The following is a 227,137-nucleotide window of genomic DNA, read 5'->3' as shown; positions in this document are numbered from 1 at the left end:
GGCGCAGGCGCAGGCGTTGAGCGTGCCGCCATGGTCGCGCACGCCCGGCGAGCCGGTGTTGTGGCGCGCCTACGGCCAGCCCTCGGACTTCGAGAAAAACGTGATCCGCCGCAACCGCGGCGCGGCACCGATGCCCGGCGCCAACTCGTCGATGACGCCGCTGCAGGACCTGCGCGGCATCATCACGCCGACCGGGCTGGTGTTCGAGCGCCACCACGCCGGCATCCCGCTGATCGATCCGGCGCAGCACCGGCTTGCCGTGCATGGCCTGGTCGACCGGCCGCGCATCTTCACCATGGAGGACCTGGTGCGCCTGCCTTCGGTGTCGCGCATCCATTTCCTGGAGTGCTCGGGTAATACCGGCCGCGAGTGGCGCGCGCCCAGCGCCTCCTCGGTGCAGCTCAGCCATGGCCTGTTGTCATGCTGCGAATGGACCGGCGTGCCACTCTCGGTGGTGCTGGAAGAAGTGGGCGTGCGGCCGGAGGCCGCCTGGGTCCTGGCTGAAGGCGCGGATGCCGCGTCCATGACACGCAGCGTGCCGCTGGCCAAGCTGCAGCAGGATGCGCTGCTGGTCTACGCGCAGAACGGCGAGATGCTGCGGCCCGAGCATGGCTATCCGCTGCGGCTGTTCCTGCCCGGCTTCGAAGGCAATATGAGCATCAAGTGGCTGCGCCGCCTGAAGCTGGGCCGCGCGCCGTTCATGACGCGCGAGGAGACCTCCAAGTACACCGATTCGCTGCCCGACGGCAGCGCGCGCCAGTTCACCTTCCTGATGGACGTCAAGTCCGTCATCACCTTTCCCGCACCCGACCATCAATTGCGCGACAAGGGCTTCTACGAGATCTCCGGCCTGGCGTGGAGCGGCCACGGCCGCGTGAAGCGCGTCGATGTCAGCGTCGACGGCGGGCGCAGCTGGAGCCAGGCGCAATTGCAGGATCCCGTGCTGGACCGCGCGCTCACGCGCTTTCGCCTGCCGTGGCATTGGGATGGCGGCCCCGCGGTGCTGCAGAGCCGCGCCGTCGACGAGGCCGGCAACGTGCAGCCCTTGCCCGATCAACTGGTCGCGCAGCGCGGCTACGAGTCCACCTATCACTACAACGCGATCCAGGCCTGGCGCGTGTCCGCCGACGGGAGGGTCGCCAATGCACGCGCCTGAGTCATCGCACCCGCGGCTCGCCGCGTGGCTGCTCGCGCTCGCCGCTTGCGGCGCGCACGCGCAAACCTACAATCTCGGCAAGCCCGCCAGCGCGCATGACCTGGCGGCCTGGAATATCGATGTCACCCCGGACGGCGCCGGACTGCCGCCCGGCAGCGGCACGGTCCTGCGCGGCAAGCAGGTGTACGAGAGCCAGTGCGCCGCGTGCCACGGCCTCAAGGGAGAAGGCAAGCCGGCAGACGCGCTGGTCGGCGGGCAGGGGACGCTGAACAACGCGCAGGAGGGAGGCAAGCCGCCACTGAAGACCATCGGCAGCTTCTGGCCGTATGCGACCACGGTGTTCGATTTCATCAACCGGGCCATGCCCTACAACGCGCCGCAGAGCCTGAAGCCGGAGGAAGTCTATTCGGTGACGGCCTACCTGCTCTACCTGAACGGGATCGTGCGGGACGACGCCGTGCTGGACGCGCGCTCGTTGCCGCGCGTGCGCATGCCCAATCGCGATGGCTTCGTGGTGGACGGCAAGGTCGGGGGATCCTGAGCGTATCGGCCAGGCGATATGCGATAAACAGATAAGACCCGCCACTATCCTTCGTTGACCGCACTACCCGGTGGTCACTAAAGTGCAAGGCTTGAAACCAAGCAGTGCGGGGCACTCCTTTTGCCGGAGCATGGCACCGCACCTACCGGTCCGCATAGATCCGCATAGATCCGCATAGATCAGACCGCACTTTCGTACCCCCGAGCCCGTCATGACGATTGGAACCCACACCGCGCCGAGCACGCCAGCCAGCGCAGCGCTTTCAGCCCGCCCCGGCACTTTCGAGATCCGTCCCTTCGATGCCCCGCTGGGCGCCGAGATCGTCGGCCTGGACCTGTCCGCGCCGCTCTCGGCCGAGGACTTCGCACGCATCCATCGCGCGCATCTCGACTACCACGTGGTGGTGTTTCGCGACCAGCGCATCACGCCCGACCAGCAGATCGCCTTCAGCCGCCGCTTCGGCCCGCTGCAGATCCATGTGCTGCATCAGTTCCAGCTGGCCGGACATCCGGAAATCCTGATCGTCTCCAACGTGCTCAAGGACGGCAAGCCGATCGGCCTGGGTGATGCGGGGCATTTCTGGCATTCCGATCTCTCGTACAAGGAGAAGCCGAGCCTCGGCTCGCTGCTGCATGCGCAGGAACTGCCCGCCGAAGGCGGCGATACCTTGTTTGCCAATATGCATGTGGCGTGGGACACCCTGCCCGCGCACCTGAAGACGGCGGTGGAAGGGCGCAAGGCCGAGCACACTTACCTGGCCAAGTACGCCGAGCTGCAGCAGCGCAGCCCGTGGCGGCCCAACCTGACGCCGGAGCAGATCGCGCAGGTGGCGCCGGTGCTGCAGCCGGTGGTGCGCACGCATCCGGAAACCGGCCGCCGCGCGCTCTTTGTCAGCGAGCACTTCACCACGCGCATCGCAGGTTTGCCGGAAGATGAAAGCCGCGACCTGCTGGCGCAACTGTTCGCGCACAGCGTGAAGCCCGAGCATATCTACCGCCATCAATGGCAGGCGCACGACCTGGTGTTCTGGGACAACCGCTCGCTGCTGCACCTGGCCGCCGGCTGCCCGCCGGAGATGCGCCGCGTGATGTACCGCACCACCATCGAGGGCGACCTGCCGGTCTGAGCCTTTCCCCGATGCCGGCGCCCAGGCGGCGCCGTCGTCTTCCTTACCCGGTCTTCCTGTCCAGAATCCAACGGAGTGTCCCGCATGTCCCTGTTTCGTTCCCGCTTCTTTCCCGCCCGCTGGCAGCGCGGCGCCGTCGCGCTGGCGCTGGCCACCGGCATGGCGGTCACGGGCGCGGCCCATGCCGAAGGCAAGATCCGCGTCGCCGAGCAGTTCGGCGTGGTCTACCTGCTGCTCAACGTGGCGCGCGACCAGCAACTGATCGAGAAGCACGGCAAGCAGCAGGGCGTGGACATCAAGGTGGAGTGGACCCAGCTCTCGGGCGGCGCGGCCATCAACGATGCGCTGCTGTCGGGCGCCATCGACATCGCCGGCGCCGGCGTGGGGCCCCTGCTGACGGTGTGGGACCGCACGCACGGCAAGCAGAACGTGAAGGGCGTGGCGTCGCTGGGCAACTTTCCCTACTACCTGGTCAGCAACAATCCCAAGGTGAAGACCATCGCGGACTTTACCGACAAGGACCGCATCGCGCTGCCGGCGGTGTCGGTCTCGGTGCAGTCGCGCGTACTGCAACTGGCCGCGGCCAAGCAGTGGGGCGACAAGGAATTCAATCGCCTGGACAAATGGACGGTGGCCGTGCCGCACCCGGACGCGGCTGCCGCCATCATCGCCGGCGGTACCGAGATCAGCGGCCACTTCGGCAACCCGCCGTTCCAGGAACAGGAACTGGCCGGCAATCCCAACGCGCGCATCGTGCTGAATTCGTACGACGTGCTGGGCGGCCCGAGCTCGGCCACGGTGCTGTACGCCACCGAGAAATTCCGTAACGACAACCCCAAGACCTACCGCGCCTTCGTCGACGCGCTGGCCGAAGCCGCGAAGTTCGCCACCGCCAATCCGGAAGCGGCGGCCGACCTGTATATCCGCGTCAACAAGGCCAAGATCGACCGCGCGCTGCTGGTCAGGATCCTGAAGAACCCGCAGGTGCAGTTCAAGGTGGCGCCGCAGAACACCTTCGCGCTGGCCGAGTTCATGCACCGCGTAGGCGCCATCCGCAATCAGCCGAAATCCTGGCAGGACTATTTCTTCCAGGATCCGGTCACCGCACAAGGTAGCTGATATGTCCGTGCAGCCTCTGCGCGTGGTTTCCACCCGCGCGACCACGGGCGCCGCGCCGCTGTTGCAGGTCGACGGTGTCTCGCTCGAGTACCGCACCCCCGAGCGCGTGGTGCGCGCCACCCACCAGGTCAGCTTCGACGTGCACGCGGCGGACCGCTTCGTGCTGCTGGGCCCGTCGGGCTGCGGCAAGTCGACGCTGCTCAAGGCGGTGGCCGGCTTCGTGCCGCCGTGCGAGGGCGAGATCCGGCTCGACGGCGTGCCGGTGCGCGCGCCGGGCCCGGACCGCATCGTGGTGTTCCAGGAGTTCGACCAGTTGCCGCCGTGGAAGACCGTGCGGCAGAACGTAATGTTCCCGCTGGTGCGTTCGCGCGGCATGTCGCGCCGCGAGGCCTCGGAATGCGCGCTGCATTTTCTCGAGAAGGTAGGGCTGGCGCAGTTTGCCGATGCCTACCCGCATACCTTGTCGGGCGGCATGAAGCAGCGCGTGGCCATCGCGCGCGCGCTGGCAATGCGGCCCAAGGTACTGCTGATGGACGAGCCCTTCGCCGCGCTCGACGCGCTCACGCGCCGGCGCATGCAGGAAGAGTTGCTGGCGCTGTGGCAGGACGCGGCCTTCACGCTGCTGTTCGTCACCCACTCCATCGAGGAAGCGCTGGTGGTGGGCAGCCGCATCCTGCTGCTGTCGCCGCATCCGGGCCGCGTGCGGGCCGAGCTGAACAGCCACCAGTACGACCTCGCCAGCCAGGGCGGCGCGGAATTCCAGGCCACCGCCCAGCGCATCCACCACCTGCTGTTCGACGAAGCGCCGCATGCGGCGAGCGCGCCGGCACGCACCGCGCAGGCGCGCTGAGCGCCCGCCAGGACCGATCATGAGCCAAGCGACCCCAAGCCTCGCCGCCACCACCGTGGTGCGCCCCGAATACGAGCGCAAGCTCGAACCCTTCACCGCCTTGCCGGTGGCGCGCGCCTTGCCCTGGCCGCAGCGCCTGTGGCAGCAGGGCTGGCTGCGCAAGACCCTGATCCTGGTGGTGCTGGCCTGCCTGTGGGAGGCCATCGCCCGCGTGCAGGACAACGACCTGCTGCTGCCCACCTTCCTTGCCACCGCGCGCGCGTTTGCCGAAGGCATCGGCAACGGGGAGCTGCTGTCCAAGGCGGGCGTGTCGCTCTCCGTGTTGCTGCAGGGCTATGCCGGCGGCATCGTGCTGGCCTTCGTGCTGACCACGGCGGCCGTTTCCACCGAGCTTGGCCGCGATGTACTGGATACCCTCACGTCCATGTTCAATCCGTTGCCGGCCATCGCGCTGCTGCCGCTGGCGCTGCTGTGGTTCGGGCTCGGCAGCAAGAGCCTGGTGTTCGTGCTGATCCACTCGGTGCTGTGGCCGCTCGCTCTCAATACCTATGCGGGCTTTCGCGGCGTGCCGGCCACGCTGCGCATGGCCGGGCGCAACTACGGCCTGCGCGGGTTGCGCTACGTGCTGCTGATCCTGGTGCCGGCGGCGCTGCCGGCCATCCTGTCGGGCCTGAAGATCGGCTGGGCCTTCGCCTGGCGCACGCTGATCGCGGCGGAACTGGTGTTCGGCGCGTCGTCGGGCAAGGGCGGGCTGGGCTGGTACATCTTCCAGAACCGCAACGAGCTGTACACCGACCGCGTCTTCGCCGGCCTGGCCATGGTGATCCTGATCGGCCTGCTGGTGGAGAACCTGGTGTTCCGCACGCTCGAGCGCGTGACGGTGCGGCGCTGGGGCATGCAGCATTGATGGATGCCCCCGGGGCGGCCTCTCCCGGCGCCGGCGCCGGCGGGTCAGCCTGGCTCCGGATCCGTGTGCGGCAATCCGGCCTGGCCGTCGAGCCCGAGCCCGAGCCGCTCGATCACCCTGGTGGCTGCATTCGCCACGCTATCGCCGTGAGAAGGCATGACCAGGTGCGCCGTCTCGCGATAGAGCGGGTCGCGCAGCAGGTAAAGGGCTTCGAGCGTGGCGCGCGGATTGGCGCCTCGCAACAGCGGCCGGTTCTGGTTGCGGCGCGCGCGATGCCATAGTTCGGCGGACGAGGCGCTGAGGTAGACCACGCAGCCGCGCGAGCGCAGCATCGCGCGGTTTTCCGCGCGCAGCACCGCGCCGCCGCCGGTGGCCAGCACGATGCCCCGGTGCCGGGTCAGCTCGTCGAGCATGCGGGTTTCGCGCTCGCGGAAGCCTTCCTCGCCCTCCAGCTCGAAGATCGTCGCGATGCGCACGCCGCAGCGTGCTTCGATTTCGTGGTCGCAATCGAAAAAAGGCCGTCCGAGCCGGCGCGCCACCTTCCTGCCGATGGTGGACTTGCCGGCTGCCATGAAACCAATGAAGAACAGGTTGTCGAGGTCCAATTGGGGGCGGTCAGCCACGGGCTTCCGATGCAGTCTGCGCTACGGTAGCACGAGATGCGCGCGCCGCAAAACCCGGCCGGCCCTTGCGATTGCGGCCTGAACGGCGTAATTTCTCGGCTTGCCGCCGCCGCGACGGCAAGACTCCCCGGGTTTTGACCGCGCGCCGCCCGGCGCCGCCGCTTCCCGGGCCGTCCTCGCAGCGCATTCGGCCCGGAGCGCCCATTTCCCCGCATCCGGAGACCGCGCACCCATGACCGACATCCACCACGCCGCCGCCCAGGGCTTTTCCAGCCAGGCCGATACCTACGCCCGCGGACGCCCGGACTATCCGCCCGCGCTGGCGGGCTGGCTGGACCAGGAACTCGGCTTGCGCGCAGGCAGGACCGTGCTGGACCTGGGCGCCGGCACCGGCAAGTTCAGCCGTCTGCTGCAGGCCACCGGGGCCACGGTCGTCGCCGTCGAGCCGGTTGCCGCCATGCGCGCCCAGCTCAGCGCCGCGCTGCCGGCCGTGCAGGCGCTCGAGGGCACCGCCGAGGCCATCCCGCTGCCGGATTCCAGCGTCGACGCCGTGGTCTGCGCGCAGGCCTTCCACTGGTTCGCCAACCACGCCGCCATGGCCGAGATCGCACGCGTCCTGCGGCCGGGCGGCAAGCTTGGCCTGGTGTGGAACGTGCGCGATGAGTCGGTCGACTGGGTGGCGCAGCTGACCGCCATCATGACGCCTTACGAGGGCGACGCCCCGCGCTTCTACAAAGGCGACTGGAAGGCGGTGTTTCCCGCCCCAGGGTTTGGCGAACTGGGCCTGGCCAGCCTGCCTTACGAGCATGTCGGGCCGGCGCAGCAAGTGATCATCGACCGGGTGATGTCGGTCAGTTTCATCGCCTCGCTGCCCGCCGCCGGACAGGACGCGGTGCGGGCGCGGCTGCAGGCCGTGATCGACGGCAGCCCGGCACTGGCCGGCAAGGCCAGCGTGGCCTTTCCGTACCGGACCGAGGCCTATAGCTGCCAGCGCCTCTAGGTCTGCGGCAGGCGCGGCCCCGGAGCCTCAAAGCCCGCGGCGCGCGGACCGGCACGGACATCTTCCCCGCTTCTAAGGCGCTGTGGACGTCCCCTGCGCCTGCGCGCTGCTGTAGTCCGCCGGCGCATCCGCTGGCCGTGGCGCGTCGCCGGCCCGTTCGATCCACCCGCCGCCGAGAAACTGGTACAGGTCCACCAGGTTGGTCAGCCGCTGCAGGCGCGCGGTAATCAGCAACTGCTGCGCGTTGTAGAGGTCGGTCTGCGCGGTCAGCACGGCCAGGTAGCTGTCGACGCCGTTGCGGTAGCGCAGGTCGGACAATGCCAGCCGGCGTTCCTGCGAGCCGGTGAAGCGCTCCAGCGAGCGGATCTGCCTGTCGAAGGTGCCGCGCGCCGCCAGGCCGTCGGAGACTTCGCGGAAGGCGCTCTGGATGGCCTTCTCGTAGTTGGCGATCTCGATGCGCTTCTGCACCTGGGCCAGGTCGAGGTTGGCGATGTTGCGGCCGCCTTCGAAGATCGGCAGGGTGATCTGCGGGGCGAACGACCAGGCGCCGGAGCCGGGCTTGAACAGGCCGCCCAGCGTGGGCGAGAGCGTGCCGGCGCTGCCGGTGAGCACGACCCGCGGAAAGAAGGCCGCGCGCGCCGCGCCGATATTGGCGTTGGCGGCCAGCAGCGATTGTTCGGCGGCGGCGATGTCGGGGCGCCGTGTCAGCAGGTCCGACGGCAGCCCCGCGGGGATATCCGTCAGCAAGGCCTGACTGTTGAGCGGCAGGCCGGGAGGAAGGTCGCCCGGCAGCGGTTCGCCCACCAGCAGCACCAGGGCATTTTCCGCCTGCGCGCGCAGGCGGCTTTGCGACTCCAGGTTGGCGCTGGCCTGTTCGACCACGCCTTCGGCCTGGCGCAGGTCCAGCTCCGAGCCGGTACCGACCTCGAACTGTAGCTTGGTGATGCGGAACGACTCCTGCGCGCTCACCAGCGTATTGCGCGTGACGGTGAGCGCGTCGTCGAAGGCAAGCATGGCGAGGTACTGGTCCGCGACCGACGACAGCAGCGCGATCTCCGCCGCCTTGCGGGTTTGCGCCAGCGCCAGGTATTGCGCCAGCGCCTGGTCCTTGAGGCTGCGGATGCGGCCGAAGAAATCGATCTCCCACGACGCGCTCAGCCCGACCGAATATTCGCTGCTGATGGTCCTGCCGGCGATGGAAAGATTCTCGGGCGTGCGCGCACGGCTGCCCGAGGCCACCGCGTCCAGCGCGGGGAACAGGGCGGCGCGCGTGATCTGGTACTGGGCGCGCGCGGCTTCCATATTGAGCACCGAGACGCGCAGGTCGCGGTTGTTCTTCAGCGCCAGTTCGAGGATGCGCTGCAGGCGCGTATCGGCGAAGAAGTCGCGCCAGCCGATCTCCGGCGCCGGCGTGGCGCCCGCGCTCACGGTGCCGCCGGTGCTGTCCTGCGCCGGGCCTGGCTGCTGGTCGTAGACGCCCCCGCTGGGGAAGGCGGGCGCCACCGGCGCCGCGGGGCGCTCGTACTTCGGCGCGAGCGTGCAGCCGGCGGCCAGGATGGCCGCGGCGGCCGTCATCAGTGCGTGCCTGCGCATGTCAGTGGCCCTCCCGCGGCGCGCCGCCGCCGTCGCTGCCGCCGCCCGGGTCGTCCGGCGCCGCCGGGGCCGCGGGGTGCGAACCGGGCTTCGCCTTCACCTTGCTGAACTTGCCGATCACCACGAAGAACATCGGGATCATGAAGATGGCCAGGAAGGTGGCGGTCACCATGCCGCCGATCACGCCGGTGCCGATGGCGTGCTGGCTGCCCGAGCCGGCGCCGTTGCTCACGGCCAGCGGCATCACGCCGAGGATGAACGCCAGCGAGGTCATCAGGATCGGGCGCAGCCGCTGGCGCGCGGCTTCCACCGCGGCATCCAGCGTGCTCATGCCCTGGTCGCGCAGGTCGCGCGCGAACTCCACGATCAGGATGGCGTTCTTGGCCGACAAGCCTACGGTGGTCAGCAGGCCGACCTGGAAGAACACGTCGTTTTCCAGCCCGCGCAGGGTGGCCGCCAGCAATGCGCCAAGCACGCCGAGCGGCACCACCATGATCACGGAGAACGGGATCGACCAGCTTTCATACAGCGCCGCCAGGCACAGGAACACAAAGAGGATGGAAATGCCGTACAGGATCGGCGCCTGCGAGCCGGACTGGATTTCCTGGTAGGACAGGCCGGTCCATTCGTAGCCGATGCCGGCCGGCAGCTTGGCGGCGATGGCTTCGATGGCCTGCATGGCCTGGCCGGTCGACTTGCCGTGCGCGGCGGCGCCCTGGATCTCGACGGCCGGAATGCCGTTGTAGCGTTCCAGCTTGGGCGAGCCGTAGATCCACTTGCCGGTGGCGAACGCGCCAAACGGCACCATGCCGCCGGACTGGTTGCGGATATACCAGGCGCCGAGGTCCTCGGGATTCATGCGAAAGCGTGCTTCGCCCTGGATGTAGACCTTCTTGATGCGGTTGTCGACATCGAGGAAGTTGTTGATGTACTGCGAGGCCCAGGCCGTGGAAAAGGTCTGGTCGATGTTGATGGCGTCGATGCCCAGCGCATTGGCCTTCTCGCGGTCGATACTGACCTTGAACTGCGGCGTGTCGTTCAGGCCGTTGGGGCGTACCTGCGCCAGCAACGGATCCTTGGCCGCCATCCCGAGCAGCATGTTGCGCGCTTCCATCAGCTTCTCGTGGCCGACGCCGGCGCGGTCCTGCAACTCGAAGTCGAAGCCGGCTGCGGTGCCGAGCTCCGGGATCGAGGGCGGATTCAGCGGGAAGATATTGGCGTCCTTGTAGGACGCGAAGTGCCCGAAGATGCGGCCCACCAGCGCCGGCGCCTTCAGGTTGGCGGATTCGCGTTCCTTGAAGTCTCTCATGCGCACGAACACCAGGCCGGAGTTCTGGCCGCGGCCCGCGAAGCTGAAGCCGTTGACGGTCAGCACCGCCTCCACCACGTCCTTCTCCTGCGTCAGCAGGTAGTCCTGCACGTCCGCCAGTACCTTGGCGGTCCGTTCCTGCGTGGAGCCCACCGGTGCCTGCACCAGCACGAACATCGTGCCCTGGTCTTCCTCGGGCAGGAAGGCCTTGGGCAGGCGCAGGAACAGGTAGCCCACCGCCACGATCACCAGCACGTAGATGACCAGCCAGCGCCCGGAGCGCCGGATCACATGGATCACGCCGCCGTGGTACTTCTGCTGGCCCCTGGCGAAATTACGGTTGAACCAGCCGAAGAAGCCGGTCTTCTCGTCATGATGGCCCTTGGGAATCGGTTCGAGCATGGTGGCGCACAGCGCCGGTGTGAGGATCAGGGCGACCAGCACGGACAGGATCATGGCGGCCACGATGGTCAGCGAGAACTGCCGGTAGATGGCGCCCACCGAACCGCCCGAGAACGCCACCGGCACGAACACCGCGGACAGCACCAGGGCCACGCCCACCAGCGCGCCGGTGATCTGGTCCATGGCCTTGCGCGTGGCGTCGCGCGGGGACAGTCCTTCTTCGGCCATCACCCGCTCGACGTTTTCCACCACCACGATGGCATCGTCGACCAGCAGGCCGATGGCCAGCACCAGGCCGAACATGGACAGCGTGTTGATCGAGAAGCCCACCACCGACATCACCGCGAACGTGCCCAGCAGCACCACCGGCACGGCAATGGTGGGGATCAGCGTGGCGCGCAGGTTCTGCAGGAACAGGTACATGACCAGGAACACCAGCACGATGCCCTCGATCAGCGTCTTGATCACTTCCTCGATGGACAGCGTGACGAACGGCGTGATGTCGTACGGGTATTCCACCGCCAGCCCGTTCGGGGCGTAGCGCTGCAGCTCGGCAATCTTGGCGCGTATGGACTTGGCGGTATTCAGCGCGTTGGCGCCGGTGGCCAGCTGGATGCCGAAGGCCGCGGTCGGTTGCCCGTTGTACTTGGTGTCGAAGTTATAGGTCTCGCCGCCCAGCTCGATGCGGGCCACATCCTTGAGGCGCACCTGGGAGCCGTCGGTGTTGACCTTGAGCAGGATGTTGCCGAACTGGTCCGGCGTCTGCAGCAGCGTGGCTTCGGTGATGGTGGCCTGCAGCATCTGCCCGGGCACGGAAGGCGTGCCGCCCAGGCTGCCGCCGGCCACCTGCACGTTCTGCGCAAGCACGGCGGCCTTCACGTCGAGCGGGGTCAGGCTGTAGTTGTTGAGCTTGGTGGCATCGAGCCAGACCCGCATGGCGAACTGCGAGCCGAACAGCGTTACCGTGCCCACGCCGTCGATGCGGCTGATCGGGTCCAGTATCTTCGAGGCCACGTAGTTGGTCAGGTCGTAGCGGTTCATGCTGCCGTCCTGCGACACGAAGGCCAGGATCAGCAGGAAGCTGCTGCTCGATTTCGTCACCTTGGTGCCGAGCTGCTGCACCACCTGCGGCAGCAACGGCGTGGCGAGCTGCAGCTTGTTCTGGACCTGCACCTGCGCGATGTCGGGGTTGGTGCCGGCGGCGAAGGTCAGGGTGATGGTGGCGGTGCCCGAATCGTCGCTGGTGGAGGCCAGGTAGAGCAGGTGGTCCAGGCCGCTCATCTGTTGCTCGATCACCTGCGTGACGGTGTCCTCCACCGTCTTGGCCGATGCGCCGGGGTAGGTCGCGCTGATCTGGATGGCCGGCGGCGCGATGGTCGGGTACTGGGCGATCGGCAGCGTCACCGTCGCCGCCAGGCCCGACAGCATCAGGATGATGGCGATCACCCAGGCGAAGATCGGCCGGTCGATGAAGAACTTTGCCATGGCGCCGGCTCCCTTTTATTGCGCGGCGGGCGCGGATGCCGCGGCAGGTGCCGGCGCGGAGGCGGGCGGGGCCGGCGGCGCGGAGGCCGGTGCCTGAGTTGGCTGCGGTGCCTGCGGTGGCTGCGCCTGTGCGTCCGAGGCCGCTGGCGCGGGCACCTTGGTCTCGACCGGCTTCACGGTCGCGCCCGGCTTGGCTTTCTCCACGCCGTTGACGATCACCCGGTCGCCCGGCTGCAGGCCGCTTTCCACCACCCAGCCATTGCCGTAGGTGCCGGCGGTGACGAGCTGGCGCAGCGCCACCTTGTTGTCGGGGCCGATGACAAGCGCCACGGGCTGGCCCTTCTGGTCGTGGGTGATGCCGATCTGCGGCACCACCATGGCCCTGTCGTTGACGCCTTCGTCGATGCGCGCGCGCACGAACATGCCCGGCAGCAGCACCCGGTCCTTGTTGGGGAAGATCGCGCGCACCGTGACCGACCCCGTGGTCTGGTCCACGCTTACGTCGGAGAACTGGAGCCGGCCGGGCTCGGAGTAGGTCCGGCCGTCCTCCAGCAGAAGCGTGACCTTGGCGGCGTGGATGCCGCTGGTCTGCAGCTTGCCTTCCTGGATCTGGCGGCGCAGCCGCAGGCCTTCCACGCTCGATTGCGTCAGGTTGACGTAGACCGGGTCGAGCTGCTGCACGGTGGTGAGCAGGGTTGCCTGGCTGGCCTGCACGTAGGCACCCGGCGTGACCTGCGAGAGGCCGCTGCGGCCGGTGATGGGCGAGATCACGTCGGTATAGCCGAGGTTGATCTGGGCGGTCTCCACGCTGGCCTTGCCGGCGGCCACGTCGGCCACGGCCTGGCCCAGCGCGGCCACGGCGTTGTCATAGTCCTGCCTGCTGACCGCGTTGGCGGCCACCAGCACCTTGTAGCGGCTGGCCAGCGCGTTCTGCGTGGCGACGTTGGCCTGGGCCTTGGCGAGCGCGGCCTTGGCATTGTTGAGTGTGGCGATATAGGGGGCCGGATCGATCTTGTAGAGGCGTTCGCCGGCCTTGACGTCGGCGCCTTCGGTGAACTCGCGCCGCAGCACGATGCCGTCCACGCGCGCGCGCACCTGCGCCACCAGGAAGGCGCTCGTGCGCCCGGGCAGTTCCACCGTCACGGGCACGGTGCTGGTCCTGACCGTCACCACGCCCACCTCGAGCRGCGGCGGCGGCGGCGCCGCCGGCTTCTGCCCGCATGCCGCAATGAGGGCGGCAATCGCCGCAGCGCCGGGATAACGAAATGGAATCCGCTCGTTGCGCATGAGGAAACCTCGGGTTCGTTAGGGTTGGCTGGGGTCGGCTGGCAGAATGAGGACCCACGTGCGCCAGCGTCCGGGCATCGGCAGGCAAGAGCCACGGCGGTGGCCGGGCGGCCGGATCGGCCGCGCGACAGTCGTCCAGGCGGCAACCGGCGGCGCCGGGCATCCGCTCGCAGGCGGTTGCCGGTGTTGTCGGTCGTCTTCGCCGGGAGCGGGCTCCGAAGCGGGCTCCGAAGCGGGTTCGGAAGCGGGCCTGGAAAGGCGGCCTCTGACTAGGGTTCGCGGCCCAGGCCCATGCGCCGCCGATGGCTGCGCGGCAGGCGCGGCGAGCGGGCGGCGCCAGGAATGTCGTACTGCCGGATACTGCCGCTGGCTCTGGCGGGGCAGGCGCGGCTGGCATGGCGGAGGAGGTGGAGGACTTTGATTTGCGCAAGCTGAAGGCGAGCCCGGATCAGTGCGTTCAATCCAACCATTGCTGGATCACTCCGTCGAGACGTAGTGCATCGCGTACACACCGTGGCCTGGCTGGCCCCCGCGGCCGGGGCGAATTGATGCATCACATCACTCTAGATCACTCAGGGGACAATGCAAGGGCGGGGCGGCGGGCTTGCCGTCATGTGCATCCGCAACAAAAGAGAGGTCCGCCGGCGCGCAACGGCCGGCATGGCCGCATTGACAATAGCAATGCCGTTCTATACCGTGGAACCGCAATGCAAAAAGGGCCAGTGCCATCCGGTCCCTGGCGCCAGCTTTCCTTCCTGCTTCTTCCCTGCTTCCTCCCTGCCCACTGTCCGACCGATGCCCCGTAAAGCCGCCCAACTCTCCGAAGCCGACAAGCATGCCGCCGAGGGCGGTGCCGTCGCCGTGGACCGCGCCTTGTTCGTGTTGTCCGCCTTCCGGCTGGGCGACACCACGCTAAGCCTGGTCGAGCTGGCGCAGCGCTCGGGCCTGTACAAGAGCACGCTGCTGCGCCTGCTGGCCTCGCTCGAGCATGCCCGCCTGGTGCAGCGCCAGAGCGATGGCCGCTATGGCCTGGGGCCCGAGGTCGCGCGCCTGCACGCGGTCTATTCCGCTTCGTTTTCGCTGGAGCTGGTGGTGATGCCCGTACTGCGCCAGCTGGTGCAGGCCACGCGCGAAAGCGCGGCCTTCCATATCGATCAGGGCGAGCATCGTCTCTGCCTGTACCGTATCGATTCGCCGCAGCCGGTGCGCGATCATGCCAAGGCGGGCGACCTGCTGCCGCGCAACCGCGGCGCCGGCGGGCGTGTGCTGCGCGCGTTCAGCGGCGCGCGCGGCGAGCTTTACCAGAAGATCCGCGACGAAGGCGTGGCCGCGATGGTCGGTGACCGCGTGGCGGATATCGCCGGCGTCTCCTCGCCGGTGTTCGGGCCGGACGGCGAACTGAAGGGCGCGCTGACCCTGACCTGCCCGACGCCGCGCTTCGACGAGGGTTTCCGCCCGCATGTGTTGCTTGCCGCACGCGACCTGACGCTCGCGCTGGGCGGCACCTTTCCCTATGCCGTCTGAGCGCGGCATGCGCCCGGCTGCCTGACGGAATCCGGGGCTTCGCAGGATCCGCTCGCGGGGGGCCATCCGGGTCAACCCCTAGGACGCTGGCGGACAGCCGCCGGTTTGCGGCGGGTCAATATCGATGTCGGAATCATCCCATGCCCGGCTTGTCGGGGGTGCCAGCTAAGGGCCGGTAACGTTATCATGCGCGTTTGCGAAGTTGGCCCACGCAGCCGGGACTGCGCCCGCCGTGACGGGAGCGCTGCCAACGTCGTCAACGTCAACGGCAACACGGCATCTTCAAAGGACTCCCGTGCAGTTAGACCAGCAAGCGGTAGTTGTTGTCATGGTGGTGGTGTACGCCAGCACACTGGCCATATCGCTGGGCCTGCTGGTCGCGCTGCGGCCGAGCGAGGCCGGGCGGCTGTGGGCGGCAGGGCACCTGCTGCTGTCCGCCGCCGGGCTGGTGCTGGCCCTCAATGCCTCGGACCGGCAAGTCTATGTGAGCGCCGGCGGCGCGGCCGTCTTTATTGCCGGGCGGCTGCTGATCTATCGCGGCGTGCGCGTCTACTACGGGCTGGTGTCGTGGGACCGCACGCTGGCGCTGGGCGTGTCGCTGGCCGGACTGGCCCTGCTCGGTGCCGCCGGCATGGCCAACAGCTATGCGCGCCTGCATGTGATTGGCTATGGCTGCCTGGCCCTGGTGGCGACGCTGACGGCAATCACCTTGTTGCATTCCCATGGCGGGCGCCGCAGTGTCGGCACGCCACTGGTGCTGGTGGCCACCCTGATCCACCTGGTGACCCAGCTGACCGGCCTTGCCGCCGGACTGGGCGGCATGGTGTTTTCCGGTCCGTTCTACGCCAGCAATGCCAGCGCCATGCTGCTGCTCTCGCCCATGGTGGCAACCCTGCTGGGCTTGTTCGGCTTCACGCTGATGGCGATGGAGCAGGTCATTGCCGTCAACGAGAACGGCGCCCGGCTCGACGCGCTGACACGGCTGTTCAACCGGGGCGCGCTCGACAAGGCGGCCACCAGCCTGGTGGCGGCATGGGAGCGGCACGGCCAGCCCTTGTCCTGCCTGGTGATCGATGTGGACCACTTCAAGCAGGTCAACGACCGCAACGGCCACCACGCAGGCGATACCGTGCTAAAGCTGATCGCCGAGGCCATCGACAACTCGCGGCGCGCCTCCGATGTGGCCGGCCGCTACGGCGGGGAGGAATTCTGCATCCTCTGCCCGCATACCGATGAAAGCCAGGCCACCGCGCTGGCCAACCGCATCCTGAAGAAAGTCCGCACGATTCCCTTGCCCGGCGCGCCAGCCGCGTTCGCCAGCGTCAGCATCGGCGTGGCCGAACTGCGCGGCGGGGCGGCGGGCGTGGAAGGCCTGTGGCGCGCCTTGTTCGCGGCGGCCGACCGTGCGCTGTACGCGGCCAAGGAATTCGGCCGCGATCGCTACGCGCTGGCGTCGTGGATGGCGCCGGTCACGCGCCCGGTGCCCGGCGACGTGGGCGATTCCTCCCCCGTGCCGAGCCGCTAGGCGCCAGGCGCTCACCCGCAGTCAGTCCTGCCTCGGCGGTACATCCCGTTGCGGGTGCCCGTCATAGGTCCAGATGTACTGGCGCGGGATCGGGCCTTTGTTGCGCCCGCCTTGCTGGGTCTGCTCCCATGCATGCGCCAGGATGCCCACCGAGCGGGACAGGCAGAACAGCCCGCGCGCCAGCGGCGCCGGGAAGCCCAGCTCGGCGTAGATGACCGCGGTGGCGCCGTCGATGTTCATGGGGATGGGCTTGCTGCGGCCCGCGCCGAGCTCGGCCTCCACCGCGCGCGCGATGGTCGCGAAGCGCCCCGGCACCACACCGTCTTGCGCGGCCTGGTCCACCAGGGCCAGCAGGCGCGGCGCGCGCGGATCGAGCGGATGGAAGCGGTGGCCGAAGCCCGAGACGAACTTGCCGTGCGCGTCGCGGTAGTCGGCCAGCGCCGCCTTGACCGCTTCGGCCTGGGGCAGGCCGCCGTCGATGCGCCGCGCCACGTCCTGGTACAGCTCCACCGCCTGCTCGCCGGCGCCGCCGTGCACGTCGCCGAGCACGTTGACGGCCGAGGCCATCGCATTGTTCAGGCCCACGCCGCAGGTGGCGGCCATGCGCGCGATGGCGATGCTGGGCGCCTGCGGGCCGTGGTCCACCGCGGACATCAGCGCGGCATCCAGCAGCTCGCCCTGCTTGCGGCTTGGCAGCTCGCCGCGCAGCATCAGCCAGATCATCTGCGCGAACGAGACCTGCCCGATCAGCTGCTCGATGGGGTAGCCGCGGTAGCGGATCTCGCCGGGCTGCATGTCGATGATCTCGGTGCGCCACCAGTCCTGGGACAGGCGCTGGCCTTCGTTGATGCCGGCCTGATCGCCGGTGTCGCCGGCAGCTTGCTTGATGGGGTCGCTCATACTGCGCGCTCCTGTTGCAGGGTTTCGATATCGGCCTCGCCATAGCCCAGCTGGGCGAGGATCTCGCGGGTGTGCTGGCCGAGCTCCGGCGGCGGCGTATCCACCGAGGGCGCTTCGCCGTTGAGTTTGAAGCCGGTGCGCACCAGGCGGATGTCGCGGCCCACGCCGGGGACGTCGGCAAAGTCGCCGATCATGCCGCGCCCGCTGATCTGCGGGTGGTCCAGCGTCTGCGGCACGCTGTAGACCGGGCCGGCGGGCACGCCGGCTTCGTTGAGCAGCGCCCACCATTCGTCGGCGGATTTCTTCGCCAGCTCGGCTTCCAGCTCGCGCGTCAGCGCCGCGCGGTTGGCCAGGCGCGACTGGCGCTCGGCAAAGCGCGCATCGGTGGCGAGCTCGGGGCGGCCCACTACGCGGCACACCGCCTCGAACTGTTCCTGCTTGTTGGCGGCGATATTGAGCAGCCCCGCGCCGGTATGGAAGGCGCCGGACGGGCTCGCCGTCATGTTCTCGTTGCCCATGGGGGACGGGGTCTTGCCGGCGATCAGGTAGTTGGACACCACCCAGCCCATGGTGGCGAGGGTGGCCTCCAGCATGGACACATCGATGAAATAGCCCTCGGTGCGCTGGTGGTCCGCCAGCGCGGCGGCCACGGCAAAGGCCGCGGTGATGCCGCCGATGGTGTCGGAGACCGGGTAGCCCACGCGGTAGGGCGCGGTCTGCGGATCGCCGGTGATGCTCATCACCCCGGACATGCCCTGGATGATCTGGTCATAGGCCGGCAGGTCGGACAGCGGGCCGTCCTGGCCGAAGCCGGAGATGCCGCAGTAGATCAGCTTCGGGTTGACCTGCTTGAGCGCCTCGAAGCCCAGGCCCAGGCGTTCCATCACGCCGGGGCGGAAGTTCTCCACCAGCACGTCGGCGCTGGCCACCAGCTTGCGGAACACTTCCTTGCCGCGCGCATGCTTGAGATTGACGGTGATGGAGCGCTTGCCCGGGTTCTGCGCCAGGAAGGACACGCCCATCAGCCGGCGGTTGAGTTCGGCATCCGCGCCGAGCTGGCGCGCCAGGTCGCCGGTGCCCGGTGTTTCCACCTTGATGACCTCGGCGCCCATATGGGCCAGTTGGTGACAGCAGAACGGCCCGGCCAGCACATTGGTGAGGTCGAGCACGCGGATATGGCGTAGCGGTTTTTGCATGGTGCGTGATCTCGTTGAAGCAAAAGGGAGCCGGGGGCTGCGAGCCGCCGCGCACGGCGGCGCAATCGCCCCTCTTACTCTACCTTGGCGCCCGACTGGCGCACGATGGTGCCCCAGCGGGTGTTCTCGGCCTTGATGAAGGCAGCCAGTTCGGCGGGGGTGCCGCCGCGCGGCTCGCTGCCTTCCTCGCGCATCTTGGCGATGGTATCGGGCTGGGCGATGGCCTTGTTGATTTCCTCGTTGACGCGCTTGATCACGTCGGCCGGCGTACCGGCGGGCGCCACCAGCGCCTTCCAGTCTTCGGCCTGGAAGCCGGCGTAGCCGCCTTCGATCACGGTGGGCACGTCGGCCACCAGCGGCAGGCGCTTGGACGAGGTCACCGCCAGCGCGCGCAGCTTGCCGGCCTTGATCATCGGCAGCGCGATCGGCGGCGTGGCGAAGTAGAAATCGGTCTGGCCGCCCAGCAGGTCGGTCAGCGCCGGCGAGGYGCCCTTGTACGGCACATGCAGCATCTTGATGCCGGTGCGGCGCGCGAACATCTCGCCGGTCAGGTGGCCCACGGTGCCGGTGCCGGCCGAGGCCATCGACAGCTGCCTGGCCTTGCCCGCGGCGACGAGGTCGGCCAGGTTCTTGTATGGCGCGTCCTTGCGCACGATCAGCACCAGCGGCTGGGCGGAAACCAGTGCCACCGGGGTGAAGTCCTTGACCGCGTCATACGGCATCTTGGGATACAGCGTGGGGTTGATCGCCAGGTTGGCGGTCTGGCCCATGCCCAGGGTATAGCCGTCCGGGCGCGCCTTGGCCACGGCGTCCATGCCGATATTGCCGCCCGCGCCGGCGCGGTTTTCCACCACCACGTTCCAGTGCGTGCTCATGCCCACCTTGTTGAACACCAGGCGCGCCATGACATCGGTGCCACCGGCCGGCGGGAAGGGCACCACCAGCCGCACCGGCTGGCTGGGGTAGGTGTCGGCGGCGGCAGGCAGGGCGGCGGCGAGCAGCGTCGCGGGCACGGCAAGCATCAGCAGGGCGCGGATGGGGGAGGGAAAGCGCTTCATTGGGTCTCCGTCTATGGGTGTTGCAAGGCGGCGCCTCCGGGCCGCGCCCCGGTCGGAAGGGCGGGCGCATGCGGCGGGCCGGCGATTGCGTCTGGGATGGCGTCTCGATGGCTCGTGGAGGGGGTGTGGCAGCGGCACGGAGGCCGTCATTCCCACCTTGCCTCCAGATTTTACGTTCTATACAACAGAACAACGATCTTACTTAAGGAATTTAAACGAGAGAATAGGAGTGCCGGGGATGGTTGTCAAGGCGCCTTTGGCGCAAGCACCGCGCGGTCCGGGCACGGGTTTGCCGCCGGAACGGCAATGCGCCGGACTGGAAGGAAAAGCGGGGGGGAGGGGGGCGGCCCGCGGGGCGGGCCGGTTGCCCGCGACGGGGCTGGGAGGCGGGAGGGAGGCAGGGGCGGGCGGCGGCCGGCATCGGCGCGGCCGCCGCGGCCGGGCTTAGTCGAGCGAGATCTTCGCGGCCTTGATGATTTCGGCGTACCGCGCCGAATCGCGGTCGATCAGCTTGCGGAACTCATCCGGCGTGCTGCCCACGCCGATAAAGCCCAGGTTCTCCAGCTTCTTCTGCACGTCGGGCGAGCGCACCGCCTCGGCGATTTCCTTCGACATGCGGTCGATGACCGGCTGCGGCGTGCCGGCAGGCGCCATCAGCCCGGCCCAGGAGCTCATCACGAAACCGGGAAAGCCGGCTTCTTCCATGGTCGGGATATTGGGCTCGCCCGGCCAGCGCTTGGCCGACGCCACCGCCAGCACATTGATCTTGCCTGCCTTGGCCTGCGGCATCGGCACCAGCAGCGGGTCGAACACCATCGACACATTGCCCGACATCAGGTCGGTCAGGATGGGCGCGCTGCCGTTGTACGGGATATGCGTCATCTCCATCTTGCTGACCATGCCGAACTTGGTGCCGACCAGGTGGGCGCTCGAGCCGGTGCCGCTGGAGCCGAAGTTCAGCTTGCCCGGGTTCCTGTGGCCGTATTCAACCAGCTGGGCGACCGTGGTGGCGGGCACGGACTTGCTGGAAAACAGGAACAGCGGCAGGTCCGCCATCAGCGCTACCGGGGTCAGGTCGCGCGGCTTGTACTGCAGGTGCGAATACAGGCTCGGGTTGGCCGAATAGGCGGCCAGCACCGACAGGAAGGTGTAGCCGTCGGGCTTGGCGCGCGCCGCTACCGAAGTACCGAGCGTGGAATTGCCGCCGGGCTTGTTCTCGATCACGATCGGCTGCTTGAGGCGCTCGGCAACCTTTTCGAAGACGATGCGCGAGACGGTGTCGGTGGAACCGCCCGGCGTATAGGGCACGATCACCTTGATCGGCTTGGCGGGCCATGCCTCGGCGGCGATGGCGGGGACGGCTGCGGCGACGGCCTGGCAGGCGATGGCGGTGGCCAGGAGGTGGCGGGCAAGGCGCGGCGCGCGGCCGGCAGGCGACTTCGAAACTTTCATGTGCTCCTCGTATGTAATGAGACCGCGCCGGGATCGCCGTCCACGGTCGGCACAAGGATGCCATGTTGTTCGTACATTGCAACAACACCAGCCATTTTTCTGTGCGTTGATCGCCTGCCCGGACGGGGGGGTGCGCCAGGAGGCGGTCATGCCGCTTCAGTCCGTCGTGCTGGGGCTCCAGAACGCCTGGTGGATATGCTCGGACTCGGCCAGCTGCGCCATCAGGCGGTCGAGCACATCGCCGTCGACCGAGGTGGAAGTCAGCACTGCCTCGATCTCCACATCGGCATCGCCGAAGGCATGCACTTCGAGGTCGCGCATCGGGTAGCTGCCTGTCTCCAGTGTCCGCTCCAGCAGTTGCAGCGCCTGCTTCTGCGAAGCGCGCGGCGCGATCACGTAGACGGTGTTGGTGACTTCCACCGCCGGGGTGTCCATCGGCTGCTGGTTGATGCGGTTGACCACCGGCCGCAGCAGCGTGTTGGCGGCCAGCACGAACAGGCAGCCAACCGTGGCCTCGATGATCAGGTCCGCGCCGGCGCAGGCGCCGATGGCCGCCGAACCCCACAGCGTGGCGGCGGTATTGAGCCCGCGCACATTGCCTTCCTCGCGCATGATCACGCCGGCACCGAGGAAGCCGATGCCGGATACCACGTAGGCCACCACGCGCACCGCGCCGTCGTGCCCGGCCATGCGGTTGGCCATGTCGACAAAGATCGCCGCCCCCACCGCCACCAGCACATTGGTGCGCAGGCCGGCGGTGCGCTGGCGGAGTTGCCGCTCGTAGCCGATCACCGTGCCCAGCACGAAGGCCGTGGTCAGGCTCACGAGGGTGTCCAACAGCGAGGCGAGGTTGATGTTCTGGAAAGCTTGGAGGGAGTGCATGGCAGATGTTCCCGGACGTGAAGCCGATACGCTTCGTGATGATTGTGCCTGGGCCTGGCCCTGGCGCTATTGCGTTTGTACGACGGGCAGGTGTCAGGCCGGTGTGGCCGGCATTGGCCGCGACGACAAGAGCGCGACAAGGCAGCGACACGGCAGCGCACGGCAGCGCACGGCGGGGCGGCGTGCGCGCGGGATGCGGTCCCGCGCGCACGAGCGCATCCCGCGGCATGGTGGCCGCCGGTCTTGCAATGAACTGGGAGAGCAGGCATTGCGCGGAGAACCCGTGCAATGCACCGCCACTACCGGCCGGTTCCGGCGAGGCAGTGGCGAAAGGACGCCTGGACTTGCCTAGCCGTTCAGGATGTGGCCAGGGGCCAGGTAGAACAACTGTCCATGGAGATGACTCCGGAGCGATAACGGGGCGAAGCGTAACAAAGCCGATACGCGCTTGGCAACCGCTTTTTGGGGGGGTGTTAGCGCCATGCCGGAAACGGCCGGCGCGGCACGTGTGCGTGTGGCGCCACGCTACAACCTTTGTCAGAATAGGGGGCCGCGAGCCAAATCCATCGTCGCGGCATCACGGGCAGTGCCACGGCCAATATCGAGTGCGCCGGCCCGTGGCGTTCCGGCAGTGACCACGTCGTTGCTGCCGTCTCCAACCCGCCAGAAGCTTATGACGATTGTGCTCCCGAGTGAAACGCAGGACGCCATGCGCGAGTTGATCCTGCTGGTATGCCTGCACGACCAGGAAGCCGCGGATCGCTACTGGATCGCTTTCCGGCGTGCGCTGGCGCATGCCGGGCCGCGATGCGACGGACATCAGCTGCTGTGGCCGCTGAGCGAAGCCCTCGGCAACGGTGCCGGCTTCTATGTGGAGTGGAATGACAGGGCCGCGCTGGTGCGCAGCGTGCATATGCTGGGCGAGCGCGTCGGCGTGCGCGTGGATTGGGGCGTGAGCGAGCCGCTCGCGCCTGCCTTTCTGGCCGCGCACGATATCCCTCGCCTGATGACGATCGCGCAAGCCTCCATGCGCATGGCCGGTTATAGGCTGTGGTGCTGGGATACGCAGGCCGACGCCTTCGCCGGCTGGATGATCCGCGACAGCGATGAAGCCCGGCTCGCCGGCCTCGCCGCACGCCTGCATCTGATGATCGACCCCGCCGACGAAACCTGCTGACGGCACCGGGTCTTCCGGTCCGTGCTCAGCGCTTCGCACCCAGGCCGGCATTCGCTCCGGCATGCAAATCCCGCGTTCACATTTCGTGACAATTGCCGTGCATGGCTGAGATAGGCTAGTCGCGTCCGATGCTGGCCCGGCAGCATGCCCGCGAGCGCTTTCTTGCATCGCAGTCGCCTATCTCGTTCGCCGAACATCCCGGCGCATATGGCTGGACACGGTAACGTTCCGGGCATGGTCATGAGAGATCCATGAGAATTGCTTCGGTGGAAGACGATGAGAGCCAGGCCGAGCTGATCCGGCGGATCGTGGAGGACGCGGGCTTCGCGTGCGCGACCTACGGCAGCGGTGGCGCCTTCGTGCGCGCGCTGCGCGAACATACCTTCGACCTCGTTATCCTCGACTGGCAGCTGCCCGACATCAGCGGGCTCGATCTCGTGCAGTGGATCCGCCAGCGCGTCGGCCGCCTCCTGCCGATCCTGTTCCTGACCAGCCGGCCGCTCGAGGAGAGCATCGTCGCCGCGCTGGGCGCCGGCGCGGATGACTACATGATCAAGCCGATCCGCCGCGCCGAACTGGTGGCGCGCATGCGCGCGCTGTTGCGCCGCGCTTATCCGCAGGCGATGGTGCGCAGCGAGCTGGTCGAAGTCGGCAGCTATGCGGTGGATCCCGTGGCGCGCACCATCACGCTGCGCGGCGCCAGGCTGGACGTGTCGCCGCGCGAGTTCGACGTGGCACTGTTCCTGTTCCGCAACGTGGGCCGGCTGCTGTCGCGCGAGATGATGGAGAAAGCCGTGTGGGGCCGCGTGATCGGGCCCGACTCGCGCACGCTCGATACCCATGTGTCGCGCCTGCGCATCAAGCTTGCGCTGCGCCCGCACAACGGCGTGCGGCTGACCTCGGTGTATTCGCACGGCTATCGCTTCGACGCGGTGGCCGAGCCTGGCGGGCCCGGCTGAGCCGCGGCCTGCGCGCGCGAGCGGCATGCCGACACAGTTGTTTACGGTGCCGCGCCGGCCAGAGGCTAGTCTGAATGCAGGGGAGGCTTTCGCCGGCTTCCCGTACCCGTCGGCAGCGCCCGCTTCGCTGCCGGTCTTGCCAACCAGGCCATGTCGTGTGGCCTGGTCTTTTTTGCGTGCGCGAATTGCCGTCCCGGTGGCCCGGCAGGGGTTGCGGATGCGGATTCCCGGCGCCTTCGCCGGGCCCCCGGGGGGGCTATGGCACAATGCCGCGTCGTGTCCGCCATGCCCTGATGGCCGTTGCGGCGGCTCGCGCACACGCGCGGGCAGCTGCGGCCGGATGCCTTGTTCCTTGCCTGAAACTTCATGACGGTACGCCGGCGTAGCGCACACAGTGGCGCGCCGCGCGAAGCCGCGCGCCCCCACGCATGCGTTTTTCTCGTTTTTGTCTTTTTGCCGGCGCCATGCTGGCCAGCGGCCTGTGCGCCGCATCGCCGGCCACGGCACCGGTTCCGGCCGGATTCCAGCCTGCCGCGCCGGGCATCCAGCTGGCGGCATTGCGCGCCGCGCGCCCGCTGCCACCGATCCGCTTCCTGCTCACTTTCGACGACGGCCCCGATGCCGGCGAGGACGGCAGCACGCCGCTGATCCTGCGCCAGCTTGCCGACAACCCGGTCACGCCAGGCATCAAGGCGCTGTTTTTCGTGCAGACCGCCCACCCGCGGCGCGGCGGCGGCGACGAGGGCAAGGCGCAGATGCATGCCACCTGCAAGGCCGGGCACCGGCTCGCGGTACACAGCGGACTGCCGATCGGGCACCTGTCGCACACCCGGCTGGAGCCGGAGGAACTGGAAGCCTCGCTGCTGTCCGGCGAGGCCGACATCATCGAGCAATGCCGCGGCGCGGCGCAACTGGTGCGCCCGCCCAACTGGGCCTACAACGACGCCGTGCAGGCGGTCTACCGCAAGCTCGGCCTCGGCATGCTCATGTCGGACATCAATGCGCGCGACGGCAAGATCTACGGCTGGCACATCAGCCTGCGCCGGCGCTCGCACATGAACAGCGAGCTGGCGCAGGTCAAGGTGGCCCTGTCCGAGCAGCGCCTGGCGCTGGCCGGCGGCGTGGCGCCCATCGTGGTGAGCTTCCACGATACCAACGACTACACCGCGTCGCACATGACGGAGTACCTGCAGATCCTGGTGGAGGAAGCGAAGAACAACGGCCTGGTGCTGGCCGATCCGCCGTTCTACACCGACGCGCGCGTGGCCGAGCGGGCCGCGCGGGTGCGTGCGCTGTCGGGCGTCTACGCGCGCGCCAGCTGGCCCTGAAGCCACGGCGGCGGCGTCGGCCGCCGCGTACAATGCTGCGCCACGGCAGTCCGCTTCCCTTTGGCGGCTGCGCCGACCCGCCCCTGCAACTAGCTGACATTCACGATGGAAAGCGCCGTCACCGAGATCTTCTATCGCCTTTCCACGGCGTTCTTCTGGCCGGTCGCCCTGGCCTTGCTGGTGCTGTTCGTGCTGTCGCTGGCCGACCTGGGCAGCCTGCTGGTGCAGTCGCGCCGCCGGGCCGCCTCGCCGCGCAGCGACCTGCCGGCGCTGGCCAATGCGCTGGCCTGCGGCCTGCGCCAGGGCGCGCGGGCGCAATTGCAGGCGGTGCCGATGTCGCCCGCGCTGGCGCGCTTCTGGGGTTTGCTCGAAGGCCGCCTGGCGCGCCTCGATTCGCACGAGCATCTCGACCTGTGGCTGGACGAGACCCTGCAGCGCGAGGAAATGCGCGTGGCCAACCGGCTCGACCTGACCCGCACGCTGGTGCGCATCGCACCCATGCTGGGGCTGGCGGGCACCATCATCCCGCTCGGGCCGGCGCTGCAGTCGTTGCTGGCCGGCGACATGGCCGGCATGGTCAACCACCTGGTGATCGGTTTCGGCGCGGTGGTCTGCGGGCTGGTGCTGGGCGGCATCGCCTATGTGCTCACGCTCACGCGCGAGCGCTGGGCGCGTGCCGACCTGAAGGAAATGGAGAACCTGTGCGAGCTGGTGCTGCGCGCCATGCCCGCGCCGGGCGCCGGGGCGCACGGCTGATGGACGCCGGCCACGGACACCAGTTCCGGCGCCGCCGCTTCGTGCGCCGCCGCCGCGCCCAGGGCGAACTTGCCTCGGTGCATCGCGAAGACCCGCTGGCCGGCGTGGCCAACCTGTTCGATGCATCGATCGTGTTCGCGGTGGGCCTGATGGTGGCGCTCACGCAAGCCTTCAGCCTGACCCAGCTGCTCGATCCCGATGCGCGCTTCACCCTGGTCCAGCGCGATCCGCGCACGGGCGAACTGCAACTGCTCGAGAAGAACCGCAAGGAAGTGAAGGTCAGCAAGTTGTCCGCGCAGCAGAAGGCGGGCGAGGGCACGCGCCTCGGCGTGGCCTACCGGTTGCCGGACGGCAGCGTGGTCTATGTGCCCGAAGGCGCGCCGGCCTCCGCCGCGCAAGCCGTGCCGGCGGCGGGCGCCGGCAAATGAGGCTGGCCCGGCAGCGCTGGCTGCTGATGTCCCTCGCCTTGCTCTGCTGGCTGGGCGCGTGGCCATGGCACGCCAGCGCCGCCGCGCCCGTGCGCGTGCTGGTGGTCACCACCAACACCCACCTGCTGCCCGCCGCCGAGGCGCGCCTGCGCGAACTGGCCGGGCCGGGCAGGGTGGTGGTGGAGGCGGTCACCACCGCGCCCGCCGCGGCGCAGATCGCCGCCGCCGATGCCATCTACGCCTATTTCGCGCCCGCCGCCGTGCTCAGGCAGATGGCGCCGGCCATGCGCCAGGCAAGGCAGCGCGGCGCGCTGCTGCTGGCGGCGCCCGCCGCAACCGCCGAGGCCGCGTGGGGCATCAGCCTCGACGCGCCGCGTGGCCAGGCCGCCGAGGCGTACTGGAGCGCCGGCGGCGCCGACAACGTGGCCGGCTGGCTGGCCTGGACCATCGCCCAGGTGCGCGGCACGGATGCCATCGCCGTACCGCCGCCGCATCCGCTGCCCGCGTCCGGCATCTACCATCCGCGCGCCGCGCAGGCGTTCGCCACGCTGGCGGCATACCTGGCTTGGTATCGCACCGCGAGCGGCCTGCCGGCCCAGGCGCCGCTGGTGGGCATCGCTTTCTACGCCAGCAACTACCGCCAGCAGGATCTCGCCCATATCGATGCGCTGGTGGCCGCGCTGGAGAGCCAGGGCATCGGCGCCGTGCCGGTGTTCGGCTGGCCGCTTTCCAGCCTGGATGCGGCGCTGACGGTGGACGGGCGCAGCCCGCTGCGCGCGCTGTTCACGCTCAACCTCACCATCAGCCGCGCCGAGGACAAGGCCTGGCTGGAGCGCCACGGCCTGCACGCCATCAACCTGCTGGCCACGCGCGACAGCCAGGCCGCCTGGCGCGCCGACGCGCGCGGTATCGCCGGCGAGCGCCTGCCGCTGCTGCTCAACACGCCCGAGCGCGCCGGGGCCGGCGAGCCGATCCTGTTCGCCACGCTGGAAGACGAAAACGGCGCCAAGACCAGCCGCGCCGTGCCGGAGCGCGCCGATGCCGCGGTGGCGCGCGTGCGGCGCTGGATCGCGCTGCAGGACAAGCCGGCAGCGGACAAGCACATCGCCATCCTCTACTACAACAACCCGCCGGGCAGCGGCAATATCGGTGCCAGCTACCTGGCCACGCTGCCCTCGCTCGCGCAGATCATGGCGCGCCTGCGCGCGGCCGGCTACCAGACCGGCACTGCCTTGCCGGATACCGCGGAGCTGACCGCGCTGCTGGAGCGCAACGGCCGCAATATGGAGGAATGGTCGCCGGGCGAGCTGCGCGAGATGGTCGCGCGCGGACGCGTCACGCTGCTGCCGATGGCGCAATACAAGCGCTGGTTCGAGGCGCTGCCCGCGGCGTTCCGCCAGTCCGTGCTGGCCGCCTGGGGCCCGCCCGAGCGCAATCCGCTGATGCTGGTGGACGATGGCCGCGGCGGGCAGGATTTCGTGATTCCGGGCCTGCGCTTCGGCAACCTGTTCGTGGGGCCGCAACCGCTGCGCTCCACCTTCGCGCGCGCGATGGACACCTCGCACGACACCGTCACCCCGCCGCCGCATTCGTATATCGCCGCCTACCTCTGGTACCGCCACGCCTTCGGCGCCGACGCGATGGTCCACGTGGGGCGCCACGGCACGCTGGAATGGCTGCCCGGCAAGCAGGTGGGGCAGGCCGGCGACGACAGCGCCGAAGTGCTGCTGGGCGACCTGCCCAACGCCTACTACTACATCCAGGACGGCGGCGGCGAGGCCATACAGGCCAAGCGCCGCAGCGCCGCCGTGCTGGTCAGCCACCTGACCCCGCTGCTGACCCGCGCCGGCATGCCGGCCGCGCTGGCGAAGCTCGACGAGGTGATCGAGCAGCAGGAAGCCACCGCCGACAGCGCACCCGCGCTGGCCGAACAATACCGCCTGCAGGCACTGGCGCAGATCCGCGCGCTGGGCCTGGACCGCCAGCTCGGCGTGGACCTCGCCGCGCCATGGGAACAGGTCGAGCCGGTGATCCACCGGTTCCTGCACAAGGTGGAAGCCGAGCCGATGCCGCAAGGCATCCATGTGCTGGGCGAACTGCCGCCAGCGGATTTCCAGCGGCAGGCGCTGGCTACCGTGCTGGAAAGCGCGTTCGACGCCGGCGAGCGCAAACGCCTGGGCCATGACCCGTTGGCGAACTGGGCCGGCGCGCTGCTCGACGGGCGCGAGCCGGATCTGGCGGACCTGACGCCGCCGCTGGCGGACAAGGCAAAGGCCGCGCTGGCCGCGGCGCGCGCATGGCTGGCCGGCCTGCGCGCCTCACCGCGGAGCGAACTTGACGGCCTGGTGACGGTGCTCGCGGGCCGCTACCTGCCGACCGCGCCGCTCGGCGATCCGGTGCGCACGCCGCAGGGCCTGCCCACCGGGCGCAACCTGCATGCCTTCGACGGTGCCTTCATCCCCACGCCGGCCGCGTGGGAAGTCGGCAAGATGCTGGCGCGGCAGACGCTGGCGCGCTACCAGGCCGAAACCGGCGCGGCGCCCGAGCAGGTCTCGATGGTGCTGTTCTACGGCGAGACCGAGCGCCACCAGGGCGCGATGGAAAGCGAGGCGCTCTACCTGATGGGCGTGGAGCCGGTGTGGAACGCGCGCGGCGTGGTCGAGGACGTGCGGCTGATTCCCGATGCGCAGCTTGGCCGCCCGCGTGTCAACGTGCTGTTCACCATCTCCGGCATCTACCGCGACGGCTTCGGCGACAAGGTGGCGCTGCTGGACAAGGCCGCGCGCCTGGCCGCGGCCGCCGGCGACAACGCCGTCAGCCGCCACGACCGCGAGGCGCAGGCCGCGCTGCTGGCCGCCGGCGTGGCGCCGCCGCTGGYCGGGCGCCTGGCGCGCGCCCGCGTGTTCGCCGCCAGGCCGGGCAACTACAGCATCGGCGTGAACCAGATGGTGGAGCAGAGCCGCGACGTGGCCGGCGCCAACGGTTCCGCCGCACAGCCGGGGCAGGCGCTGGCGCAGCAATACCTGCGCTACATGAACTTCGCCTTCTCCGCCGAAGGCTGGGGCGAGACCGCGCCGCAGGCGCTGGCCAGCCACCTCAAGTCCAACCAGGCCGTGTTGTTCTCGCGCGCCAGCACGCTCTACGGCGCGCTCGACAACGACGATACCTACCAGTACGCCGGCGGCCTCAACCTCGCCACGCGCGCGGTCAGCGGGCAGGCACCGCGCTTCTGGCTGCACAACCTGCGCCGCCCCGCCGAGGCCGAGACCGTGGACGCGCGCACCTGGCTGGCCACCGAACTCAACGCGCGCAACTGGAACCCGCGCTGGATCGCAGGCATGCAGCGCTCCGGCTATGCCGGCGCGCGCGAGATGTTCAAGGAGATCGAGCATCTCTACGGTTTCCAGGCCACCAGCCCGGAACAGATGAGCGGCGATTTCTGGCAGCGGACCTACGACGTCTACGTGGCAGACAAGCTCGGCATGGGCATGGACAAGTTCTTCGCCGGCAACAACCCGCACGCGCGGCAAGGCATCCTGGCGCGCCTGCTGGAAGTGGACCGGCAGGGCAGCTATCGCTTCACGCCGGCCGAGCGCGCCGACATGGCGCGGCGCTACGTGGCATCGGTCAACCGCGACGGACTGTCGTGCACGGCCAATAGCTGTGGCAATCCGGCGCTGATGCAGTACATCGCGGGGCTGGGCCAGCAGGCCCGCCTGCCGGTGGATGCGCTGCGCGCGTTCGGCGAGCGGCTGGCGCGGGCGACGCCGGGGCGCGAGCCGGCTGCGCAGGGCAGCGGCCCGGCGCGGCCAGTGGCGGCAACGGCGGCCGCTCGCACGGTTGCCACGCCGCCAAAGCCGGCGCCGCCGGTGCCGCCGTTGCCGCCGTTGCCGCGCACGACCGAACACGTGGTCGGCCGGTTGCTCGAAGCGCGCACGCTCAACCTTGCGCCTTCGGCGCCGCTTGCCGGTCTGCGGCCACGCGAGGCGTGGTGGATGGCGGCACTGATGCTGTTGCTGGTCGGCGCCGGTGCCGGCGTGGAATGGCACCGGGGCCGGCGCCGGCAGGCCCAGCGCTAGCGGCGCGGCGGTGGACAGTACCGCACGATGTCTTTATGCTGTTCGCCTCGTTTCCACCGGCTGCCGCAAGCCGGACCCCGCTTTCCAAACGCCTGATTTCCCGAGCCCGCCACCATGCAGACCAGCAAGATTCCCGCAACCATCGTCACCGGCTTCCTGGGCAGCGGCAAGACCACCTTGCTGCGCCATATCCTCGAGAACGCCGGCGGGCGCCGCATCGCGGTGATCGTCAACGAATTCGGCGAACTGGGCATCGACGGCGAGATCCTCAAGGGCTGCGGCATCGGCTGCGACGAGTCGGGCGAGAGCAACGGCCAGCTCTATGAACTGGCCAACGGCTGCCTGTGCTGCACCGTGCAGGAAGAGTTCTTCCCGGTGATGGAGCAACTGCTGGAGCGCCGCGCCGACATCGACCACGTGCTGATCGAAACCTCCGGCCTGGCGCTGCCCAAGCCGCTGGTGCAAGCCTTCAACTGGCCCAGCATCAAGAACGCCTTCACCGTGGACGCGGTGGTCACCGTGGTCGATGGTGCCGCCGCGGCGGCCGGCCAGTTCGCCGCCGACCCGGACGCGGTGGACGCGCAGCGCAAGGCCGATCCCAATCTCGACCACGAATCGCCGCTGCACGAACTGTTCGAAGACCAGCTCGGCGCGGCCGACCTCGTCATCCTCAACAAGACCGACCTGATCGACGCCGCGCAGCGCGCCGAGGTGGAGGCGCTGATCCGCCCGGAGATCCCGGCCGAGGTGAAGATCGTCGGCGCGCAGGGCGGCAAGCTCGACGTGGCGCTGCTGCTGGGTCTGAACCGCGCGTCCGAGGACAGCATCCACCTGCGCCCGGACCACCACGGCTCCGCCGACGATCCCGAGCATGCCGACCATCATCACGACGAATTCGATTCGGTGGTGGTGGAGCTGGGCGAAGTGGAGCGCGACCATCTGGTCGGCGCCTTGCAGCAACTGGTGGAGCAGCACACCATTTACCGCATCAAGGGTTTCGCCAAGCTGCCCGGCAAGCCCATGCGGCTGGTGCTGCATGGCGTGGGCCGCCGCTTCGACGGCTACTTCGACCGCCGCTGGCAGCCGGGCGAGGCGCAGTCCACGCGCATCGTGCTGATCGGCCAGGAGCTGGAGCAGGCCACGCTGCAGGCCGCCTTGGAGGCTGCGCTGGCCACGGCGCAAGCCTGACGCCGCAGCCCTGACACGTCCGCCACGCGATGCACCTGCTTTCCACCCGCCCGGGCGGCTTCGTCGACGACAACGCCGGCGTGGTGCGCATCGTGCAGAGCCCGGCGCGCATGGTGGTGCTGAGCGCGGCGGACACTACGCTGTCGCTGCTGGCCGGCGTGTTCCCGCGCCTGGGCGAAGACTTCCCCACGGTGCGGCTGGCCAACCAGATGTACCTGCGCCAGCCCGCCTCGCTCGACATGTACGTGGACGACGTGCTGCAGCACGCGAGCGTGGTGGTGGTGGATCACCTCGGCGGCGACAGCGACTGGGCCTACGGCCTGGAGCGGCTGACCGAACTGGCGCGCGCGCGCGGCCAGTTGCTGGTGATGTTCTCCGGCGACCTGGCCGAGGACGCCAACCTGCTGGCGCGCGGCAACGCGCCGCCGGCGCTGTCCCATACCCTGTGGCGCTACCTGCGCGAGGGCGGCGCCGACAATGCAGAGCAGTTCTTCCGCTGCCTGGCCCACCACGCCTTCGGCTGGGGCGAGCCGGCGCTGCAGCCGCGCGTGCTGCCGCAGGCCGCGCTCTACCATCCGGCCCACGGCGTCGCCACGATGGCGGACTGGCAGCGCGACTGGATTGCGGATGCGCCGGTGGCGGCGCTGGTCTTCTACCGCGCCCACCTGCAGGCCGGCAACACCGATGTGTTCGATGCGCTGATCGCCGCGCTGCGAGCCGAGGGCCTCAACCCGCTGCCGCTGGCGGTGAATTCGCTCAAGGACACCCTGTGCCGCGAGGTATTGCAGCAGCTCTGCGCGGAACACCGCGCGGCGCTGGTGCTCAATACCACGGCCTTCGCGGTGTCGTCGCTCGATGCGCCGCAGACGTTGGCGCTGGCCGGCGACGCGCCGGTGCTGCAAGTGGTGCTCAGCGGCGGCAACCGCGAGGACTGGCTGCGCGACAACCAGGGCCTGGGCGCGCGCGACGTGGCCATGCACATCGCCATGCCCGAGGTGGACGGCCGCATCATCACGCGCGCGGTCAGCTTCAAGGGCCTGTCCTACCGCTGCCCGCATACCGAGGTGGACGTGGTGCGCTACCAGCCCGACGCGGAGCGCATCGCCTTCGTGGCGGCGCTGAGCCGGCGCTGGTGCCGCCTGCGCCGGATGCCCAACGCCGACAAGCGCGTGGCGCTGGTGCTGGCCAACTATCCGTCCAGCGAAGGGCGCATCGGCAATGGCGTGGGCCTCGATACGCCCGCCTCGGTGGTGGGCATCCTCGCCGCGCTGCGCGAGCACGGCTATCACTGCGAAGGCCTGCCCGCCGACGGCGACGAACTGATGCGCGGGCTGACGCAGGGCATCACCAACGACCTTGCCCAGCACGGCTGGCGCCCGGCCTTCCAGAGCCTGCCGATGGCGGACTACCTGGGCCACCTGCGTAGCCTGCCCGAGGAAAACCAGCGTGCCATCGCCGCGCAATGGGGCGAACCCGGGCAGGACCCGATGGTGCGGCAGGGCCGCTTCATGATCGCCGGCGTGCGCAGCGGACATCTGTTCATCGGCCTGCAGCCGGCGCGCGCCTACGCGCTGGCGGCCGGCACCACCGGCGCGCAGGACTACGCCAGCTACCACGACGCCGAACTGGTGCCGCCGCACGGCTACCTGGCCTTCTATTTCTGGCTGCGCCATGCCTTTGGCGCCGATGCCGTGGTCCACGTCGGCAAGCACGGCAACCTGGAATGGCTGCCCGGCAAGAGCGTGGCGCTGGCCGACTCCTGCTGGCCAGACGCCATCCTCGGCCCGCTGCCGCATCTCTACCCGTTCATCGTCAATGACCCGGGCGAGGGCGCGCAGGCCAAGCGGCGCGCGCAGGCTGTCATCATCGACCACCTGATGCCGCCGCTCACGCGCGCCGAGAACTACGGCCCGCTGCAGGACCTGGAACGCCAGGTCGACGAATACTACGAGGCGCTGGCGGTGGACCCGCGCCGCGCGCGGCTGCTGCGCAAGTCCATCCTCAAGCTGATCGTGGACCAGCAGTTGCACCGCGAGCTGGGGATCGACGCGCCGGCCGACAGCGACGGCGAGGATGCGCTGCTCAATCGTACCGACACCTATCTGTGCGAGCTGAAGGAATCGCAGATCCGCGATGGCTTGCATGTCTTCGGCGTGTCGCCGCAAGGCCGCCAGCGGCGCGACACGCTGCTCGCGCTGGGCCGTTTCCCGAGCGGCGACGGCCGGGGCGCGCAGGCCAGCCTGCTGGCCGCGCTCGCCGCCGATCTCGGGCTGGGCGAGGGCTTCGATCCGCTCGACGCGGACTGGGGCGCGCCGTGGCAGGGGCCGCGCCCGGCATTGCTGATGGCCGTCGATGCCGGCGCATGGCGTCACCACGGTGACACGCGCGAACGACTGGAAATGCTGGCGGCGCAGTTGCTCGGCGACGATGCAGTGCCGGCCGGCCTGCCGCAGGCCGCCGCCGTGCTGGCGCGCCTGCATGGCGAGGTGGCGCCGGCGCTGGACGCCTGCGGCGAGCAGGAAATGCGGCAGCTCGCGCGCGGGCTGGCCGGGCAATTCGTGCCGCCCGGCCCGAGCGGCGCGCCATCGCGCGGCCGCCCCGACGTGCTGCCCACCGGCCGCAATTTCTACTCGGTCGATACGCGCGCGGTGCCCACGCGCACGGCCTGGACGCTCGGCCTCAAGTCCGCCAATCAACTGATCGAGCGCCATCTGCAGGAACATGGCGATTATCCGCAGGCGGTGGGGCTGTCGGTATGGGGCACGGCCACCATGCGCAGCGGCGGCGACGACATCGCGCAGGCCTTCGCGCTGATGGGCGTGCGGCCGCGCTGGGCGGCCGGCAGCTTCCGCGTGACCGACTTCGAGATCCTGCCGATGGCGATCTTCGACCGCCCGCGCGTGGACGTGACGCTGCGCGTGTCGGGTTTCTTCCGCGATGCCTTTGCCAACGTCATGCGCCTGTTCGACGCCGCAGTGCAGGCCGTGGCCGAACTGGACGAGCCGCCCGAACTCAACCCCCTGCGCGAGCGCGTGCTGGCCGAGCGCGCCCGCCTGGAAGCGCAGGGCCTGCCCGCCGCCGAAGCGCGCCGGCGCGCCGGCTGGCGCGTGTTCGGCGCGCGCCCGGGCGGCTACGGCACCGGGCTGCAGGACCTGATCGACAGCCGCGCCTGGCAGGACGACAACGACCTCGCCCAGGCCTACCTGCATGCCGGCGGCTACGCCTACGGGCAGGGCACCGACGGCGTGGAGGCACGCGCCAGCTTTGCGCAGCGCCTGTCGGGCCTGGACGCCGTGGTGCAGAACCAGGACAACCGCGAGCACGACCTGCTCGACGCCAACGACTACTACCAGTTCCAGGGCGGCATGGCCGCCGCCGCGCGCACCTTCGGCGGCGCGCAGCCGGCCATCTACCATGGCGACCACAGCAACCCGGCCGCACCGCGCATCCGCACGCTGCAGGAAGAAATCAGCCGCGTGATCCGCGCGCGCGTGGTCAATCCCAAGTGGATCGACGGCGTCAAGCGCCACGGCTACAAGGGCGCCTTCGAGATGGCCGCCACCGTGGACTACCTGTTCGGCTTCGACGCCACCACGCGCGTGGTATCCGACCACCAGTACGCGCTGGTGACCGACGCTTACGTGAACGACGCCGACACGCGCGCTTTCCTGCGCCGGCACAACCCGCGCGCGCTGCACGCCATCTGCGAGCGCCTGCTCGAGGCCGCGCAGCGCGGCCTGTGGCAGGCGCCCGGCGAGCGCCGCGCCCAACTCGAACAGCACCTGCTCGACAGCGAGCAGGCATTGGAAGGAGCCTCCCGATGACCGCCGCCGCACAGCGCTCGCGCTTGCCGTTTCCGTTCAGCGCGCTGGTAGGCCAGCAGCGCCTGCAGCAGGCGCTGCTGCTCGCCGCGGTGGACCCCGGCATCGGCGGCGTGCTGGTGAGCGGCCCGCGCGGCACCGCCAAGTCCACCGCCGCGCGGGCGCTGGCCGAGCTGCAGCCCGAAGGGCAGTTCGTCACGCTGCCRCTGGGTGCCAGCGAGGAACAACTGACCGGCACGCTCGACCTGGGCCATGTGCTGCGCCAGAGCGAGGTGCGCTTCGCCCCCGGCCTGCTGGCGCGCGCGCACCAGGGCGTGCTCTACGTGGACGAGGTCAACCTGCTGCCCGACCATCTCGTGGACCAGTTGCTCGACGTGGCCGCCAGCGGCATCAACGTGGTGGAGCGCGACGGCGTCTCGCACCAGCACGAGGCGCGCTTCGTGCTGGTCGGCACCATGAACCCGGAGGAGGGCGAACTGCGCCCGCAATTGCTGGACCGCTTCGGCCTGGCGCTGACGCTGGAGAACTGCACCGATCCCGCGCAGCGCCAGGCCATCGTCCGCACCCGGCTGGCCTTCGACACCGACCCCGAAGCGCTGCGCGCGCGCCATGCCGGCGCGCAGGACGCCTTGACGCGCCAGGTGCATGCCGCCCGGGCCGCGCTGCCGGCACTCGCGTTCAGCGACGCGGTGCACGAACGCGTTGGCCGCCTGTGCCTGGACGCCGCGGTGGACGGTGTGCGGGCGGACCTTGTGATGCTGCGTGCGGCACGCGCGCTGGCTGCGCTGCAGGGCGACGCGGCCATCGTGCCCGCGCACGTGGACACCGTGGCCGAACTGGTGCTGCATCACCGCCGGCAGGTGCCGCCCGAACCGGGTCGCGCGCCGGGCCACGAACATGCCGACGACCGCAGCGAAGCCAGCCCCGCCGCAGCGGGCTCCGCCAACCCCTGGGGCGCGCTGCCGCCACCCGCGGCCAGCACGGCGGCGGGCATCGCACCGGTCAAATCCGTGAGGCCGCTGCCCGCAAAAAAAGCCTGAGCCACCGGCAGGCCGCCGCCGATTCCCGGCAAGGCGGCAACCGGTGGCAAGGCCCCCGCTTCTCCGCGCCAGGCCCCTCGCATGGCCGCCTGAACGGCCAGCGCATCCACTGGCCGCGCACGCTCGCCGCCAAGCGCACCGCACCGCTCGCGCCGGGCCACCTGCGCATGCGGGCGCAGCAGGCGCAGGCGGGCGTGCTGCATTGCTTCGTGCTGGACTGTTCCGCCTCCATGCTGCACGGCCGCCAGCTCGCGCTTGCCAAGGGCGTACTGCTGCGCCTGCTGCAGCGCGCCTACCAGGCCCGCGCCGAGGTCGCGCTGGTGTGCTTCGCCGGCACCCATGCCGAAGTCCGCCTGCAGCCGGCCCGCGCCCGGCCGTGGAGCGAAGCGTGGATTCGTCCCATCGCCGGCGGCGGCGGCACGCCGCTCGCGCTCGGCATGCAGCGCGCGGGCGAGCTGCTGGCCCGCGCCGCGCGCCGCCGTCCGGCGCAGCAACGCTGGCTCTGGCTGCTCAGCGACGGCCGCAGCCCGGAGCAACCCGTGCGACCGCACCGGGCGGACGCCGTGATGGTGGTGGACTTCGAGCAGCAGGCGGTAGCGCTGGGGCGGTGCCGCGAGCTGGCCGCGGCCTGGGATGGGGAGTATTTGCTGGCGCAGGCGCTGGTCGCCTGAATGATCGGCTGTCCGCGCCGACGGCATTCCCGGGGCCGGGCGCGCAGGCCGGCTACAGATCTGCAGTTGGGTGGAAGTGGATTCCTGTACCGCCAGTACGCACCGGTTTCGTCCCGGGCTTGTTTCGAGCCACGGCCGCGACGGCATGGCTAAGTGGAAACCATTAGCGGTTCGTCCTTGCTCCTGCCTGAATCCAGGTACTAGAATATCCTACATCGCGAATAAGAATTCGCAATCCGAATATTTAGGTGATGCACGGGTGATGCACGGGTGAAGCACAGATGAAGCGCAGGTAACTCGTACATGCGGCACAAGCCGGCAAGATGACCGGCGGGGCGAGGTACCACATGCGTTTCCAGAATTTTTTTTCGTGTTTAATTTGCGAATAAAAATTCGCAATCCGAATTAACCAGCCGCGATGGCGTATCGGCACTGAGGTGGCACTGAGATGGCACTGAGGCGATAGGCATGCGCGGTTTATCAGCGAGGGCTTTCCTCCGTCAGTTCGACGAATTAAAATTCGCATTCCGAACTAACAGTGGAGATTGACATGGCACCCGAGAACACAGTCCGTTCCGCATCGAAGGCGAGCAGCGCGGGCGACGCATCGAAGAACACGGTGCAGTCGCTGGCGAAGGGCTTCCGCATTCTCGAAGCGTTCTCGGCACAGGAACCCGAGCTGACCATGGCCGAGGTGGCGCGCCGCGCAGGGCTGGACAATGCCACCGCCTTCCGCTTCCTCAATACGCTGGTGGACATCGGCTATGTGCAGCGCGTGCCGGACACGCGCCTGTTCCGGCTGTCGCTCAAAGTGCTGGACCTTGGTTTCGACGCCATTGCCCATGCCGACCTGCGCACGCGTGCAAGGCCGATCCTGCGCGCGCTGGTGGGGGAGATCAATGAAGCCGCCTCGATTGGCGTGCTGGATGGCGCGGACGTGCTCTACGCAGAACGTGTGCAGGCCGGGCTGACGCGGCTCGGGGTCGATATCCGTATCGGCAGCCGGGTGCCGGCGTATTCCACGGCGGTCGGCTACGCCATCCTGGCATCGCTGCCACGGGACACGCAGACCCGCGTGCTGGACGCGCAGCCGCGCCAGAAGCTGACCGACCACACCCTCACCGAGCTCGACATCATTCTCGAGCGGCTCGAGACAGTGCGCGCCAAGGGTTACGCATTGTCCGACCAGGAAACCGTGTCCGGCCTGTACGTGGTCGCCGCACCGGTGCTGGACGTGGACGGCGTGCCGCTTGCGGGCCTGAGCGTGGCCGCACCGGCGATGAATACCTCGCTCGACGATTTCGAATCGACCACGGCGCCGGCGGTAGTGCATGCCGCTACCGAACTGGCCCGTGCGTTGCAACCCTCCGGAGGCTTCATTCCGCCTTCCTTATCGCCAACCTTGCGCCGCTAGCGCCTGCTTCACCAGGAGACAAACGTGTCTGATATCAATTTCCGCGGCATCATCCCCGCCATCGCGGTCCCGTTCAACGCGGACTACAGCATCAATGAGCCGGAACTGCGCCGCTTTTCCCGGTGGCTCGGCGGCCAGGAGGGTGTCACGGCGCTGATGACCAACGGCCACACGGGCGAAGTCTTCTCGCTGACCCCGCGCGAACGCGCCGAGGTGACGCGTATCACCGCGGACGCCACCAAGGGCATCTGCCCGGTGATCTCGTCGATCGTCTGCGAAGGCATCAACGATGCCGTGGAGCAGGCCGGCTGGGCCAGGGAAGCTGGCGCCGCGGGACTCGATATCATGCCGCCGCACCACTGGCTGCGCTTTGGCTTCAAGCCCGAGCACTGCCTCGACTATTTCAACGCCATCGGCAAGGCCAGCGGCCTGCCGCTCGTGGTGCATATCTACCCGGCCTGGACGCGCGGCTCCTATTCGTCCGAGTTGCTCGCCGAACTGGCAAGGCTGCCTTATGTGAAGGCGTTCAAGATGGGCGAGCGCGAGATGAACAAATATGCGCGGGACATCAAGGAGATCCGCGCCGCCGACCCCACCAAGGTGCTGATGACCTGCCATGACGAATATCTGCTGTCGTCGATGGTGCAGGGCATCGACGGCGCGCTGGTCGGCTTCGCCTCGCTGATCCCCGGCCTGATCAACGACCTGCTCAAGGCGGTCCAGGCCGGCGACCTGCACGAAGCGATGCGCGTGCAAGCCCTGATCAATCCCCTCAAGGACGCGGTGTACGGCGCCGGCGAGCCGACCGGCGAAGCGCACGGCCGCATGAAGGCCGCCATGGCGCTGGCCGGCATCATCAGCGACGGCACGGTGCGCCCGCCAACCCACGCGCCGTCGGCTGCCGAACTGGCTGCCATCCAGGCCGCGCTTGCGCAGGCCGGCATTACCCAGAAGGCCGCGGCCTGATACTGCCGCGCCGATGCCCGGCCTGTGAGCGGCCCGCAGCCATGCGCGGCGGCGCCGCGGCGGCATGGTCGCCAGCGATGTGTTTTCGGGAGGGACCAGATGAGCCAATCGACGCAGAACCAGGACACGCCCGCGCAACCGGCAAGGCACGCCATTGTCACCGGCGCCAGCTCCGGCATCGGCGCCGCCATTGCCCGGCGCTTGCTGGACGCAGGCTGGCACGTGACCGGCCTGGACCGTACGCCGGTGGCCAGCAGYGAAGGTTTCAGCGCGATCGAAGTCGACCTGACCGACGCACCGCGGCTGGCGGCCGCTGTCGGTGCGCTGCCGCGGGTCGATGCCATCGTCCATGCCGCCGGCTTCATGCGCACGGCCGCGCTGGGCGAACTCAAGCCGGAAGACGGCGAGGGCATGTGGCGTATCCATGTGCAGGCCGCCTCGGTGCTGGCCAATGCGCTGCTGCCGGTGCTGCCCGACGGCGCGCGCATCGTGCTGATCGGCAGCCGCACCGCTGGTGGCGCACCCGCGCGCAGCCAGTACGCGGCAACCAAGGCCGCGCTGCTGGGCATGGCGCGTTCATGGGCGGCGGAGCTGGCGCCGCGCGGCATCACGGTCAACGTGGTGGCGCCCGGCGCTACCGAAACGCCGATGCTGAACGACCCCGGACGCAAGGGCACGCCGCCGCGCACGCCGCCCATCGGGCGCTTTATCCGCCCCGGCGAAGTGGCCGGCGTGGTGAGTTTCCTGCTCGGCCCGGACGCAGGGGCCATCACCGGCCAGCAGATCGTGATCTGCGGCGGCGGGTCGCTGTAGCGCGGCCAGGCCGCACCGAAGACAACGAGATACCGGATACACCGAACACCGGATACACCGAACACCGAACATACACCGCATACACCGAACACTGGAGATAGCCATGTCTGTGCGCATCATTGWCGTCCGCGAGGTGACGAAGCCGATTTCGTCGCCCATCCGCAATGCCTATATCGATTTCTCGAAGATGACGACCAGCCTCGTCGCCGTGGTGACCGACGCCTTCCGCGACGGCAAGCGCGTGATCGGCTACGGCTTCAACTCCAATGGCCGCTATGGCCAGGGCGGCCTGATCCGCGAGCGCTTCGCGCCGCGCATCCTGGCGGCCGATCCGGGCTCGCTGCTGGACGACACCGGCACCAATCTCGATCCCGGCCGCGTGTGGGCCGCAACCATGTCCAACGAGAAGCCCGGCGGCCACGGCGAACGCTCGGTCGCGGTCGGCACCATCGACATGGCGGTCTGGGATGCCGTGGCCAAGATCGCCGGCAAGCCGCTGTTCGGGCTGCTGGCCGAGCGGCACGGCGTCAAGGCCAACCCGCGCGTGTTCGTCTACGCCGCCGGCGGCTACTACTACCCGGGCAAGGACCTGGGCGCCTTGCGCTCCGAGATGCGCTCCTACCTCAAGCGCGGCTACAACGTGGTCAAGATGAAGATCGGCGGCGCCAGCATCGAGGAAGACAGCGCGCGCATCGAAGCCGTGCTGCAGGAGATCGGCGCCGACGCACAGCTTGCCGTGGATGCCAACGGACGCTTCGATCTCGATACCGCCATCGCCTACGCCAAGATGCTGCGCGACTATCCGCTGTTCTGGTACGAAGAGGCCGGCGATCCGCTGGACTATCACCTGCAGGCCACGCTGGCCGAGTACTACCCGGGCGCCATGGCCACCGGCGAAAACCTGTTCAGCCACCAGGACGCCCGCAACCTGATCCGGTATGGCGCCATGCGCCCCGACCGCGACTACCTGCAGTTCGATTGCGCGCTGTCCTATGGCCTGGTCGAGTACGAACGCACGCTGGAAGTGCTGAATACGTTCGGCTGGTCGCCGCGCCGCTGCATCCCGCACGGCGGCCATCAGATGTCGCTCAATATCGCCGCCGGCCTGGGCCTGGGCGGCAACGAAAGCTATCCCGACCTGTTCCAGCCGTATGGCGGCTTCCCCGATGGCGTGAAGGTGATCGAAGGGCATATCACCATGCCAGAGCTGCCCGGCATCGGCTTCGAAGGCAAGGCCGACCTCTACGCCGAAATGGTGGCGCTGGCGCAGCCATGAATCGCCGCGCGTCGGGGACAAGGCGCCGCTGACCCGGGACCGAGAACCGCCATTGATGGCGGCACCGGGACCAACGGCAAGCGCACCGCGCTGGCCTTGTCGATCGATACCACGCGCCGCGGGCGCGCCGGGCCATGGCCCGGCCACCCGGCGGCATGCGCTTTCAGTCGAGATACAGGAGACAAAGATGCAATTGAACACGCTGTCCCGCCGGCTTGCCCGTCGCGCCGCCCAGGCGCTGCTGCTGTGCGCCGCCGCCATGGCCACCGCCGTTGCGCAGACCTATCCCTCCAAGGCCGTGCGCGTCATCATTCCGTTTCCGCCCGGTGGCCCGACCGACACGGTCGGCCGCATGCTGGCGCAGAAGCTGGCCGAGCAGACCGGGCAGAGCTTCATCGTCGACAACCGCCCCGGCGGCCAGGGGATCATCGGCGCCGATGCGGTTGCCAAGGGGGCAGCCGACGGCTATACGCTGCTGTTCAGCGCCTCCACCTTCACCACCACGCCGATGACGCTGAAGTCGTCGCCCTACGACGTAACGCGCGACTTCACGCCCGTTGCGCTGGTGGGCAAAGGCCCGCTGGCGGTGTCCGTCAATCGCAAGCTGCCCATCAACAACATCAAGGAGCTGATTGCCTATGCCCAGGCGCATCCGGGCAAGATGTCGTTTGCCATCGGCTCGCAGGCCTCCGCCGGCCACCTGTCGACGGAGATGCTCAAGCGCGCGGGCAAGATCGACTACCTGGTGGTGCCGTACAAGGGCTCTGCGCCGGCCTACCAGGACCTGATCGGCGGTGCCATCGACGGCTTCATCGATCCCGTGCTCGGCGCCCTGACATACCATAAGAGCGGCATGGTGCGCGTGGTCGCGGTGACCTCGAAGGACCGCCTGCCATCCATGCCCGACGTGCCTACCGTCGGCGAGACCGTGCCTGGCTACGAGTTTTACTCGTGGTACGGTCTGTGGGGGCCGGCCAAGCTGCCGGCGGAGGTGACCAGGCGGCTCAATGCCGAGGTCAACAAGGCGCTGTCTTCCGACCTGCGCGCCAGACTGGCAGAGCAGGGCTACCTGCTGTCGCCCGGGACGCCCGAGGATTTCGCGCGCTTCGAGAAGGAAGACATGGCCCGCTCCGCCAAGATCGTGGCGGAGGCGAAGATTCGCGCGGAATAGGGCGGACTTCGGCCCCAACTTCCGCCCCGGCTTCGGCGCCGACTTCGGTGCCGACGTCGGGGCGGACTTCGGGGCGGGATCGCGCCTGGCCGGTCTCACCCCATCCGCACCTCGATCTCGTCGTACCGGCGTACCCGGTACACCACCATCGACACCAGCCAGCTCAGCACGAACACGCCGATGATCACGTAGCCGAGCATGCCGAAGTGCGCGTTCAGCTCGCCAACCACGTCCCACAGGCCGCCTTCCAGGCCAAGCTTGTCGGCGATCAGGCCGAGCGCCTCGATGCCGCCGATCACCACCGCCACCACCACCGACACCAGCGTGATGGTCATGTTGTAGTAGAGCTTGCGGATCGGCTTGGTGAAGGCCCAGCCGTAGGCGCCGAGCATCAGGATGCCGTCGGTGGTGTCCACCAGCGACATGCCCGCCGTAAACAGCGCGGGGAACACCATGATGGTCCAGAACGGCACGCCCTTGGCGGCCTCCGCGGCGGACAGGCCGAACAGGGCCACTTCGGTCGCGGTGTCGAAGCCGAGGCCGAACAGCAGGCCCATGGGAAACAGGTGCCAGCTGCGGCTGGCAAGGCGGAACAGCGGGCGGAACAGCCGCGCAAGGAAGCCGCGGTTGTTGAGCAGCAGGTCCAGGTCTTGCTCCTTGAGCGCTTCGCCGCGCCTGACGGCGCGGAAGGCGCGCCACACCGAGATCAGGATCAGCAGGTTGAAGAAGGCCAGCAGGAACAGGAACAGTGCCGACACGCTGGTGCCGATCATGCCGCCCACGGCCTTCATGTCGGCGAAGCGGGTCTGCAGCGCGGCGGCGGCCACGGCGATGCCGATCGACATCAGCGTGACCACGGTGGAGTGCCCGAGCGAAAAGAAGAAGCCGACCGCGACCGGACGCTTGCCTTCCTGCATCAGCTTGCGCGTGACGTTGTCGATGGCGGCGATATGGTCGGCGTCCACGGCGTGGCGCAGTCCCAGCGAGTAGGCGAGCACGGCCGAGGCCAGCAGCATGGGGTGGTCGCGGAAGGCGGCCAGCGCCCAGATCCAGGCGCCGACATTGGCGGCGATCAGGAAGGCGTACAAGGCGATGACCTTGCGCCGTACGTCGGCGTGCTGGTCGTTGAAGATGCTGGCGAGGAAGCGGAGCATGGTCGGTTCTGTGATCTAGTGCGAATCGGTCAGCGTTGTGTCCCGGCGCGGCGACGGGGGCGGAACAGGCGCCGCCAGCCTATCACCACGCCGCTGACGGAGATGAGGAGCCCGGCGGCGGACAGCGCCCACACGGCAATGTCCCACGCGGGCCGGTGCCGCAGCAGCCAGCCCAGGTCCCAGCTGTGCGCCGCGTTGAACAGCCAGCGGTAGGCGCGCCGGCTGCCGTCGCTGCGGCCGAGCAGGCTGCCGTTGGTGGCGTCGAGATAGGCCCAGGTGGCGGCGGCGTCGTCGAAGCGTACCCGCAGCACGGGCAGCTTGCGCGGCTGGTGATGGCTGTACCAGTAGTCGTCCGGCTGCGTCAGCAGTTCGCTCCCGGCGATGCCGGCCCCGGGCACCAGGCTGGCGGCAGCTGCGGTGAGCCGCTCGCCGGTTGGCGCGAGCGCGGCGCCGGTATCGGCGCGATAGGCGAGGCCGTCCTGCGCCGCGGTCGCCACCAGCAGCACCGGCTGGCCTGCCTGCCACGTCATGCGGATTTCGCGCGGTCGCCCGGCGGCGCGCAACTGGCTGGCCAGCGCGCTGCCGTCCAGATCGGCAAAGCGCGGCAAGGTCTGTCCCGCATAGCGCTCGAGCGCGGCCTGGTCGAAATTCCGCCCCGGGAACCACTGGTTGGGGTTGACCGAGAGCCAGCCGCTGGCCAGCCATGCCAGCAGGAACAGCGCGCCGCCCAGCCCGGCGACATGGTGCCAGGCCATCCAGCCGTGGTAGGGCGAGGTGCCGCCCGCGCTGCCATGCGCAAAGCGGCGCTGCACGCGCAGCCGCAGCCAGCCGATCCAGATGCCGCTCACCGCCACGGCCATGCACACGCCGGAGGTCCACAGCACCACCTGCCGCCACAGCGGGGGATCGGCGCGCACCGGCGTGAAGTACAGCCAGTGCGGCACCGCGCCCAGCCAGTTCCAGAAGCGCTCGGCGCGCCTGGTGTCGCGCATGACTTCGCCGGTGCGCGCGGACACGTACAGTTCGGTGCCGGCATCGTCGTCCAGCGCGATGCGGTGCAGCGGGCGCCAGGCGTTCAGGCCGTTGGGCACGGTCCACTGGTCGCGCTCGGCGGTCTCGACCCAGCGTGCCTTGCCCACACGGGCGAAGCGCGCGGCGATGTCCTGCGCGGTGGCGGCATCCACCTGCCCGATGGGCGCGCCGTCGCGCGCGGAGACCGTGTGCGGCGTGCCGCGCCAGTCGACCATGCGGTAGACCGGCTGGGTGCCCATCATCTCCAGGCGCAGGCTGCGCGGGAAGCGCTCCAGGCCGGCGCTGGCCATGGCGGCGGCCGGCGTGACCCGCACCGCGGGCAGGTCCAGCGGCGGCAGGCCGGCGAGGCGTTCTGCATCGGTCAGCGCGGGAAAGGCCACGTACATCATGACCAGGCCCGAGAGAAACCACATCGCGATCAGCAGGCAGCCGGCGATGCCGGCCCAGCGGTGGATCAGGTAGAGCCAGCGTCGCGTGAAGCGCCAGCCGCGCTCCCGCCAGGACCCCGGGCGGCGCATCGTGGCCATGCCTAGAAGTAGARGTTGGCCGACAACTCTGCCGCGCGCGGCCGCCCCAGCAGCCACTGCCCGCCGCTGTTGCCGGAGGTCTCGGCGTAGTTGCGGTTGAACAGGTTGTACACGCGCAGCGCCAGCGCCGTCTTGCGCGACACGCGCCACTGCAGCGAGGCGTCCACCACGGTGTACGAGGGCATGGCCGTGGTGTTGGCGTTGTTGGTATAGCGCCGGCCCACATAGCGCAGGCCGCTGCCCACCTGCCACTGCGGCGCGAAGGCCCAGGTCAGCCACAGGTTGGCCGCCTGCTGCGGCACGCCAGTCGGCACATTGCCGTTGCGCGAGACCAGCGCGCCGTTCACGCTTTCGGCGAAATCGTCATAGCGCGCGCGCAGCACGGTGCCGTTGGCGTCCACGCGCAGGCCGCGCATGAGTTCGATGCTGAGGGAGGCTTCCAGCCCGCGCGAGGACTGCTCGCCTACCTGCACCGTCAGCGCCGGGTTGCTGGCGTCGCGCGTGAGCAGGTTCTTCTTCACGATCTGGTACGCGGCGAAGGTCCATTCGCCGCGCTGGTCCCAGAACGATTGCTTGATGCCGGCCTCGATCTGCCGGCCGGTGGCGAGCTTGAAGTCCTTCTGCGCGTCCGAGGTGGTGATCAGCGCGCCGAGCGGATCGGTGGCGGTGGCGTACTGCGCGTAGACCGACAGCTTCGGCGTGAGCTCGTAGACCGTGCCGGCGCGCCACGTCACGTTGTTGAAGTTGCGGGTCCAGTCGTCGCCAGTGAGCAGGTTGCCGCGCTCGAGCTGGGCATGGTCGAAGCGCACGCCGCCTATCACCGACCACTGCTGCGTGAGCTTGAGGCGGTCCTCGCCGAACAGGGCGGCTTGCGTGGTGTGGGTGCGGTAGCGCGGCGAAGTGACCACCCCCGGCGGGCTGAAGAACTGGCCCGGATCGAACTGATAGGCGTTGACGGTGGACGTGCCGCCGTAGGGCGAGTTGTTGCTGTGGGTGAAGTTGATGCGGTTGACGTCGAAGCCCACCGTGGCGGTGTTGGCCATGCCGAACAGCTGCCCGTCGATCTTCAGGTCGGCGCGGTCGCCTACCTGTTCCTGGTCGTGCAGGATTTCCAGGTAGTCGGTGCGGCGCACCTGGCCGGAGGCGGGGAGGAAGGTGTAGGACTCGGCATCGCGCCAGTGGCGCTGGCTGGTGAGGTAGTAGAACTGGTTGCGCACGGTCACGCGTTCGTTCGGCTGCCATTGCGCGGCCAGGCGCGTCCAGCGGTCGCGGTAGGTGATCTCGCTGTCGCCCACGTTGTAGTTCTTCGTGCGCAGCGACGTATCCAGGCTGCCGTTGACCAGCGGCGTACCGAAATAGCGCATCGGGTGCTGGTCGCCGTCGTCATAGGACAGCGTGACATTGAACTCCGGCGAGACGTCGAGCCGCACCGCGGCGGATACGGCCACGTTGCGCGATTCGCCGCGTTCCACCCAGCCGGCGGAGCGTCCGTAGTTGACATTGAAGCGGTAGGAGAGGTTGTCGTTGACCGCGCCGCCGGTGTCGAAGGCCGCGCGCGCCGTCCGCTGGGTGCCGCCGGTGAGCTGCAGCTCGTTGGTGATCGGCGCGCGCATCGGCTTCTTGGGAATCACGTTGACCACGCCGCCGATGGCGCCCTCGCCATACATGACCGACGCCGCGCCGCGCAGCACCTCGATGCGGTCAACCGACCAGGTATCGAAGGGGAAGGTCACCGTGCCGGCCGCCACGTAGAGGCGCGTGCCGTCGTAGAGTTGCATCACCGAGCCCTGGCCCGAGAAGCCGCGCGCGGTCAGCGCGGTGCCGCCGTTGCCGGGGGCGCCGTTGGCGATGATGCCGGTGGCGCGGGACACGGCGTCGCTCACGGTCAGGTCGCCGCGCTCGCGGATCACCTCGCCGGGCAGCACCTCCACGCTGGCCGGGGTCTCGAGCGGCGTCAGTCCCAGCCGGCTGGCGGTACTGGCAGGTTCCGACAGCGACAGGCCGGGCAGCGCCGCCGCGCTGCTGATCACCACCGGCGGCAGCACGGCGGCGTCTTTCGGTGCCGGCTGCGCATGCGCGCGGCCGGGTGCTTCGGTGTCTTCGGCGGCCCGGGCGGCCTCCGCGCCGGCGCCGGCAAAGGCCCCCAGCGACAGTGCCAGCGCACAACCGCGGGCCAGCTTGCGGCGGGTGGGGGAAAACCGGGGCCGGACAGGGCCGGGCGGGGCGGTGCGGGTGAAACGGGAGCGCGCGGGCATGGACTTTCCATCGTGAGCCGCAGGCGACCCCGCCCGCGGCAATGAACGAACAAGCCACGGACGCGCGCGCAATGGCGCCGGGACGCATGCCCGGCAGCCTCACGCCTTGCCGCCCGTCCGCAGCCTCGGTGATCGTTCGCAAGGCCGGTATCCGGGCTCGCAGGGGGACGCACTGCCGCTTGGGCGCGTCCAGGGTGCCGCCTTCCCACGCGTTCCGACGCGCAGTGGCTGCCGCGGCCTGTGGGCCCGGCGTGACACCTTTCTACCTGCTGACCGTTGCGGGGGCAGCACAGGATTTGCCGCGCACATGGCGGCGCACCTGTTTCCCGTTTAACCCTCGCCGCGTGTCGCGCGGCGGGGGCACCTTCGAACCTGTTGCAATCCAATTGCAGGAGCAATGTGGAAAGCGACCGCGATTGTAACGGGATTTCTACTGTGCTTGCCTGGTGGCCTGGCCCTTCGTTGTGATCACGCACACCGGGGCGGTGGTGCACCGGGATGGCGATCTGCGGCGCGATTTTGGTGCTTTATGCGCCATTCCGTCCGCATCCTGGTGGCTTCTTGCGGAGATGCCGCACGCAGCGCTAAAGAAGACAAGGTGCGCTCCGATATCCGTGCATGCCGCGTGCCTTTTGCATCGCCGGCGCATGCCTGGATATAAAGCGAACCCTTCCATGAATCACCTGACCCTGCGAAAAAAGCTGTGGATCCCCCTCGTGCTGGCCTGGCTCGGCCTGCTGCTGCTGACCGTGACGCACGCCTTCCAGACCCGGCAACTGCAGATGGCGGACCGTCGCGGCGAACTGGCCAACGTGGTCGACATGTCGCTGTCGCTGGTGCGTGACTACGCCGAGCAGGCGCGCCTGGGCAAGATGACCGAAGACGAAGCCCGTGCGCAGGCCATCGCCCGCATCGCCGCGCAGCGCTACGGCAAGGATGGCTATATCACCATCGTCGGCGCGGATTCGGTGCTGGTGATGCATCCGATCAACGCCAAGCTCAACGGCAAGAACATGATCGACTTCAAGGATGCCAAGGGCAATGCCTTGTACGTCGAGATTGCCGCGCGTGGCGCGTCGCCCGAGGGCGCGGGACACCTGGACTACTGGTGGCCCAAGCCCGGCAGCGACCAGGCCAGCCCCAAGATCGGCTACGTGGCCCGCTACAAGCCGTGGGGCTGGGATCTCGTCGCCGGCACCTATATGGATGATGTGCAGGCACAGTTCCGCGCTTCCCTGTATCAGTCGCTTGGCCTGCTGGTGCTGCTCGGCATCGTGATCTCGGTGGTGGCCACGCTGCTGATCCGCAGCATCCAGCGCTCGGTCGGTGGCGAGCCCGCTGCGGCGGCGGCGCTGGCGCTGCGCATGGCCGGCGGCGACCTCACGGTGCGTGCCGACACCGCCCCGGATGACAATGCCAGCCTGATGTACGCCATCGGCCATATGCGCGACCAGCTTGCCGGCACGGTGGCGGGCATCCAGCAGTCGGCCGATTCCATCAGCGCCGCCGCGCAGCAGATCGCCGCCGGCAACACCGACCTGTCGAGCCGCACCGAGCAGCAGGCGGCCTCGCTGGAGCAGACCGCCGCCAGCATGGAGCAGATCACCGCCACCGTGCGCCAGAACGCCGACAACGCCGCCGAGGCCAGCCAGTACGTGGCCGATGCCGCGCAGATCGCGCAGCAGGGCGGCAGCGTGGTGAGCGAGGTCGTGGCCAAGATGCGCGGCATCACTGCCAGCTCGCGCAAGATCAACGACATCATCRGCGTGATCGACGGCATCGCSTTCCAGACCAAYATCCTSGCGCTSAATGCAGCGGTGGAAGCSGCGCGTGCCGGCGAGCAGGGCCGCGGCTTCGCCGTGGTGGCCGGCGAGGTGCGCAACCTCGCGCAGCGCAGCGCGGGTGCCGCCAAGGAAATCAAGACCTTGATCGTGGAATCGGTGGGGCAGGTCGACAGCGGCTCCGCCCTGGTCGAGCAGGCCGGCCAGACCATGGCCGAGATCGTCAACGCGGTGGGCCGCGTGACCGCCATCATGGACGGCATCGCCTCGGCCACGGCCGAACAGCGCACCGGCATCGAGGAGGTCAACCGCGCGGTCTCGCAGATGGACCAGATGACGCAGCAGAACGCAGCGCTGGTGGAGCAGGCCAGCGCGGCCGCGGCCTCGCTCGAAGACCAGGCCGGCGCGCTGCACCATGCGGTGTCCGCCTTCCGCCTCGTGCCGGCATGAGTGCGCGGGCCGGGCGCGCGCCGTTTGCGCGCCCGGCCCTATCCCTATAGCAGCGACTTGCCCTGCGCCAGGATCTTGTCGCAGACCTGCTTGGTGACCTGATCCTTGAGGCCGCCGCCGCTGAGGTCGAACTTGTTGCCGTCGCTGCTGCTGAGTATTCCCTTGGCGCCGTCCGTGTAGCCGGGGTCCGATGTCGCCGAGCCGCCGAGCTTGCCCATCAGCTGGTCCTTGACGGACGAAGCGCCGCCGCCGCCGAGGTAGTTGTTCTTGACGCAATACTCCAGCACACCGGCCACATTGCCGATGCTGCCGGAACTCAGCGATTGCAGCGAAGGCATGCCGCCGCCCAGGCTGCCGGCGAGGCCGCCCAGGCCGCCGGTGCTGCTTCCTCCGCCCTGCGTGGCTCCCTTGAGCATGTCGCCGATCTGCGCGTGGATCGCGGCCGCCGGCAGCAGGCCGGCGAGCAGGATCGACACGGCAGTGATGCGGTAGATGCTGGATTTCATGCGGTCTTCCTCCGGGGTGGGATCATGGCAGCTTCCAATATAGTGCGTGGCGGGCAGGCCATCGCCACGGGTGCACGGGCGCGACCCAGCCCGCGGCGCTCCGGCGCTGGCGCGCCCGGTAGCCGGATGCCCCTTGCGACCCACCGCAGGGACAATGCATCACTCGCGGGTGCGGCGCGGCCCATGCCGGCGCGGAAGCCGGCCCCGCATTTCCCCTGGATCGGCGGATCGGCAATGGCGGCGCGGCGGTATACGTGGCTGCCGGGCGGGAACTGCGGGGCCGCGATTGCTGGGTCGCGGTGCGCGCGCTCGCCCCGCTCATCTCCAGCCCGTTCTTCCTGGGGGCGTCGGCCAATGGCGTGGAGACCTCGGCCCCGCTCCACTGCGCCGGAGGCGGCACGGTCGCCCGCGCGACAGCGGCGCAAGACGCCACGGGCCGGGTCGCGCATCAAGCGGATGCCATGCGCCAGGCAGACGGCGTCACGGCCTCCTCCTGGCGCCATGCAGCCCGCAATGCGTGCGGGCTGGCAAAGCCGCAGTGCGCGGCCACCTGTTCCATGGGCCAGTCGCTTTCGCGCAGCAGCCGCCGCGCCAGCGCAACGCGCAATTGCTGCTGGTACTGCTTTAGCGTCACGCCGCATTGCTGGTGGAACAGCCGGGCCAGTTGCCGGTAGCTCAGCGCGAAGCGGGCGGCCAGCGCCGCATAGGGCAGCGCGTAGTCCGGCCGGGCCGTCAGGAAATCTTGCACGGCGTGGATGACCGCGTGATCGTGGTCGCGGTAGCGTAGTTGCGCGTCGAGCGCGGGATCCTGGCTCAGGCGGCGGAACGGCACCACGTTGTCGCGCGCCACGCGGATCGCCGCCGGCGCGCCGAAATCGCGCGCGATCAGGTGCAACGCCAGGTCGATGCCGGCCGTGACGCCGGCCGAGGTGACCAGCCCGCCGTCGTCGACCAGCAGCCGGTTAGCCAGCACGCGCGCGCGCGGATGGCGTTGCTGCAGCCGCTGGAGGTAGTCGTGGTGGGTGGTGCAGTCGCGCCCGTCGAGCAGCCCCGCGGCGCCCAGCAGCCAGGCGCCGGTGCAGACGCTGGCCAGCAGGATGTCGCCAAGGCGCGGGCGCGCAATGCGCTGCAGCCATTGCACGATCTGCCTGTTGCCCGGTGACAGCGGGGCGTCTGGCGCGAGCTTGCATCCCGCCACGATGACGGCATCGCCGTGCGCCAGCGTGGCCGGCAGGGGCTTGAGCGCGCTCAGCCTCAGGCCCTGGAAGCTCTCCAGCTCGCGTTCCGGTCCCACGCAGATGCACTCGACCGAGCCCAGCCCCAGCTCGCCCAGCGAGCCGAACAACTGCAGCGGCCCGGCCAGGTCGAGCACGTGCACTTTTGGCGGGAGGACGAAGTAGATCCGTTTCATTCGATGGCGGGGCGGGGCCGTTCAATGGATGGCATGTTTTTTACGCCGGGAGGCAGAGTATCTGCTTTGCGCCAGGCTGCTTTGTTTTTACCATGGCACATAACTTACCTGGCCATACTGGCCACCTCATCACGGGAGACATGATGCTACAGCTCAGACCGACTTGCGAACACTGCGACAAGGCGCTGCCGCCGGCTTCGGGCGAAGCGCGCATCTGCAGCTATGAATGCACGTTTTGCGCCGCGTGCGTGGACGATATCCTGCAGAACGTCTGTCCCAATTGCGGCGGCGGCTTCACGCCCAGGCCGGTGCGGCCCGCGCGCAACTGGAAGAACAACAATTGCCTCGGCAAGGACCCGGCCAGCACGCAGAAGAAGCACAAGCCGGTCGATCCGCAGGCACATGCGCTTTTTGCCGCGCCCATTGCCGGCATTGCGCCGGAACAGCGCTGAGCGGCCGGGAAAAAGCTATTCGTCCCGATGGTGCAGCAACGTCATCAGCACCGAAGCATCCTCGATGCCGCGCAGCGCGTGCGGTGCGCCGGGCGCCAGGTACATCAGGTCGCCGGCGTCCATGCGCTGGCTGCTGCCATGCGCCTCCATCTCGATCGCGCCCTCCAGGCAGAGCACGGTGATCGCGCCGGGCACGCTGTGTTCCGGGAGCGACTTGCCGGCCGGCAGCACCAGTCGCATGACCTGCAGGTCCGCTGCGCGCACCAGCGTCAGGTTCTGGGCCTGCCGCAGCGCGGCGCCCAGCGGGCGGAGTTTGACGATCTCACCGGTTGCTGCGTGATGCTGAGCCATGACCATTCTCCATCGATGCGGACGCGCCGGCAGGTGGCCGGCGCCATGTGAAGGGGACTTCCGCCAGCTGTCGCCAGCCATGCTACCGGAATAGCGCAGCACCCGCCCCGGCGCAAGGGCGCGCTGGCGTCAGCACGCGCCAGGCCGTGGCAGCCTTACCGAAACACGCCCGCTCGCCGGACCGGCGGCGCTGCAATGGCTTGCCCCCGGCGCCGTGATTTTCTAGCATGGTTGCGCAGGCGCGGCTTGCCGCGAATACCGCGGCGGTCCCGCCGTCCCGACACACCGCGCGTACCCACGGAGCCTTGTCCTTGCTGCTTCGCCTTCGCCTTCGCCTTGCCGCGGCCCTGGTGCCGGTCCTTGCGGCTGCCGCCTGCGCCAGCGTGCCGGGCCTGCCGTGCGCGCCAGGCGAACATCGCGCCGTTGCCGAGTTGATGTATTTCGGCACGGCCATGCCGGGCGGGACGGTGTCGGAAGACGCATGGGCCGCCTTCCTGCGCGATTCCGCCACCCCGCGCTTTCCGCAGGGTTTGACAGTATGGCGGGCGGCCGGACAGTGGCGCGCGCCGGGCCCGGAGGGGATCGGGCGCGAAGCAGCCTATGTGCTGAGCATCGTGCATGGAGATGACGACGCTAGCAACGCTGCGGTGCGCGCCATTGCCGCGGAGTACAAGGCGCGCTTCAGCCAGGAGGCGGTGCTGCGGACCAGAAGCGCGGTCTGCGCCGCGTTCTAGCGCGCAGATTCCCGGCGGAGCGCCTCGCCGGGCTGGATGGATGGTTCGCTCTCAGTGCGCGCGGCTTGCGTCCTGGCGGCGCACCGCGAAGTCTGCGAGCAGCGCCACGACCAGCGCCACGCCGCCGCAGGCGAAGATCAGCGCATAGTTGTTGTGCGAAACGCCGAACAGATAGGAGTAGCCGTAGCCGCCGAGCGCCTGGAATAGCGCGAACGCCGTGGTGGCGCGGCTCCACGCGGCACGCTGCTCGACATGGTCGTGCGGCACCATTTCATGGATGYGGCCCAGCGTAAGCGGCACGATGCCGGGCGTGAAAATACCGAGGATGACCGTGGCAACGCCGATCAGCACGGCGCTGCCCGACAGCGCCAGCATGGCCGCTGCAAGCGCCTGCAGCGCCAGCGCGATGCGATAGGCGGAGCGGAAGCCGATGCGGTCCGCGACGTTGCCGCACAGGACCGGGCCGGCGATGGCCGCAATGCCGTACAAGACCCAATAGCTCGCACCGACGGCCGCACCGCGGCCGAGCCCGCGCGCTACATAATCGACCAGCAGCACCATGGCTGGCACCAGGCCCAGCGCGTTCGCTGCGTACTGGGCATACAACACCCGCATGGCCGTGTTCGCGCCGCGGGCCGGGGCGGCAGCGGATTGCGCTGGCGCGCTAGCGGCGCCGGCGGCTTGCGCTGCGTTATCGCCGGGCCAGCCGAACCAGCTCACCGCGGTCAGCACGAGGGCCACCACGCCGAGCCCGAGCCACGTGTCCCGCAGGCCAAGCTGCAGCAGTTGCGGAACGATGGTGCCGGACGCGGCGATGCCAAGGCCCAGCCCGAGGAAGATCATGCCCCCCGCGAAGCCGCGGCGCGCCGGCGGGATGTGCGGCAGGATCGTGGTCGCCACCAGCACCATGATGGCGCCGCCCGACAAGCCCGAAGCAAAGCGCCACAGGAAGAACCAGCTCACGGAAAGCGGAAAGCCGCAGGCAAAGAAGGCCACCGTGGCGACCAGCATCAGCAAGCGCAGCGCGCTGCGGTTGGACAGCGCGCTGGCGAGCGGGCGGCCCAGCAAGGCGCCGGCCAGGTAGCCGGCGAAATTGGCCGCGCCGAGCGTCACTGCTTGTGACGAGGTGAACCAGTGCGCCTGGATCAGCGAAGGGATCAGGGGCGTGTAGGCGAACCGGGCCAGCCCGATGGCGACCAGGCTGCCGCAAAGGCCGGCCAGCATGGCGAACATGGCTTGCGCATCCAGCGCGCTGGCGCGGCCTGGCATGGCAAGGGTGTCTTGTGACATGAACTTCTCCTGCGATGGACCCGAAGCCGTTGGCGACAGGCCTTCCATTGTGGGAACGGCGTCAGCGTGAAAGCGATTGCCTTGTTTTGTTGCGATCGATATAGAACGGATACTATAACACTCGATATAAAACGCAAGCAGATTTTTTGTGGCAAATAGTGCACAGCAGGACGAGATGGCCGGGCCCGCTTCATGCCGGTCTGTTCGGCACCCCGCATGCCGGGCCCGGCATGCGTTGAGACCCGCGGATGCGCGTGAAACAATGGCCTGGCGTGTTAGCTATGCAAACGGGAGAGCGAAAATGACAGACAACGCCCGCCTTCGGCTGCTCCGGATCGCGCTGGTAGTGGTGGGCGCGGTTGCGCTCGCGCTCTATCCGCTGATGGTGCTGTGGCCATCCGGCTGGGCATGGCACAGCGGGTACTCGGACTATCCGCTGATGATCGTCGGCATCTACGCGACGCTGGGTGTGTTCCTGATCCTCGCGGCGCGCGATCCGCTGCGCCACCTGAGCCTGATCTGGTTCACGGTGTGGTCGAGCCTGGTGCACGGCGGCATCATGGCTGTCGAGGCGCTCGCGAGCGTGCACCAGCGCGGGCACCTGCTTGGCGACGTGCCCGGTTTGCTTATCGCAGCAGCGGTGCTGGCCGTGCTGACACCGCGCGGATCGACGGTGCGGCGGCTGCGCGGGGAGCGCTAGGCCGCGGGCCGGGCGCTCCGGGGCAGGCCGGCCGCCCGGAGGTGCCGGGCGCTATGCGCCGGCCGGCAGGATCTCCACATCCGCAATCCAGTTGCGCTGCCGCCGCGCCAGCCGGTCCTCCGTGCTTTCGCCGTCGAAGGTGGTGCTTGCGGGATGGCGCACCAGCGCCGGATCCACGCCTTCCAGCGCATTGACGCTGACCACCGCATAGAGCCGCCCGCCGATCTGGCAGCTGACCAGCGGGACCACACCGCAGCGGGTGCAGACATGGAAGCGGGCAGTCTCGGTGCCGAAGGCGTATCCGGAGACGGCGGCGGGGTCCTTGACGATGACCCTCAGCGAGCCCTCGGGGCAGGAGGTCCAGACCCCGCCATGCTTGGTGCAGAACGAGCAGGTGCAGCGGCGCGCGGGGATCTCCGGCGCGTCGGACTTCCAGTCGAGCGTGAACGAGATATTGCCGCAGTGGCAGCTGCCGGTGGTGAGCATGCGACGGCTCCGGGGTTCCGATAAGGACGTTGAACGGATGCATCCTGCATTGGGGAGATGCAGCGTCCGGCGACCATATCACGAGTGAGCGCAGGGGCGGAACACGGGCGTGAATCCTGCCCCACCGGCAACCCGCTGCCGGACGACCGTACCTCGGTGACGAAAGACGTGGCGCGCCCTGCCGCTACCGCGCCGGTGCAACGTGCATTCGCCCGGGAGCCAGGATCGCGGCGGCCGCAGCCGTCGTTAGAAGGATCCGAAGGTCCCGCCGATGAGGATCACCGCGACCAGTGCGGCGATGGGGCCGGCGATGCCCACCACCACGATGTCACGATAGCTCTCGCGGTGGGTGGTGCCGCACACCGCCAGCAGGGTTACCACCGCGCCGTTGTGCGGCAGGCTGTCGAGCGTGCCGGCGCCGATCACGGCGACACGGTGCATCAGGGCCGGGTCGATGCCGGTGACTTCGGCCAGTTGCAGATAGGTGCCGCCGAGCGCCTGCAGCGCGATGGTCAGGCCGCCCGAGGCCGAGCCGGTCAGCGCGGCCAGCACATTGGTGGCCACCGCGAGCGATACCAGCGGACCGCCCTCGATCGACAGCACCCAGTCGCGCACCACGTCGAAGCCGGGCAGGGCTGCCACCACCGCGCCGAAACCCACCAGGCTGGCCACGCTCACGGCCGGCAGCACGGCCGCATTGGCGCCGGCGTCCATGCTCTCGCGCAGCTTGCGCAGGCGCTTGCGGTGCAGGATCAGCAGGCAGAGCGTGGCGGCCGCCAGCGCCACGATTACCGACCACACCCCGCCCAGCGCCGCCAGGCTGGTGCCGCCCCAGCGCTCGTCGGCCAGGTAGCCGGCGTCCTGGCGCGGCAGTACCAGCAGGCTCATGACCAGGTTGACGGCGACCACCACCACCAGCGGCGCGAAGGCGCTCCACACGGCAGGCAGTTCTTCGCTGCGCGCGCCGCGGTGGGCCTCGGCGGGATCGAATTCGCGCGCCACGGTGGCGCGCTCGCGCACCAGCGCATCGTCGGCAGCGCGGTCGGCGCAAGCCAGCGCATGGTCGCCGAAGGTCTCGCCCGCGCGGCGCGCGGCACGCTCCACCCGCCCCAGCCACCAGAGCCCGAAGCCCAGCATGATGGCCGCGGCAATCACGCCCAGGCCCGGCGCGGCGAACGGCGTGGTGCCGAAGAACGGCATGGGGATGGCGTTCTGGATGGCCGGCGTGCCCGGCAGCGCGGACATGGTGAAGGTGGAGGTCCCAAGCGCGATCGCAGCCGGCATCAGCCGGCGCGGGATCTGCGCGGCGGCAAACAGCGCCTGTGCCATCGGCGCCAGCACGAAAAAGGCCACGAACAGGCTGACCCCGCCATAGGTGACCAGCGCACCGGCCAGCACCACCGCCAGGATGGCCCGCCGCGGGCCGAGCTTGAGGATCATCCAGGCGGCGATGGCGTTGACCGAGCCGCTGTCGTCCATCAGCTTGCCGAACAGCGCGCCCAGCAGGAACAGCGGGAAGAACTGCGCGAAGAAGCCCGCCGCATTGGCCATGAAGGTCTGGGTCCAGTGCGCCAGCAGCGGCTCGCCCGCCGTGGCCGCGGCCAGCAGCGCGGCGGCCGGCGCCAGCAGCAGGATGCTCCAGCCCCGGTAGGCCAGCCAGATCAGCAGGCCAAGGGCGAACAGGATGCCAGCAAGACCCATGGGGCAGTTCTCCCGTAGCAGTTGGTCGAGGTCGCAGGAGGAGCGCCGGCACAGCGCATCCACGTGCCGGGACAGCAGGCCGGAGGCGGCCTCGCGTCCCGGTTCGGGCGCCGGCCCGGGCCAGTCGCGGGGGCAATCCGCAAACGTCTACAGCATAGGTGACGCCGGCATGCGGCGTGGCGCACGCGGCGCCACGCTATTGCGCCTGCCGCTCCAGCACCTCCCAGAGTTCGAGCAGGGTAGGGTTGCCGGCGTGGGCCGCGCGGTAGGCGCAGATGTCGAGTCCGGAGTGCCATGTGGCATCGCCGGCCGGCACCAGGGTGCCCGCGGCCAGCGCGTCGGCCGCGGTGGTGCGCGGCAGCCAGGCCACGCCGTGCCCTTCGATGGCCATCTTCATCAGCAGGATCGCCATATCCGCCTCGTAGCAGCGCTCCAGGGGGCGGCGCGGCGGCGTGCCTTCCAGGATGACCTCCACCACGCGCCCGAGCGTGGTGCCGGCGGTATAGGCCAGGTAGGGAATCGGCTTGTGGCCGCTGCCGCCCAGCGAGAACAGCGGGCCGCCGCGCAAGTTGGGCGCGCTCAGCGGCATCAGCAGGTCATGGCCCACGGTCAGGCTGCGGAACTTGTCGGTATCCAGCGAGACCGGCACGCGCGCATGGTTGTAGCCCAGCATCAGGTCGCAGTTGCCCTCCGACAAGGCCACCACCGCTTCGAGCACGTTGGCGGCCACCACGCGTGCATTGAACTGGCCGTAGCGGGCCTGGCAGGCTTTGAGCCAGGTGGGCAGGAAGGTCAGCGACAAGGTGTGCCCGGCGGCGATCTGGATGGCCTTGCCCGGCATGCGGCTTTCCTGGCGCAGGGTGGCGCGCGCGTCCATCAGCAGGGTCAGCGCTTCGCGGCCGCTGGCGCAGAAGGTCTTGCCCGCGGGCGTGAGATCGAGCGGGAAGGTGTTGCGGTCGACCAGCACCGCGCCGGCCCAGTCTTCCAGGGAGCGGATGCGCCGCGACAGGGCCGATTGCGTGATGTGCCGCAACTCGGCGGCACGCGAGAAGCTGCGGGTCTTTTCCAGGACCAGCAGGTCGTCGATCCATTTCAGTTGCATGGCTTGCGCGTTCCTAGGACTGTTTCGGGTGGTCCCGTGAACGGATCGCCGCGGGCCTCTCGCACGGATCTTCCACAGGGGTATTCCATTTTCGCATAGCCTTATGGCCGATCCGCATCCCGGTGTCCGGAAGCCCGCCCTAGAATCATCACTTCCCATCAGCCGGCATATCGCCCGAAGGCGAAGCAGATCCAGCATGACAGGGGCGCGCAAACAAGCTGGCAGGCAAAGCGGCTGCGCCCTGGAACGCATCCGAACCTACCTAGGCAGTCAACGTCTCTCGACGCTTTCCGGAGCTACCCTGATCATGTTCACGCAGTCGCTTTTCCGCACACGTTCGTGCCATGCCGGCCTGCTGCTGGCACTGGCCCTCGGCGCCGCCGCGCCGGCCGCCGCCGCGGACTATCCCGACCACCCGGTGCAACTGGTGTTGTCCTTCCCGCCGTCCGGCGCCACCGACGTGCTGGCGCGTGCGGTGGGGCAGCGCTTGTCCACCGTGCTCAGGCAGCCCGTGGTGGTGGACAACCGCCCGGGCGCGGGCGGCGCCATCGGCATGGGCTACGCGGCCAAGGCCGCGCCCGACGGCTACACGCTGTACCTGGCTGCCGTCAGCAATGCCGCCATCGCGGCAGCCACGTACAACAGCCAGCCTGCCAGCCTGAGCCGGGATTTCGTGCCCATCGCGGGCATCGGCACCGTGCCGCATATCCTGGTGGTGCCGGCCTCGCTGCCGGTGCATTCGGTGCCCGAGCTGGTGAGCCTGCTCAAGGCCTCGCCCGGCAAGTACAACTTCGCCTCGCAGGGCGCCGGCACGCTGTCGCACCTGGAATCGGAGCTGTTCAAGCTGCGCACCGGGGTGGACGTGGTGCACGTGCCATACAAGGGCAGCTCGTTCGCACTGCCGGACCTGATCGCCGGGCGCTCCACCCTGATGTTCGACAGCATTCCCTCGGCGCTGCCGCATGTGAAATCCGGCAAGCTGCGCCTGCTGGCGGTGGCGTCCGGGCAGCGCGTGAGTTCGCTGCCCGATGCGCAGACCGTGACCGAGGCGGGCATCCGCGATTTCCGTGCCGACAACCTGTTTGGCCTGGTCGCGCCGAAGGGCACGCCGCCGCAGGTGGTCCGGCAGCTTGCCGCCGCCATGAAGGAGGTGCTGGCCTCGCCCGAGCTTGGCGCGTCRATGGAAGCGCAGGGCGTGCAGATCAAGTACACCCCGCCCGAGCAGTTCGGCCAGATGATCGGCGACGAGATGCGCACGTGGGAAAAGGTGGCGCGCGCGGCCAACGTGCGGATCGAATAGACGCAGCCGTGAAGACATCGCGCTTTCCGTCGTTTTCTTGTTCTTGAAGTGCCCGGCAGCAGCCGTCCCGCGACGGTGGCTACCGGGCGTTGCAGTCCCCTGATTCCTCAACTTTCAATCGCCGCTCACCGGGCGCAAGCGCTTAGTCCCATGACCAATTTCTGGAATTTCCCCTATCCCTCGCAGCGCGTGCCGGTCCTGGCCGACAACGTGGTGGCCACCTCGCAGCCGCTGGCGGCCGCGGCCGGGCTGCGCATGCTGGCCCGCGGCGGCAACGCCGTGGACGCGGCGCTGGCCACCGCCATCGCCCTGACCGTGGTCGAGCCCTGCATGAACGGGATCGGTGGCGATGCCTTCGCGCTGATCTGGGACGGCAAGGAACTGCACGGCCTGAACGCCAGCGGCCGCGCGCCCGCGGCCTGGACGCCGGAGTATTTCTCGCGCTACGACAGCATGCCCCCCAACGGCTGGGACACCGTGACCGTGCCAGGCGCGGTGTCCGGCTGGCGTGCCACCTGGGAAAAGTTCGGCAGCCTGCCGTTCGCTGACCTGTTCGAGCCCGCGCTGGAATATGCGCGCAATGGCTACCTGGTCTCGCACACCGTGCACCGCCAGTGGCAGGCGCAGGTGCCGGTGCTGATCGACAAGCCGGGCTTTGCCGACGCCTTCGCGCCGAACGGCCGCGCGCCGCTGCCGGGCGAGCGCTTTATCTGCGAGGGCCAGGCGCGGACGCTGGCCCGCATCGCCGAGACCAAGGGCGACGATTTCTATCATGGCGAACTGGCCGGCCGCATTGCCGCGCACGCGCGCGCCACCGGCGGGCTGATCACCGAGGCGGACCTGGCCGCGCACCGCGCTGACTGGGTCCAGCCGATCAGCACGGCCTACCGCGACCTGGAGCTGTTCGAGATCGGCCCGAACGGGCAGGGCATCGGCGCGCTGATGGCGCTGGGCATGCTGGAACAGTTCGACGTGGCCGGCATGGGCGTGGACTCCGCCGCGGCCATCCACGTGCAGGTGGAAGCCATGAAGCTGGCCTTTGCCGACCTGCATGCCTACGTAGGCGACCACACGGCGATGACCGAGGTGCAGGCGGCCGATCTGCTGGATCGCCGCTACCTGGCCAGCCGCGCCAGGACCATCGACCTCGAGCGTGCCGGCGCGGCCGGCCCCGGCAAGCCGCACAGCGGCGGCACGGTCTACCTGACCGCGGCGGACCGCAACGGCATGATGGTTTCGTACATCCAGTCCAATTTCAAGGGCTTCGGCTCCGGCGTGGTGGTGCCCGGCACCGGCATCGCGCTGCATAACCGCGGCTGGGGCTTCAACCTCAAGCCCGGCCACCCCAACCAGGTCAGTCCCGGCAAGCGGCCGTTCCACACCATCATCCCCGGCTTCCTGATGCGCCAGGGCAAGCCGCTGGCCAGCTTCGGCGTGATGGGTGGCTCGATGCAGGCCCAGGGCCATGTGCAGATGGCCAGCCGCCTGGCGGACTTCGGCCAGAACCCGCAAGCCGCGTGCGACGGCCCGCGCTGGCGTGTGCTGGACGACAACAGCACCATCTCGGTGGAATGGAACTGCCCGGAAGCCACCGTGGCAGGGCTGCGCGCGCGCGGGCACAAGGTCGAGGTGGCGCCGCAGGGCAACCTGGACTTCGGCGGCGCCCAGATAGCGATGCGGCTCGACAGCGGCTACGCGGCCGCTTCGGATCACCGCAAGGACGGCTATCCGGTGGGATTCTGAGCACCGGGCTTCCGTTCTCGCGGCGCGGGGAACATGGCGCGATGTGTGGGCTGGAACACATCAGGCAGGCGCAGGTGGGGCATAGACTGAGGGCGTCCTGATTGCCAGCCCAAGGGAGGCCGCCATGGAAGCGCTCCGTTCGCGTCGCTTGCTCGACCGTGTTTCGCCGGCAGTGCTGGCCGATCTTCGCAGGATGCAGGCGGCCACCGAATGGGCCCTGGCACAGGCCGCGGCCGACCGGGTGCCGGTGGATCCGGCCGGCAAGGGGTTCGAATTTGCCCGCTATGATCCCGGCCTGAGAGGGTTTGTCGTGCTCCGGCTGCGAGGCCGGGTAAGCGGCGCCTGAGCCGCGCCCCGCACGACCGCGCGCCTGCGTGTCTTTCGCAGGCGGGCGCGCCGGCTCGTCTGATCCCTGCTTTTGTGATTCATCGGGATATTGATGGGCGCTCGATGGGCGCTTGATAGACGCTTCCAGCGGTGCATGTCGAGCACTTCCCGGGCGCATTCGCCGCCGCTCTGCGCAGCCCGCCCCCTGCATTCCCGCGCCCTGGCGTCCGAAGTTCACCCCGCTGCCCGCTAGCAGGCCCTCCACGGCGCGCCTTGCTATAATCCCGAATTACCCAAAATCATGCCGCCCTGGCTGTGCGTGCCTTTTCCCGTGTGCTTTTCCGGGAACGGGGCGTGCGGCGGAGGCGGCTCAACGCGTGACGGGGAGTTACGTGGCCGGAACCGATATCGCAGTGCAAAACGTCCCACCCGCAGGCAATGCCGTCTCGTCCGGCAGTTCGTTCCATGCCGCCATGAAGATCCTGCCTGCCGTGCAGCGGCAGGCGATGTTCGAGATCTATGCCTTCTGCCGGGCGGTGGACGATATCGCCGACGGCGATGACCCGCGTCCCGCGCGCCTGGCCGGGCTGGATGCCTGGCGCGCCGACCTGGCCGCCTGCTATGCCGGTTCGCCGCCGCCCGCCTTGCGCGGCTTGCATGCGCAGATCCAGCGCTTCGGGCTGCTGCAGGAGGATTTCCTGGCGGTCATCGATGGCATGGCCATGGATGTGGTGGGCGATGTGCGCGCGCCCGACGCCGCCACGCTGGACCTGTATTGCGATCGCGTGGCGAGCGCGGTTGGCCGGCTTGCGGTGCGCGTGTTCGGCATGGAGCGCGATGCCGGCGTGGCGCTGGCCTATCACCTGGGCCGTGCGCTGCAGCTGACCAATATCCTGCGCGACATCGACGAGGACGCCGGGCTGGGCCGCGTGTACCTGCCGGCCGAAGCGCTCACCAATGCTGGCGTGCCGCTGGGCGCGCCGCAGGCCATCGTCGGCCATCCGGCCGTGGGCCGCGCCTGCCTGGAAGTGGCGGGGCAGGCCCAGGCGCACTATGACAAGGCGTTCGCGATCATGGCGAACTGCCCGCGCCGCGTGGTGCGCTCGCCGCGCATCATGGGCGAGGTCTACCACGTGGTGCTGCAGCGCTTGCTGGCCCGCGGCTGGACCACGCCGCGCGAACGGGTGAGGGTGCCCCGCGCCCGCGCGCTCTGGATCCTGTTGCGGCACGGTCTCGTCTGAGGCGGTGCGCTGATTTGCCGCCGTACGCGGTCGCCGCCCGTCATGGGCCCGGCGAGCGTGCGGCATTGCTGTAATTTGCGTTGTTGAAGAGAGGACATCGAAACCGATGAGCCAAGTAGCAATATCCACCGATCCGGCCATCCCTGCGGCTGTCGCGCACGGCGCGCCGCAGGCGGGCGCGCTGGAAGGCGCGATCGGCCGCGCGCAGGACGCCCTGCTGGCGGCCCAGCAGCCGGACGGCCATTGGGTGTTCGAGCTGGAAGCCGACGCCACCATCCCGGCCGAGTACGTCCTGCTGGTGCATTACCTGGGCGAGACCGCCGATACCGTGCTGGAAGCGCGCATCGCGCGCTACCTGCGCCGCATCCAGAATGCCGACGGCGGCTGGCCGCTGTTCCACCAGGGCGCGTCCGACATCAGCGCCAGCGTGAAGGCGTATTTCGCGCTGAAGATGATCGGTGACGACCCCGATGCCGAGCACATGCGCCGCGCGCGCGCCTCCATTCATGCGCAGGGCGGCGCCGAGGGCAGCAATGTCTTCACCCGCACGCTGCTGGCGCTGTACGGCGTGATGCCGTGGCAGGCGGTGCCGATGATGCCGGTGGAGATCATGCTGCTGCCCCTGTGGTTCCCGTTCCATCTTTCCAAGGTGGCGTACTGGGCCCGCACGGTGATCGTGCCGCTGCTGGTGCTCAACAGCCTGCGTCCGCAGGCGCGCAATCCGCGCGGCGTGGGCATCGACGAGCTGTTCCTGCGCCCGTGCCAGGCCACGCGCCTGCCAGCCAAGGCGCCCCACCAGGGACGCGCGTGGTTCAGCTTCTTCCGCGTGGTCGATGCCGGCCTGCGCGTGGCCGAGCCGCTGTTCCCGCGCAGCCTGCGCAAGCGCGCCATCGACCGTGCGGAGCGGTTCGTGCGCGAACGCCTGAACGGCGAGGACGGCCTGGGCGCCATCTTCCCGGCCATGGCGAACGCCGTGATGATGTTCGACGTGCTGGGCGTGCCGAGGACCGATCCGGACGTGGCGATCGCGCGCGCGTCCGTCGAGAAGCTGCTGGTGGTGCATGGCGACGAAGCGTATTGCCAGCCTTGCCTGTCGCCGGTGTGGGACACCTCGCTGGCCAGCCATGCCCTGCTGGAAGCCGGCGGCGCGCGCGCCGAGGCGGCCGCCGAGCGCGGCCTGCAATGGCTGGTGCCGCTGCAGGAGCTGGACGTGCGCGGCGACTGGATCGTGCGGCGCCCGGACGTGCGCCCCGGCGGCTGGGCCTTCCAGTACGCCAATCCGCATTACCCGGACGTGGACGACACCGCCGTGGTGGCCATGGCCATGGACCGCGCCGCGCGCGTGGGCGCCGGCGCGCCCGCCGTGACGGCGGCCAGCCACCGCGAGCGCTATGGCGAAGCCGTTTCGCGCGCGCGCGAATGGGTCGAAGGCATGCAGAGCAGCAACGGCGGCTGGGGTGCCTTCGAGCCCGAGAACACGCACGAGTACCTCAACAACATTCCGTTCGCCGACCACGGCGCGCTGCTCGATCCGCCCACCGCCGATGTCTCGGCGCGCTGCCTGTCGATGCTGGCGCAGCTCGGCGAGAGCGCCACCAGCAGCGACGCCTTCAAGCGCGCGCTGCGCTACCTGCTGGACGAGCAGATGGCCGACGGCAGCTGGTATGGCCGCTGGGGCATGAACTATATCTACGGCACCTGGAGCGCCTTGTGCGCGCTCAACGCCGCGGGCATGGACCCGGAGGCGCCGGAGATGCGCCGCGCCGCCGAGTGGCTGATCTCGATCCAGAACGCCGACGGTGGCTGGGGCGAGGACGGCAGCAGCTACCGCCTCGACTACAAGGGCTACGAGCCCGCGCCGAGCGTGGCCTCGCAGACCGCGTGGGCGGTGCTGGCGCTGATGGCGGCCGGCGCCGTCGATCATCCGGCCGTGGCGCGCGGCATCGATTACCTGGTCGGCACGCAGCAGGCCGATGGCCTGTGGAACGAAGCGCGCTTCACCGCGGTGGGCTTCCCGCGCGTGTTCTACCTGCGTTACCACGGCTACGCGCGTTTCTTCCCGCTGTGGGCGCTGGCCCGCTTCCGCAACCTGCGCCGCGACGGCACGCGGGCGGTGGCGTGGGGGATGTAAGCACGGCAGTCCCGGCGCCGCGCCGCGCCGGTCCCATGCTCGTGGTGACCGGCATGCGCTTCGAGGCCCGCATTGCCGCGGGACCCGGCATCGAAACCCTGCATGGCCTGCGCGCCGAGGCGCTGGCGCAAGGCCTGCGCGAGCGCCTGGCGCAGCCCTGCGCCGGGGTGATCAGCTTCGGCGTGGCCGGCGGGCTGGATCCCGCGCTGCTGCCCGGCAAGGTGATCCTCGCCACCGGCATCCGCGCAGGCGCCAGCTTCTGGCCGGCCGATGCCGCCTGGCTGCGGGCGCTGTCCCGGTCTCTGCCCGATGCCGTCGCCGGCACGCTCGCCGGCGATGATTCACCGGTTACCTCCGTGGCCGCCAAGAGCGCGCTGCATGCCGCCACCGGCGCGCTGGCAGCCGACATGGAATCCCATATCGCAGCACGCATCGCGCACGAATACGGCGTCCCCTTCGCCGCCTGCCGCGTGGTGGTGGATCCGGCCGCGCGCGATGTCCCGCCCGCTGCGGTGGCCGGCATGGGTGCGGACGGCGGGACCGATATCTGGGCGGTATTGAAGTCTTTGCTGGCCGGGCCCGGCCAGTTGCCGGACCTGCTCAGGCTGGCGCGCGATGCGAAGCGCGCGAGGCTGGGGCTGGAAGCGGCACGGCGCCGCGTGGGAACGGGATTCGGGCTGGCCTGAACGGGGCTCGAACGGGCTTGATGGGGCTTGATGGGGCTTGCGCCGGAATCAGGACGATTCCGGCAGGCGGGCAGCCTGGGCGCTCCTCGGCGCCCGGGCCACCACAAGGCTGATGACTATTCCTTCCTGGTGCTCTCGTCCGGCGCCTTTTCCGCGCCGCCGGCTGGCGGCGGAACCGGTGCCGCCGTTGCCTCGGCCGGTGTAGCGGCCGGCGCAGAGGCCGGTGCAGAGGCCGGTGCGCCGGGCGCCGCGGCCGGCGCGGCATCCGCCGGCGCGTCGTCGTCTTCATATTGCGGCAGCTTGCCGCTGCCGCCGTCGATCAGGTACTGGCGCCGCTGCAGGTATCCATCCCGTACGAAACTGTATTTGTCCAGCGCCGCCAGCGTCAGCAGGTCGGTCGCGCCCAGCGCATTGGTGCGGGCATCGAGGAAACCCAGGAAGTACAGGCCGTAGCGGTAGTCCTGGTCGACCCACGTGGTGGGCGAGATCTGGAAGTTCACGTACAGGCCGATCCCGTCGCGGATCGAGCTGGGGCCGAACAGCGGCAGCACCAGGTACGGGCCCGAGGGTATGCCCCACACGCCCATGGTCAGGCCGAAGTCCTGTGCGTGCTTGCTAAGGCCGGCCGGCGTGGCGATATCGATCAGGCCGCCGATGCCGAGCGTGGAGTTGACGGCGATCCGCATGAAGGTCTCGGYCGCGTCGACGCCCTTGCCCTGCAGCACGTTGTTGACGAAATTGCCGACGTCGGCGAGGTTCGAGTAGAAGTTGGTGATGGCGGTGCGCACGGGCTGCGGCGTGACGGCGCGATAGCCCTTGGCCAATGGGGTCGCCACGTATTCGTCGGCCTTGTCATTGATCGTGAATATGACGCGGTTGAACGGCTCGATGGGGTCGTTCGGGCTGGCCTGGGGGCCGCTGGCGCAGGCTGTGGCCAGCAGCGCGAGGGACAGCGCCGGCAGCAGCCGGGTAATACTGGAGGGACGGTAATCGGAACGGGTCGTCATGGTTGGCGGGTTTTCAGTGGACCGGCCCCTTGGCAGGCGCGGACCGCTTGCGCGGCTTGCCCATCAGGATCGGCTGGAAGAAGACGGCGCCGGCCAGCGTGCACGCCAGCGCCAGCGCCAGCAGCTTGCCCATGCTGGCGGTGCCCGGATGCTGCGACAGCCAGAGGCTGCCGAAGGCGGTGGCGGTGGTGGCGGCGCTGAAGAGCACGGCGTGGGTCAGCGGCGATTGCAGCAGGTGCGTCTTGCCTTCGCGCCAGGCAATCACATAGTAGATCTTGAATGCCACGCCGATGCCGAACAGCAGCGGCAGCGCAATCACGTTGGCGAAATTGAGCGGGATGCCGAACACCACGCACAGCTCCAGCGTCAGCAGCGCCGAGACCAGCAGCGGCACCAGCGTGCGCAGCACGTCGCCCACGCGGCGCAGCGTCACCCACAGCAAGATGGTGATCGACACCACGGCCCACACGCCGGCCTGGGCGAAGGCGGTCATGATGGTGTCGGCCGAGCCGCGGATCGAGATCGGCCCGCCCACGGCATCCGGCGCAACGCCTTGCACGGCATCGATAAAGCGCTTGAGCGCGGCGTCGCGCAGATCGCTGTCGACGCTGGAGGCGTCGGCATCGCCGGGCTTGGCCGCGGCGGGGAGCTTGGGACTCACGCTGACCAGCGCCTGGCCGTCCGGTGCGACCCAGTCGCGCACCATGGCGGGCGGCAGCGATGCCTGCGTGACCGGCTGCGGCGACAGGGTGCGCTGCAGGCGCGCCAGCGCCAGGCGCAGCGGCAGGGCGATGGCCTGCTCCGCGCGGTCGCGCGTGGCGGCATCGGCGGCGGCGAGCTTGCGCAGCGACGCGGCCAGGTGGCTGGCCTGCGTCGCGCCGGGGCCGGGATGGTCTTCGGCGGCGAGCGCCAGCTGGCGCGCCGCGTTCTTGAGCGAGCTGACGCGGCGCTCGTCGTTGGCCGGCGTGGCCACGGTCTGCGTCAGCACCGGCATCAGGCTGGCGCTCGCATCGGCGATCAGCGCCAGCTTGGCCGGCTGGTCGTCGGGAATGAAGGTCTGCAGCGTGACCACGCGCGACACCTCGGGCAGCGCCGCCAGGCGGGCGGCGGCGGCCTTGGCGGCATCCAGCGAGGGGGTCAGCACATTGACATTGTCGGTGCCGGCCTGGGGCGCATCCTTGAGCGAGAGCAGCGTCGCCATCGATTCGGAGTGCGGATCCTTGAGGTGCAGCGGATCGAAATCGAAGCGCAGGTGCATCAGCAGCGGCGCGCCCGCCAGGATCACGCCGAGGGTGGCGATCAGGACCTGGGTGCGGTAGCGCTCGAAGAAGGCGTCGGCGGGCGCCAGCCACTTGAAGCCTGGCACGTCGAGCCGGCCGGCTTCGTCCTTCGGGCGCATCACGGTGATCAGCGCCGGCAGCAGGGTAATGGTGGTGCTGAAGGCCACCAGCATGCCCACGCCGGCGATCTTGCCCAGCTCCGCCACGCCGCGGTAGTCGGTCGGCAGGAAGCAGAAGAAGGCGGCCGCGGTGGCGGCCGCGGCCAGCGCGAGCGGCACGCCTACCGCCTTGGCGGCGCAGGCGAGCGCGTCGGGGATGTCGGGGTGTGTGTGGCGCTCGGCGCGGTAGCGCACGCCGAACTGGATGCCGAAGTCCACGCCCAGGCCGACGAACAGCACGGCGAAGGCGACCGAGATCATGTTCAGCGCGCCCACCATGGCCAGTCCCAGCGCGGCGGTGATGGCCAGGCCGACCAGCAGGCTGGCCAGCACCGCCATGATCAGCCGCTTGGAGCGCAGCGCCAGCCACAGGATCAGGATCACCACCAGCAGGGTCAGCACGCCGTTCATGGCGGCGCCTTCCTTGACCGAGGCGAACTCGTCGTCGGCCAGCGCCTGCGAGCCGGTCAGGTGCACGCTGGCGCCGAAGCGCTTGTCCAGCCCGAGCTTGAGCGCAGTGGCGCGGATGGCTTCGGCCGCGCCGGCGCCGGCCTGCAGGTCGGCGTAGTCGAGCACGGGGCTGAGCGCGACGAAGGACATCGCCGTGGCGCCGGGCGCCAGCTCCTGGCCGGAGTCGACCAGCCCGGTCCAGGACAGCGCGCCCGGCTTGCCGGCCAGCACCTGGTCGACCACCCCGGCGCTGCTGCCGAGCAGCTTGGCCATGTCGCCCAGCTTGATCTGACCCAGCTGCAGCGGCAGGTTCAGCGTGGTGGTGAGCGTGTCGGACAGGCCGCGCAGGGTCGGGTCGTGCGCCAGCGCGTTGAGCAGCGGGCGCGCCTGCTTGAGCTGGGAGGTCACGTCACGCAGCTTGGCGGTATCGAGGAAGAGCAGGCCGTTGTGCTCGAAGAAATCGCCGGCGCCGGGCTGGCTGACCGCGCGAAAGCGCGTGGTCTGCTGCCCGAGCGCCTTGGCCAGCTCGTCGGCGGCGGCATCGGCCAGCTCGGGGGCCGGCGCCTTCACCACGGCCAGGATCATCTGGTCGCGCTGGGGAAAGGCGGCGCTGACCGCGGCATCACGTTTCGCCCAGGGCTGGTCCGATTCCAGCAGGCGGCTGATATCGGTATTGATGGCGAAGTGCCGAGCCACATAGATACCGCTGACGATGGTCAGCAACAGCGCAAGCGCGATCACGGGCCAGGCGCGGCGGGTGGAGAACTTGACGATGCGAATGACCGACGACGTCAGCATGGGCGATATGGGGACCTGAGTGATGCGCTACGGCGGGCGCGGTAAAAGATACACGCGGAGGTACCGCGCACGGTACGCCGCAAGGTGCCGCTCTGGTCGCAATGCGAAGCCTCATGCAAGCGACAAGACGAAGCAAAGGCACAAAGCGGCAGCCGCGAGTATAACGGGACGGCACGGCATGGCGCTCGGGTACCGGGCCGCGCCGCGGTGCGCGCGAGGCGCCACGCGGGCGAGCCGGGCCCGGTGCGTGCCTGCGCCGGTACGCTATACTGCCCCGTCATGTGCGCGCAAGCCGTCTGCAGCCTGGCTTTTGTGGCGCTGAGGCGCGCTGCGGCACTCTCCATGTCTGGTTTCCTTGGCAAAGCCGCCGGACCCGTCCGACGGTCGACCCGACCGGCATTTTCAGGTCTAAATTCGCATGAAGACACACGGTATTGCTTTCCAGGCCCTGGTTCCGCTCGCGGCGGTGGCCATGGTATCGGCCGCGCAGGCGCAATCGGTGGACAAGTCCTCGCCGGACCGCCTGGTGCGGGCCGCGGTCGAGGGCGTGATCAGCACGATCCAGTCCAGCCCGGATACGCGCAGCGGCGACCTGGCCAAGATCACGGCCGTGGTGGAGCGCCAGTTCCTGCCCTACGCCGACTTCGAGCGTACCACCCGGCTGGCGGTGGGCAGCGCCTGGCGCAATGCCACGCCCGAGCAGCAGAAGCAACTCTACGAGCAGTTCCAGACCCTGCTGGTGCGCAGCTATGCGGTATCGCTGTCACAGTTGCGCGAGCAGAAGGTGAAATTCAGCTACAAGCCGGTCCTGGCCGCGGCCAATGCCACCGATGTGGTGGTGGAGACGCGGGTGCAGAACAACGGCGACGATATGCAGATCGACTACCGTCTGCAGCGCAGCGGCAACGGCTGGAAGATCTATGACATCAACATGATGGGGGCCTGGCTGATCGAGGTGTACCGCCGCCAGTTCGCCGACATCGTGGCGCGCAACGGCATCGACGGGCTGCTCAAGTACCTCGTCAACCACAACGCACGCCGGACCGCGGACGCCTGAGCGCCCGCCGGCAGCCGCGCCGGGCGGTACGCAAGGTACCGCGGCGCGGCGCTCCCGTCGGGGAGCGTCCCGGGTGCTTAGTGGGCGGCCGCCTTGCGCGTGGCGGCGTCGTTGGCTGCCTTGGCCTTGGAGCGGCCGATCTCTTCGAGCTTGATCTCGACGTGCTTCGAGAACACGTAGTCGGCGGGGCGCTGCTTGTCCAGCGGGATATCCGGGGCCATCGGGCCCGAGGTACGCACGCCGCGCAGGGACACGCCCAGCGCCTTGAGCGGATGGGAGATGGTGTCGGCCACGGCGGTGGCTTCGAAGCCGCTGTGTACCATGCAGTCGGCGCACTTTTCGTAGTTGCCGGTGCCGTAGGCGTCCCAGTCGGTGGTGTCCATCAATTCCTTGAAGGTCTTCACATAACCTTCGCCCAGCAGGTAGCACGGACGTTGCCAGCCGAACACCGTGCGCGCCGGGTTGCCCCAGGGCGTGCAGTGATAGGTCTGGTTGCCGGCCAGGAAGTCCAGGAACAGCGTGGACTGRCTGAATGCCCATTTCTTGCCGTTCTGGCCGCGCTGCAGGATGTCGCGGAACAGCTGCTTGGTCTTGCCGCGGTTCAGGAAGTGCTGCTGGTCCGGCGCGCGCTCGTAGGCATAGCCCGGCGACACGGTGATGCCATCCACGCCGATTTCCTTGACCGAGTCGAAGAACTTCGCGACCTTTTCCGGCTCGGCGTTGTTGAACAGCGTGCAGTTGATGTTGACCCGGAAGCCGCGCGCCTTGGCCGCGCGGATCGCCGCCACGGCGCGGTCGTAGACGCCTTCCTGGCTGACTGCGTGGTCGTGCATGTCGCGGTCGCCGTCCAGGTGGACCGACCACACGAAGTAGGGGTTGGGCTCGTACTGGTCCAGCTTCTTTTCCATCAGCAGCGCGTTGGTGCACAGGTAGACGAAGCGCTTGCGGGCGATGATGCCCCGCACGATCTCCGGCATGTCACGGTGCAGCAGCGGCTCGCCGCCGGCGATGGACACCACCGGCGCGCCGCATTCGTCGACGGCGCCCAGGCATTCCGCCACGGACAGGCGCTGGTTCAGGATTTCGTCCGGATAGTCGATCTTGCCGCAGCCGTTGCACGCCAGGTTGCATCGGAACAGGGGCTCGAGCATCAGCGCCAGGGGGTAGCGCTTGTTGCCGGACAGATGCTGCTTGACGACGTAGGCGCCCACGCGGGCGACTTGCAGAAAGGGAATGGCCATTTACTTCCTTCTTATATGGGGGCGGCCGGGCATTACCCGGCGGCGGTTTGCGGGTCCGGCTGCGGCGCGGCCTCGGGGGTGGCCTTGCTGGCAGCCGTGCGCTTGCGCGCGGGCGGGTCGGCCAGTTCGGCGGGCAGCCGGAATTCAGCGTGTTCCTCGCGGCCGTCCATGGTGGAGACTTCCACCGGACCCAGGCGGCGCAGCGTGGCGATCACGTCCATGACCATCTCCTCGGGGGCGGAGGCGCCAGCGGTGATGCCGACGACTTCGACGCCGCGCACCCATTCGGGGTTCAGCTCGCTGCCATCGGCGATCAGATAGCTGGGCACGCCGCTTTCCGTGCCGATTTCGCGCAGCCGGTTGGAGTTGGAGCTATTGGTGGCGCCGATCACGAGGATCAGTTCCACCTGTTTGGAGAGTTCGCGCACCGCGCTCTGGCGGTTTTGCGTTGCATAGCAAATGTCGCGCGTATCCGGCCCCACCAGATTGGCGAAGCGGCGGGTCAGCGCGGCAATGATATTACGTGTGTCGTCCACGCTGAGCGTGGTCTGCGTCACATAGGCGACCGGGGTGTCTTCCGGCAGCTCCAGCTCGGCGACTTCTGCCTCGCTCTGCACCAGGATCACCTTGCCCGGGATCTGGCCCATGGTGCCTTCGACTTCAGGGTGGCCGGCATGGCCGATCAGGATCACGGTGCGGCCGCTGGCGGCGTACTGGCGCCCCTGSGTRTGKACCTTGATCACSAGCGGGCAGGTCGCGTCGATCGAGTGCARCTSGCGGGTGCGTGCGTCGGCCTCGACGTCCTTGGATACGCCATGCGCGCTGAAAATGGTGACGGCGCCGCTAGGCACTTCGTCCAGTTCTTCGACGAAGCGCGCGCCTTTGCGCCTCAGTCCTTCTACAACGTGCTTGTTGTGCACGATTTCATGTCGCACGAACACCGGGGCACCGTGCTTGAGCAATGCGCGGTCTACAATCTCGATCGCGCGCACTACACCGGCACAGAAGCCACGGGGTTGAGCAAGAATCACCTGCATAAAGATAGGCCCCCCGACCCAGTCAACGGGTTCAGCATTAGTTGATATTCCGGAATCACTTTCCCGTCATACGGTGGTTACTATATACCCGTGCCGCAACCTTTGCCCGGCACCTGGCTTTCGCCAGCAACACTTTGAGGTTTTTTTCCGTGAGTAATATGACGTCAGGAGACTATGTGCTGGTAACCGGCGCCTCCGGCTTTCTCGGATCGGCGGTGGCACGACAGGCTCTGGCGCGCGGCTTCCGGGTGCGCGCGATGGTACGCGCCCAAAGCCCGCGGCGCAACCTTGACGGGTTGCCCGTGGAGATCGCGGAAGGCGACATGCGCGACGCGCGCGCGATGGAGGCAGCGCTCAGGGGCGTGCGCTACCTGTTCCATGTGGCGGCCGATTATCGCTTGTGGGCGCCGGATCCCGAGGAAATCGTCCGCACCAACGTGGCCGGCACCGAGGCCGTGATGGGCGCCGCGCAGACCTGCGGGGTGGAGCGCATCGTCTACACCAGCAGCGTGGCGACCCTGCGTGTCGCGGGCGCCACGGCGCCGGTCGCCGAAGATGCGCCGATGGGCGGCCACGAAGCCATTGGCGCTTACAAGCGCAGCAAGGTGCTGGCCGAGCGCGTGGTGGAGCGCATGGTGGCCCGCGACGGGCTGCCTGCGGTGATCGTCAATCCCTCCACGCCGATCGGTCCGCGCGACGTGCGGCCCACGCCGACCGGCCGCATCATCGTCGAGGCAGCCAGCGGCAAGATCCCGGCCTTCGTCGATACCGGCCTCAACCTGGTCCATGTGGACGACGTGGCCGCAGGCCACATGCTCGCGCTGGACCGCGGCGTCACCGGCGAGCGCTACATCCTGGGCGGGCAGGACGTCACCCTGCAGCAGATGCTGGCCGACCTCGCTGCCATGACGGGTCGGCGCCCGCCCACCATCAAGCTGCCGCGCTGGCCGCTCTATCCGCTGGCCTACGCGGCCGAAGCGGTGGCCCGCGTGACCGGCAAGGAGCCGTTCCTGACGGCCGACGGCCTGTCCATGTCGAAATACCAGATGTTCTTCAGCTCGGAAAAGGCGCGCCGGGTGCTTGGCTACCAGGCCAGGCCCTACCAGGAAGCGCTGCGCGAGGCACTGGAGTGGTTCCGCGGCGCAGGCTACCTGCGCTGAGCCCGGGCCGGGCAGGTCCCGGCCTGGCGCTCAGCCGCGCTGCGGCGCCTGCGAGCGGCCTTTCCACTGGCCGCCCTTGCGCAGCCAGTAGCGGCGCGCGGAGTCGACGGTCGCGCCCAGGTAGAACAGCGCGGTCAGCGGCAGCAGCGGCGCCAGCCACGGCGGCTGGCGGTATTCGCGCAGCATCGGCGCGTAGGCCAGCGACATCGCCAGCCAGGCCGCCCAGGCCGGCCACAGGCGCGCTCCGCCCGCCAGCGCCAGCACGGGCGGCGCCAGGTAGGTCAGCGCCATGCCGGCCACCGCGCCGGCAAGCAGCAGCGGCGAGTAGCGCAGCTGCGTGTAGGCGCTGCGGGTGATCATGTCCCACAGGCTGCGCCAGTCGTCGTAGGGACRCACCGAAACGCTGTCGTCGGCCAGGTCCAGGCGGATCGAACCGCCTTGCTTGATGCACGCCGCGAGGCTGCAGTCGTCGATCAGTTCCCCGCGGATCGCCTCGAACCCGCCGATGCGGGCCAGTGCCGTGCGCCGCGCCAGCATGCAGCCGCCCGCGGCGGCCGCCACCCGGCTGCGCTTGTCGTTGACATGGGCGAAGGGGTACAACTTGGCGAAGAAGAAGACAAAAGCCGGCACGATCATGCGCTCCCACCACGAGGCACAGCGCAGCCGCACCATCAGCGATACCAGGTCGCGCTGCTCGTGTTCCGCGCGGGCCACCAGCTGCTTCAGCACACCGGCGCCATGATGGATGTCGGCATCGGTCAGCCACACCCAGGCCGCGCCCGGTGCCAGCGCATCGGCTGCTTCCAGCCCTTGCGACTGGGCCCAGACCTTGCCGCTCCAGCCCGCCGGCAGATCCCGCGCCGTGATGACGCTCAGGGAATCCGCCTTGCCCAGCGCCGCGGCCGCGCTGCGCGCCTTGTCCGCGGTACCGTCGGTGCTGTGATCGTCCACCACCACCAGATGCAGCCGCGCGGGATAGTCCTGGCCCAGTGCGCTGGCCACGGCCCCGCCGATCACCGTCGCCTCGTTGCGGGCGGGAATGATGGCGACGACCTCCGGCCACCGCGCCGGCGCGGGCGCGGGGGCGGGCTTGCGCACGCGCCAGAAGCCGCCGCGGCCGGCCAGCAGCACGCACCAGATGGCGAGCGGGATCAGGGACAACAAGAACATCTCAAAGCACTCCGGAGGGGATATAAGTGAATTAAGCCGCGCTTAGCGCAGCCATCGCCGCGCGAGCCGGGCCAGTCTGGGCACCGTCTCGGGACGCAGCAGGCGGGGATCATAGCCTGCCATGCGTTTTTCGTTCTCGCTCAGGCAGAGTTCGATCATCTCGCGCGCGGACATGGTATTGCCCAGCGCGGCCGAACTGTTCATCGGGAAATTGGCGTCCTTGGCCGAGCCGTCGGCCTCGATGCTGCGGGCCATGCCGATGCGCTCCTTGATCAGGAACAGCCATACCCGCAGCACCTTGAGCATGTACAGGGGGCGTCGCCACCAGGGCAGGCTGCGGCGGTACCAGGCCGCCCAGTTGATGAAGAACAGGATATGGCGGCCTTCTTCCTGGATGACCGGCTCAAAGGTTTCCACCAGTTCGGCGGGGAAGAATCCCGATTTCCTGGCGGCGGCAAACAGGCCGAAGGCGAAAAAACTGTCGATGCACTCGCTGTAGCCGGTGGCGAGCCAGCCCCATTCCAGGTYGGCCGGCGGCAGGTACTCCGGCTCCGGTTCCAGCGCAATGCCGTACGCCTCCACCAGCCGCGATAACACCACCTTGTGGCGCGCCTCTTCGCTGCTATCCATCTCCAGCGCACTGCGCAGCAGCGGATCGGCCACGGTATCGGCAAACGCCTTGACGCGCACCGACGCACGGCCTTCGGTCTGCACGGCGATATCCCAGATCGGCAGGGAGGTGACGCGGTGCAGGGCATCGGGATCGAGCCGGGGCCAGTCGATCACGGCGGGTTTGTAGGGGTTATGCGTCTGCAGCAGCATATTGCAGAACATGCGCAAGTGCTGCTGCGACCCGATGCGGACCGGTCCGGGCTCGGGATCGGTCCAGTTGCGCATGTCGTAGTCCGCTTGATCGACCGCGGCTTTCGCGATGGTGGCTGCGACGGCAGTTGCCCGGGCCTCTGCACCGGATGCGTCGGTTCTGCTGGGTGCGGCAAGCGCGTCAGACATCCGGCTCCCCTGGCAATTGATGATTCGCGGTCATTCTAGCGTGGCCYGGGCCCCCGCGTGTGCGTGAGAGGCATCAGAGGGCGCGCATGCCAGCCGGGGAGCGGGTTCCCGGTGCGCCGGCGGCGCTTGGGCATGCCCGCCGGCGCCGGCGAGCCGGCAAGGCCCATCGATTGCGTCGCCAGTCGCGGGATGCGTTTGGGGCAGACATGTATTTGGGATATTTCTCACACAGCTTTGCGAAATAACCTAGTAACCCGCCGCCTCGACTGGTCTCAAATTGCCTTGGGTTTTAGCGGCGCTATCAACAAAAGTACCGATACGGCGTCGATTTCGAAAATCGAAGGATAACGAAGTCGGAGAAATCATGGATCTGCTGGATACGGAGGAAGCGAGCCGAATCACCATCACGGACCTTGGACGGCTCACCCAGGTGCTGAAGTGCGACTACGACGCGATCGTGACAAGCCAGGGCGACGGCTTCTGGCGGGTGCAGTTCCTGCTGGGCGGGCACATTTATATGCTGGGCACCGTGCGCGGCAGCATCCGGCGATGGCGCCAGCTCGACGCGGTGATCGCCTTCCTGCAGTCCAATTGCCGCGACAGCAAGCAGGTCCGGCTGCAAATCGGCCAGTGGATTTTTTCAAGGAGCTAGCTTATGCGTATCGGACGCGCAGACAGGCGATTCAGGCGAAGACGTTAATCCTGCCTTTATCCTTATTCACCGGGTTTAGGAATTCACGCCAGGGAACTGGCAGGCCACGGCCGGAAATCAAGACGCCCCTGCGATCTTTCGATCGGCAGGGGCGTCTTGCTGCTGAATCACGCCAGCACAGCCTCACGCCGCGTGGCCGCGAGGCGCCGCCGGCGCAACGCTCAGGCCTGGTATTGCACCGGCTCGCGGGACTGCATGCCCAGGCGGTAGTACAGCACCGTGAGTAGCACCAGCCATGCCGGGCCGATGTACAGCGCGATGCGCGTGTCGGGGAAGTAGGCCATCAGCGCCACCACGAGGCCGAGGAAGGCCAGCGCGATCCACGAGCCATAGGGCCAGAACGGCATGCGGAAGGCAAGCTTGCCGCGTTCGGCCGCCGACAGGCCCCGGCGAAAGTTCATCTGCGTGACCAGGATCACCGCCCAGGTCCAGATGGCGCCGAAGGTGGAGATCGAGGTCACCCACACGAACACCTTTTCCGGCACCAGGTAGTTCAGCAGCACGCCGCACAGCAGGGCGGCGATCGACACCAGCAGTGCGCGGCGCGGCACGCCATTGCGGTCCACCACGGCGAAGGCGCGCGGCGCCTGGCCTTGCTGGGCGAGGTTGTAGAGCATGCGGCCGGTGCTGAAGATGCCGCCGTTGCACGACGACAGCGCGGCGGTCAGCACCACGAAGTTGATGATGCCGGCGGCGGTCTTGATGCCCAGGCGCTCGAAGGTCATCACGAAGGGGCTGCCCTGCGTGCCGAGTTCGTTCCACGGGTAGATGGCGAGGATCACGAACAGCGCGCCCACGTAGAAGATCAGGATGCGCCAGAACACGGAGTTGATCGCGCCGGGAATCGACTTCTGCGGGTTCCTGGCCTCGCCGGCGGTCAGGCCGATCATTTCCACGCCGAGGTACGCGAACATCACCATCTGCAGGGACATCAGCACGCCGGTGGCGCCATTGGGCATGAAGCCGCCGTGCTGCCACAGGTTGGAGAGGCCCACGGCCACGCCGCCGTTGCCGAAGCCGGCCACGATCATGCCGGTGCCGCCGATCAGCATCAGCACGATGGTCACGATCTTGATCATGGCGAACCAGAACTCGAACTCGCCGTAGGCCTTGACCGCCAGCAGGTTGACCGAGCCCATCGAGGCCAGCGCGGCCAGCGCCCAGATCCAGCGCGGCACGTCGGGGAACCAGATGCCCATGTAGATGGCCACGGCCGTGATTTCGGCGATGCAGGTCACCAGCCACAGGAACCAGTAGTTCCAGCCGGTCAGGTAGCCGGCGAGCGGCCCCATGTAGTCCTGCGCGTAGCGGCAGAAGGAGCCTGCCACCGGGTTGTGCACGGCCATCTCGCCAAGCGCGCGCATGATCAGGAAAATCATGGCGCCGCCGATGATATAGGCCAGCATGATGGCCGGTCCCGCCATCTTGATGGCGTTGGCCGAGCCCAGGAACAGGCCGACGCCGATGGCCGAGCCCAGCGCCATCAGCCTGATCTGGCGTTCGCCCAGGCCGCGGTGCAGTGCTTCTGCTTTTTCACTCATTGATTGTCTCCGGTCGGTAATCGTCCGGCGCCGCCCTGGGTAAGGGCGGGCCGGTTGCTTCCAGACTTCCGCCGGACGGGTCGCGCAGGTGATGCGCGCCCGCCCGGCACCGCAAATGACAGGGCCATGCCGGGTAGGCATGTCCTGCCGTCAACCATGCAAACTACGCAATTGCCTGTCTGGAGATTCCGTGCCTGCGATCAGTCAATGCAGTGATGCGGTGCTGTTGAGCGGAAGTGGCGAGCAGATTAAAGACAATCGATCAGTATTTGTTTGTGAAATTTTGGCATCAAGCAGTAATAAATCCTGCGACGATGGTTTGGAGGTGCCTTTTTAGGCGCTTATGCGATGTGCGTGATGCGCTATGCGCGCGCGCCGGCGCTGCGCCATGCGCCCGGCGGCATGCCGAAACGCTGGGTAAAGCGGCGCGTGAAGGTGGTCTGGTCGGGAAAGCCGAGCATCAGCGCGATGTCTGCCAGGCCCTGGCTGTGGTCGGCAAGCAGGTGCGTGGCGTGGTCCAGCCGCAGGCGGGTCTGGTAACGGTGCGGCGTGTCGCCGAAGGCTTCGCAGAACAGGGTGTGGAAGCGCCGCACGCTCCAGCCGAAATGGGCCGCAAGCTGGCCGGCGCCCAGTGGCGCGTCGAGATGCCGGCGCAGGTAGGCGTCGATCTGCGCCACGGGAAAGGGGGCGAACTGGCCGCGTCCCGGCACGCCCAGGCCTTGCGCCAGGTCGCCCGCAAGCACGGTGGCCAGCTGCCAGTGATATTGGCGGGATGTGCTTCGACCCGGGGCTTGCGGCAGGGCGGCAATGCGCCGCACGCGCTCGGCCCAGCTATCGGCGACGGCAAAGGCCCGGGCGTGCCCGGTCAGCGCCGCGGGCAGCGCCAGCGAGCCCGGCGGCACGTCCAGCACCAGCTGGCGGTTGTCCGGCAGGCCGAGGAAGTCATGGCGCTCGCCAGCGGGGACGATCAGCCCGCTGCCGCGATCGAGCCGGTGCAGGTGGCCATCGATCTCCAGCTCGCTGGCGCCGTCCAGGCCGAACAGGACCTGGGCGTAGCCATGCCGATGCCAGTCTGGCTCCGGCTCGTAGATACGGGTCTCCACCAGCGGCGCCGGGCCTGCCAGCGAGGGTGCGGCGGCTTTATCGCGCGGTGGCATGGCCGGTACTTCCGCGCGGCGCGGCGCGCTGGCTGGTCTGGCAAAGCCACACCCCGAGCCCGGCCACGGCGAGCCCCAGCAACTGCAGGGCGCCAAGCCTGTCGCCGAACAGCAGCCACGCCTGCAGCGCGGCCAGCGGCGGCGCCAGGAACATCAGCGAGGCGGCGGTCGCCGCCTGGCCGCGCCGGACGATGCGCAGCAGGAGATAGGTGCCGGCGCCGGAAAGCACCAGCGCCGCCCAGCCCAGCGCCGACCACAGGGCCAGGCCGGGCTGCCAGTGCGTCTCCCCGAGCAGCCAGGCCAGCGCGCCGGCCACCAGGGCGCCGCCCACGTTTTGCCACGCCGAACTGGCGCGCAGGTCGGCCGTGGCAATCGAGGTCTTCTGCAGGATGGTGCCCATGGTGATGGAAAGGATGGAAAGCAAGGCCACCAGCACCACCCAGGGCGAGACCGGGCTCGGCGCGCTGGCCAGGGTGGCGGGAGCCACCACCAATACTACGCCGAGCGAACCCAGCGCAAGGCCGCCCCAGCCCTGGCGCGACGGGAACTCGCCCAGCAGCGGGATCGCCAGCAGCGCCGTCAGCAGCGGCTGCAAGGCCCCGAGCAAGGCCATCGCCGAAGGCGCAAGCCCGTGCGCGATGGCCCAATAGCCGCCGCACAGATAGCTGCCGTGCAGCAGCGCGCCCGCCAGCAGGTGTTTCGGGACGTCGCGCAGTGCCGGCCAGCGCGCGCCGCCGGCCAGCGCGACAATCGCGAACATCAGCGCCGCCAGGCCGAAGCGGGCCAGCAGGAACAGGCTGGGTTGCGCCACCGGCACGATGGCCCGGCCCACGATGAAGCCGGTCGACCAGATCAGCACAAAGCCGAGGCTGGACAGCCAGGAAGAGGACAGCCAGGAAGAGGACAGGGGGAAGCGGGAGGGCGACATGGCATCGGCGCGGCGAGGCGCGCAAGGACAACGACGCGCGCAGCTTAGTGGGCCCGCCGCCGCGCCGTCTTGGCAAATCCGGCAATCGTGGCCAAAGGCCTTCGCTCACCGGCGAGCCGGCCGGCGCGGCCTGGGTTTATAGTTGCCGCTGGATTTTCGCCGGCGGCATTGCCGCCACGCCTTTCACCCTTGCCCATTTTTCCTCCGCCCATGTCCGAACCCCTGCTGGATCGCGTCCTCCTCACCAATGACGATGGCATCGATGCCCCCGGCCTGGCCGTGCTAGAAGCCGTGGCCGCCACGCTGGCGCGCGAAGTCTGGGTCGTCGCGCCCGAGCACGACCAGAGCGGCACTTCCCATTCGATCAGCCTGCACGCGCCGCTGCGCTTCAGCCAGCAAGGCGAGCGCCGCTTCGGCGTCAGCGGCACGCCGGGCGACTGCGTGGTCATGGCCGCGCGCCACCTGATGGCCGACGCCCCGCCCAGCCTGGTCCTCTCCGGCATCAATCGCGGCGCCAACCTTGGCCTCGAGACCGTGTTCTCCGGCACCGTGGGCGCCGCCATGACCGGCATCCTGCTGGGCATTCCGTCCATCGCGCTGAGCCAGGCTTTCACCGACCGCAACGCCGTGCGCTGGGAAACCGCCCGCGCCCTGGCCCCGGACGTCATCCGCCGCCTGCTCGCCGCCGGCTGGAGCGACCAGGCCTGCCTGAACGTCAACTTCCCCGACGTCGATCCCGATGCCGCCGGCCCGCTCACCGTCACGCGGCAGGGCCTTGGCCTGGTCAAGGACATCGCCGTGCGGGCGCATGTCGACCCGCGCGGCATTCCCTACCACTGGCTGCAATTCTCGCGCGCGCCGCGGCCCGACACGCAGGACAGCGAAGCCGTGGTGATCGGCCGGGGCGGGATTTCGGTGACGCCGCTGCGCTTCGAGCGCACCGATGACGAGGCGGCGCAGGGGCTGGTGGGGCGCCTGGCCTGAGGCAAGGCGCGTGGTGCAGGATCGGCTTTGGTTTGATAATGTGGCAATTCTGCATGCCCTTATCAATCCAGCTTTGAATGTACTCACTCGACGACCTCAAGCTCTTCGTCCGCACCGCCGAGCTTGAAAACCTCTCGGCCGCGGCGCGCGAGCTCGGGCGTACGGCCGCCACCGCGAGCGCGGCGCTGATCCGCCTGGAGCACCGCCTGAGCGCGCGGCTGTTCGCGCGGACCACCCGCCGCATGCGGCTGACCGAGGAGGGGCGGGTGTTCCTGGAGGCGGCGCGCAAGGCGCTGGCGGCCCTCGAGGAGGGCGAGGGCGCGCTGGCGGAGCAGCGCGAGGAACTGGCCGGTGCGCTGCGGCTGTCGGCGCCGGCCGACCTCGGACGCACCTTGCTGCGCGGCTGGCTGGACGATTTCCTGCTGGCGCACCCGCAGCTTTCGCTGGAGCTGTCGGTGGGCGACACGCTGGCCGACCTGTATCGCAGCAACGTCGACCTGGCGGTGCGGGTGGGATGGCTGGAGGATTCCGGCCTGGTGCGACGCCAGCTTGCGCTTACGCGTCGCGTGGCGGTGGCCGCGCCGGCCTATCTGGCCGCGCATGGCACCCCGGCTTCGCCCGAAGCGCTGGCGCAGCACCAGATGCTGTGCCTGGCGCCCGGCGGGCAGTCGCGCATGCGCTGGCCGTTCCGGTCGCGGCAGGCGCGGCTCGAAGTCGAAGCGAGCGGGCGGCGCACCAGCGACGACGGCGCCGTGGTGCGCGACTGGGCGCTGGCGGGCCACGGCATCGCGTTCAAGAACTGGTTCGATGTGGCCGCCGACGTGAGCACCGGGCGCCTGGTGCTGCTGTTTCCCGGCTGGTACGAAGACAGCATTCCCCTGCAGCTGGTGTTCCTGCAGAGCCGGTTTCCATCCTACCGGCAGCGACGCCTGATCGAGTTCCTGCAGGTCCGATTTGCGGCGTTCGACACGGAGTACCCTTTCCCGGGCTAGCTTTCCCGTCGCATCCGCGCTCCGTGGCGGGCGGTTCGCAGTGGCGCGATATATATCGCAACGTGATGTAAATGGGGCGCGATTCGACGACGGGAAGCGACGCTGCGAGGGGATCGCCGGGCCGCTCGCGCGCCCGGCATTGTCTGTTTCACTGGCTTGCCGCGCGCCCGGCTCCGAGGTCGCGCCACAAGGACGCGTCGTGCGATCCGGTCTCGCCGAAATAGCAGAGTATGGCGGTGCCGCTCCCGTATTCGGTGTCGCGCACGGTGAACGCACCCGACAGGCAGATGAACATGGTCATGCCAGCCAGGACGGCAAGCAGGCACAGTGTAAGTAGCGACAGTTTTTGCATGGCTAACCTTCAGGCGGTCATCGGGGGCGCGGGAGCCGGACCCATCGGCGCGCATCCCGTTCGTCAATAGCCGCTTGCCTGTCTGTTTTCTCCGTGGGGCACGGTTGTCAGAAGCGGCGCTCCTGCACCATTACGCATTTCTCGTGCCGGAGGCGGTGGTGGGGAAAAAGCACCACGTTGTGCGCCAGGAGCGGCCTGCCGCCAGCAAGCTGTTGGCCGCCGGCAGACAGGTTTTGCGCATTGTGTGCGTTGCGCGGCGACAGCGTGGCGCCGCTCACTCCACCACGTCGCCAACCCATACGCGGTCGAAGCTGGCCGCGGCCTCGTGCTGGATCTTGCGTACCGTCTCGGCGTCCGCGGCTTCGTACTCGCAGACCATGCGCTTGCGGTCGGAGGCGATCAGGCTGCGTTTCCAGGTGACGTTGTAGAGCGCGAGGCACGGGCGCTCGCGGTCGGCCACGATCTTCATGTCCTCATCGGACTGGGGCGTGGCAAAGCTGCGTTCAACGATGATGCGTGACATGGCGGGACTCCTTGCCGTGGTGAAAACATCCATGCCTCTAGGCTAGTGTCCCAGCGTTGGCGCGAGCGTTGGAATGGCTCGGCATGCCTGAAGGGCACGATCCAGCGCCGCCGCGGCGCGCGCGCTGCAGCGGTGCCCGGTCAGCAACCAGCGCAGCTCGCCCAGCAGCGCCGCCGCGCCTGCCGCATCGCCGGCCGCGGCGGCCAGCTGCGCCAGGCAGGCCGTGGCGACCGCCATCTCGGTCAGCCTGCGCACGGCGCGGGCAGCTTCCAGCGCCTCGCTTGCACAGGCGTGGGCCGCGTCCCGCTGGCCCTGTCCGAGCGCGATTGCCGCTGCTGCGTTGAGTGCGTAGGCCAGGTGTGCCTTGTCGTCCATCGCACGCAGCGCCGCGTGCGATGCCGCCAGCACGCCCGCGGCCTCTGCCCGTTCTTGCTCACCATCCGTGCCGGGCCGCAGCGCGGCCAGCGCGCCGAGCGCGCGGGCGAACGGCGCGTCGGCCTCGTCGCATTCGGGTGCCGGCGAGCCATCCGCCGCACCCGGCGTGCGCATGCGCTGGGCGGCCCGCCCGATCTCGGCGCAGCACGCCGTGACGTCATCGAAGCGGCCGAGCTCGAAGGCAATGGTGGCCAGCCAGACCAGGCATTCGTACTCGCGCCAGTGATCCTGGCGCTGCCGGGAGAGCGCAACGGCGCAAGCGACGTGCCCATGCGCGGCTGCCAGGTCACCGTCCACGCGGGCCAGCAGGCCGTGGCCCCACATCAGTTCCGTCACCTGGAGGTCGAGCGTGTCGGCGAGCGGGTCGGCCTCGGCCAGCATGGCGCGCGCGCGCGGCAGGTCGGCTTCCACTTCGAGCAGGCAGCGGGCCGTGTTGGCGAGCTGCTGGCAGCGCGTGGCGGCATCGGCCTTGCGCGTCATGCGCTCGGCCTCCAGCGTGCACTGGCGGGCCCCCCCGGTGTCGTTGCGTTGCTGGTACAGCCACGAGAGGATATGCAGGCCCGCCGCGGCCTCCTCGTGCAGCGACAGGGCCTGCGCGGCGCCGATGGCGTCTTCCAGCGCGCCGCACAGCGCGGGCAGCCGCCGTGCACCGGCTGCCGTGGCGGCCACGGCCCGCAGCTTCAGCAGTCCGATGGCCAGGCGCACGCGGGCGGCGCCCGGCGGCAGCTGTCCGAGCTGCGCGAGGCCGCGTTCGGCCACCGCCGCGGCCTCGTCGTTGGCATACACGCACAGGCAATGCTGGCCCGCCGCCAGGCAGGCCTGCGCGGCCAGCGGCGCATCGCCGGCAAGGCTGGCGTGGTGGGCCAGCTCGCCATGCAGGCGGGGGTCGTCCGCGCAGGCCGCGGCCAGTTGCTGCGCGATCAGGCGATGGATTTCGCGGCGGCGCGGCGGGGAGATGGCGCGGTAGGCTGCCTGGCGCACCACATCGTGGCTAAAGTCGAAATGGCCTTCGCCGGTGGGCTTGAGCAGGCCGCGCCGCTCCAGCTGCGAGAGGCTGTCGAGCATCTGGGCGAGCGGCACACCCGAGATATCCGCCAGCAGCCTTGGCCGCACTTCGCGCCCGAGCGCGGAGGCACGCGTGAGCAGCTCGTGCGCAACGGGATCGAGCGCGTCCAGGCGCTCTGCGATCAGTGTGTCGAGCGTGCGGCGCGGCAGGCGGCCGTCGCCGGCATCGTCGCGCGCCGGCTGGCGCGCGCGGGCGAGCTCGATGACGAACAGCGGATTGCCGCCGCTGTCGCGCGCGACCGCCAGGGGATCCATCGCGGCGCCTGCCGGGCCGAGCAGGGCCGCGACATCGGGCGCTTCCAGCGGTGCCAGCGGCATGCGCAGCAGGCGTGCCTCGCGGGCAAGCGAATGGAGCATGCCCTTGGCCCACGGATTGTCGTCGATCTCGCCCGAGCGCGCGGCGCCGGCAAAGATCATGCGTGCGCCGGGCGCGAGCGTGCGGCACAGGAAGTGCAGCAGGGCCGCGGAGCCCTCGTCGAGCCAGTGCAGGTCATCCAGCGCCAGCGCGAGCGGCTGCGCGGCGGCGAGCGCTTGCAGCAGGCTGGCTGCGGCACCGAACAGCTGCTCGCGGCTGCCTTCGCGGACGGTGCCGGCCATGCTGGCAGGGTTGCCCGCGCCGGTCGCCAGCAGCGGCGCCGCGAGCTGCGCGGCGGCCGGCACATCGTCGGCGCCGATGCCACGCAGGGTATCGAGCCAGAGCCCGTAGGGCCGCACCATCTCGGCCTCGTAGCAGCGGCCGCGGAGCACGCGCAGGCCGGCAGCCGCGGCGCTGGCGGCGAAGTGGTCGAGCAGCCGGGTCTTGCCGAGGCCTGGTTCCCCGAGAAAGAGCAAGAGCGCCTGCCTGTCCGCGCCGCCGGCGACAAGGCGCGCGATGGCCCGGCATTCGGACTGCCGTCCTGTCAAAGGCATTGACTGCGGGTCGGGCTCCGGATCGGGCTGCGGATCGGGCCGTGCAGCGACAGGGGCGTCGGCCAGCCCGGCCAGCTCGGCAGCCTGCGCGTCGGTGCCCGATGCGCCCAGGGCGTGCATTTCGCGGCGCGCATGGTGGATGGCTGCATCGAGCGGTCCGCCGGCCGGCGCTGACAGCTCGCGCCGCAACATGTCGCGCGCATAGGTGTAGTGCTGCTCGGCATCCGGGTAGCGCCCGGCCGCTGCCAGCAGGGCGACCAGCGTGGCGTGCGCGGATTCGGTGAGCGGATCGGCGGCCACCATGGCCCGGCCGTAGGGCAGGGCCAGGGCAGGCGTGGCGTGCAGGCGTGCAACCAGCTCGGCGAGCACGGCCCGGCGCAGGGCGTCGTAGCGCTCGCGCCGCGCCGTGCACCAGTGATAGAAGCGATAGCAGTTGGCCAGGTCCAGGCCGGCGAGGAATTCGCCCTTCAGCAGGGCGGCTGCTTCCTCCAGTGCGGCAAGCGATGTTGTCTGCGGCCCCGCGGCAAGCAGCACGTCGACGCGCGCGATGTCGATCGCCGCACCGTGCGCGGCAAAGGCCACGCGCTCGCGGTCGGCAACCAGCCTGGTGATGCCGCCCGCGCCAGACACGCCCGCCTGGTCCACCAGCGGACGAAGCTTGGTGAGGCTCCAGCGCAAGGCGGCGCGCGGGTCGTCGGGGCCTTCCCAGAGCAAGTCGCACAAGACCTGCCGCGATTGGGCAGTGCCCTCGGCCACCAGGTAGCCAAGCAGGGCGCGGGTGCGCCGGGAGGCGGGCAGTGTCAGCGGGGCGCCCTGGCGGGTCACGCATACATCACCCAGCAGGCGGATTTCCAGGCCGGCGATGGTCTGCGCTGAAGCGAGATCGGTGGCCCTCACGCTGCTGCCTCCTGCCGTGATTCCAACCGTGATTCCAACGATGCCGGCCGATATTGGATGCGGTAGGGCGCGCCAGCGGGCCTGCGGCACCGCGATGCCGCGCCGCACCGGCAGCGCTCCCAGAAAAAGTAGCACACGGGTAGTGCCACCGCCAGCGGCCCGTGGCCGCCCCGCGGTCGCCCCGTCTCCTCCCACCCGCCATCAAGGAGTCCGCCATGGCACTCGACGAAAGCAAGCTGAACGCATTCATGGGCAACTTCGTGCACGATCTCGGCGCCGTGATGCACGCCGCGACCATCGTGGTCGGGGACAAGCTCGGGCTGTACAAGGCGCTGGCCGGCAAGGCGCTGAGCGCGCAGGAGCTGGCGCACGATACCGGCACCGATGCGCGCTACGTGCGCGAGTGGCTGTCGGCCCAGGCCGCCAGCGGCTTCGTGGAATACGATCCGGCCACCGGGCAGTTCCACCTGAGCGAGGAGCAGGCCTTCGCGCTGACCGTGGAAGGCGGGCCGGCCTTCATCCCGGGCGCGTTCGAAATCGCCGTGGCGCAGTTCAAGGCCATTCCCAGGATCATCGAGGCATTCCGCTCCGGCGCCGGCCTCGGCTGGCACGAGCATGACGCCGCGCTGTTCCACGGCACCGAGCGCTTTTTCCGGCCCGGCTACGCCGCGCACCTGGTGACCGACTGGATCCCGGCGCTGGAGGGCGTGGGCGCGCGCCTGGAAGCGGGCGCCAGCGTGGCCGACATCGGCTGCGGGCACGGCGCGTCCACCATCATCCTGGCGCAGGCCTATCCCAACTCCACCTTCCACGGTTTCGATTACCACGAGCCCTCGATCCGCTATGCCGGCGAAGCCGCGCAGCGCGCCGGCGTGGCGGACCGGGTCACGTTCGAGGTGGCCAGCGCCAAGGACTTCCCCGGCAGCGGCTACGACCTGGCGGCGATGTTCGACTGCCTGCACGACATGGGCGACCCCGTGGGCGCCTCGCACCATGTGTGGAACAGCCTCAAGCCCGATGGCACCTGGATGATCGTGGAGCCGTTCGCGCAGGACCGGCTCGAGGAGAACCTCAATCCCGTGGGGCGCATCTTCTATTCGGCGTCCACCTTCATCTGCACGCCGGCTTCGCGCGCGCAGGAAGGCGCGATGTGCCTTGGCGCGCAGGCGGGCGAGCAGCGCATCCGCGAGGTGGTGACGCGCGGCGGCTTCCGGCATTTCCGGCGGGCCACGGAAACGCCGTTCAACCTGATCTACGAGGCGCGCCCCTAGCGCAGGCGAAGCCGTGCGGGCCTTCGGCCGGGTAATTGTTCCCATTGTCTGCCTACCGGCTTTCCATTAGGCTTGTGATCCGCTTTCGGCCCTGCCGGCACGACGGTTTCACCGCCGCCGGCAGCCCCGGTCCCTGGAGATGCCCGATGCCAGCCGTGCAATGCCTGCCGCAGATCTCGTCCCGCATGAATGGCCTGAGCTTCGAGCAATGGCGCCAGGCGATCGACACCAGCTTCCTGCCGCTGGAATATTCGCGCCAGGGCAGCGGACGTTTTCATTGCAGCTTCAGCTATGCGCGCTTCGGCGCCTGCGCGGTGGCGGACCTGGAGGTCGACGCGCATCGCGTGGCGCGCGAGCCGCGCCACGCGGCGGCATCGGATGCCGGCTTCTTCAAGATCTTCTGGCAACTGAACGGGCACAGCCGCGTGGCGCAGCGCGGCAACGAGGCTGCGCTCGGCGCGGGCATGTGGTCGATCTACGATACCGCGCAGCCCTACAGCATCGAAATGGGTGAGCGCAGCCGCGTGCTGGTGTTGCTGGTGCCGCAGGAGCGCGCTTTCGGCTGGCGCGACGCAGCCGCGAGCCTGGGAGGCCAGGCCTTGCCGGGCGAAGGGGCGGCGCGCATCGCGGTATCGGCGCTGGGCGCGCTGCTCCATGACACCTGTGCCGGCCACCTGCTGGATCACCAGGGCCAGACCGTGCTGCAGGATTCGGTGGTATCGCTGATGGAAACCGCGCTGCAGGGCGTGCATGCGGCGGCCCGGCCGGCCGCCGGCGATGCGGCCGGCGCCGCCATGGCGAGCCACCTGGGCGAGGGGCGCCTGCACCGCCTGGCCGAGTTCATCGATGCCCACCTGCATGATCCCGAGCTCTCGGTGCAGCGGCTGGCCTCGGTGCTCAACGTTTCGCGCCGCACGCTGTACAACCTGTTCCGCGAGGCCGGCCTGACGCCCCATGCCTACATCTTGTCGCGCCGGCTGCGACAGGCCGCGCAGCGCCTGTCCGGCGAGGCGGGGCGCAGCATCACCGAGATCGCCTTCGCGCTCGGCTTTGCCGATGCCGCGCATTTCAGCCGCGTGTTCCACGAGCGCTTTGGCATGAGCCCCTCGCAATGGCGGCAGCGGCATGCGGGCGCCGCCCGGCCCGCCCGTGTTGCGCTGCCGCACTGATCCGCGCCATTCCCTGCTTCACGCGCGCTTGCACGCATCGGCAAGCATTGTGCACGGCCAGACAAGCCACGCCCCAAGGCGCGATGCTAACTTCGTTCTCCACAACAAGGCGCAAGCCGACATCCACCGGAGACGAAGATGAATGCACCCAAGGAAGCCCGCAACAACCTGGATCAGGCCATCCGCAATGCCATGCTGATCGACGGCGAATGGCGCCAGGCCGCCTCGGGCGAGACCTTCGCCGTGTTCGATCCCGCCACGGGCGAGGCGATCGCACGCGTGCCGGCGGGTGGCGCGGCAGATATCGATGCCGCCGTGGCCGCCGCCGCGCGTGCCTTTGCGGGCGGCGCCTGGCGCGCCATGGTGCCGGCCCAGCGCGAGCGGCTGCTGCTCAAGCTCGCCGACCTGGTGGAACTGCACGCCGACGAACTGGCGCGGCTGGAGACGCTCAACAACGGCAAGCTGCTGGCCTTCGCCCAAGGGCTGGAGGTGGCAGGCAGCGCGCAATGGCTGCGCTATATGGCGGGGTGGGCCACCAAGATCGAAGGCAGCACGCTCGATATCTCGGTGCCGTTCCCGCCGGGTACGCGCTATAGCGCTTCGACGCGGCGCACGCCGGTGGGCGTGGTGGGCGCCATCGTGCCGTGGAATTTCCCGCTGCTGATGGCGGTGTGGAAGATCGCGCCGGCGCTGGCGTGCGGCTGCACGGTGGTGCTCAAGCCGGCCGAGGAGACGCCGCTGACTGCGCTGCGGCTGGCCGAGCTGGCGCTCGAGGCGGGATTCCCGGCGGGCGTGTTCAATGTGGTCACCGGAGACGGCTCGACCGGCGCGGCGCTGGTCGGGCATCCCGGCGTGAACAAGATCACCTTCACCGGCTCCACCGAGGTAGGCCGCCTGATCGGGGCGCGCTGCGGCCAGGATATCCGCCGTGTATCGCTGGAGCTGGGCGGCAAGAGCCCGGTCATCGTGCTGGACGATTGCGATCCGGCAAACGCCATCGCCGGCGCGGCCGCCGCCATCTTCCTCAACCAGGGGCAGGTGTGCACGGCCGGCTCGCGCCTCTACGTGGCGCGCCGCCACTACGAGCAGGTGGTCGAAGGGCTGGGCAAGGTGGCCAACGCCACGGTGCTGGGCTCCGGGCTCGATCCGGCCAGCCAGATGGGGCCGCTGGTGTCGGCGCGCCAGCGCGACAAGGTCATGGGCCTGATCGGCACGGGGCGCAGCGAAGGCGCGGAGATCATCGCGGGCGGCACCGCGCCGGACCGTCCAGGCTATTTCGTGCGGCCCACGGTGGTGGCCAACGCGGCCTGCAAGGACCTGACGCTGGTGCGCGAAGAAGTGTTCGGGCCGGTCGTGGTGGCCATGCCGTTCGACGATCCGCAGGCTGTCCTGGCCGAGGCCAACCGCTCGGAGTACGGTCTCGGCGCCAGCATCTGGAGCAACGACCTGCGCGCCGTGCAGCGCCTGGTGGACGGGCTCGATGCCGGCACGGTCTGGGTCAACACGCACAACATCGTCGACCCCAATATGCCGTTCGGCGGCTACAAGGCGTCTGGCGTGGGCCGCGAGCATGGCTACTCGGCCATCGAGTCCTATACCGAGCTCAAGTCGGTCTGCATGGCCTACTGAGGGGCGCCGCCGCGCACCCGGCCTTTGCCGGGCGACCGGGCCGACGCCCTGCGGGTAATCCCGGGTATTTAAAAGGTGCGCGGTACGCACATGCTTAGGCCTGCTGCATGCGGCAGCGTGGCGGAGGAGGTCCGCCATGCTGCCGGCCCGCGGCCCCGGCAGCGCCTTTCGCATCCCCCCGAAGAATAAGCAAAAAAGCACAAGAGAGAGGAGACACGATGAGCCACGAATCCATGCGGGTTCTGTCATGCATTCTGTCGCGCGTTCTGCCGCGCGTTCTGTCACGCCATCGGCGCGCCGCGAGCGTGCTGCTGGCGGCTGCCGCGGCCGTGACGATGGCCGCGCCGGCCGCCGCGCAGGGCAAGCCCGCGGCCCGGACGGCCACGCCCGACCATATCCGCGCCGTCACCCGCAGCATCGACGGCGCCTTTATCGAGGCCAACGCAGCCAGGACGCCGGACTGGCCCAGCTATGGCCTGGATTACGCCGAGACCCGCTTCAGCCGGCTCTCCCAGATCAATGCCGACAACGTCAAGGGGCTCGGGCTGGTCTGGTCCTACAACCTCGAATCCACGCGCGGGGTCGAGGCCACGCCGCTGGTGGTGGATGGCATCATGTACGTCACCGCCTCGTGGAGCGTGGTGCATGCGGTCGACACGCGTAGCGGCAAGCGGCTCTGGAGCTTCGATCCCAAGGTCGACCGCTCGCTCGGCTACCGCGGTTGCTGCGATGTGGTCAACCGCGGGGTGGCGCTCTACCAGGGCAAGGTGTTCGTCGCCGCCTATGACGGCCGGCTGATCGCGCTGGACGCGTCGAACGGCCGCAAGGTGTGGGAGAAGGACACCATCATCGACCGCAAGCATTCCTACACCATCACCGGCGCGCCGCGTGTGTTCAAGGGCAAGGTCATCATCGGCAACGGCGGCGCCGAATACGGCGTGCGCGGCTATATCACCGCCTACGATGCCGGCACCGGCGAGCAGAAGTGGCGCTGGTTCACGGTGCCCGGCGACCCGTCGAAGCCGTTCGAGGACGAATCGATGGCGCAGGCCGCCAAGACCTGGGACCCGGCCGGCAAATGGTGGGAGGCTGGCGGCGGCGGCACCGCGTGGGACACGCTGGCCTTCGACCCGGAACTCAATCTCATGTACGTCGGCACCGGCAACGGCTCGCCGTGGTCGCGCAGCAAGCGCAGCCCGTCGGGTGGCGACAACCTGTACCTGGCGTCCATCGTCGCGCTCGATCCGGATACCGGCAAATACGTCTGGCACTACCAGGAAACGCCGGGCGACAACTGGGACTACACCTCCACCCAGCAGATGATCCTGGCCGACCTGAATATCGGCGGGCAGGCGCGCAAGGTCATCCTGCACGCGCCCAAGAACGGCTTCTTCTTCGTCATCGACCGCACCGACGGCAAGTTCATCTCGGCCAGGAACTTCGTCGACGTGAACTGGGCCAGCGGCTACGACCAGAACGGACGCCCGGTCGAGTTGCCGGCCGCGCGCCAGGGCGACAAGCCCTACGACGCCATCCCCGGCCCTTACGGCGCGCACAACTGGCACCCGATGTCGTTCAATCCGCAGACCGGCCTGGTCTACCTGCCGGCGCAGCATGTGCCGCTGAACCTGATGGACGACAAGAACTGGACCTTCAACGGCGGCCAGCCCGGCCAGCCGCACGGCAACGTGGGCTGGAACACGGCCAAGATCCTCAATGCCGAACCGCCCGCCAGCAAGCCCTTCGGCCGCCTGATCGCGTGGGATCCGGTGCAGCAGAAGGCSGTMTGGACCCAGGARCAGGTCTCGCCGTGGAATGGCGGCACGCTCACCACGGCGGGCAACCTGGTGTTCCAGGGCACGGCGGACGGGCGCTTCATCGCCTACGACGCCACCAGCGGCGCGAAGCTGTGGGAGTCGCCCACCGGCACCGGCGTGATCGCGGCGCCGGTCAGCTATATGGTGGACGGCAAGCAGTACGTGTCCGTCGCGGTGGGCTGGGGCGGCGTGTACGGCCAGGCGCAGCGCGCCACGGACCGCCAGGGGCCGGGCACGGTGTACACCTTCGCGATAGGCGGCAAGGCGCCGCTGCCGGCCTTTGCGCAGTACCGCGCGGACCAGTTGCTGTCGGGCGTGAAGTACGATCACGCCAGTGTCGCCGCCGGCACCGCGCTCTACGTCAGCAACTGCGTGCTGTGCCACGGCGTGCCGGGGGTGGACCGCGGCGGCAATATTCCCAACCTGGGCTATATGAACACCGCCTATATTCAAAATCTGGACAAATTCGTCTTCAAGGGGCCCGCCATGGCGCGCGGCATGCCGGATTTCACCGGCAAGCTGAGCATGGAGGACGTCGAGAAGATCAAGGCGTTCATCCAGGGCACCGCCGACGCGATCCGGCCCAAATGAGACGCTGCGCGACCCCTGGCGGAATGCGGCAACGGCGGCAAGGGATCCGATCAACGAACGCAGGGCGGGCACATGGTTGGTGACGGGGCGCGCGGCGCGCAGGGCGGCAAGCGGGTGTGCGGGCTCGCCCGGCCACGCGCGGGGCAGCACCGGTGCCCTCGGCCCCTGCATCGCCTGTGCTGCCTGGCTGCTGCCATGCTCGCCGCGGGTTCGGGAGGCGCCTTTGCCGACGACACGCTGCCCGACGTGGTGGTCAGCGCCAGCCGCGCCGAGCAGAAGCGCTTCGACGCGCCGGCCGCGATCGACAGCGTGCCGGTCGATCCCATGGCCGCCCCCAGCCCGCTGGTCAACCTCTCGGAGTTGCTGACCGGCGTGCCGGGCGTGGCGGCACGCGAGCGCCAGAACTATTCGCAGGATCTGCAACTGGCCGTGCGCGGCTTCGGCAGCCGCTCCACCTTCGGCGTGCGCGGCGTGCGGCTGTTCGTCGACGGCATTCCCGCCACCATGCCGGACSGCCAGGGGCAGGCTTCCACCTTCGATCTCAACAACGCCAGCCGCATCGAGGTGCTGCGCGGCCCCTTCGCGCAGATGTACGGCAATGCATCGGGCGGCGTGGTGCAGGTCTTCACGCCCGATCCGCCCAAGGCACCGATGGCGCGCGCCTCCACCGGCTTCGGCTCGGACGGGCAGTGGACGACCGGCGTCACCGTGGGCGGCGGCAACGACAAGATCGGCGCCGTGCTCGACGCCTGGACCTTCGAGACCGACGGCTACCGCGACCACAGCGCGGCGCGGCGCCGCCAGCTCAACGCCAAGGTAGTGGCCGAACCGGTGGACGGCACCCGGCTCACCGCGCTGCTCAATATCTTCGACCAGCCGCAGGCGCAGGACCCCCTGGGCCTCACGCGCGCGCAGGCCGATGCCAACCCGCGCCAGTCGGTGCCGCTGTCCACGCAGTTCAACACCGGCAAGACCGTCAGGCAGACCCAGGGCGGGCTGGTGTGGGAGCAGCGCCTGGGCGAGCGCGACCGCCTCGAAGCCCGCGCCTACGGCGGCACGCGCGCGCTGACCCAGTACCTGGGCTTCAGCGGCGCCGCCCCGACTTCGGCCGGAGGCATCGTCGACATCGACCGCAGCTTTGGCGGGGCCGCGCTGTCCTGGCACCATGACACCACCTTCGCCGGCCTGCCGCTGACATGGAGCGCCGGCGCCGAGGCCGACGGCATGCACGACGCGCGCACCGGCTACGTCAACCAGAACGGCGTGCAGGGCGCGCTGCGCCGCAATGAGACCGACACCGCCAGCAGCTACGGCGCCTACGCGCAGTTCGACTGGACCTGGCATCCCGCATGGCGGCTGGTGGGCGGTGTGCGCGCCAGCCGGGTCAGGCTTGGCATCGACGATCATTTCATCACCCCCGCCAGTCCCGACGACAGCGGCACCAACACGTACAACAACGTCAGCCCGGTGCTCGGGGTGGTCTGGCAAGCGCTCGACTCCGTCAACGTCTACGCCAACCTGGGCCGTGGCTTCGAAACCCCGACGCTGACCGAGGTGGCCTACGGCCCCAATGGCGCCGGCACCAACCTGGGCTTGAGCCCGTCCACCAGCCGGCAGGGCGAAATAGGCGTCAAGTGGCAGGGCACGAACCAGCGCGTCGAAGCCGCCCTGTTCGGCGCCGCGAGCCACGACGAGATCGTGCCGCTGTCCAACGACAACGGCCGCAGCGTGTTCCAGAACGTCAACGGCGTGCGCAGGCGCGGCTTCGAGCTGGGCTGGCACGGCAGCTTCGGGCCAGCCCAGCGCTTCGGCACCGGGCTGGCCTACACCTGGCTCGATGCCTATTTCGGCGACGCCTTCCTCAACGCCCAGGGCCAGACCGTGGCCGCCGGCAACCGGCTGCCCGGCACCGCGCGCCACAGCCTGAACCTCGAGGCCACCTACCGCCCCGTGGCCGGCCTCACGCTGGGCGCGGAAATGCACGTGGAAGGGCGCGTCTTTGCCGACGACCTCAACACCCAGGCCGCGCCCGGCTACGCCAGCTTCAACCTGCGCGCCGGCTACGCCTTCCGCATGGGCCGCACGCGCTGGTTTGCGTTCGGCCGCATCGACAACATCACCGACCGGCACTACATCGGCTCGGTGATCGTCAACGAAAGCAACGGCCGCTATTTCGAGCCGGCGCCGGGGCGGCGCTTCTTCCTGGGGCTGAGGGCGGAGATCTGAGGCGGGGCTTCGACGCTCGCCGGGCGAGGCCGGTGCGCGAGGGCGGGGCGGTCTGGCAGGACCTGCCGCGCAGGCTACACTACAGCGATACCCGGCCCGGCCATCCAGATGCGAGACACGACCTCCGGCACAACTGCCACCCCCGCCACACCCGCCACGCCCGCCACGCCGCCCGCGCCCGACGACCGCACACGCAGGATCATGCTGTGGGTGGTGGCGGTGGGCTTCTTCATGCAGACGCTGGATTCCACCATCGTCAACACCGCCTTGCCGTCGATGGCGAAAAGCCTGGGCGAGAGTCCGCTGCGCATGCAGTCGGTGRTSATCGCCTAYTCGCTGACSATGGCSGTGATCATYCCSGCMTCSGGCTGGCTGGCCGAYCGCTTCGGCACSCGCACSATYTTCCAGACCGCCATCGGCCTGTTCGTGGCGGGGTCGCTGGCCTGCGCGTATTCCGGCACGCTGAGCATGCTGGTGGCATCGCGCGTGCTGCAGGGGGTGGGCGGGGCGATGCTGTTGCCGGTGGGGCGGCTGGCGGTGCTGCGCACGTTCCCGCGCGACCAGTACCTGCAGGCGCTCAGCTTCGTGGCCATCCCGGGCATGGTCGGGCCGCTGATCGGGCCGACGCTGGGCGGCTGGCTGACCCAGACTTTCTCCTGGCACTGGATCTTCCTGATCAACGTGCCGGTGGGCCTGCTGGGCGGGCTGGCCACCATGCGCTACATGCCCAATGCCCGCCTGCACGGCGTGGCGCGCTTCGATATGAGCGGCTACCTGCTGCTGGCGATCGCCATGCTGACGCTGTCGTTCTCGCTGGACGGCCTGGCGGAGCTGGGCTTCGAGCATGCCACGGTGCTGATGCTGCTGATTGCCAGCATGGCTTCGCTGACCGCCTATGTGCTGCATGCCACGCGCCACCGCCGTCCCTTGTTCGGGTTGCGGCTGTTCCGCATCCATACCTTCAGCGTGGGGCTGCTGGGCAACCTGTTCGCGCGCATCGGCAACGGCGCCATGCCGTTCCTGATCCCGCTGACCCTGCAGGTCAGCCTGGCCTATTCGCCGTTCGAGGCGGGCCTGATGATGCTGCCGATCACGGCGGCGGGCATGGCGTCCAAGCGCCTTGCCACGGGACTGATCGAGCGCCACGGCTATCGCAAGGTGCTGGTCACCAACACGTTCGTGGTGGGGCTGGCGATGGCCTCGTTCGCGCTGATCTCGCCGAGCCAGCCGCTGGCGCTGCTGCTGGTGCAACTGGCCGTGTTCGGCGCGGTCAATTCGATCCAGTTCACCGCGATGAATACCGTCACGCTCAAGGACCTCGGCACGGCCGGGGCCAGCGGCGGCAACAGCCTGCTGTCGATGGTGCAGATGCTGTCGATGAGCCTGGCTGTCACATCGGCCGGCGCCCTGCTGGCGACCTTCCAGGGCGCGTTCAGCGAACACGGCGCGACATCCGCGCTGCCGGCCTTTCACGCCACCTTCATCTGCGTGGGGCTGATCACCTCGGCCTCGGCTTGGATCTTCCTGCAGTTGTCGCCCGATGTCACCCGCGCGGCGGGCAAGAAGATGGCGGACGCGGGGGAGATGTAGCCACTGCCGGCGGCTACTCCCGCGCCTTCGGCGCGTGCCCGCGTGCCCGCGCGGCGGCGCGCTCGCGCAGGTCCTGCACGAAGGCCTCGGCGGCGTGGTCGAGGTTGCGCCCGCCCTGGCGCAGCAGGCCGACAGGCTCTTCGCTGCCATGGCCGGAGATGGGCAGCAAGGCCAGCTCGGCGCTTTCCAGCCCCTGTCGCATGGCGCAGCGCGGCGCCAGCCAGACCGCGTCGGACTTCAGCGCGATCAGCTGGCCCAGGTAGGCATCCGAGGTTTCCAGCACGCCCGGCGGCAACACGAAGCCGTGCCGCGCCAGCATGCTCTCCGCGCTATGGCGCGGCACCGAGCCCTGCGCCGGCACCACCAGCGGGAAGCGCATGACGTCCGCCAGTGTCGGCGTGCCGGCTTGCGGCCCGGCCAGCGCATGCTGGCGGCGCACCGCCAGCAGCAACGGCTCGGCGTCCAGCATCTCGAACCACAAGCCCTCCATCACCGCCGGATTGTCCATGCGGCCGATCACGATATCGAGCAGGTCGGCCTTCAGGCTATCGATCAGCGCGCGGTTCATGCCGGTCTGCACGGCCAGGCTGACTTCGGGGTGGCTGTCGCGAAACGCCAGCACTGCCTCTTGCAGCAGGTCGGGCACCACGCTGGGCAGGGCGCCGATGCGGATGCGACGGGCGCCCCTCTCCGACTCGCCATCGATGCTGCCGGCGGCTTCGTCGAGGTCCTCCAGCACGCGCAAGGCGTGGCGCAGGAAGCGCTGGCCGGATTCGGTCAGTTCCGTGCCGGAGCGCTTGCGTACCAGCAGGCGCGTGCCCAGCAGGGCCTCCAGTTCGGTCAGCGTCTTGGAGATGGCCGGCTGGCTCAGGCCCAGCTGTTCGCCGGCGCGGCCGAGGTGCTGGGTCTGCGCCACCGCCACGAAGGAATGCAGGTGACGCAGCCGCACCCGGCTGCGGAAGGCATTTTGCATATCGAAAAGTTATGAATCTGGTCGAAAAACTCAATTTACAGCAGATAAGTCTGCAAATAAAGTAATGCAAATTCATCCATAAGGAGACGTGCATCATGGCCGACTCGCCCCCCAAGCTCCCGCCAGGCCTGGCCCAGTACCGCCGCCATTACTGGGACACCCAGCCCGCGTACCGCTTCGACCCCTACGGCTCCACCCGTCTGCGCTCGCCGCAGCAGCCGTTGATCGCGCTGCCGCAGACCCTGTCCGAGGTGACCGGTCCGCGGTTCGGCGCCGAGTTCGTGCGCGCCGGCGACAGCGACCTCACCACCGGCCAGGGCCGCGGCGAGGCCATCGGCGAGCGCATCCTGGTCAGCGGGCGCGTGCTCGACGAGAACGGCCGGCCGGTGCCGAATGCGCTGATCGAGGTCTGGCAGGCCAACGCCGCCGGCCGCTATGTGCACAAGCGCGACCAGCACGACGCGCCGCTGGACCCCAATTTCATCGGCGAAGGCCGGGCGGTGACCGACGCCCACGGCCGCTATCAGTTCAAGACCATCAAGCCCGGCGCCTATCCCTGGCGCAACCACCACAACGCCTGGCGGCCGCAGCATATCCATTTCTCGCTGTTCGGCAACGCCTACGCCACGCGGCTGGTCACGCAGATGTACTTTCCGGGCGATCCCTTGCTCGCCTTCGACCCCATCTTCAATTGCGTGCCGGACGCCAAGGCGCGCGAGCGCCTGGTATGCGCGCTGGACTGGGAAACCACGGTGCCCGAGTACGCGCTTGGCTACCGCTTTGATATCGTGCTGCGCGGCCGCGATGCCACGCCGATGGAGTAAGCCATGCTGTACGCGACCACATCCCAGACCGTCGGTCCCTACCTGCATATCGGCCTGTCGGCGCTCGACGCCGGCGACCTGACCGCCGAGGCGCCGTCCCTGGACGGCGAGCGCATCGTCATCGAGGGCCGCATCGTCGACGGCGGGGGCGAGCCCGTGTCCGATGGCATGGTGGAGATCTGGCAGGCCAGCCCGGCCGGCCACTACCGCCACCCCGACGACCAGCGCGAAGGCGCGCAATCCAGCCTGGTGCCCGGCTTTACCGGCTTCGGCCGCCTGCCGACCCAGGCCGACGGCAGCTTCCGCTTCGTCACCGTCAAGCCGGGCGCCGTGCCCGGCCCCGACGGCCAGCCGCAGGCCCCCCATATCGTGGTGTCGCTGTTCATGCGCGGCCTGCTCAAGCACCTGACCACGCGTCTATACTTTCCCGACGAAACGCAGGCCAATGCGCGCGACTGGGTCCTGTCGCAGGTGCCGGCGGAGCGCCGCCAGACCCTGGTGGCGCAGCCGGCGGGCCCGGGCAAGCTGCAGTGGCAGGTGATACTGCAAGGCCAGGGCGAAACGGTGTTCTTCGATATCTGAGCCGGCGCGGCCCCGTTCCCGCCAAGTCTCGCCGCACGCCGGCGCCGGCCCGCTCCGCGGCCCGGCGCCGGCGTGCGTTTCTTTTCCGTGCGAACCTGAACCGATGCCTACTTCTTCCCGACTGACCGACCCCATGTTCGGCAGCGCCGATACGCTGGCCGCATTCTCCGATGCCGGCACGGTGCAGGGCATGCTCGATTTCGAAGCGGCGCTGGCGCTTGCCGAGGCCAGTTGCGGGGTGATCCCGCAGGACGCCGCCGCAGTGATCGCTGCCGCTTGCCGGGCCGGGGAAATCGATTTCGACAAGCTGGCCGATGCCGCCGTCGCGGGCGGCAACCTTGCCATTCCCCTGGTCAAGCAGCTTACGGCCCGCGTGGCCGCACGCGACGAACGGGCCGCGCGCTACGTGCACTGGGGCGCGACCAGCCAGGACGCCATCGATACCGGCATGGTGCTGCAGTTGCGCCGTGCGCTGCAGGCCATCGGCACCGATCTCGAAGCGCTCTGCGAGGCGTGCGCCACGCTCGCGCGGCAGCACCGCAACACGCCGATGGTGGGTCGTACCTGGCTGCAGCACGCGCTGCCCACCACCTTCGGCCTCAAGGCCGCCGGCTGGCTGGACGCCCTGCAGCGCAACCTGCAACGTCTCGGCGCCGCGCGCGAGCAAGTCGCCGTGCTGCAATTCGGCGGCGCCGCCGGCACGCTGGCCAGCCTCGGCAACGCCGCGCCCGCGGTGATTGCCGGACTCGGCCGCGAGCTGGATCTCGCCGTGCCCGCCGTGCCCTGGCATGGCCACCGCGACCGCCTGGCCGACGTGGCCGCCACGCTCGGCATGCTCACCGGCACGCTCGGCAAGATCGCGCGCGACATTGCGCTGCTGATGCAGACCGAAGTGGCTGAAGTCGCCGAGCCCTCCGCCCCGGGCCGCGGTGGTTCCAGCACCATGCCGCACAAGCGCAACCCGGTTGGCTGCGCCGCCGTGCTGACCGCCGCCGTGCGCGTGCCGCCGCTGGTGGCGAGCATGCTCGCCGGCATGGTGCAGGAACACGAGCGCGCCCTCGGCGGCTGGCAGGCCGAATGGGACACCCTCCCGCAGATTGTCACGCTCAGCGCCGGCGCCCTGCGCCAGATGCTGGAGGTGGCAAGCGGCCTGCAGGTCGATGCGCCGCGCATGCGCGCCAACCTCGACATGACCCACGGACTGATTCTCGCCGAAGCCGCCATGCTGGAGCTGGGCGGGCGGATCGGCCGGCTGCAGGCGCACCACCTCGTCGAAGGCGCCTGCAAGCGGGCGGTGGCCGAAGGCACCACGCTGCGTGCAGCGCTGGCGGCGGTGCTGGCCGAAGATCCCGCCCACGCCGGCCTGATGGATGCCGCCGCGCTGGACCGGGTATGCGATCCGGCCAACTATTTCGGGCAGGCAGAGGGATTCGTCGACGGCGCGCTGGCGGCATGGCGCGCACGCGAGGGCTGACGAGCCCGTAGCCATGTCACCGCGAGCCATGCCAACGGAGCCCGTCGACAGGCATCGAGCCTGAACGCCGGAATCCAGGCAACAAGACCAACCAAGACAGACCCAAGACAGATCCAAGACAGATTTCGCCCCTGGAGACTAAATTGCCCCACCTCAATCATGCCGGCGCCTCCCTGTTCTACACCCTGGAAGGCCCCGAATCCGCCCCGGTCCTGATCTTCTCCAACTCCCTCGGCACCGACCACACCATGTGGGCGCCGCAGGCCGAAGCGCTCGGCAAGCAGTTCCGCGTCCTGCGCTACGACACCCGCGGCCACGGGCAATCATCGCTGCCGCCGGGACCGGCCACGGTGGCCGAGCTGGGCAGCGACGTGCTGGCCCTGATGGATGCGCTCGGCATCCGCAAGGCCGCGTTCTGCGGCCTGTCCATGGGCGGCCTGACCGGCATGTGGCTCGGCGTGAATGCGCCCCAGCGCTTCACGCATATCGCGCTCGCCAATACCGCGCCCAAGATCGGCACGGGCGAGGCATGGAACACCCGCATCGACGGGGTGCTGCGCGACGGCATGGCGCCGCTGGTGGACGCATCGCTGCAGCGCTGGTTCACGCCGGGGTTTGTCGCTGCCGCCGGCGGCAAGCTCGATGGCCTGCGTGCCGTGCTGGGCGGCCTCGATGCGCGCGGCTACGCCGCCAACTGCGCCGCCGTGCGCGACGCCGACCTGCGCGAAGCGGTCAGGACCATCCCGGTGCCCGTGCTGGTGATCGCCGGCAGCGCCGATCCGTCCACCACCGCGGCCGAAGGCCGCGCGCTCGCCGATGCCATTCCCGGCGCGCAGTACGTCGAGCTCGAAGCCGCGCACCTGTCCAGCTTCGAACAGACCGCGCGCTTCAACGACGCGCTGGCGCGTTTCCTGTCCGGCGAAGCGAAGCCGTCCAACGACAGCGAACGCTATGCCGCCGGCCTCGCCGTGCGCCGCGCCGTGCTCGGCAGCACCCACGTGGACCGCTCGCTGGCCCGGCTCACGCCGCTCAACGACGAATTCCAGAACCTCATCACGCGCTATGCCTGGGGCGAGATCTGGACCCGCGAAGGCCTGCCGCGCCATACGCGCAGCCTGCTCACCATCGCCATGATGGTGGCGCTCAACCGCAATGAAGAACTCAAGCTGCATCTGCGCGCGGCGGCGAACAACAAGGTAAGCCGCGAGGAGATCAAGGAAGTGCTGCTGCAGACGGCCATCTATTGCGGCGTGCCGGCGGCCAACTCGGCGTTCCATATGGCCGAGGAGGTGTTTGCGGCGGTGGATGCGGAGACGCGTGGGGAGTGAATCGACAAGGCTGATGGCAGAACCGTTGGCTGCCGCCAGTTAGCTCGCCCCATCGCGCCGGGATGGCTGGTGAAGAACCGCCCCGGCTTCCCGCTCCAGCGGATATTGCACGGATTGCGCCTTGCGCTGGCCTCAGTGGCAGTCCGGCGCGGCGGCCATGACGTTCCTTGCCGACGGTGCGGGAGCACGGTCCTTGCGAATGGCCCGGAAGCTGGCGAGCAGCAGCAGGCCGATCAGCGCCAGCACCGCGCCGAAACCGAAGTCTGCCGGAATGCCGCGGCCGTCCACGATACTGCCGCCCACGGACGAGCCCACCGCGATGGCAACCTGGATGATGCCGACGAACAGCGCCGAGCCTGCCTCTGGCAGGTCGGCGGTCGAGCGCTGGATCCATACGCTGAGGCATAGCGGAATCGCGCCGAACGCGATACCCCACGCCAGCACGACCGCCACCACCGCGGGCGTCGCATGCCGCAGCGCGGGCATCAGCAGCAGCGAGACCATCAGCATCACGATCATGGTCGCGAGTGACGCACCGAGGTTTCGCGCGACCGTGGTCGAGACGGCAAAATTGGCGAGAAAGCCGATGATGCCGAAGCCAAGCAGCACCCAGGTAATACCCTGCGCGCTGAAGTCGGCATATTCCTGGAGGAACGGGGCGATAAAGGTATAGGACGAGAAGTGGGCGCCGAACACGAAGGCGACCATGATCAGGCTCGTGCGCGAATGCGTGCGCCGCAGGAGCGCGAACAGATCGGCCAGGCGCAAGGCGGCTTTCGAGGGCAGCGATGGCACCAGCATCGCCTGGGCTGCCAGGGCCACGGCCACCAGTACGCCGGTCGCCATGAACGATGCGCGCCAGGACGCAAGATTTGCGATAAAGGTGCCCAGCGGTACCCCGATCACGGTGGCGAAGGTCACGCCAGCCAGGATCATCGCGGTGGCTCTCGGTGCTTCATGGGGCTGTACCAGCCTGCCTGCCGCGGCCAGCGCGAGCGTCCAGAAGCCGCCCAGGCTCGCGCCCAGCAGGGCGCGCCCGATCAGCATGACCGCGAAGCTGGGCGCAAACGCCGAGATCAGGTTCGATGCCAGCAAAAGCACCGAAAGCGCGAGCAGGATGTGGCGCCGGTCGATACGCCCGGCGCCCAGCATCATGCCGGGCGCGGAGATGGCGGCCAGTACGCCGGGAATCGTCACCATGAGTCCCGCGGTGCCCGGCGTCACGCCGAATTCCGCGGCGACCTGCGGCAATAGCCCGACCGGCAGGAACTCCGTCGTCACGAACGCAAACGCGCCGACGGTTACCGATCCGACTGCCAGCCATGCCCGCGAGGGCGAGTGAATGCCGGGATCTTTCATTGGGTCACCCGCCGGGTGACTGCCTTCCATCATCATGAGTCTGCTCGTCTGCTACGGATCTGAGGGGGCGTGCCCCGAAAGACCGGCAACATACCATCGATGTGCGCGTTGCGCTGGCGGCCCGCAAATAGCGCCCTAATCCCAGGTCTTCGTGAGGGTCTTCATCGAATTGACATAGATGGCCAGCGACACCGCCGCCCAGCTGTGGACCTGCGTTCCTGCCGGGGATCCGGAGTTCGCGGTGCGCGATGGCCAGGGATGCCGAGGGATCCTCAAGCCGTTTCCGCTACCCTGATCTCCGCCAGCAGCTTCTTCAGTTCCGGCACGCAGGATCCGCAGTTGCCGCCGGCCTTCACGCACGTGGTGATTTCCGCCGGGGTCTTGAGGTCGTGCTTGCGCACCGCGTCGCAGATCGTGTTGCGGCCCACGCCGAAGCACGAGCACACCGTAGGGCCGGCATCCGCGCCTTTCTCCATGGGCTGGCCCAGCAGCAGTCCGATGCGGTCGGCGTCTTCGAGATGGTCCTTGCCGAACAGCGTGGAGAGCCATGCGCGCGAGGGCAGCTCGGGCCGGGTGGAGATGTAGATGCAGGTCTGCAGGCGGTCGTCGACCACGTGGCCGGCGTGGTAGATGCCGGCGGTGCGGTCTTCGTACTCGATCCAGTCGGCATCGGGGTCGGTGATGCCGAGCAGGGCGCGGGCCCAGGCGGCACGGTCTGCGATGTTTTCGCGGCCGGCGAATTCGTAGCGCTGGAACTGGCGGCCCTGCACGCGCGTCCAGTAGGTGAGGGTGTCGGCCGGCAGTGCTTCGCGGCTGAGCACGAAGCCGTGCCACGACACGCGGAATTCCTCCACGCGCACCGGGGTGTGCTTGAACTCGGGCTCGCCGGAGACGGGGTCGACCACGGGGTTGACGAGGGCGCCGACGCGCGCGTCCGAGCTGAACTGATTGTTCCAGTGGATCGGCACGAACACGCTGCCGCGCGGGATGCCGCCGCTGTGTTGCACGCGCGCGACCATGGCGCCCCAGCGGGTGGAGACCCGGGCGAGCTTGCCTTCGCCCACGCCGCACAGCAATGCGTCCTGCGGATGCATGTCGACGAAAGGCTCGGCGATGTGGTCGGCCAGCTTGGGCGATTTGCCGGTGCGCGTCATGGTATGCCACTGGTCGCGCACGCGGCCGGTATTGAGCACCAGCGGGAAATCGTCGTCGGTGGCGTGGACCGGCGCACGCGGTGCCGTGGCGACGAAGCGCGCGCGCCCGTCAGGATGGGCGAAGCGGCCGTCGGCGAACAGACGGGCCGTGCCGGAGGGGCCTTGCAGGCCCTGCGAGGCGGCCGTCACCGGCCATTGCACGGGGGCGAGCGCATCGAACTGCTGGCGGCCCATGCCGGCCAGGCCAGCGATGTTGAAGGCGCGATGGGCGAGCGTGGCGTCTTCGGCAGCGCCGCTGCCGGTGTTGCGGTAGGCGCTCAGGCGGGCATGCTCGTCGAAGATCTCGTGCGGCCCGGCGTAGTGGAACCCGTCGAAGCCCATGCGCGTGGCCACCTCGCACAGGATGCGCCAGTCGGCGCGGGCTTCGCCCGGTGCGGGCAGGAAGGCCCGCTGGCGCGAGATGCGGCGCTCGGAGCTGGTGACGGTGCCGTCCTTCTCGCCCCAGCCCAGCGCGGGCAGGAGCACCTGCGCGGCGTCGTTGGTGTCGGTGCGCAGCATGATGTCGGAGCTGACCACCAGCTCGCATGCGGCCAGCGCGCGGCGGGCCTGGTCGGCGTCCGGCAGGCTCACCACCGGGTTGGTGGCGATGACCCACACGGCCTTGACGCGGCCTTGCTCGATGGCTTCGAACAGCTCCACCGCCTTGAGGCCGGGCTTGTCCGCGATGGCGGGCGAGCCCCAGAACGACTGCACGATCTCGCGATGCTGCGGGTTGGCCAGTTCCATGTGCGCGGCCAGCATATTGGCCAGGCCGCCGACTTCGCGCCCGCCCATGGCGTTGGGCTGGCCGGTCAGGGAGAACGGCCCCATGCCGGGCCGGCCCAGGCGGCCGGTGACCAGGTGGCAGTTGATGATGCTGTTGACCTTGTCGGTGCCGGCCGATGACTGGTTGACGCCTTGCGAGAAGGCGGTGACCACCTTGGGCGTGGCGGCGAACATTTCGTAGAACGCGCGCAGCGCTTCGGGGTCGAGCTTGCAGGCCCTGGCGACCTTGGCCAGGTCGGTGCAGTCCGGGCCAGCCGCGGCGAGCGCATCGTCCAGCCCGCTGGTGTGCCCGGCGATGAATGCCGCATCCGCGGCGCCGTGCTGCGCCAGGTAGTGCAGCAGGCCGTTGAACAGCCAGACATCGGTGCCGGGCTTGATGGGCAGGTGCAGGTCGGCCAGCTCGCAGGTGGCGGTGCGGCGCGGGTCGATCACCACCAGCTTCATGCCGGGGCGCGCTTCCCTGGCCCTGGACAGACGCTGGAACAGGATGGGATGGCACCATGCGGTGTTGGAGCCGACCAGCACGACGAGGTCGGCCAGTTCCAGGTCTTCGTAGTTGCCCGGCACCAGGTCTTCGCCGAAGGCGCGCTTGTGCCCGGCCACGGCAGACGACATGCACAGGCGCGAGTTGGTGTCGATATTGGCGCTGCCGATGAACCCTTTCATCAGCTTGTTGGCGATGTAGTAGTCCTCGGTCAGCAACTGGCCGGAGACATAGAGGGCCACGGCGTCCGGGCCGTGCTCGGCGATGATGTCCTTGAAGCCTTGCGCCACCTTGTCCAGGGCGTGATCCCACGATACCTGCGTCAGCGCGCCGTCGGCGCCGCGCACCTGCGGATGCAGCAGGCGGCCTTCGAGCCCGGTGGTTTCGGCCAGGGCGGAGCCCTTGACGCACAGGCGGCCCTGGTTGGAGCCGTGGCTGGCGTCGCCGGCCACTTCGACGCTGCCGTCGTCATGGCGCGTGGCACGCACGCCGCAGCCCACGCCGCAATAGGGGCAGGTGGTATCGGTGACGACGGACGAAGCGCCGGCCGGCGGCGCGGCCGGGGAACCGGTGGAAAGGATGACGGGGATATCGGACAGGTTCACGGTGGCGCGCTCGTTGCTAACGGTAAATCGGATGCCAGGGGGAGCGGCGCTCAGGCCGCCAGCGCCTCGCATTGCGCGCGGCCGAACAGCAGGCGCTGGCGCATGGCGCCGACCGGCTCGCCGCTCTGGATCAGGTCGAAGTACCAGGGGCCGTCCTGCACGTCGCCGTACAGCACCGCGCCGACCAGGCGCCCGCCCTGCAGCACCAGCCGCTTGTAGACGCCGCGGCGCGCATCGCGCATGACCAGGTCTTCGCTGCCTTCGCCGCCGATGAAGTCGCCGGCGGAGTAAAGGTCCACGCCGGTCACCTTGAGCTTGGTCGCGGTGGCCTGCTGCACGTAGCGGCGGTGCCCGGCCCCGGCCAGGTGCGCGGCGGCCACGCGGGCCTGGTCCCAGATCGGCGCCACCAGGCCGAAGGTGGCTTGGCGGTGCTGCACGCATTCGCCCACGGCGTACACGCGCGGATCGAAGCTCTGCAGCGTATCGTCGACCACGATGGCGCGCTCGCAATGCAGGCCTGCCTGCCGGGCCAGCTCGATATTGGGGCGCACGCCGGCGGTCATGACCACCAGGTCGGCGGGAATGCTGGTGCCGTCCTTGAAGCATACGCCGGTGACGCGGTCCTCGCCCAGGATGCTGCTGGTATGGGCGTTGAGCAGGAACTGCAGGCCCTTGCGCTCGAGCGCCTGCTTGAGCAGTGCCGCGGCGGGTGCGTCGAGCTGGCGCTCCATCAGGCTGTCGGCCATGTGCACCACGCTCACTTCCATGCCCTGGCGCATCAGGCCGTTGGCGGCCTCCAGGCCGAGCAGGCCGCCGCCGATCACCACCGCGCGGCGGTGGTTGCGTGCGGCGGCCAGCATGGTTTCCACGTCCTGGATGTCGCGAAAGGCGATCACCCCGTCGAGCTGGTGGCCGGGCACCGGGATGATGAAGGGCTTGGAGCCGGTGGCCAGCAGCAGGCGGTCGTAGCGCACCTCGCGCCCGGATTGCGAGCGCACCAGCCGGCGCGGGCGGTCGATGGCCACCACCGGGTCGCCGGCCAGCAGCTCGATGCCGTTCTGCTCGTACCACTCGCGCGTGTTGAGCATGATGTCGGCGATGGTCTTCTCGCCGGCCAGCACCGGCGAGAGCAGGATGCGGTTGTAGTTGCCGTGCGGCTCGGCGCCGAACACGGTGATGTCGTAGAGATCGGGCGCCAGCTTGAGCAGCTCCTCGACCGTGCGCATGCCGGCCATGCCGTTGCCGACGACCACCAGGCGGGGCTTGTGGCCTGCACTGACGCGACCGGCACTCATGCGGCCACCCAGACCTTGCCGTCATGCACGCGGGCAGGGTAGGCCGCGACCGAGTGCTCCGGCGCTTCCAGGCATTCGCCGGTGCGCAGGTCGAAATGCTGCTTGTAGATCGGCGAGGCCACCACCACGCGCTCGCCCAGGCTGCCCACCAGGCCGCGCGACAGCACCGCGGCATTGGCGTTGGGGTCGTAGTTGGAGATGGCGTATACCTGATCGTCCGCGCCCGCGCCGATGCGGAACACGGCGATCTGTGCCTTGTCCACCAGCGCGCACACGCCGGTATTGGGCACGATGTCGCGCAGGGCGCAGATGGCGGTCCAGGTTTCGCTGTGGTGGGCTTGGCTCATGATGTTTTCCTTGGCGTTGGCGCGTTGGTTGTGGGGCACGGCCGGTCAGGCTGCCTTGACGATCACCGGGATCTGTTCGAGCCTGGAGCGATGCAAGATCCGTTCCTCGGGCGTGGCGGGGCGGATCTGGCCGCGCTCCTCCATGAAGACCAGGTTGTCGTCGCGCAGGTCGCTGTTGACGAAGTGGCGGAAGCGCTTGCGTGTTTCCGGGTTGGTCACGGCCAGCTTCCATTCGTCCTCGTAGGTGTCGACCACGTGCTGCATCTGGGCTTCGAGTTCTGCGCCGATGCCCAGGCTGTCTTCCAGCACCACGGCCTTGAGGTAGTCCAGGCCGCCTTCGAGGTTGTCGCGCCAGGTGCTGGTGCGCTGCAGGCGGTCCGCCGTGCGCACGTAGAACATCAGGAAGCGGTCCACGTAGCGCAGCAGCGTGGCGCGGTCCAGGTCGCTGGCCAGCAATTCGGCGTGGCGCGGCTTCATGCCGCCGTTGCCGCACACATAGAGGTTCCAGCCGCGCTCGGTGGCGATGATGCCCACGTCCTTGCCCTGCGCCTCGGCGCATTCGCGGGTGCAGCCGGAGACGCCGAACTTGATCTTGTGCGGGGCGCGCAGGCCCTTGTAGCGGTTCTCGATCTCGATGGCCAGGCCAACCGAGTCGTCCACCCCATAGCGGCACCAGGTCGAGCCCACGCACGACTTCACGGTGCGCAGCGACTTGCCGTAGGCATGGCCGGATTCGAAGCCGGCCGCGATCAGCTCTTCCCAGATCATCGGCAGCTCTTCCACGCGCGCGCCGAACATGTCGACGCGGGCGCCGCCGGTGATCTTGGTGTACAGGCCGTATTTCTTGGCGACCTGGCCCACCGCGATCAGGCCGTCGGGCGTGACTTCGCCGCCCGGCATGCGCGGCACCACCGAGTAGGTGCCGTCTTTCTGGATATTGCCCAGGAAGTAATCGTTCGAGTCCTGCAGGCTGGCGTGCTCTTCCTTGAGCACGAACTCGTTCCAGCACGAGGCCAGGATGCTCGCCACGGTCGGCTTGCAGACGTCGCAGCCCAGGCCCGTGCCGTGCGCCGCCAGCAGCTCGCCGAAGGTCTTGAAGCCACCCACGCGCACCAGGTGGTAGAGCTCCTGGCGCGAGTAGGCGAAGTGTTCGCACAGGTGGTTGTTCACCGCCAGGCCCTGCTTCTTCATCTCGGCCTTCATCACCTGCGTGACCAGCGGCACACAGCCGCCGCAGGTGCTGCCGGCCTTGGTGCAGCTCTTGAGCGCGCCGATGGTGGTGGCGCCGTCGCGCACGGCAGCGCAGATGTCGCCCTTGGAGACGTTGTTGCACGAGCAGATCTGCGCCGCATCGGGCAGCGCGTCGGCGCCCAGGCCCGGCTTGGCCTGGCCGTCGGAAGCCGGCAGGATCAGGAATTCGGGCGACTCGGGCAGCTCGATCTTGTTGAGCATCATCTGCAGCAGCGTGCCGTATTCCTCGGCGTCGCCCACGAGCACGCCGCCCAGCAGGTACTTGCCGCAATCGGACACCACCAGCTTCTTGTAGACCTGCTTGCGCTCGTCGGTGAACTGGTAGGCACGGCTGCCGGGGGCATTGCCATGCGGGTCGCCAAGGCTGGCCACGTCCACGCCCATCAGCTTGAGTTTGGTGCTCATGTCGGCGCCCGCGAACTCGGCCTGGTGGCCCAGCAGGTGCTTGGCCGCCACGCGCGCCATGTCGTAGCCGGGTGCGACCAGGCCGTAGATCTTGCCTTGCCACAGCGCGCATTCGCCAATGGCGTAGACGTCCGGGTCCGAGGTCAGGCACTGGTTGTCCACGGCGATGCCGCCGCGCTCGCCCACGGCCAGGCCGGCCGCGCGCGCCAGTTCGTCGCGTGGGCGGATGCCGGCCGAAAAGACGATCATGTCGGTTTCGAGGTGGCTGCCATCGGCGAAGTTCATGCGATGGGTGCCTTGCTCGCCGTCGACGATCTCCACGGTGTTCTTGCGCGTGTGCGTGGTGACGCCCAGGTCTTCGATCTTCCGGCGCAGCATCTCGCCGCCGCCGTCATCCACCTGCACGGCCATCAGGCGCGGGGCGAATTCCACCACATGGGTCTGCAGGCCCAGGTCGCGCAGCGCCTTGGCGCATTCCAGGCCGAGCAGCCCGCCGCCCACCACCACGCCGGTCTTCGAGCGGGCGCCGCATTCCTGCATGGCTTCCAGGTCTTCGATGGTGCGGTAGACGAAGCAATCCTTGCGGTCCTTGCCCGGCAGCTGCGGCACGAAGGGGTAGGAGCCGGTGGCGATGATGAGCTTGTCGTAGGACAGGGTCTCGCCGTTGGACACCGTGACCGTCCTGGCCGCGCGGTCGATGACGGTGGCGCGGGCGTTCAGGCGCAGCAGCATGTTGCTGCGCTCGAAGAAGCCGGCTTCCACCAGGGACAGATCCTCGGCGGTCTTGCCGGCGAAGAATTCCGAGAGGTGCACGCGGTCGTAGGCCGGGCGCGGCTCCTCGCACAGGACGGTGACCTCCAGGTCTTGCGAACCGGCTTCGGCCAGGCATTCCAGGAATTTGTGGCCGACCATGCCGTGGCCGATGATGATCAGTTTCATGATGGTTTCCTTGTTCTGTGGGGCCGGGGAGCCGTGGCCGTGCTGTGCTGTGTTTTCTGGGACCGAATTCGTTGCGGCGGCGGCTCAGGAGTTGGAGCCGGCCAGTGCGCTGTCGAACAGGGCTTGCTCGCTGGCCTTGTGTTCGGCCGAGAAGCGCACGGCGATCGCGCACAGGGCCGAGACGATGGCCGCCGCGCCGAGCACGGTGAGCGTCTGCTGCAGGTTGCCGCCCAGGCCCTTCATCAGGAACCCGGCCGCCACCGCGCCCACATTGCCGCCGGCGCCAATGATCCCGGCCACGCCGCCGAGCGCCTTGCGGTCGATGAAGGGCACCAGCGCGTAGGTGGCGCCGCAGGCCATGTGGGTGAACAGGCCGAAGCCCAGCATGGCCACCACGGCCGCCGCCACGCTGTGGGCCTGTGCGAACCACAGCAGGCCCAGGCCTTCGCCGAGGATCAGCACGAACAGCAGGGTGGAGCGCGCATCCAGGCCGCGGCGCAGGGCTGCCTTGTCCGACAGCCAGCCGCCCAGGGCGCGGGCGAACAGCGCGAGCAGGCCGAAGCTGGCGGCGGCCAGGCCGGCGCTGCTGAGCGACAGGCCGAAGTGGTCCACGTAATAGGTGGCGGCCACGTTGTGGATGAAGATCTCCACGCCGAAGCAGGCGCCGTAGGTGATGAACAGCATCCAGACGCGGTAGTTGGCGCTGGCGGCCTTGAAACTGGCCCAGCCGCCTTTCTTGCCGCTGTCCACGCTGATGCCTTGCTTGCGCAGGTCGGCGAAATCGCCTTGCGGGCAGTCCTGGGTGAACTTCCAGTAGAGCACCGCCATGATCAGCATCAGCACGCCCGGCACCAGCAGCGCGAGGCGCCAGCCCATGGCGTGGTTCACGCCCAGCATCAGGATCGCGCCCAGCAGCAGCGGCATCATGGCCTGCGCGGCGCCGCCGCCGGCATTGCCCCAGCCCGCGGCCGCGGCGTTGGCCGTGCCCACCACGTTGGGGGCGAACATCACCGAGGTGTGGTACTGCGTGATGACGAAACTCGCGCCCACCGCGCCGATCAGCAGGCGGAAGAACAGGAAGGTCTCGTAGCTCTGCGCCATCGCCACGCCGAGCACGGGAATCGCGCCGAGCGCCAGCAGGCCGGTATAGGTGCGGCGCGGGCCGAAGCGGTCGCACAGCGGGCCGAYGACCAGGCGCACGAGGATGGTCACCGCGACCGCGGCAATATTGATATTGGCGATCTGGCCGGGAGTCAGGCCAAATTCACCCTTGAGCACCGGCATCAGCGGCGCGCACGCGAACCACGCGAAAAAGCACACGAAAAACGCCATCCAGGTCAGGTGGAAGGCGCGCATCTGCGGGGTGCGCAGGCTTAGCAGTTCGATGCGGGTGGCTTTGCCGGTCATCATGGCTCCAGAAAAACAAAGGGCGTCCCGCGAACCGGTCATGAAGACCGGTCAGGGGACGCCGTTGTCCTGGCGGCAGCGATAAAGACCGCTGCCGCCGCGTATGGGGTGAGCGGGCCGCCGTTGGTCCGCTCGCGTTCTATTGAGCAAGCGCTGTGCCAGCGGCGGATGTGATGGCGAGCGGGGGTTTTGGCGGGAAAGGCGCCTTCAGCGGCGGCGAAGATGCGCCGCGTTGGGGCAATTGCTTCGGCGCAGCACGTTCATGGTGCAGTGCGGTGGGCGAGGGCGGTGCGCGCCGGCGAACCCAAGCTGGTGCATGGGCCGGCGTCGCCGGGGCGCGCTAGGCGCGGGTCGGGCCGGCCGCCAGGGCGGCGTTTTTGCCGTCGGCGGCGGGATTGTCCTCGCGTTGCACGCGGGTGATGGCGATATCGTTGGGTCGCACCAGCTCGTCCGCGTCGTCCACGAGCGCGGCGCGCACCCGGCGGCCTGCGGGCGTGAGCAGTTCCACCGGGCCCTGGCCGCAGGGCGCCAGGTGGCGGTCGCCCCATTGCATCAGGCCCACGATCACGGGAATCAGCTCCACCGCGGCGCGGGTAGGGCGATATTCGAAGCGCTCCCGCTCGCCTGGCTCGCGGTAGCTGACCTTGCGCAGGATGCCGGCCTCGCTCAGCGTCTTGAGCCGCGCGGAGAGCACGGCGGGCGAGCACTGCAGGCGTTCGAGGAAGTCGTCGAAGCGGCGGATGCCGTGAAACACGTCACGCAAGATCAGGATCGTCCACTTCTCGCCGACAAGGCCGAGCGTGGCAGCGATCGAACAGTTCTGGAGTTCTTCGGCATTGAGGCGCATGGGACCAGCATAGCAGCCTGACTTCATTTGCAAAAGTCAGGGTATAGCCTATACTCCTAACTACGAAAACTGTAGTCAGGAGCCGGTGATGCCGTCGTCACAAGATTCGAATGCCCACGCCGGCTGCYCGGAATGCGCGCAAGCCTGGATGCTGGCCGGGGGCGAACGGGTCGTGGTGCGCGCCGTGCGCGCGGCCGACGCGGAGCGCGAGCGCGCCTTCGTCCAGGCCCTGTCGCGTGAAAGCCGTTACTACCGCTTCCTGACCGGCGGGCGCATTTCGGACGAGGTGATCAGCCGTTTTGTCGAGAACGATGCCGGCCTGGCGCTGGTGGTGACGGCGCAAATCGATGGCGCGCCCGTGATCGTGGCCAACGGCAATTACGTGGTGACGCACGGCGGGGTGGCTGAGTTCGCCGTGGCGGTGGCCGACGACTGGCAGGGCAAGGGCCTGGGCCGCCGGCTGATCTCGCGCCTGCGTGATGCCGCCGCTGCCGCGGGCCTGCGCCTGCTGCGTGGCGACGTGCTCAGCGAGAACCGCCGCATGCTGGCGCTGATGCGCGAATTCGGCTTCTCCAGCCGGCGCAACCCTGAAGACAATCTGCTGCACGAGGTGAGCCTGGTGCTGCGCGCCTCTGTCTTCACGGACGCGGTGCCCGCCACCGCCCGCGCGGCGGACTGAATTCCCGGCCTAGGCTTCGGCGGTGCCGCGCTTGCGCGTGCCAGCCGTGGCGGTGCAGCCCACCGATGCGATGATGATGCTGGCGATGGCCAGCCATTGCTGCGTGTTCAGTGTCTCGTGCAGGAACACCAGCCCGGCCAGCGCGCCCATCGCCGGCTCCATGCTCAGCAGGATGCCGAAGGTCCGGCGAGGCAGGCGCTTGAGCGCCACCATTTCCAGCGAATAGGGAATCGCGCTGGATAGCAGCCCCACCGCCAGCCCCGCCAGCAGCAGCGCGGGGCTGAACATGGCCGTGCCCGCATGCGCCAGCCCGAAGGGCAGCACCACCAGCGCCGCCATGGTCAGCCCCAGCGAGGTAGCCTGGCCACCGTGCGCATTGCCGGCCATCTGGCCGAAGATGATGTACAGCGCCCAGCCCACGCCCGCTGCCAGCGCATAGCCGATGCCCACCGGGTCCAGCACGGCCACGTTCTGCCCGAGCGGCAACAGCAGCAGCAAGCCTGCCACCGCAAAGGCAATCCAGAGAAAGTCGATGGCCCGCCGCGACGAGGACACCGCCACCGCCAGCGGCCCGGTGAACTCGACGGCGATCGCCAGCCCGAGCGGCACCGTGCGCAGCGACATATAGAACAGCAGGTTGGTCGCGCCCAGCGCCGCGCCATACAGTGCGATCACGCGCGCATTGGCCAGGCTCAGCGGCATCCGCCACGGACGCCACACGCACAGCAGGATCAAGGCCGAGAAACTCACGCGCAGCGCGGTGGTGCCCTGGGCGCCGAGCGCGGCGAACAGGCTCTTGGCAAACGAGGTACCGATGCAAAGCGATGCCATGGACCCGATCAGCGCCAGCACGGCGATCAGGGTTGCACTCTGTTTCAGGCGGTTCAGCGGCAATTGGGGCTCTCAGGCGGGGGAGGTGCCGGCAGCTTGCGGCGCCGGCGAGCCCAGCATCTTGAACGATCTGGCGGCGAATGGCTAGGCCGCCGGTGCGCGGGCATCCCGCGTGGTGGTCATGCGGCGCAGCTATCCGGCCGCGCGCGGCTTCGATCTGGCGCATCCGCATGTGCTGGTGTCGGGCCGCGGCGATATCCACTGCCCGCTCGACGATGCGCTGGCGGCACGGGGCGTGGCGCGGCGCAGAAAAAGGGCCCGGGCGCCGCATCGTGGATGCCAACGATGATCCTTGGCAGCTTGCCCAAACGCTGATCCGGGAGCCGGCAGGCGTGCAACAGGATGCTTTGGCGCGGCGCGAGGTTTGCAGCGGGCCCAAGCGCTGTCTATGGTGGTGGAGGGCGCCGGCCCGGCTCGCCGGCGCGCCGGCATGCGCCAGGTTCGCATCCGTTCGCATCCGCTCGCATTCGCTCGCAACCGTTCCGTCTCCAGGAGAACCAGCATGGCATCGTCCGCTTCCCCCCGACGCGTCGTGATCACCGGCGCGGCCGGCGCGCTCGGCCGCGCCGTCACCGAGGCGTTCGCCGACGAAGGGGCGCGCCTGGCCCTGATCGACCGCGACGCCGAAGCCTTGCGAGCCCATGCGCCGGTGGCGCAGGCCGCCGACTGGCACTTGCTGCTGGCAGCCGACGTCACCTCGCCGGACAGCATGGCCGAAGCCGCGCGCGGCATTCTCGATGCCTTCGGCGGCATCGATGTCCTGGTCCACGTGGCCGGCGGCTTCGAGATGGGCGAGCCCACGCACGCGCTGAGCCGCGAGTCGTGGCTGCGCATGATGGACCTCAACGCATGGTCGCTGGTCGCGGTGACGCAGCACTTCATTCCCGCCATGCTCGCGCAGCACGCCGGCAAGGTCGTCGCCGTCTCGGCCCGGGGCGCGGTGCACGGCACCGCCGCGATGGGCGCCTACGCTGCCTCCAAGAGCGCGCTGCAGCGCCTGGTGGAAAGCCTGTCGCACGAAGTCCGGCAGGCCGGCATCAACGTCAACAGCATCGCGCCGAGCATGCTCGACACGCCCGCCAACCGGCGCGCCATGCCACATGCCGATACGGCGGCCTGGGTATCGACCGCAGCGGCGGCTCGCGCGGTAGCTTACCTGGCGTCTGACGGCGCGCAGGCCATCCATGGCCAGCATCTGGTGCTGGATGGGTTGAGCTGAAGCGGCGGCATCCCCGTCTGCGCCCTGGCACGGTGGCGCACGCAAAGCCTCATTTGCGCCCGGTCGCCGCGATACCCGCAGCGGGCCTCCCGCCGGCGTCTACCGCCGCGCCTGCGCGCGGCTACGCGCGCCCGCGCCGCGCCAGTGGCAGCGTCGCCAGCCGCGCCAGCACCACGGCGCGCATGCCTTCCGGTGCCGGCAGCGAGTCCAGCAAGGCCGGCCAGCGCTCATGCGCCATGGCGACCGCGTCTTTCACCGCGGCGGTGGCGATGCGCTCGGCGATCCTGGCTTCGCGCGCGAAGTCGCGGTAGGTCTGCAGGGTCTGTTCGCGCTGCAGGCGGTCGATGGCGACGTTCTGGCCGAAGCCGGCAAAGCCGGGCAGGGCGGCCACGCTGACGATATCGTAGGCGGGAGACAACTCGGGGGCGACGCCGTTGCGGTAGAGGAAGGAGAAATTCTTCAGGTGGGCGTCGCTGTTGCCAAGCAGCGTGTTGACGGCCTGGCGGATGAAGAACTGGCGTACGTCCTCGATGCCCCGCACGCTAAGCCGTTCCAGCAGTTGCACCAGCGCGGCGTAGGCATCGTGGCCGGCGTATTTGCGGCTGGGCATGCGCGTCAGCAGCTGGCAGCCGTCCTCGGCGTGCACGCGGCCGCCCGGCTCGCGGTCGAAGCGGTCCACGGCGAGGAAATGCAGGTGCGCGCCGAGCGCCTCTGCCAGGCCGTCGACTTCGATGGCGGCCAGTGGCACGGGCCGGCAGGGCGCCACCGCCACGCCGGCGGCCTGCGCCAGCTGCATCGATACATATTCGTTGAAAATCTGGCTGTCGTCGTTGCGCGCGGGCAGCTTGGCGATCAGGTCGGAGAGGTGGCCGTGGGTGGGCAGCGTGTAGCGCTTGCCGGTGTGCGCGGTGGACAGCGCAAGCTTGTTCTGCACGCCCGAAACCGAGGCCGCGCCTTCGGTGGCGCCTTCGATCACGGCAATCTCGAGATTGTCTGCGCCGCCGGTCACGCCCACGGTGCGCACATGCTCCGGCAGCGCGTCGATGGGCGCCGGGCGCACCACCACCGCGCCGGGCAGGTCGTCGCCGGCGGCGGCCAGGATGCCGAAGTCGTCGCGGTCCTCCGCGTGCTGGCGGGTGGCTTCCAGGCGCTTGCGCAACTCGCTCTCGGGCAGCAGGCCCGCGAAGTAGGGCGGCAGTGCGCCGTTGGTGTTGTAAAGCGCCGGATGAAAAGGATTGGACAGTACCGTGGCGGTCAGCGCTTCGTTGCCCGGGAAGGTCAGCGACAGGCTCAGCGTGGGCCGCAGCGCATCGCCGCGGAACGCCTCGGCCGGCACGAAGCGGCAGGTACGCCCGACCTCGCACAAGTGTCCGCACAGCACACCGTGCAGATGCACTTCCAGATAGCGCGGCCGCAGTCCGGCACTCACGAATCCTGCTCCAGGAACATTTCCACGGAAGTCCTGGCCTCGCGGTCGGGGCCACTGTCCTTGCCCTCGAGCAGGCGCCGCACGGCCAGCAGATGCTCGCGCGGCACCAGCACCCATTCCGCATCGAGCGCCGCGCCCACCGCCGCCAGCGTGGAGGCGCGCACATCGTTCCTGCCACTGAGCGCCGTGGTCAGGTTCGATGGCGCCATGCCGATCAGCCGGGCGACGTCGACCAGCGACGCCTTGCGCGCGGCGCGGCGCGCCTGAAGTTGTTCATAGAATGATGCCATGACATAGTTATAGGCAAAAATATATGAAATAGCATAACAGATCGCTTGGTATAGCTATGATATCTCATAATATTTTTGTAAAAACTATGTCATGGCATATTGATGCAAGTGCCTTATTGTGCGCGACAGAGCACGTTACCTTTCCTGCCTCCCGCTCAGGCTGCGGCCTTGGCTGCCGCGTTTTCCGTCGCCTGTTCCGCCGCCTGTTCCGCCGCCTGTTCGCTGCGGTTCATCTGGGTGGCGTTGTAGTTGACGATGCGGCCGCTTTCCGGCTCCACGCCAATGCGGCCGGTGAGCGTTTCGAGCGGACGGCCGTATAGGTGGAAGTGCAGCGTGGGCGCATCGCCCACGACGTGGATGCTGTGGATGTCCTGCGCCAGGAAGCTGATCGGCGCGCCGGAACGCACGACCTGCTCGCGCTCGAGCACCAGGGTGGCGTGCCCGGGATCGCTGCCATCGTCGGTGCGGCGATAGACGCGGTTGAGTTCGTCGCCCTGCACGGCCACGATCACCGCCCAGGTGTCGTGGTTATGCGGGATGGTTTTCTTGCCGGGCACGATGGAGTTGAGGTAAAGCGCGGGCAACTGGCCTTCGCCGCTGAGGCGATAGCGTGTGGAGGTAGCAACGCCGTCGCCAGGCGGCGGAAAATCGGCGAAGCTGAACAGGTCTTGTCTCCCGGCCAGTTTCTGCAGGGCGTGGGTCACGCGCTCCAGCGTGGCGCGGTCCACATCATGGTGCGCTGTCAGTGCACGGACTTCGGCAAGGGTGGTGGCGATGGCGGCGTCGCGCTGGCTCTGTGTGGTCATGGGGGATCCTTGGTCGTGGCGAGGGCACCACTCTAAAGAGAGTGCGGCCGGCGCAGAAGGAACAATATCGCCGAAGCATATGCATTCTGCCGGGCCGCCTGGCTTGCGCGATTCTCCGCATGACCAATGGCGGAAACCTTCGTTGGCAACGCATCGGCGTGGCCCTTACAGTGGTCCGCTCGCCCGTGCGGCACCGTGCCATTCCTACTTGCCATGACCATCACCGACCTGACCCCGACCCTTGCCGACGACCTCGACGGCGGCAGCGCCGCCGCGCCCGCATCCATCCGCCAGCCGCTCATCAGCCCGGCGGCGCTCAAGGCCGCCATTGCCGGTGGCGGCGAACTGGCCGTGCTGGATGCGCGCGAAGAGGGCGCCTTCGCGCGCGAGCATTTGCTGTTCGCCGTGCCCGCGCCGCTGGGCCGGCTCGCGGTCCTGATCGACCGCCTGGTGCCGCGCCGTAGCACGCGCATCGTCGTCACCGACCTTGCCGAAGACATCGCCCACGCGGCGGCGGCCAGGCTGCTGCGTTTCGGCTACACCGACGTGTCGGTGCTCGCGGGCGGCACGCGTGGCTGGCAGGCCGCGGGCTACGAAGTGTTCAGCGGCACCAACGTGCCGAGCAAGGCGTTCGGCGAAGTTATCGAGCACGAGCTGCACACGCCGTGGATCACCGCCGAAGCGCTGCACCTGCACCAGCAGCGCGGCGACAACGTGGTGGTGGTGGACAGCCGCCCGCTCGCGGAATTCCAGAACATGAGCATTCCCGGCGCGGTGGATTGCCCCGGCGCCGAACTGGTCTACCGCATCGGCGAGATCGCGCCCGATCCCGAGACGCTGGTGGTGGTCAACTGCGCCGGCCGCACGCGCAGCATCGTCGGCGCGCAGACGCTGATCAATGCCGGCATTCCCAACCGCGTGGTGTCGCTCAAGGACGGCACCATGGCATGGCTGCTGGCCGGCTACCAGCTCGATCAGGGCCAGACCCGCTTCGCGCCGCAGCCAGGCGAGGCCGCGCAGGCCGCTGCGCGCGAGCGCGCCGCCCGCGTGGCTGAACGCGCCGGGGTGGGCCACATCGACGCGGCGCAGTTGGCCGCCTTCGAGCAACAGGCAGGGGAGCGCACGCTGTACCGCTTCGATGTGCGTTCGCCGGAGGAATACGCGGCCGGCCACCTGCCAGGCTGGCGCAGCGCGCCCGGCGGGCAGCTGGTGCAGGCTACCGACGCCTACGCCGGCACGCGGCGCGCCCGCATCGTGCTGGCCGACTGGGACGGCGTGCGCGCGCAGACCACGGCGGCATGGCTGGCCCAGTTCAGCGGGCACGAAGTCTTCCTGTTCCGTCCGGCGCCGCTGGCCCCGCGCGAAGCCGGGCCGGAACCGCTGCGGGTGCTGCGCACATCGGCGGCGGATGCACCGTGGATCGAAGCGGTTTCGCTGTCCGCGCTGCAGGCGCATGGCGGCGTGACGGTGGCGGACGTGGACAGCAGCCTGGCCTTCCGCCGCGGCCACGTGCCCGGCGCGTGGTTCACCACGCCGGAAAAGGTGGCACTGGTGCTGGAGCGGGCCGGCAGCGCCGACGTGGTCGTCATCACCTCCTCCGACGGCGTCCTGGCGCAGGCGGTTGCGGCAGAACTGCGGCGCACCAGCACGCGCGATGTGCGCGCACTGCTTGGCGGCAATGCACGCTGGCAGGCACTGGGTTTGCCCGTCGAGCCTGCGCAGGCCGGCTCGGCCGCCGCGGCGCGCGTGCTGAGCGGGGATGAAGATGCCTGGTATAGCGCTTACGCGTACGAGGACGAAGTCCGCCGCAAGGCCGAGATGCATGCCTACCTGAACTGGGAGATCGGGCTGGTGGACCAGCTCGAGCGCGATGGCGACCTGCCGGTGAACCTGGTCGACTATCGCGGGGTGTGAGAGCTCGCGACGTGGGCCGCGTCGAATGCCTGTCCCCTTTTCCCATGTAGAGCCATGTAGAGCCATGTGGCGCCATGCAGCGCCATGCAGCGGGAGAGGGGGCGCTACACGCGGCAAGCCTGCTTCATCGGCAGCCGGGCGCACCGGCCAGGCCGGCTGACCAAGCTCACCGCAACGAAATCCCCGAACTCGCGATCGCCGCCGCATACCTCGGCAGGTCCTTCGACAGCGTCGCATCCAGTTCCTGCGCGGTCGATCCCACCACGACGTAGCCCGCCTCTTCGAGCTGGCTGCGGGTCGCGGGCACATTGAGCACCGCCGCCACGTCGCGGCTGATGCGGTCCACCACCGGCGTGGGCGTGGCGGCCGGCGCGATCAGGCCTTGCCAGCTTTCCACGGCGAAACCGGTGGCCCCTGCCTCGGCCATGGTGGGCACCTGCGGCAAGGCCTTCGAGCGATAGGGCGTGGTCACCGCGAGTGCGGTGAGGCGGCCTGCGCGCACATAGTCAGTGACGGCGGCGAGCGTGATGAGGGTGGCGTCGATATGGCCGCCGAGCAGGTCCACCGTGGCAGGCGCGCCGCCCGCATACGGGATGTAGTTGACCTTGATGCCGGCCTGGCGCGACAGCATCGCGTGCGCGACATGGGCGATGCCGCCGTTGCCGGGCAGGCCGAGTGTCACTTCGCCGGGCTTCTTGCGCGCCAGCGCCAGGTAGTCCTGGAAGGTGCGCACGCCCAGGTCGGGGCGCGTCACCAGGATCTGCGGATTGACCACCGCCTTGCTCACGCCGCGAAAGGCGTGGCCGGTGTCGTAAGGCAGCGTCTTGAACAGCGACGCGTTGAGCGTCACGCCCTCGCCGCCAAGCAGCAGCGTATAGCCATCCGCCTTTGCCCTTGCGACCTGCGCGGCGCCCAGGGTGCCGCTGGCGCCCACCACGTTTTCCACCACCACCGGCTGGCCCCATTTTTCGCTCAGCTTGAGCGCCAGCGTGCGCGCCAGCTTGTCGGCACTACCGCCGGCGGAGACTGGCACCACGATGCGCACGGGGCGCGCCGGGAAGGATTCGGCAGCGTCCGCCGGAGCCGCGTGGGCGTGGAGCAGGAATGGGGTGCCGACGACGGCGGCGGCGCCAAGGCTCGATAGGGTGCGCAGGAGAGTGCGGCGTTGCATGGTGATGTTGCCCGGATGTTGCCCGGCGATTTACCGGGGAAGGTGCTGCGAAGAGAGGAGGGACAGCTTATGAATGCACCCGGGCGCGGCCAACGAATCTTTCCGCGCATGGTTATGCGGCGCTGCGCCGCCCCCGCGCTGCGCGCGCGCCATCGCAGATGCAACGCGCGCTGCATAACGATGGCTTCTTTTATTCGTTCCGTGGCGGCCCGCGCTTGCGTACAGTCTGTCGACCGCGCTGGCCGGCAAGTACCCGCCAGCGCGACGCACGACATCAACCCGAACATCCCGAACATCCCGGAAAACGCGAACACACCATGACACGCACCGCTTCGCCGCGCCCTCCGCGCCCGCTTCGCCGCCTTGCCTTTGCCGCCGCCTTCCTGGCCGGCACCTTCGTTGCCGGCGCGGCGCATGCCGACGCCACGCTCGACAAGATCCGCCAGCGCGGCAAGATCGTGGTCGGCATCATGCTGTCCGGCAGTGCCTTCGGCTCGATCGATCCCGCCACGCAGAAGCCGGTCGGCTTCAACGCGGATCTGGCGCAGGACCTTGCAAAGCAGCTCAACGTGGAGCTGGAAACCGTGCAGGTCCAGCCGTCGAACCGTGTGCAGTTCCTCCAGCAGGGCAAGGTCGACGTGCTGATCGCAGCAATGGAGTACAACGCCGAGCGCGGCGAGCAGCTTGGCCACGTGCCCACGCCGTACTACCGCGTCGGCGGCGCCGTGATCGTGCCCAAGCAAAGCGATATCCGCCGCTGGGAAGACCTCAGGGGCAAGACCGTGTGCATCTCGCAGGGCAGCAGCTATACGCGCCCGGTGCAGGTGGAATACGGCGCCATCCCGAAAGGCTTCAAGGGGTCTTCGGAGTCCCTGCTGGCACTGCGCGGCGACAACTGCGCCGGCGCCGTGCACGACAACACGCTGCTGCAGCCGCTGGTGCGCGGCAATCCCGAATGGCAGAACTACCGCATCGTGCTGCCCGAGCTGAATCCCGCGCCCACGGTGATCTGGACGCGCAAGGGCGAGCAGGACACCATCCAGGCCATCGACCGCGTGGTGCAGACCTGGCACCGTACCGGCTGGCTGATCAATACGGAGAAGAAGGCTGGCATCCAGCCGGCCTCGCCGGCGCTCAGCGAACTGCACGACAAGTTCAAGGGCGGCCGCTCCTGATGGATGCCGTCATCGCCGCGCTGATCGACGGCGGTCGCCATATCGGACTGAACTACGCGTTCCTGGCCGATGCCTATGACCGCAGCGCCTTCGTGCACGGCGCCTGGGTCACGGTGCAGCTGGTGCTGTGCACGCTCGCCGGCAGCCTGCTGGCGGGCGTGGCCATGGCGGCCTTGCTGACCTCGCGCAGGCCGCTGGTGGCCGGCGCCACGCGCGCCTTCGTCGAGGTCACGCGCAATACGCCGACGCTGGTGCAGCTTTACTGCGCCTTCCTGGTGCTCAATATGCTGATCACCCATGCCTTGCAGGATGCGCAGCGCAGCAACCCGCTCACGCCGTTCCTGTGGGTGGTGGTGGTGCTTTCGCTGCACAAGGGTGTGTTCCATGCCGAGGCCCTGCGCGCCGGTATCGAAGCGGTGCCCAAGGTCACGCTGGAGGCGGCGGCATCGCTGGGTTTCGACCGACGCACCTTGCTGTGGCGCGTGCAGCTGCCGCTGGCGGCGCGTTTTGCGCTGCCGGCGCTGGTCAACAACTCGGTGGAGCTGGTCAAGGCCACGGCGGTGGCATCGGCCATCGCGGTGGGCGACATCACCTACGCCTCGATCATGATCTGGACCCAGCGCGACAACGTGCTGGAACTGATGGTGCTGTTGCTGCTGTTCTTTGGCGTRCTGACCTGGGTGGTCAGCCAGGCCGGCAACTGGCTCGAACTCCGACTGAGGATGCCCGGCTATGGCAACCGTTGATTCCGGCCTGCCGCGCGCCGGCATTGCCTGGCCGGGCGCGCGCCGCTTCGCCGGCCTGCTGTGGCTGCTGCCGCTGGCGGCGCTGGCGCTGGCGGCCAGCCGCCATCCCGACCTGGCGCGCGCGCTGGCCAGCGCGTGGCAGTGGTCGCCGGCGCTGGTGCGCGGCTTCCTGGTCAATATCGGCGTCAGCGTACTGGCGATCGCGCTGGGCACGGCCGCAGGGCTGCTGGTGGGCGCGCTGCGGCTGTCGCCGGCGAGGCTGCTGTCGCGGCCCGCACAGCTCTATGTGCAGGTGTTCCGCAACGCGCCGTGGCTGGTGCTGATCTATTTCGCCACCTACGTCTTCCCGTTCGAGCTGAACCTCGGCCGGCATATCGTGCCGTTCCCGGACTGGCTCAAGGTGGTGGTGGGGCTGGCGCTGCCGGCCAGCGCCAATGTGGCCGAGGTGCTGCGCGGCGCGGTGCAGTCGATCCCGCTCACGCAGTGGGAGGCCGCCAGCTCGATGGCGTTCTCGCGCCGCCAGATCCTGCGGCTGGTGATCGTGCCGCAGTGCGTGCGGCGGATGTTGCCGCCCTGGATGAACCTGTATGCCACCCTGACCATGGGTACCGCCCTGGCGTCGCTGGTGGGCGTGCACGACCTGCTCGACACCGCGCAGATCGCCAGCAATACCGTCAACCAGACCGCCTTCACCGTGCTGATCTACTTCGTCGTGATGGCGATGTTCTTTGCCTGGTGCTACCCGATTTCGCGCTTCACCCGTTTCCTGGAACAAAAACATGCTGTTGCCTGAACATGCCGACGGCCCATCGCTGGCCGCGTCGCCCGTGCCGGCCGCGCCGCTGGTTTCCCTGCGCGACGTGCATCTGTCCTTCGGCGGCAATGCGGTGCTCAAGGGCATCGACCTCGACGTGCAGCGCGGGCAGGCGGTGTCCATCATCGGGCCGTCCGGCTCTGGCAAGTCCACCATCCTGCGCTGCATCACCGGCTTGCTCGAGCCGCAGCAGGGCAGCGTCACCGTGGGTGACGTGGCGGTGCGCGAATTGCGCAGTGAGGCCGGGCGCATCGCGCTGCGCAAGCGCGTGGGCTTCGTCTTCCAGCAATACAACCTGTTCCCGCACCTGACCGTGCTGCAGAACCTCACCATTGCGCCGCTGCGCGTGCTGGGGCGCGGCCGCGCGCAGGCCGAGGCCACCGCCATCGAGCTGCTGCGCAAGGTGCGCCTGGCCGACAAGGCATCGGCCTATCCCGGCGAGCTGTCCGGCGGCCAGCAGCAGCGCGTGGCGATTGCCCGCGCGCTGGCGATGGAGCCGGAGCTGATCCTGTTCGACGAAGTCACCTCGGCGCTCGACCCGGAGACCGTGGGCGAGGTCCTGACTGTCATCGGCGACCTGGTGGACGAGGGCCTGACCTGCCTGCTGGTGACGCACGAGATGCGCTTTGCCGAGGAGATCAGCGACGAGGTGTATTTCACCGAGGGCGGCCTGATCGTCGAGCACGGCCCGGCGCGCCGCATCTTCAGCCAGCCGGCCAGCGACCGCACGCGCGCCTTCCTCAACCGCGCGCTCGGCGCCCAGGCGCGCCCGCCCGCCGATCCTTTTGTCGCCAGCTTCGACAAGCTGCGCTTTGCCATCTGAACACTCTCACCCGCCTCCCTAACTGATCATCATGAGCCACCATCGCGATACCCAGCTGATCCACGCCGGCACGCCGCCGTTCACCGACGGCCACGGGCCGGTCAACGTGCCGGTGGTGCGCGCCAGCACCGTGCGCTTCGAGAACAGCGCCGCCTATGACGAAATCCGCGCGCGCCATGCGCGCGGCGAGCGCGTCAGCTCCTACGGGCGCCAGGGCATGGACACGCACCGCGCGCTGGAGGATGCGCTGGCGGCGCTCGAAGGCGGCAGCCACACCTTCCTGGCGCCGTCCGGGCTGGCGGCGATCTCGCTGGTGTTCGTGGCGCTGCTGTCGCCGGGCGATCACGCGCTGGTGGCGGACAGCGTCTATGCGCCGGTGCGTCGGCTGGATCAATCGCTGCTGCGCCGCCTGGGCATCGAGCTGACCTATTTCTCGCCGTCGCACGACGATGTCGAGGCACTGATCCGCCCCAATACGCGGCTGCTATACGTGGAGTCGCCCAGCTCGCTGCTCTACGAGGTGCTCGACCTGCCGCGCCTGGCGCAGATCGCGCAGCGCCGCGGCGTGCTGGTGGCCACCGACAATACCTGGGCCTCGGGGCATCTGCTGCAGCCGCTGGTGCTGGGCGTGGATATCTCGATCCTGGCGTCGACCAAGTACGTCAGCGGCCATTCGGACCTGATGCAGGGCGCGGTGGTGGTGAAGGACGCGGCGCTGGCACGCCGTATCGCCGAGACCTACGACGGCTTCGGCCTGGCCATCAGCGCCGACGATGCCTACCTGGCGCTGCGCGGCATCCGCACCCTGGCGGTGCGCCTGGCCCAGCACGAGCGCAACGCGCTGGCGGTGGCGCAGTACCTGGAAACCCACGGGGCCGTGGGCCGCGTGTTCTATCCCGCGCTGCCGTCCGACCCGGGCCATGCGCTGTGGCGGCGCGATTTCTCGGGCGCTAACGGGCTGGTGTCGTTCACGCTGCCGGGAGCCGATGCGGCGTCGGCGAACGCGCTGGTGGATGCGCTCGGCCTGTTCGGGCTGGGCGCGTCATGGGGGGGCTACGAAAGCCTGGTGCAGGTGGCGGCGCCGGAGCGCCTGGCCGAGCATTCATACTGGCGCGGCACGGAACCGGTGATCCGGCTGCATGTGGGGCTGGAGGCGGTGGAGGATCTCATCGCGGATCTGGCGCAGGGACTGGCGGCGGCGCAAGGCCTGCCGGCGCGGCCGCTCAAGGTGGCCTGACCGGCCTGAGCGCCCTGGCGATGCATTGCGCAGCGCCGTGGTCGATACGGTCAAAAAGAGAAGCGGGCACGGGTGTCGCCCGCTTCCAAAGAAGCCAGTGTCATCGTGCACTGGCCTCCAGTACGCTTTCGTGTGCTTTCGCGTGCTTTCCTGTGCTTTCCTGTGGCAGGGGAGCGGCGCGGGCGCATCCGGCCCGCGCAGTCGCACCAAGTGGCGCCCGGATGGCGCCCAGGTTGCGCTCAGATGGCCCAGCCCCCTGCGTAGAACACCGCCAGCGCCAGCGCAATGCCCACCGTGCCGACGTTCAGCTTGCGGAACTCGCCGGCCACGATGCGGCCGATCACCAGGGTGCAGAAGCCCAGCATGATGCCGGTGACGATATTGCACGTCAGCACGATGAAGACCGCGCATACCAGGCCGGCCATGGCGTCGACCAAATCGTCCATATGCAGCTTGCTGACGCTGCTGAGCATCAGCAGGCCAACGTACATCAGCGCGGGCGCGGTGGCGTAGGACGGCACCAGCGCCGCCAGCGGCGAGAAGAAGATCACCGCCAGGAACAACAGGCCGACCACCACGGCGGCGAGGCCCGTCTTGGCGCCGGCTGCCACGCCCACGCTCGATTCGATGTAGGCCGCGGCGGGCGCACCGCCGAAGACCGCCGAGAAGATCGAGCTGAGCGAGTCGGTGGTGAGCGCGCGCCCGCCGTTGGGGATCTGGCCTTTCTCGTCGAGCTGGCCGGCCTGTCCGGCCACGGCACGGATGGTGCCCGTGGCATCGAACACGGCCGTCATCACCAGGGCCAGTACGCTGGGCAGCACGGCCAGCGACAAGGCACCCTTGATGTCCATCGCGCCGATCAGCGAGGCATGGCCGGGCGCGCTCAGCGCGGGAAGCGCGAACACGCCTGCGAACTTCACTGCGGGGTCGAAGGCCAGGCCCAGCGCGGAGATGGCGACGATCACCAGCAGGATGCCGCCCGGCACGCGGCGGCGCTCCAGCCCGAAGATGGCGGCCAGCCCGAGGATCGACATCACCACCGGGAACGCCGTGATCTTGCCCAGTGAAACCGGCAGGCCGGCGCCGGCATTCTTGACCACCAGCCCGACTTCGCTCGAGGCGATCAGCAGCAGGAACAGGCCGATGCCGATGCCCGTGCCGTGCGCCACGCCGGCCGGCAGGTTGCGCAGGATCCAGGAGCGCACGCCGGTGACGGAGATGGCGGTGAACACCAAGCCCATCAGGAAGATCGCGCCGAGCGCCACGGCGGGCGAAAGGCCCTGGCCCAGCACCAGCCCGAAGGCGGTGAACGCGGTCAGCGAGATGGCGCAGCCGATGGCGATCGGCAGTCGCGCCCACATACCCATCAGCAGCGAGCCGAAGGCCGCGGTCAGGCATACCGCGACGAACACGGCGCTGGTGTCGAATCCCGCCTTGCCGAGCATGCCCGGCACCACGAAGACGGAATACACCATGGCCATGAAGGTGGTCACGCCAGCCACGGCTTCGCGGCGGCCGGTGCTGCCGCGCGCGCTGATCTGGAAGTATCTGTCGAGAAATCCTTTGACCTCGATGGCTTCGATCGCATCGATCGCGTCGATGGCCTTGGCTTCGAGGGCGTCGGTGCCGGGGGCGGCGGCACGGCCGGGGAACGGCTGCTCAAGCATGGCGGAGTGTCTCCTTTGTGGTGCGCTGGGGCGGTGGCTCTGCCACTCGCACCCAGGCTGTCTCGCTTTATCTTTGTCGTTGCCGGGCAGGCAGGAAGACGTGCACAAGCCGGGGCTGCCTGTGTCGCGTGCTGCACTGCGTTGCCTGCGGTACGCCGATGCCGGCCACTTGTTCGCCACTCCGTGCTGGCCGAAGTGGTCCGGCATGGCGAAGACTAAGGGAGGCGCGGCGCTTTCCCATAATCGGCCGCGCATGGCGGGCATTGCGATTCTTGTATGAGGGAGGTGTGTGCCGTGCGGGGAAGCGGCGGTGTGCGGTGGCGGCGTCGTTGGCGCGTGTTGCCTCCCCCTCTCCGGCTTCACGGGAGAGGGGGGCGGGCCGCTTGCGATATGGGCGCGGCCGGCAATCTGGCGCGCCGGTTTGCTCAGGTACCTGCGAACTCGGCGAGCAGGGCCTCGCGATGCTGGTCTAGCCTGGGCGCGGGGGCGAAGCCGCCCCGTGGCAGGCCGGTGCCGACCTTGACCGGGTTGCCCGCCAGCGTGATCGGGCGCCCCGCGCCGATGCTCGCCTCCAGCAGCATGCCGCGGGCCTGCACGTGCGGGTCGCGCACGATGTCGGCCACGCTTTGCAGCGGCCCGTGCGGCACACCGGCGGCTTCCAGCCGCTCAGACCAGGTTGCGGTGTCGGCATGCGCCAGGCATGCCTCGAGGCCCGCCTTCAGCTCGGCGTGATGCTGGTTGCGTGCCGCCACCGTGGCGAAGCGCGGATCGGCGGCCAGCGCCGCGTCGCCGAGCGCGGCGCAGAGTTTCTGGAACAGGTTGTCGTTGCCGGCGGCGATGACGATGAAGCCATCGCCGCTCTTGAACATGTCGAAGGGGGTGATGGACGGGTGGCGCGTGCCCAGCGGCGCGGGCACGGCGCCCGTGGCCGCGTGGCGCGCGATGGCATTCTCCAGCAGCGCCACCTGGCAGTCGAGCATGCCGATATCCACGCGCTCGCCCAGCCCGGTGCGGCTGCGCTTGAGCAGCGCCGACTGGATGCCGATGGCCGCATACAGTCCCGCGCCGAGGTCGCCGATGGACACGCCCACGCGCACCGGGTTGCCGGCGGTTTCCCCGGTCACGCTCATCAGGCCGCCCATGGCCTGCACCACCATGTCGTAGGCAGGGCGGTCGCGGTAGGGGCCGGTCTGGCCGAAGCCCGAGATCGACGCGTAGACCAGGCGCGGGTTGGCCGCGTGCAGCGCTTCCCAGGTGAAGCCAAGCTTCTCCATCACGCCTGCGCGGAAGTTTTCCACCAGTACATCGGCGCCGGCGATCATGGCGCTCAGCACGGCGCGGTCGCGCGGCGACTTGAGGTCGAGCGCGATCGATTCCTTGTTGCGGTTGACCGAGGCGAAGTAAGCCGACTCGCCGTCGACGAAGGGCCCCACATGCCGGGAGTCGTCGCCGCCCTCGGGGTTCTCGATCTTGATCACGCGCGCGCCGAGGTCGGCCAGCATCATGGTGCAGTAGGGCCCGGCCAGCACGCGGGTCRGGTCCACTACGGTAAAGCCCGCGAGCGGGAGGTCTGCGGCATTGCGATTCATGGCGATCCTTTTGAAGAAACTCAGTCGATGCGGGCGCCGCTGCTCAGCGTCAGTTCGGTCACGGTCTTGCCTTCGCGCAGCGCGAACTGCTTGAATTCCGCCGGCGACGCGGATGGCGAGACCTCTTCGCCGCGGCTTGCGAGCCGCGCGCGCAACTCGGGCCTGGAGAGCGCCTTTGCCGAGGCCGCGAACAGCTTCTCGATCACGGCGGGCGGGGTCTGCGCCGGCGCGAACAGGCCGTACCAGTTGGTCACGTCGTAGCCCTTGATGCCGGCTTCCGCGATGGTGGGATAGTTGGGCAGCACGGGTGAGCGCCTGGCCGACGTCACCGCGATGCCGACGACCTTGCCGGTATCGATGACGGCCTGCACCGATGCCGGCGTGGCGAAGGTGAACTGCGCATCGCCGGCGGCTACCGCCTGTGCCGACGGCGCGCCGCCCTTGTAGGGCACGTGGGTGAGTTGCACGTCGGCCAGCCTGGCGAACTGCACGCCGGCCAGGTGCGTGATCACGCCATTGCCCGACGACGAATAGTTGAGCGAGCCGGGATRCTGCCGGGCCCTTGCCAGCAGGTCTCGCACGCTGCCGATGCCGGACGCCTTGTTGGCCGCGAGCAGCAGCGGCGATACGGTCAGCCGCGTGACCGGCGCGAAGTCCGCGGGCTCGTAGCGGATGTTCTTGTACAGCACCTTGTCGCCGCCCATCACGCTGGCGGTGGCGATATACAGCGTGTAGCCGTCGGGCGGCGCCTTGGCGACCGCCTCCGCGGCGATCGTGGTGCCGGCACCGGGCTTGTTGTCGATGATGACCGGCTGGCCCAGCTCCTTCGACAGGGCATCGCCGTACAGTCGCGCCACATTGTCGGCGCCGCCGCCGGCGGGAAAGCCGATCACGATGCGCACGGGCCTGGACGGGAATGCGTCCGACGCCAGCGCGGGGCCGGCCAGCGAGAAGGCCATCAGGAACAGCAAGGTCGGGTGCCGCTTGGTCATGCTTGTCTCCGGTGTTGTTGTATGTTCCGTGCGCCGCGCGCGTTGACGCATGCGCGGGCGACTACCTGCCCGTGAACACGGGCGGCCGCTTCTCGCGCCACGCGGCTGCGCCTTCGCGCAGGTCCGCCGATGCCTCGGCGTGTGCGATCGCGTGTGCGAGCGCCGCCACGTCGAGCGCGCCGCGCGCGATCTGGTTCAGCGCCTGTTTCATGCCCAGCAGCGCGAGGGGTGCCATGCCGGCGAGCGTGGCGCTGAGTTCGTCCACGCGCGGCGCCAGCGCGTCGGCGGCGACGATTTCGGTCAGGAAGCCGGTTGCGAGCATCTCGTCGGCATCGAGGCGCGCGGCAGTCAGGAACAGGCGCTTGGCGGTATCCACGCCGAGCCGGCTCACATAGCGCTCCAGGCCGCCGCGGTAGAAGTGCAGGCCAAGCCTGGCGGCGGGCATGAACATGTCGCAATGGGGCACGCCGATGCGGAAGTCGCAGGCCAGGCAGAGATCGGTGGCGCCGCCGTACACGCCGCCGTTGACCGCGGCGATGGTGATGGGGCGCGCGGCTTCGATCAGGTCGATCAGCTCGCCGAAGGCCGGCGCGCCGGCGGTGTCGGCCCTGCCGAGCGAACCGATGTCGTAGCCACTGCAGAAGTACTTGCCGGTGCCCGTGAAGCGCAGCACCAGGACATTCTCCATCGCGTTGACGGAGTTGATATGCTCGCGCAATACCTGCAGATCGTGCGGATTCAGTCGATTGGCCACTTCCGGACGGTCAAGAGTGATTGTCGCTACGCTTTTTTCGATGCGGAGCCGCGGTTCGCCGTGGATTTGCATATAAGATCGTTGTTTAGATATATTGAAACTGATTCTAGATATGCCCAAAGAACCGTCAAATCGAGGTTTACCCGTGCAGTCGCTCCAGGACCGCGTCCGCGAGGCCATCGAAGCGCAGATCCACGCCGGCACGCTCAAGCCCGGTTCCCAGCTCGACGAGCGCGCCCTGGCCGAGCAGTTCGACAGTTCGCGCACCCCGGTGAGGGAGGCTTTGCTGATGCTGGCGGCGCAGGGCCTGGTGACGATCGCCCCGCGCGCCGGCATCTTCGTGCACAAGCCCACGGTGGCCGAACTGGTGGCCATGTTCGAGACGCTGGCCGAGATGGAGGGCGTGGTGGCGCGGCTGGCCACGCAGCGCATCACCGAGGCGGGCAGGGCGGCGCTGTCGGCCGCCTTCGAGCAAGGGCGCGGGTATGTCGAGGCGGCCGACACGCCGGGCTATGTGGAGGCCAACCGCGAGTTCCACGACGTGCTCTACCACGCCTGCGCCAACCCTTACCTGGCCGAGCAGATCCGCATGCTGCGCCGGCGCCTGGCGATCTACTGGCGCCAGCGCGGGCTGATCAACGCGGCGCGCGTACCGAGCTCCTTCCAGGAGCACGGCGTGATCGTGGCCGCCGTGCTGGCGGGCGATGCGGACGCGGCCGCGGCCGCCATGCGCGCGCATATCTCCGCAGGCGGCAAGGCGATTGCAGACCTGGTGCTGCTGGCGCAGGACGCATACGACGAGGCTACCGCGCCGCAGCACGCGCTGCGCTGACAACTGGTAGCATCGCAGGGAGCTTGCCGGGCTGCACCCGTGCCGCCCGGTGCCGTCTTCAACGCAGTTTTCCCGGATGTCCCGCTCCGTGTCCGACGACTTCTACTTCTACGAACCCGCGCGCGGGCATGGCCTGCCGCACGATCCCTTCAACGCCATCGTCGGGCCGCGCCCGATCGGCTGGATCTCGTCGCGCGCCGCCGATGGCGTCGTCAACCTCGCGCCGTACAGCTTCTTCAACGCCTTCAACTACACGCCGCCCATCGTGGGTTTCTCCAGCGTCGGCTACAAGGACAGCGTGCGCAATATCGAGCAGACCGGCGAGTTCTGCTGGAACCTCGCCACGCGCGCGCTGGCCGATCCCATGAACGCCAGCTGCGCAGCGGTGCCGCCCGAGGTGGACGAGTTCACGCTGGCCGGGCTGACGCCTGCCGCCTCGCGCGCGGTCGCGGTGCCCCGCGTGGCGGAAAGCCCGGTCTCTTTCGAGTGCAGGCTCACGCAGCTGATCCAGCTCCAAGGCGTCGATGGCCAGAAGGTGCCGACCTGGCTGGTATTGGGCGAAGTGGTGGGCGTGCACGTCGACAGGACGCTCCTGAAGGACGGCATCTACGACACGGCCGCGGCCCGGCCGATCCTGCGCGGCGGCGGGCCGGCAGACTACTTCGAGATCGGGCCCGAGGCGCTGTTCCGCATGCGCCGCCCGCGCTGAGGGCGGTCGGCAACCGCGGGCAGGCCTTGCTGCGATGCATCCCAATCTCTCCTTGACATACAGATCTGTCTACTCGAATAATGTAGACAGGTCTGTATCGATCCAGTGCCGACCCAGTGCCAACCGCCGCCAGATCCCGCTGCATCCCGCTGCATTGTTCCTTTGAGGAGAGAACCCATGTCGACCCCAGCCGAGTCCCGTCCGCCGTTTCCCCCGTTCACCCTTGAGTCCGCCATCCAGAAGGTGCGTGGCGCCGAAGACGGCTGGAACAGCCGCGACCCCCAGCGCGTGGCGCTGGCCTACACCGTCGACAGCGCCTGGCGCAACCGCGCCGAGTTCGTCAACGGGCGCGAGGCCATCGTCGGCTTCCTGGCACGCAAGTGGCAGAAGGAACTGGACTACCGGCTGATCAAGGAATTGTGGGCCTTCGAGGGCAACCGCATCGCCGTGCGCTTCGCCTACGAATGGCATGACGACTCGAACAACTGGTATCGCTCCTATGGCAACGAGAACTGGGAGTTCAACGAGGCCGGCCTGATGCAGCGCCGCTTCGCCTGCATAAACGATGCCCCGATCAAGGAAGCGGACCGCAAGTTCTTCTGGCCGCTGGGCCGCCGCCCGGACGATCACCCCAGCCTGAGCGATCTCGGCTTCTGACCGGCCATGCGGCGTGCGGCACGCGGCTTGATGCCCGCCGTGCCGCTGCCGCTGCCGTGATCCGACGGTGGCGGCGCCTTCCTCCTGCCCACTGTCTTGCCCCGCCTCGCTCGCGCAATGCCGGCCATGCGCGCGCGGCGTACCCGCGACGCAATTGCCGGCCAATGCAGCGGTGGTGCTGTGGTGATCGCGCAGATTGCGCCTGCGTAAGCGGAACTCGCGCAAAGCCTGCCGCGGGCGCTACGCGGCGAACTTGTCGACCAGGAAGTCCACGAACGCCCGCACGCGCGACGACATATGCCGCGCGTGCGGGTAGAGCAGCATGAAGGGCCGGGTGGCGCTGCCGAACTGCGGCAGTACCTCCATCAGCCTGCCGTCGCGCAGGTCCTGCTCCACCACGAAGCGGTAGGTCTGGAACAGCCCCGCGCCGCTGCGCGCCAGCGTGACGCCGCCCAGCACATCGTCCGAGCAGCTGTAGCCGCCGGTGGTGGCTACATCGACCATCTCGCCGCCTTCGCGGAACACCCACGGAATGTGCCGGCCGCTGCTGGGCAGCTCGAACTGGATGCAGTCGTGCGCCTGCAGCGCATCCAGCGAATCCGGCACGCCGGCCCGCGCCAGGTAGGCCGGCGCCGCCACCAGCACCAGTTCGGCGTCTTCGAGCTTGCGCGCGATCAGGTTGGAATCGTCGGGCGCGCGGCCGCGCACCGACAGGTCGAAGCCGTCGTCGGCGAAATCCACATTGCTGTTGCTGATGTGGGTCTCGATCTCCACTTGCGGGTAGCGCGCCCGGAACTCGGGCAGCACGGGCAGTACGCGATAGTGCGCGTAGGGGGTCGGCAGGCTGATGCGCAGCAGGCCGGCCGGGCTGGTGTGCCGGCCGGAGACCTGCCGCTCGGCATCCACCAGTTGCGCCAGCGCTCGGCGCGCCTGCTCGAAATAAGCGCGGCCTTCGTCGGTGAGCCGGATCTGCCGCGTGGTCCGCACGAACAGCCGCACGCCAAGCCTTCCTTCCAGCCGCGACACCGAGCGGCTGACCGCCGCTGGCGTGACGCTGGCCGCCACCGCCGCCGCCGTGAAGCTGCTCAGTTCCGCCGCCAGGCAGAACAGTTCTATGCTGCCCAGTTGCAGATCGTCGAATTGCCGTTTCATCTTGCGTGCAGTGTGCGGGCCATGACGTCGTCAGCCAGGCCGCCGATTGCCGTAGCCGGGCCCGGGCGCGCCGCAATGGTCGTGGTGGAAGGGAGTGCGCTCATGGGCTGGTCTTGTCGAATGCGGTCGTGCGAATGCTAGTGCGGATGCGGCGTGCTTCCAGCTTACTGCACGAGCCGGGCAGCAGTGTAGCGCGAGGCCATGCGCCGCGCATGTTGCGCCACGCGGACGGCAGCGGGAAACCTGGGCACTTCGTCACGGCTGGCCCGGGGGGCGCTCAGGACTCGGCCGGGGTGTTGGCCGCGGCGGTCCAGGCGCAGATAAAGGCATCCGCGATGGTGGTGGCCAGCTTTTCGCCGGCGGACCACTTCATGGTTTCGAGATGCAGGGGCACGGCCACGGCGCCGTGGATCGCCACCACGATGCTGTCCGTGGCCAGTTTCAGCGACATGGGATGGCGCGGCAGCGTGTCGAACACATCGCGTACCGCGCTTTGATAGAGCTGGTACGCGCGCATCGCCACATCCGAGCGGCCAAACGGCGTGCCGTCGCTGGTGCGCGGCACGGGCCGGCGCCGCGAGCCGGAGAACAGGATTTCGTACTGCTCGAAATGCGCGCGCCAGTGCTTGAGCATGGCCACCAGCAGCCGGCGCAGGCGTGTGGCCACCGCGGTCGCGCCGTTCGGCAGCGTCAAGCAGTCCGGGCTGGGCAGGGAGGGCTCCAGGTATGGCATCGAAGAGTACCTGGTGGTGAAGTATGTCTGCCTGGGCGGCCTGGCCGCGTAGCGGCCAGGCCGTACGCTGTTTCAGCCAGCGCCCGCGCCGAAGCGGCTCAGGCCTGCCACCGCCTCGGCCAGCTCCGCGCGCAGCACCRCGACCAGCTCCGCCGCTGGCAGGCCGCGCGACAGCTGCGCGGCCTGGCCGGCCCACTGCGCGGCGAAGGCGGCATTGCCGCGCGCCTTGGCCGCGGCATGGAGCGCCTTGCCGGCGTCGTAGACGATCGGGTAGGCCGGCAGCGGCGGGCAATCCTTCGCTTCGCCCAGTTCGGTCAGGCGGTTGACGAAGCCGCGCGCGGCGCGGCCGGAAATGGAGCGGGTCAGCGTGGTGCGGGTCGGCTCGCCTGCCAGCAGGGCGGCGCGGTAGGGCGCGTCCGCCGCGCTCTCCGGGCAGGACGCGAAGGCGGTGCCGAGCTGCGCCGCCTGCGCGCCCAGCGCCAGCGCGGCAGCAATGCCGGCGCCGTCCATGATGCCGCCGGCGGCCACCACCGGCAGCGAGGTGTTGCGCACCAGCAGTCGCACCAGCGCCAGCGTGCCGAGCTGCTCGTCACGGGCTTCGGGCTGGAACGCGCCGCGATGGCCGCCGGCTTCCCAGCCCTGCGCCACGATGGCGTGCACGCCGGCATCGGCCACCTGGCGGGCTTCCTCTACGCTGGTGGCGGTCGCCATCAGGTAGATGCCCGCATCGCGCAGCGCGGCGATCCAGGGCTGCGGCGGCAGGCCGAAATGGAAGCTCACCACGGCCGGCCGCTCTTCGAGCAGCATGGCGAACATGGCCTCGTCGGCCACGAAACTCTTGTAGATCTCGCGCAGGGTTGCCGGTGGCGTGGCGCCGAATTCGGCGAAGCTCGGCGCGAGATACGCCAGCCACTGCGCCTCGCGCGCGGCGTCTGCCACCGCGGGCGCGTGGCAGAACACATTGATATTGAACGGCCCGGTGGTCAGCGCACGGGTTTCCTGGATCAGCTTGCGGGCACCGCTGGCATCCGTGGCGCCAACGCCGAGCGAGCCCAGGCCGCCCGCGTTGGTGACGGCGGCGGCCAGCGCTGGCGTGTTGGTACCGGCCATGGGCGCCTGGATGATCGGCGCGACGATGCCGAGCCGGGATAGCAGGGAGTGTGGTTGCGCAGCGGCGGTGGGATGGTTCATGGAAGGACTCCTTCGGAAGCGGTGGTCATGCCCGCGTGCGGCATCTGGGCATCTACAGGAAAAGGACGACGGTGGCGGCCAGCAAGGCGGCCGCCGCGGCGGCAAGCGGGCCGGCGAAGCTGTGGCTGTGCGCCATCAGCGCGTCGGCCACCAGCGGCCCGGCTACCTGCCCCACGCCATAGGTGGCAGTCATGGCGGCCAGCAGGTTGAATTTCACGGCGTGGGCCACGCGCTTGGCCGCCGGCATGGCAATGGTGACGGTGCCGACAAAGGTGCCGCCGACCAGGAGCGCGCTGGCCAGGTAGGCCGGCGCGGAATGCCGCAGCGCCGGCAGGATCACGCCAACCGCCTGCACCAGCATGTTGAGGGCGAGCGCGCGCCGCGTGCCGAGGCGTTCATGCAAGGCGTGCCACAGGAAGCACGAGGGTGCCGCGCCGAGGCCGAAGACGGCCCAGACATGGATCGGATCGACATGGCCAAGCGCGTCGCGCACGAACAGCGGCAGATAGGTCGCGGTGACGATATAGCCGAAGCCGGCCAGGCCATAGCTGGCGAGCAGCGGCCACGGGCCCGGACCCGCGCCATTGCCGGCGGTGGCTTCGGCCGCGTCGGCCGCTTGCGCCGGTTGTGGCGTCACGGCTTTGCCGAGCTGGCGCCATGCCGGCAGCGACAGCACCGCCGAGCCGGCCGCGAGCACGGCCCACAGCAACGGGCTGTGCCAGCCGGCCAGGTTGCCGGCGGCGATGGCCTCGGCCGACAGCAGGATGCCGGCGCCCACGCCGGCGAACAGCAGCGGCGCGCCACGCGGGTCGCCCACCACCTGGAACAGCCACACCGAGGCGGCGACCAGGGAGATGGCGCTGAGGAATCCGGCAATGAAGCGCACGCCGATGATGAACCACGGCGCGGCGGGGAATGCCAGCGCGAGCAGGCACAAGGCGGTGCCGGCCAGGGCGATGCGGCACAGCATCGGCGTGGCGCGCGGCGAGATGCGGGTCACCGCAAGCGCGCCTGCCAGGTAGCCCGCATAGTTGGCGGAAGCGGCCAGTGAGCCGGCGCTGACGGTGAGCAGGCCGTCGCGCACCATGATCGGGTACATGCCCGTGAAGGCGAAGCGGCCAAAGCCCATGCCGACTGACAGCACCAGCGAGGCGGCCAGCGCCGGCAGCCAGTGCGCGATGGCCATGTGCGAGGCAGCGCCGCCGGGCTGCGCGAGGCGCTCCGGTTGTGCCTTAGCCATGCTGGAGCTCGCGCAGGAAGGCGGCATATGCCGAGGTCATGAAGCCCGAGCGGCGTACCAGGAAGGTATGCGCCGTGCGCACCGGCACGGCCTGCAGCGCGGCGGTGTCCGGATGCAGCGCGAGCAGGGAGCGGGGCACGATGGCGACGGCCGAGCCCGCCGTCACGCACGCCAGGATGGCATGGTAGGAGGACAGTTCCAGCATGTTGAGCACCGGGCGCGGGCCGTCCGAGCTGGCCAGCCAGTCCTCGATGCACATGCGGTAGGTACAGCCGCGCGAGAAAGTGGCCAGGCTGCGCAGCGTGAGGTCCTGCGGCGAGCGTACCGGCGGATGGCTCGGCGGCAGCACCAGCACAAGCTCTTCGGAGAAGAGAAAGCTCCCCTCCAGGCCCGGACCCAGCGCGTCCATGTCCAGCGCTTCGGGGGCGCCGTCGCCGGGATGCGCCACCACGGCGCAGTCGATACGATGCGCAAGCAGGGCGTCGATCAGCGCCTGCGTGGTGCCGGTCTGGATCTCGATGCGCACGTCCGGCCACTTGCCGTGGTAGCGCGCCAGCGGACGCGGCAACCGGGCGGCCGCCGAGCTTTCCATGGCACCCACCCGCAGCGTCCCGGACGGCAGGTCGGCGCGCATCGACTGGCGGGCTTCCTCTGCCAGCGCCAGCAGGCGCTCGGTGTAGCCGAGAAAGCGCTGGCCCTCGGGGGTCAGCGTCATGCGTTTGCTGTCGCGCAGGAACAGGGCCACGCCGAGTTCCTCCTCGAGTTGCTTCACGCGCGTGGTGACGTTGGACTGCACGCGGTCCAGGGCCTTGGCGGCACGGGTGACGCTTTCTTCGAGCGCCACCGCCCTGAAGATTTCCAGTTCGGCGAGGTCCACGGGCAAATCCTTCGATGCAGAACGGACCGGAGTTCGTTCTTAAAAAGAGAATGTATCGTTGTTAACTATCATCTATGGGGATAAATAAGTCAAGAAAACCCTGCCATGCGCGGGGAATGCGCACGGGAATGCGCACGGGTGGCCGCCTGCAAGGCCGTGCAGGACGCGCGGGACCGGGCGCTCAGCGCCGCCGGGATTTCGGGCCCGGGCCGGGGCGATAGCGTGCGCGCAGGGTTTGCAGCAGCAGCGGCAGGGCCGGCGCCGGGTTTCCGGGGGCCAGGGCCAGCGCCACGCCGATGCGCAGCACGGCGGCTTCCTTGAGCGGTTTGTAGATCACGCCCACCCGCGCCATGGCCTGCAGCGAGGCTGGCACCAGCGCCACGCCCTGGCCGTCGGCGATCAGCCCGAGCAGCACATGATGGTCGGACGGCTCGGGCAGGCGGGGTGGCGCGTAGCCGAGCGTGCGGAACAAGGCTTCGTAGTGGTCGAAGTAGGCCGGGTTGAAGCGCCGCTGGAACCAGAACAGCGGATCGGACTGCAGTTCCAGGATGGAAATGCGCTTGCGTCGGGCCAGGCGGTGCGTGGCCGGCAGCGCGGCCACCAGCGGGTCGTCGAACAGATGCTCGACCTCCAGTTCGCCGGTGGCCGAGGGCAGGCCGATCAGCGCGGCGTCGAGCGCGCCGCGCCGCAGGTCGGCGATGGATTGCTGCGAGATCTGCCGCTTCTGCACCAGCCGCACGTCGGGTGCCCGCGCCTGCAGTGCCGGCGCCAGCCACGTGAACAGGGCGGCGTCCACCACGGTGGTGATGCCAAGGCGCAGGCCGCCGACGCGCCTGGCGCGCTTGCGGGCACGGGCGAGCAGGGCGTCGGCGCTGGCCAGCAGCTCGCGCGCCTCGGGCAACAGCTGGCTGCCGGCCGGGGTGAGCGACACGCCATTGCGGTCGCGCTCGAACAGGCGCGCGCCGATGGTTTCCTCGAGCGCCTGGATCTGCCGGGTCAGCGGCGGCTGCGTGATCGACAGGCGCTCGGCCGCGCGGCGAAAGCTCAGTTCGTCGGCCACGGCCACGAAGTAGTTGAGTTGCCAGAGTTCCAGGCGGGGCTGCATGGGCTTCGCGATCCTTGCTTGCTGATACGCGCAAGGTATCACGCCGAAGGCATTGGCGGCATGCGAGGGCGCTCGCTAAGCTTGCCTCACCGACTCACCGACTCACCGACTCACCGACTTACCGGACCAAGGAAACAGCCAATGACCCCGCAGACCATGGCACTCGGCCGCGCGCAGCTTGCCGCCATCGAAAACACCACCGACGCTTCAATCCTCGCTGCGCTCGGCGACATCGCCCCCGATCTCGCCAGCCTTGCCATCGGCTTTGTCTACGGCGAGATCTATCCGCGCGACGGGTTGACGCTGCCGCAGCGGCAACTGGTCACCGTGGCCGCGCTGGCCGCCATGGGCGGGCTCGAACCGCAACTGAAGTTCCACCTGGCGGGCGCACTGAACGCGGGCTGCACGCCGGCCGAGCTGGTCGAGTCCATGATCCACCTGGTGGTCTACGCAGGCTTCCCGGTGGCGCTCAACGGCATGGCCGTGCTGAGGACGGTCTTTGCCGCCGCGGGTATCGGCGTGGCGGCATCTGCATCGCCGCAGCCGGTGAGCGCCTCGCGCTACCAGGCCGGGCTTGAACGCCTGCGCGAGATCGACGGCGAGGCCGGCGAGCGCGTGATCGCCTCGCTGCAGGAAATCGCCCCCGACCTGGGCCGCTTCATCATCGAGTTCGGCTTCGGCGACATCTACGCACGCTCCGGGCTGGACTTGGTTTGCCGCGAGATGATCACGGTGGCCGCGCTGGCGGCGATGGGCTCGGCCACGCCGCAGCTCAAGGTCCATATGCACGGCCTGCTGAACGTGGGCGGCACGCAGGCGCAGATGGTGGAGGCCATCATCCAGGTCGCGGCCTATGCAGGGTTTCCGCGCGCCATCAACGCGGCGCTGGCGGCGAAGGACGTCCTGGCCGAACGCGCGCTGGCACGGCACTGACCGCGCGCGCGGGCTGGCTGCTCAGGCCTGCGGCAGGCGGGGTTCGGCGTCGAACAGCCGCGCCACCCAGTCGATAAAGACGCGCACCTTGGCCGTCAGGTGCCGGTTGCGCGGGTACATGACGAACAGCGGCAGCGTGCCGGCGTTCCACTCGGGCAGCACCGGCACCAGTCGCCCGCTGGCCAGGTGTTCGCGCACAGGCCGGTCCGTGGCACTGACGGATCCATCGAAACCAATACGCCGAGGTACAAGATGAAAACCCCACGCAAGAAAATGCTCGCCATGGCATCCGCCGTGCTGCTTGCCGCGCTCACGCTGCCGGCGCTCGCCGCGCAACAGCCGGCGTTCGATAGCTTCAGCCAGGGCGCCCGCAAGCCTGACGCCTTCTCCGACGGCGCGCGCCAGCGCGACGCGTACCAGGACGGTGCGCACCAGGGTACCGACGCCGGCGCAATCGCCATGATGAACCGCGACGTGTTCACCGATGGCACACGCGATGTGCGTGCCACGGACCGCATGGCGAGTTGATGCTCTTGTGCGGAGGGCGCAGGGCGGTGGGCGCTGCTGCCCACCGTTGCTGGCGTTGCGGGCGTTGATGCCAGGCAGCCTAGAGCCGACGGCCCTCGTGCTGTGGATTTCCCGGATTCCCCGGAACTTGCGCATGGCGCTGTGCCGGCGCCGGCCGCGCGAGAAGCTGGCGGATCGAGGCAAGGTAGCGGTCCCCGACCTCACGGGTGGCGCGGCCAGCCTGGTTGCGCAGTGCGCGTCGGCTCGGTGGCGTGACCTTCAGGCTGCGGCAGATTGTCGAAAGATAGGGCTTGCGGTCACCGGCCAGGCGTTGGGCGGCTGCCTGCAGGGCCGCGTCGCCAATCCGTTCCCGCAGCCATGCCAGGACCTGGCGATCATATTCATTCTGTACCCGGACCAGATGTTCCATGCTGGGCTCCCCGCGAATACTGTTCATCCATACAGTAACTGTAAATATATACAGTATTCGGGGATTTTCAAGGAACGGTTCGATGGAAAGCCGGCTGGCTGGTCCGGTTGTGATTGACCAGCCGCTACCGGCGAACTGCTGTCGCCCCCCTGCAAGCCGTGGAATTCGAGGTGAACGTGCCGTGCGGCACGTTCGAAACAGGACCGCCAGATGTCACTTCCGGGGGGGCAGGCGTCGTGGCAGGCGAGGCTGGCCAGCCGAATCGCAAGCAGCCTGCGCGGCCGATGCAGCCCAGGCGTAGCTGCTCACCCGCGGCGTACCGCGGTCACCTTTCCCCCCTTGACGTCCAGCGTGCGGCGCTGCGGGTTGTAGTCCATGGTTGCGGGCATATGCTGGCCTTCCCGGTCACCAAACCGCCAGGCGCAGCCCTGGAGCAGGGTGACGGCGTCTGCCTCGGCCTTGCCGATCAGGGCATCATCGCCAACCTTGTCTGCCTGGCAGCCTTCCGGCGTGCCGCGGCCGCCTTGCGGGCCCGGGTTCGGCACCGGGGTCGCTGTCTGGGCGGCACATCCCGCCACGAGTGCCGCGCATACGAGCGCGCCCGAAAACGCGGCATTCCGGATCCTTGGTCCTTGCTTTTCTGGCATGCGATATTCCGTCCATGTGCGATGGATTCAATCTATACCAGATGTTCCATGACGGGCTCTCGCGCATACCGCGCATTCCTACACTAGCCGCACGCCGCGCTCAGCGCAGCGGCCGGAACGCGGCACGCACCTCGGTGCTGAACAGGACCGGCTCTTCCCAGGCCGCGAAGTGGCCGCCCTTGTCCACCTGGTTGTAGTAGATGAGGTTGCGGTAGGCGCGTGCGGCCCAGTTCTTCGGCGGCCTGTAGACCTCCCCGGGGAAGATCGTCACCGCCGCCGGGATCGAGATGCTGGCTACATTGGGGCTACTGGCGTTGGTTTCCCAGTAGATCCGCGCGCTTGCGGGGCCTGTGTTGGTCAGCCAGTAGAGTGTGATGTCGTCGAGCATCTCGTCGCGGGTGAGCGAGCGCTCCGGTTCGCCGCGGGTGAACACCCAATCAGCGATCTTGTCGTAGATCCACGCCGCCAGTCCCACCGGCGAATCGGCCAGGGCGTATGCCATGGTTTGGGGGCGCGTCCCCATGATCGCGGCGTATCCAAAGCCCTTGCCAAGGAACTCCCTGGCTTGGTCAAACACCGCCTTTTCTTCGGCGGTGAGGATCGCCGGTGCCGGATCGCCATTCTTCAGCGCCTTCGCGACGTCCGGCGGGAGAGTCGTCGCGCGCTCGACCCTGTTGACGTGGATGCCGAGCAGACCCTCGGGAGCTTGACGGCCCATGGCATCGCAAATGATGGCACCCCAGTCGCCGCCTTGCGCGACGTAGCGCGTATATCCAAGGCGCTTCATGAGGACGTCCCACGCGCGGGCGACGCGGTCCGGGTTCCAGCCGGTGCCCGTGGGCTTGCCTGAAAAGCCGAAGCCTGGAATGGACGGAATCACAAGATGGAAGGCATCCTCGGCGGCCCCGCCGTGCGCCGTGGGATCGGTCAGCGGGCCGATGACTTTCAGCAGCTCGAAGACCGAACCGGGCCAGCCGTGGGTCATGATGAGTGGCAATGCTTGCGGATGACGGGAGCGCACGTGGATGAAATGAATGTCCAGGCCGTCGATATTCGTCAGGAACTGCGGCAAGGCGTTGAGTTTCGCCTCTGCCTTTCGCCAGTCGTAGCTCGTCCCCCAGTACTGCACGAGTGCCTGGAGCTTTACGAGCTGCACTCCCTGGGAGCGGTCACTCACCGTTTCAGGGTCAGGCCAACGCGTCGCGGCGAGCCTGCGGTGAAGGTCGGTGAGCGCTGCTTGCGGAACATGAACGCGAAAGGGGCGGATGGCATCTGCCGCATAGCGCTGCCCCGCGTCGGGCTGGACGGCAGCCATGACGGGGCGGAACATCGCAAGGGCTGCCGTTGCCGCTCCGCTCAGGAGCAGGGCTCGGCGCGACAGGACGGGAGCCCTGGTTGATTCCTGTGTGCTCATCTTGCACCTCATGTGCCGTGGTTTCCTGGATCAAGGTCGTATCAAGGAGCGACAAAGCGCGACAAGGAGCGACTCACTTGACCGGCACGACCAGCGGAGCCCCTTTTTTAACGATATACGTTGCCAGCTCCGACGCCTTGCCGCCGCCGACATTTTTCGCCGAGTGCGCCGTTCCGGCCGGAATGAACAAGGCCTCGCCGGCCTTGAGCGTGACCGGCGCCTTGTCGCCGAGCTGATACTCCAGCGTGCCTTCGAGGACATAGGCAATCTCTTCGCCCGGATGCGCGTGCTTGGGTGCGAACGCGTCACGGTCGAAGTCGACCCGCACCTGGACGGCCTCGCGCCCGGGCACGCTCAGATCCTGCTGCAGGAGATCGGTGCGGTGGATTCCCGCTTGCTGCGCCTGCGCCGCCTGCATCGTCAATCCGCTGCCGAGAACAAGTAACGCTGCCGCCATGATTCGAGTCGATTTCATTTGGTGTCCCTTCGTCGTTGAGGCCAGAGGAGACGCCATTTCAGCAGCGGCACGTATCGGCGATGTATCGGCCGGAGGGGATTGTTGTAACCCAGTGTCCGCGCGGCGGTGGTGGATACACGAGGGTACAGGGCGGACCCGCGCCGAACCACCGCGCCGAACCACCGCGCCGAGCCGCCGGTGGTCTATCCGGCACGAAATGCTGGCCCGGGAAGCCACGGCGCGCATCGGCCTGCCTGGCTGCACCGAGCGGRCCCTGGACGGAGTCCGACTGGCCCGCGCGCGGCCTCGGCTCCCCGGTTGCAACGGCCCGGATGGTCAGGCAAGCAGGCCGAACTCGCGCAGCGCGGGCACGAAGTTCGCATTCTCATGGCCGCCCCGCGTGAGCTTGAGCAGGGCGAATCGCTGCAGCGAGGTCAGGCCCTGCCAGCAGACGCGCCCGCCCAGCATGATTGCCAGCGCATCGGCCCTGGCACGGATCGGCGCGGGGATGTCGCTGGTTACCTTCCACAGCGGATAGTCGTCGACCGCCACCGGCGAGGGCTGCTCACCGATGGCGAGCAGCGCGTCGCAGACGTAGTCCCGATAGGTCGCGATCTCCGCCTGGGTCCTTGCCGGCATGGCGGCAAGGTCCGCGCGCGTGGCGTGATCGAAGCGGTTCCAGGCGCGCAGCGACAGCTTGATCCCGCACAGGTCGAGGTTGAAGCGAACGATCATCGGGACGCATCGCAGCGTGGCGACGAAGTCGGCTTCGAATGCGAAGAATGGGCCGCTCATGTCTTTGGTCTCCTCTTGTCCGTGGGCGCGTTTGCTGCCGGCGCGTCAGTAGACGTCCCTGACATAGCGCTTGCCGGCGGACATTGCCGTCACGTAGTCGCCGGCGGCTTCCTGGCTCAGGCCGCCATGCACCTGCACGACGTCCCTCAGGGCCGCGTCCACGTCCTTGGCCATGCGGCTGGCGTCGCCGCATACGTAGAAATGCGCACCCGCCTCGAGCCATGCCCATAGCTGCGCGCCCTGTTCGCGCATGCGGTCCTGCACGTAGATCTTGTCGGCCTGGTCGCGCGAGAAGGCGAGATCGAGGCGCGTCAGCAGGCCCTTGTCGCGCATGGTCTCCAGCTCGTCGCGGTAGTAGAAGTCGCTGGCGGCGTGCTGCTCGCCGAAGAACAGCCAGTTGCGGCCGCGGTCGCCACGCGCGAGCCGTTCGTGCAGGAAGCCGCGGAATGGCGCGACGCCGGTGCCCGGCCCGACCATGATCATGGGCGTGTCGCCGCTGCGCGGCGGGCGGAAGTGCGCGGATTTCTGCACGAACACCGGCACGCTGACACCGTCAGCGCGGTCGGCCAGGAAGGTGGACGACACGCCTTTGCGCTGGCGCCGTCCGTTGTGGTAGCGCACGGCGGCCACGGTCAGGTGCACTTCGCCGGCATGGGCCCTGGGGCTGGAGGCGATGGAGTACAGGCGCGGCTGCAAGCGCTTGAGCGTGCCCAGCAGCTCGGCCGCGCTGAGTTGCGCCGGGTATTCGTGCAGCACGTCGGCCAGCTGCTGGCCCCATAGCCACTGTTTGAGGTCGTCCTTGCGCGATGCGGCCAGCAGCGACTTCAGGCCCGGGTTGGTGCTGCGCGCGGCGATCATGGCGAGTGCGTCGGGGCCCGGACGGGCGATCTCGAAATGCTTGCCGAGCGCATCGGCCAGGCGCATCTCGCCCAGTCCCGGCACCGTCACCGCGGTGTCGGCGCGCAACTGGCTCACGGCGAGCAGTTCGTCCACCAGCCCGGGGCAGTTGCTCGGCCATACGCCAAGTGCGTCGCCGGCTTCGTACTCCAGCCCCGAATCGCCCACGTCGAGCGCGAAGTAGCGCGTGTCCTTGTTGCCGCCCTGCCGGTTCAGGCGCAGGTTCTGCAGCAGCCGCGAGGGCGCCGGGCTGGCCTTGGTGGGGACGGTGCCGGGAATCACGGCGGGAATCATGCCTTCGGGCGGGGTGGCGTGCAGCGCGGCGTGCTCCGCCTTGATGCGCGCCGTCACGTTATCCAGCCATGCGTCGGCGGTGGCCTGGAAGTCGCTGTCGCAGTCGACCCGTTCCAGCAGCGCACGCGCTCCCAGTTGCGCGAAGCGCGCATCGAGCTTGCGGCCGTGGCCACAGAACTGGTCGTAGCTGCTGTCGCCGAAGGCCAGCACGGCGTAGCGCAGGTGCTCCAGGCGCGGCGCGAGGTCCGCCGCCAGCGCTTGCCAGAAACCCTGGCCGTTGTCGGGCGCATCGCCGTCGCCGAAGGTGCTGCTCATCAGTAGCAGGTACTGCGTCTTGGCCAGGGAGGCGAGCTTGTAGTCGGCCATGCAGGCGCTACGGATCTCGAAGCCGGATTCCATCAGCGCGGTGGCGTAGCGCTCGGTCAGCGACTCGACATTGCCGGTCTGCGAGGCCCACAGCAGCGTGACCACGGGGCGCGCGCCGACGATCTTGATGGCGGGCTCGGCCACCCCGGTCGGGGAGGTCCCGGTGGCCGGCGCGGCCGGTGCGCCAGGCACGGCCGCGGGCACGGCGTTGCCGGCATCGGCGCGGCAGAACATGCCGGCCAGCAGGCCGTTGAGCCAAAGCCGTTTTTCAGGGGCCACCGGTGCGCTGGCGGGCAGCATCGGCGCGGCCTGGCCCGACGCGCCGCCGGCCAGGCGCAGGCCGCCAACGAAGCCGGCCAGGTAGAGGCGCTCCGCGTCGCCGAGCACGGGTGCGCTGGCGGCGGGGAGGTCGAGCAGGGCGGCGAATGCGTCGATGCGGGTCATTTCGGATTCCGTGGTCATGCTGTCAGGCTGGGCTGGCGCGTRCCGGGCTGCTTGGACTGCTTGGGCTGCTTGAGCTGATTGGGGCGTGGCGTGCTCTTGCGGCGCATCCTGCCCGGCTTGCGCGGGCACGTCGGCGACGCGGCTGAGTGCCACCGCGCAGAACTTGAGCTCGGGCTGCCGGGAGATCGGGTCGACCGCATCGCTGGTCACGGCGTTGATGCACAGCTCGTCGCCATAGGCGTCGTTCCAGTGCATCGGTGCAAAGCAGTTGCCGGCGCGCACGCGTTCGGTCACCACCGCCGGGAGCACGGCGCGGCCGCGGCGCGAGCGGATCTCGACGCGGTCTTTGTCGCGCACGCCGAGCGCCTGCGCGTCTTCCGGATGGATTTCGACGAACGGCCCGGGATTGAGCTTGTTGAGCATCGCCACCTTGCCGGTCTTGGTCATGGTGTGCCACTGATGCTGCAGGCGGCCGGTATTGAGCACGATCGGGTATTCGCGGTCGGGCATCTCGGCGGGATCGGCATGCGGACGCGCGAAGAACACGCCTTTGCCTTGAGGCGTGGCGAACCACAGGCGCGGAGGTTCGCCGCCGGCGGGCGTCATCGGCGCCTGATGCGTGCCGTCGTTGAGGTAGCGCAGCGGATTGCGATCCGGTCCGTGCGCGCTGGAGCAGGGCCACTGCAAAGGCGTCTCGCGCAGGCGCAGATGGCTGGCGCCGCGCAGGTCGTAGCCGGTCTTGGGATTGTCGAAGCCAGTGATCTCGTCGAAGACCTCCGCCGCGCTGCGATAGCCGAAGGCGTCGGCATAGCCCATCTCGCAGGCCACCCGCGCGATGATCTGCCAGTCGGGCAGCGCCTCGCCGGGCGGGGCGATGGCCTGCTGCATCAGCGTCATATTGCGTTCGGAGTTGATCATCACGCCTTCGGCCTCGGCCCACAGCGCGCCCGGCAGCAGCACGTCGGCGTAGCGGTTGGTCTCCGTGTCGAGGAAGGCGTCCTGGGCAATCACCAGCTCGGCTGCCTGCAGCCCCGCGATCACGTTGGCGCGGTTGGCCACGGTGGCGACCGGATTGGTGCAGATGATCCAGCAGGCCTTGATGTCGCCGGCGGCCATGCGCGCGAACATGTCGACGGTGCCGCCGCCCAGTCGCGTGTGCAGGGTGCCCCCGGGCACGCCCCAGCGCTGTTCCGTGAATGCGCGGTCCTCCTCCACCAGCACCGAGCGCTGGCCCGGCAGGCCAGGACCCATGTAGCCCATCTCCCGGCCACCCATGGCGTTGGGCTGGCCGGTCAGCGAGAACGGCCCGCTGCCGGGGCGGCAGATCTTGCCGGTGGCCAGGTGCAGGTTGCAGATGGCGTTGGTGTTCCAGGTGCCGTGGGTGCTCTGGTTCAGGCCCATGGTCCAGCAGCTCATCCACTCGGGCGCATCGCCGATCCACTCGGCGGCCTGGCGCACCTGGGCGGCGGGGATGCCGGTGATCTCCTCCACGCGCTCGGGCGTGTAGTCGTCCAGGAAGGCCGGCATGGCCTCCCAGCCTTCGGTGAATTCGGCGATGAAGGCGGGATCGGTCTTGCCGTTCCTGTGCAGCAGGTGGAGCAGGCCGTTGAGCAGGGCCAGGTCGGTGCCCGGCTTGATCTGGAGATACAGGCCGGCCTTGTCGGCGGTGGCATTGCGGCGCGGGTCCACCACGATCAGCCGCGCACCGGCCTTGACGCGGTCCATCATGCGCAGGAACAGGATCGGGTGGCAGTCGGCCATGTTGGCGCCGCTCACGAAGAACAGGTCGGCGCGGTCGAAATCCTGGTAGGAACCGGGCGGACCGTCGGCGCCCAGTGACAGCTTGTAGCCGCTGCCGGCGCTGGCCATGCACAGGCGCGAATTCGACTCGATGTTGTTGGTGCCGACGAAGCCTTTGGCAAGCTTGTTGATGAGGTACTGCGCCTCGATCGACATCTGCCCGGACACATAGAACGACAGCGCATCCGGGCCGTGCGTATCGAGGATGGCCCGCAGCCTGCGGGCGGTGTCGGAAATGGCCTGCGCCATCGGCAGCGGCACCGGGTCCTGCTTGCGCTGGCGGCGCACGAAGGCATGCTCCAGCCGGCCGGACTTGCGCAGCGCCACGTGGGCGGACGAGCCCTTGGTGCACAGGCGGCCGAAGTTGGTGGGATGCTCCTTGTCGCCGGAGATCTTCACCACCTGCTCGTTTTCCACGTGCAGGGTCATGCCACAGCCGACGCCGCAATACGGGCAGACAGTGTTGACGGTGCGGGCGTTGCCGCTGGCGGTGCTCATGCGCAGGTTTCCAAAAAAAAGCGCCCTGCCGGTGCAGTCGAAAGACTGAACAGGCAGGGCGCCGTTGCCCAAGCTCGTGCTGATGCTACGAATGCAGTGAATTCATCGAGGGACCGGCATTGATCCCGTGCTGAAGAGGTCTACGCAAGTAGCGCGCCAGGTGTTGGGCGGTGCTTTTGGCGCGGCGCGGTGCGCGAATGCACAAAACCGGTGCTTACTGGGGCCGGTTTTGTGCATTGCGGGAGCGGCGGGCGTTGCGATCGGCCCGGCGTGAGGCGCCGGACCCCGGCGCGGGTGGCGCCGGCTCATCGTGGCAGTGGCCGCAGGGTCATCCCGGGTCCTCCCGGGCAGGGAGCGCGGCAGGCGGTGGCCGGGCAAGCGGCCGGATCCTGCGCGGCGCGAAGCGCTAGGCGGCCCGCCCGGCGCGGTGGCTGAGACCCATGCGGCAGGCCAGGTCGAAGGCATTGGTCATGGCGTCGGCCGTGGCCGCGCCCCGGCCGACGATATCGTAGGCGGTGCCGTGGGCCGGCGTGGTGACCGGGATCGGCAGGCCGCCCTCCACCGTGACGCCCACCTCGAAACCCAGCAGCTTGGTCGCGATCTGGCCCTGGTCGTGATACATGGTGACGATGCCGTCCAGATGGCCGTTGCGCGCGCGCACGAAGATGGTGTCGGCGGGATAGGGGCCTTCGGCGTGATAGCCGGCGGCGCGGGCCTGTTCGATGCCGGGCGCAATGATGTCGCCTTCCTCGCTGCCGTAGTTGCCGTTGTCGCCGTTGTGCGGGTTGAGGCCGCACACGCCGATGCGCGGCGCGGCGTTGCCGGAAGCCTTGAGGGCGTCGGTGAGCATGCGGATGGCGCCGTCGATGCCGCCGGGCGTGAGCAGCGACGAGACCGCCTTGAGCGGTACATGTGAGGTCACCCGCGCGGTCCAGAGCTTGTCGAGCACATTGAATTCACCGCAGCGGCCCTGGTAGTCCAGCAGCCTGGCGAACCAGCGCATCTCGTCTTCCTCTTGCATGCCGCCCAGGCGCAGCGCGCCCTTGTTGAGCGGGCCGAAGCACAGCGCGTCCGCCTGGCCGGCGGTGACCATGCGCGCGCCCAGCGTCAGCGCCTCCAGCATGAAGGCGCCATTGTCGCGGGCGGCCACGCCGGCGGCGAAAGTGGCGTTCATGCCGGGCCAGTCGACGATCTCCAGCCAGGGAGCCGCCTGCGGCACGGGCACGCCGGCCGCGCGGGCGCCGGCTTCCAGCGCGGCGCGGCTGGCGATCAGCGCCACCTGCGCGCGCCCGGGCAGCGCGGGATCGGCGAGCAGCCGCGCGGTGATCTCGGGGCCGATGCCGGCGGGGTCGCCGATAAAGAGTGCAATGCGGGGCAGGGCTGCCATGTTCAATCCATCCTGATGTTCTGTTCGCGGATCAGCTTGCCGAAGCGGTCGTAGTCCGCCTTCTGCAGCTGGATGAACTGCTCGCGCGTGAGCGTGCCGGGATCGCCGCCGAGGCCGCGCAGCTTGCTTTGCACCTCGGGCAGCTTCAGCGCGGTATTGAACTCGCGCGTGAGGCGATCGAGCGCGGGCGCCGGCGTCTGGCGCGGCGCGTAGAAGGCATACCAGGTGCTCATGTCCGCGCCCTTGATGCCGATCTCCTGCAAGGTGGGCACGTCGGGCAGCGCGGCCGAGCGCCTGGGCGTGGTCACCGCCAGCGCGCGCAGCTTGCCGGAGCGGATATGCGGCATGGCCGACGACGACGTATCCAGCATGATCTGCACCTGCCCGGCCATCAGGTCCACGTGGGCCTGCGAGCTGCCCTTGTACGGCACATGGACCATCTGCGTGCCGGTGGCCTTCATGAACAGTTCGGCCGCCATGTGCTGCACGCTGCCGATGCCAGAACTGGCGTAGCTGAACTTGCCGGGCTGCGCTTTGATCTGGGCGACCAGCGACGCCACGCTGTCGGCCTGCACCTGCGGCGCCACCAGCAGCACATGCGGGACCACCAGCGCCAGGCCGATCGGGGTCAGGTCCTTGAGCGGGTCGAAGGACAGGCGCATGAGCTGCGGCGCGATCACCTGTGGCGAGTTGGTCGCTGCCAGCAGGGTGTAGCCGTCGGCGGGCGCCTTCGCGGTCAGGTCCGCGGCGATGGTGTTGGCCGCGCCGGGGCGGTTGTCCACCAGCATGGGCTGCCCGAGCGGGCCGCCCATTTTCTCGGCAAACAGCCGGGCCACGATATCGGTGCCGCCGCCCGGCGGGGCGCCGACGTTGATGCGGATGGGCTTGTCGGGAAAGGCAGCGTGCGCGTGCGCGCAGAGCCCGAGCAACGTGCCGGCGGCCGCGGCGCGCCAGCGTGCGCGAAGTGCTTGCATGGGGTGTCTCCTGGTCGCGCACCGGCGTGGGCACGCGTATTTTTTGACTGCGATGGTGTGTGCTGTCCCGCACTATGCCGCGCCGGGGCGGCAGCGGCCATCAGTCTTTCGCCGTTGCTGCGTTCACATTTGGTGAATCCGCGGACGAAGCTGCCGCCGACCCCGCCGTCAGGACCGGGATCAGCGCGCGTGCCGCCGAAGACAGCTCGGCGTGCGGCTGGTGGCACAGCACGAAGCGGCGGCAGGCCCAGGCCTCGTCGATGGCGATATGCCGGAAGGTCTTGCCGCGCGCGAACATGGTTGCCACGTGGGCGGGCATGATGCCGATGCCGATCTCGCCCGCGATCATGGCGATCATGCTGTCGAAGCTGCCCACGCGGATGCGCATGCGCAGCGGCCGGCTGGCGGCCACGGCCAGGCGGCCGAGCGTGATGGAGATCGAGGCGCCCTCGGTGAGGCCGATCACTTCATGCGCCAGCAGGTCGTCGATGGCAACCTTGCGCGATCCGGCCAGCGGGTGCGCGTGATGCGCCACCAGCACCAGGCGGTCTTCGCGGTAAGGCAGCGATGGCAGGGYGACCGGCCCGACCGTGCTTTCATAGACCCCCACGTCCGCCAGGCCGCGCTTGACCGCCTGGATCACGCCCACGCTGTTGAGCTCCTGCAGGTCGACCTTGATGTCGGGCCACGCCGCGTGGCAGCGGCCGAGATCGGCGGGCAGGAACTGCACCACGGCCGAGGTGCAGGCGGCGATACGGATCACGCCGCGGTCGCCGTGCAGGAAGGCGGCGGCATCGTCCTGCATGCGGTCGACGGCGTGGATCAGGCTGCGCGCGTGCGCCAGCATGGCGCGGCCCGCATCGGTCAGCGCCATGCCGTGCGGGCGGCGCTCGAACAGGGGCAGGCCGAGTTGCGCCTCCAGTTCGCGGATACGGCGCGATGCCGCGGCCGGGACCAGGCACAACTGCTCGGCGGCGCGCGTGATGCCGCCGCTTTCCGCAGTGGCAATGAACAGCCGCATGGTGGTCAGGTCGAAGCGCAGGCTGGCCGCGGTGCGGGCGGCCTGCCGGGCGGCGGCAGAGGCGGGCATTGAAGTTGTGGCGGGCGTGGCGGGTGCGGCAGGCGATGCGGGTAAGGCGGGCACGGCCGATGCTATGCCAGCTCGGCAAGCAGCGCGCACTGGGCCGAGACTTGCCGGCGGCCGCGGCGGCGCCGGTAGTTGCCATCCGCTTCCAGTTCCCAGGTGTCGCGGTTGTCCTTGAGGTAGCGCTTGAGCCCTTCTTCGATCACGCGCTTTTTCAGGGCCTTGTCCAGGATCGGGAAGCAGATCTCGATGCGGCGGAAGAAATCGCGCTCCATCCAGTCGGCGCTGGACAGGCGCACGTCTTCGGCCTTGTCGTTGTAGAAGTAGAAGATCCGCTCGTGCTCGAGGAAGCGCCCGAGCACCGAGCGCACGCGGATATTCTCCGACATCCCMGGCACGCCGGGCCGCAGCGCGCAGGCGCCGCGCACGATCAGCTCGATGCGCACGCCGTCGCAGGACGCCTGGTACAGCGCCTGGATGATCTTCGGCTCCAGCAGTGCGTTCATCTTGGCGATGATGAAGCCCTTGCGGCCCGCCTTGGCGTGCTTGGCTTCGCGGCGGATCGCCTCGAGCAGCGACGTGTGCATGGTGAACGGCGCCTGCCAGAGATGGGCCAGCGTGCCGGGATGGCCCAGTCCGGTCAGTTGCGAGAACACGTTGGCCACGTCGCAGGCGATGCTTTCCTTGCAGGTAAACAGGCCGATGTCAGTGAAGTTGCGCGCAGTCTGCGAGTGATAGTTGCCGGTGGACAGATGCACATAGCGGCGCAGCTTTTCGCCTTCGCGCCGCACCACCATCGCCATCTTGGCATGGGCCTTGTAGCCCACCACCCCATACACTACGTGCGCGCCGGCTTCCTCGAGCTGGGCGGCCCAGTTCATGTTGGCCTCTTCGTCGAAGCGCGCCAGCAGCTCCACCACCACGCTGACTTCCTTGCCGCGGCGTGCGGCGCCGATCAGCGCGTCGAGCAGCGCCGAGTCGTTGCCGGCCCGGTACACCGTCTGCTTGATCGCCATGACATCCGGGTCTTCCGCCGCCTGGCGGATGAAATCCACCACGGGCATGAACGACTGGAAGGGGTGGTGCAGCAGGATATCGCCATCGCGGATGGCGCGGAATATGTCGGTCTGGTCTTGCAGGGCCTTCGGCAGTCCGGCCCGGCACTGCGGGTACTTCAGGTCATCGCGGGCGACGCTGTCCGGCACCGGCATCAGCCGCACCAGGTTGACCGGGCCGTTGACGGAGAAGACTTCGGTGTCCTCGAGCCCGAATTGCTTCTGCAGGAACCGCGTCATCTCGTCGGAGCAGTTGTCCGCCACTTCGAGTCGCACGGCATCGCCATAGTGCCGCTGCGGCAACTCGCCCTGCAGCGCATCGCGCAGGTTCTTGATTTCGTCCTCGTCGACGAACAGGTCGCTGTTGCGGGTGACGCGGAACTGGTAGCAGCCGCGCACGCGCATGCCCGGAAACAGCTCGCACACATGGGCATGCAGGATCGACGACAGGAACACGAAGCCATGCTCGCAGCCGGAGATCTCGCTCGGCAGCAGGATGACGCGGGGCAGCGCCCGCGGCGCCTGCACGATCGCCGATCCGGCCTCGCGGCCGAAGGCATCCTTGCCATCCAGTTCCACGGCGAAATTCAGGCTCTTGTTGAGCACGCGCGGGAACGGGTGCGCCGGATCGAGGCCGATCGGCGTCAGCATCGGCATCAGCTCGCGGAAGAAGAAGTCCCGGATGTACTCGGCTTGCGGCCCGGTCCACTCCGGGCGCCGCAGGAAGCGGATGCCCTCGGTGGCCAGTTCCGGGATCAGGACCTCGTTGAACAGCCGGTATTGTTCGGCCACCAGCTTGTGGGCGCGCGCGCTGAGCAGCGCATAGACCTGGCGCGGGTCCAGCCCGTCGGGGCCGGGCAGCGCAGCCTGCAGCTTGATCTGCTCCTTGAGGCCGGCGACGCGGATCTCGTAGAACTCGTCGAGGTTGCTGCTGAACACGCACAGGAAACGCAGCCGTTCCAGCAGCGGGATCTCGCGGTCCTCTGCCTGGAACAGCACGCGCCGGTTGAATTCCAGCTGGCTGGCGACACGATTGAGGAAGGATTGCCGGGCGTCGGCGCTGGCAAGGAAATCCGCCGGAGTGCCATTAGAATCACTCTGCGGCAAGGGGAGGGACGGGGCGTTCTGGAGTGGGACACCCGAGCCTTCTGCCATATTCGACTTCAATCCTGTTCTGGTGAGGATCGCCGCCGGGGGGCGACCAGATGGATCATAGTACCCCGTCGCGCGGCGCTTGAGGAGGCTTTGCGGCGGCAGCGCAACTAAAGTGTCATGTCTTTGTGTTAAAAGGCGCCCGCTCCCGGGCCCGCGCCGCCCGTCGGGCCGCGCGCGGCAGACCCGGTGCGGGCGCGTTTCGGCCTCCAGCCCCGCTCAGCCGAGCGCCGGATAGTCAAGGTAACCCGCCGACGTCCCGCCGAAGAACGATGCCGCATCAGGCGCATTGAGGGGATGGTTTCCCTTCAGGCGCGCCGGGAGATCCGGGTTGGCGAGAAAGGGCCGCCCGAAAGCGATGAGGTCGGCACGCCCGTCGGCAATGGCCTGCTCCGCGCTGGCGCCGTCGTAGCCGCCGGCGAGCATCAGTACGCCGTCGTAATCGTTGCGCAGGGCCTGGATGATGGCATCCCAGCGCGGGTCGAAGTTCTCATCCTTCACCACCCCGACCATGGCCGGCTCCACCAGATGCAGGTACGCCAGGCTGCGCTCGCTGAGCCGGCGCACGATATGGCCGTAGGTTGCTTCCGGCGTTTCGTCGCCCATGCCCATGAAGCGGCCCATGGGCGTCAGGCGCACGGCAACCCGGCCGGCGCCGACTTCTTCGCTGATGGCGTCCACGACTTCCAGCAACAGGCGCGCGCGGTTCTCGATGCTGCCGCCATAGCCGTCGTTGCGCTGGTTGCTGTTCGAGTTGATGAACTGGTCGAGCAGGTAGCCATTCCCTGCGTGGATCTCCACGCCGTCCATGCCGGCGGCGATGGCGTTGCGGGCTGCCTGGCGATAGTCAGCCACGATCTGCCTGATCCCTTCGGTGGTCAGTTCCTGCGGCACGGGCACGTCGCCCCAGACGCCATTGCCGTGCTCGTCGACGATGAATGTCTTGCCGGGGACCGGCAGCGCGCTCGGGGCGACCGGCAACGCGCCACCGGGCTGGAACACCGGGTGCGAGACCCGTCCGACGTGCCAGAGCTGGAGGAACATCTTGCCGCCTTCGGCATGCACGGCCTCGCTCACCTTGCGCCAGCCTTCGACCTGTTCCTGGCTGTAGATGCCGGGTGTCCAGGCATAGCCTTGCCCTTGCTGCGAGATCTGGGCCGCCTCGGAAATGATGAGGGCGGCCGAGGCGCGCTGCCGGTAGTACTCGGCATTCATCGCAGTGGGCACATTGCCGGGTTGCCCGGCGCGCGAGCGGGTAAGCGGCGCCATCGCGACGCGGTGTGCCAGCGAGATATTGCCCACGGAAATCGGCGTAAAGAGATGCTTGTTCAAGATAAGGCTCCTTCGATCAAGGATTTGGAGAGAATCGCATTGCGTTTTGTTTTTTGTTTTTTGGGTATTGCGCATTGCGCACTGCGCACTGCGCACTGCGTATTGCGTATTGCGGTGTCACTAAGGTAGGCCCTTGGGCGGCTGCGCGGAATGGGAGCGCCGCGCAACTCAGCGTTGCGCCGGGAGCAAGGCCGCGACTGGCGCTCGAAGCGATGCGGGTGCCGCAGACCGGCGCTGCCGCGGCGCGGCAAACGAAAAGCGGCCTCCTTGCGCGGGAGGCCGGCACGCGCTGGCCACGGCGGCAAGTCAGCGCCGTCGTGCCGTTGCCTTATGCACCGGGGCCCTTCGGCAAGGCCTCGATATCCGTCTTGGACGGTGCGGGGGGTGAAGGCGTGTCCCGGTGGCAAGCGTGGCGCTTGCCGTCGAATTCGGGACCTGCCTCAGCGGTGTTCGAGGTATCCGCGCAGCGCGTCGATAAACGCCATGACCTTCGGGGGCGGGTGGCTGGTCGGCGGGAAGATGGCCTGGATACCCGCGGCCTCGGTCTCCCAGTCCGGCAGAAGACGCACAAGGCGCCCGGCCTGCACATCCTCCCGCACCGAGAAGTCCGTGAGCAGGCCGAAGCCGCCGCCGGCGAGCACGGCCGCGCGGCACGCGTGGGCCGTGTTGGCCATCAGCAGGTTGGTGCAGCGCAGGGTCTGCTGTTGCTGCTGGCCATTGCGCAGGGTCAGCGAATGGGGTCTTGGCAAGATCGACAACGCCACGCAGGGCAGGCCGGCCAGGTCGAGCGGGGAGCGTGGCTGTCCCCACGCCTTCACGAAGCCGGGACTGGCCACCAGCCATTTGACGAAGCTGCCGAGCCTGACGGCCCGGTGGTTCGAATCCTGCAGGCGGCCAAGCCGGATGGCAACGTCGACACGTTCCGCGATCAGGTCCACATAGCGGTCGTTGCAGGCCAGTTCGATCTCCAGCGCGGGCTGGGCCGCGCGCAGGGCAACCAGCGCCGGCGCGACGACCAGCGAGCCGTAGTCGATCGGCGCGCTCACGCGCAGGGCGCCGCGCAGGGGGCCGGTGCGTCCCGCCGCGTCCGCGATGGCGCTCTCGGCGGTGGCGATGATCTGCCGGCACGCCTGGTAGAAGGYCTTGCCGGAGTCCGTCACGCTCAGGCGCCGCGTGGTCCGGTGCAGCAGGCTCGCCCCGATCTCGGCCTCCAGGCGCTGCATATGGCTGCTGACCACTGTCTTGGCCAGCCCGAGGCGCTCGGCCGCCGAAGTCATCGAGCCGGTCTCGACCACGGCGACGAAGATGGCGAGGCGATTCAGGTTGACGTGCTGGAGATCGGTCATGTTCCACTCTGCCGGCACCGCGGCGGGATCCGGGGTGCGCTGTCCGCTGGGGTTGAATTGTCCTGTCCAGAAGGACTATGTTTCCGCGATTATCTATCTTCCGGCGGCCAATCCCAAGGGGTAGGCTCTGCTTTCGCGCTAACCCGTCCCGTCCGCGCCCGCCGTCCAGGGCGCTCCAACCCAAGCAAAGACACAGATGCCAACCAAGACCAAGCCTGTTGCGCCGATCCGGCTGTACACCACCCGCCTCTCGGGCCATGGACACCGGGTTCGCCTTTTCCTGACCTTGCTCGACCTGCCGTTCGAGGTCACCGAGATCGACATGAAAGCAAAGGACAACCGCCGCCCGGAATTCCTCGCCATCAGCCCTTTCGGCCAGGTACCGGCGATCCAGGATGGCGATACGGTCCTGTATGACTCGAATGCGATCCTGGTGTACCTGGCAAGGCGCTATGGCGATGCGGCGTGGCTGCCCGAAGACGAGCTTGGCGCCGCCGCGGTGCAGCGCTGGTTTTCGCTTGCCGCGGGGCAGATCGCCTATGGCCCCTGCGCCGCCCGCCTGGTGACCGTGTTCGGGGCGCCGCTGGACCATGAAGCGGCCAGGAAGATCGCGGTCAACCTGTTCGAAGTGATCGAAGCCGGGTTCGCCACCAGCCCGTTCGCCATTGGCTCGGTGCCCACCGTCGCGGACATCGCCGCCTACACCTATATCGCCCATGCCCCGGAAGGCGGCGTGTCGCTCGAGCCTTATCCGAACCTGCGCGCATGGCTGCGCCGCATCGAGGCATTGCCCCGCTTCGCCGGCATGCCCGTGACCAAGGCCGGCTTGCTGGCCGGATAAGGCTGCCGCGCTGRCTGCCTGAGGGAGAACGACCATGTCGCAGAATGCCGCACCGCCGCCGGGATGGCCCGGCCCGCAATCCCCGTTCCACGCCACCGAGCTGCTGGCCCAGCAGCATGCGGGCGTGCGCGAGATGGCCGACCGGAGCGGGCGGCGCGGCATTCGCACCTACATGCCGGAGCAGCACCGGGAGTTCTATGCGACGCTGCCGTTCCTGGTGCTGGGCGGGCTGGATGCGCAGGGCCAGCCCTGGGCAACGATCAGGGCCGGCGAGCCCGGATTCGTGTCGTCGCCGGATCCGTGCACGCTTCGCATTGGCGGCGCGGCGCTGCCCGGCGATCCCCTGGCGGGCACCTGGTTGCCAGGCGCGATGGTGGGCGGGCTGGGCATCCAGCCGCAGACCCGGCGCAGGAACCGCGTCAACGGCGTGGTCAGCGCAGCGGATGGCGATGCGTTCACGCTCAGGGTCAGCCAGAGCTTCGGCAACTGCGCGCAGTACATCCAGCGCCGTACGCCCGTGCCCGTGGCCCGGACGCCATCCGCCTCGCGGGCCCGTGTGTTGCGTGCCGGCGCGCTATCCGATGCGGACCGGAGCCTGCTGGCGCGCGCCGACACGTTCTTTGTCGCCAGCGCCAATGCGGATGCATCCGCCGGCATGTCCGGCGGCGCCGATGTATCCCATCGGGGCGGCCTGCCCGGTTTCGTCCAGGTCGGGGACGACGGCGCCATCACCGTGCCGGACTACAGCGGCAACCGGTTCTTCAATACGATCGGCAACCTGCTGCACGATCCGCGCGCCGGGCTTCTGTTCGTCGACCTCGCGTCGGGCGATATCCTCTACCTCGTGGTGACCGCCGAGGTGATATGGGAAGGGCCCGAACTGTCGGCATTCCAGGGGGCGCAGCGCCTGTTGCGGTTCCGCGTCCGGGAAGCGCGCCGCACGCCTGGCGCCATGCCGTTTGCCTGGTCGGATGTGGAGTACGCGCCCGAATTCGGCCGCACGGCCCAGACCGCCGGCGCCGCCGGTAGGCAGCAGCAGCTTATGCCTGGATCTGTGATGGCTACGGTGCTGCCGCTGCCACCCGGGTCCTGTTGTTGACAGGGCGAGCCAGAACAGATGGGATCGCGCCATGGCCAGCCGCGCGGAGACGGCGCGCGCGGATGCGGGACGCCAGGCGGCAAGCCTATGCGGTCGTGGCGTCCCGGTTCGTCGGCCCCGGAATCCGCGCGAGAAAATCGAGGAAGGCACCGATGCGCCTGGAGCCACGCTGGTTCGGCAGGTAGAGGGCGGAAATGGCCGAGCTGGCCCGGTTGGGATTGACGGTCCAGTCCTCGAACAGCGACGTCAGCCGGCCACCCTGGATGTCCTCGCCGACGAGCCAGTCAGGCACGAGGGCGATGCCGCCGTCGGCCAGGGCCAGTTCGCGCAGCACTTCCGCATTGTTGCTCCTGAAGTTGCCCGGGATGGGCACCTGGACTTCCTCCGCGTCGCGCAGGAACGTCCAGACCTGCTGGCCGGCGCCATAGCTGAAACGCAGGCATTCGTGCCCGAGCAGGTCAGACGGCGCGGCCGGCAGGCCACGCCGCTGCAGATAACCGGGACTGCCCACCACCTTGCGGCGGAATACGCCGATCTGCCGTGCAACCACGTCGTCGAACGCGGCCGCGCTGCCGAGCCGGATGGACAGGTCGATGCGCTCGCCGAGCAGGTCGACGATGTCGTCGGTGAGCGTGACCTCAAGTTCGAGCTTGGGGTGGCGTGCAAGCAGTCCGCCCAGGAACGGCGCGATGCAGCGCCGCCCGAACGCAACCGGCAGGGAAACGCGGAGCTGGCCGACCGGCGTATCGCCGCGGTCGGCGATAAGCGCATCCGCCTCCGCCACCGCGTCCAGGATCTTTCGCGCGCGCTGGTAGTAGGCGGCGCCGGCTTCGGAGACGGTGACCTGGCGGGTCGAGCGGTTCAGCAGGACGGCGCCGAGTTCCTCCTCCAGGTTGTCCATCAGCCGGGTCACGGACGACGTGGCGAGGTTCAGCCTGCGGGCGGCGGAGGAAAACCCCTTGGCGTCGACGGTCTCGACGAACATCTTCAATGCCAGCAGCTTGTCCATGATCATGGCTCCAGCGTCGGGGGAGGGTCCGGCTGGCCGGTCGTCAGGCGCGCGGCTTGCGCAAGGTGCGCATCACGGCGGGTGCGCCGTGGAGGAACATATCGACCTTCAGGCGCACATCGGTGGCGACGTCGGCGGGAACCTTCAGGCCATAGACCCACTTGCGCACGCCGAGATAGAAAATGGAGGCGTGCAGGCTCCAGATCATCTCGACCTCGGCGTCGAGTTCGGCGGTGTTGCGCGGCTCGGGGATGTCGAACTCCGCCCGCACTTCGGCCAGCACGGGCAGGAACACCTTGCTGCGCAGCTTGTTGAGATACTTGTTGTTGATGCCCTCGCGCGTCAGGCCGGCAAAGATGAACACGCGGATCCATTCTTCCCGCAGGATGACGGACGCGTAGTCGAGATAGAACGCATACAAGCGTTCGGTCAGCGGCGTCGAGCGGTCGGCGATCTGTCGCTCCCAGTCGGGGCGCCACTGGAATACCTCGTTGTACACCCGGTCGATCAGTGCCTCCTTGCTCTCGAAGTAGCGGTACAGCAGAGGCTGCGTGACGCCGATCTGCTTCGCGAGTTCCCGGGTGCTGCCGGAGAAGCCGTTGCGGGTGAAGTGTTCGATGGCCTTCTGGACGATCTGCTGCTCCCGTTCCTCCGGAAGCAATCGTTTGCCGGTCTTTGCCGGGGCATCGTTCTTGGGTGAAGCCGCGTCTCGATTCATTCATCCACCTGTGCAGGGCATTCCCGTGCGGAGTGCTGGCTGCATTGTACCAATCAGATGATAAATTGCGAGACGCGGCGGTACTGGTCCAGGCATGGCAAGGCCAGGGCCCCTAGATATTCAAGGCGCGCTTGCGCACGGCGAGCGCGGCCTCGCGCATCACCTCGGACAACGAGGGGTGCGGATGGCTGAGCATGCCGATATCCTCCGAAGATGCCTTGAACTCGAGGGCCACGACCGCCTCCGCGATCAGGTCGGAGGCATTGGCCGAGATCACGTGGATGCCGAGCAGCTCATCGGTCTTGGCATCCGCGATCATCTTCACGAAGCCCTCCGTCTTGCCGATGCCCAGCGCGCGCCCGTTCGCCATCATGGGGAACTGTCCCGACCTGACCTCGCGGCCCTCCGCCTTCAATTGCTGCTCCGATTTGCCGACCCAGGCGATCTCCGGTTCGGTGTAGATGACCCAGGGAATGCAGTTGTAGTCCAGGTGCGGCTTCTGGCCATCGATGCGCTCGGCCACCATCACGCCTTCGTCTTCTGCCTTGTGCGCCAGCATCGGCCCGCGCACGACATCGCCGATCGCGTGGATGCCGGGGATGGCGGTGGCGCAGTGATCGTCCACCGGGATAAAGCCGCGCTCATCCGTCGACAACCCTACCGTGTCGAGGCCGAGATCGTCCGTGTTGGGGACGCGGCCGACGGAGACGATGAGGCGATCGGCCTCCAGCGTCTGGCCGGCGCCGTCCTTGTCCTTGTACTGGATCGTGAGGCCCTTCTTGGTGATCTTCACGTCCCCGATGCTGACCCCGAGATGGATGGTCAGGCCCTGCTTCTTGAACAGCTTTTCCGCTTCCTTCGCCACCGCTTCGTCGAGCGCGCCGAGGAAGGTCGGCAGCGCTTCGAGCAGGGTGACCTCCGCGCCAAGCCGGCGCCAGACGGAGCCCAGCTCCAGGCCGATCACCCCGGCCCCGATCACGGCGAGCTTCTTGGGTACGGAGTCGAAGGCGAGGGCGCCTTCGTTGTCGGAGACGATCTTGTTGTCGACCGGAATGCCGGGAAGATGCCGCGCCTTCGAGCCGGTCGCGATGATCACATGCCTGGCCGTGTAGGGCCTGGCGCTGCCGGCTTCGCCGGCCTCGACGCTGATGGCGCCGTCGGCGCGCCCCAGGAACTTGCCGTGGCCCTTGATCCAGGTGATCTTGTTCTTGCGGAACAGGAACTCGACGCCGCCGGTGATCTTCTCGACGATGGCGGCCTTCCTGCCGATCATCGTGTCGAGGTCAAGCGTCACCCCTTTCGCCTTCACCCCGTGATCGGCAAGATGCTGGAGGGCGTTCTCGTATTGCTCCGACGACGCCAGCAAGGCCTTGGACGGGATGCACCCGACGTTCAGGCAGGTGCCGCCGAGTTTCGGCTTGCCCGCGGGGTTCTTCCATTCCTCGATGCAGGCCACCGACATGCCGAGCTGCGCCGCGCGGATCGCCGCGATGTAGCCGCCGGGGCCGGAGCCGATCACGATCACGTCGAAATCCGTGGCCACGGTGGCCGTGGCTGCTGCAGCCGCGGGTGCCGGGGCAGCCGCGGGAGCCGGCGCGGCCGCGGCCGGTGCAGGCGCGGCGGCCTTGCCGCTAGGGTCGATGGTCGCGATCACCTCCTCGGCCTTGACCGTCGCGCCGTCGCCGCGAACGATCTGGGCCAGCACGCCGTTGGCGGGGGAGGGCACTTCGAGCACAACCTTGTCGGTCTCGACCTCGACAAGTATCTCGTCGAGCACAACGGCATCGCCTGCTTTTTTCTTCCATTGCAGCAAGGTGCCTTCGGAGACCGATTCGGATAGTTGAGGCACCTTGACTTCGATCGCGGCCATGTTTCGATTCCCCTTTTTCTGGTTGACTGTTCCGGGAGGACGGTGGGATCCATCGCCGGGATGCCGGCCCGCCGGCATCCCGCCCTCCATGCGATCTATCAGTCTAGGTGAGCGGACAATTGGCCAATTGTCCGGCCTTATTGGTATTTACCCGTAGACGGATGCACTGTTCAGCCCTGCTTGATCAGGCCGAGCTCGCAGTCCACCAGCTGGTTGTCGAAGGCGCCGCGTTCGCGCGCGCCGCGCGCGGACCTGTCGGTCACGGAGAACACGTAGATGCCGCCGAAGGCAACCAGCATGGAGAACAGCGCGGGATACTCGTAAGGGTAGAGCGCGGTCGCATGGCCAAGGACCTGCACCCAGACGGTGGGGCTGAGCACCGTCAGCACCACCGCGGTCAGCAGGCCCAGCGATCCGCCGATCACGGCGCCGCGGGTCGTCAGTCCCCGCCAGTAGATCGACAGCAGCAGCACCGGGAAGTTGGAGCTGGCGGCGATGGAGAAGGTCAGGCTGACGATGAAGGCGATGGTCTGCTTCTCGAACAGGATGCCAAGCAGGATGGAGAGCACGCCAAGCACGAGCGTCGTCATCCGGGAAACCCGCATTTCCTCCTTGTCCGTCGCGGCACCCTGGCGCAGGACCTTGGCATAGAGGTCATGCGAAATGGCCGAGGAGCCTGCCAGCGCAAGGCCGGCCACGACGGCCAGGATGGTCGAGAACGCCACCGCGCAGATAAAGCCGAGGAAGACGTTGCCGCCCACCGCGTGCGCCAGGTGCACCGCGACCATGTTGACGCCGCCGATCACCGCGCCCGACGCGTTGTGATAGAGCGGATCGGTGGCGACGAGCGCGATCGTGCCGAAGCCGATGATGATGATCAGCGCATAGCCGGTGCCGACGATGCCGGTCGCGTACAGGATGCTCTTGCGCGCGGCCTTGACGTCGCCGACGGTGAAGAAGCGCATCAGGATGTGCGGCAGGCCCGCGGTGCCGAAGATCAGCGCCAGGCCCAGGGACACCGCCGAGACCGGATCGGACACCAGGCCGCCCGGGCTCATGATCGCCGCATGCTTGCCGTGGGCCACGATCGCTTGCGAGAACAGCGCGTTCAGGCTGAAGCCGAAGCGGCTCAGGACCATGAAGGCCATGAAGGCAGCGCCGGCGAGCAGCAGCACGGCCTTGATGATCTGGATCCACGTGGTGGCCAGCATGCCGCCGAAGAAGACATAGACGACCATCAGCACGCCGACCAGCACCACCGCGGCCGTGTAGTTGAAGCCGAACAGCAGCTCGACCAGCTTGCCGGCACCGACCATCTGCGAGACCAGGTACAGCAGCACGATGACGATGGAGCTCGATGCCGAGAACGCGCGGATCGGCCGCTGCTGCAGCCGGTACGAGACCACGTCCGCCAGCGTGAAGCGGCCGAGGTTGCGCAGCGGCTCGGCGATCAGGAACAGGATGATCGGCCAGCTCGCGAGGAAGCCGATCGAGTAGATCAGGCCGTCGTAGCCGCTCGTGAACACCAGCGCCGAGATGCCGAGCAGGGAAGCCGCGGACATGTAGTCGCCGGCGATGGCCCAGCCGTTCTGCATGGCGGTGATCTTGCCGCCCGCGGCATAGTGGTCGGCCACGCTGTTGTTCTTCTTCGCGGCCCAGCGCGTCACCACCAGCGTCGACGCGACGAACACCAGGAACATGGCGATGGCGATGAGGTTCAGGCCCTGGCCCACCGCGGATGTCGCGGCATGGGCCGGCAACGCCGGCAGCGCGGCCAGCAGCAAGGCCGGAGAGAGGAAGATGCGCTTCATTTTGCTGCCCCTTGCTTGATGTCGCTGATCAGCTTGTCGTAGACCGTATTGGTGCGATGCACGTACACCGCCACCAGGAGGAAGGTCACCGCGAACATGCCGAAGCCGACCGGGATGCCCACGCTGGTCGGCAGGCCGGGCGTGAGGGGCCGGCCCAGCAGCGCCGGGTTGAAGGCCAGCGTAAGGATGTAGCCGAAGTACACGGCCAGCATGAGGGCGGTGAGCGTCCATGCGAAGGTACGCCGCGTGCGCACCAGGGACTGGAACCGGGGATCGTTGAGCAGCGGGTTCCGCGCGGGCGGGGGCGGCGGTTCCGCCTTGCGGGCGGCGGGCGGGTAGCTTGTGGCGGTATGTTCCACGGTTGTCTCCATTGGGGGCGTATGTGATGCCGGGCGGCGTTTCGGCAGGCTGCGGGGAGCGCTGCAAGGCGCTGCCACCCGGGATGTCGATGCATGTCGAGGCGGCATGGCGGTCAGAACCGCGTCGACACCGCCGTCTCGCGCATGACGGCTTCCGGCGTGCGATAGCGCTCCGCCATCTGGCGATCGGTCTCGTCCTTGAGTTGTGCCTGCATATATGCGCCCAGGTGGCGGGCGTGCTGGACGATCGCCATGCCTACCTGCACGCGCTCGGCGCTATAGGTCTCCAGCGCCGACGGCACCGAATCGTGGCTCTTCAGGGCTTTTATCAGCGCCATGGCGTCGCCCGCGGCCTTGGTCACGCCCATGCCGCAGTGTGGCCGCGCCACGAAGGCGGCGTCGCCGAGCAGCGCCACGCGGTCGAACGCCATGCGCGGCACCTCGAGATCGAAGATGGGCTGGAACAACGGCTGTGCGGTCTTGGTCACGACCTCGCCGAACTGCGGGGCGAGAAGCGTCAGTGCGGCTTGCTCCATGTCGGCCAGCACGTCGGGGCGGATCAGCGCGGGCGGAATGCCGCCCGGCCAGCGCTTGCCGCTGGCGTCGGTGAGCAAGTCAGGCAGGTCGATATCCTCGCTGGTGGCGCGGTACCAGACAAAGTTGTAGCGGCGCTCGCCGGGCTGCGTGCTGTTGCCCTGGCCGGCAACCGGGTAGCCGAGGATCTGCTCGTGCGCAGGCAGGCAGAAGGCGAACTTCTCGAACAGCATGTCGCGCGTGGGCTGGCTGAGCAGCGTTTCATCCACCAGCCCGCGCCACGCGATATAACCCGCGTACTGGAGCTTGACCTCGGGCAGGAAGCGTTCCCGCAGCGCGGAGCGGAAGCCGTCGGCGGCGATGACCAGGTCGGCGAAATGCATGGAACCGTCGCTGAGCGTAACCGTGGCGCGGTCCGGCTGGCTGTCGACCGCGACCACGGTTGCGCCCGGGCGATAGCTGCCGCCCGAGAAGGCGGAGCGCAGCACGTGGTACATCTTGCCCCACGCCGTCAGCGTCTGGGGCATCTCGCGTTGCGACTGCACGCTGCCGTCCCGGGCCAGCGTGAGCCGCGACTTGACCTGCACGCCGATCGAGTCGTCCACCTCGACGCCGGCCGCGCCAAGCGCCTCGAACAATTCCGGGTGCGTGACAATGCCGGCGCCGCGCCCTGCGAGCGCTTCCGTAACCCGCTCGAAGACCTCGACTTCCCACCCGTCGCGGGCAAGCAGGTTGGCGGCGAACAGCCCGCCCAGCGAACCGCCGACGACGATGGCCTTCGGCCGCTTCGACATGGTTGTCATGATCACTCTCCTGCAGTTTCGAGGCTGCGCGCGCTGTCCGCGGCGCCCGGCATTTCAAGGCCCGCAACCTCGGCTGCGGGATAGTTCAGTTCGATGGTGACGCCGGACGGGTCTTCGATGAAGAGCTGGTGCAGGCCGAGGCTGGGCACGGTGCGGTCCCGCCACGCAATGCCCTCGGCCTTTAGCGTGGCCCACATGTCGGCGACGCCGGTGGCCAGGAAGGCGATGTGGTCGAGCGTGCCGGTGCCGGCTTCCGGCAATGCGCGTTCGCCAAGATAGGCAGCCAGGCCTGCAGGGTTGTCGGGGTCGATGCCGATAATGTGCACGGTGCCGAAGTCGCCTTCGTCGCCGCCCATGTAGAGCCACGCGCCGGGGAAATCGAAAGGCGGGCGGTAGCCCCGCCTGAAGCCGAGGATGCGCTGATAGAAGGCGCAGGACTTCTCGAGATCGGTGCTGCGGATAGAGAAGTGCGCGAGTTTGGTGATTGCCATGGGTACCCTTGCTATTGATCGATCGATTAGTGATCGTGTGATAAATTGTAGGGCAGGCATCGGAAGTGGCCAAGGGCTGGCGAGGGGGTATTTACCCTGATGGGTGGGCCGGCCGGCTATCCCTGCGTGCATCAAGGGCCGCGTCGCGGGGCCCGGTGACGCCGAACGCAGATTGCCGCGTCAGTGTCGTGCGCTAGCCATGATGCGATCACCCGCGCCGATCCCTTGTTCGCTCATCTGCGCGGCCTGCGCGAGCTGGTCCTGCTATCAATGCGGGTTTGCGCGGCGATGATTCCGTCCGCGCAGGGCGCGGATCAATGGCGGGCTGTACAGGTTGCCGCGGTATTTCGGCAAGCCCGGGTCGTTCCGCAAGTCGCTCGCCGCAAGCCGGCCTGGCGCCGGGCTAGCCCTTGCGGCGGCCGGCAGCCGGCCCAACGGGGCGATTCATCGCGGCTTCGATGAGCGCCAGCATCCGCTTGCCGGCCGCCGTCAGCGGCCGGTCGGCCCGCACCATGACCTTGGTGCGGGCGGATTCCAGCGCCTGGTTCGCCGTCCGCACCGCGACCACTTCACCGCGCGCGGCCTCGCTCGCCACCGCGCTGCCGGACAGGAAGGTCACGCCGAGCCGGGCGACCACAAAGCGCTTGAGCATCGCGATGGAGCTGGTCGTGAAAGCCGGGATGAGCTGCACACCTTCGGTGAACTCGGCCAGGCGCACGAGCTGGTGCAGGCCGAATCCCGGGCCCATGGTGGCGACGGGATAGGCGCTGATATCCTGCAGCGTGGGGGGCCGCCGCGCCTGCGCCAGCGGATGGCCGGCCCAGGCCACCGCGCAGATCGGCTGCGTACGCTCGCTGACGACGCGGATGCCCGCATCGGCCGGCGGGCTCAGGACCACGCCGATATGCGCTTCGTCAGCCGTCACCATGCGCACGGCCTCGGCGGCGCTGGCGAACTCCACCGACACCTGCACGCCCGGGTATTGCCGGCAGAATACGTCGAGGATGCCGTCCATAAGGAGATCGCCATACCCTTCGCCGGCCACGATGCGCAGCGAGCCGCGGCGCAATCCGCCCAGGTCGTCCAGCCGCTCGCGCAGCGCCTCTTCGCTGGCCAGCCGATTGCGGCAGTGATCCATCACCAGCGCTGCCGCTTCGGTGGGCACCACGCCGCGGCCCTTGCGCTCGAACAGCGCCACGCCGAGTTCGTTCTCCAGCTGCTGGATCTGCCTGCTGACCACGGATGGCTCGACGTTCATGCGGTCTGCCGCGCCGCGCAGCGATCCGCAACTGGCGGCTTCATAGAAGTAGGCCAGGCGCTTCTCGTTCAAGGTCGTATTCGCCATAAATCTGCAGTGTCCGGGGTTGTCTCTGCGTCAGTCTTCTGCGTCGTCAGTTGACTTGTCTGCTGCCTTGTCTGCTGCCCTGTCTGTTGACTTGAAAGCAACGGTAATCACCGAAATCATACATTGATCGTACCAATTGGGCGGGCCAATAATCCGCCATCGATTCCACCAAAGAGCAACGCCCAACGCCATGTCGTCCGCCCCCCACTTCTGCAATGTGAGTGACCTCGAGGCCAGCGCCCAAGGTCTTCGCGCGATCCGCCGCCGCATACACCAGCACCCCGAGCTGGCCTACAACGAGCTGGAAACGGCCGCGCTGGTCAGCCGCATGCTCCGTGAGTGGGGCTACGACGTGGTCGAGGGTGTCGGCGGCACCGGCGTGGTGGCGAGCCTGCAGGCCGGCAACGGCGGCCGCAGCATCGGCATCCGCGCCGACATGGACGCCTTGCCCATCCAGGAAGCGACGGGTTTGCCGCACGCCAGCCGGATGCCCGGCATCATGCATGCCTGCGGCCACGACGGCCACACCACGATGCTGCTGGGCGCCGCGCAGTATCTGGCGGCGCAGCGGAGGTTCGATGGCACCCTGAGGCTCTACTTCCAGCCCGCGGAGGAAGCGGGCGTCGACAGCGGCGCGCAGCGCATGATCGCAGAAGGCCTGTTCAAGCGTTTCCCCTGCGACGCCGTCTTCGGCATGCACAATCATCCGGGCGAGCCGGCGGGCAGGTTCCTGTTCCGCAGCGGCGCCTTCATGGCTGCCGGCGACAAGGTCACCATCACCGTGCACGGCAAGGGCAGCCACGCCGCGCGCCCGCACCTGAGCATCGATCCCGTGGTGGTCGCGTCGAGCATCGTGATGGCGTTGCAGACCATCGTGGCCCGCAACGTGAATCCCGCCTCCACGGCAGTGGTCACCGTCGGTGTGTTGCGCGCCGGCTCGGCGAACAACGTGATACCTGCCTCGGCGACGCTGGAACTCAGCGTGCGCTCCTTCGACCCTGCCGTGCGCGAGCTGCTGCGCACGCGCATCGAGGCGCTGGTCCAGGCGCAGGCGCTGAGCTACGGCGCCAGCGCCGAGGTGGACTATATCTATGGCTACCCGGTCGTCGTCAACAGCGAGCCCGAGACCGCCTTCGCCATCGAGGTGGCGCGAGAGCTGGTCGGCGCGCAAGGCGTCGACGCCAGCTTCGAGCAGGTGATGGCCAGCGAGGACTTCGCGTTCATGCTGCAGGAGCGGCCGGGCTGCTTCCTGCGCCTGGGCAACGGCGTCGGCCTCGGCGCGGGAGAGGGCGGGTGCATGGTCCATAACCCTGGCTACGACTTCAACGACGACAACCTGCCGGTCGGCGCGGCCTTCTGGGCGCGGCTGGTAGAGCGCTACCTGCCCGTCGCGTGAGCCCCCGCCGCCCGACTTTCCTTGATTTCGCCATTCTTCCGGTCTACACCCATGAAACGCATTTCCCGAGTCCTGTTCGCCATGCTTGGCCTGATGACACCGCTGCTGGCAGCCTCGCAGCCGGCCTATCCTTCCAAACCGGTCAGGATCGTGGTGGGTTATGCCCCTGGCGGCTCCGCTGACTCGGTGGCGCGGCTGCTGGCAAGCCGCCTCTCCGTGCAGATGGGCCAGCCCTTCGTCGTGGAGAATCGTCCCGGCGCGGCCAGCAGCATCGCGGCCAACTCGGTGGCCCGCTCCACCAGCGACGGCTACACCCTGTTCCTTGGCTCCAATGCCAACGCCATCAACGCCACGCTGTACAGGAAGCTGTCCTTCGATATCCAGAAGGACTTCATCCCCGTGGCCCTGGTGACCAGCTTTCCCAATGTGATGGTGGTCAATCCGGCACTGCCCGTGAAATCGGTCGCCGATTTCATCGCCTATGCCAAGGCCCACCCCGACGCGGTCAACTTCGGCTCGTCCGGGGTCGGCTCGTCGACGCATCTGTCCGGCGAGATGTTCAAGTCGATGGCCGGCATCCGCATGGAGCACGTGCAATACAAGGGCAGCGCGCCGGCCCTGACCGACCTCATGGCCGGGCAGGTCCAGGTGATGTTCGACAACGCACCGTCCGTGCTGCCCTTCATCAAGAGCGGCAAGCTGCGCGCGCTGGCAGTCACCAGCAGCCAGCCGCAGGCGTTCGCGCCCGGCGTGCCGACCGTGGCTGCATCGGGCCTGCCGGGCTTCGAGGTGAAGTCCTGGTATGGGCTCTTTGCCCCCGCGAGCACCGCGCCGGCGATCGTCGATGCGCTGAACAGGCAGGTGAATGCCGCGCTGCGCGACCCGTCGGTGCGGGCAAGCCTCGCCACGCTTGGCGCCGTGCCGGAAGGCGGCTCGTCCGAGGCCATGCGCACGCACCTGTCGCGCGAAATCCCGAAATGGGCGGCCGTGATCCGCAGCTCCGGCGCAGCCGCCGAATGAGCGGGCGGCGGTTCCCCTGATCGATTTGCCAACCAGTGAGACCCGACATGCAATTCCTGGCTCTTTCCCGCATGCGCACGGACCTGTACGCCGACGCCGATTTCGCACCGTATCTCGAAGACGAGGCGCAGCGCGCCCGCACGCTGTATGCCGAAGGCCACCTGCGCCAGATCTGGTATCGCGGCGACGAACGCGGCGCCGTCTCCATCCTCGAAGCTGGCAGCCTTGGCGAGGCACAGGCGATGGTGGATTCACTGCCGCTGGTGAAGGCCGGCATGCTGCAGATCCTGCATGTCATTCCATTGCTGCCTTACCGCGGCTTCGGCCCGCGCGCCTGAGCGTAGTCCCGCAACGGGCTTCGAAGGCACCGCACTCGCGAGTGCCTTCATCCGCTTTCATCGCCTTCATCGCCTTCATCCGCCCTCGAGCCTGAGCCCGCGGTCGGGCGTGAAGGCATGCCGCAGCCTTCTGCGGCGATTGCGGCGTTACACTGTCTTCGCAGCTATGCGGTCCGGTCGCAGGATCGGGCACCGCGTCGGGCACTACGGCATCGGAGAACAGGCATGCACCTTGGCGCGCCACCGCGTACGACTCCACGCACAGTCTGGCGCCGCGCAAGGTCGCGTCCTCGCCAGGCGGTCGTCCTGTGCTTCGCGGCGGTGTTCATCGTTACGCTGGTTCTTGCCGGGCGCCAGTATTTCCTTGTCCGTGCACGAGAACTGGATCTGCGCGCGCATCGGCTGGAACTGCAGGGCCTGGCGCTGGACGCCGATATTCGCGGCGCCAAGCGACAGATGCGCTTTCTGCGCAACAGCGCCCAGCATTATCTCGCCGAGCAATCGGCGCAGGTCGATCCGGCAGCGGACGAGCCGCTGCGCAAGGCGCTCGCCGCGCAGGACAATCCGCTGTGGAGCCTCCAGGTGCCGGATGCCGATGCGCCGGTCCGCGGCATCGGCTCGCAGCAACTGAGGCGGATTCCCGGGCTGGGCCGCCGGGACTCGACCCTGCTCGAGGATCTGAAGCTGTCCCGCGTGATGAGCCAGTTGCTGGCCGTCCAGTATCGGATGAGCGCGGATCTGGCGCATGCCTTCTTCGTTTCGGCAACTGGCGTTGTCGTTGCCTGCCCGCCGGTGGCGGACGAGCAGGTCGCCGCCTTTGTCGAGCTGTTCGCTTCATCGGGGCTGTTCAGCCCCGCGCGAGAACGCCTGCCGGACCACGACGTGATCTTCGACCCGGTCCTTGGGCGAAGAAGCCTTGCGGGACCGCTTTTGCTGTTTGCCACCCCGGTGATCCTCGACGGCGCGATTCGCGGTGCCATCGTATTCGAGATCCCGCAGAGACGCATCCAGGACTACCTGCATGCCGCGACCAGCCACGACGATACCCGCGCGCTCGTGGACCGGCGCGGAACGCTCATCGCATCGAGCGAGAGCACGTTTACCGTCACGGACGAAAGCTGGCTGAAGACGCTGCCGGCATACTGGAGCGGCCTGGCGGTCCCGACGCTGTTCCGGGCTGGCGGCGGTATGTTGAGTGTCCGCCAGGACTTTCTCCTGTACAGAAAGCTGGAAAACGCCGACCTCGTGCTGCTCGACCATGTGCCGGCGGGAACGTTGTTCCTGGCCGTGGTCGGCCAGTTCAGCGTGCCGTTCGCCGGTATCTGGCTACTGCTGGGCCTCCTGCTGTGGGCGACGCTTGCCGTGGTCGACCAGTTGCTGAAGCGGCAGATGATACTGGGCGACCAGTTGCGGGAGCTCACGCGCGTGGACGCGCTGACCAGACTGGCAAACCGGCGGCGGCTGGAAGCGGACTTCGATGTCCTCACGCGGGGGCGCCGCATCGAGCGGCCCATCTCGCTGTTGATGATCGATATCGACCACTTCAAGCATGTCAACGATAGCTGGGGCCATGCGGCCGGCGACGAGGCCCTCAAGACACTGGCAACCGTGACGCGGGCAGTGGCGCGGCCGCAGGATCTGGTGGCTCGCTACGGCGGGGAGGAATTCTGCGTCCTGCTGCCGGATACCTCGCTGGATGAAGCTGCGCGGATTGCGGAGCGGATGCGGCTTGCCATTGCCCAGGCTGTGTGTACGCTCCCGGAGGCGACCTTGCCGGAGACCGCACCCGGCCGGGAGATTCGATTCACGGTGTCGATTGGCGTGGCGGAGCTGATTGCCGACGCATGCCGCGATCTTGGCGAACTGGTCGCGGTCGCAGACCGGAGGCTATATGCGGCCAAGGACGACGGCAGAAACAGGGTGGTGGCGCAAGAATCGACGCGCGGGACGGATGTCCCCTGAACGCGCCGGTGGTCGCGCCTCTGGGGCGCGGCCACCGGCGGCAGGGCGGCTTACTGCAGGTTGCCGGCCACGGCGATGGTCTGGCCCGTGATGTAGTTCGAGTCCGGCGAGCAGAACAGGTACACGCCACCGGCGGCTTCTTCCGGGGTGCCCCCGCGGCCGAGCGGGTTGCGCTGGGCGTGGGTCTTGAGCATTTCCGGATTCAGGCCGACGCGGATGTCGCGGCCGTCGATGTTCACCGTGGCGCCGGCCTTGGCATCGGCCGAGGTCATGCGCGTGTGGATCAGGCCGAACGCCACGGCGTTGACGTTGACGTTGAAGCGGCCCCATTCGCGGGCGATGGCGCGCGTCATGCCGATCACGCCGGCCTTGGCGCCGGAGTAGTTGATCTGGCCGGCGTTGCCGTTGAGGGCCGAGGTCGACGAGATATTCACGATCTTGCGGTAGACCTCGCGCCCGGCTTCCTGGTCGGCGGCGTGCAAGGCCTTGATGTGCGGATAGGCGGCGCGCAGGATGCGAAAGGGCGCGGTCATGTGGCAGTCGAGGATGGCGTACCACTGCTCGTCGCTCATCTTCTGCACCACGTCGTCCCAGGTGAAGCCGGCGTTGTTGACGAGGATGTCGATGCTCTTGAAGTTCGTCATCGCGGTGTTGACGAAGCGCTCGGCGAAATCCGGCGCGCTCACGTTGCCCACGCAGGCCACGGCCTCGACGCCCATGGCCTTGAGTTCTTCCACGGTCTGGTGCGCCGGCTCGGCGTCCAGGTCGTTGATCACCAGGCGTGCGCCTTCGCTGGCCAGGCGCCTGGCGATGGCGTTGCCGATGCCGCGGCCCGAACCGGTGACCAGTGCCACCTTGCCGTCAAGTGTTCCCATGTCTTGTCTCCTGAGTATCAAGTAGTTACAGCGCGACGACAGCGTCGCCGAGGATCTTGGTTTCGCCATACTGGTTGGCGGTCTGGATTTCCAGCTTGATGCGGCGCTCGCCGTTCTTTTCCATTTTTTCCACCACACGGCCGCTGCAGGTGATGCGGTGGCCGAGGTGCGTGATGCCGACGAAGCGCACGCCGAACTCGCGCAACTGGCGCTGGTCCACCCACAGGGTCAGCAGGCGGCCCAGGTAGGCCATCGACAGCATGCCGTGCGCGAACACGTCTGGCATGCCGGCCTTGCGCGCGAAGTCGGTGTCGATATGGATCGCGTTGTGGTCGTTCGAGGCGCCGGCAAACAGCGCCAGCGTGGTGCGGTTGACCGCTCCCAGCGTCAGCGGGGGCAGGGTATCGCCGACCTGGATCTGGTCGAAGCTCAGATTGTTCATTCGGATTCTCCGTTTCAGCCGTTGCGTTGGACCAGCACGCTGCGCAGGTCGGCCACGTGCTCGCCGGCCTGGTTGGTCACGCGCGTCTCGCGCACCACGAAGTCCAGCGCGCCGCCTTTCTTCTCGTAGATGTCGGAGATGCGGGTCTGCAGGTGCAGCGTATCGCCGGCATAGGCCATGCGGTGGTAGATGAAGGACTGCTCGCCGTGCAGGATGCGTTCGACCTTGATGCCAAGCTCGTCGCGCCARCCGCTCGGCGGCTGCGCCAGCTCCAGCGAGAACAGGAAGGTAGGAGGCAGCGGCAGGGCCGGGTGGCCGGCGTCGCGCGCGGCGGACTCGTCCGTATAGACCGGGTTGGTCTCGCCGGTGGCCTTGGCGAAGAAGCGCAGCTGGCTGGGGGCGGCGGTGGTGCGGAAATCCGCAATCACCTTGCCGATGAATTTCTTGTCGATCATGTCAGGGATTCCGTCGGGGCAGGGGAAGGGTCGGGGTCCGGGGTCCGGCGTCCGGGAGTTGCGGCCGGACGCCGGGCATCGTCATCCGTGCTTCTTGTAGACCGTGACGACGCACGCGCCGCCCAGGCCCAGGTTGTGCGACAGCGCCACCTTGGCGCCTTCCACCTGGCGCTGGTCGGCGGTGCCGCGGATCTGGTGGGTCATCTCGTAGCACTGGGCGAGGCCGGTGGCGCCGAGCGGGTGGCCCTTGGACAGCAGGCCGCCCGACGGGTTGACGACCCAGCGTCCGCCATAGGTGTTGTCGCCGTCGTTGACCAGCTTCTCGCCTTCGCCTTCCTTGCACAGGCCAAGGCCTTCGTAGGTCAGCAGCTCGTTCTGCGCGAAGCAGTCGTGCAGCTCGATCACATCGATATCGTCGGGGCCGATGCCGGCCTGTTCATAGACGCTCCTGGCGGCCGAGCGCGTCATCTCCGCGCCCACCACGCGGATCATGTCCCTGGTGTCGAAGGTGGCGGGCACATCGGTGGTGAGCGCCTGGGCGGCGATCAGCACGTCGGTGCGCAGGCCATGCTTGCGGGCGAATTCTTCCGAGACCACGATCGCGGCGGCGCCGCCGCAGGTCGGCGGGCAGGCCATCAGGCGCGTCAGCACGCCGTCCCACAGCATCGGCGCGGCCATCACGTCTTCGGTGCTCACGATGTTGCGGAATACCGCCAGCGGATTGCGCGCGGCGTGCTGGCTGGCCTTGGCGCGGATCCTGGCGAAGGTTTCCAGCCTGGTGCCGTACTTCTTCATGTGCGCCATGCCGGCGCCGGCGAACTGGCGGATGGCGTTGCTCAGGCCGTCGGGGCGCCCGACCAGTTCGTCGACCAGGTTGTTGGCGCGCTCCAGCGCGCTGGCGCGGTCGGTCCAGGCGGATTTCAGCGCGCCCGGCACCATGAACTCGAAGCCCACCGCCAGTGCGCAGTCGACCACGCCGCTTTGCACGGCCTGCCGCGCCAGGAACAGCGCGGACGAGCCGGTGGCGCAATTGTTGTTGACGTTGATGACCGGGATGCCGGTCATGCCGACCTGGTAGAGCGCCTTCTGGCCGCAGGTGGAATCGCCATAGACGTAGCCGGCATAGGCCTGCTGCACGTCGGCGTAGTCGATGCCGGCATCCTCCAGTGCCTGGCGGATGGCAATCGCGCCCATCGTGTCATAGGTTTCGCTGGTGCCGGGCTTCTTGAACGGGACCATGCCGACGCCGGCGACGAATACTTTACGAGTCATGTCATTCTTCCTTCGCTTGCTTGGGATTGCGCTGGCATGTTCAGAGCTTGCGCGAGATCAGGTCGCGCATGACCTCGCTGGTGCCGCCATAGATCCGCGTCACGCGCGCATCGACGAAGGCGCGGGCCACCGGGTACTCGAGCATGTAGCCGTAGCCGCCGTGCAGCTGCACCATCTCGTCGAGCGCGCGGCCCAGGGCTTCGGTGGCATACAGCTTGGCGATCGCGGCTTCTTCCAGCGTCAGGCGGCGGCGCACGTGCTCGGCCAGGTAGTGGTCCACCAGCAGGCGTACCGCCACGGCCTGCGCCTTGATGTCGGCCAGCTTGAACTTGGTGTTCTGGAAGTCCCACACGGTCTGGTTGAAGGCCTTGCGGTCCTTCACGTAGTTGATGGTGTGCTCGAGGCACACTTCCAGCTTGGCGGCGGCGCCCACGGCGATGCTCAGGCGCTCCTGCGGCAGCTCGCCCATCAGGTAGGCAAAGCCCTTGCCTTCTTCGCCGAGGCGGTTGGCCACCGGCACGCGTACGTTGTCGAAGAACAGCTCGGCGGTGTCCTGCGCGTACTGGCCCACCTTGTCGAGCTTGCGGCCGCGGCGGAAGCCGTCGCGCTCCGCTTCCACCACGATCAGGCTGACGCCGCGCGAGCCGGCGCCGGGATCGGTCTTGCACACCATGATGATCAGGTCGGCGTTCAGGCCGTTGCTGATAAAGGTCTTGCTGCCGTTGATCACGTACTCGTCGCCTTCGCGCACGGCGGTGGTGCGCACGGCCTTGAGGTCGCTGCCGGTACCCGGCTCGGTCATGCCGATGGCCAGGATGGCTTCGCCCGAGCACACCTTGGGCAGCCAGCGCTGCTTTTGCTCGTCGCTGCCCAGGCGGTTGATGTACGGGGCAATGATGTCGGAATGCACGCCGAAGCCCAGGCCGCTGACGCCGGCGCGCGCCAGTTCTTCGTTGTAGATCGCGCAATGGCCGAAGTCGCCGCCGCCGCCGCCGTACTCGGTCGGCAGCGTGATGCACAGCAGGCCTTCGCGGCCGGCCTTGAGCCAGGTTTCGCGGTCGACCACGCCGGCCTTGTCCCATTTGGCCTGGTGGGGAACGCACTCGCGTTCGAGGAAGCGGCGCACCGTGGTGCGGAACATTTCGTGGTCGTCGCGGAAGACGGTACGGGTGACTTGCATGGAAAGCTCCGGGAAGATGGGGTAAGGGGCTCGATACGGTGTCAGCGCACGCAGGCGATGTGCGCCGCGGGTTCGGGGTGGAACAGTTGTTCGACGAGATGGGCGCGGCGCGCGCGGGTGGCGGCCTGGTTGACATAGCCTTTGTCGGCGATCTCGTTGGCATCCATCGAAGGCGGCTCGGCCATCAGCATCAGGCGCTGCACGCTCAGGCTGCTGGCGCCGCCGCCCTGGGCGCGCAGCCGCTCGCTGAGCGTGTTCACCACCAGCGGGTGGCGCACCAGCGCTTCGGCGTCCAGGTCGGCCAGTGCCGGGTCAAGCTCGCGGCAGGCCGCGAGGTTGGGCCAGGCCAGCGCGGCCAGGTAGTCGTGATCGTGGCCGCAGACGACGGCATCGCTCAGCAGCGGCGCGCATTTGTCGACCAGTGCCAGGCGCACCGCGCCGGTCCGCACCCAGGTGCCGTTGGTCAGCTTGAAATCCTCGACCACGCGGCCGGCGAACGTCAGGCCGCGGGCCGGATCGGCGGGATCGGCCAGGCGCACGGCGTCGCCCAGGCAGAAGTAGCCTTCCTCGTCGAAGGCCGCGGCAGTGAGGTCGGGACGATTGACATAGCCGGCAAAGACGAAGGGGCCGCGCATGCGGATCTCGTAACGTCCGTCGCCGCCGTCGAGCGGCACCAGCTTGACTTCGGCGCCCGGCATCGGCACGCCGACATTGCCGACGCCGTCGGTGGCCCAGCTGCAATACACGCCCATGCCGGTGGTCTCGGTGGAGCCCAGGCCGGAGCAAAAGACAATGCGCTCGCCCACGGTCTGTTCGGCCGCGCGCTGGATGCGTTGCCACACGTCGCGCGGCAGGCTGGCGCCGCCATAGCTGAACATCACCGCGTTGGCGAACAGGCTGCGCGCGAGCGCCGGGTCGCGTTCGATCTCGGCGACCAGCACGGCCCAGGCGGACGGCACGCTGGTGAACACGGTGGGCGAGACCTCGCGCAGGTTGCGCACGGTGCGCTGGAACAAGCCGGGCACGGGGCGCCCGTCGTCGATATGGTGGGTGGCGCCCAAGGCAACGGCGCGCGTGAAATTGAGCACGCCGCCCAGGCCATGGTGCCAGGGCAGCCAGTCGAGGAACACCGGCTGCCGCTCGACGAGGGCGGCGAGGTTGTTCGCGTAGTAGGCGGTCACGGCCGCGAGATTGCTGTAGGCGATGGCAACCCCCTTGGGTACGCCGGTGGAGCCCGAGGTGAACAGCACGCGCACGGTGTCGGCGGGGCGAATGGCGGCGCGGGCGCTGGCCAGCGCGGCCAGCCGCGCGGGCGTCAGCTCGGTGGCGGTCAACGTGCTCCAGGCAAGCTGGCCGGCCGCCGCGCCCTCCACCGCGATGACCTGCGCCTCGGGGCGTTCGAGGGCTGCGATGGCGCGCTCGAAGGGCGCGGCTGCCTGGACGAAGAACGCCGCCGGCGGCACCAGCCCGGCAATGCCTTTGAGGCGCGCGAAATCGCGGCTGATGGTGGCATAGGCGGGCGACACCGCGGCGGCGGGCACGCCCACGTATTCGGCGGCCAGCAGCAGGACCGCCTGCTCGATGGAGTTGCCTGACAGCAGCATCAGCGGCCGGTCTTGCCCGAGGCCGAGCTCGAGCAGGGCGGCTGCCACGGCCTGGACCTGGTGCCACAGTTCGGTCCAGCTGATCGAGCGCCAGGCCCCCTGCGCATCGCGCTCGCGGAAGGCGGCATTGGCGCCGCGCTGGTCCGCCCATTGGGGCAGGAAGTCGGCCAGGCCTTGCTGCGGGATGACGGCGGGCGGGGTCGCGCAGCGCAGCAGCAGCGTGCCGTCGTCGCGGCGCTCGACCAGCGTGGGGCGCTCGGGAAGCCCGGCGGGCCGGTAGACGGGAACGACGGGACGGTCGGCGGCAGCCGGCGCGTGCGCGGCCATTGGAGTGTTCATTGCACCTGTCTCCTGGGCTGGATGCGCGGGTGCGCGCCAGCCGTTTGTTCTTGCTCTGTGTGTTCCCGGGGCCAGCTATCGATGCGGATTCGCGATGCGGATTCGCGCGATTGCAGCGGGTATTGGCATGTCGCTAAGTTACCGCCAAGGGGGGGCGCGCCATAACCACCCGCGTCAGGTGGTTCCGCCTGCGGCCCGGGTGGCCCTGGGCACGGCAACGGGACGATCGCCGACGGGCCGGGCCGCCGCGCGGGGCGTCAGGGCATGCCAGCGCGGGCCATGCGCGGGCACGCGCCGCCGGCTGGCCGACGGCGGCGCCCGGCGGCCAGGAGGAGAAGGAAAGAGAAGGAAAGGAGCGGGGAAAGGGGAAGGGAACGGCGCGGGGCCGGGGCGCCGCGCGCGGCAGGCTCAGCCGCCCTGGCCAGGCAGGTCGGCGTCCGGGTCCGCATCCAGTGCCATGTCGCGCACGCGCGCCACGGCCTCGTCGCGGCTGCTGACACCGAGCTTGCGGAAAATGTTCCGCAGGTGCCATTTCACGGTTTCCGGCGACAGGCCCAGCGTGCGCGCGATCTTCTTGTTGGGCAGCGCTTGCCCGAGCAGCCGCACCACATCGGCCTCGCGCTCGCTAAGCGCTTCCGCGCCGGTAGCGGCCAGCCCGCCGGCGCCGGCTACCGCAGGTGCGGCGGGTGCGGCAGGCGCGGCGGGCATGCCGGCCGCCTGTGCTGCCTGCGCGGAGGACAGGCGCTCGACGTAGAAGGCCAGCAAGGGATCGAGCGCCTGGTCCTGCATGATCGCGCCGAGCAGGTCGAGTGCCGCCGGCTCCGCATCGAGCAGGCTGCGTACCAGGCCGAGACGATGGCCCCGGCGCAAGGCCGCCAGCAGCTTGTCGCGCGCGGGCTCGGGCATGCCCAGGCGGAAGTCCACCACCGCGCCCTGCCATTGCAGCTGGGCCACGTGGCGCTGCCAGCCACGCGCGTCGCACAAGGCGATCAGCGGCGCCAGGCGCTGCGCCGCGCCCGCCAGGTCGTCGTGCGCCAGGCATAGCTGGATGCGCGCGCGCTCGGCCACCACGCGGATCTCATCGAGTGCGCTTGGCTGCGTGTGGGGGTGGCGTGCGTCGATGACATCGAGCCGCGCCAGCGCGGCATGCGCGGCATCCGGGTCGCCATTCGACAGGTGTCGCCGGACTTGTTCGCCGAGGCTATGGGCCAGCAGGCGGTCCAGGCCCAGTTGTGCGGCGTACTCCTCCAGCCGCTCCAGGTAGGCCGATGCATCGAGCCGGTGGCCGGCGGCCCAGTGGCATGCCGACAACACCATCAGCACGCGCAGCACCGAGTCCGGAATCGAAACCCGCTCGAGCACATCCACGCGGTCTTCCAGCAGCCGGCGCGCGCCAGCGATGTCGTTTTGTTCGTAGAGCACTTCGCCGAGCAGCGCGGCGGCGAAGCAGCCGGGCTCGGCCGCCGCGCTGCCGGCCCTGTCCGCTTCGTACAGGACGTCACGGCAGATGCGCTCGACCTGGATCATCTTGCCTTCCAGGGCGAAGCTGAAGCCCACCACGCAGCGCCCGTTCAGGCTGCCGGAGGCGGTGCCCAGCAGCGGCGTGCCTTCGACCAGCAGCGGCGGCGCTTCGGCCTGGATGCGGCGCGCGCGCTCGTACTCGCCCAGGTGCATGTACAGCCACGACAGCAGGTTGTTGCGCCCGCCCACGGTGGCCGGCTCGACACCGGCGGGCGTCTGCAGCATCTCCGGCAGCAGGGACATCGCGCTGTCGGTGTCGTCGCGCTGCACCGCCAGCCCGAAGCGCAGCATGGTGAGGCGGTAGCGGGCGAGCAGGTCGTCTGGCGCAATGTCGGCAAGCAGGCGTTCGATGCTGGCCGCGGCTGCGTCCAGCTCGCGTGCGAAGGTCTGCATCTGCAGGGTCAGCAGGCGCAGCTTGATGCGGGCCTGGATTTCCTCGGGCGGCAACAGGCGCATCAGCCTGATCAGCTTGCGCTGTTCGCCCCTCGCGCCGAGCGTGCCGGCATGTTCCTGCACCAGGTCGGCGGCCGCGGCGGTCTCGCCCGCCAGCACGGCGTGGCGCACCGCCTCCTCCAGCAGGCGATGGGCGCGGAACCAGTGCCAGGCAGCCGTGTGCACGGCACGCTGCTGGCCTTCGCTGCGCGCGCGGAAGCGCTCCAGCAAGGTCTCGCGCAGCAGCGGGTGCAGGCGGTACCAGGTCTCGCGATCCGGCCCGTCGACCGGGGCGATAAAGAGGTTGTCGCTGTCGAGCCGCGCCAGTAGCGCGACCGCATCGGCCGAGGTTTGCGACTGGTCGCCCAGCGCCACGCACAGCGAGGCGCTGAAGCGCTGGCACGCGGCCGCGCGCACCAGCAGCTCGGCTTCGGCCGGCGCCAGGCGGGCCAGCACTTCGCGCTCGAAATAGTCGGCGAAGGCACCGGCGTCCTGCACATTGGCGCGCACGAAGGCGTCGGCCGACGATACGCCATCGATGAGCTGCTTGCGCCGCTTCCAGCGCGTGGCAAACAACTGCAGCCCGGCCACCCAGCCATCGGTCAGCTCGTGCATCAGGCGCGCGTCGCGCGTGGTGATGTCGCTCAGCTGCGCCTTCAGGAAGCGCTCGGACTCCGCCAGCGTGAAGCGCAGGTCGCGCTGGTCCAGCTCCAGCACCAGGCCCTGGTCACGCAGGCGGCCGAGCGAGAGCGGCACGGTGCCGCGCGATGCCAGCGCGATATGCAGGTTGGCGGGCGCGTAGTCGAACAGCCACTGCAGTGCCTCATGGACCCGCGCGTCGGCAAGATGCTGCAGTTCGTCGAGTACCAGGACCAGTTCGCGCGGATGCGCGGCGATGCCCTGCACGAGCGCTAGCACGGTGCGCTCGACCGCTTCGGGGTCCACGCCGCGCCCGCCCAGCAGCGCCGCTTCGCGCACGATCGCGGGATCGACCCGGGCCAGGCTGCCCAGCAGGGCATCGAGCAAGCGCGCCAGGTCGTTGTCGTCGGCGGACAGGGTCAGCCATGCCACGTCGAAGCCAAGCGTCAGCAAGGCCTGGCGCCACGCCAGCAGCGTCGCGGTCTTGCCGCAGCCGGCCGGGCCTTGCAGCACGATCGCGCGCCGGCGCCGCGCCTCGGTCAGCTGGGCCAGCAGGCGTTCGCGCGCCAGCACCCTGACCGTGTCGCGCGGCGGCTGCAGCTTGGCCTGGCCGGTGGCGTCCGGTGCCGCGCCGGGAAGTGGGCTTGCGCCGGGGGTGGAGGGACTTTGCGGCATAGGTAACCGGTGCCTTCTTGCTGGCCTGGCGCAGGCCATGCCGGCAAGCGCCAGGCGCAGATGAAATGGTGCATTGTACAGCGCACCTGCCGCGGCCCGGGCCTTGCCGGGGCCGGCGCGCACCGCTTTTTTGCGCGGGATTCGCCGCGCTTGCGCGTGGCCTGCGCGCGCGGCCACGGGGGCCACCCGGATCAGGTGGGGGAGCCGGGACAGGGGCTCGCGCAATGCCACCCTAGTATATATTTCGCGCAATCGGCGAAGGTGCGCGTTCTCCCCGGTTACGCGCACCTTCGGGACGCCCGACCTTCACCGGGGCAAGCCGGCCGTACCTTCGCGTGCCGCCCGACGGTCTTGCCGAGAGCCGAAATCCGATGCAACGGTATCATCCTGTTCCCCCTGCCGAAGTGGCGCCGCCACGCCTTGGCAAGCGCCTGATCGTGCGCGAAGCCTTGCTCGCCAGCCTGCACGACGCGCGCCAGCGCAAGCTCGTGCTGATCACCGCCGGTGCCGGCTTCGGCAAGACAACCCTGATGGCGCAGTGGCGCCAGAAGCTGATCCGCGAAGGCGCCAGCGTGGCGTGGCTGTCGCCATGCGCCGGCGAGGATGCGCCGCAGGCATTGTGGGCAGGCCTGCGCGCCGCCTTGCTTCATGCGGCAGGCCCCGGCGCCCAGGCGGCATGTCCGGACGATGCGCAGGCCGCGCCGCAACGCCTGGCTGCTGGCCTGGTCCGGGCGCTGGCCACCGCGCGCGAAGAACTGTACGTAATGATCGACGAGTTCGACCGCGTCGGCGACCCCGCCAGCCGGGCCTTGCTGCAGGCCATCCTCGAAGCGCGGCTGCCCAACCTGCACCTCGTCATCGCATCGCGCAAGGCGCCGGCGCTGTTGCTGGGCCGGCTGCGCGCGCTGGGCGAACTGGGCGAGTTGGGCGGCGCCGACCTGGCATTCTCGTATCCGGAAACACTCGCCTTCCTGAAATTGCATCGCGACGCACGCGTGGACCTGGATGCCGCCACGCGCCTGCACTCGCTCAGCGACGGCTGGCCTGCCGGGCTGCAACTGCTGTCGGCCTCGCTCAAGCAGGGGCAGCGCCATCCCGCTCGCCTGCGCGCACTGGCGCCCCATGCCGATCGCCTGCATGCCTACTTGCTGGAGGATGTGCTTGCCGGCCTGCCGGGCGAGTTGCTCGCCTTCATGCAGTCGGTCTCGGTGCTGCCGCGCTTCAATGCGGCGCTGGCCGCCTTTGTCACGGGCGCCGGCCACGCCGCGGCGCTGATCGAGGCGATCGACGCGCACGGCTCGTTCCTGCTGCCCGCGCACGCGCACACGTGCTCGCCCACGGATGAGGCGGGCGACTGGTACCGCTTCCATCCGATGTTTACCGCATTCCTGGCGCAGCGCCTGGCAGCCGGCCAGGAGGACGTGGCCGCGCTGCATCGCCGTGCCGCCGCATGGTTCGTGCGGCAAGGGGACTTCGCCGAGGCGGTGCCGCACGCGCTGCTGGGCAAGGATTTCGATGCTGTCGCCGGCCTGGTGGAGCGCGCGCTGCCGGCCCTGCCCAGCCTGAGCCAGCTGCGGGCCTTCCGCCAATGGATCGAAGCCGTGCCGTGCGAACGGCTGGCGCCGCATCCGCGCCTGCTGCTGCTTGCCGGCTGGGCCAGCGCCGTGACGGCGCGGCCCGCCGAGGCCGAGGCATGGATGACGTTACTCGAGGCGGCCCGCCCCGGCGCTGGCGTCTCGCGGCATGGCCGGCTGCTGCGTGGCGTGATCGCCCTGCAGCGCGATGACATGGCGCAACTGGAAGCGATCCTGGCCACGCTGGATCACGTCCCGCTGGGCCTGGCGGCGCTGGAGCACATCCGGCTCGGCCTGACCCTGCGCTGCCTGGCCGCGCGCGGGCGCCACGCGGACGTGCGCGATCTGCTTGCCTCGGCCGCGGCAAGCGCGGCGCGCAACGGCACCGGCGAACTGGCGCTGATGGCCCGGGCGACCACGGCCGGCGCGCTGCTGCTCGAAGGCTATGCCGTGCAGGCCGAACGCCTGAGTACGGAGGCCCTGGCCGATGCGGAGCGCCGTCATGGCCGCCGTTCGGTCGGGGCCTGCTTCTGCGCGGCGACGGCGGCGGTGGTCCTGTATGAGCGGGACGACACCGAGGCGGCGCGGCTGGCCCTGGCCGACCGGCTCGACATGCTCAAGCTGTCGTCGCCCGATGTCGTGCTGCGGGCCGCGCGGTGCCATGCCCGCCTGGAAGCGCTGGCCGGGCTGCCGCACGACGCCGTGGCCTACCTGATCGACATGGAAGCGCATTTCCGCGGGCGCGGCATTGCGCGCGGGGTCGCGCACATGGTGTCCGAGCGGCAGCGCATCGTGCTCGCGGGAGGCGACTGGCGGCACGCGCAGTCGCTGCAGGCCGCGCTCGACCTGCTGGCCCAGGGCCATGCGGGCGAGACCATGATCATGGCCGCGCTGGCGCGCGCGCGGCTCGCGCTGGCCATGGGCGAGGCGCAGGGCGCGCTGCTGGCGCTCGAACCGGCGCGCGCTGCGATCACGGGGCTGGGCAGGGAGGCGATGATGGTCACCTCCGATGTCCTGCAGGCCCTGGCGCTGGATGCGCTGGGGTGCCACGTCGAGGCTACCGCTTGCCTGGAGTCGGCGGTGGCCACGGCGTATCGCCTGGGCCTGGTGCGCACGCTGCTCGATGAAGGCGAGCGTGTGGGCGGCTTGCTGGGGCGCCTGGGTCGGCGGGGCGATGCCACGCAGCAAGCCTATCTCGCCAGATTGCAGGGCTTGCCGCCCGCCATGTCCGCTACGTCCGCCACATCAGGGACATCCGCGACCTCCGCAACAGGCGGCGAGCGCGTCGGCACCGCGACGCACGCGCCGGGCAAGACAGGGCTGCCGGGCCTGACCCGCCGCGAGCAGGAGATCCTCGGGCTGCTGGAGCAGTCGATGTCGAACAAGCGCATCGCGCTGGCGCTCAATATCAGCGAGCTGACGGTGAAGTGGAATCTCAGGCAGATCTTCGCCAAGCTCGGCGTGTCGCGGCGCTACGATGCCATCGTTGCCGCGCGCCGGCAGGGCCAGCATACGGGGGCCGGCTGACGGCACCGGCGTGTGCCCGGCGTGTCGGGTATGTCGGGCCGCAGAGGCCCGCGCCGGCTGTCTTGTGGCCAGCCGGCGCGGACGCGGCGCTTGAGTACCGGTCCAGGTCAGGCGCTCACGATAAGCGCTCACGGCGAGCGCTCCGGTCAGGCGTTCAGGTCAGGCGCTCAGAAGATATGGCGCACGCCCATCGTGACGCCGACCATGCCTTTCTGCCCCGTCATCTGCGGATAGTTGAACGCGTAGGCCGTGGTCGCGCTGTCGAAGCTCAGGCCGCCATTGCGCGCATAGCCCGCCGACAGGTAGACGTCCGTGCGCTTGCTGAAGTTGTAGTCGGCGATAAAGCTGTACTGCTGCATATTGGGCGGATTGGTCGACGCCGAGGTCGCCGTGGCGCGCTGCGACTTGACGTCCGCATAGAAGTAGGCGAGCGACAAGCCAAGCGCCGGCGTGGCCTGGTAGTTGACGCCGGCCCAGTAGTAGTCGTCACGCAGGAGCGTGCCGCCACTGGCGAAGTCGGCCTTGTTCCAGCGGTAGCCGCCCGTGAACTTGAGCGGGCCGGTGGTGTAGCTGAGGGCGCCGGCGGCCTTGCGGACCGTGCCTGGCTGCCCGACGTTGACCGCGGGCCGCCATTCGTCGTAGGCAAGCGACGCGCCGAAGCCATTGCTCAGGTACATCAGCGAGCCGCCGAAGGCCGTGTTGTCGCTGAAGTGTCCCGGCGTCTCGCCGGCGCCGCCGTTGGCCAGGGCCGTGCTGGCATTGAGCACCGAGACGCCGGTGCCGAACGAGTAATGCGCCACGGCCTGGAGCCCGCCGAACTGGCCCGTGTACTTGACCATATTGCTTTCGCGGTAGTTCAGGCCCAGCCACCAGATACCGGGCTCATAGGTGGCCGCGAAGCGCAGCGGCGAGAAGTTGGCGAGGCCGTCGAAGAAGCTGGTGTACTGGCGGCCCAGCGTGATCTTGCCGTAGGTGTTGTTCTGCAGCCCGACGAAGGACTGGCGCGAGAACAGCGTGTTCGATTGCAGCGCGCCGGTATCGGGCTGGAAGCCGCTTTCGAGCACGAACAGCGCCTGGTTGCCGCCGCCGAGGTCTTCCACGCCGCGCAGGCCCCAGCGCGATGCGGACAGGCCGCCCACGCTCGGCTGCGCGAAGCGGCTGCCGCCGACCGTCGGGGTCGCGGGCGAGGCGGCCACCCGGTTGACGTACTCCACGGATGCGTCGATCACGCCGTAGAGGGTGACGCCCGACTGTGCAGATGCCGCGCCGCTCACTGCGCTCAATGCCGCCATGGCGACGAGTGTTCTTTTCATGCTGAGTCCTCTCCTTATCGTTGTATGCAGGGCACCGGGCACCTTCCTCCACTGCCGTGCCCGTGATGGCATTAGAGCGTGGGGCTCTTTTTCCGAACCCACCCAAAAAGGAGTGAATCGCGGTGATCGTGGTTTTATTCCCGCTGGAAATCGGCCAGGCGGTCAGTCCCTATTGACGCGCGGCCGCAGACGGGCGGCGGATCAGTCGGCCTTGACGCCGGTCGACCTGATGAGGCGCCCCATCACCGGTTCGAAGGTCTCGAAGTCGCGCTTGAATTCCTGCGCGGTGCTGCCCACCGGCTCCAGCGCGAGCGACTCGAAGCGTTCCTTCATCGGCGCGGAATTGACCGAGGCGCGTGCCTCGGCTTCCAGGCGGGCGAGCACCGGCGCGGGGGTGCCGGCGCGCGCCACCAGGCCGACCCAGCCCGGCGTGGTCAGCTCCTGGTCCTTCAGGCCGGCCTCGAGCAGGGTCGGCACGTTCGGCAGTTCCTTGACCCGGTGCTTGCCGACGATCGCCAGCGGGCGCAGCCGCCCGCTCTGGATCTGCGGGCCCAGCGTGCTGACCGAGCCGATGGCCCAGGCGACGTTGCCGCCGAGCATGTCCTGCACCATCGGCGCTTCGCCCTTGTAGGCGATGTGCGTCATGTCGAGTCCGCGCGACTGGTTCAGGTAGGTGCCCAGCAGATGCGGCATGCTCCCGACCCCGTACGAGCCGTAGCTGACCTTGCCCTTGTTCTGCGCGGCCCAGTCAAGGAACTCCTGCATGTTCTTCACCGGGACCTTGTTGTTGACCACCAGCACGATCTGGCCGATGCAGATCTCGGAGACGAAGGCGAGATCGCGGCGCACGTCGTAGGGCACGTGCGAGTAGAGGTACGGCGTGTTCATGAGCGGCGTGGAGTGCGTGACCAGCAGCGTGTAGCCGTCCGGCGCCGCGCGCGTCAGCGTCTGCACGGCCAGCATGCCGGCGGCGCCAGGCWTGTTGTCGACGATGATGGTCTGTCCCAGCCGCTTGCCCATGTCTTCGGCCAGCGTGCGGGCAATGACGTCGGTCGCGCCGCCGGGCGGCCCGGGCACGACGAAGGTGATGGTGCGCGTGGGGTAGGCTTGCGCGCCGCAGACGGCGCTCCAGGCAAGAAGGGCAGCGGCAAGCAGGGTTTTCTTACGCATCTGGCATGACCTCGCAATTGAGTTGGGCTGAGTGGATTCCGCCCGGATTCCGCCCGGGTTCCGGCCAGTGCGGGCGCGCTGGCCGGGCCCGGTCAGGAGGGCTTCCCGAGTGCGACGTTAGGGGATGCGGCGAGGGCTGTAACCCACCCGTGTCGGCGGGGCGGGATTCCACTATCCGGGTCAACCCGGCGGGCCGTGCGCGATGGCGCGCGACGGTGCGCGATGGTGCGCGACGGTGCGCGGTGCCGTGGAAACGCCGGCGCTTGGGAAAGGAAAAGGATCTCCGCCCGTCAGGCCGGAGATCGAAAACCTCGCCGGCATCGAGGCACCGGCAAAGTGGAGACAAGCTGAGAGGCCGCTGGGCGATGCGCCGCGGCGCGCTTCACGATCCCGGTGGGCGCAACACAAGCCTACGGAAGATCAGGCACGCACGCCCCCGCCAGAAGGGAGGGGGTGCCGGATCGCAACGGCGATTCCGCTGTGCCGCACCGGGTCAGGACGGAGCGCGGACCGGCGGCGGGATGCCTGCCGCCGGCTCGGGGCGGCTGTCGCTTCTGCCTAGGTAGAACACGCCCGCCGCGTGCAGAGCGGTGCGCTCCCCGACCATGACCCGGCAGTTCACATTGGCGACGCGCGCGCCTTGCTTGAGCAGGTCGACGTGCGCTTCGACCCAGTCGCCGGCATGGACCGGGCCGAGATAGTCCACGCTCAGGTGCAGCGTGCGCGCCGGCGGCGTGCCGAGCCGGCGCACCATGACGATGCCGAAGGCACTGTCGGCCAGCATGGCCAGGAAGCCGCCGTGCGCGATGTCCATGTTGTTGAGGTGCTCTGCGGCGATGCGCACGCCCACCACGGGCCGCTGTGCGTGCAGGTAGAAGCCGCCGCAAAGCCGCGCGAAGCCCCTGGCGCCGCCGACCGGCTCGAAGCCGGCTGGCACGTCGTGGTCCTGCGCGGGTGGCTGCGCCAACGTTGAGGGGCACTGCGCGATGGCGGCGGAAGATTGCGTCTGAGGCATGGTTTTGATTCTCCGGTCAGGACGGCTTGCGCCTGCGTTCAGGCATCCGGCAGGAAGCCGAGCCCCAGTTCCTGCAAGCGCGCCACGGCCGGTGCATCGAAGCCCCAGTCGCGCAGCGCGGCGGCGCCGTGCTCGCCACGCGCGGGGGCGGGGCGGTTGATTTCCGATGGCGTGCCGAGGAATCGCGGCGCGGGCCCCGGCTGCACCACGCCAGCCACTTCCACGAAGCTGCCGCGTGCGCGGTGTTGCGGATGGTCGGGGGCTTCGGAGAAGGCCAGCACCGGCGCCACGCAGGCGTCGCTGCCTTCGAACACCGCGCACCACGCGTCGCGCGTGCGGGTCAGGAAGACCGCCTCGAAATGCTGCCGCAGGAGCGGCCAGCCGCCGCGGTCGTGTTGCCCGGGCAGGCCCTTGTCGGCCAGCCCGAGCTTGTCCAGCAACTCGGCGTAGAAGCGCGACTCGACCGCGCCCACCGCCATGTAGTGGCCGTCGCTGGTGCGGTAGCTGTCGTACCAGGGGGTGCCGCCGTCGAGCAGGTTGCTGGCGCGTTGCTCGCGCCAGTTGCCCGAGGCCAGCAGGCCCCACACCACCGCGCCGAGCTGCGCCGCGCCTTCGATCATGGCGGCATCGACCACCTGGCCCGCGCCGCCGCGCTGCACATTGAGCAGGGCCGCCACCACGCCCAGCGCGAGCAGCATGCCGCCGCCGCCGTAGTCGCCCACCAGGTTCAGCGGCGGCACCGGTGCCTCGCCCGCGCGGCCGATGCCCGACAGCACACCCGACAGGGCGATGTAGTTCAGGTCGTGCCCGGCGCGGTCGGCGAGCGGCCCGGTCTGGCCCCAGCCGGTCATGCGGCCATAGACCAGGCGCGGGTTGCGCGCCAGCGCCACCTCCGGCCCGAGGCCCAGGCGCTCCATGGTGCCGGGGCGGAAGCCCTCGATCACCACGTCGGCGCGCTCGATCAGCGCCAGCGCGGCATTGCGCGCCTCGGGCTGCTTGAGGTCGAGCGTGACCGAGCGCCGGCCGCGCCCGGTCACGTCCACGCGCTTGCCGGTGGCCGACCTGGGACCGAGATCGGACGGCGCGACCGGGCGGTCGATGCGCAGCACGTCGGAGCCCATGTCGGCCAGCAGCATGGCCCCGAACGGGCCGGGCCCGATTGCCTCGAATTCCACTACGCGAATGCCGCTGAGTACACCCATTGCTGATCCTTGCGAACGGTGCGCAGGGCGCTACATGGCGTCCTGCCGGTATTGGTCGGGGCCGGACGAGGAAAGCGCCCGGCGTCTGCAGCAAAGTAGAACAAATCACGGGCGCGGGCGGACCTACCCGGGTCGGGTAGGCGGCCTGGCGGGCGCCATCCGGCTCCAGGCCATGCGCCGGGCCATCGCGGCCCCCACTCCATCGGGGTGGCTCCATTTTTGCCGCACTGCAACCAGAATGCTGTCGCAAGGGCAGCGATCCCGCCTGCTGCCGCCATCCGACCCACGAGGAGCATCCGGTGAATGCCAAGAGCAGCGTCCAGCGCGAAGACCATGACATGCGGCGCAGCCCCGCGCGGCTGCTGCCGGTGCTCGACGAACTCCGGCGGCAGGTGCGCGAGCGCAGCCGGCTCGCGCGCAAGCTGACGCTCAAGCGCGCAGGGGACGGTACGGAAGACCATGGCCGGCGCCTTGCCGACTTGTTCGATGGCTGGATCGAGCGTGGCGATCCCCGCACGAAGGTGATCTGCTTTGCCTCCGCGACGGAGTTCGGCATGGCCATGCAGCATCACGCTGAACGGTGCCGGGCCGCGGCGCAGGATGAAGGCTCCGAGGCGCTGCGCGCGCTGTTCTGGGCGGCCCTGCGGCGGATCCAGGCGCGGCGCGGCTATGTTCCTGAAATGGGTGCGCGCGCGCCGGTGCCGGCGCCTGCCAGTTCCGCCGCCGGTCCTGTCGCGGACAGGGCGGCGGACAGGGCGGCGGACACGACCGGAGACACCGCGGCGGCGCCGTCCTTGCAGGACCTCTGCCAGCGCTGCGAAAGCCTGCGGCACGATGTGATGTGCGCGGATGGCCATGCTTCGCTGCGCCCGCTCGGCGAGGTCCGCTGGCGCAGTTTCGGCGCGGGTGTGGTCTGCCAGACCCGGGAGCACCAGTGCCGTGCATGCCTCGCGCGCTGGACCCGGCGCTGGAGCGTCTCGGATCCGTTCACGGGCTGGACCATGACCGGGGGCGTCGCCCCGGCGACGCACGACCGAAGCCTCGGGGGCAAGGCGGGCGGCTAGCCGCCAGAGGCGCCGGGCGCGTCCGGCAGGCTGGCGCGGCGATCCGGCGCGGGCCGGTTCAGCCCGTCACCGACTTGCACTCGAGGAACTCGGCCAGGCCTTCGGCACCATACTCGCGGCCGTTGCCGGAGGTCTTGTAGCCGCCGAAGGGCACCGTGATGTCCAGCATGGCGCCGTTGATCCGCACCGAGCCGACCCGCAGGCGCGCGGCCACGCGGCGCGCGCGCTCGGGATTGCCGCTGGCGATATAGCCAGCCAGGCCGAACACGCTGTCGTTGGCGATCGCGATGGCGTCTTCCTCGCCGTCGTACGGGATCATGGCCAGCACGGGCCCGAAGATCTCCTCGCGCGCGATCGCCATATCGTTGCGCACGTCGGCGAAGATGGTCGGCCTGGCAAAGAAGCCGCGCTCCAGTCCTGGCGGGCGGCCTGGGCCGCCGGCCACCAGGCGTGCGCCTTCCTCGATGCCGATGCCGATCATGCGCTGGACCTTCTCGTACTGGCCGCGGTTGGAGATCGGGCCCATCTTCGTGGCCGGATCCGCCGGGTCGCCCACGGTCACCTCGCTGGCGGCGGCAGCGGCGATGGCGACGGCCTCTTCATAGCGCTCGCGCGGCACCAGCATGCGCGTGGGCGCCACGCAGGTCTGGCCGGAGTTGGCCATGCACTGCGCCACGCCGCTGCGCACGGCCGCTTGCAGATCGGCGTCGTCCAGGATCAGCAGGGCGGACTTGCCGCCCAGTTCCTGGGCCACGCGCTTGACCGTGGGCGCGGCGCTGACCGCCACTTCCACGCCGGCGCGCGTCGATCCGGTGATCGATACCATGTCCACGCCCGCATGGGAGGCGAGCGTGGCGCCCACGGTGCGGCCTTCGCCGAAGATCATGTTGAAGACGCCGGGCGGCGTGCCGGCCTCGTGCATGATCTCGGCGAAGATCATCGCATCGAGCGGCGCGATCTCGGACGGCTTGAGCACGACCGTGCAGCCCGCGGCAAGCGCGGGCGCCACCTTGGCGGCGATCTGGTTCAGCGGCCAGTTCCAGGGCGTGATCAGCGCCGCGACGCCGATGGCCTCGCGCCGCACATAGCTCTTGGCATGGCTGGTCTCGAACTCGAAATGGCGCAGCGTCTCCACCGCGGCCTGGAGCTGCGCCAGCCCGATCGGGGCCTGCAGGTTCTTGCACAGCGTGACGGGGGCGCCGATTTCGGCGCGCACGGCCTCGGCGATGTCGTCGAGGCGGGCGCGGTAGCGCTCGATCACGCGTTCGAGCAGGGTGATGCGGTCTTCGCGGCTGGATTCCGACCAGGCCGGGAACGCGGCCCGCGCCGCCGCGACAGCGGCGTCGGCATCCGCCGCGGTGCCCATCGCGAGCTTGCCGAGCGGCGCCTCGGTGGCGGGGTCGATGATGTCCGCCAGCGTGCTGCCGGCCGACGGCGCGACCCACTGGCCATTGATATAGAAAGTGTTCAGCATCTTCACAGGTGTTCTCCTGGTGTTCCGGGTGTTCCGGGTGTTCCGGGTGTGCGGGTGTGCGGGTGGGGCGCGGGGACCGGGGACCGGGGACCGGGGACCGGGGACCGGTTCAGAACGGGCGGTCGCCGACGACGGTGGCCCGCATCATCCGGCGCACCGCCGGGAAATAGTCCTGGACGGCGTAGTGGTGGGTGGCGCGGTTATCCCAGAAGGCGATGGTGTTCGGCTCCCACTTCAGGCGCACCTGGTACTCCGGCGCCGCGGCCTGGCGGTAGAGGTACTGCAGCAGGTCCAGCTCGCCGAGCCGGAAGTCCGAGCCGATGCGAAAGCCGATCAGCTGGCTGTAGTTGGCCAGGTGCGTCACGAACGCTTCGTTGACGTAGAGGATCTTCTCGCCGCTCTCCGGGTGCGTGCGCACCACCGGATGGGTGACCGGGGGGAACTGCTTGCGGATTTCGTCGCGCTTCTCGGGCGCGATGGCGGTGCTGAAGGTGGGCAGGATGTCATGCACGGCCTGCAGCTCTGCGATGCGCGCCTTCACGTCCTCGGGCAGGTTGGCGTAAGCCTGCGCCATATTGACCCAGATGGTGTCGCCGCCGACCTCGGGACACTCCACGCAGCGCAGGACAGAGCCCATCGCCGGGATCTCGCGCCAGGACACGTCGCTGTGATAGATGTTCTCGCGCCCGCGGTTCTCGCCGGACTTGTCGAACAGCACCAGTTCGGGGTGGTCGGGGTGCTGGCGGAACACCGGATGGATCTCCAGCTCGCCGAAGCGCCGGGCGAAGGCGACATGCTGGGCCGGCGTGACGTCCTGGTCGCGGAAGAACAGGACCTTGAACTGCACCAGCGCGCGGCGCAGGGCGAGGTAGGTGTCGTCGTCCAGCGGCTGGCGCAGGTCGATCCCGCCGATCTCCGCGCCGATGCTCGGCGTGGAGCGCTTGACGGTGAAGGGCCAGTTCCCTGCACCGGCCGCCCTGATGGCGTCGGCCTGGATGGCGGGTGCTTCGGGTGCGGTATCGGCAATAGCAGCGTGCATCTCGTGTCTCCTCTTTCTTGGGGCTGCCAGCAGCCACCACAGGCACAGGCTTTCCGGCAGTTGCAAACTGGCTGACGCGATCTTGCGTCAGCCGGATTCCTTGGCGAGTCGCTTCCGGGCGGAAGGCGGGTCAGTCGCGCCGGGCGCTCGGCCGAACACTTGCTGGCAGCGATACTGACATGACCTGTTATAACAGGTCAAGAGGGAAAATGGTGCCCTGTCATGATAGGTATAATGCGGAGAAGGCCGGAGACGGCGGCAACGCCGGCCGCGCCGAAGCGAACGAAACAGGAGGATTCCGCACCTTGACCTCGACTCCACCCCCGAGCCCGAGCCAGCCCAGATTCAGGCAAATCGAAGACGTGCTGCGCCAGCGCATCGTCGACAACGAGCTGGGGCCGGGCGCCAAGCTACCGTCCGAGGCGGAGCTGATGGCGGAGTTCGCCGTCAGCCGTATCACGGTCAGGCAGTCGCTGGCCGGCCTGCATGCCAGCGGCCTGATCGAGAAAGTCAACGGCAAGGGCAGTTTCGTCACCCGTCCGGCGCAGACCTCGGACCTGGGGCCGCTGACCGGCTTCTACGAATCCGCGCGGGCGCGCGGGCGGCTTGCCTACGGAAAGCTGGTGTCGGTGCGCAAGATCAAGGCGCCGGCGTTTGCGGCGCAGGCCCTGGGCCTGGACAGCGCGGACACGCTGCTCTGCGCCACCACGCTGCGGATGTGGGATGACGAGGCCATCGCCCTGTTCATGATCATGGGCGACGAAACGCTGATCCGTGCGTTGGTGAAGGAGGATCTCGAAACCAACGACGTGATGTCGATCTTCGAGAGCCGGCTGGGTTACCGTCTCACCGAGGTGGCTACCGAGAGCGCCGCGATCCCGGCGGCGGGCGATGTGGCGCGCCGGCTCGGGGTCCCCGAAGGGGCGCCGCTGCTGCGGCTGCGATGCACGCCGTACGACATCCGCGGCAATGCGCTTTGCTGCGCGGAATTGCTGTTCCGCGGCGACCGCTATGCCTACAAGGCCAGGGTCAGGCGCTAGCGATTGCCGCGGCGGCGGGTGCCGCATGGCTCATTCGAGCTTGATCTGGCACTCCTTGACGACCTGCGCCCACTGCGGCGCGTCGCGCGACATCATGGCCGCAAGCTCGACCGACGTGCTGCCCACGCCCAGCATGCCGATATCCGCCAGGCGCTTGCCCAGGTCCGCTCCCTGGACCTGCGCGGCGATTTCCCGCGACAGCTTCTGCACGACCGGGGCCGGCGTGCTCGCCGGCACGAACATCGCCATGAAGCCGTTCGGCTCGAAACCCGTGTAGCCGAGTTCGGCGAAGGTGGGCAGCTTGGGCAGGGGCTTGAACCGCTGGGTGCCGGTCAGCGCCAGGAAGCGCAGCTTTGGGCTGGCCAGTTGCGCGTTGGCGGTCGACTGGTCGACGAATGCAACGTCGATCTGGCCGGCCAGGAGGTCGGAGAGCATCGGCGCCGCGCCCTTGTACGGCACGTGGATCAGGTCGATGCCGGCACGCTTGTTGAGCAGCTCCGCGTGCAGGTGCGCGGACGTGCCGTTGCCATAGGAGCCGATCGTCAGMTTGCCCGGGCTCGCCTTGGCCAGCCTGACGAGATCGCCGACGGAGCTGACCGGCAGCTTCGACGAGACCGCCAGCAGGTCGGAGCCGATGGCCAGCAGCGAGACCGGGGCGAAGTCCCTGGCGAAGTTGACCTGTATCGCCGGCATCAGCGCCGGCAGCTGGATCATCGAGGTAAAGCCGAGATACATGGTGTAGCCATCGTGCGGGGCGGACAGCACCGACTGGGCGGCGATGATCCCTGATGCCCCCGGCCGGTTGTCGACCACGACAGGCTGCCCGAGCTTCCTGCCCAGGCCCGCGCCAAGCGCGCGCGCGAGCATGTCGGTGCCGCCACCGGCCGGACCGGGCACCACGATGCGAAGCGGCTTGTCCGGGAAGCCGGCCTGTGCCTGCGCAAGGGCCGGGGCGGCGCCCGCCGCCGGCAGGCAGGCGGCGGCAATGAGGAGGGCAGCGCGCAGCCAGGCCGCGCGGCGAATCGAATCCATGGAAGTCTCCGGTTTTCTTGTGTCCCTGCGTTCGTGTCCTGGCGCTTGCGCCGTGCGCTGGCCGGCTAGGCCCGCAGGTGGCAGCGGCGCGCCCTGCATCTCCTGGTCCTGCAGCTCGCGCCAGGCGATCTTGCCGGTGGCGGAGCGCGGCAGGCGGTCGACGAACTGGACGATGCGCGGGGCCTTGTAGGTCGCCATGTTTGTCCGGCACCAGGCGAGGATGTCCTCCATGCCGACGTCCCGCACCCCGGCCTTCAGCACGATGACCGCCTTCACGGTTTCGCCGCGATGCGCGTCGCGCGCCGCGATCACGCAGGCCTCCTGGATCGCCGGGTGGGTGTGCAGCATGGCTTCCACCTCGGCCGGCCAGACCTTGTAGCCGGAGGCGTTGACCATGCGCTTGAGCCGGTCGCGCATGACAAAATAGCCGGCTTCGTCGACGCTGCCGAGGTCGCCGGTGCGGAAGAATCGCTTGCCGTCGATGGCGATGAAGCTCTGGGCGTCGGCCTCGGGCTTGTGCCAGTAGCCCAGCATCACCTGCGCGCCATGCACCACGATCTCGCCGGTTTCCCCCATGGGCAGCTCGGCCAGCGTCGCGGGGTCGACGATACGGGCATCCACGCCATAGGTGCGCACGCCAAGGTGCCCGGAGCGCGGCGCGTGCAGCGGGTTGGCGAGCAGGAACGAGGCGGTCTCCGTCAGGCCGTAGCCCTCGACGAACTGCAGGCCATAGCGCTCCTTCATCAGCCGCGCCGTGCCCTCCGGCACCGCGGCGCCACCGCCCACCACCACCGCCAGGCTGCGCAGGTCATACGCGCCGAGATCGGGCTGGGCGAAGAACTCGACCAGCATCGGCGGCGGGGCCGCCCAGAAGGACACGCGATGGCGCTCGATCAGCCGGGCCGCCGTCTTGCTGTCCCAGCGCGCCAGCAGCACGATGGTGCCGCCGACGTAGACCGGCCCGTTGATGCCGTTCTGCAGCCCGAGCAGGTGGAACATCGGTGCCACCGCCAGGAAGCTTGATTCCGCGTGGGTGCGGCGCCATAGCTGCGAACCGGCCACGGAGGTCATCACCGTGCGGTTGGTGTGCATGCAGGCCTTGGGCGCGCCGGTGGTGCCGGACGTGTAGGGCAGCATGCACAGGTCGTCCGGGCCGCTCAGGTGTGGCGTGGGCAGGTGGCCGGGGGCAAGCGCGTCCGCCCAGCGCACGGCGCCGCCGAAGGGCGGGGCCTCGGGGCTGCGTGCGCGTAGCCAGTCGGGGATGGCCAGGCCCGCGTCGTCGCCGCACAGCGCATCGCCGTAGGCGTGGACAATCACATGCCTGAGCGAGGTGGTGCCGGCCAGCGGCGCCAGTTGCCCCGCCAGTTCGTGCGCGGCGAACGCCGCCACCGCGCCGCTGTCGGTGACGATGTGCCGCAGTTCGTCCTCCAGCAGCATGGCGTTGACCGGGACCACCACCGCGTCGGCGCGCAGGATGGCGAAATAGGCGGCGATGAGCTGCGGGCAGTTCTGGCTGAACAGCAGCACGCGGTCGCCGCGCTGGATGCGGCAGTTGTGCTGCAGGTAGCCCGCCATGTGCTCGGCCTCGCGCAGCAGGGCGGCGTAGCTCACGCTGGCGCCGTAGAACTGGATGGCCGCCTTGTGCGGAAATCGCTTTGCCGCGATTTCCAGGTTCTGGAACAGGCTGGTGTGCGGTACGTGCAGGCAATCGGGCACGCCATCGCGCGCCAATGCCTTGTCGATGCAGAGCGGGTCGGACGGGCGTTCGGTCACGTCGCGGCTTGCGGGGCGGTCGGTTGCCATCGCTTTGTCTCCTGGAGGGGGTTTCCCTCGTTGTTCCTTGTGTGTTCCTTGTGTGTCCTTGTGTTCCGGGCGTTTGCCCGTGGCGGCGGGCCTCAGAAGGCCATGTCGCCTTCGAGCAGGCGGCGCGCGATGGTGCGGCGCTGGATCTCGGAAGTGCCGTCCGGGATGCGCATGGTGCGCGCGAAGCGGTAGCCTTCTTCGAGGCGCAGTTCGTTGGTCAGGCCCATGCCGCCATGGACCTGGATCGCGCGGTCCATCACGCGGCCCACCATCTCGGTGGACGAGGCCTTGATGATCGAGACTTCCTTGGTGGCGGGCAGGCCCTCGTCCACCAGCCAGGCGCAGTGGCGGATCATTGACTTTGAAGCGTAGATGTCCATGGCGCATTCGGCCAGCATGAACTGGACTGCCTGGTAGTCGGCGATCGGCTGGCCGAAGGTCTTGCGCACCTGTGAATAGGCCACCGCCTGCTCCAGTGCCCACTGGGCGAGGCCCAGGCAGGACGCCGCCATGCTCAGGCGGCCGGCATTCACGCCGTCGAGCGCCACGGACAGGCCGCGGTCGACCGGGCCGAGCCGGTGGCTGTCCGGGACGCGCACGTTGTCCAGCGCGACGATGCCGATGTCCGCGCCGAGGTGCCCCATGGTCGGGATCACGCTGGGCACCGAGAAGCCGGGCGTATCGGTGGGCAGGAAGAAGCCGGTGATGCCGCCGCGGTGGGCGCGCGCCTTTTCCTCGTCGGTGACGGCGAAGACCATGGCGTAGTCGGCATAGGGCGCGTTGGTGATCCACTGCTTGGTGCCGTTGAGGATCCAGCCGTCGCCGTCGCGCACGGCGCGGGTGCGCATGCCGAACACATCGGAGCCGGCGTCCGGCTCGCTCAGGCCGAAGCACATGGTCTTGTCGCCGCTGGCGAGCGCTTCGCGGTACTGGTCCAGGACGGCGGGGTCGAGATGCCTGAGCACCGGCGACAGGCCGTTGGTGAACGGCGAGGGCAGCACCACGGTCTGCACCAGGTGGCGCCCCGGCCCGCAGTGCGCGTTGAGGCGCTCCTGGATATACGCCGCCGCCTGCGCTCCCAGGCCGCCGCCGCCGAGCGATTCGGCGCTCAGCGCGGTATAGAAGCCCAGTTCCGCCGAACGCATCCGCACCTGGCGGCGCAGGGCGAGGATCTCCTGGCAATAGCGGCCGTCTTGCTGGTAGATGGTGCGCTCGCTGGCAAGCAGCGCGCGATGTTCATGTTCGAGCGCCGCTACCTCGCGGTCGATGAACTTGATCAGGGCGTCGCCGAACTCGACCCATTCTCCGGGTATGTGGAAATTCATCTGGTTGTCTCCGTGCGTCGTTGTCTTGGTTGCCGCGCAATGCCTGCGCGGCCTGGTGCAATGCGGTGTCCGCCCGGCACAATCACTGACCGATGCAGACATGCTAATTAATTCGCCGTCAACCGACACCCGCCTGAGACGGGTGGGCGGGCGGCGCCTGGCGCCTTGGCGCGCACATCAGGCGGAGGTTTCAATATCGATCACGGCGTCGGCGGCGAACGCGCCTTGTCCTTGCGGCATGGCGAACACCGGGTTGAGGTCGACCGCCTGCAGCCGCGGGCCGGCGGCCACCGCGAACGCGGACAGCCTGGACAGCGTGCGTGCCAGCGCGGCAATGTCGGCGGGCGGTGTGCCGCGCGCACCCGTCAGCAGCGGCGCCCCGCGAATCGAGCGGATCAGCGCCTGCGCCACGTCTTCGCCGAACGGGCAGCGGTGGAATACCACGTCTTTCAGGACTTCGACGAACACGCCGCCCAGGCCGAACATGGCGATCGGGCCAAAGACGGGGTCGCGCTTGATCCCCATGATGCACTCCACGCCGCCACTGACCTGGCTGGCGACCAGCACGCCCTCGATGCGCGCGTGCGGCGCCGCCTGGCGGGCACGGGCCAGCAAGGTGGCATGGCCGGCGCGCACCGCGTCTTCGTCGCGCACGTTGAGCAGGACGCCACCGATCTCCGACTTGTGCAGGATGTCCGGCGACAGGATCTTCATCACCACGGGAAAGCCGATCTCGCGCGCAGCCAGGACGGCGCCTTCGGCAAGCTCGCAGGCGCGCTCCGGCACGCTGGCGATGCCGGCCGTGGCAAGCAAGGCCTTGGCCTGCGCTTCGGTGGGCGTAGCCGCCGGCAGTGCCACCGGGGCGATGACGGGCGCGGGTGCCGGTGCAGGCGCCGCGAACGCACGGCCGAACCTGCCCATCGCGGCGATCGCCACCACCGCGCGGGTCGGGTCCTCGAAGACGGTGAAGCCGGCTTCCTCGTAGCCGCGCAGGACCTCGTGCGGCCCCAGCAGCACCAGCACATAGAGCCGGTCCGGATGGCGCGCGCGCACCTGCGCGAGCTGCTCCATCAGCCGCGGCGCCACTGCCGGCGTGCTGCCGGCATAGGTAAAGAAGCCCAGTACCGACCGGTAGCCGCCGTCGCCCACCATCGACTCCGTGAACGGCTCGATCAGCGACAGGTCGTTGACGAACTGGGCGGTGGTGTCGACCGGGTTGCGCGGCGAGCAGATCGGCAGCAGGCTGAGCAGCCTGGCCTGCGCCTCGGGCGGCATCTCCGGCATGGGCAGCCCGTGGTCTTCGGCGGCATCGGAGATGATCACGCCGGCGCCGCCGCTTACCGTGATCACGCCCAGTGTGTTGTGTTCCGGGTAGATGCCGCGCGTGGCCAGCCGCACGATGTCGAGCATTTCCTCGGTGGTGCGCGCGCGCACCACGCCCAGCTCCGCCAGCACGGCGTCGACGATGGCATCGTCGCCGGCGATGGAGGCGGTATGCGAGCGCGCCGCCGCGCTGCCAACCTCGCTGCGGCCGACCTTCATCATCACCACCGGCTTGCGGGCAGCGCGCGCGGCCTGCAGCGCCGCGACCAGGCCGTCGCCGTCCCGGATGCCCTCGGAGTAGAGCGCGATCACCCTGGTGTGCGGGTCGTCGACCAGCAGCCGGACCGCGTCGCCCAGCGTCAGGTCGGCTTCGTTGCCGGTCATGACGATGGTGGACAGGCCGATGTCCGCGGCCTGCGCCGCGCACACCAGGTGGCCGCCGTAGGCGCCCGACTGGCTGGCGATGCCCACGCCGCCGCGCCGCATGGTGCCCAGCGTGAGGCTGGAGGCGAAGCTGCCGACAAAGCCGCTGTGGACATTGATCAGTCCCAGCGCGTTGGGCCCGAGCAGACGCATGCCGGTGCGGCGCGCGGCGGCCACCAGCTCCGCTTCCATGACGATGCCCTGGCCGCCGGTTTCGGCAAAGCCTGCGCTGAAGAGGATGGCCGCGCCGACGCCGCGCTCGCCCAGCGCCCTGACCGTGTCCAGCACCTGGCTGGCGGGCACCGCCACGATGGCGACATCCGGCACTTCCGGCAGCTCGGCGATCGAGGCATAGGCCGGCAGGCCCTGTACTTCGCGCCGGTTCGGGTTGACGGGCAGGATGCGCCCGGCGAATTCCAGCTTGCGCATGGCCGCGATCGGCCTGCCGCCGATGCGCGCGGGATCGTCAGATGCGCCGATGATGGCGACGGAGCGCGGATTGAGCAGGCGGAGCAGGGAAGCAGTCGAGTTCATGGATCGGTGTGGTGTCTGGTCGTCGTTGTCGGGGAAGGCAGCATGGGGTCCGGCCGACGGGCCGGTCCGCTGCTCAGGCTGGCGCGAAGGCCGGCACCGGCGCGCCGTCTTCGCTCGGTGCGAATCTGACCTGGACTGCCTGGCCGATGTGCACCGTGTCGAGGTCGCAATCGATGATGTTGGTCATCATCGAGACGCCTTCCTCCAGCGTCACGTAGGCGATGCAGAAGGGCGTGGGGCCGGCGCGGCGGGTGACGCTGAACGCATAGATGGTGCCGCGGCCCGAAGCCTGCTTCCATTGCGTGTCGCCCATGCAGAACGGGCACAGCGTGCGCGGATACCAGTGCGGCTTGCCGCAGGACTTGCAGTGCCGCACCAGCAGGCGGTGCGCGCGCGCGGCCTGCCAAAACTCTGCGTTGTCCGGCAGTTCGGCCGGCGCCTTGAACAGGGCGTGGGTGTAGGGGGTCGTCATCTTATTGCTCTCGTTCCAGGATCAGGGTGGCGCTGCCGTGGCGCGAGCCGAGGTAGCCGCCGGTGCCCTGGGCCAGCGCCAGGCTGCAGTTCTTCACCTGCACGGCGGGATGCGCTTCGCCGCGCAGCTGCCTGACCGCTTCGATTACCTTGGTGATGCCGCCGCGGTTGGCCGGGTGGTTATTGCACAGGCCGCCGCCGTCGGTATTGAAGGGCAGCTTGCCCACGCCGGAGATCAGGTTGCCGTCGGCCACGAACCTGCCGCCTGCGCCCTTCTCGCAGAAGCCCAGGTCTTCGAGTTGCATCAGCACGGTGATGGTGAAGCTGTCGTAGATCGAGGCGTACTGGATGTCCGCCGGGGTTACGCCAGCTTCGGCAAAGGCGATCGGTCCCGAGACGGCTGCGGCCGACCAGCTCAGGTCCACCTCGCCGCCGAGCTGCCCCTTGAGCGCCTCGCCGGCGCCACGGATCTTCACGGCCGGGCGCTTGAGGGTGGCGGCGATCTCGGGGCGCGCCACGATCAGCGCGCCGCCGCCGTCACTCACCACGCAGCAGTCCAGTTTGCGCAGCGGGTCCGAGATCAGCGGCGAGGCCAGCACGTCCTCGACGCTCACCAGTTCGCGCAGCATGGCGTTCGGGTTGTGCTGCGCGTGGTGTGACGCGGCTACCTTGATCCATGCCAGTTGCTCGCTGGTGGTGCCGTACTGGTGCATATGCCGCATGGCCACCATCGCGTACAGGTTCACCGTCAGCGGGTTGAAGTGTGCCTCGAAGGGCAGGTCGGGCGCATCCTTGCCCCAGTTGCGCGCCTGCGTGCCGCTCGAGCCTTCCGAGCGCGGGCGCCCGGCCAGGGTGATCAGCGCGACATTGCACTTGCCGGCCGCGATGGCCTGGGCCGCGTGGGAGACGTGAGCCAGGTAGGCCGAGCCACCGGTATCGGTGGAGTCCACGTGCCGTACCTTGAGGCCAAGGTAGTCGGCCATGTTGACCATGCCTAGGCCGGGCGCGTCGCCGGCGCAGAAGTAGCCGTCGACGTCGCGCAGCGACAGCCCCGCGTCGGCGAGCGCGCCGCGCGCGCATTCGGCGTGGAGTTGCGCCACGGTCTTGTCCGGGGCCTTGCGGGTCGGGTGCTCGTACGCGCCGACGATGTATGCCTTGCCGTTGATGCTCATGCTATTGGTCTCGATGCGTCAGGCCTGGGTGGCCGGTGCCGTTGCATTGGTGGGTCAGATCCGGCCTCAGATCGGATCCCAGTTGATGACATCGGGCGAGCGCTCCAGCTTGAAGAAACTGTTGCGCATGGCCGGCATGGCGATCTCGCCGATGGCTTCGGGTGTCCAGCCTTCGCCCATGTGCACCGAGCGCGTGGGACGGGACTGGCTCATCAGCATCAGTTCGTTGGCGCGCACGGCAAAGACTTGGCCGCTGACCTCGCGCCCGGCATCGCTGGCGAGGAATACCGCCATCGGCGCGATCTTGCCGGGCTCCATGCGCTGCAGCCTGGCCACGCGGGCCTTCTCATCGGGCGTTTCCGCCGGAATGGAGTTGGTCATGCGGCTCCAGGCGAACGGCGCGATGCAGTTGGAGCGCACATTGAAGCGCGCCATGTCCAGCGCGATCGACTTGGACAGCGCGACGATGCCGAGCTTGGCCGCAGCGTAGTTGGCCTGGCCGAGGTTGCCGATCAGCCCCGAGGTGGAGGTCATGTGCACGTAGGCGCCGCTCTCCTGGTCCTTGAAGTGGTTGGCGGCGGCACGGCTGATAAAGAACGTGCCGTGCAGGTGCACGTCGATGACCGAGCGCCATTCTTCCTCGTTCATCTTGAAGAACATGCGGTCGCGCAGGTTGCCGGCGTTGTTGACGACGGCATCGATGCGGCCGAAATGGTCCAGCGCGCACTGGACCACGGCATGGGCGCCTTGCCAGGTGGATACGCTGTCGGTGTTGGCCACGGCCTCGCCGCCGGCGGCGCGGATCTCTTCGGCAACGCGCTGCGCGGGGCCGGCATCGCCGCCGTCGCCGGACATCGTCACGCCCAGGTCGTTCACCACCACCCGGGCCCCCGCCGCGGCCATCGCCAGCGCGACGCCGCGCCCGATCCCGCCGCCCGCGCCGGTCACCAGCGCCACCTTGCCTTGCATCAATCCGCTCATTGTTTCGCTCCTCTGATTTGATCGTCCGAATACCCGCGCCGGTCGCGGCGGGGCAGCTTGTCCTGCGTCCTGCGGCCCTACTGGGGCTGGATGCCGGCTGTCTTCACCACGCCGCGCCACAGCGCCAGGTCCTTGACGATGCGCTCGCTCAGCGCGGCAGGTCCCGCGATCAGCGGCTCGTAGCCGGCTTGCCGCAGGCTGGTCTGGAAGGCCGCGTCCCGGGCCAGCGCCAGGTGCGCCTTGACCAGCGCGTCGACGACATCCGCGGGCAGCTTCGGTGGCCCGATCACGGCAAACCAGCCGCTCATCCGGTAGTCCTTGATGCCCGCCTCAGCCATCGTCGGGACGTCGGGGAGGGCCGGGCTGCGCTGTGCCGAGGTCACGGCCAGCGGGCGCACGTTGCCGCCGCGGATCTGGCTGATGGCGGTGCCGGTGGCGTCGAACATGTAGTCGATCTTGCCGCCGATCAGGTCGGTCATCGCCTGTGCGTTGCCCTTGTAGGGAACGTGGAGCATCGGCGTGCCGCTCATCTGCGCCAGCAGTTCGGCGCACAGGTGGTTCGAGGCGCCGATGCCGGCGGAGCCATAGGTGACGCCGCCCGCGTGCGTGGCGGCGTAGCGGGTCAGGTCCGTCAGGTTCCTGACGGGAGATGCCTTGCTGACCAGCAATACGTTGGCGTAGTCGCTGACCAGCCCGACCGGCGTGAATCCCTTGACGGGGTCGTAGCCGGCCGACTTCTGCACCACCGGCACCATCGTCATCATCGGGCTGGTGACGAAGTCGAGCGTATAGCCGTCGGGCTCGGCACGCGCCGTCATGTTCGCCGCGATGGCGCCGGCGGCGCCGGCGCGGTTGTCCACCACCACGGGCTGCCCCAGCAGCTGGCCGAGCCGGCTGGCGTAGGCGCGGGCGGCGACGTCGGTGGGGCCGCCGGCGGCAAAGCCGACCAGCAGACGGATCGGGCGCGACGGGTAGCGCTCGGCCCAGCACGCGGCGGAGGTGGCGGCCAGCAGCGCGCCGGCGATCAGGTATCGGAACTTMATCTTGTCTCCATCTCTGTTTCGTTTTCGATTTCGTGTTTGCGTGGGTTTGCTGCAGGGCTGCGCTAGCCGATCGCGCCGGCATCGCGCAGCCGCTCGATCTCCGGCAGCGCATAGCCGGCCCCGAGCAGGATGTCTTGCGTGTGTTCCCCCAGCAGCGGGGCGCGGCGCCGCACCGCGCCCGGCGTGGCGCTCAGCTTGATCGGCACGCCGGCGATGCTGACCGGGCTGGCGGAGCCTGGCTGCTCGACCTCGACCAGCATTTCGCGGACCCGGTAGTGCGGGTCTTCGAACACCTCGGCCGAGGTGTAGACCGGCCCGAACGGCACGCGCCCGCCCAGGCACTGCGCCAGTTCTTCCTTGCTGCGCAGCGAGGTGAAGGCCTCGATGGCCTCGATGACCAGCCCGGCGTGCTTCACGCGCGCCGCGTTGGTGGCGAAGGCTTCGTCGGTGACCAGTTCAGGCCGGCCGATCGCCAGCGCGAGCTTTTCCCAGAAGGCGTCGTGCGCGCAGGCGATCGATACCCAGCCGTCGCGGGCGCGGAACAGGCCGAACGGGCAAAGCAGCGGGTGGCGGTTGCCTTCGGGGGCGGGCACGGCGCCGGTGTAGGAGGTCTGGTAGACGATGCGCTCGCACAGGGCCAGCACGCAGTCGGTCATGGCCACATCCACGAACTGGCCCTGGCCGCTCTCGCGCGCCCGGTGCACGGCGGCGAGGATGCCGATGCAGAGCATCAGCGCCGGCACGGTGTCGCCCACGCCGGGGCCGATCTTGGTTGGCGTGTCGCGGTCCGGCCCGGTGATGCCCATCATGCCGCCCATGGCCTGCGAGACCACGTCGTAGGCGGGCCAGTGGGCGTAGGGGCTGGCCCCGCTGCGGGGGTCGCCGAAGCCGCGCACGGTGCCGTAGACCAGGCGGGGGTTGGTCTCGCGCAGGATCTCGTAGGACAGGCCGAGCCGCTCCATCACGCCGGAGCGGAAGTTCTCCACCACGATGTCCGCGCTGTCGATCAGCCGGTGGACGACCGCCCGGCCCCCGGCTGTCTTCAGGTCGACCGCGATCGAGCTCTTGTTGCGGTTGACGCTCTGGAAGTAGCCGCCGAAATCGCGCAGCGTGTCGTCGTCCCGGAACGGGCCGGTGATGCGCGTGCCGTCGCCTCCCATGGCTTCGACCTTGATCACCTCCGCGCCATGGTCGGCGAGGATCTGCGTGCAGAACGGTCCTGCCAGCATCTGGGTCAGGTCGATCACGCGAAGGCCCGAAAGGGCGCCCGGGCCGTGGCCGGGCCGCTGTGCGGGGTTTTCCATGCTGTGTTCCGGTGATTTCCAACTTGTTTGGCCGCGCGCCGGGCTGCCGGCGTCGCAGGCATGGCCAGGCGCTCGCGCCGGCCACCAGTGCGGGGATGCCTGCGCGGGCTATGCCGCCATCTTTCCAAGCAGCGCATCGGAGATGATGCGCATCTGGATCTCGGACGTGCCCTCGAAGATCTTGGTCAGGCGGGCATCGCGCCAGTAGCGTTCCGCGGCGAAATGCGTGGTGTATCCGGCGCCTCCGTGGATCTGCAGGCCTTCGCTGGTGACGCGCTCCGACATCTCGCTGGCGAAGAGCTTCACCATGGCGGCCTCGGTGTCGCAGCGCATGCCCTCATCGATCTTTTCGCAGACCGAGTAGAGCAGGGCGCGCGAGGCTTCGATCTGCGTGGCCATATCGGCCAGCTTGAAGCGGATCGCCTGGAAATGCCCGATGGGCGAGCCGAACTGCGCGCGGTCGCGGGCGTATTGCAGCGCATCGTCCAGGCTGCCCTGGGCCAGGCCGATCGAGCGCGCGGCGGTGTGGGCGCGGGCGGTTTCCAGCCCGGCGGTGGTGAGGTAGAAGGCCTTGCCTTGCTCGCCCACCATCTTCGAGGCGGGCACGCGGCAGCCGTCGAAGGCCAGTTCCCACGTGGTCCAGCCGTGGTAGCCGATCTTGGGGATCACGCTGCCCTTGACGCCCTCCGGCAGTTGCCCGCGCGGCTTCTCCACCATGAAGGCGCTCAGTCCGCGGTGGCGGGCCCTGGCGTCGATCACGGGGTCGGTGCGGCAGACCACGAGGATGAAATCGGCCTCGTCGGCGAAGGTGCACCAGTACTTGCTGCCGGTGATGAGCCAATCGTCGCCATCACGCACGGCGCGGCAGGAAATGTTGGCCACGTCGGAGCCGGCATTGGGCTCGGACAGCGAGAAGGCGCCCAGGAACTCGCCGCGCGCCATGCGCGGCAGATACTCCGCCTTCTTCTCGGGCGGCAGGCCCTTCAGGGCACCGATCAGGCCGTTGCCGCGGGCGATCAGGCTGCCCACGCTCATCCATCCCCGCGAGAGCTGCTCAGCCACCAGGCAGTACTCGTAGGCGCCGAGGCCCAGGCCGCCGTATTCCTCCGGGATCAGGATGCCGAAGTAGCCCAGTTCGGCCATCTCGTCGATCAGTTCGCGCGGGATCTGCCCTTTGTCGGGGTCCAGCTTGTTGGCGACAGGCAGCACGCGCTCCATCGTGAATTGATGTGCGGCTTCCTTGATCATGCGCCGCTCTTCAGTCAGTCGTTGCACCTTGCGCTCCTTCGGTAAGTTCGTTTCGCCGTGGTCGATGGCGTTTATGTGCGTACATAGTAGCTGAGAAACCATGGCGGCTGGCAAGCCGAAAGAACACCACCCACCCATCCCGGGTGGGTCGGCGGCTTAATTTCGAGGAAGTATGGCGATAATTTCGCCTCGCCCCCGCGGCCGGACATGCCTCGCCCGAGGTTGACAACACGTTTGTTATGGGCGACTATGTACGTACAAAGATTTTTGTGTGCAACGGAAGCGACGGATTGCGACGTGGAGAGAACAATGGGAAAAGGCAGGGCGGGAAATTACTTCGAGGACTTCCGGCTGGGCATGACGATGCGGCACGCCACGCCGCGCACACTGACGGACGGCGAGCGCAGCCTCTATGTCGGGCTGACCGGGAGCCGCGCCGCGCTATACACCGCGCAGACCAATGCCAGGCTGGCGGGACTGGAGCGCCTTCCGCTGGAAGACCTGCTGGTCTTCAATACGGCATTCGGCAAGACCGTGCCGGATATCTCCCTGAATGCGGTGGCGAACCTCGGCTACGCGGATGTCCGCTTTCTCTCTCATGTCTATGCGGGCGACACGCTGTTCGTGGAAAGCGAGGTCATCGGCCTGAAAGAGAACTCGAACCGCAAGAGCGGGGTGGTCTATGTGCGTTCCTCGGCGAGGAACCAGGCCGGCAAGGAAGTCCTGAGCTGGATCCGCTGGGTCATGGTGCACAAGCGTGACCCGGCCGCGCCGTGCGGCGAACCGGTGATCCCGCAACTGGATGCCGTGGTGGCGCCGTCGCGCCTGGCGCGGCCCGGCTACTGCGCGGGCGCCCGCGATATCTGCATGGCCACCGGCGTACAGGACCTGTGGGAAGACTATGAAGCCGGCGAACGGATCGACCACGGCGGTGCCATGACGATCAACGACAGCGACCACAGCATTGCCACGCGCCTCTACCAGAATACGGCCAAGGCCCATTTCGATGGCTTCTCCATGGCGGCCAGGCCGGGCGGGCAGCGCCTGGTCTATGGCGGGCACATCATCTCTATCTGCAAGGCGTTGTCTTACGATGGTCTTGAGAACGCCTTGTCCATCCTGGCCGTCAACGGCGGCAGCCACGTCAATCCCAGCCATGCCGGCGACACCATCGCCTGCGCCACCGTGGTGCTGGACAAGCTGGACCTGTGCAGCCCCCATGTAGGCGGGCTGCGGCTGCGCACGATCGGCGCAAAGAACATCCGCAGTGCCGCCGACATCAGCTTCCCCGCCCCGGACGGGGGCAAGACCGAATACCCCTCGAACGTGGTGCTCGACCTCGACTACACCATCGCCATCCCGCGCAAGGCGCGCTAAAGAACACAGCTACAGGAGACTCTCATGACGACTGCAACCCATCCCAGGCTCGCGCTGTTTGCCGGCGAGAAAGTATTCCCCGCCTTGTCTGCCTGCGAACACTTCGCCGGCAGCGAGAAGCTGATCGGCAAGGCAATGGACCTGCAGGTCGAGTACGGCCCGGTATTCGACATCACCTGCGACTGCGAGGACGGCGCCGCGGCCGGCCAGGAAACGGAGCACGCGGCCATGGTCGTGCGCATGATCAATTCCGAGCGCAACCGCTACGACAAGGCGGGCGTGCGCATCCATGACCCTGCGCATCCGGCCTGGCGGCAGGACGTGGACATCGTGATCGGGCAGGCCGCGAGCCGGGTGGCGTACATCACCATTCCGAAGGCAACCAGCCACGAACAGGTGCGCGAGGTCATCGACTACATCGGCCGCAAGACGCGCGAGGCCGGCGTGAACCGGGTGGTACCGGTCCACGTCCTGATCGAGACGCACGGCGCGCTGCGGGACATCTTCCATATCGCGGCGCTGCCGCACATCGAAGTGCTGGATTTCGGCCTGATGGACTTCGTCAGCGGCCATCACGGCGCCATCCCGGCCGCGGCCATGCGCAGCCCGGGGCAGTTCGAGCACGCCTTGCTGGTCCGCGCCAAGGCGGATATGGTGGCCGCCGCGCTCGCCAACGGCGTGGTGCCGGCGCACAACGTGTGCCTGAACCTGAAAGATGCCGAAGTGATCGCCGCCGACGCCGCTCGGGCGCGCACGCAATTCGGCTTCCTGCGCATGTGGAGCATCTACCCCGCCCAGATCCAGCCCATCGTCAATGCCATGCGGCCGGATTTCACCGAGGTGGCCGACGCGAGCGCGATCCTGCTCGCGGCGCAGGATGCGGACTGGGGACCGATCCAGTACAAGGGCGAACTGCATGATCGCGCTACCTACCGCTATTTCTGGAGCGTGCTGGAGAAGGCCCGGATCACCGGCATGTCGCTGCCGCCGGAGGCCGAGTCGCGCTTCTTCGGGCAAGACGCGCGCGCGTGAGGCCCGCAGCCTGGAGGCATCGCCGGTGCTTGCCGTGATCTGACCCGGGCACGTCGGCCGGGCCGCCTTCTTGCCGTGCCACCCGGATCGCCGAGTGCGGCTGCCTAGGCACGGGCGGCGCGGGAAACCGCAAAGCTGTCCTCGATCATCCGGAAGTCGACGATCTCTCTCTCGGAGACGGTCAGGATAAGCGTGAAGGCGGTTTCGATGTCCTTGCCGGTATGCCTCACGCGTGAAGCGAGTTCGCCGATGAGGACCGCGCGGCTATCGTTTGTCAGGATGTCGTGGATATCGAACCGCAGCGGCTCCAGCAGCCTTCGTGAATCGCGGAAGAATTCAGTCGCAGCGTGGCGGCCAACGCGCCTTCCGATCCAGGGCAGGACACCGACGTCACCCGCGATCTCGAAGCGCAAGTCCTTGCTGAAGAGTGCTGCGATCACCTCGGGGTCCGCGCCGGCGCTCAGCCTGGCGAGAAATTCGCTCGCAATGCGGTTGGTTTCCAGAATACCCATGCTGTTTATCCTTGGTTTGCGGAGCCTGTCCCCGATCCCGCTGCGCAGGCGCTCGCGTTGATTGCCTGGCGCTGACGGAACGCAATGCTGGCGCCGAATGCCCAGACGTGCGTCTTAGTTCGGTTGCGTGGCCGCAGCCGGCTGGGCGTTCTTTGCGTCGGCAGCCACAACAACGGTCTTCTGGGTGGCTTGTGCGGCGTGGACGTCCGCTCTGGCGGCCGCGCGTGCCTTTTCGATGACGTACCAGTCTGGCCCCGCATGCGCCGAAATCGATGTGAGAAACGCCACGGCGGTGACGGAAGCCAGCATCGCGATCTTGAGCAGGGCCAGCCGTGGCAGTGACTGGGTTTGTTGGCGGAGTCGAGCGTTGGTCATCATGATTCCTTTGGCGGGATGGCGTACCAGCAAGCAAGTGCGTGCCTGGTCTCGGTACCGGAAACATGCGGATGGCCAGATGCTTGAGGACCGATGGATGAAGGATGGTCCAGGAATGCGATCACGTCCAAGACCCATATCCCATCGACGCGATAGGCAAATTGAATAGTGGCGTGGAGCGGTTGGCGCGCCTGGCGAGATAGAGCCCTGGAGGTTCTTGCCCGCAAAGGAGGCGGCGGAAAGTGCATGCCGCGGCTGGATGGATGTTCGCCGGCGGCATGTGCGTTCTCCCCGAAGTGCTCAAATGGCCGCGTACCGCAGCCGATGCCTGGCGCCCGGGGGCCGAACTTCCGTGCCGTTTCGGATCGGTTGCCATCCCGGCGTTCACCCGATGGCGATGTGGTCGCGGGGCAAGCCTCAAGGGGGCCCGATCGCGATGGTGCCCGGCGACGGTGATGGCCAGAAATGAGCAGGATATGTCCCCAAACCGTCACAGTTAGAGCCTCAGTGAAAACCCGTAGAACGTAGACTGGTCTCACCAGCGGTCAGAAGATTGYTGATCCTGGCGGGCACAGGGACCTGGTGGCAGAAGTCACGGGGTTTTGCACAAGTTGACGCGGACTGGATGGCACTGAGTGTTGCCTCTTTTCGCAGATGAATCTTTGTCTTCGTGTACCTGTGGAAGCATAGGCTTGGCCGGGGCGGCGGCAGGTGCTGCCTTGGTTTGTGACAGATACCGGGCGCGAGCCCGACTGAGGACAGAGTCATCATGATGATGCGGAATCGGAATACCTCCTTCCTATTTGGAGGCAATGCTCCCTACGTCGAGGAACAATACGAAGCGTACCTTGCCGACCCGAACACGGTGTCGGAGGAGTGGCGCGGGTATTTTGACGCGTTGCAGGGGGTGCCGGCGGTTGATGGCTCGGACGCAGGCGACGTCGCACACGCGCCGGTGGTGTCTCGCTTCGTCGCGTTGGTCAAGCAGCCGCGGACCGGAGGGCGCTCGGAGAACGACGTACTGAGTTTCGCCCGCAAGCAGGTCGCCGTACAGGCCTTGATTTCGGCCTATCGCATGGTCGGTACCCGCAATGCCCATCTGGATCCGCTGAGCTGGACGGCGCCGGTGCCGGTGCCTGAATTGAACCCGAGCTACTACGATCTGTCGCAAGCGGACATGAACACGAAGTTCAGCATGTCGGGCGCCCATTTCTCGGACGAGGATGCAACGCTTGGCGATCTGGTGCAGGCGCTGACAGAGACGTATTGCGGGACGCTGGGCGCCGAGTTCATGCATCTGGCCGATCCGGATCAGCGTAACTGGTGGTCGATGCGTCTCGAGTCTTCGCGCTCGAAAGCTACCCTGGACAGGGGTGACAAGCTGCATATCCTCGAACGGCTGACGGCCGCCGAGGGTCTCGAAAAATACCTGCATGCCCGCTATGTCGGCCAGAAGCGCTTTTCGCTTGAAGGTGGCGAAGCGCTCATCGTCCTGCTGGATGAGTTGGTCGCATACGGTGCCACCAAGGGAATCAAGAGCTCAATTCTCGGCATGGCACACCGGGGGCGTCTGAACGTCCTCGTCAATATCGTCGGGAAGCCGCCGGCTGCGTTGTTCGACGAGTTCGAGGGGAAAACCGCGAGTCTTCTTCCGGCGGGCGACGTCAAATATCACAAGGGCTTTACCGGCTTGCTCCCGACGGCAACCGGGCCGGCGGAAGTCACGCTCGCGTTTAACCCGTCGCACCTTGAAATCGTCAACCCGGTTGTTCAAGGTATCGCTCGCGCGCGCGCCGAAGTACTGGGGCAAGGTGCGGGCGCTGTCCTGCCGGTGGAGATCCACGGGGACGCCGCGATCTCGGGGCAGGGCATTGTCATGGAGACGATGAACCTGGCGAATACCAGGGGCTACGGCACGGGCGGCACGATCCATGTGGTTGTGAATAACCAGGTTGGCTTCACCACTTCCGACCCGAGAGATGTCCGCTCGTCGTTCTATTGCACCGACATCGCCAAGATGATCGAGGCACCGGTCCTGCATGTGAACGGCGACGACCCCGAGGCGGTCATTGCCGCAACGCGCCTGGCAATCGATTTTCGTGCGACGTTCAAGAAGAGCGTCGTGATCGAACTGGTCTGCTTCCGCCGCCATGGCCACCAGGAACAGGACACGCCGAGCATCACGCAGCCGTTGATGTATCGCTCCATCGCGGGCCACCCGGGTGCCCGCACCCTCTATGCAACGAAGCTTGTGGACGAGCGGATTCTGACGGAGGAAGACGTGGAGAGGTACGTCCATGACTACCGCGAGCGTCTTGACGCTGCGCAAACCGCGGAAGAGAGGAAGCCGGCCGGCCAGAAGGACGRAGAGGTGAGCTGGCCGCAGCTGCTCGATGGCAACGTCGACCGCATCTATTACGCGCCGCCCTTGCCGGACCTCGTTCAAAAGCTCGCACTCAAGATCACCAGCGTTCCCGAGCATTACGCGCTGCATCCGCTGGTTGGCAGGGTGATATCCGCTCGTCGCGAGATGGCGCAAGGCAAGCGTCCGCTGGACTGGGGCATGGCCGAGCACATGGCCTTTGCCTCGCTTCTCGCCGCTGGCATCGACGTGCGCCTGAGCGGTCAGGACAGTGAGCGCGGTACGTTCAGCCATCGTCATGCGGTACTCCACGATCAGAAACGGTCGATTCGGGGAGTGGGCACATATGTCCCGCTGCACCATGTGTCGGATGACCAAGGGCGGTTCTCGGTCACCAACTCGGTTCTGTCGGAGGCGGCGGTTCTAGGCTTCGAGTACGGATACTCGATTGTCCGGCAAAACGCGCTCGTATTGTGGGAGGCGCAGTTCGGCGACTTCGCGAACGGGGCGCAGGTTGTCATCGACAATTTTCTGTCTGCGGGCGCTGCGAAGTGGGGGCAGCATAGCGGTGTCACGATGCTGCTTCCGCACGGTCAGGAAGGGGAAGGCCCGGAACACGCGTCCGCGCGCCTCGAGCGCTACCTGCAACTGTGTGCGCAGGAGAACATGCGGGTCTGTCAGCCCACGACGCCGGCTCAGATTTTCCATCTGCTGCGCATGCAGGCCGTGCAGCGCGATCGCGTGCCGCTTATCGTGATGACGCCAAAATCGCTTCTGCGGCACCCGGAGGCTGTCAGCAGCCTCGATGATCTCGCCGCGGGCCGGTTCAACGAGATTCTTGCCGAATCGCCTACGGAGGAAGCGGCGTCCAAGGTCGATCGGGTCATCCTGTGTTCGGGCAAGGTCTACTTCGAACTTCTGGAGCGTCGGCGCAAGGCCGAAAAGGACAATATCGCGCTGATTCGCGTTGAACAGTTGTATCCGTTCCCCGCGAAGCAGATCAGTGCAGAACTGGAACGCTATCCGAATCTGAAGAGTGTGGTCTGGTGTCAGGAAGAGTCAAAGAACCAGGGTTCGTGGAATTTCGTCATGGAACAGTTGCTGGACATCGTGAAGGCACCTGCAGCGCTGCGCTATATCGGCCCCGAGGCAGCCGCATCGACCGCACCGGGTTACCGGTCGATGCACGTTGCGCGTCAGGAAAAGTACCTGCACGCAGCGATTGACGAGTAAAGGCAGCAGGGGCGAGTCGGAGACGATGTCACTGATTCGCCTTCCTCGTCTCGATCCGCTGCGCTGGACCGTGCCAGCGCCGGCGCCTGAATCAGACCCGCGCTACCACGATCTGTCCCAAGCGTGTCCAGTGCGGGTATTCGAAACCTGAGTCACCGCGTACATCGGCGTCGACCGGAGCCACCGGCCCGATCGGCGTTGAAGCCAAACCACTCGTTTTCGGGGTAAAGCATGAGCACATCACAAAAGGTTGTCGTCGTTACCGGCGCATCGCAAGGTATCGGCGCCGAAGTCGTCAAGGCATTTCGAAAGCTCGACTACCGCATTGTTGCGACCGCACGTTCGATCAAGCCGTCGGACGACCCGGACATCCTGACGGTAGCCGGTGATATCGGTGATCCGGCGACCGCCCGACGTGTCATCTCGGAAGGTGTCGCGCGATTTGGCCGGATTGACACGCTGGTGAACAACGCCGGCATCTACATCGGGAAGCCTTTCACCCAATACACCGCCGAAGACTACGCTGCCGTGATGAATGTGAATGTCGCGGGCTTCTACTACGTCACGCAACTCGCAATCGCCGAAATGGAGAAGCATTCGAGCGGCCATGTGGTCAGCGTGACCACCAGCATCGTTGACCATGCGATCAGCGGCTTGTATTCGGTACTGGCAGCCCTGACGAAAGGTGGTCTGAACGCCGCCACGAAGTCGCTGGCGATCGAGTACGCCAAGAAAGGTATTCGCGTGAATGCCGTCGCGCCGGGGGTCATCAGGTCGCCGATGCACGCGCCGGAAACCCACAAGGCGCTGGATGCGCTCCATCCGATGGGACGCATGGGCGAGATGAGCGATATCGTCGACGCTATCCTGTTCCTCGATTCGGCACCGTTCGTCACGGGAGAAATCCTGCACGTCGACGGCGGCCAGAGTGCTGGTCACTAAGAGGCGCCGCCAAGGTCCCCTTTGCAGTTGCCGCCGGCAGACAAGACCGCGGGCAATTTTCATGAGCCCCTCGTGGAGGATAACGAGGGATTCAAAGCCAACACGCAGTAACGCATCCGGCCTCATCGAGCCATCGCCCGGCACCTGGGCGCCACGCTCCCGATGACGGATGCGCATCACGCCTAATCCAAGGACGAACGGGAATGCCCCAGACCCAATTCACAAGTGCCAAAGACGAACTTGTCGCCCGCTTTATCCCCTTTTTGCAAGAGGTCAAGGACATGACCACGAGCACTGAGGTCGAGCAATGGCTGAATACGAAGCATGGCGTTGAAAGCGAGTTGTACAAGGACTTGTCGCGACTGATTACCCTCGGTGTGCGGGAGGGGTGGGCGGCCGATGTCGAAATCGCGGGACCGCGCTACCGCCGCTCGCGACTCGGCCTGCCCTGCGCGGAGACGCTCTTCTTCAGCATCACGGCGGTGCTGATGGACAGCACCGATAATGCCCAGGACAACCCCGAAGGCAGCTTCCGTGGCGACTATCACTCGCACCCGTATGGCGAGTTCAATCTCGTGGTGCCGCTCAATGAAGGCGCCGCGCTCGCGGGTCCGAACGGCTGGTGTTATGGCGGCTGGACGGCACCGGCGCCGGGAAGCCACCACTACCCGGAAGCCAAGGGCGGCGCTGTCATCTCGCTTACGTTCCTGCCCGCGGGACGGATTGCGTTCGACGTCGAGCCGCCGCAGCATTGAAGCGCTCAGGGATGTGCGATGGGCTGACCTGGCAGACGCCCGGGCCCGGTCAGATCAATATGCGCGCGGTTCGCGAGCGGGCGTGGTTGCAACGCCGTCGGCTGCGTACTCGACGCGATTCCTGCCAAGCTCCTTGCTTCGGTACAGGGCCTCGTCAGCACGCGAGATCATGCCGTGAATGGTATCCCCATCCTGCACGCAGGCCACGCCGAGGCTTGCGGTCATCCGTCCCGTCACAGAGAAGTCGCGCGCCGAGACCGCATTGCGCAGCCTTTGGGCAAACAGAACGGCGTCCCGCAGGCCGGTATCGGAGCAGATCAGCAGGAACTCTTCGCCGCCCCAGCGGCCGATGGTATCCGTCGCCCGCTTGACTTCGAGGATGCAGCGCGCCATTTCGACAAGCACCCGGTCGCCAACCTGGTGACCGTGGGTGTCGTTGACGGATTTGAAGCGGTCTACGTCGATCAGGATGATCGAGAACAGGCTGCCATCGCGTCGGGTGCGTTCCAGCGCGCTGGTCAGCACTTCATTCAAGTGCCGCCGGTTGAATACGCCAGTGAGCTGGTCGGTCTTGGAAAGCGCTTCGAGCTGCCGGTTCTTCTCGAGCAGTTCCGCCTGGGTAGCCTGGATTTGCGCGAAGGCTTCGGCGCTGATCTGAATGGCCTCGCGCGCGGCCATTTCCGCTTCCGTGCGCTGCGCAATGATCAACTTCAACCTGCGCAGTACCTGGTTGAAGCCGTTGATGACGCTGTCGAACTCGGTGCGGCCCAGCCCGGCAAGCTCGTCAAGATGGTCGCCGTGGCTGGAGGCAAGCTCGAACAGGGCTGCCCGCAGATGCTCGAGTGGCCGGAAGACCATGCGCAGCCCGAAGGTCAGCAAGAGCACCAGCGCGACGTCGATGGCGGCCACCTCGGTTACCCCCTGGACCATCGCCGCGCGCAAGGCCTTGTGCATATTGTCGCGGGTGAAATGGATGACGGCCTTGCCGATCGCCTGGTTCCTGCGCGCCGGATCGATGTCGTCCGGCGGGTAGAGCGTCACCTCGCCCAGGGCGTCGCGCCCACTGGCCTCGGCGCAGGATAGCGCGCCTGGCGCGGGAACCTGGCCCGCGGCCATCGCGCGGCGGACTTCCGCATAGACCTCCTGGCGGTCGGGGGAGAAAATGCAGGCTTCGGTGACCTCCGGATGGATCAGGGTTGACTCGAGCCTGGTACGCAGGATCCCTACGTTCAGCGCCCAGGTCGGCTCCGCCAGGCTCTGCCCGAGTCCTTCCAGGACTTCCGCGCGTGTCCGCTCGAAACGCTGCTCGAGGTCCTGCCGCAGCAGCCATTGCCGATGCACGGCAAAGGCGCCCAGCGTTGTCGTCGTGGCAACGATAAGCAGCACGATCATCCTGTTCCGGATCGAATGAACCGGTGGCGGCAGTGGCATGAAATGCGCGATCTCGGGTAATCAGGGAAACATTCTATTCGTCTGCCGCCTTGTCGAACAATTGCCGGAACCTGGCGAGTTCCGGATGCGATTCCTCGTACTTCTTGCTGAATCCGATGTGGACGGTTTCGCTCTTGATGGTCATGGCGCGCCTGGACTTGTAGCGCATGCGCTCCGGGAGGCCCTGGGCTTCCAGTGTGACCAAGGCCTCGTTGATGACGACACTGGGGTTGACCACGCAGTCGATCTCCCGCACCAGCATCTTCTTGACCAGATCCTGGAATTCATGTCCCTCGACGATGCCGATCTTGCCTTCGCTGGCAAGCTGGAAAAAACGCTTGCCGGGCGCCAGGTAGCCACGCTGGTTGCCGAATTTCAGGCCGGCGAAATCGTCCGGAAAGGTATTGAACGTGCGGCCTTCAATCGAATCGCGGTTGCAATGGACCGCGACATCTTCGGTGTAGAAAGGCTTGGAATGATTCAGGAACGGCCGCTCCTGGGGGCGGTAATACACGCCCAGCACGCCCGCGCTGTTGCCGTTCTTTGCTTCCTCGACGGTGCGCGCCCACGACGCAAACCGGATCTGCACCTTGTATTCCGGGATCCGTTTGAGGACGCGCTGCAGGTTTTCGACATAGGACCCTTTGGGCATGCCGTTCTCTTCGTAGGATTGCGGCCGTTGGCCGGCCTCGGAGTACAGCAGAATGGTTGTCTGCGCCAGGGCGAGAGGGGCAGTCCAGAACACGCAAGCTGCGCAGATGATCCGGCAAGGACGGGAGAGATGCATGGCGTCAGGTGATGCAATGGAAGGTACAATGCCCGGCCCCTGCGCGGCCGTGCGTTGTCCCGCGAGCCGGCGCAGCGTGGGCCCCTGCGACCATAACGGCAATTTCTCCAAATGGTTTAGCTCTTTAAAGGGGGGGCGTGGGGCCCGCCGCTGGCTGCGCTTCCGCCGTTTGAGCGATGAGTGCCGAAGCCTGGGTCAGGAAGCATTGTGTTGGAGTCATTCTCGTCGCCCACGAGGCCGCCCTCCGGTGGGGACTACAATCCAGATCACCATGGGTATCGCACCGCGCGATCACGCCGTGGCATCACCACAACGACCACCATGCGCATCCCACCATTGAAGGCGATCATCGCCTTCGAAAGCGTCGCGAGAACCAAGAGCGTGAGCCGCGCCTCGGAGGAACTGGGGCTCACCGCCTCCGCGGTGAGCCACCAGATCAGCAACCTCGAAGCAGTCATTGGCCAGCCGCTGTTCTTCCGCCAGGGCCGGGGCCTGGTCATGACGCCGCTTGGCGAGCAGTACCTGCGCGAGGTGACGGGCGCGCTGGCGGACCTCAACCGTGCCACCGAGCGCGCATCGAGCCAGGCGAACGTGGAAATCCTCCGTGTCCACACCAGCCCGAGCTTCGGGCTGATGTGGCTGTTGCCGCGGCTGACATCGTTTCATGCCGACAATGGCGATATCCGGCTGAACCTGTCGTGTTCGTACGAGGACGTGTCGTTCACCAGCGGATACTACGACGTGGACATCCGCTACGGCTACGCTCACTGGCGGGACCTCCAGGTCAAGACGCTGCGCAACGAGTCCATCACTCCGCTGGCGTCCGAAGCCTATCTTCGCGCGCATCCGGTCCATGCGCCGGCCGACCTCCTGGGAGAGCGCCTGATCTGCTCCGAGACGCCGCTGGTCCAGTGGCAGCAATGGTTTGCCCGATTTGGCGTGGCCCACGTCCACAAGACATTCGACTTCTCGTTCGACCGCTCATACATGTCGCTGGAGGCCGCCGCGCTCGGGCACGGCATCGCGCTGGAAAGCACGCTGCTTGCATCGGTGCTGATCCGCAACGGGCGCCTCGTGCCGGTCTTCGACGCGTCGCACGGCGTGGAGGTCGGCGGCCATCATGTCGTCTATCCGACGCAGAATGCGGATCTCCCGCGCGTGGCGCGGTTCCTGGCATGGATGGACCGGGAGATGCAGGCAGGGGCCAGCCGCTTGCCGCAAGTGCTGATTGATCCGCCTTTCTCGCCGCCCGTCCGTTGATTCATCTGAAAATTTCTCAGCCATAGCTGAGGCGTATCGCGTTGATCGGTGCCGGGCCAGGCACCACACTGAAGCCATCATTTCAACAGTCAGGAGACAGAAATGCTGGTTGATAAAAAAGTCGTCATCGTCACAGGCGCCGCCTCCGCGCGCGGCATCGGCAAGGCCACCGCGAAGGCGCTGGCCGCGCAGGGTGCGCTGGTCGTGATCCTCGATCTTCGCCTTGAAGACGCCCAGGCCGCGGCCGGGGACCTGGGCGACCAACACCTGGGGCTGGCCTGCGACGTGACCGACAAGGGCGCCTGCGAGCGCGCGGCACAGGCGGTCATCGCGCGCTATGGCCGGATCGATGCGCTGATCAATAATGCCGGCATCACGCAGCCGCTGCGCACGCTCGATATCCAGGGCGGCAATTTCGATGCGGTGGTGGACGTCAACCTGCGCGGCACGCTCTATATGTCGCAGGCCGTGCTGCCCCAGATGAAGACGCAGAAGGGCGGCAGCATCGTGTGCATGTCTTCCGTTTCCGCGCAACGCGGCGGCGGCATCTTCGGCGGCCCGCACTACAGCGCAGCGAAGGCCGGGGTGCTGGGCCTGGCGCGCGCGATGGCGCGCGAGTTCGGCCCCGACAGCATCCGCGTCAACTCCATCACGCCCGGACTGATCCAGACCGACATCACCGGCGACAAGCTCACCCCCGACCTGCGCGCCGACATCATCAAGGGCATCCCCCTGGGACGCCTGGGCGATGCCGCCGACGTCGCAAACGCGTGCCTGTTCCTGGTGAGCGACCTGTCCACCTACCTGACCGGCATCACGCTCGACGTCAACGGCGGCATGCTGATCCACTAGTTTTCCCCTCATAGCCGCCCGCAGAGGCGGTCATACCGCAAGCCCGTGCACCCGGACCTACCGGGGCACATGGCAGGAGACACACATGAAAACCAAGTATGCGGCTTCGCCCCTGGCGGGCGATGCGCCCCCGCGCACCGATGCGGCCACCTTCGAATCCCGGACCTACGCCAAGGTGGTCCGCCGGCTGATCCCCTTCCTGATGCTGTGCTACCTCGGTGCCTACCTGGACCGGGTCAATGTGGGTTTTGCCAAGCTGCAGATGCTCAGCGACCTGCATTTCAGCGAAACCATCTACGGACTGGGCGCCGGCATCTTCTTCCTTGGCTATTTCCTCTTCGAAGTGCCCAGCAACGTCATCCTCCACAGGGTCGGTGCCAAGCGCTGGCTTGCCCGGATCATGCTCACCTGGGCGGTGATCTCCGCGAGCTTCGCGTTCGTCAGCACGCCCACCTCCTTCTACGTGCTGCGCTTCTTGCTCGGCGTGGCCGAAGCGGGCTTCGCACCGGGCGTGATCCTGTACATGACGTACTGGTTCCCGTCGGCGCGGCGCGCCAAGGCCCTGTCGATGTTCTTCATGGCGATTCCGCTGGCGGGGATCGTGGGGGGGCCGCTGTCCGGCTACATCATGCATGCGTTCCACGGTACCGCGGGGCTGGCCGGCTGGAAGTGGTTGTTCATGATGGAAGCGCTGCCGTCCCTGGTCCTCGGCGTTGCCATCCTGCTCTATCTCGACAACGGCATCCAGGCCGCGAAGTGGCTCACCGATGCCGAGAAGGCGCTGCTGGCACGCAACGTCGAAGCCGACAACGCCCACAAGGTGGACCATATCTCGATCCGTTCCTTCCTGGCCGACCGCAGGCTGTGGCTGATGGCGGCCATCTACTTCTGCGTGGTGCTCGGCCAGTACGGGCTGACGTTCTGGCTGCCGACGATCATCCGCAAGTCCGGCGTGGCCGACCCGCTGTGGGTGGGCATCTTCACCGCGCTGCCGTACCTGTGCGCCATCGTGGCATTGCCGCTCGTCGGCATGAGCGCCGACCGCCACCGCGAGCGCCGCTTCCACCTGATCGTCCCGATGATCGTGGCCGCAGCCGGCTTCGCCACGCTGCCGATGCTCAACGGCGTGGCCGCATCGCTGATCTGCCTGTGCATCGCCGCGGCCGGCATCCTGGCCTCGTCCTCGCAGTTCTGGTCGCTGCCCACGGCGCTGCTGGGCGGCATGTCGGCAGCGGCCGGCATCGCGGCGGTCAACTGCGTGGCCAACCTGGCCGGCTTCTTCTCGCCCGCCATCGTCGGCTGGCTCAACGACCTGACAGGCAAATCCACTGCCGGGCTGGTGTTTATCTCGGTGACGGTCGTCGCGGGCGCGATGCTGGTACTCCTCGTGCCGGCCAGGATCGTCAACCGCTGAGCGCGCCGCACCGCCATCCTTATTTCATCCTCTGATTCACTGCAGGAGACAACATGAACCACGCAACATCCGACACCGTAGTGCCACTTGCCGAACGCGCCTACCGGATCCGCCGCAACGCCCTCCTGATGGGCGAAGTGCAGGGCCAGGGCTACATCGGGCAGGCCCTGGACATCGCCGATGTGCTCGCCGTCGCCTACTTCGGTGCCATGCGGTACCGCGCGGACGACCCCGAGTGGGAAGGCCGCGACCGCTTCCTCCTCTCGAACGGGCACTACGCGATCGCACTGTACGCGGCGCTGCTCGAGGCCGCTATCCTGCCCCCCGAAGAACTGGAAACCTACGGCAGCGACGACAGCCGCCTGCCAATGTCCGGGATGGCCAGTTACACCCCGGGGATGGAGATGTCCGGCGGGTCCCTGGGGCAGGGCCTGACCATCGCGGTCGGCCGTTGCCTGGGCCTCAAGCGCAAGGCCTCCGACGCGTTCGTCTACACGCTGTTCTCCGACGGCGAGCTGGACGAAGGCGCCATCTGGGAAGGCATCCAGTCGGCGAGCCACTGGAAGCTTGATAACCTGATCGCCATGGTCGACGTCAACAACCAGCAAGCCGACGGCCCGTCGACGCAGATCATGGCCTTCGAGCCGCTGGTCGAGAAGATGGAGGCCTTTGGCTGGTTCACACAGCGCGTGGACGGCAACGACATCGACGCCGTGGCAGCCGCCTTCGACGCCGCGCGGGCCCATCAGGATGCCCGCCCGCGCATGATCATCTGCGATACGCGCATGGGGTGCGGCGTGCCGTTCCTCGAACAGCGCGAGAAGAACCATTTCATCCGCGTGGATGCCCACGAGTGGCAACTCGCACTGCAAGCACTGGAAGCCGGGAGACAAGCATGAGCACCACTACCACCGACAAGCCGAAGCTGAAGACATCGGCCATGATCGCCTCCATCGCCGGCGCAGGACAGGCCGCCCGCTCCGCCCCGTTCGGGCATGCACTGGTGGAACTGGCGCGCAGGAAAGCCAACGTGATCGGCATGACCGCCGACCTGGGCAAGTACACGGACCTGCATATCCTTGCGCAAGCCCTGCCCGAGCGCTACTACCAGATGGGCATGGCCGAGCAGTTGCTGATGGGCGCGGCGGCCGGCTTCGCGCACGAAGGCGCCCAGCCGTTCGTCACCACGTACGCGGTATTCGCCACGCGCCGCGCCTACGACTTCATCCACCAGGCCATCGCCGAAGACAATCTCGATGTGAAGATCGTCTGCGCTCTGCCCGGCCTCACCACGGGATACGGGCCCAGCCACCAGGCGGCCGAGGACCTTGCGCTGATGCGGGCAATGCCGAACATGACCGTCATCGACCCGTGCGATGCGCTCGACATCGAGCAGATGGTGCCGGCCATCGCCGCGCACAAGGGCCCGGTCTACGCGCGCCTGCTGCGCGGCAACGTGCCGGCGGTGCTTGACGAGTACGACTACAAGTTCGAACTCGGCAAGGCCAAGCTGCTGCGCGACGGCGCCGACGTGCTGGTCATCTCCTCGGGCATCATGACCATGCGCGCGCTCGAAGTGGCCAAGGCGCTGGAGGCCGACCGCGTCGGCGTGGCGGTGCTGCACGTGCCCACCATCAAGCCGCTGGACACGGCGACGATCCTGCGCGAAGCCCGGCGCTCCGGACGGCTGGTGGTGGTGGCCGAGAATCACACCGTGATCGGCGGCCTGGGCGAGGGCGTGGCCGCGGCAATGATGCGGGCGGGCGTGCATGCGCCATTCCGCCAGATCGGCCTGCCCGATGCGTTCCTCGCTGCCGGCGCGCTGCCGACACTGCATGACCGCTACGGGATCTCCGCCGGCGTGATGGCGACCACCATCAAGGGCTGGCTGGGGTGAGGGCGATGGCCGCCGGACGCCGCGGCGTTTGCCGGCTGAGCGGGGCGGCGGTCATTGTCCCGCTGCCGGCGTTCTTGATGAAAGGCCGCCGGCAGAAGCACCGGGTAATGCATAGCCAATCATGAACAGCGCGGCTTCCAGCGCCTGTAATTGGTTGCGCCGGGCTCCGAGCCGCATGAACTGGCTGACCTTCGCACCGGAATGGTCGAGGACGGCGGCGAGCAAGCGACTTGCGCGCAGATTCCATTCGGCATGCAGCGGACCGGATTTCAGCCGGGGAAAGGCAAGCGATCCTTCACTGGGATTTCGACGCTTCGGGTTGCTTTCCTTGACGGCCTCCTTGGCTGGCGCCCAGGGGAAACCAAGTCCGGCGGGCACCGCGCTTTTTCCTTCGGCCTGGCAGAATTTCGTCACCGCCCACCCTAGTGCCGCAGCGACCCGGCTGTCGTAGATGACAAGCTCGTCGCAGACGAGTGAATAGACTTTCGTCATGCCCGCATTGAAGCGCAGTTCGCGTGCCGTGAGAAGCGGATGACGCATGTCGCCTCTGTTCAACGCATTACGCACATCGATAATCAATTGTGCCAGGCCTGCTTCGTTCATATTCAACCACTGGACGTTGCCGCCAGTCACGCCACCCCACTTCATGACATCGGCCGCGGCGAGGCAAACGCCGGCGTCATCGGCGGGCGTGCCGAGGGACTCAGTCAAATCTTGTCGAAGTGCTTCCCGCGCGGCGAGGTTCGATTGAAACGTTCGACCAGCATCCACGCCGAGGCGCGCAATGGCCGGGTGGCTCCATTTGTACTTGGCAAACGCATCGTACAAGCTGTCGCATTGCCAATGCCGTCCGGATTGTCGGTCGGTGTACTCGTGCCGGAACATATCGGTGTCGAGATGCCGCCCCATCCACGCGACAAAGCTCTGCACGTCGTCCCTGCCTGGCTCCGCCAGCTTCATTTATCGTTTCCTCTTGAAAATCCCGGGCCGACGGCGTGCCACACGGCAGTATCGGCAATCCGCTTCGCGCCTTGAATCCGGGGTGAACTGCGGTACGGGATCGGAGCAAGCACTGCGCCGTGAGCTTTTGACGGCCCCGGATATCTTGTCGCCGAGAATGGAGTCACTAAGCGAGGCGATCATATTGCTGCATCCGGCCCCGGGAGGCCTGCATGGACGTCAGCCAACCTCGACCCGCGTTTCGCCACCGTTCATATGTCTATCTGCGGGGCCTCGAACGCGTTCAACAATGCACGTACCTTGGGCGGTACGAGCCTGCGCGACGGCGTTAGCGCGTATACCTTCAACGGGGACGAAAGAAACGTGGGGAACAAGCGAACAAGCTCCTCTCGCTTGACATGGTCTTCGACGTACGTTGACAGCAATCTCACAACGCCGAGGCCTTCAGTTGCGGCGCGCACCCGAATCCCGACGTTTGGCGTCCTTACGCTCGGGCGTACCGGGATTCGTCCGATCTCGCGCCCATCGTCAAAGATATCCCAGAACGTGTCCTCGCCGTCCACGATCATCGGCCAGGATTCGATATCCTGCAATTGTCGTGGGAGGCCACGCTTGGCAATCAATGCTGGTGCGGCATAAAAGGCGCGGTCCATCGCCATCAGGCGTTTGCTCACCAGCGAACTGTCCGGCAATCCGGCGTCGGTTTTGACGAATGCAATGTCGTATCGTTGTTCGAGGAGATCGGGAATCTCCCGGGTATCGTCGATCTCAACCTTCAAGTCCGGATAAGCCTTGAGCAGTTTCATCAGCGCGGGCGCCAGGTGAAGCCATCCAGTCTCGTATGGCGCCGCCAGCCGCAAGGTGCCCGATACCTGTTGCTGGGTTGACTTCGCGTCGTTGTCCGCTTCACGCAGTTCATTGAGCAGCGGCGCGATCCGGGCATAGAGCATTTCGCCCAGATCCGTCACCCGGACCTTGCGTGTGGTCCGGTCAAGCAATCGATTGCCCAGCCGCGCTTCCAGGCGGGTAAGCGAAATACTGATCGATTGCTTTGGAATGCCGGCACGATCGCCGGCGGCCGTAAAGCTACCGGCCTCCACGACCCTGCAGAAATTTTCCCAATCTCTCCAGTCCGCGGTCTCATCATGTCTCTTGTGCAACATAGTCCTACGCGGCACCTAAGGCCGCTCGAAAGTCAGATCATTGGCGAACCGGACCGCGCCTTTCCAGCCGAAGCCGACGTTGGCGCCCGAACAAGACGAAGCATCAGGCGCGCGTCTTCCAGCTCCGCGCCGTCGTGTCAACGATCGACGTATTGTCTGGCGTAGGTCGACTCCCAGCCGCCACCGAGTACCTTGCATAGCGTAATGAGGTTGGCGGCGGCGGTTGCCCTGCTCAGCTCAAGATTGCGCTGCCCTTCGAGCAACTGTTTCTGCACGTTCAGGACGTTGAGGTAATCGATGGCGCCAGCCTTGTACCGTTGCTGCGCGATCGAGAGCGCGCGCTGGTTCAGGCTCACGACCTCGGTCAGCCGGTCGCGCCGCCGCTGCTCGGCATCGTAGGCGAGCAGCGCGTCGTCAACCTCGCGCCAGGCTTCGAGCAGGGTGCGTTTGTAGACGATCGCGGCTTCCTGTTGCTGCGCCTCGCGCAGATGCAGCATCCCCTTGAGCTTGCCGCCCTCGAAGATGGGAAGCGAGAT

General features: G+C 68.4%; 185 protein-coding genes, 3 pseudogenes and 1 riboswitch. Of the genes and pseudogenes, 83 read left to right on the top strand and 105 right to left on the bottom strand.

Going from position 1 to position 227,137, the window contains the following annotated elements; all coding sequences use genetic code 11:
* The 6 genes from soxC to AC1DK4_RS00915 all read left to right on the top strand — a co-directional run.
* The coding region (gene soxC, locus AC1DK4_RS00940; RefSeq protein WP_477131370.1) for a sulfite dehydrogenase at positions 1-1,156 on the top strand (1,156 nt) is incomplete at its 5' end.
* Entirely contained in the window at positions 1,143-1,697 is a 555-nt protein-coding gene (locus AC1DK4_RS00935) for a c-type cytochrome (protein ID WP_441615107.1), read from the top strand. The genes soxC and AC1DK4_RS00935, both read left to right, overlap by 14 nt.
* Before the next feature lie 211 nt (positions 1,698-1,908).
* The gene (locus tag AC1DK4_RS00930) at positions 1,909-2,823 is read left to right on the top strand and encodes a TauD/TfdA dioxygenase family protein (protein WP_441615105.1); all 915 of its coding nucleotides are present in this window, start codon (positions 1,909-1,911) and stop codon (positions 2,821-2,823) included.
* A gap of 84 nt (positions 2,824-2,907) precedes the next feature.
* A complete protein-coding gene (locus AC1DK4_RS00925) occupies positions 2,908-3,942 on the top strand; it encodes an ABC transporter substrate-binding protein (protein WP_441615103.1) in 1,035 nt (344 codons plus the stop codon).
* A gap of 1 nt (position 3,943) precedes the next feature.
* Complete coding sequence (locus AC1DK4_RS00920; protein ID WP_441615101.1) at positions 3,944-4,792, top strand: ABC transporter ATP-binding protein; 849 nt, start codon at positions 3,944-3,946, stop codon at positions 4,790-4,792.
* Between the two features lie 19 nt (positions 4,793-4,811).
* Positions 4,812-5,699 carry an ABC transporter permease gene (locus AC1DK4_RS00915; protein ID WP_441615099.1) on the top strand — a complete coding sequence of 296 codons (888 nt, stop codon included), beginning with the start codon at positions 4,812-4,814 and terminating at the stop codon, positions 5,697-5,699.
* Positions 5,700-5,743: 44 nt separating this feature from the next.
* On the opposite strand, the gene AC1DK4_RS00910 is transcribed toward AC1DK4_RS00915, so the two are convergent.
* Entirely contained in the window at positions 5,744-6,271 is a 528-nt protein-coding gene (locus tag AC1DK4_RS00910; RefSeq protein ID WP_441615115.1) for a shikimate kinase, read from the bottom strand.
* A 283-nt stretch (positions 6,272-6,554) separates the two neighbouring features.
* On the opposite strand from AC1DK4_RS00910, the gene AC1DK4_RS00905 reads away from it, so the two are divergent.
* Positions 6,555-7,322 (top strand): class I SAM-dependent methyltransferase, encoded by a 768-nt coding sequence (locus AC1DK4_RS00905; protein WP_441615097.1) that lies wholly within the window; start codon positions 6,555-6,557, stop codon positions 7,320-7,322.
* A 72-nt stretch (positions 7,323-7,394) separates the two neighbouring features.
* On the opposite strand, the gene AC1DK4_RS00900 is transcribed toward AC1DK4_RS00905, so the two are convergent.
* The 3 genes from AC1DK4_RS00900 to AC1DK4_RS00890 are packed head-to-tail and all read right to left on the bottom strand — an operon-like array spanning position 7,395 to position 13,398.
* Complete coding sequence (locus AC1DK4_RS00900) at positions 7,395-8,915, bottom strand: efflux transporter outer membrane subunit (protein ID WP_441615095.1); 1,521 nt, start codon at positions 8,913-8,915, stop codon at positions 7,395-7,397.
* Between the two features lies 1 nt (position 8,916).
* The gene (locus tag AC1DK4_RS00895; protein WP_441615093.1) at positions 8,917-12,111 is read right to left on the bottom strand and encodes an efflux RND transporter permease subunit; all 3,195 of its coding nucleotides are present in this window, start codon (positions 12,109-12,111) and stop codon (positions 8,917-8,919) included.
* A 15-nt stretch (positions 12,112-12,126) separates the two neighbouring features.
* Positions 12,127-13,398 (bottom strand): efflux RND transporter periplasmic adaptor subunit, encoded by a 1,272-nt coding sequence (locus AC1DK4_RS00890; RefSeq protein WP_477131369.1) that lies wholly within the window; start codon positions 13,396-13,398, stop codon positions 12,127-12,129.
* A 795-nt stretch (positions 13,399-14,193) separates the two neighbouring features.
* Here AC1DK4_RS00890 and AC1DK4_RS00885 point away from each other — a divergent pair.
* Both AC1DK4_RS00885 and AC1DK4_RS00880 read left to right on the top strand, forming a co-directional pair.
* Positions 14,194-14,922, top strand: coding sequence for an IclR family transcriptional regulator (locus AC1DK4_RS00885; RefSeq protein ID WP_441615090.1), 729 nt, complete (start codon positions 14,194-14,196; stop codon positions 14,920-14,922).
* Positions 14,923-15,217: 295 nt separating this feature from the next.
* Positions 15,218-16,447 (top strand): GGDEF domain-containing protein, encoded by a 1,230-nt coding sequence (locus tag AC1DK4_RS00880; protein WP_477116812.1) that lies wholly within the window; start codon positions 15,218-15,220, stop codon positions 16,445-16,447.
* A gap of 21 nt (positions 16,448-16,468) precedes the next feature.
* Here the strand turns inward: AC1DK4_RS00880 and AC1DK4_RS00875 are convergent, their stop codons facing one another.
* The 5 genes from AC1DK4_RS00875 to AC1DK4_RS00855 form a co-directional block, all read right to left on the bottom strand.
* Complete coding sequence (locus tag AC1DK4_RS00875) at positions 16,469-17,347, bottom strand: citryl-CoA lyase (protein WP_441615086.1); 879 nt, start codon at positions 17,345-17,347, stop codon at positions 16,469-16,471.
* Positions 17,344-18,543: a CaiB/BaiF CoA transferase family protein gene (locus AC1DK4_RS00870; RefSeq protein ID WP_441615084.1), complete on the bottom strand. Its 1,200-nt coding sequence runs from the start codon at positions 18,541-18,543 to the stop codon at positions 17,344-17,346. The genes AC1DK4_RS00875 and AC1DK4_RS00870 overlap by 4 nt, the downstream gene beginning before the upstream one ends.
* A gap of 74 nt (positions 18,544-18,617) precedes the next feature.
* The gene (locus tag AC1DK4_RS00865; protein WP_477131368.1) at positions 18,618-19,601 is read right to left on the bottom strand and encodes a Bug family tripartite tricarboxylate transporter substrate binding protein; all 984 of its coding nucleotides are present in this window, start codon (positions 19,599-19,601) and stop codon (positions 18,618-18,620) included.
* A 444-nt stretch (positions 19,602-20,045) separates the two neighbouring features.
* Positions 20,046-21,053 (bottom strand): Bug family tripartite tricarboxylate transporter substrate binding protein, encoded by a 1,008-nt coding sequence (locus AC1DK4_RS00860; protein WP_441615080.1) that lies wholly within the window; start codon positions 21,051-21,053, stop codon positions 20,046-20,048.
* A 156-nt stretch (positions 21,054-21,209) separates the two neighbouring features.
* Positions 21,210-21,935, bottom strand: coding sequence for an MgtC/SapB family protein (locus AC1DK4_RS00855; protein ID WP_441615078.1), 726 nt, complete (start codon positions 21,933-21,935; stop codon positions 21,210-21,212).
* Positions 21,936-22,608: 673 nt separating this feature from the next.
* Between AC1DK4_RS00855 and AC1DK4_RS00850 the strand changes: the two genes are divergently transcribed.
* The 15 genes from AC1DK4_RS00850 (at position 22,609) to AC1DK4_RS00780 (ending at position 43,022) form a co-directional block, all read left to right on the top strand.
* Complete coding sequence (locus AC1DK4_RS00850; RefSeq protein WP_441643288.1) at positions 22,609-23,112, top strand: DUF6630 family protein; 504 nt, start codon at positions 22,609-22,611, stop codon at positions 23,110-23,112.
* 251 nt (positions 23,113-23,363) lie between these two features.
* On the top strand, positions 23,364-24,071 hold the full coding sequence (locus tag AC1DK4_RS00845; protein WP_441615074.1) for a response regulator transcription factor: 708 nt from the start codon (positions 23,364-23,366) through the stop codon (positions 24,069-24,071).
* A 428-nt stretch (positions 24,072-24,499) separates the two neighbouring features.
* Complete coding sequence (locus AC1DK4_RS00840) at positions 24,500-25,399, top strand: polysaccharide deacetylase family protein (RefSeq protein WP_441615072.1); 900 nt, start codon at positions 24,500-24,502, stop codon at positions 25,397-25,399.
* Positions 25,400-25,504: 105 nt separating this feature from the next.
* Positions 25,505-26,155 carry a MotA/TolQ/ExbB proton channel family protein gene (locus AC1DK4_RS00835; protein ID WP_441615070.1) on the top strand — a complete coding sequence of 217 codons (651 nt, stop codon included), beginning with the start codon at positions 25,505-25,507 and terminating at the stop codon, positions 26,153-26,155.
* Entirely contained in the window at positions 26,155-26,583 is a 429-nt protein-coding gene (locus AC1DK4_RS00830; protein WP_441615069.1) for a DUF2149 domain-containing protein, read from the top strand. Before AC1DK4_RS00835 ends, AC1DK4_RS00830 begins: the two co-directional genes overlap by 1 nt.
* The gene (locus tag AC1DK4_RS00825) at positions 26,580-30,662 is read left to right on the top strand and encodes a cobaltochelatase subunit CobN (RefSeq protein ID WP_477131367.1); all 4,083 of its coding nucleotides are present in this window, start codon (positions 26,580-26,582) and stop codon (positions 30,660-30,662) included. Before AC1DK4_RS00830 ends, AC1DK4_RS00825 begins: the two co-directional genes overlap by 4 nt.
* Before the next feature lie 114 nt (positions 30,663-30,776).
* Positions 30,777-31,850 (top strand): cobalamin biosynthesis protein CobW, encoded by a 1,074-nt coding sequence (cobW, locus tag AC1DK4_RS00820; RefSeq protein ID WP_441615065.1) that lies wholly within the window; start codon positions 30,777-30,779, stop codon positions 31,848-31,850.
* Positions 31,851-31,879: 29 nt separating this feature from the next.
* Complete coding sequence (gene cobN / locus AC1DK4_RS00815) at positions 31,880-35,674, top strand: cobaltochelatase subunit CobN (RefSeq protein ID WP_441643286.1); 3,795 nt, start codon at positions 31,880-31,882, stop codon at positions 35,672-35,674.
* The gene (locus AC1DK4_RS00810; protein ID WP_441615062.1) at positions 35,671-36,711 is read left to right on the top strand and encodes a magnesium chelatase ATPase subunit I; all 1,041 of its coding nucleotides are present in this window, start codon (positions 35,671-35,673) and stop codon (positions 36,709-36,711) included. The genes cobN and AC1DK4_RS00810 overlap by 4 nt, the downstream gene beginning before the upstream one ends.
* Before the next feature lie 167 nt (positions 36,712-36,878).
* Positions 36,879-37,382: a vWA domain-containing protein gene (locus AC1DK4_RS00805; protein WP_441615060.1), complete on the top strand. Its 504-nt coding sequence runs from the start codon at positions 36,879-36,881 to the stop codon at positions 37,380-37,382.
* 550 nt (positions 37,383-37,932) lie between these two features.
* Positions 37,933-38,796 carry an IclR family transcriptional regulator gene (locus AC1DK4_RS00800; RefSeq protein ID WP_441615058.1) on the top strand — a complete coding sequence of 288 codons (864 nt, stop codon included), beginning with the start codon at positions 37,933-37,935 and terminating at the stop codon, positions 38,794-38,796.
* A 24-nt stretch (positions 38,797-38,820) separates the two neighbouring features.
* Entirely contained in the window at positions 38,821-39,762 is a 942-nt protein-coding gene (locus AC1DK4_RS00795; RefSeq protein ID WP_441615056.1) for a dihydrodipicolinate synthase family protein, read from the top strand.
* A gap of 99 nt (positions 39,763-39,861) precedes the next feature.
* Complete coding sequence (locus AC1DK4_RS00790; protein WP_441615054.1) at positions 39,862-40,575, top strand: SDR family NAD(P)-dependent oxidoreductase; 714 nt, start codon at positions 39,862-39,864, stop codon at positions 40,573-40,575.
* Positions 40,576-40,678: 103 nt separating this feature from the next.
* Positions 40,679-41,851: a mandelate racemase/muconate lactonizing enzyme family protein gene (locus AC1DK4_RS00785; RefSeq protein ID WP_477131366.1), complete on the top strand. Its 1,173-nt coding sequence runs from the start codon at positions 40,679-40,681 to the stop codon at positions 41,849-41,851.
* A 187-nt stretch (positions 41,852-42,038) separates the two neighbouring features.
* Entirely contained in the window at positions 42,039-43,022 is a 984-nt protein-coding gene (locus AC1DK4_RS00780; RefSeq protein ID WP_441615050.1) for a Bug family tripartite tricarboxylate transporter substrate binding protein, read from the top strand.
* Between the two features lie 95 nt (positions 43,023-43,117).
* Here the strand turns inward: AC1DK4_RS00780 and AC1DK4_RS00775 are convergent, their stop codons facing one another.
* Genes AC1DK4_RS00775 through AC1DK4_RS00765 form a run of 3 tightly spaced genes read right to left on the bottom strand, consistent with a single transcriptional unit; the run spans position 43,118 to position 47,990 of the window.
* On the bottom strand, positions 43,118-44,176 hold the full coding sequence (locus tag AC1DK4_RS00775; RefSeq protein WP_441615048.1) for a HoxN/HupN/NixA family nickel/cobalt transporter: 1,059 nt from the start codon (positions 44,174-44,176) through the stop codon (positions 43,118-43,120).
* A 29-nt stretch (positions 44,177-44,205) separates the two neighbouring features.
* Positions 44,206-45,726 (bottom strand): PepSY domain-containing protein, encoded by a 1,521-nt coding sequence (locus AC1DK4_RS00770; RefSeq protein WP_441615046.1) that lies wholly within the window; start codon positions 45,724-45,726, stop codon positions 44,206-44,208.
* Positions 45,727-45,737: 11 nt separating this feature from the next.
* Positions 45,738-47,990, bottom strand: a complete 2,253-nt coding sequence (locus AC1DK4_RS00765; RefSeq protein WP_477131365.1) for a TonB-dependent receptor — start codon at positions 47,988-47,990, stop codon at positions 45,738-45,740.
* A 125-nt stretch (positions 47,991-48,115) separates the two neighbouring features.
* Positions 48,116-48,373, bottom strand: a riboswitch (cobalamin riboswitch).
* A gap of 291 nt (positions 48,374-48,664) precedes the next feature.
* Between AC1DK4_RS00765 and AC1DK4_RS00760 the strand changes: the two genes are divergently transcribed.
* Entirely contained in the window at positions 48,665-50,221 is a 1,557-nt protein-coding gene (locus AC1DK4_RS00760; protein ID WP_477131364.1) for a methyl-accepting chemotaxis protein, read from the top strand.
* 44 nt (positions 50,222-50,265) lie between these two features.
* On the opposite strand, the gene AC1DK4_RS00755 is transcribed toward AC1DK4_RS00760, so the two are convergent.
* A complete protein-coding gene (locus tag AC1DK4_RS00755; RefSeq protein WP_441615040.1) occupies positions 50,266-50,727 on the bottom strand; it encodes a YjjA family protein in 462 nt (153 codons plus the stop codon).
* Positions 50,728-51,175: 448 nt separating this feature from the next.
* Positions 51,176-52,138: a GlxA family transcriptional regulator gene (locus tag AC1DK4_RS00750; protein WP_441615038.1), complete on the bottom strand. Its 963-nt coding sequence runs from the start codon at positions 52,136-52,138 to the stop codon at positions 51,176-51,178.
* Between the two features lie 143 nt (positions 52,139-52,281).
* On the opposite strand from AC1DK4_RS00750, the gene AC1DK4_RS00745 reads away from it, so the two are divergent.
* Complete coding sequence (locus tag AC1DK4_RS00745) at positions 52,282-52,590, top strand: DUF1272 domain-containing protein (protein WP_441615113.1); 309 nt, start codon at positions 52,282-52,284, stop codon at positions 52,588-52,590.
* Between the two features lie 15 nt (positions 52,591-52,605).
* On the opposite strand, the gene AC1DK4_RS00740 is transcribed toward AC1DK4_RS00745, so the two are convergent.
* Positions 52,606-52,941 carry a cupin domain-containing protein gene (locus AC1DK4_RS00740; RefSeq protein WP_441615036.1) on the bottom strand — a complete coding sequence of 112 codons (336 nt, stop codon included), beginning with the start codon at positions 52,939-52,941 and terminating at the stop codon, positions 52,606-52,608.
* 311 nt (positions 52,942-53,252) lie between these two features.
* On the opposite strand from AC1DK4_RS00740, the gene AC1DK4_RS00735 reads away from it, so the two are divergent.
* Entirely contained in the window at positions 53,253-53,675 is a 423-nt protein-coding gene (locus AC1DK4_RS00735) for a DUF3574 domain-containing protein (RefSeq protein WP_441615035.1), read from the top strand.
* Positions 53,676-53,726: 51 nt separating this feature from the next.
* On the opposite strand, the gene AC1DK4_RS00730 is transcribed toward AC1DK4_RS00735, so the two are convergent.
* A complete protein-coding gene (locus AC1DK4_RS00730) occupies positions 53,727-54,965 on the bottom strand; it encodes a YbfB/YjiJ family MFS transporter (protein WP_477131363.1) in 1,239 nt (412 codons plus the stop codon).
* A gap of 301 nt (positions 54,966-55,266) precedes the next feature.
* On the opposite strand from AC1DK4_RS00730, the gene AC1DK4_RS00725 reads away from it, so the two are divergent.
* Positions 55,267-55,665 carry a DUF6632 domain-containing protein gene (locus AC1DK4_RS00725; protein WP_441615031.1) on the top strand — a complete coding sequence of 133 codons (399 nt, stop codon included), beginning with the start codon at positions 55,267-55,269 and terminating at the stop codon, positions 55,663-55,665.
* A gap of 51 nt (positions 55,666-55,716) precedes the next feature.
* Here AC1DK4_RS00725 and AC1DK4_RS00720 read toward each other — a convergent pair whose 3' ends face one another.
* The 3 genes from AC1DK4_RS00720 to AC1DK4_RS00710 all read right to left on the bottom strand — a co-directional run bounded on the left by AC1DK4_RS00720 (position 55,717) and on the right by AC1DK4_RS00710 (position 58,954).
* Positions 55,717-56,151: a GFA family protein gene (locus AC1DK4_RS00720; RefSeq protein WP_441615029.1), complete on the bottom strand. Its 435-nt coding sequence runs from the start codon at positions 56,149-56,151 to the stop codon at positions 55,717-55,719.
* Positions 56,152-56,397: 246 nt separating this feature from the next.
* Positions 56,398-57,852 carry a GntP family permease gene (locus AC1DK4_RS00715; protein WP_441643284.1) on the bottom strand — a complete coding sequence of 485 codons (1,455 nt, stop codon included), beginning with the start codon at positions 57,850-57,852 and terminating at the stop codon, positions 56,398-56,400.
* A gap of 196 nt (positions 57,853-58,048) precedes the next feature.
* Positions 58,049-58,954 carry a LysR substrate-binding domain-containing protein gene (locus AC1DK4_RS00710; RefSeq protein WP_441615025.1) on the bottom strand — a complete coding sequence of 302 codons (906 nt, stop codon included), beginning with the start codon at positions 58,952-58,954 and terminating at the stop codon, positions 58,049-58,051.
* Between the two features lie 307 nt (positions 58,955-59,261).
* Between AC1DK4_RS00710 and AC1DK4_RS00705 the strand changes: the two genes are divergently transcribed.
* From AC1DK4_RS00705 to AC1DK4_RS00680, 6 genes are all read left to right on the top strand, one after another.
* Entirely contained in the window at positions 59,262-60,254 is a 993-nt protein-coding gene (locus AC1DK4_RS00705) for a Bug family tripartite tricarboxylate transporter substrate binding protein (protein WP_441615023.1), read from the top strand.
* A 150-nt stretch (positions 60,255-60,404) separates the two neighbouring features.
* The gene (locus AC1DK4_RS00700; protein ID WP_441615021.1) at positions 60,405-61,997 is read left to right on the top strand and encodes a gamma-glutamyltransferase family protein; all 1,593 of its coding nucleotides are present in this window, start codon (positions 60,405-60,407) and stop codon (positions 61,995-61,997) included.
* Between the two features lie 124 nt (positions 61,998-62,121).
* Positions 62,122-62,343: a hypothetical protein gene (locus AC1DK4_RS00695; RefSeq protein ID WP_441615020.1), complete on the top strand. Its 222-nt coding sequence runs from the start codon at positions 62,122-62,124 to the stop codon at positions 62,341-62,343.
* A 373-nt stretch (positions 62,344-62,716) separates the two neighbouring features.
* Positions 62,717-63,565 (top strand): presqualene diphosphate synthase HpnD, encoded by an 849-nt coding sequence (gene hpnD / locus AC1DK4_RS00690; protein ID WP_441615018.1) that lies wholly within the window; start codon positions 62,717-62,719, stop codon positions 63,563-63,565.
* A gap of 106 nt (positions 63,566-63,671) precedes the next feature.
* A complete protein-coding gene (gene shc, locus AC1DK4_RS00685; protein WP_441615016.1) occupies positions 63,672-65,696 on the top strand; it encodes a squalene--hopene cyclase in 2,025 nt (674 codons plus the stop codon).
* 35 nt (positions 65,697-65,731) lie between these two features.
* Positions 65,732-66,382: a phosphorylase gene (locus AC1DK4_RS00680; RefSeq protein ID WP_441615015.1), complete on the top strand. Its 651-nt coding sequence runs from the start codon at positions 65,732-65,734 to the stop codon at positions 66,380-66,382.
* Between the two features lie 116 nt (positions 66,383-66,498).
* Here AC1DK4_RS00680 and AC1DK4_RS00675 read toward each other — a convergent pair whose 3' ends face one another.
* Both AC1DK4_RS00675 and hpnN read right to left on the bottom strand, forming a co-directional pair.
* The gene (locus tag AC1DK4_RS00675; protein WP_477131362.1) at positions 66,499-67,389 is read right to left on the bottom strand and encodes an MlaA family lipoprotein; all 891 of its coding nucleotides are present in this window, start codon (positions 67,387-67,389) and stop codon (positions 66,499-66,501) included.
* A gap of 13 nt (positions 67,390-67,402) precedes the next feature.
* Positions 67,403-70,075: a hopanoid transporter HpnN gene (hpnN, locus tag AC1DK4_RS00670; RefSeq protein ID WP_441615011.1), complete on the bottom strand. Its 2,673-nt coding sequence runs from the start codon at positions 70,073-70,075 to the stop codon at positions 67,403-67,405.
* A gap of 418 nt (positions 70,076-70,493) precedes the next feature.
* Between hpnN and AC1DK4_RS00665 the strand changes: the two genes are divergently transcribed.
* Complete coding sequence (locus AC1DK4_RS00665) at positions 70,494-71,132, top strand: MlaC/ttg2D family ABC transporter substrate-binding protein (protein ID WP_441615009.1); 639 nt, start codon at positions 70,494-70,496, stop codon at positions 71,130-71,132.
* Between the two features lie 77 nt (positions 71,133-71,209).
* Here the strand turns inward: AC1DK4_RS00665 and hpnH are convergent, their stop codons facing one another.
* Together hpnH and ispH are read right to left on the bottom strand one after the other, a co-directional pair.
* Positions 71,210-72,373: an adenosyl-hopene transferase HpnH gene (gene hpnH, locus AC1DK4_RS00660; RefSeq protein ID WP_441615007.1), complete on the bottom strand. Its 1,164-nt coding sequence runs from the start codon at positions 72,371-72,373 to the stop codon at positions 71,210-71,212.
* Between the two features lie 32 nt (positions 72,374-72,405).
* On the bottom strand, positions 72,406-73,410 hold the full coding sequence (gene ispH, locus AC1DK4_RS00655) for a 4-hydroxy-3-methylbut-2-enyl diphosphate reductase (protein WP_477131361.1): 1,005 nt from the start codon (positions 73,408-73,410) through the stop codon (positions 72,406-72,408).
* 158 nt (positions 73,411-73,568) lie between these two features.
* On the opposite strand from ispH, the gene hpnA reads away from it, so the two are divergent.
* Positions 73,569-74,570: a hopanoid-associated sugar epimerase gene (gene hpnA / locus AC1DK4_RS00650; RefSeq protein WP_441615004.1), complete on the top strand. Its 1,002-nt coding sequence runs from the start codon at positions 73,569-73,571 to the stop codon at positions 74,568-74,570.
* A gap of 30 nt (positions 74,571-74,600) precedes the next feature.
* Here hpnA and AC1DK4_RS00645 read toward each other — a convergent pair whose 3' ends face one another.
* Positions 74,601-75,740, bottom strand: a complete 1,140-nt coding sequence (locus AC1DK4_RS00645) for a glycosyltransferase (protein ID WP_477131360.1) — start codon at positions 75,738-75,740, stop codon at positions 74,601-74,603.
* A 42-nt stretch (positions 75,741-75,782) separates the two neighbouring features.
* Complete coding sequence (locus tag AC1DK4_RS00640) at positions 75,783-76,751, bottom strand: ferritin-like domain-containing protein (protein WP_477131359.1); 969 nt, start codon at positions 76,749-76,751, stop codon at positions 75,783-75,785.
* A gap of 364 nt (positions 76,752-77,115) precedes the next feature.
* Here AC1DK4_RS00640 and AC1DK4_RS00635 point away from each other — a divergent pair, with 364 nt between their 5' ends.
* On the top strand, positions 77,116-77,403 hold the full coding sequence (locus AC1DK4_RS00635; protein ID WP_441614998.1) for a hypothetical protein: 288 nt from the start codon (positions 77,116-77,118) through the stop codon (positions 77,401-77,403).
* A 221-nt stretch (positions 77,404-77,624) separates the two neighbouring features.
* Here AC1DK4_RS00635 and AC1DK4_RS00630 read toward each other — a convergent pair whose 3' ends face one another.
* Positions 77,625-79,004, bottom strand: a complete 1,380-nt coding sequence (locus tag AC1DK4_RS00630; RefSeq protein WP_441614996.1) for an amino acid permease — start codon at positions 79,002-79,004, stop codon at positions 77,625-77,627.
* A 190-nt stretch (positions 79,005-79,194) separates the two neighbouring features.
* On the opposite strand from AC1DK4_RS00630, the gene AC1DK4_RS00625 reads away from it, so the two are divergent.
* Positions 79,195-79,341, top strand: coding sequence for a hypothetical protein (locus AC1DK4_RS00625; protein WP_441614994.1), 147 nt, complete (start codon positions 79,195-79,197; stop codon positions 79,339-79,341).
* A gap of 25 nt (positions 79,342-79,366) precedes the next feature.
* Here AC1DK4_RS00625 and AC1DK4_RS00620 read toward each other — a convergent pair whose 3' ends face one another.
* Together AC1DK4_RS00620 and AC1DK4_RS00615 are read right to left on the bottom strand one after the other, a co-directional pair.
* Entirely contained in the window at positions 79,367-80,161 is a 795-nt protein-coding gene (locus tag AC1DK4_RS00620) for a helix-turn-helix transcriptional regulator (protein ID WP_441614992.1), read from the bottom strand.
* A complete protein-coding gene (locus tag AC1DK4_RS00615; protein WP_441614990.1) occupies positions 80,145-81,089 on the bottom strand; it encodes a DMT family transporter in 945 nt (314 codons plus the stop codon). Before AC1DK4_RS00615 ends, AC1DK4_RS00620 begins: the two co-directional genes overlap by 17 nt.
* A gap of 210 nt (positions 81,090-81,299) precedes the next feature.
* On the opposite strand from AC1DK4_RS00615, the gene surE reads away from it, so the two are divergent.
* A complete protein-coding gene (gene surE / locus AC1DK4_RS00610; protein ID WP_441614988.1) occupies positions 81,300-82,073 on the top strand; it encodes a 5'/3'-nucleotidase SurE in 774 nt (257 codons plus the stop codon).
* A 77-nt stretch (positions 82,074-82,150) separates the two neighbouring features.
* The gene (locus tag AC1DK4_RS00605) at positions 82,151-83,065 is read left to right on the top strand and encodes a LysR family transcriptional regulator (protein ID WP_441614986.1); all 915 of its coding nucleotides are present in this window, start codon (positions 82,151-82,153) and stop codon (positions 83,063-83,065) included.
* A gap of 148 nt (positions 83,066-83,213) precedes the next feature.
* Here AC1DK4_RS00605 and AC1DK4_RS00600 read toward each other — a convergent pair whose 3' ends face one another.
* The 3 genes from AC1DK4_RS00600 to AC1DK4_RS00590 form a co-directional block, all read right to left on the bottom strand.
* A complete protein-coding gene (locus AC1DK4_RS00600; RefSeq protein ID WP_441614984.1) occupies positions 83,214-83,417 on the bottom strand; it encodes a hypothetical protein in 204 nt (67 codons plus the stop codon).
* 274 nt (positions 83,418-83,691) lie between these two features.
* The gene (locus tag AC1DK4_RS00595; RefSeq protein WP_441614982.1) at positions 83,692-83,940 is read right to left on the bottom strand and encodes a nickel-binding protein; all 249 of its coding nucleotides are present in this window, start codon (positions 83,938-83,940) and stop codon (positions 83,692-83,694) included.
* 42 nt (positions 83,941-83,982) lie between these two features.
* Positions 83,983-87,246: an ATP-binding protein gene (locus tag AC1DK4_RS00590; protein ID WP_441614980.1), complete on the bottom strand. Its 3,264-nt coding sequence runs from the start codon at positions 87,244-87,246 to the stop codon at positions 83,983-83,985.
* Positions 87,247-87,461: 215 nt separating this feature from the next.
* On the opposite strand from AC1DK4_RS00590, the gene AC1DK4_RS00585 reads away from it, so the two are divergent.
* From AC1DK4_RS00585 to mdtD, 6 genes are all read left to right on the top strand, one after another.
* Positions 87,462-88,517, top strand: a complete 1,056-nt coding sequence (locus AC1DK4_RS00585) for a class I SAM-dependent methyltransferase (protein ID WP_441614978.1) — start codon at positions 87,462-87,464, stop codon at positions 88,515-88,517.
* 146 nt (positions 88,518-88,663) lie between these two features.
* Positions 88,664-89,686, top strand: a complete 1,023-nt coding sequence (locus AC1DK4_RS00580) for a helix-turn-helix domain-containing protein (protein WP_441614976.1) — start codon at positions 88,664-88,666, stop codon at positions 89,684-89,686.
* Between the two features lie 138 nt (positions 89,687-89,824).
* Positions 89,825-91,315: a phenylacetaldehyde dehydrogenase StyD gene (gene styD / locus AC1DK4_RS00575; RefSeq protein ID WP_441614974.1), complete on the top strand. Its 1,491-nt coding sequence runs from the start codon at positions 89,825-89,827 to the stop codon at positions 91,313-91,315.
* 218 nt (positions 91,316-91,533) lie between these two features.
* Complete coding sequence (locus tag AC1DK4_RS00570) at positions 91,534-93,723, top strand: PQQ-dependent dehydrogenase, methanol/ethanol family (protein WP_441614972.1); 2,190 nt, start codon at positions 91,534-91,536, stop codon at positions 93,721-93,723.
* A gap of 195 nt (positions 93,724-93,918) precedes the next feature.
* Positions 93,919-95,949 carry a TonB-dependent receptor family protein gene (locus AC1DK4_RS00565; protein WP_477131358.1) on the top strand — a complete coding sequence of 677 codons (2,031 nt, stop codon included), beginning with the start codon at positions 93,919-93,921 and terminating at the stop codon, positions 95,947-95,949.
* Positions 95,950-96,057: 108 nt separating this feature from the next.
* Positions 96,058-97,539, top strand: coding sequence for a multidrug transporter subunit MdtD (gene mdtD, locus AC1DK4_RS00560; RefSeq protein ID WP_477131357.1), 1,482 nt, complete (start codon positions 96,058-96,060; stop codon positions 97,537-97,539).
* A 13-nt stretch (positions 97,540-97,552) separates the two neighbouring features.
* Here the strand turns inward: mdtD and AC1DK4_RS00555 are convergent, their stop codons facing one another.
* Positions 97,553-98,512, bottom strand: a complete 960-nt coding sequence (locus AC1DK4_RS00555; protein ID WP_441614967.1) for a LysR substrate-binding domain-containing protein — start codon at positions 98,510-98,512, stop codon at positions 97,553-97,555.
* Positions 98,513-98,607: 95 nt separating this feature from the next.
* On the opposite strand from AC1DK4_RS00555, the gene pcaH reads away from it, so the two are divergent.
* From pcaH to pcaDC, 4 genes are all read left to right on the top strand, one after another.
* The gene (gene pcaH / locus AC1DK4_RS00550) at positions 98,608-99,336 is read left to right on the top strand and encodes a protocatechuate 3,4-dioxygenase subunit beta (protein ID WP_441614965.1); all 729 of its coding nucleotides are present in this window, start codon (positions 98,608-98,610) and stop codon (positions 99,334-99,336) included.
* A gap of 3 nt (positions 99,337-99,339) precedes the next feature.
* Positions 99,340-99,918 carry a protocatechuate 3,4-dioxygenase subunit alpha gene (gene pcaG, locus AC1DK4_RS00545; RefSeq protein ID WP_441614963.1) on the top strand — a complete coding sequence of 193 codons (579 nt, stop codon included), beginning with the start codon at positions 99,340-99,342 and terminating at the stop codon, positions 99,916-99,918.
* Positions 99,919-100,021: 103 nt separating this feature from the next.
* A complete protein-coding gene (locus AC1DK4_RS00540) occupies positions 100,022-101,392 on the top strand; it encodes a 3-carboxy-cis,cis-muconate cycloisomerase (protein ID WP_441614961.1) in 1,371 nt (456 codons plus the stop codon).
* A gap of 143 nt (positions 101,393-101,535) precedes the next feature.
* Positions 101,536-102,720, top strand: a complete 1,185-nt coding sequence (gene pcaDC, locus AC1DK4_RS00535; RefSeq protein WP_441614959.1) for a bifunctional 3-oxoadipate enol-lactonase/4-carboxymuconolactone decarboxylase PcaDC — start codon at positions 101,536-101,538, stop codon at positions 102,718-102,720.
* Between the two features lie 132 nt (positions 102,721-102,852).
* Here pcaDC and AC1DK4_RS00530 read toward each other — a convergent pair whose 3' ends face one another.
* The 7 genes from AC1DK4_RS00530 to AC1DK4_RS00500 all read right to left on the bottom strand — a co-directional run bounded on the left by AC1DK4_RS00530 (position 102,853) and on the right by AC1DK4_RS00500 (position 113,638).
* A complete protein-coding gene (locus AC1DK4_RS00530; RefSeq protein WP_441614957.1) occupies positions 102,853-104,079 on the bottom strand; it encodes an MFS transporter in 1,227 nt (408 codons plus the stop codon).
* 272 nt (positions 104,080-104,351) lie between these two features.
* Complete coding sequence (locus AC1DK4_RS00525; protein WP_441614955.1) at positions 104,352-107,147, bottom strand: molybdopterin-dependent oxidoreductase; 2,796 nt, start codon at positions 107,145-107,147, stop codon at positions 104,352-104,354.
* A 50-nt stretch (positions 107,148-107,197) separates the two neighbouring features.
* Positions 107,198-108,442 (bottom strand): NAD(P)/FAD-dependent oxidoreductase, encoded by a 1,245-nt coding sequence (locus tag AC1DK4_RS00520; RefSeq protein ID WP_441614954.1) that lies wholly within the window; start codon positions 108,440-108,442, stop codon positions 107,198-107,200.
* Positions 108,439-108,789, bottom strand: a complete 351-nt coding sequence (nirD, locus tag AC1DK4_RS00515) for a nitrite reductase small subunit NirD (protein ID WP_441614952.1) — start codon at positions 108,787-108,789, stop codon at positions 108,439-108,441. Before nirD ends, AC1DK4_RS00520 begins: the two co-directional genes overlap by 4 nt.
* Before the next feature lie 45 nt (positions 108,790-108,834).
* Positions 108,835-111,384: a nitrite reductase large subunit NirB gene (gene nirB, locus AC1DK4_RS00510; RefSeq protein WP_441614950.1), complete on the bottom strand. Its 2,550-nt coding sequence runs from the start codon at positions 111,382-111,384 to the stop codon at positions 108,835-108,837.
* An 84-nt stretch (positions 111,385-111,468) separates the two neighbouring features.
* A complete protein-coding gene (locus AC1DK4_RS00505; protein ID WP_477131372.1) occupies positions 111,469-112,791 on the bottom strand; it encodes an MFS transporter in 1,323 nt (440 codons plus the stop codon).
* Between the two features lie 340 nt (positions 112,792-113,131).
* On the bottom strand, positions 113,132-113,638 hold the full coding sequence (locus AC1DK4_RS00500) for a winged helix-turn-helix transcriptional regulator (RefSeq protein ID WP_441614948.1): 507 nt from the start codon (positions 113,636-113,638) through the stop codon (positions 113,132-113,134).
* An 88-nt stretch (positions 113,639-113,726) separates the two neighbouring features.
* On the opposite strand from AC1DK4_RS00500, the gene AC1DK4_RS00495 reads away from it, so the two are divergent.
* Complete coding sequence (locus AC1DK4_RS00495; RefSeq protein WP_477131356.1) at positions 113,727-114,317, top strand: N-acetyltransferase family protein; 591 nt, start codon at positions 113,727-113,729, stop codon at positions 114,315-114,317.
* A gap of 9 nt (positions 114,318-114,326) precedes the next feature.
* Here AC1DK4_RS00495 and AC1DK4_RS00490 read toward each other — a convergent pair whose 3' ends face one another.
* Entirely contained in the window at positions 114,327-115,211 is an 885-nt protein-coding gene (locus tag AC1DK4_RS00490) for an EamA family transporter (protein ID WP_441614945.1), read from the bottom strand.
* Between the two features lie 499 nt (positions 115,212-115,710).
* On the opposite strand from AC1DK4_RS00490, the gene AC1DK4_RS00485 reads away from it, so the two are divergent.
* Complete coding sequence (locus AC1DK4_RS00485) at positions 115,711-116,427, top strand: SDR family NAD(P)-dependent oxidoreductase (protein ID WP_441614943.1); 717 nt, start codon at positions 115,711-115,713, stop codon at positions 116,425-116,427.
* A 121-nt stretch (positions 116,428-116,548) separates the two neighbouring features.
* On the opposite strand, the gene AC1DK4_RS00480 is transcribed toward AC1DK4_RS00485, so the two are convergent.
* The 3 genes from AC1DK4_RS00480 to AC1DK4_RS00470 all read right to left on the bottom strand — a co-directional run bounded on the left by AC1DK4_RS00480 (position 116,549) and on the right by AC1DK4_RS00470 (position 118,952).
* On the bottom strand, positions 116,549-117,856 hold the full coding sequence (locus tag AC1DK4_RS00480) for a type II toxin-antitoxin system HipA family toxin (RefSeq protein ID WP_441614942.1): 1,308 nt from the start codon (positions 117,854-117,856) through the stop codon (positions 116,549-116,551).
* Positions 117,853-118,146: a helix-turn-helix domain-containing protein gene (locus AC1DK4_RS00475; RefSeq protein WP_441614940.1), complete on the bottom strand. Its 294-nt coding sequence runs from the start codon at positions 118,144-118,146 to the stop codon at positions 117,853-117,855. The genes AC1DK4_RS00480 and AC1DK4_RS00475 overlap by 4 nt, the downstream gene beginning before the upstream one ends.
* 155 nt (positions 118,147-118,301) lie before the next feature.
* Entirely contained in the window at positions 118,302-118,952 is a 651-nt protein-coding gene (locus AC1DK4_RS00470) for a cysteine dioxygenase family protein (RefSeq protein WP_441614938.1), read from the bottom strand.
* Between the two features lie 195 nt (positions 118,953-119,147).
* On the opposite strand from AC1DK4_RS00470, the gene AC1DK4_RS00465 reads away from it, so the two are divergent.
* Positions 119,148-120,866, top strand: a complete 1,719-nt coding sequence (locus tag AC1DK4_RS00465; protein WP_441643281.1) for a rhodanese-like domain-containing protein — start codon at positions 119,148-119,150, stop codon at positions 120,864-120,866.
* Positions 120,867-121,032: 166 nt separating this feature from the next.
* Here the strand turns inward: AC1DK4_RS00465 and AC1DK4_RS00460 are convergent, their stop codons facing one another.
* Complete coding sequence (locus tag AC1DK4_RS00460) at positions 121,033-122,037, bottom strand: tripartite tricarboxylate transporter substrate binding protein (protein WP_441614936.1); 1,005 nt, start codon at positions 122,035-122,037, stop codon at positions 121,033-121,035.
* 317 nt (positions 122,038-122,354) lie between these two features.
* Here AC1DK4_RS00460 and AC1DK4_RS00455 point away from each other — a divergent pair, with 317 nt between their 5' ends.
* From AC1DK4_RS00455 to metC, 5 genes are read left to right on the top strand one after another with little or no spacing between them, the layout of a single operon-like run.
* The gene (locus tag AC1DK4_RS00455) at positions 122,355-123,212 is read left to right on the top strand and encodes a transporter substrate-binding domain-containing protein (RefSeq protein WP_441614935.1); all 858 of its coding nucleotides are present in this window, start codon (positions 122,355-122,357) and stop codon (positions 123,210-123,212) included.
* Entirely contained in the window at positions 123,212-123,958 is a 747-nt protein-coding gene (locus AC1DK4_RS00450; protein ID WP_441614933.1) for an amino acid ABC transporter permease, read from the top strand. Before AC1DK4_RS00455 ends, AC1DK4_RS00450 begins: the two co-directional genes overlap by 1 nt.
* On the top strand, positions 123,945-124,751 hold the full coding sequence (locus tag AC1DK4_RS00445; RefSeq protein ID WP_441614931.1) for an amino acid ABC transporter permease: 807 nt from the start codon (positions 123,945-123,947) through the stop codon (positions 124,749-124,751). The genes AC1DK4_RS00450 and AC1DK4_RS00445 overlap by 14 nt, the downstream gene beginning before the upstream one ends.
* A complete protein-coding gene (locus AC1DK4_RS00440) occupies positions 124,738-125,595 on the top strand; it encodes an amino acid ABC transporter ATP-binding protein (protein ID WP_441643280.1) in 858 nt (285 codons plus the stop codon). Before AC1DK4_RS00445 ends, AC1DK4_RS00440 begins: the two co-directional genes overlap by 14 nt.
* A gap of 31 nt (positions 125,596-125,626) precedes the next feature.
* Positions 125,627-126,832, top strand: coding sequence for a cystathionine beta-lyase (gene metC / locus AC1DK4_RS00435; protein WP_441614927.1), 1,206 nt, complete (start codon positions 125,627-125,629; stop codon positions 126,830-126,832).
* A gap of 239 nt (positions 126,833-127,071) precedes the next feature.
* On the opposite strand, the gene AC1DK4_RS00430 is transcribed toward metC, so the two are convergent.
* From AC1DK4_RS00430 to AC1DK4_RS00415, 4 genes are all read right to left on the bottom strand, one after another.
* The gene (locus tag AC1DK4_RS00430) at positions 127,072-128,499 is read right to left on the bottom strand and encodes an NCS2 family permease (RefSeq protein ID WP_441614925.1); all 1,428 of its coding nucleotides are present in this window, start codon (positions 128,497-128,499) and stop codon (positions 127,072-127,074) included.
* 425 nt (positions 128,500-128,924) lie between these two features.
* Positions 128,925-130,088, bottom strand: coding sequence for a CaiB/BaiF CoA transferase family protein (locus AC1DK4_RS00425; RefSeq protein ID WP_477131355.1), 1,164 nt, complete (start codon positions 130,086-130,088; stop codon positions 128,925-128,927).
* Between the two features lie 20 nt (positions 130,089-130,108).
* The gene (locus tag AC1DK4_RS00420; protein WP_477131354.1) at positions 130,109-131,080 is read right to left on the bottom strand and encodes a Bug family tripartite tricarboxylate transporter substrate binding protein; all 972 of its coding nucleotides are present in this window, start codon (positions 131,078-131,080) and stop codon (positions 130,109-130,111) included.
* A 61-nt stretch (positions 131,081-131,141) separates the two neighbouring features.
* The gene (locus tag AC1DK4_RS00415; protein WP_441614919.1) at positions 131,142-131,906 is read right to left on the bottom strand and encodes an enoyl-CoA hydratase/isomerase family protein; all 765 of its coding nucleotides are present in this window, start codon (positions 131,904-131,906) and stop codon (positions 131,142-131,144) included.
* A gap of 73 nt (positions 131,907-131,979) precedes the next feature.
* Here AC1DK4_RS00415 and AC1DK4_RS00410 point away from each other — a divergent pair, with 73 nt between their 5' ends.
* The 3 genes from AC1DK4_RS00410 to AC1DK4_RS00400 all read left to right on the top strand — a co-directional run bounded on the left by AC1DK4_RS00410 (position 131,980) and on the right by AC1DK4_RS00400 (position 134,032).
* Positions 131,980-132,666: a GntR family transcriptional regulator gene (locus AC1DK4_RS00410; protein WP_441614917.1), complete on the top strand. Its 687-nt coding sequence runs from the start codon at positions 131,980-131,982 to the stop codon at positions 132,664-132,666.
* 76 nt (positions 132,667-132,742) lie between these two features.
* Positions 132,743-133,375 carry a flavin reductase family protein gene (locus tag AC1DK4_RS00405; RefSeq protein ID WP_441614915.1) on the top strand — a complete coding sequence of 211 codons (633 nt, stop codon included), beginning with the start codon at positions 132,743-132,745 and terminating at the stop codon, positions 133,373-133,375.
* A 177-nt stretch (positions 133,376-133,552) separates the two neighbouring features.
* A complete protein-coding gene (locus AC1DK4_RS00400; RefSeq protein ID WP_441614914.1) occupies positions 133,553-134,032 on the top strand; it encodes a nuclear transport factor 2 family protein in 480 nt (159 codons plus the stop codon).
* Between the two features lie 240 nt (positions 134,033-134,272).
* On the opposite strand, the gene AC1DK4_RS00395 is transcribed toward AC1DK4_RS00400, so the two are convergent.
* Both AC1DK4_RS00395 and AC1DK4_RS00390 read right to left on the bottom strand, forming a co-directional pair.
* Entirely contained in the window at positions 134,273-135,184 is a 912-nt protein-coding gene (locus AC1DK4_RS00395) for a substrate binding domain-containing protein (protein WP_441614912.1), read from the bottom strand.
* Positions 135,185-135,461: 277 nt separating this feature from the next.
* The gene (locus AC1DK4_RS00390) at positions 135,462-135,851 is read right to left on the bottom strand and encodes a hypothetical protein (RefSeq protein ID WP_441614910.1); all 390 of its coding nucleotides are present in this window, start codon (positions 135,849-135,851) and stop codon (positions 135,462-135,464) included.
* Here AC1DK4_RS00390 and AC1DK4_RS00385 point away from each other — a divergent pair.
* Positions 135,844-135,969 (top strand): annotated as a pseudogene (locus AC1DK4_RS00385) (aldehyde dehydrogenase family protein); the annotation flags it as partial. The gene AC1DK4_RS00390 and the pseudogene AC1DK4_RS00385 sit on opposite strands and share 8 nt — an antisense overlap.
* A gap of 20 nt (positions 135,970-135,989) precedes the next feature.
* Here the strand turns inward: AC1DK4_RS00385 and AC1DK4_RS00380 are convergent.
* From AC1DK4_RS00380 to AC1DK4_RS00365, 4 genes are all read right to left on the bottom strand, one after another.
* Positions 135,990-137,108 (bottom strand): NAD(P)H-dependent flavin oxidoreductase, encoded by a 1,119-nt coding sequence (locus AC1DK4_RS00380; protein ID WP_477131353.1) that lies wholly within the window; start codon positions 137,106-137,108, stop codon positions 135,990-135,992.
* 52 nt (positions 137,109-137,160) lie between these two features.
* Positions 137,161-138,348: a YbfB/YjiJ family MFS transporter gene (locus AC1DK4_RS00375; RefSeq protein ID WP_441614906.1), complete on the bottom strand. Its 1,188-nt coding sequence runs from the start codon at positions 138,346-138,348 to the stop codon at positions 137,161-137,163.
* Positions 138,341-139,225 carry a LysR family transcriptional regulator gene (locus AC1DK4_RS00370; protein WP_441614904.1) on the bottom strand — a complete coding sequence of 295 codons (885 nt, stop codon included), beginning with the start codon at positions 139,223-139,225 and terminating at the stop codon, positions 138,341-138,343. Before AC1DK4_RS00370 ends, AC1DK4_RS00375 begins: the two co-directional genes overlap by 8 nt.
* A gap of 181 nt (positions 139,226-139,406) precedes the next feature.
* Positions 139,407-140,330: a LysR family transcriptional regulator gene (locus tag AC1DK4_RS00365; RefSeq protein ID WP_441614902.1), complete on the bottom strand. Its 924-nt coding sequence runs from the start codon at positions 140,328-140,330 to the stop codon at positions 139,407-139,409.
* 141 nt (positions 140,331-140,471) lie between these two features.
* Here AC1DK4_RS00365 and AC1DK4_RS00360 point away from each other — a divergent pair, with 141 nt between their 5' ends.
* Positions 140,472-141,263, top strand: a complete 792-nt coding sequence (locus AC1DK4_RS00360; RefSeq protein WP_441614900.1) for a carboxymuconolactone decarboxylase family protein — start codon at positions 140,472-140,474, stop codon at positions 141,261-141,263.
* A 21-nt stretch (positions 141,264-141,284) separates the two neighbouring features.
* On the opposite strand, the gene AC1DK4_RS00355 is transcribed toward AC1DK4_RS00360, so the two are convergent.
* Complete coding sequence (locus AC1DK4_RS00355; protein ID WP_441614898.1) at positions 141,285-141,461, bottom strand: LysR substrate-binding domain-containing protein; 177 nt, start codon at positions 141,459-141,461, stop codon at positions 141,285-141,287.
* Positions 141,462-141,515: 54 nt separating this feature from the next.
* Here AC1DK4_RS00355 and AC1DK4_RS00350 point away from each other — a divergent pair, with 54 nt between their 5' ends.
* Entirely contained in the window at positions 141,516-141,791 is a 276-nt protein-coding gene (locus AC1DK4_RS00350; RefSeq protein WP_441614896.1) for a hypothetical protein, read from the top strand.
* A 79-nt stretch (positions 141,792-141,870) separates the two neighbouring features.
* On the opposite strand, the gene AC1DK4_RS00345 is transcribed toward AC1DK4_RS00350, so the two are convergent.
* The 12 genes from AC1DK4_RS00345 to AC1DK4_RS00290 form a co-directional block, all read right to left on the bottom strand.
* Complete coding sequence (locus AC1DK4_RS00345; RefSeq protein WP_441614894.1) at positions 141,871-142,200, bottom strand: CppA family protein; 330 nt, start codon at positions 142,198-142,200, stop codon at positions 141,871-141,873.
* 305 nt (positions 142,201-142,505) lie between these two features.
* Positions 142,506-142,847 carry a hypothetical protein gene (locus tag AC1DK4_RS00340; RefSeq protein ID WP_441614893.1) on the bottom strand — a complete coding sequence of 114 codons (342 nt, stop codon included), beginning with the start codon at positions 142,845-142,847 and terminating at the stop codon, positions 142,506-142,508.
* A 100-nt stretch (positions 142,848-142,947) separates the two neighbouring features.
* Positions 142,948-144,261 (bottom strand): epoxide hydrolase family protein, encoded by a 1,314-nt coding sequence (locus AC1DK4_RS00335; protein ID WP_441614891.1) that lies wholly within the window; start codon positions 144,259-144,261, stop codon positions 142,948-142,950.
* Between the two features lie 73 nt (positions 144,262-144,334).
* Entirely contained in the window at positions 144,335-144,718 is a 384-nt protein-coding gene (locus AC1DK4_RS00330) for a cupin domain-containing protein (RefSeq protein WP_441614889.1), read from the bottom strand.
* Positions 144,719-145,054: 336 nt separating this feature from the next.
* Positions 145,055-145,513 (bottom strand): nitrate reductase associated protein, encoded by a 459-nt coding sequence (locus AC1DK4_RS00325; RefSeq protein WP_441614887.1) that lies wholly within the window; start codon positions 145,511-145,513, stop codon positions 145,055-145,057.
* Positions 145,514-145,558: 45 nt separating this feature from the next.
* Positions 145,559-149,812: a molybdopterin-dependent oxidoreductase gene (locus AC1DK4_RS00320; RefSeq protein WP_477131352.1), complete on the bottom strand. Its 4,254-nt coding sequence runs from the start codon at positions 149,810-149,812 to the stop codon at positions 145,559-145,561.
* Positions 149,813-150,218: 406 nt separating this feature from the next.
* Positions 150,219-151,199: a 4-hydroxythreonine-4-phosphate dehydrogenase PdxA gene (locus tag AC1DK4_RS00315; RefSeq protein WP_441614883.1), complete on the bottom strand. Its 981-nt coding sequence runs from the start codon at positions 151,197-151,199 to the stop codon at positions 150,219-150,221.
* 2 nt (positions 151,200-151,201) lie between these two features.
* Positions 151,202-152,173: a Bug family tripartite tricarboxylate transporter substrate binding protein gene (locus AC1DK4_RS00310; RefSeq protein ID WP_441614881.1), complete on the bottom strand. Its 972-nt coding sequence runs from the start codon at positions 152,171-152,173 to the stop codon at positions 151,202-151,204.
* Between the two features lie 100 nt (positions 152,174-152,273).
* Entirely contained in the window at positions 152,274-153,263 is a 990-nt protein-coding gene (locus AC1DK4_RS00305; protein ID WP_477131351.1) for a LysR family transcriptional regulator, read from the bottom strand.
* A 62-nt stretch (positions 153,264-153,325) separates the two neighbouring features.
* Positions 153,326-155,467 carry a polyphosphate kinase 1 gene (gene ppk1, locus AC1DK4_RS00300; RefSeq protein ID WP_441643277.1) on the bottom strand — a complete coding sequence of 714 codons (2,142 nt, stop codon included), beginning with the start codon at positions 155,465-155,467 and terminating at the stop codon, positions 153,326-153,328.
* Between the two features lie 216 nt (positions 155,468-155,683).
* The gene (locus AC1DK4_RS00295) at positions 155,684-156,796 is read right to left on the bottom strand and encodes an alkene reductase (RefSeq protein ID WP_441614875.1); all 1,113 of its coding nucleotides are present in this window, start codon (positions 156,794-156,796) and stop codon (positions 155,684-155,686) included.
* Between the two features lie 440 nt (positions 156,797-157,236).
* Positions 157,237-158,142 carry a LysR family transcriptional regulator gene (locus AC1DK4_RS00290; protein WP_477131350.1) on the bottom strand — a complete coding sequence of 302 codons (906 nt, stop codon included), beginning with the start codon at positions 158,140-158,142 and terminating at the stop codon, positions 157,237-157,239.
* A 196-nt stretch (positions 158,143-158,338) separates the two neighbouring features.
* Between AC1DK4_RS00290 and AC1DK4_RS00285 the strand changes: the two genes are divergently transcribed.
* Both AC1DK4_RS00285 and AC1DK4_RS00280 read left to right on the top strand, forming a co-directional pair.
* The gene (locus AC1DK4_RS00285) at positions 158,339-158,983 is read left to right on the top strand and encodes a glutathione S-transferase family protein (RefSeq protein WP_441614871.1); all 645 of its coding nucleotides are present in this window, start codon (positions 158,339-158,341) and stop codon (positions 158,981-158,983) included.
* A gap of 34 nt (positions 158,984-159,017) precedes the next feature.
* Positions 159,018-160,058: pseudogene (locus tag AC1DK4_RS00280) on the top strand (pyridoxamine 5'-phosphate oxidase family protein); the annotation flags it as partial.
* A gap of 109 nt (positions 160,059-160,167) precedes the next feature.
* On the opposite strand, the gene AC1DK4_RS00275 reads toward AC1DK4_RS00280, so the two are convergent.
* The 8 genes from AC1DK4_RS00275 to AC1DK4_RS00240 all read right to left on the bottom strand — a co-directional run bounded on the left by AC1DK4_RS00275 (position 160,168) and on the right by AC1DK4_RS00240 (position 169,022).
* Positions 160,168-161,091, bottom strand: coding sequence for a LysR family transcriptional regulator (locus AC1DK4_RS00275; RefSeq protein WP_441614869.1), 924 nt, complete (start codon positions 161,089-161,091; stop codon positions 160,168-160,170).
* Positions 161,092-161,134: 43 nt separating this feature from the next.
* Positions 161,135-161,809: a TetR/AcrR family transcriptional regulator gene (locus AC1DK4_RS00270; RefSeq protein WP_441614867.1), complete on the bottom strand. Its 675-nt coding sequence runs from the start codon at positions 161,807-161,809 to the stop codon at positions 161,135-161,137.
* Between the two features lie 112 nt (positions 161,810-161,921).
* The gene (gene lpdA, locus AC1DK4_RS00265) at positions 161,922-163,679 is read right to left on the bottom strand and encodes a dihydrolipoyl dehydrogenase (RefSeq protein ID WP_441614865.1); all 1,758 of its coding nucleotides are present in this window, start codon (positions 163,677-163,679) and stop codon (positions 161,922-161,924) included.
* A gap of 170 nt (positions 163,680-163,849) precedes the next feature.
* Positions 163,850-165,490, bottom strand: coding sequence for a cation/acetate symporter ActP (gene actP / locus AC1DK4_RS00260; RefSeq protein ID WP_441614863.1), 1,641 nt, complete (start codon positions 165,488-165,490; stop codon positions 163,850-163,852).
* Positions 165,487-165,849 carry a DUF485 domain-containing protein gene (locus tag AC1DK4_RS00255; RefSeq protein ID WP_441614861.1) on the bottom strand — a complete coding sequence of 121 codons (363 nt, stop codon included), beginning with the start codon at positions 165,847-165,849 and terminating at the stop codon, positions 165,487-165,489. Before AC1DK4_RS00255 ends, actP begins: the two co-directional genes overlap by 4 nt.
* A gap of 113 nt (positions 165,850-165,962) precedes the next feature.
* The gene (locus AC1DK4_RS00250; protein WP_441614859.1) at positions 165,963-167,186 is read right to left on the bottom strand and encodes an FAD binding domain-containing protein; all 1,224 of its coding nucleotides are present in this window, start codon (positions 167,184-167,186) and stop codon (positions 165,963-165,965) included.
* Positions 167,187-167,188: 2 nt separating this feature from the next.
* Complete coding sequence (locus AC1DK4_RS00245) at positions 167,189-167,677, bottom strand: VOC family protein (RefSeq protein WP_441614857.1); 489 nt, start codon at positions 167,675-167,677, stop codon at positions 167,189-167,191.
* Between the two features lie 403 nt (positions 167,678-168,080).
* Positions 168,081-169,022: a LysR family transcriptional regulator gene (locus tag AC1DK4_RS00240; RefSeq protein ID WP_441614855.1), complete on the bottom strand. Its 942-nt coding sequence runs from the start codon at positions 169,020-169,022 to the stop codon at positions 168,081-168,083.
* A 190-nt stretch (positions 169,023-169,212) separates the two neighbouring features.
* On the opposite strand from AC1DK4_RS00240, the gene AC1DK4_RS00235 reads away from it, so the two are divergent.
* From AC1DK4_RS00235 to AC1DK4_RS00220, 4 genes are all read left to right on the top strand, one after another.
* Positions 169,213-170,418 (top strand): M20 aminoacylase family protein, encoded by a 1,206-nt coding sequence (locus AC1DK4_RS00235; protein ID WP_441614853.1) that lies wholly within the window; start codon positions 169,213-169,215, stop codon positions 170,416-170,418.
* A gap of 51 nt (positions 170,419-170,469) precedes the next feature.
* Positions 170,470-171,438, top strand: coding sequence for a tripartite tricarboxylate transporter substrate binding protein (locus AC1DK4_RS00230; protein WP_441614851.1), 969 nt, complete (start codon positions 170,470-170,472; stop codon positions 171,436-171,438).
* Positions 171,439-171,485: 47 nt separating this feature from the next.
* Entirely contained in the window at positions 171,486-171,776 is a 291-nt protein-coding gene (locus AC1DK4_RS00225; protein ID WP_441614849.1) for a muconolactone Delta-isomerase family protein, read from the top strand.
* Positions 171,777-172,001: 225 nt separating this feature from the next.
* Entirely contained in the window at positions 172,002-173,738 is a 1,737-nt protein-coding gene (locus tag AC1DK4_RS00220; protein WP_441614847.1) for a diguanylate cyclase, read from the top strand.
* A 50-nt stretch (positions 173,739-173,788) separates the two neighbouring features.
* Here the strand turns inward: AC1DK4_RS00220 and AC1DK4_RS00215 are convergent, their stop codons facing one another.
* The 7 genes from AC1DK4_RS00215 to AC1DK4_RS00185 form a co-directional block, all read right to left on the bottom strand.
* Positions 173,789-174,613, bottom strand: a complete 825-nt coding sequence (locus AC1DK4_RS00215) for an SDR family NAD(P)-dependent oxidoreductase (protein ID WP_441614845.1) — start codon at positions 174,611-174,613, stop codon at positions 173,789-173,791.
* Between the two features lie 25 nt (positions 174,614-174,638).
* A complete protein-coding gene (locus AC1DK4_RS00210) occupies positions 174,639-175,055 on the bottom strand; it encodes a MaoC family dehydratase (RefSeq protein ID WP_441614843.1) in 417 nt (138 codons plus the stop codon).
* Between the two features lie 14 nt (positions 175,056-175,069).
* A complete protein-coding gene (locus AC1DK4_RS00205; protein WP_441614841.1) occupies positions 175,070-175,510 on the bottom strand; it encodes a MaoC family dehydratase N-terminal domain-containing protein in 441 nt (146 codons plus the stop codon).
* Between the two features lie 81 nt (positions 175,511-175,591).
* Positions 175,592-176,782 carry a lipid-transfer protein gene (locus AC1DK4_RS00200; protein ID WP_441614839.1) on the bottom strand — a complete coding sequence of 397 codons (1,191 nt, stop codon included), beginning with the start codon at positions 176,780-176,782 and terminating at the stop codon, positions 175,592-175,594.
* Positions 176,783-176,822: 40 nt separating this feature from the next.
* Positions 176,823-177,962: an acyl-CoA dehydrogenase family protein gene (locus tag AC1DK4_RS00195; protein ID WP_441614837.1), complete on the bottom strand. Its 1,140-nt coding sequence runs from the start codon at positions 177,960-177,962 to the stop codon at positions 176,823-176,825.
* Between the two features lie 41 nt (positions 177,963-178,003).
* Positions 178,004-179,905, bottom strand: a complete 1,902-nt coding sequence (locus tag AC1DK4_RS00190; RefSeq protein WP_441614835.1) for a feruloyl-CoA synthase — start codon at positions 179,903-179,905, stop codon at positions 178,004-178,006.
* A gap of 408 nt (positions 179,906-180,313) precedes the next feature.
* Positions 180,314-183,172, bottom strand: a complete 2,859-nt coding sequence (locus tag AC1DK4_RS00185; protein WP_477131349.1) for a winged helix-turn-helix domain-containing protein — start codon at positions 183,170-183,172, stop codon at positions 180,314-180,316.
* Positions 183,173-183,543: 371 nt separating this feature from the next.
* Here AC1DK4_RS00185 and AC1DK4_RS00180 point away from each other — a divergent pair, with 371 nt between their 5' ends.
* On the top strand, positions 183,544-186,273 hold the full coding sequence (locus AC1DK4_RS00180; RefSeq protein ID WP_441614831.1) for a winged helix-turn-helix domain-containing protein: 2,730 nt from the start codon (positions 183,544-183,546) through the stop codon (positions 186,271-186,273).
* Between the two features lie 167 nt (positions 186,274-186,440).
* Here AC1DK4_RS00180 and AC1DK4_RS00175 read toward each other — a convergent pair whose 3' ends face one another.
* The 4 genes from AC1DK4_RS00175 to AC1DK4_RS00160 form a co-directional block, all read right to left on the bottom strand.
* On the bottom strand, positions 186,441-187,586 hold the full coding sequence (locus AC1DK4_RS00175) for a porin (RefSeq protein WP_441643276.1): 1,146 nt from the start codon (positions 187,584-187,586) through the stop codon (positions 186,441-186,443).
* A gap of 201 nt (positions 187,587-187,787) precedes the next feature.
* Positions 187,788-188,756, bottom strand: a complete 969-nt coding sequence (locus AC1DK4_RS00170) for a Bug family tripartite tricarboxylate transporter substrate binding protein (protein ID WP_477131348.1) — start codon at positions 188,754-188,756, stop codon at positions 187,788-187,790.
* Between the two features lie 493 nt (positions 188,757-189,249).
* On the bottom strand, positions 189,250-189,771 hold the full coding sequence (locus AC1DK4_RS00165) for a PaaI family thioesterase (protein WP_441614825.1): 522 nt from the start codon (positions 189,769-189,771) through the stop codon (positions 189,250-189,252).
* 38 nt (positions 189,772-189,809) lie between these two features.
* Positions 189,810-190,973: a CaiB/BaiF CoA transferase family protein gene (locus tag AC1DK4_RS00160; RefSeq protein ID WP_441614824.1), complete on the bottom strand. Its 1,164-nt coding sequence runs from the start codon at positions 190,971-190,973 to the stop codon at positions 189,810-189,812.
* Between the two features lie 299 nt (positions 190,974-191,272).
* On the opposite strand from AC1DK4_RS00160, the gene AC1DK4_RS00155 reads away from it, so the two are divergent.
* Positions 191,273-192,037 carry a hypothetical protein gene (locus AC1DK4_RS00155; protein ID WP_441614823.1) on the top strand — a complete coding sequence of 255 codons (765 nt, stop codon included), beginning with the start codon at positions 191,273-191,275 and terminating at the stop codon, positions 192,035-192,037.
* Between the two features lie 58 nt (positions 192,038-192,095).
* Here the strand turns inward: AC1DK4_RS00155 and AC1DK4_RS00150 are convergent, their stop codons facing one another.
* Both AC1DK4_RS00150 and AC1DK4_RS00145 read right to left on the bottom strand, forming a co-directional pair.
* Positions 192,096-193,517 (bottom strand): aldehyde dehydrogenase family protein, encoded by a 1,422-nt coding sequence (locus AC1DK4_RS00150; protein ID WP_441614821.1) that lies wholly within the window; start codon positions 193,515-193,517, stop codon positions 192,096-192,098.
* Between the two features lie 103 nt (positions 193,518-193,620).
* Positions 193,621-194,550 (bottom strand): TauD/TfdA dioxygenase family protein, encoded by a 930-nt coding sequence (locus AC1DK4_RS00145; RefSeq protein WP_441614819.1) that lies wholly within the window; start codon positions 194,548-194,550, stop codon positions 193,621-193,623.
* A 305-nt stretch (positions 194,551-194,855) separates the two neighbouring features.
* Here AC1DK4_RS00145 and AC1DK4_RS00140 point away from each other — a divergent pair, with 305 nt between their 5' ends.
* A complete protein-coding gene (locus tag AC1DK4_RS00140) occupies positions 194,856-195,590 on the top strand; it encodes a GntR family transcriptional regulator (protein WP_441614817.1) in 735 nt (244 codons plus the stop codon).
* A 30-nt stretch (positions 195,591-195,620) separates the two neighbouring features.
* Here AC1DK4_RS00140 and AC1DK4_RS00135 read toward each other — a convergent pair whose 3' ends face one another.
* The 10 genes and pseudogenes from AC1DK4_RS00135 to AC1DK4_RS00090 all read right to left on the bottom strand — a co-directional run bounded on the left by AC1DK4_RS00135 (position 195,621) and on the right by AC1DK4_RS00090 (position 208,276).
* Positions 195,621-196,457, bottom strand: coding sequence for a tripartite tricarboxylate transporter substrate-binding protein (locus AC1DK4_RS00135; protein ID WP_477131371.1), 837 nt, complete (start codon positions 196,455-196,457; stop codon positions 195,621-195,623).
* Positions 196,458-196,715: 258 nt separating this feature from the next.
* Positions 196,716-198,425 (bottom strand): annotated as a pseudogene (locus tag AC1DK4_RS00130) (long-chain fatty acid--CoA ligase); the annotation flags it as partial.
* A 92-nt stretch (positions 198,426-198,517) separates the two neighbouring features.
* The gene (locus AC1DK4_RS00125) at positions 198,518-199,750 is read right to left on the bottom strand and encodes an acyl-CoA dehydrogenase family protein (protein WP_441614812.1); all 1,233 of its coding nucleotides are present in this window, start codon (positions 199,748-199,750) and stop codon (positions 198,518-198,520) included.
* Positions 199,751-199,927: 177 nt separating this feature from the next.
* Positions 199,928-202,030, bottom strand: a complete 2,103-nt coding sequence (locus AC1DK4_RS00120) for an acetate--CoA ligase family protein (protein WP_441649670.1) — start codon at positions 202,028-202,030, stop codon at positions 199,928-199,930.
* A 73-nt stretch (positions 202,031-202,103) separates the two neighbouring features.
* Positions 202,104-202,502: a Zn-ribbon domain-containing OB-fold protein gene (locus AC1DK4_RS00115; RefSeq protein WP_441614809.1), complete on the bottom strand. Its 399-nt coding sequence runs from the start codon at positions 202,500-202,502 to the stop codon at positions 202,104-202,106.
* Position 202,503: 1 nt separating this feature from the next.
* A complete protein-coding gene (locus AC1DK4_RS00110; RefSeq protein WP_441614807.1) occupies positions 202,504-203,673 on the bottom strand; it encodes a thiolase domain-containing protein in 1,170 nt (389 codons plus the stop codon).
* Positions 203,674-203,739: 66 nt separating this feature from the next.
* Positions 203,740-204,654, bottom strand: coding sequence for an SDR family NAD(P)-dependent oxidoreductase (locus tag AC1DK4_RS00105; RefSeq protein WP_441614805.1), 915 nt, complete (start codon positions 204,652-204,654; stop codon positions 203,740-203,742).
* 77 nt (positions 204,655-204,731) lie between these two features.
* Entirely contained in the window at positions 204,732-205,697 is a 966-nt protein-coding gene (locus AC1DK4_RS00100; RefSeq protein ID WP_441614803.1) for a Bug family tripartite tricarboxylate transporter substrate binding protein, read from the bottom strand.
* 62 nt (positions 205,698-205,759) lie between these two features.
* Positions 205,760-207,001, bottom strand: a complete 1,242-nt coding sequence (locus AC1DK4_RS00095; protein WP_441614801.1) for a CaiB/BaiF CoA transferase family protein — start codon at positions 206,999-207,001, stop codon at positions 205,760-205,762.
* 108 nt (positions 207,002-207,109) lie between these two features.
* Positions 207,110-208,276, bottom strand: a complete 1,167-nt coding sequence (locus tag AC1DK4_RS00090) for an acyl-CoA dehydrogenase family protein (RefSeq protein WP_441614799.1) — start codon at positions 208,274-208,276, stop codon at positions 207,110-207,112.
* 282 nt (positions 208,277-208,558) lie between these two features.
* On the opposite strand from AC1DK4_RS00090, the gene AC1DK4_RS00085 reads away from it, so the two are divergent.
* Together AC1DK4_RS00085 and AC1DK4_RS00080 are read left to right on the top strand one after the other, a co-directional pair.
* Positions 208,559-209,626 (top strand): MaoC family dehydratase, encoded by a 1,068-nt coding sequence (locus tag AC1DK4_RS00085; protein ID WP_441614797.1) that lies wholly within the window; start codon positions 208,559-208,561, stop codon positions 209,624-209,626.
* A gap of 24 nt (positions 209,627-209,650) precedes the next feature.
* Entirely contained in the window at positions 209,651-210,658 is a 1,008-nt protein-coding gene (locus AC1DK4_RS00080; protein WP_441614796.1) for an HpcH/HpaI aldolase/citrate lyase family protein, read from the top strand.
* A 104-nt stretch (positions 210,659-210,762) separates the two neighbouring features.
* On the opposite strand, the gene AC1DK4_RS00075 is transcribed toward AC1DK4_RS00080, so the two are convergent.
* Both AC1DK4_RS00075 and AC1DK4_RS00070 read right to left on the bottom strand, forming a co-directional pair.
* Positions 210,763-211,170 carry a nuclear transport factor 2 family protein gene (locus tag AC1DK4_RS00075; protein WP_441614794.1) on the bottom strand — a complete coding sequence of 136 codons (408 nt, stop codon included), beginning with the start codon at positions 211,168-211,170 and terminating at the stop codon, positions 210,763-210,765.
* A gap of 114 nt (positions 211,171-211,284) precedes the next feature.
* Positions 211,285-211,548, bottom strand: coding sequence for a hypothetical protein (locus AC1DK4_RS00070; protein WP_441614792.1), 264 nt, complete (start codon positions 211,546-211,548; stop codon positions 211,285-211,287).
* Between the two features lie 766 nt (positions 211,549-212,314).
* Here AC1DK4_RS00070 and AC1DK4_RS00065 point away from each other — a divergent pair.
* The 3 genes from AC1DK4_RS00065 to AC1DK4_RS00055 all read left to right on the top strand — a co-directional run bounded on the left by AC1DK4_RS00065 (position 212,315) and on the right by AC1DK4_RS00055 (position 216,837).
* Entirely contained in the window at positions 212,315-215,140 is a 2,826-nt protein-coding gene (locus AC1DK4_RS00065; protein WP_477131347.1) for a 2-oxoglutarate dehydrogenase E1 component, read from the top strand.
* Between the two features lie 231 nt (positions 215,141-215,371).
* Complete coding sequence (locus AC1DK4_RS00060) at positions 215,372-216,082, top strand: SDR family NAD(P)-dependent oxidoreductase (RefSeq protein ID WP_441614788.1); 711 nt, start codon at positions 215,372-215,374, stop codon at positions 216,080-216,082.
* 203 nt (positions 216,083-216,285) lie between these two features.
* Positions 216,286-216,837, top strand: coding sequence for a 4-hydroxylaminobenzoate lyase (locus tag AC1DK4_RS00055; protein ID WP_441614786.1), 552 nt, complete (start codon positions 216,286-216,288; stop codon positions 216,835-216,837).
* Between the two features lie 54 nt (positions 216,838-216,891).
* Here AC1DK4_RS00055 and AC1DK4_RS00050 read toward each other — a convergent pair whose 3' ends face one another.
* Complete coding sequence (locus AC1DK4_RS00050; RefSeq protein WP_441614784.1) at positions 216,892-218,229, bottom strand: GGDEF domain-containing protein; 1,338 nt, start codon at positions 218,227-218,229, stop codon at positions 216,892-216,894.
* A gap of 73 nt (positions 218,230-218,302) precedes the next feature.
* A complete protein-coding gene (locus tag AC1DK4_RS00045) occupies positions 218,303-219,166 on the bottom strand; it encodes a substrate-binding periplasmic protein (protein WP_441614782.1) in 864 nt (287 codons plus the stop codon).
* Between the two features lie 210 nt (positions 219,167-219,376).
* Here AC1DK4_RS00045 and AC1DK4_RS00040 point away from each other — a divergent pair, with 210 nt between their 5' ends.
* The 5 genes from AC1DK4_RS00040 to AC1DK4_RS00020 all read left to right on the top strand — a co-directional run bounded on the left by AC1DK4_RS00040 (position 219,377) and on the right by AC1DK4_RS00020 (position 224,478).
* Entirely contained in the window at positions 219,377-220,315 is a 939-nt protein-coding gene (locus AC1DK4_RS00040) for a LysR substrate-binding domain-containing protein (RefSeq protein ID WP_441614780.1), read from the top strand.
* A gap of 102 nt (positions 220,316-220,417) precedes the next feature.
* Complete coding sequence (locus tag AC1DK4_RS00035) at positions 220,418-221,167, top strand: SDR family NAD(P)-dependent oxidoreductase (protein WP_441614778.1); 750 nt, start codon at positions 220,418-220,420, stop codon at positions 221,165-221,167.
* Positions 221,168-221,252: 85 nt separating this feature from the next.
* Positions 221,253-222,581: an MFS transporter gene (locus tag AC1DK4_RS00030; protein WP_441614776.1), complete on the top strand. Its 1,329-nt coding sequence runs from the start codon at positions 221,253-221,255 to the stop codon at positions 222,579-222,581.
* Positions 222,582-222,634: 53 nt separating this feature from the next.
* Complete coding sequence (locus tag AC1DK4_RS00025) at positions 222,635-223,480, top strand: transketolase (RefSeq protein ID WP_441614774.1); 846 nt, start codon at positions 222,635-222,637, stop codon at positions 223,478-223,480.
* Positions 223,477-224,478 (top strand): transketolase family protein, encoded by a 1,002-nt coding sequence (locus AC1DK4_RS00020; RefSeq protein ID WP_441643273.1) that lies wholly within the window; start codon positions 223,477-223,479, stop codon positions 224,476-224,478. Before AC1DK4_RS00025 ends, AC1DK4_RS00020 begins: the two co-directional genes overlap by 4 nt.
* Before the next feature lie 51 nt (positions 224,479-224,529).
* On the opposite strand, the gene AC1DK4_RS00015 is transcribed toward AC1DK4_RS00020, so the two are convergent.
* The 3 genes from AC1DK4_RS00015 to AC1DK4_RS00005 form a co-directional block, all read right to left on the bottom strand.
* Positions 224,530-225,438 carry a hypothetical protein gene (locus AC1DK4_RS00015; RefSeq protein WP_441614770.1) on the bottom strand — a complete coding sequence of 303 codons (909 nt, stop codon included), beginning with the start codon at positions 225,436-225,438 and terminating at the stop codon, positions 224,530-224,532.
* Between the two features lie 251 nt (positions 225,439-225,689).
* Entirely contained in the window at positions 225,690-226,601 is a 912-nt protein-coding gene (locus tag AC1DK4_RS00010; protein WP_441614768.1) for a LysR family transcriptional regulator, read from the bottom strand.
* Between the two features lie 137 nt (positions 226,602-226,738).
* Positions 226,739-227,137, bottom strand: a 399-nt coding sequence (locus AC1DK4_RS00005; RefSeq protein ID WP_441649668.1) for a TolC family protein, incomplete at its 5' end; no start/stop codon positions are given.

Source organism: Cupriavidus sp. 05N38, assembly GCF_056397345.1.
This window is presented reverse-complemented; position numbering and strand designations above follow the sequence as displayed.

What these genes read in the sequence shown, in the direction of transcription:
- AC1DK4_RS00595 (WP_441614982.1), bottom strand. Translation starts at nt 83,940, where the DNA reads ATGTCACGCATCATCGTTGAACGCAGCTTTGCCACGCCCCAGTCCGAT.
- AC1DK4_RS00020 (WP_441643273.1), top strand. Translation starts at nt 223,477, where the DNA reads ATGAGCACCACTACCACCGACAAGCCGAAGCTGAAGACATCGGCCATG.
- AC1DK4_RS00330 (WP_441614889.1), bottom strand. Translation starts at nt 144,718, where the DNA reads ATGGCGGCAGCGTTACTTGTTCTCGGCAGCGGATTGACGATGCAGGCG.
- AC1DK4_RS00160 (WP_441614824.1), bottom strand. Translation starts at nt 190,973, where the DNA reads ATGGGTGTACTCAGCGGCATTCGCGTAGTGGAATTCGAGGCAATCGGG.
- cobN (WP_441643286.1), top strand. Translation starts at nt 31,880, where the DNA reads ATGCACCTGCTTTCCACCCGCCCGGGCGGCTTCGTCGACGACAACGCC.
- AC1DK4_RS00230 (WP_441614851.1), top strand. Translation starts at nt 170,470, where the DNA reads ATGAAACGCATTTCCCGAGTCCTGTTCGCCATGCTTGGCCTGATGACA.
- AC1DK4_RS00185 (WP_477131349.1), bottom strand. Translation starts at nt 183,172, where the DNA reads ATGCCGCAAAGTCCCTCCACCCCCGGCGCAAGCCCACTTCCCGGCGCG.
- AC1DK4_RS00530 (WP_441614957.1), bottom strand. Translation starts at nt 104,079, where the DNA reads ATGAAAGATCCCGGCATTCACTCGCCCTCGCGGGCATGGCTGGCAGTC.
- AC1DK4_RS00870 (WP_441615084.1), bottom strand. Translation starts at nt 18,543, where the DNA reads ATGCAAAAACCGCTACGCCATATCCGCGTGCTCGACCTCACCAATGTG.
- AC1DK4_RS00350 (WP_441614896.1), top strand. Translation starts at nt 141,516, where the DNA reads ATGAAAACCCCACGCAAGAAAATGCTCGCCATGGCATCCGCCGTGCTG.
- AC1DK4_RS00755 (WP_441615040.1), bottom strand. Translation starts at nt 50,727, where the DNA reads ATGAAATCCAGCATCTACCGCATCACTGCCGTGTCGATCCTGCTCGCC.
- AC1DK4_RS00455 (WP_441614935.1), top strand. Translation starts at nt 122,355, where the DNA reads ATGACACGCACCGCTTCGCCGCGCCCTCCGCGCCCGCTTCGCCGCCTT.
- AC1DK4_RS00175 (WP_441643276.1), bottom strand. Translation starts at nt 187,586, where the DNA reads ATGAAAAGAACACTCGTCGCCATGGCGGCATTGAGCGCAGTGAGCGGC.
- AC1DK4_RS00635 (WP_441614998.1), top strand. Translation starts at nt 77,116, where the DNA reads ATGGATCTGCTGGATACGGAGGAAGCGAGCCGAATCACCATCACGGAC.
- AC1DK4_RS00905 (WP_441615097.1), top strand. Translation starts at nt 6,555, where the DNA reads ATGACCGACATCCACCACGCCGCCGCCCAGGGCTTTTCCAGCCAGGCC.
- AC1DK4_RS00520 (WP_441614954.1), bottom strand. Translation starts at nt 108,442, where the DNA reads ATGAGTGCCGGTCGCGTCAGTGCAGGCCACAAGCCCCGCCTGGTGGTC.
- AC1DK4_RS00725 (WP_441615031.1), top strand. Translation starts at nt 55,267, where the DNA reads ATGACAGACAACGCCCGCCTTCGGCTGCTCCGGATCGCGCTGGTAGTG.
- AC1DK4_RS00195 (WP_441614837.1), bottom strand. Translation starts at nt 177,962, where the DNA reads ATGCAAGTCACCCGTACCGTCTTCCGCGACGACCACGAAATGTTCCGC.
- shc (WP_441615016.1), top strand. Translation starts at nt 63,672, where the DNA reads ATGAGCCAAGTAGCAATATCCACCGATCCGGCCATCCCTGCGGCTGTC.
- AC1DK4_RS00445 (WP_441614931.1), top strand. Translation starts at nt 123,945, where the DNA reads ATGGCAACCGTTGATTCCGGCCTGCCGCGCGCCGGCATTGCCTGGCCG.
- AC1DK4_RS00115 (WP_441614809.1), bottom strand. Translation starts at nt 202,502, where the DNA reads ATGACGACCCCCTACACCCACGCCCTGTTCAAGGCGCCGGCCGAACTG.
- AC1DK4_RS00780 (WP_441615050.1), top strand. Translation starts at nt 42,039, where the DNA reads ATGCAATTGAACACGCTGTCCCGCCGGCTTGCCCGTCGCGCCGCCCAG.
- lpdA (WP_441614865.1), bottom strand. Translation starts at nt 163,679, where the DNA reads ATGGCCGCGATCGAAGTCAAGGTGCCTCAACTATCCGAATCGGTCTCC.
- AC1DK4_RS00715 (WP_441643284.1), bottom strand. Translation starts at nt 57,852, where the DNA reads ATGGGTCTTGCTGGCATCCTGTTCGCCCTTGGCCTGCTGATCTGGCTG.
- AC1DK4_RS00095 (WP_441614801.1), bottom strand. Translation starts at nt 207,001, where the DNA reads ATGGAAAACCCCGCACAGCGGCCCGGCCACGGCCCGGGCGCCCTTTCG.
- AC1DK4_RS00165 (WP_441614825.1), bottom strand. Translation starts at nt 189,771, where the DNA reads ATGCCTCAGACGCAATCTTCCGCCGCCATCGCGCAGTGCCCCTCAACG.
- AC1DK4_RS00400 (WP_441614914.1), top strand. Translation starts at nt 133,553, where the DNA reads ATGTCGACCCCAGCCGAGTCCCGTCCGCCGTTTCCCCCGTTCACCCTT.
- AC1DK4_RS00585 (WP_441614978.1), top strand. Translation starts at nt 87,462, where the DNA reads ATGGCACTCGACGAAAGCAAGCTGAACGCATTCATGGGCAACTTCGTG.
- AC1DK4_RS00720 (WP_441615029.1), bottom strand. Translation starts at nt 56,151, where the DNA reads ATGCTCACCACCGGCAGCTGCCACTGCGGCAATATCTCGTTCACGCTC.
- metC (WP_441614927.1), top strand. Translation starts at nt 125,627, where the DNA reads ATGAGCCACCATCGCGATACCCAGCTGATCCACGCCGGCACGCCGCCG.
- AC1DK4_RS00710 (WP_441615025.1), bottom strand. Translation starts at nt 58,954, where the DNA reads ATGCAACTGAAATGGATCGACGACCTGCTGGTCCTGGAAAAGACCCGC.
- AC1DK4_RS00800 (WP_441615058.1), top strand. Translation starts at nt 37,933, where the DNA reads ATGGCACCCGAGAACACAGTCCGTTCCGCATCGAAGGCGAGCAGCGCG.
- AC1DK4_RS00630 (WP_441614996.1), bottom strand. Translation starts at nt 79,004, where the DNA reads ATGAGTGAAAAAGCAGAAGCACTGCACCGCGGCCTGGGCGAACGCCAG.
- AC1DK4_RS00605 (WP_441614986.1), top strand. Translation starts at nt 82,151, where the DNA reads ATGTACTCACTCGACGACCTCAAGCTCTTCGTCCGCACCGCCGAGCTT.
- AC1DK4_RS00345 (WP_441614894.1), bottom strand. Translation starts at nt 142,200, where the DNA reads ATGGAACATCTGGTCCGGGTACAGAATGAATATGATCGCCAGGTCCTG.
- AC1DK4_RS00120 (WP_441649670.1), bottom strand. Translation starts at nt 202,030, where the DNA reads ATGAACTCGACTGCTTCCCTGCTCCGCCTGCTCAATCCGCGCTCCGTC.
- AC1DK4_RS00010 (WP_441614768.1), bottom strand. Translation starts at nt 226,601, where the DNA reads ATGTTGCACAAGAGACATGATGAGACCGCGGACTGGAGAGATTGGGAA.
- cobW (WP_441615065.1), top strand. Translation starts at nt 30,777, where the DNA reads ATGCAGACCAGCAAGATTCCCGCAACCATCGTCACCGGCTTCCTGGGC.
- AC1DK4_RS00360 (WP_441614900.1), top strand. Translation starts at nt 140,472, where the DNA reads ATGACCCCGCAGACCATGGCACTCGGCCGCGCGCAGCTTGCCGCCATC.
- AC1DK4_RS00700 (WP_441615021.1), top strand. Translation starts at nt 60,405, where the DNA reads ATGACCAATTTCTGGAATTTCCCCTATCCCTCGCAGCGCGTGCCGGTC.
- AC1DK4_RS00050 (WP_441614784.1), bottom strand. Translation starts at nt 218,229, where the DNA reads ATGATCGTGCTGCTTATCGTTGCCACGACGACAACGCTGGGCGCCTTT.
- AC1DK4_RS00845 (WP_441615074.1), top strand. Translation starts at nt 23,364, where the DNA reads ATGAGAATTGCTTCGGTGGAAGACGATGAGAGCCAGGCCGAGCTGATC.
- AC1DK4_RS00180 (WP_441614831.1), top strand. Translation starts at nt 183,544, where the DNA reads ATGCAACGGTATCATCCTGTTCCCCCTGCCGAAGTGGCGCCGCCACGC.
- AC1DK4_RS00860 (WP_441615080.1), bottom strand. Translation starts at nt 21,053, where the DNA reads ATGAAAGTTTCGAAGTCGCCTGCCGGCCGCGCGCCGCGCCTTGCCCGC.
- AC1DK4_RS00375 (WP_441614906.1), bottom strand. Translation starts at nt 138,348, where the DNA reads ATGGCTAAGGCACAACCGGAGCGCCTCGCGCAGCCCGGCGGCGCTGCC.
- AC1DK4_RS00210 (WP_441614843.1), bottom strand. Translation starts at nt 175,055, where the DNA reads ATGAACAATCTGAGCTTCGACCAGATCCAGGTCGGCGATACCCTGCCC.
- AC1DK4_RS00310 (WP_441614881.1), bottom strand. Translation starts at nt 152,173, where the DNA reads ATGCAAGCACTTCGCGCACGCTGGCGCGCCGCGGCCGCCGGCACGTTG.
- AC1DK4_RS00475 (WP_441614940.1), bottom strand. Translation starts at nt 118,146, where the DNA reads ATGGCATCATTCTATGAACAACTTCAGGCGCGCCGCGCCGCGCGCAAG.
- AC1DK4_RS00060 (WP_441614788.1), top strand. Translation starts at nt 215,372, where the DNA reads ATGAGCACATCACAAAAGGTTGTCGTCGTTACCGGCGCATCGCAAGGT.
- AC1DK4_RS00055 (WP_441614786.1), top strand. Translation starts at nt 216,286, where the DNA reads ATGCCCCAGACCCAATTCACAAGTGCCAAAGACGAACTTGTCGCCCGC.
- AC1DK4_RS00200 (WP_441614839.1), bottom strand. Translation starts at nt 176,782, where the DNA reads ATGACTCGTAAAGTATTCGTCGCCGGCGTCGGCATGGTCCCGTTCAAG.
- nirD (WP_441614952.1), bottom strand. Translation starts at nt 108,789, where the DNA reads ATGAGCCAAGCCCACCACAGCGAAACCTGGACCGCCATCTGCGCCCTG.
- AC1DK4_RS00325 (WP_441614887.1), bottom strand. Translation starts at nt 145,513, where the DNA reads ATGAGCGGCCCATTCTTCGCATTCGAAGCCGACTTCGTCGCCACGCTG.
- AC1DK4_RS00885 (WP_441615090.1), top strand. Translation starts at nt 14,194, where the DNA reads ATGCCCCGTAAAGCCGCCCAACTCTCCGAAGCCGACAAGCATGCCGCC.
- AC1DK4_RS00805 (WP_441615060.1), top strand. Translation starts at nt 36,879, where the DNA reads ATGCGGGCGCAGCAGGCGCAGGCGGGCGTGCTGCATTGCTTCGTGCTG.
- AC1DK4_RS00930 (WP_441615105.1), top strand. Translation starts at nt 1,909, where the DNA reads ATGACGATTGGAACCCACACCGCGCCGAGCACGCCAGCCAGCGCAGCG.
- AC1DK4_RS00015 (WP_441614770.1), bottom strand. Translation starts at nt 225,438, where the DNA reads ATGAAGCTGGCGGAGCCAGGCAGGGACGACGTGCAGAGCTTTGTCGCG.
- AC1DK4_RS00855 (WP_441615078.1), bottom strand. Translation starts at nt 21,935, where the DNA reads ATGCACTCCCTCCAAGCTTTCCAGAACATCAACCTCGCCTCGCTGTTG.
- AC1DK4_RS00225 (WP_441614849.1), top strand. Translation starts at nt 171,486, where the DNA reads ATGCAATTCCTGGCTCTTTCCCGCATGCGCACGGACCTGTACGCCGAC.
- AC1DK4_RS00900 (WP_441615095.1), bottom strand. Translation starts at nt 8,915, where the DNA reads ATGCGCAGGCACGCACTGATGACGGCCGCCGCGGCCATCCTGGCCGCC.
- AC1DK4_RS00415 (WP_441614919.1), bottom strand. Translation starts at nt 131,906, where the DNA reads ATGCAAATCCACGGCGAACCGCGGCTCCGCATCGAAAAAAGCGTAGCG.
- AC1DK4_RS00070 (WP_441614792.1), bottom strand. Translation starts at nt 211,548, where the DNA reads ATGATGACCAACGCTCGACTCCGCCAACAAACCCAGTCACTGCCACGG.
- AC1DK4_RS00770 (WP_441615046.1), bottom strand. Translation starts at nt 45,726, where the DNA reads ATGCGCCGCCCGGGGTCCTGGCGGGAGCGCGGCTGGCGCTTCACGCGA.
- AC1DK4_RS00275 (WP_441614869.1), bottom strand. Translation starts at nt 161,091, where the DNA reads ATGGACAAGCTGCTGGCATTGAAGATGTTCGTCGAGACCGTCGACGCC.
- AC1DK4_RS00835 (WP_441615070.1), top strand. Translation starts at nt 25,505, where the DNA reads ATGGAAAGCGCCGTCACCGAGATCTTCTATCGCCTTTCCACGGCGTTC.
- AC1DK4_RS00335 (WP_441614891.1), bottom strand. Translation starts at nt 144,261, where the DNA reads ATGAGCACACAGGAATCAACCAGGGCTCCCGTCCTGTCGCGCCGAGCC.
- AC1DK4_RS00075 (WP_441614794.1), bottom strand. Translation starts at nt 211,170, where the DNA reads ATGGGTATTCTGGAAACCAACCGCATTGCGAGCGAATTTCTCGCCAGG.
- AC1DK4_RS00250 (WP_441614859.1), bottom strand. Translation starts at nt 167,186, where the DNA reads ATGACAACCATGTCGAAGCGGCCGAAGGCCATCGTCGTCGGCGGTTCG.
- AC1DK4_RS00040 (WP_441614780.1), top strand. Translation starts at nt 219,377, where the DNA reads ATGCGCATCCCACCATTGAAGGCGATCATCGCCTTCGAAAGCGTCGCG.
- AC1DK4_RS00555 (WP_441614967.1), bottom strand. Translation starts at nt 98,512, where the DNA reads ATGCAAAATGCCTTCCGCAGCCGGGTGCGGCTGCGTCACCTGCATTCC.
- AC1DK4_RS00110 (WP_441614807.1), bottom strand. Translation starts at nt 203,673, where the DNA reads ATGAGCATCAACGGCAAGGCATACATCGTCGGCGCGTACGAGCACCCG.
- AC1DK4_RS00405 (WP_441614915.1), top strand. Translation starts at nt 132,743, where the DNA reads ATGTCCCGCTCCGTGTCCGACGACTTCTACTTCTACGAACCCGCGCGC.
- AC1DK4_RS00285 (WP_441614871.1), top strand. Translation starts at nt 158,339, where the DNA reads ATGCCAACCAAGACCAAGCCTGTTGCGCCGATCCGGCTGTACACCACC.
- AC1DK4_RS00190 (WP_441614835.1), bottom strand. Translation starts at nt 179,905, where the DNA reads ATGAACACTCCAATGGCCGCGCACGCGCCGGCTGCCGCCGACCGTCCC.
- AC1DK4_RS00085 (WP_441614797.1), top strand. Translation starts at nt 208,559, where the DNA reads ATGGGAAAAGGCAGGGCGGGAAATTACTTCGAGGACTTCCGGCTGGGC.
- AC1DK4_RS00745 (WP_441615113.1), top strand. Translation starts at nt 52,282, where the DNA reads ATGCTACAGCTCAGACCGACTTGCGAACACTGCGACAAGGCGCTGCCG.
- AC1DK4_RS00895 (WP_441615093.1), bottom strand. Translation starts at nt 12,111, where the DNA reads ATGGCAAAGTTCTTCATCGACCGGCCGATCTTCGCCTGGGTGATCGCC.
- hpnA (WP_441615004.1), top strand. Translation starts at nt 73,569, where the DNA reads ATGACGTCAGGAGACTATGTGCTGGTAACCGGCGCCTCCGGCTTTCTC.
- AC1DK4_RS00665 (WP_441615009.1), top strand. Translation starts at nt 70,494, where the DNA reads ATGAAGACACACGGTATTGCTTTCCAGGCCCTGGTTCCGCTCGCGGCG.
- AC1DK4_RS00315 (WP_441614883.1), bottom strand. Translation starts at nt 151,199, where the DNA reads ATGGCAGCCCTGCCCCGCATTGCACTCTTTATCGGCGACCCCGCCGGC.
- AC1DK4_RS00680 (WP_441615015.1), top strand. Translation starts at nt 65,732, where the DNA reads ATGCTCGTGGTGACCGGCATGCGCTTCGAGGCCCGCATTGCCGCGGGA.
- AC1DK4_RS00030 (WP_441614776.1), top strand. Translation starts at nt 221,253, where the DNA reads ATGAAAACCAAGTATGCGGCTTCGCCCCTGGCGGGCGATGCGCCCCCG.
- AC1DK4_RS00220 (WP_441614847.1), top strand. Translation starts at nt 172,002, where the DNA reads ATGCACCTTGGCGCGCCACCGCGTACGACTCCACGCACAGTCTGGCGC.
- AC1DK4_RS00270 (WP_441614867.1), bottom strand. Translation starts at nt 161,809, where the DNA reads ATGAATCGAGACGCGGCTTCACCCAAGAACGATGCCCCGGCAAAGACC.
- AC1DK4_RS00775 (WP_441615048.1), bottom strand. Translation starts at nt 44,176, where the DNA reads ATGCTCCGCTTCCTCGCCAGCATCTTCAACGACCAGCACGCCGACGTA.
- pcaH (WP_441614965.1), top strand. Translation starts at nt 98,608, where the DNA reads ATGGCCGACTCGCCCCCCAAGCTCCCGCCAGGCCTGGCCCAGTACCGC.
- AC1DK4_RS00105 (WP_441614805.1), bottom strand. Translation starts at nt 204,654, where the DNA reads ATGAGCGGATTGATGCAAGGCAAGGTGGCGCTGGTGACCGGCGCGGGC.
- AC1DK4_RS00875 (WP_441615086.1), bottom strand. Translation starts at nt 17,347, where the DNA reads ATGAGCGACCCCATCAAGCAAGCTGCCGGCGACACCGGCGATCAGGCC.
- AC1DK4_RS00025 (WP_441614774.1), top strand. Translation starts at nt 222,635, where the DNA reads ATGAACCACGCAACATCCGACACCGTAGTGCCACTTGCCGAACGCGCC.
- AC1DK4_RS00830 (WP_441615069.1), top strand. Translation starts at nt 26,155, where the DNA reads ATGGACGCCGGCCACGGACACCAGTTCCGGCGCCGCCGCTTCGTGCGC.
- AC1DK4_RS00920 (WP_441615101.1), top strand. Translation starts at nt 3,944, where the DNA reads ATGTCCGTGCAGCCTCTGCGCGTGGTTTCCACCCGCGCGACCACGGGC.
- AC1DK4_RS00915 (WP_441615099.1), top strand. Translation starts at nt 4,812, where the DNA reads ATGAGCCAAGCGACCCCAAGCCTCGCCGCCACCACCGTGGTGCGCCCC.
- AC1DK4_RS00750 (WP_441615038.1), bottom strand. Translation starts at nt 52,138, where the DNA reads ATGAAACGGATCTACTTCGTCCTCCCGCCAAAAGTGCACGTGCTCGAC.
- AC1DK4_RS00340 (WP_441614893.1), bottom strand. Translation starts at nt 142,847, where the DNA reads ATGCCAGAAAAGCAAGGACCAAGGATCCGGAATGCCGCGTTTTCGGGC.
- AC1DK4_RS00695 (WP_441615020.1), top strand. Translation starts at nt 62,122, where the DNA reads ATGGAAGCGCTCCGTTCGCGTCGCTTGCTCGACCGTGTTTCGCCGGCA.
- actP (WP_441614863.1), bottom strand. Translation starts at nt 165,490, where the DNA reads ATGAAGCGCATCTTCCTCTCTCCGGCCTTGCTGCTGGCCGCGCTGCCG.
- AC1DK4_RS00600 (WP_441614984.1), bottom strand. Translation starts at nt 83,417, where the DNA reads ATGCAAAAACTGTCGCTACTTACACTGTGCCTGCTTGCCGTCCTGGCT.
- AC1DK4_RS00035 (WP_441614778.1), top strand. Translation starts at nt 220,418, where the DNA reads ATGCTGGTTGATAAAAAAGTCGTCATCGTCACAGGCGCCGCCTCCGCG.
- AC1DK4_RS00580 (WP_441614976.1), top strand. Translation starts at nt 88,664, where the DNA reads ATGCCAGCCGTGCAATGCCTGCCGCAGATCTCGTCCCGCATGAATGGC.
- AC1DK4_RS00500 (WP_441614948.1), bottom strand. Translation starts at nt 113,638, where the DNA reads ATGCGCCTCAATGCCGAAGAACTCCAGAACTGTTCGATCGCTGCCACG.
- AC1DK4_RS00440 (WP_441643280.1), top strand. Translation starts at nt 124,738, where the DNA reads ATGCTGTTGCCTGAACATGCCGACGGCCCATCGCTGGCCGCGTCGCCC.
- AC1DK4_RS00740 (WP_441615036.1), bottom strand. Translation starts at nt 52,941, where the DNA reads ATGGCTCAGCATCACGCAGCAACCGGTGAGATCGTCAAACTCCGCCCG.
- AC1DK4_RS00840 (WP_441615072.1), top strand. Translation starts at nt 24,500, where the DNA reads ATGCGTTTTTCTCGTTTTTGTCTTTTTGCCGGCGCCATGCTGGCCAGC.
- AC1DK4_RS00245 (WP_441614857.1), bottom strand. Translation starts at nt 167,677, where the DNA reads ATGGCAATCACCAAACTCGCGCACTTCTCTATCCGCAGCACCGATCTC.
- AC1DK4_RS00485 (WP_441614943.1), top strand. Translation starts at nt 115,711, where the DNA reads ATGGCATCGTCCGCTTCCCCCCGACGCGTCGTGATCACCGGCGCGGCC.
- AC1DK4_RS00240 (WP_441614855.1), bottom strand. Translation starts at nt 169,022, where the DNA reads ATGGCGAATACGACCTTGAACGAGAAGCGCCTGGCCTACTTCTATGAA.
- nirB (WP_441614950.1), bottom strand. Translation starts at nt 111,384, where the DNA reads ATGAAACTGATCATCATCGGCCACGGCATGGTCGGCCACAAATTCCTG.
- surE (WP_441614988.1), top strand. Translation starts at nt 81,300, where the DNA reads ATGTCCGAACCCCTGCTGGATCGCGTCCTCCTCACCAATGACGATGGC.
- AC1DK4_RS00850 (WP_441643288.1), top strand. Translation starts at nt 22,609, where the DNA reads ATGACGATTGTGCTCCCGAGTGAAACGCAGGACGCCATGCGCGAGTTG.
- hpnN (WP_441615011.1), bottom strand. Translation starts at nt 70,075, where the DNA reads ATGCTGACGTCGTCGGTCATTCGCATCGTCAAGTTCTCCACCCGCCGC.
- pcaG (WP_441614963.1), top strand. Translation starts at nt 99,340, where the DNA reads ATGCTGTACGCGACCACATCCCAGACCGTCGGTCCCTACCTGCATATC.
- AC1DK4_RS00145 (WP_441614819.1), bottom strand. Translation starts at nt 194,550, where the DNA reads ATGCACGCTGCTATTGCCGATACCGCACCCGAAGCACCCGCCATCCAG.
- AC1DK4_RS00215 (WP_441614845.1), bottom strand. Translation starts at nt 174,613, where the DNA reads ATGGGAACACTTGACGGCAAGGTGGCACTGGTCACCGGTTCGGGCCGC.
- AC1DK4_RS00540 (WP_441614961.1), top strand. Translation starts at nt 100,022, where the DNA reads ATGCCTACTTCTTCCCGACTGACCGACCCCATGTTCGGCAGCGCCGAT.
- AC1DK4_RS00620 (WP_441614992.1), bottom strand. Translation starts at nt 80,161, where the DNA reads ATGCCACCGCGCGATAAAGCCGCCGCACCCTCGCTGGCAGGCCCGGCG.
- AC1DK4_RS00365 (WP_441614902.1), bottom strand. Translation starts at nt 140,330, where the DNA reads ATGCAGCCCCGCCTGGAACTCTGGCAACTCAACTACTTCGTGGCCGTG.
- AC1DK4_RS00615 (WP_441614990.1), bottom strand. Translation starts at nt 81,089, where the DNA reads ATGTCGCCCTCCCGCTTCCCCCTGTCCTCTTCCTGGCTGTCCTCTTCC.
- AC1DK4_RS00470 (WP_441614938.1), bottom strand. Translation starts at nt 118,952, where the DNA reads ATGACCACACAGAGCCAGCGCGACGCCGCCATCGCCACCACCCTTGCC.
- AC1DK4_RS00235 (WP_441614853.1), top strand. Translation starts at nt 169,213, where the DNA reads ATGTCGTCCGCCCCCCACTTCTGCAATGTGAGTGACCTCGAGGCCAGC.
- AC1DK4_RS00935 (WP_441615107.1), top strand. Translation starts at nt 1,143, where the DNA reads ATGCACGCGCCTGAGTCATCGCACCCGCGGCTCGCCGCGTGGCTGCTC.
- AC1DK4_RS00460 (WP_441614936.1), bottom strand. Translation starts at nt 122,037, where the DNA reads ATGCAACGCCGCACTCTCCTGCGCACCCTATCGAGCCTTGGCGCCGCC.
- AC1DK4_RS00910 (WP_441615115.1), bottom strand. Translation starts at nt 6,271, where the DNA reads ATGGCAGCCGGCAAGTCCACCATCGGCAGGAAGGTGGCGCGCCGGCTC.
- AC1DK4_RS00125 (WP_441614812.1), bottom strand. Translation starts at nt 199,750, where the DNA reads ATGAATTTCCACATACCCGGAGAATGGGTCGAGTTCGGCGACGCCCTG.
- AC1DK4_RS00925 (WP_441615103.1), top strand. Translation starts at nt 2,908, where the DNA reads ATGTCCCTGTTTCGTTCCCGCTTCTTTCCCGCCCGCTGGCAGCGCGGC.
- AC1DK4_RS00430 (WP_441614925.1), bottom strand. Translation starts at nt 128,499, where the DNA reads ATGCTTGAGCAGCCGTTCCCCGGCCGTGCCGCCGCCCCCGGCACCGAC.
- AC1DK4_RS00395 (WP_441614912.1), bottom strand. Translation starts at nt 135,184, where the DNA reads ATGAAACGGCAATTCGACGATCTGCAACTGGGCAGCATAGAACTGTTC.
- styD (WP_441614974.1), top strand. Translation starts at nt 89,825, where the DNA reads ATGAATGCACCCAAGGAAGCCCGCAACAACCTGGATCAGGCCATCCGC.
- AC1DK4_RS00080 (WP_441614796.1), top strand. Translation starts at nt 209,651, where the DNA reads ATGACGACTGCAACCCATCCCAGGCTCGCGCTGTTTGCCGGCGAGAAA.